This is a genomic window from Ruegeria sp. YTSA064 (assembly GCF_059610325.1).
In genome coordinates this window covers 1-226,460 of the sequence record NZ_JBXWNK010000003.1, presented here as the reverse complement: position 1 = coordinate 226,460, position 226,460 = coordinate 1, and the positions used below count along the sequence as shown (strand labels likewise).

Annotated in this window: 223 protein-coding genes, 2 tRNA genes and 3 pseudogenes (1 of these 228 running past the window's edge); 74 read left to right on the top strand and 154 right to left on the bottom strand. The window is 55.6% G+C overall.

Features of this window, described 5'->3' with window-relative positions:
- A protein-coding gene (gene cobT, locus AC2FI7_RS05940; RefSeq protein ID WP_496816021.1) for a cobaltochelatase subunit CobT crosses the window boundary here: on the top strand, positions 1–18 show its end. It extends 1,860 nt beyond the left edge of the window; 18 of the gene's 1,878 nt are visible here — the last part of the coding sequence; its start codon lies off the left edge, out of view; it ends in the stop codon at positions 16–18.
- On the opposite strand, the gene AC2FI7_RS05935 is transcribed toward cobT, so the two are convergent.
- Positions 15–176, bottom strand: coding sequence for a hypothetical protein (locus AC2FI7_RS05935; protein WP_010437527.1), 162 nt, complete (start codon positions 174–176; stop codon positions 15–17). The two genes, cobT and AC2FI7_RS05935, sit on opposite strands and share 4 nt — an antisense overlap.
- 139 nt (positions 177–315) lie before the next feature.
- Here AC2FI7_RS05935 and AC2FI7_RS05930 point away from each other — a divergent pair, with 139 nt between their 5' ends.
- From AC2FI7_RS05930 to AC2FI7_RS05890, 9 genes are all read left to right on the top strand, one after another.
- On the top strand, positions 316–1,488 hold the full coding sequence (locus AC2FI7_RS05930) for an alpha/beta hydrolase (protein ID WP_496816020.1): 1,173 nt from the start codon (positions 316–318) through the stop codon (positions 1,486–1,488).
- 71 nt (positions 1,489–1,559) lie between these two features.
- On the top strand, positions 1,560–3,350 hold the full coding sequence (locus tag AC2FI7_RS05925; protein ID WP_496816018.1) for an aminopeptidase P family protein: 1,791 nt from the start codon (positions 1,560–1,562) through the stop codon (positions 3,348–3,350).
- Between the two features lie 63 nt (positions 3,351–3,413).
- A complete protein-coding gene (locus AC2FI7_RS05920) occupies positions 3,414–3,758 on the top strand; it encodes a DUF427 domain-containing protein (protein WP_010437523.1) in 345 nt (114 codons plus the stop codon).
- Between the two features lie 292 nt (positions 3,759–4,050).
- Positions 4,051–4,926: a carbon-nitrogen hydrolase family protein gene (locus tag AC2FI7_RS05915; RefSeq protein ID WP_496816017.1), complete on the top strand. Its 876-nt coding sequence runs from the start codon at positions 4,051–4,053 to the stop codon at positions 4,924–4,926.
- 90 nt (positions 4,927–5,016) lie between these two features.
- On the top strand, positions 5,017–5,235 hold the full coding sequence (gene infA / locus AC2FI7_RS05910) for a translation initiation factor IF-1 (RefSeq protein ID WP_005978431.1): 219 nt from the start codon (positions 5,017–5,019) through the stop codon (positions 5,233–5,235).
- A 10-nt stretch (positions 5,236–5,245) separates the two neighbouring features.
- Entirely contained in the window at positions 5,246–5,824 is a 579-nt protein-coding gene (locus AC2FI7_RS05905; protein WP_496816016.1) for a Maf family protein, read from the top strand.
- Positions 5,821–6,843 carry a ribonuclease E/G gene (locus AC2FI7_RS05900; RefSeq protein WP_010437494.1) on the top strand — a complete coding sequence of 341 codons (1,023 nt, stop codon included), beginning with the start codon at positions 5,821–5,823 and terminating at the stop codon, positions 6,841–6,843. Before AC2FI7_RS05905 ends, AC2FI7_RS05900 begins: the two co-directional genes overlap by 4 nt.
- On the top strand, positions 6,840–7,022 hold the full coding sequence (locus AC2FI7_RS05895; protein WP_010437492.1) for a DNA gyrase inhibitor YacG: 183 nt from the start codon (positions 6,840–6,842) through the stop codon (positions 7,020–7,022). Before AC2FI7_RS05900 ends, AC2FI7_RS05895 begins: the two co-directional genes overlap by 4 nt.
- 79 nt (positions 7,023–7,101) lie before the next feature.
- A tRNA-Phe gene (locus AC2FI7_RS05890) sits at positions 7,102–7,176 on the top strand.
- 1,115 nt (positions 7,177–8,291) lie between these two features.
- Here the strand turns inward: AC2FI7_RS05890 and AC2FI7_RS05885 are convergent.
- The 4 genes from AC2FI7_RS05885 to AC2FI7_RS05870 all read right to left on the bottom strand — a co-directional run bounded on the left by AC2FI7_RS05885 (position 8,292) and on the right by AC2FI7_RS05870 (position 12,410).
- Positions 8,292–9,071, bottom strand: coding sequence for an IclR family transcriptional regulator (locus AC2FI7_RS05885; protein WP_010437487.1), 780 nt, complete (start codon positions 9,069–9,071; stop codon positions 8,292–8,294).
- An 11-nt stretch (positions 9,072–9,082) separates the two neighbouring features.
- Complete coding sequence (locus tag AC2FI7_RS05880) at positions 9,083–10,441, bottom strand: TRAP transporter large permease (protein ID WP_010437486.1); 1,359 nt, start codon at positions 10,439–10,441, stop codon at positions 9,083–9,085.
- On the bottom strand, positions 10,441–11,106 hold the full coding sequence (locus tag AC2FI7_RS05875; protein WP_010437484.1) for a TRAP transporter small permease: 666 nt from the start codon (positions 11,104–11,106) through the stop codon (positions 10,441–10,443). The genes AC2FI7_RS05880 and AC2FI7_RS05875 overlap by 1 nt, the downstream gene beginning before the upstream one ends.
- Before the next feature lie 65 nt (positions 11,107–11,171).
- Positions 11,172–12,410 (bottom strand): TRAP transporter substrate-binding protein, encoded by a 1,239-nt coding sequence (locus AC2FI7_RS05870; protein ID WP_010437483.1) that lies wholly within the window; start codon positions 12,408–12,410, stop codon positions 11,172–11,174.
- A 109-nt stretch (positions 12,411–12,519) separates the two neighbouring features.
- Between AC2FI7_RS05870 and AC2FI7_RS05865 the strand changes: the two genes are divergently transcribed.
- Both AC2FI7_RS05865 and AC2FI7_RS05860 read left to right on the top strand, forming a co-directional pair.
- Positions 12,520–14,115: a GMC family oxidoreductase gene (locus AC2FI7_RS05865; protein WP_010437482.1), complete on the top strand. Its 1,596-nt coding sequence runs from the start codon at positions 12,520–12,522 to the stop codon at positions 14,113–14,115.
- Positions 14,116–14,415: 300 nt separating this feature from the next.
- A complete protein-coding gene (locus AC2FI7_RS05860) occupies positions 14,416–16,227 on the top strand; it encodes a BCCT family transporter (protein WP_010437481.1) in 1,812 nt (603 codons plus the stop codon).
- Positions 16,228–16,277: 50 nt separating this feature from the next.
- On the opposite strand, the gene AC2FI7_RS05855 is transcribed toward AC2FI7_RS05860, so the two are convergent.
- Positions 16,278–16,865 carry a TetR/AcrR family transcriptional regulator gene (locus AC2FI7_RS05855; protein WP_010437480.1) on the bottom strand — a complete coding sequence of 196 codons (588 nt, stop codon included), beginning with the start codon at positions 16,863–16,865 and terminating at the stop codon, positions 16,278–16,280.
- 172 nt (positions 16,866–17,037) lie between these two features.
- Here AC2FI7_RS05855 and AC2FI7_RS05850 point away from each other — a divergent pair, with 172 nt between their 5' ends.
- The gene (locus tag AC2FI7_RS05850; RefSeq protein WP_029621596.1) at positions 17,038–18,432 is read left to right on the top strand and encodes an aminotransferase; all 1,395 of its coding nucleotides are present in this window, start codon (positions 17,038–17,040) and stop codon (positions 18,430–18,432) included.
- Positions 18,433–18,468: 36 nt separating this feature from the next.
- Here the strand turns inward: AC2FI7_RS05850 and AC2FI7_RS05845 are convergent, their stop codons facing one another.
- The 7 genes from AC2FI7_RS05845 to AC2FI7_RS05815 form a co-directional block, all read right to left on the bottom strand.
- Complete coding sequence (locus tag AC2FI7_RS05845; protein ID WP_010437477.1) at positions 18,469–20,037, bottom strand: trimethylamine methyltransferase family protein; 1,569 nt, start codon at positions 20,035–20,037, stop codon at positions 18,469–18,471.
- Between the two features lie 25 nt (positions 20,038–20,062).
- Positions 20,063–21,262, bottom strand: coding sequence for an aromatic ring-hydroxylating oxygenase subunit alpha (locus AC2FI7_RS05840; protein ID WP_010437476.1), 1,200 nt, complete (start codon positions 21,260–21,262; stop codon positions 20,063–20,065).
- An 8-nt stretch (positions 21,263–21,270) separates the two neighbouring features.
- Positions 21,271–23,337: an oxidoreductase gene (locus AC2FI7_RS05835; protein WP_496816013.1), complete on the bottom strand. Its 2,067-nt coding sequence runs from the start codon at positions 23,335–23,337 to the stop codon at positions 21,271–21,273.
- A 93-nt stretch (positions 23,338–23,430) separates the two neighbouring features.
- Entirely contained in the window at positions 23,431–24,486 is a 1,056-nt protein-coding gene (locus AC2FI7_RS05830) for an ABC transporter substrate-binding protein (protein WP_010437474.1), read from the bottom strand.
- A complete protein-coding gene (locus AC2FI7_RS05825; RefSeq protein WP_496816011.1) occupies positions 24,483–25,598 on the bottom strand; it encodes an ABC transporter ATP-binding protein in 1,116 nt (371 codons plus the stop codon). Before AC2FI7_RS05825 ends, AC2FI7_RS05830 begins: the two co-directional genes overlap by 4 nt.
- Before the next feature lie 20 nt (positions 25,599–25,618).
- Positions 25,619–26,413: an ABC transporter permease gene (locus AC2FI7_RS05820; protein WP_010437472.1), complete on the bottom strand. Its 795-nt coding sequence runs from the start codon at positions 26,411–26,413 to the stop codon at positions 25,619–25,621.
- Complete coding sequence (locus AC2FI7_RS05815; protein ID WP_170542782.1) at positions 26,410–27,273, bottom strand: ABC transporter permease; 864 nt, start codon at positions 27,271–27,273, stop codon at positions 26,410–26,412. Before AC2FI7_RS05815 ends, AC2FI7_RS05820 begins: the two co-directional genes overlap by 4 nt.
- A gap of 189 nt (positions 27,274–27,462) precedes the next feature.
- Between AC2FI7_RS05815 and AC2FI7_RS05810 the strand changes: the two genes are divergently transcribed.
- Positions 27,463–28,104 carry a TetR family transcriptional regulator C-terminal domain-containing protein gene (locus tag AC2FI7_RS05810; protein WP_010437470.1) on the top strand — a complete coding sequence of 214 codons (642 nt, stop codon included), beginning with the start codon at positions 27,463–27,465 and terminating at the stop codon, positions 28,102–28,104.
- Positions 28,105–28,403: 299 nt separating this feature from the next.
- Here AC2FI7_RS05810 and AC2FI7_RS05805 read toward each other — a convergent pair whose 3' ends face one another.
- Entirely contained in the window at positions 28,404–28,586 is a 183-nt protein-coding gene (locus AC2FI7_RS05805) for a hypothetical protein (protein WP_029621594.1), read from the bottom strand.
- Between the two features lie 16 nt (positions 28,587–28,602).
- Here AC2FI7_RS05805 and AC2FI7_RS05800 point away from each other — a divergent pair, with 16 nt between their 5' ends.
- A complete protein-coding gene (locus AC2FI7_RS05800; RefSeq protein WP_496816009.1) occupies positions 28,603–29,868 on the top strand; it encodes a TAXI family TRAP transporter solute-binding subunit in 1,266 nt (421 codons plus the stop codon).
- A gap of 227 nt (positions 29,869–30,095) precedes the next feature.
- Positions 30,096–31,970, top strand: coding sequence for a DUF3604 domain-containing protein (locus AC2FI7_RS05795; RefSeq protein ID WP_496816007.1), 1,875 nt, complete (start codon positions 30,096–30,098; stop codon positions 31,968–31,970).
- Positions 31,971–32,444: 474 nt separating this feature from the next.
- Here AC2FI7_RS05795 and urtE read toward each other — a convergent pair whose 3' ends face one another.
- From urtE to urtA, 5 genes are all read right to left on the bottom strand, one after another.
- Positions 32,445–33,140 (bottom strand): urea ABC transporter ATP-binding subunit UrtE, encoded by a 696-nt coding sequence (gene urtE, locus AC2FI7_RS05790; protein WP_010437463.1) that lies wholly within the window; start codon positions 33,138–33,140, stop codon positions 32,445–32,447.
- Between the two features lie 3 nt (positions 33,141–33,143).
- The gene (gene urtD / locus AC2FI7_RS05785; protein ID WP_010437462.1) at positions 33,144–33,884 is read right to left on the bottom strand and encodes an urea ABC transporter ATP-binding protein UrtD; all 741 of its coding nucleotides are present in this window, start codon (positions 33,882–33,884) and stop codon (positions 33,144–33,146) included.
- Complete coding sequence (urtC, locus tag AC2FI7_RS05780) at positions 33,881–35,110, bottom strand: urea ABC transporter permease subunit UrtC (RefSeq protein ID WP_010437461.1); 1,230 nt, start codon at positions 35,108–35,110, stop codon at positions 33,881–33,883. Before urtC ends, urtD begins: the two co-directional genes overlap by 4 nt.
- A 3-nt stretch (positions 35,111–35,113) precedes the next feature.
- Positions 35,114–37,066, bottom strand: a complete 1,953-nt coding sequence (urtB, locus tag AC2FI7_RS05775; protein WP_010437460.1) for an urea ABC transporter permease subunit UrtB — start codon at positions 37,064–37,066, stop codon at positions 35,114–35,116.
- A 61-nt stretch (positions 37,067–37,127) separates the two neighbouring features.
- Complete coding sequence (gene urtA, locus AC2FI7_RS05770) at positions 37,128–38,408, bottom strand: urea ABC transporter substrate-binding protein (RefSeq protein ID WP_496816004.1); 1,281 nt, start codon at positions 38,406–38,408, stop codon at positions 37,128–37,130.
- Between the two features lie 396 nt (positions 38,409–38,804).
- Between urtA and AC2FI7_RS05765 the strand changes: the two genes are divergently transcribed.
- The 9 genes from AC2FI7_RS05765 to ureG all read left to right on the top strand — a co-directional run bounded on the left by AC2FI7_RS05765 (position 38,805) and on the right by ureG (position 44,258).
- Positions 38,805–39,620: an urease accessory protein UreD gene (locus tag AC2FI7_RS05765; RefSeq protein ID WP_496816002.1), complete on the top strand. Its 816-nt coding sequence runs from the start codon at positions 38,805–38,807 to the stop codon at positions 39,618–39,620.
- A 1-nt stretch (position 39,621) separates the two neighbouring features.
- Positions 39,622–39,924, top strand: coding sequence for an urease subunit gamma (locus tag AC2FI7_RS05760; protein ID WP_010437457.1), 303 nt, complete (start codon positions 39,622–39,624; stop codon positions 39,922–39,924).
- Between the two features lie 18 nt (positions 39,925–39,942).
- Entirely contained in the window at positions 39,943–40,104 is a 162-nt protein-coding gene (locus AC2FI7_RS05755) for a hypothetical protein (protein WP_010437456.1), read from the top strand.
- Positions 40,101–40,433: an urease subunit beta gene (locus AC2FI7_RS05750; RefSeq protein WP_496816000.1), complete on the top strand. Its 333-nt coding sequence runs from the start codon at positions 40,101–40,103 to the stop codon at positions 40,431–40,433. The genes AC2FI7_RS05755 and AC2FI7_RS05750 overlap by 4 nt, the downstream gene beginning before the upstream one ends.
- Positions 40,408–42,168: an urease subunit alpha gene (gene ureC, locus AC2FI7_RS05745; RefSeq protein ID WP_496815998.1), complete on the top strand. Its 1,761-nt coding sequence runs from the start codon at positions 40,408–40,410 to the stop codon at positions 42,166–42,168. Before AC2FI7_RS05750 ends, ureC begins: the two co-directional genes overlap by 26 nt.
- 121 nt (positions 42,169–42,289) lie before the next feature.
- A complete protein-coding gene (locus tag AC2FI7_RS05740; protein ID WP_010437452.1) occupies positions 42,290–42,514 on the top strand; it encodes a hypothetical protein in 225 nt (74 codons plus the stop codon).
- Positions 42,515–42,542: 28 nt separating this feature from the next.
- A complete protein-coding gene (ureE, locus tag AC2FI7_RS05735) occupies positions 42,543–42,995 on the top strand; it encodes an urease accessory protein UreE (RefSeq protein ID WP_010437451.1) in 453 nt (150 codons plus the stop codon).
- A complete protein-coding gene (locus AC2FI7_RS05730) occupies positions 42,979–43,632 on the top strand; it encodes an urease accessory protein UreF (RefSeq protein WP_010437450.1) in 654 nt (217 codons plus the stop codon). Before ureE ends, AC2FI7_RS05730 begins: the two co-directional genes overlap by 17 nt.
- Complete coding sequence (gene ureG / locus AC2FI7_RS05725) at positions 43,629–44,258, top strand: urease accessory protein UreG (protein ID WP_010437448.1); 630 nt, start codon at positions 43,629–43,631, stop codon at positions 44,256–44,258. Before AC2FI7_RS05730 ends, ureG begins: the two co-directional genes overlap by 4 nt.
- Positions 44,259–44,280: 22 nt before the next feature.
- Here the strand turns inward: ureG and AC2FI7_RS05720 are convergent, their stop codons facing one another.
- Positions 44,281–44,526 (bottom strand): hypothetical protein, encoded by a 246-nt coding sequence (locus AC2FI7_RS05720; RefSeq protein WP_260024477.1) that lies wholly within the window; start codon positions 44,524–44,526, stop codon positions 44,281–44,283.
- A 262-nt stretch (positions 44,527–44,788) separates the two neighbouring features.
- Between AC2FI7_RS05720 and AC2FI7_RS05715 the strand changes: the two genes are divergently transcribed.
- On the top strand, positions 44,789–45,070 hold the full coding sequence (locus AC2FI7_RS05715) for an HlyU family transcriptional regulator (protein WP_010437446.1): 282 nt from the start codon (positions 44,789–44,791) through the stop codon (positions 45,068–45,070).
- Positions 45,071–45,733: 663 nt separating this feature from the next.
- Here AC2FI7_RS05715 and AC2FI7_RS05710 read toward each other — a convergent pair.
- The 8 genes from AC2FI7_RS05710 to AC2FI7_RS05675 are packed head-to-tail and all read right to left on the bottom strand — an operon-like array spanning position 45,734 to position 52,642.
- Positions 45,734–46,672 carry an acetamidase/formamidase family protein gene (locus AC2FI7_RS05710; RefSeq protein ID WP_010437445.1) on the bottom strand — a complete coding sequence of 313 codons (939 nt, stop codon included), beginning with the start codon at positions 46,670–46,672 and terminating at the stop codon, positions 45,734–45,736.
- A gap of 3 nt (positions 46,673–46,675) precedes the next feature.
- Entirely contained in the window at positions 46,676–47,704 is a 1,029-nt protein-coding gene (locus AC2FI7_RS05705) for a branched-chain amino acid ABC transporter permease (RefSeq protein WP_010437444.1), read from the bottom strand.
- Complete coding sequence (locus AC2FI7_RS05700) at positions 47,701–48,597, bottom strand: branched-chain amino acid ABC transporter permease (protein ID WP_010437443.1); 897 nt, start codon at positions 48,595–48,597, stop codon at positions 47,701–47,703. Before AC2FI7_RS05700 ends, AC2FI7_RS05705 begins: the two co-directional genes overlap by 4 nt.
- A gap of 1 nt (position 48,598) precedes the next feature.
- Complete coding sequence (locus AC2FI7_RS05695) at positions 48,599–49,303, bottom strand: ABC transporter ATP-binding protein (RefSeq protein ID WP_010437442.1); 705 nt, start codon at positions 49,301–49,303, stop codon at positions 48,599–48,601.
- Between the two features lie 40 nt (positions 49,304–49,343).
- The gene (locus AC2FI7_RS05690) at positions 49,344–50,498 is read right to left on the bottom strand and encodes an ABC transporter substrate-binding protein (protein WP_480608160.1); all 1,155 of its coding nucleotides are present in this window, start codon (positions 50,496–50,498) and stop codon (positions 49,344–49,346) included.
- Positions 50,499–50,527: 29 nt separating this feature from the next.
- Entirely contained in the window at positions 50,528–51,238 is a 711-nt protein-coding gene (locus AC2FI7_RS05685) for an ABC transporter ATP-binding protein (RefSeq protein ID WP_496815994.1), read from the bottom strand.
- Positions 51,231–51,872, bottom strand: coding sequence for a cysteine hydrolase family protein (locus AC2FI7_RS05680; RefSeq protein ID WP_496815993.1), 642 nt, complete (start codon positions 51,870–51,872; stop codon positions 51,231–51,233). The genes AC2FI7_RS05685 and AC2FI7_RS05680 overlap by 8 nt, the downstream gene beginning before the upstream one ends.
- Positions 51,869–52,642, bottom strand: coding sequence for an N-formylglutamate amidohydrolase (locus AC2FI7_RS05675; RefSeq protein ID WP_496815991.1), 774 nt, complete (start codon positions 52,640–52,642; stop codon positions 51,869–51,871). The genes AC2FI7_RS05680 and AC2FI7_RS05675 overlap by 4 nt, the downstream gene beginning before the upstream one ends.
- Before the next feature lie 68 nt (positions 52,643–52,710).
- On the opposite strand from AC2FI7_RS05675, the gene AC2FI7_RS05670 reads away from it, so the two are divergent.
- Both AC2FI7_RS05670 and AC2FI7_RS05665 read left to right on the top strand, forming a co-directional pair.
- The gene (locus tag AC2FI7_RS05670) at positions 52,711–53,589 is read left to right on the top strand and encodes a MurR/RpiR family transcriptional regulator (RefSeq protein WP_496815989.1); all 879 of its coding nucleotides are present in this window, start codon (positions 52,711–52,713) and stop codon (positions 53,587–53,589) included.
- Complete coding sequence (locus AC2FI7_RS05665; RefSeq protein ID WP_037320573.1) at positions 53,589–54,899, top strand: type I glutamate--ammonia ligase; 1,311 nt, start codon at positions 53,589–53,591, stop codon at positions 54,897–54,899. The genes AC2FI7_RS05670 and AC2FI7_RS05665 overlap by 1 nt, the downstream gene beginning before the upstream one ends.
- 239 nt (positions 54,900–55,138) lie before the next feature.
- Here the strand turns inward: AC2FI7_RS05665 and AC2FI7_RS05660 are convergent.
- From AC2FI7_RS05660 to AC2FI7_RS05630, 7 genes and pseudogenes are all read right to left on the bottom strand, one after another.
- Positions 55,139–55,309 (bottom strand): annotated as a pseudogene (locus tag AC2FI7_RS05660) (IS6 family transposase); the annotation flags it as partial.
- Between the two features lie 114 nt (positions 55,310–55,423).
- Positions 55,424–56,365 carry an ABC transporter permease gene (locus tag AC2FI7_RS05655; RefSeq protein ID WP_010437434.1) on the bottom strand — a complete coding sequence of 314 codons (942 nt, stop codon included), beginning with the start codon at positions 56,363–56,365 and terminating at the stop codon, positions 55,424–55,426.
- The gene (locus AC2FI7_RS05650) at positions 56,362–57,405 is read right to left on the bottom strand and encodes an ABC transporter permease (RefSeq protein WP_010437432.1); all 1,044 of its coding nucleotides are present in this window, start codon (positions 57,403–57,405) and stop codon (positions 56,362–56,364) included. Before AC2FI7_RS05650 ends, AC2FI7_RS05655 begins: the two co-directional genes overlap by 4 nt.
- Complete coding sequence (locus AC2FI7_RS05645) at positions 57,395–58,915, bottom strand: ABC transporter ATP-binding protein (RefSeq protein WP_010437431.1); 1,521 nt, start codon at positions 58,913–58,915, stop codon at positions 57,395–57,397. The genes AC2FI7_RS05650 and AC2FI7_RS05645 overlap by 11 nt, the downstream gene beginning before the upstream one ends.
- Positions 58,912–60,309: an amidase gene (locus AC2FI7_RS05640; RefSeq protein ID WP_010437430.1), complete on the bottom strand. Its 1,398-nt coding sequence runs from the start codon at positions 60,307–60,309 to the stop codon at positions 58,912–58,914. The genes AC2FI7_RS05645 and AC2FI7_RS05640 overlap by 4 nt, the downstream gene beginning before the upstream one ends.
- The gene (locus AC2FI7_RS05635; RefSeq protein WP_496815987.1) at positions 60,287–61,270 is read right to left on the bottom strand and encodes a BMP family protein; all 984 of its coding nucleotides are present in this window, start codon (positions 61,268–61,270) and stop codon (positions 60,287–60,289) included. The genes AC2FI7_RS05640 and AC2FI7_RS05635 overlap by 23 nt, the downstream gene beginning before the upstream one ends.
- Positions 61,271–61,306: 36 nt before the next feature.
- Positions 61,307–62,611, bottom strand: a complete 1,305-nt coding sequence (locus tag AC2FI7_RS05630) for an amidohydrolase family protein (RefSeq protein ID WP_010437427.1) — start codon at positions 62,609–62,611, stop codon at positions 61,307–61,309.
- A gap of 59 nt (positions 62,612–62,670) precedes the next feature.
- On the opposite strand from AC2FI7_RS05630, the gene AC2FI7_RS05625 reads away from it, so the two are divergent.
- Positions 62,671–62,832, top strand: a complete 162-nt coding sequence (locus AC2FI7_RS05625; RefSeq protein WP_158005265.1) for a hypothetical protein — start codon at positions 62,671–62,673, stop codon at positions 62,830–62,832.
- Between the two features lie 117 nt (positions 62,833–62,949).
- On the opposite strand, the gene AC2FI7_RS05620 is transcribed toward AC2FI7_RS05625, so the two are convergent.
- The 10 genes from AC2FI7_RS05620 to AC2FI7_RS05575 form a co-directional block, all read right to left on the bottom strand.
- Positions 62,950–64,263: a TRAP transporter large permease gene (locus AC2FI7_RS05620; RefSeq protein WP_010437425.1), complete on the bottom strand. Its 1,314-nt coding sequence runs from the start codon at positions 64,261–64,263 to the stop codon at positions 62,950–62,952.
- Positions 64,260–64,769: a TRAP transporter small permease gene (locus AC2FI7_RS05615; RefSeq protein ID WP_010437424.1), complete on the bottom strand. Its 510-nt coding sequence runs from the start codon at positions 64,767–64,769 to the stop codon at positions 64,260–64,262. The genes AC2FI7_RS05620 and AC2FI7_RS05615 overlap by 4 nt, the downstream gene beginning before the upstream one ends.
- A 58-nt stretch (positions 64,770–64,827) precedes the next feature.
- Positions 64,828–65,841, bottom strand: coding sequence for a TRAP transporter substrate-binding protein (locus AC2FI7_RS05610; protein WP_496815984.1), 1,014 nt, complete (start codon positions 65,839–65,841; stop codon positions 64,828–64,830).
- Positions 65,842–65,896: 55 nt separating this feature from the next.
- Positions 65,897–66,703 carry a DNA-binding transcriptional regulator gene (locus tag AC2FI7_RS05605; protein ID WP_010437422.1) on the bottom strand — a complete coding sequence of 269 codons (807 nt, stop codon included), beginning with the start codon at positions 66,701–66,703 and terminating at the stop codon, positions 65,897–65,899.
- 32 nt (positions 66,704–66,735) lie between these two features.
- Positions 66,736–67,716 (bottom strand): fumarylacetoacetate hydrolase family protein, encoded by a 981-nt coding sequence (locus AC2FI7_RS05600; RefSeq protein ID WP_170772469.1) that lies wholly within the window; start codon positions 67,714–67,716, stop codon positions 66,736–66,738.
- A complete protein-coding gene (mhpA, locus tag AC2FI7_RS05595; protein ID WP_120981174.1) occupies positions 67,697–69,184 on the bottom strand; it encodes a bifunctional 3-(3-hydroxy-phenyl)propionate/3-hydroxycinnamic acid hydroxylase MhpA in 1,488 nt (495 codons plus the stop codon). The genes AC2FI7_RS05600 and mhpA overlap by 20 nt, the downstream gene beginning before the upstream one ends.
- A 3-nt stretch (positions 69,185–69,187) precedes the next feature.
- Positions 69,188–70,156, bottom strand: coding sequence for a VOC family protein (locus AC2FI7_RS05590; protein WP_010437420.1), 969 nt, complete (start codon positions 70,154–70,156; stop codon positions 69,188–69,190).
- Positions 70,157–70,852: 696 nt separating this feature from the next.
- On the bottom strand, positions 70,853–71,878 hold the full coding sequence (locus AC2FI7_RS05585; protein WP_010437418.1) for an adenylate/guanylate cyclase domain-containing protein: 1,026 nt from the start codon (positions 71,876–71,878) through the stop codon (positions 70,853–70,855).
- Positions 71,871–72,212, bottom strand: coding sequence for an Hpt domain-containing protein (locus AC2FI7_RS05580; RefSeq protein WP_010437415.1), 342 nt, complete (start codon positions 72,210–72,212; stop codon positions 71,871–71,873). The genes AC2FI7_RS05585 and AC2FI7_RS05580 overlap by 8 nt, the downstream gene beginning before the upstream one ends.
- Positions 72,213–72,215: 3 nt before the next feature.
- Positions 72,216–79,205: a GAF domain-containing protein gene (locus AC2FI7_RS05575; RefSeq protein ID WP_496815980.1), complete on the bottom strand. Its 6,990-nt coding sequence runs from the start codon at positions 79,203–79,205 to the stop codon at positions 72,216–72,218.
- Positions 79,206–79,974: 769 nt separating this feature from the next.
- Between AC2FI7_RS05575 and AC2FI7_RS05570 the strand changes: the two genes are divergently transcribed.
- The 10 genes from AC2FI7_RS05570 (at position 79,975) to AC2FI7_RS05525 (ending at position 92,863) form a co-directional block, all read left to right on the top strand.
- Entirely contained in the window at positions 79,975–83,175 is a 3,201-nt protein-coding gene (locus AC2FI7_RS05570) for a DUF8508 domain-containing protein (protein ID WP_496815979.1), read from the top strand.
- Between the two features lie 952 nt (positions 83,176–84,127).
- The gene (locus AC2FI7_RS05565) at positions 84,128–85,210 is read left to right on the top strand and encodes an MHYT domain-containing protein (protein WP_010437407.1); all 1,083 of its coding nucleotides are present in this window, start codon (positions 84,128–84,130) and stop codon (positions 85,208–85,210) included.
- Between the two features lie 139 nt (positions 85,211–85,349).
- Positions 85,350–86,183: an FAD binding domain-containing protein gene (locus tag AC2FI7_RS05560; RefSeq protein WP_010437405.1), complete on the top strand. Its 834-nt coding sequence runs from the start codon at positions 85,350–85,352 to the stop codon at positions 86,181–86,183.
- A 12-nt stretch (positions 86,184–86,195) separates the two neighbouring features.
- Entirely contained in the window at positions 86,196–86,690 is a 495-nt protein-coding gene (locus AC2FI7_RS05555; protein ID WP_010437402.1) for a (2Fe-2S)-binding protein, read from the top strand.
- Positions 86,687–89,104: an aerobic carbon-monoxide dehydrogenase large subunit gene (locus AC2FI7_RS05550; RefSeq protein ID WP_496833282.1), complete on the top strand. Its 2,418-nt coding sequence runs from the start codon at positions 86,687–86,689 to the stop codon at positions 89,102–89,104. Before AC2FI7_RS05555 ends, AC2FI7_RS05550 begins: the two co-directional genes overlap by 4 nt.
- Before the next feature lie 53 nt (positions 89,105–89,157).
- Positions 89,158–90,024, top strand: a complete 867-nt coding sequence (locus AC2FI7_RS05545) for an AAA family ATPase (protein WP_010437395.1) — start codon at positions 89,158–89,160, stop codon at positions 90,022–90,024.
- A gap of 47 nt (positions 90,025–90,071) precedes the next feature.
- Complete coding sequence (locus AC2FI7_RS05540) at positions 90,072–91,211, top strand: vWA domain-containing protein (protein ID WP_238528747.1); 1,140 nt, start codon at positions 90,072–90,074, stop codon at positions 91,209–91,211.
- A 12-nt stretch (positions 91,212–91,223) separates the two neighbouring features.
- A complete protein-coding gene (locus tag AC2FI7_RS05535) occupies positions 91,224–92,036 on the top strand; it encodes an XdhC family protein (RefSeq protein ID WP_010437390.1) in 813 nt (270 codons plus the stop codon).
- Between the two features lie 106 nt (positions 92,037–92,142).
- Positions 92,143–92,595 (top strand): SRPBCC family protein, encoded by a 453-nt coding sequence (locus tag AC2FI7_RS05530; RefSeq protein WP_010437389.1) that lies wholly within the window; start codon positions 92,143–92,145, stop codon positions 92,593–92,595.
- Positions 92,596–92,710: 115 nt separating this feature from the next.
- Complete coding sequence (locus AC2FI7_RS05525) at positions 92,711–92,863, top strand: hypothetical protein (RefSeq protein WP_010437388.1); 153 nt, start codon at positions 92,711–92,713, stop codon at positions 92,861–92,863.
- 707 nt (positions 92,864–93,570) lie between these two features.
- Here the strand turns inward: AC2FI7_RS05525 and AC2FI7_RS05520 are convergent.
- Positions 93,571–94,065: a hypothetical protein gene (locus tag AC2FI7_RS05520; protein ID WP_010437387.1), complete on the bottom strand. Its 495-nt coding sequence runs from the start codon at positions 94,063–94,065 to the stop codon at positions 93,571–93,573.
- An 81-nt stretch (positions 94,066–94,146) separates the two neighbouring features.
- Between AC2FI7_RS05520 and AC2FI7_RS05515 the strand changes: the two genes are divergently transcribed.
- Positions 94,147–95,097: a helix-turn-helix transcriptional regulator gene (locus AC2FI7_RS05515; protein WP_010437386.1), complete on the top strand. Its 951-nt coding sequence runs from the start codon at positions 94,147–94,149 to the stop codon at positions 95,095–95,097.
- 219 nt (positions 95,098–95,316) lie between these two features.
- Here AC2FI7_RS05515 and AC2FI7_RS05510 read toward each other — a convergent pair whose 3' ends face one another.
- Positions 95,317–96,459, bottom strand: a complete 1,143-nt coding sequence (locus tag AC2FI7_RS05510; protein WP_496815975.1) for a mandelate racemase/muconate lactonizing enzyme family protein — start codon at positions 96,457–96,459, stop codon at positions 95,317–95,319.
- Between AC2FI7_RS05510 and AC2FI7_RS05505 the strand changes: the two genes are divergently transcribed.
- Positions 96,379–97,578 carry a LysR family transcriptional regulator gene (locus AC2FI7_RS05505; RefSeq protein ID WP_496833281.1) on the top strand — a complete coding sequence of 400 codons (1,200 nt, stop codon included), beginning with the start codon at positions 96,379–96,381 and terminating at the stop codon, positions 97,576–97,578. The two genes, AC2FI7_RS05510 and AC2FI7_RS05505, sit on opposite strands and share 81 nt — an antisense overlap.
- A gap of 657 nt (positions 97,579–98,235) precedes the next feature.
- Here the strand turns inward: AC2FI7_RS05505 and AC2FI7_RS05500 are convergent.
- The 10 genes from AC2FI7_RS05500 to AC2FI7_RS05455 are packed head-to-tail and all read right to left on the bottom strand — an operon-like array spanning position 98,236 to position 106,450.
- Positions 98,236–99,351 carry a cytochrome-c peroxidase gene (locus AC2FI7_RS05500; protein ID WP_010437385.1) on the bottom strand — a complete coding sequence of 372 codons (1,116 nt, stop codon included), beginning with the start codon at positions 99,349–99,351 and terminating at the stop codon, positions 98,236–98,238.
- An 8-nt stretch (positions 99,352–99,359) separates the two neighbouring features.
- Positions 99,360–99,737 carry a hypothetical protein gene (locus AC2FI7_RS05495; protein WP_010437383.1) on the bottom strand — a complete coding sequence of 126 codons (378 nt, stop codon included), beginning with the start codon at positions 99,735–99,737 and terminating at the stop codon, positions 99,360–99,362.
- Positions 99,734–100,540: an amidohydrolase family protein gene (locus AC2FI7_RS05490; protein ID WP_010437381.1), complete on the bottom strand. Its 807-nt coding sequence runs from the start codon at positions 100,538–100,540 to the stop codon at positions 99,734–99,736. Before AC2FI7_RS05490 ends, AC2FI7_RS05495 begins: the two co-directional genes overlap by 4 nt.
- 21 nt (positions 100,541–100,561) lie before the next feature.
- Positions 100,562–101,428, bottom strand: coding sequence for a dioxygenase family protein (locus AC2FI7_RS05485; protein ID WP_010437379.1), 867 nt, complete (start codon positions 101,426–101,428; stop codon positions 100,562–100,564).
- Between the two features lie 10 nt (positions 101,429–101,438).
- The gene (locus AC2FI7_RS05480; RefSeq protein ID WP_010437378.1) at positions 101,439–102,743 is read right to left on the bottom strand and encodes a TRAP transporter large permease; all 1,305 of its coding nucleotides are present in this window, start codon (positions 102,741–102,743) and stop codon (positions 101,439–101,441) included.
- A complete protein-coding gene (locus AC2FI7_RS05475; protein ID WP_010437376.1) occupies positions 102,740–103,291 on the bottom strand; it encodes a TRAP transporter small permease subunit in 552 nt (183 codons plus the stop codon). The genes AC2FI7_RS05480 and AC2FI7_RS05475 overlap by 4 nt, the downstream gene beginning before the upstream one ends.
- 31 nt (positions 103,292–103,322) lie before the next feature.
- Positions 103,323–104,396 carry a C4-dicarboxylate TRAP transporter substrate-binding protein gene (locus AC2FI7_RS05470; protein WP_010437374.1) on the bottom strand — a complete coding sequence of 358 codons (1,074 nt, stop codon included), beginning with the start codon at positions 104,394–104,396 and terminating at the stop codon, positions 103,323–103,325.
- Between the two features lie 33 nt (positions 104,397–104,429).
- Positions 104,430–104,885, bottom strand: a complete 456-nt coding sequence (locus AC2FI7_RS05465) for an OsmC family protein (RefSeq protein WP_010437372.1) — start codon at positions 104,883–104,885, stop codon at positions 104,430–104,432.
- Positions 104,886–104,903: 18 nt separating this feature from the next.
- A complete protein-coding gene (locus AC2FI7_RS05460) occupies positions 104,904–105,569 on the bottom strand; it encodes a malonic semialdehyde reductase (RefSeq protein ID WP_010437370.1) in 666 nt (221 codons plus the stop codon).
- A complete protein-coding gene (locus AC2FI7_RS05455; RefSeq protein ID WP_010437368.1) occupies positions 105,566–106,450 on the bottom strand; it encodes a fumarylacetoacetate hydrolase family protein in 885 nt (294 codons plus the stop codon). Before AC2FI7_RS05455 ends, AC2FI7_RS05460 begins: the two co-directional genes overlap by 4 nt.
- Before the next feature lie 84 nt (positions 106,451–106,534).
- Here AC2FI7_RS05455 and AC2FI7_RS05450 point away from each other — a divergent pair, with 84 nt between their 5' ends.
- The 5 genes from AC2FI7_RS05450 to yghX all read left to right on the top strand — a co-directional run bounded on the left by AC2FI7_RS05450 (position 106,535) and on the right by yghX (position 111,426).
- Positions 106,535–106,921 (top strand): YciI family protein, encoded by a 387-nt coding sequence (locus tag AC2FI7_RS05450; protein WP_010437367.1) that lies wholly within the window; start codon positions 106,535–106,537, stop codon positions 106,919–106,921.
- Positions 106,922–106,972: 51 nt separating this feature from the next.
- Positions 106,973–107,629: a GntR family transcriptional regulator gene (locus tag AC2FI7_RS05445; RefSeq protein WP_238528745.1), complete on the top strand. Its 657-nt coding sequence runs from the start codon at positions 106,973–106,975 to the stop codon at positions 107,627–107,629.
- Between the two features lies 1 nt (position 107,630).
- Positions 107,631–108,929, top strand: a complete 1,299-nt coding sequence (locus tag AC2FI7_RS05440; RefSeq protein WP_496815972.1) for a malonyl-CoA decarboxylase — start codon at positions 107,631–107,633, stop codon at positions 108,927–108,929.
- Positions 108,926–110,449: a malonate--CoA ligase gene (locus tag AC2FI7_RS05435; RefSeq protein WP_010437362.1), complete on the top strand. Its 1,524-nt coding sequence runs from the start codon at positions 108,926–108,928 to the stop codon at positions 110,447–110,449. The genes AC2FI7_RS05440 and AC2FI7_RS05435 overlap by 4 nt, the downstream gene beginning before the upstream one ends.
- An 89-nt stretch (positions 110,450–110,538) precedes the next feature.
- On the top strand, positions 110,539–111,426 hold the full coding sequence (yghX, locus tag AC2FI7_RS05430) for a YghX family hydrolase (RefSeq protein ID WP_010437361.1): 888 nt from the start codon (positions 110,539–110,541) through the stop codon (positions 111,424–111,426).
- A gap of 349 nt (positions 111,427–111,775) precedes the next feature.
- On the opposite strand, the gene AC2FI7_RS05425 is transcribed toward yghX, so the two are convergent.
- The gene (locus AC2FI7_RS05425) at positions 111,776–112,678 is read right to left on the bottom strand and encodes a LysR family transcriptional regulator (protein WP_496815971.1); all 903 of its coding nucleotides are present in this window, start codon (positions 112,676–112,678) and stop codon (positions 111,776–111,778) included.
- 106 nt (positions 112,679–112,784) lie between these two features.
- Here AC2FI7_RS05425 and AC2FI7_RS05420 point away from each other — a divergent pair, with 106 nt between their 5' ends.
- From AC2FI7_RS05420 to AC2FI7_RS05405, 4 genes are all read left to right on the top strand, one after another.
- Positions 112,785–113,408 carry a glutathione S-transferase family protein gene (locus AC2FI7_RS05420; protein WP_496815970.1) on the top strand — a complete coding sequence of 208 codons (624 nt, stop codon included), beginning with the start codon at positions 112,785–112,787 and terminating at the stop codon, positions 113,406–113,408.
- 12 nt (positions 113,409–113,420) lie between these two features.
- Positions 113,421–113,897: a nuclear transport factor 2 family protein gene (locus AC2FI7_RS05415; protein ID WP_010437354.1), complete on the top strand. Its 477-nt coding sequence runs from the start codon at positions 113,421–113,423 to the stop codon at positions 113,895–113,897.
- Positions 113,898–113,923: 26 nt separating this feature from the next.
- Entirely contained in the window at positions 113,924–115,897 is a 1,974-nt protein-coding gene (locus AC2FI7_RS05410; RefSeq protein ID WP_496815968.1) for a pyridoxamine 5'-phosphate oxidase family protein, read from the top strand.
- 395 nt (positions 115,898–116,292) lie between these two features.
- Positions 116,293–116,610 carry a hypothetical protein gene (locus AC2FI7_RS05405; protein WP_496815967.1) on the top strand — a complete coding sequence of 106 codons (318 nt, stop codon included), beginning with the start codon at positions 116,293–116,295 and terminating at the stop codon, positions 116,608–116,610.
- A 219-nt stretch (positions 116,611–116,829) separates the two neighbouring features.
- Here AC2FI7_RS05405 and cueR read toward each other — a convergent pair whose 3' ends face one another.
- Both cueR and AC2FI7_RS05395 read right to left on the bottom strand, forming a co-directional pair.
- Positions 116,830–117,216 carry a Cu(I)-responsive transcriptional regulator gene (gene cueR / locus AC2FI7_RS05400; protein ID WP_010437349.1) on the bottom strand — a complete coding sequence of 129 codons (387 nt, stop codon included), beginning with the start codon at positions 117,214–117,216 and terminating at the stop codon, positions 116,830–116,832.
- 15 nt (positions 117,217–117,231) lie between these two features.
- Positions 117,232–119,742 carry a heavy metal translocating P-type ATPase gene (locus AC2FI7_RS05395; protein WP_496815966.1) on the bottom strand — a complete coding sequence of 837 codons (2,511 nt, stop codon included), beginning with the start codon at positions 119,740–119,742 and terminating at the stop codon, positions 117,232–117,234.
- 173 nt (positions 119,743–119,915) lie between these two features.
- On the opposite strand from AC2FI7_RS05395, the gene AC2FI7_RS05390 reads away from it, so the two are divergent.
- Positions 119,916–120,113 carry a heavy-metal-associated domain-containing protein gene (locus AC2FI7_RS05390; RefSeq protein ID WP_010437345.1) on the top strand — a complete coding sequence of 66 codons (198 nt, stop codon included), beginning with the start codon at positions 119,916–119,918 and terminating at the stop codon, positions 120,111–120,113.
- A 37-nt stretch (positions 120,114–120,150) separates the two neighbouring features.
- On the opposite strand, the gene AC2FI7_RS05385 is transcribed toward AC2FI7_RS05390, so the two are convergent.
- The 8 genes from AC2FI7_RS05385 to AC2FI7_RS05350 all read right to left on the bottom strand — a co-directional run bounded on the left by AC2FI7_RS05385 (position 120,151) and on the right by AC2FI7_RS05350 (position 125,748).
- Positions 120,151–120,879, bottom strand: a complete 729-nt coding sequence (locus AC2FI7_RS05385) for a DsbA family protein (protein WP_037320501.1) — start codon at positions 120,877–120,879, stop codon at positions 120,151–120,153.
- 1 nt (position 120,880) lies between these two features.
- A complete protein-coding gene (locus AC2FI7_RS05380; protein ID WP_010437341.1) occupies positions 120,881–121,354 on the bottom strand; it encodes a c-type cytochrome in 474 nt (157 codons plus the stop codon).
- Positions 121,354–122,724, bottom strand: coding sequence for a multicopper oxidase family protein (locus tag AC2FI7_RS05375; RefSeq protein WP_010437339.1), 1,371 nt, complete (start codon positions 122,722–122,724; stop codon positions 121,354–121,356). Before AC2FI7_RS05375 ends, AC2FI7_RS05380 begins: the two co-directional genes overlap by 1 nt.
- A 39-nt stretch (positions 122,725–122,763) precedes the next feature.
- Positions 122,764–123,663 (bottom strand): c-type cytochrome, encoded by a 900-nt coding sequence (locus AC2FI7_RS05370; RefSeq protein ID WP_029621585.1) that lies wholly within the window; start codon positions 123,661–123,663, stop codon positions 122,764–122,766.
- A 9-nt stretch (positions 123,664–123,672) separates the two neighbouring features.
- Complete coding sequence (locus AC2FI7_RS05365; RefSeq protein ID WP_010437331.1) at positions 123,673–124,242, bottom strand: c-type cytochrome; 570 nt, start codon at positions 124,240–124,242, stop codon at positions 123,673–123,675.
- 60 nt (positions 124,243–124,302) lie between these two features.
- Positions 124,303–124,485 (bottom strand): hypothetical protein, encoded by a 183-nt coding sequence (locus AC2FI7_RS05360; protein ID WP_139056581.1) that lies wholly within the window; start codon positions 124,483–124,485, stop codon positions 124,303–124,305.
- A gap of 153 nt (positions 124,486–124,638) precedes the next feature.
- Positions 124,639–125,088 (bottom strand): c-type cytochrome, encoded by a 450-nt coding sequence (locus AC2FI7_RS05355; protein WP_010437327.1) that lies wholly within the window; start codon positions 125,086–125,088, stop codon positions 124,639–124,641.
- Positions 125,089–125,157: 69 nt separating this feature from the next.
- Positions 125,158–125,748, bottom strand: coding sequence for a L,D-transpeptidase (locus tag AC2FI7_RS05350; RefSeq protein ID WP_010437326.1), 591 nt, complete (start codon positions 125,746–125,748; stop codon positions 125,158–125,160).
- Positions 125,749–126,100: 352 nt separating this feature from the next.
- Here AC2FI7_RS05350 and AC2FI7_RS05345 point away from each other — a divergent pair, with 352 nt between their 5' ends.
- Positions 126,101–126,373: a hypothetical protein gene (locus AC2FI7_RS05345; RefSeq protein WP_010437324.1), complete on the top strand. Its 273-nt coding sequence runs from the start codon at positions 126,101–126,103 to the stop codon at positions 126,371–126,373.
- Positions 126,374–126,383: 10 nt separating this feature from the next.
- Here AC2FI7_RS05345 and AC2FI7_RS05340 read toward each other — a convergent pair whose 3' ends face one another.
- From AC2FI7_RS05340 to AC2FI7_RS05330, 3 genes and pseudogenes are all read right to left on the bottom strand, one after another.
- The gene (locus tag AC2FI7_RS05340) at positions 126,384–127,043 is read right to left on the bottom strand and encodes a L,D-transpeptidase (protein WP_029621582.1); all 660 of its coding nucleotides are present in this window, start codon (positions 127,041–127,043) and stop codon (positions 126,384–126,386) included.
- Positions 127,044–127,245: 202 nt separating this feature from the next.
- Positions 127,246–127,857, bottom strand: a pseudogene (locus AC2FI7_RS05335) (IS5 family transposase); the annotation flags it as partial.
- 281 nt (positions 127,858–128,138) lie between these two features.
- Positions 128,139–128,627, bottom strand: coding sequence for a MarR family winged helix-turn-helix transcriptional regulator (locus AC2FI7_RS05330; RefSeq protein WP_010437320.1), 489 nt, complete (start codon positions 128,625–128,627; stop codon positions 128,139–128,141).
- 103 nt (positions 128,628–128,730) lie between these two features.
- Between AC2FI7_RS05330 and AC2FI7_RS05325 the strand changes: the two genes are divergently transcribed.
- The 3 genes from AC2FI7_RS05325 (at position 128,731) to AC2FI7_RS05315 (ending at position 131,035) form a co-directional block, all read left to right on the top strand.
- On the top strand, positions 128,731–129,099 hold the full coding sequence (locus AC2FI7_RS05325; RefSeq protein ID WP_010437318.1) for an antibiotic biosynthesis monooxygenase family protein: 369 nt from the start codon (positions 128,731–128,733) through the stop codon (positions 129,097–129,099).
- Between the two features lie 37 nt (positions 129,100–129,136).
- Positions 129,137–129,580, top strand: a complete 444-nt coding sequence (locus AC2FI7_RS05320) for a hypothetical protein (RefSeq protein WP_010437316.1) — start codon at positions 129,137–129,139, stop codon at positions 129,578–129,580.
- Positions 129,581–130,288: 708 nt separating this feature from the next.
- On the top strand, positions 130,289–131,035 hold the full coding sequence (locus AC2FI7_RS05315) for a hypothetical protein (protein ID WP_496815963.1): 747 nt from the start codon (positions 130,289–130,291) through the stop codon (positions 131,033–131,035).
- Positions 131,036–131,383: 348 nt separating this feature from the next.
- On the opposite strand, the gene AC2FI7_RS05310 is transcribed toward AC2FI7_RS05315, so the two are convergent.
- The 15 genes from AC2FI7_RS05310 to AC2FI7_RS05240 form a co-directional block, all read right to left on the bottom strand.
- A complete protein-coding gene (locus AC2FI7_RS05310) occupies positions 131,384–132,355 on the bottom strand; it encodes a hypothetical protein (protein ID WP_496815961.1) in 972 nt (323 codons plus the stop codon).
- A gap of 268 nt (positions 132,356–132,623) precedes the next feature.
- Positions 132,624–134,174, bottom strand: a complete 1,551-nt coding sequence (locus AC2FI7_RS05305) for a hypothetical protein (RefSeq protein WP_496815960.1) — start codon at positions 134,172–134,174, stop codon at positions 132,624–132,626.
- 178 nt (positions 134,175–134,352) lie between these two features.
- Positions 134,353–135,810 carry a UvrD-helicase domain-containing protein gene (locus tag AC2FI7_RS05300; RefSeq protein ID WP_496815959.1) on the bottom strand — a complete coding sequence of 486 codons (1,458 nt, stop codon included), beginning with the start codon at positions 135,808–135,810 and terminating at the stop codon, positions 134,353–134,355.
- Positions 135,803–137,557: an ATP-dependent nuclease gene (locus tag AC2FI7_RS05295; RefSeq protein WP_496815958.1), complete on the bottom strand. Its 1,755-nt coding sequence runs from the start codon at positions 137,555–137,557 to the stop codon at positions 135,803–135,805. The genes AC2FI7_RS05300 and AC2FI7_RS05295 overlap by 8 nt, the downstream gene beginning before the upstream one ends.
- Positions 137,558–138,644: 1,087 nt before the next feature.
- Positions 138,645–140,150 carry an aldehyde dehydrogenase (NADP(+)) gene (locus AC2FI7_RS05290; protein ID WP_496815957.1) on the bottom strand — a complete coding sequence of 502 codons (1,506 nt, stop codon included), beginning with the start codon at positions 140,148–140,150 and terminating at the stop codon, positions 138,645–138,647.
- 1 nt (position 140,151) lies between these two features.
- Positions 140,152–141,150: a 4-hydroxythreonine-4-phosphate dehydrogenase PdxA gene (locus AC2FI7_RS05285; RefSeq protein ID WP_496815956.1), complete on the bottom strand. Its 999-nt coding sequence runs from the start codon at positions 141,148–141,150 to the stop codon at positions 140,152–140,154.
- A 2-nt stretch (positions 141,151–141,152) separates the two neighbouring features.
- On the bottom strand, positions 141,153–141,863 hold the full coding sequence (locus AC2FI7_RS05280; RefSeq protein ID WP_496815955.1) for a GntR family transcriptional regulator: 711 nt from the start codon (positions 141,861–141,863) through the stop codon (positions 141,153–141,155).
- Between the two features lies 1 nt (position 141,864).
- Positions 141,865–142,779 (bottom strand): dihydrodipicolinate synthase family protein, encoded by a 915-nt coding sequence (locus AC2FI7_RS05275; RefSeq protein WP_496815954.1) that lies wholly within the window; start codon positions 142,777–142,779, stop codon positions 141,865–141,867.
- Complete coding sequence (locus AC2FI7_RS05270) at positions 142,776–143,951, bottom strand: L-rhamnonate dehydratase (RefSeq protein ID WP_171236877.1); 1,176 nt, start codon at positions 143,949–143,951, stop codon at positions 142,776–142,778. The genes AC2FI7_RS05275 and AC2FI7_RS05270 overlap by 4 nt, the downstream gene beginning before the upstream one ends.
- Positions 143,952–143,954: 3 nt before the next feature.
- A complete protein-coding gene (locus AC2FI7_RS05265; RefSeq protein ID WP_496815953.1) occupies positions 143,955–145,457 on the bottom strand; it encodes a tripartite tricarboxylate transporter permease in 1,503 nt (500 codons plus the stop codon).
- A 7-nt stretch (positions 145,458–145,464) separates the two neighbouring features.
- Positions 145,465–145,947 carry a tripartite tricarboxylate transporter TctB family protein gene (locus AC2FI7_RS05260; protein WP_496815951.1) on the bottom strand — a complete coding sequence of 161 codons (483 nt, stop codon included), beginning with the start codon at positions 145,945–145,947 and terminating at the stop codon, positions 145,465–145,467.
- Between the two features lie 62 nt (positions 145,948–146,009).
- Positions 146,010–146,960, bottom strand: coding sequence for a Bug family tripartite tricarboxylate transporter substrate binding protein (locus AC2FI7_RS05255; protein ID WP_319544652.1), 951 nt, complete (start codon positions 146,958–146,960; stop codon positions 146,010–146,012).
- 396 nt (positions 146,961–147,356) lie between these two features.
- Positions 147,357–148,202 carry an enoyl-CoA hydratase/isomerase family protein gene (locus AC2FI7_RS05250; protein ID WP_142640334.1) on the bottom strand — a complete coding sequence of 282 codons (846 nt, stop codon included), beginning with the start codon at positions 148,200–148,202 and terminating at the stop codon, positions 147,357–147,359.
- 99 nt (positions 148,203–148,301) lie between these two features.
- Complete coding sequence (locus AC2FI7_RS05245) at positions 148,302–149,090, bottom strand: SDR family NAD(P)-dependent oxidoreductase (protein WP_496833278.1); 789 nt, start codon at positions 149,088–149,090, stop codon at positions 148,302–148,304.
- A gap of 47 nt (positions 149,091–149,137) precedes the next feature.
- Positions 149,138–149,920, bottom strand: a complete 783-nt coding sequence (locus AC2FI7_RS05240) for a CmcJ/NvfI family oxidoreductase (RefSeq protein ID WP_496714277.1) — start codon at positions 149,918–149,920, stop codon at positions 149,138–149,140.
- A gap of 96 nt (positions 149,921–150,016) precedes the next feature.
- On the opposite strand from AC2FI7_RS05240, the gene AC2FI7_RS05235 reads away from it, so the two are divergent.
- The 3 genes from AC2FI7_RS05235 to AC2FI7_RS05225 all read left to right on the top strand — a co-directional run bounded on the left by AC2FI7_RS05235 (position 150,017) and on the right by AC2FI7_RS05225 (position 153,216).
- Positions 150,017–150,925 carry a LysR family transcriptional regulator gene (locus AC2FI7_RS05235; RefSeq protein WP_271951652.1) on the top strand — a complete coding sequence of 303 codons (909 nt, stop codon included), beginning with the start codon at positions 150,017–150,019 and terminating at the stop codon, positions 150,923–150,925.
- Positions 150,926–151,211: 286 nt separating this feature from the next.
- Positions 151,212–151,958: a 2OG-Fe(II) oxygenase family protein gene (locus tag AC2FI7_RS05230; RefSeq protein WP_496815949.1), complete on the top strand. Its 747-nt coding sequence runs from the start codon at positions 151,212–151,214 to the stop codon at positions 151,956–151,958.
- Between the two features lie 361 nt (positions 151,959–152,319).
- Positions 152,320–153,216 carry a LysR family transcriptional regulator gene (locus tag AC2FI7_RS05225; RefSeq protein ID WP_480458489.1) on the top strand — a complete coding sequence of 299 codons (897 nt, stop codon included), beginning with the start codon at positions 152,320–152,322 and terminating at the stop codon, positions 153,214–153,216.
- A gap of 23 nt (positions 153,217–153,239) precedes the next feature.
- On the opposite strand, the gene AC2FI7_RS05220 is transcribed toward AC2FI7_RS05225, so the two are convergent.
- The 12 genes from AC2FI7_RS05220 to AC2FI7_RS05165 all read right to left on the bottom strand — a co-directional run bounded on the left by AC2FI7_RS05220 (position 153,240) and on the right by AC2FI7_RS05165 (position 162,824).
- Entirely contained in the window at positions 153,240–153,476 is a 237-nt protein-coding gene (locus AC2FI7_RS05220) for a DUF2798 domain-containing protein (protein WP_480747557.1), read from the bottom strand.
- Positions 153,477–153,569: 93 nt separating this feature from the next.
- Positions 153,570–154,178, bottom strand: coding sequence for a short chain dehydrogenase (locus AC2FI7_RS05215; RefSeq protein WP_496815947.1), 609 nt, complete (start codon positions 154,176–154,178; stop codon positions 153,570–153,572).
- A 275-nt stretch (positions 154,179–154,453) separates the two neighbouring features.
- Positions 154,454–154,648, bottom strand: coding sequence for a hypothetical protein (locus AC2FI7_RS05210; RefSeq protein WP_496815946.1), 195 nt, complete (start codon positions 154,646–154,648; stop codon positions 154,454–154,456).
- Between the two features lie 32 nt (positions 154,649–154,680).
- Entirely contained in the window at positions 154,681–155,316 is a 636-nt protein-coding gene (locus AC2FI7_RS05205; protein WP_496815944.1) for a hypothetical protein, read from the bottom strand.
- Positions 155,317–155,347: 31 nt separating this feature from the next.
- Entirely contained in the window at positions 155,348–155,806 is a 459-nt protein-coding gene (locus tag AC2FI7_RS05200; protein WP_496833276.1) for a helix-turn-helix domain-containing protein, read from the bottom strand.
- A 586-nt stretch (positions 155,807–156,392) separates the two neighbouring features.
- Positions 156,393–156,602 carry a MerR family transcriptional regulator gene (locus AC2FI7_RS05195; protein WP_496815942.1) on the bottom strand — a complete coding sequence of 70 codons (210 nt, stop codon included), beginning with the start codon at positions 156,600–156,602 and terminating at the stop codon, positions 156,393–156,395.
- 97 nt (positions 156,603–156,699) lie between these two features.
- Positions 156,700–157,803, bottom strand: a complete 1,104-nt coding sequence (locus tag AC2FI7_RS05190; protein WP_496815940.1) for a hypothetical protein — start codon at positions 157,801–157,803, stop codon at positions 156,700–156,702.
- Positions 157,796–159,007 (bottom strand): tyrosine-type recombinase/integrase, encoded by a 1,212-nt coding sequence (locus AC2FI7_RS05185; RefSeq protein ID WP_496833274.1) that lies wholly within the window; start codon positions 159,005–159,007, stop codon positions 157,796–157,798. Before AC2FI7_RS05185 ends, AC2FI7_RS05190 begins: the two co-directional genes overlap by 8 nt.
- A 121-nt stretch (positions 159,008–159,128) precedes the next feature.
- Positions 159,129–159,205, bottom strand: a tRNA-Arg gene (locus AC2FI7_RS05180).
- Positions 159,206–159,269: 64 nt separating this feature from the next.
- A complete protein-coding gene (locus AC2FI7_RS05175) occupies positions 159,270–160,652 on the bottom strand; it encodes a sensor histidine kinase (protein WP_010437184.1) in 1,383 nt (460 codons plus the stop codon).
- Between the two features lie 18 nt (positions 160,653–160,670).
- Positions 160,671–162,089, bottom strand: coding sequence for a dihydrolipoyl dehydrogenase family protein (locus tag AC2FI7_RS05170; RefSeq protein WP_010437181.1), 1,419 nt, complete (start codon positions 162,087–162,089; stop codon positions 160,671–160,673).
- Between the two features lie 3 nt (positions 162,090–162,092).
- Positions 162,093–162,824 (bottom strand): TVP38/TMEM64 family protein, encoded by a 732-nt coding sequence (locus tag AC2FI7_RS05165; protein WP_010437178.1) that lies wholly within the window; start codon positions 162,822–162,824, stop codon positions 162,093–162,095.
- Between the two features lie 297 nt (positions 162,825–163,121).
- Between AC2FI7_RS05165 and rpmH the strand changes: the two genes are divergently transcribed.
- The 12 genes from rpmH to AC2FI7_RS05105 all read left to right on the top strand — a co-directional run bounded on the left by rpmH (position 163,122) and on the right by AC2FI7_RS05105 (position 172,723).
- On the top strand, positions 163,122–163,256 hold the full coding sequence (gene rpmH / locus AC2FI7_RS05160; protein ID WP_005980833.1) for a 50S ribosomal protein L34: 135 nt from the start codon (positions 163,122–163,124) through the stop codon (positions 163,254–163,256).
- A 25-nt stretch (positions 163,257–163,281) separates the two neighbouring features.
- Positions 163,282–163,704 carry a ribonuclease P protein component gene (gene rnpA / locus AC2FI7_RS05155; protein WP_029621564.1) on the top strand — a complete coding sequence of 141 codons (423 nt, stop codon included), beginning with the start codon at positions 163,282–163,284 and terminating at the stop codon, positions 163,702–163,704.
- The gene (gene yidD / locus AC2FI7_RS05150) at positions 163,701–163,928 is read left to right on the top strand and encodes a membrane protein insertion efficiency factor YidD (RefSeq protein WP_010437166.1); all 228 of its coding nucleotides are present in this window, start codon (positions 163,701–163,703) and stop codon (positions 163,926–163,928) included. The genes rnpA and yidD overlap by 4 nt, the downstream gene beginning before the upstream one ends.
- A gap of 44 nt (positions 163,929–163,972) precedes the next feature.
- The gene (ttcA, locus tag AC2FI7_RS05145) at positions 163,973–164,857 is read left to right on the top strand and encodes a tRNA 2-thiocytidine(32) synthetase TtcA (protein WP_010437165.1); all 885 of its coding nucleotides are present in this window, start codon (positions 163,973–163,975) and stop codon (positions 164,855–164,857) included.
- 70 nt (positions 164,858–164,927) lie between these two features.
- Complete coding sequence (locus tag AC2FI7_RS05140) at positions 164,928–166,469, top strand: EAL domain-containing protein (RefSeq protein ID WP_496815936.1); 1,542 nt, start codon at positions 164,928–164,930, stop codon at positions 166,467–166,469.
- Positions 166,470–166,595: 126 nt separating this feature from the next.
- Positions 166,596–168,419 (top strand): membrane protein insertase YidC, encoded by a 1,824-nt coding sequence (yidC, locus tag AC2FI7_RS05135; RefSeq protein ID WP_010437161.1) that lies wholly within the window; start codon positions 166,596–166,598, stop codon positions 168,417–168,419.
- A complete protein-coding gene (locus tag AC2FI7_RS05130; protein WP_010437158.1) occupies positions 168,416–169,153 on the top strand; it encodes an MOSC domain-containing protein in 738 nt (245 codons plus the stop codon). The genes yidC and AC2FI7_RS05130 overlap by 4 nt, the downstream gene beginning before the upstream one ends.
- Positions 169,150–169,803 (top strand): ribosome biogenesis GTP-binding protein YihA/YsxC, encoded by a 654-nt coding sequence (gene yihA, locus AC2FI7_RS05125; protein WP_496815933.1) that lies wholly within the window; start codon positions 169,150–169,152, stop codon positions 169,801–169,803. The genes AC2FI7_RS05130 and yihA overlap by 4 nt, the downstream gene beginning before the upstream one ends.
- A 60-nt stretch (positions 169,804–169,863) precedes the next feature.
- The gene (argB, locus tag AC2FI7_RS05120; protein WP_029621561.1) at positions 169,864–170,727 is read left to right on the top strand and encodes an acetylglutamate kinase; all 864 of its coding nucleotides are present in this window, start codon (positions 169,864–169,866) and stop codon (positions 170,725–170,727) included.
- A gap of 57 nt (positions 170,728–170,784) precedes the next feature.
- On the top strand, positions 170,785–171,579 hold the full coding sequence (locus AC2FI7_RS05115; RefSeq protein WP_496815931.1) for a sterol desaturase family protein: 795 nt from the start codon (positions 170,785–170,787) through the stop codon (positions 171,577–171,579).
- Positions 171,576–172,229 carry a ferredoxin gene (locus AC2FI7_RS05110; protein ID WP_120981193.1) on the top strand — a complete coding sequence of 218 codons (654 nt, stop codon included), beginning with the start codon at positions 171,576–171,578 and terminating at the stop codon, positions 172,227–172,229. Before AC2FI7_RS05115 ends, AC2FI7_RS05110 begins: the two co-directional genes overlap by 4 nt.
- Positions 172,226–172,723 carry a SixA phosphatase family protein gene (locus tag AC2FI7_RS05105; protein ID WP_010437143.1) on the top strand — a complete coding sequence of 166 codons (498 nt, stop codon included), beginning with the start codon at positions 172,226–172,228 and terminating at the stop codon, positions 172,721–172,723. The genes AC2FI7_RS05110 and AC2FI7_RS05105 overlap by 4 nt, the downstream gene beginning before the upstream one ends.
- 43 nt (positions 172,724–172,766) lie before the next feature.
- On the opposite strand, the gene AC2FI7_RS05100 is transcribed toward AC2FI7_RS05105, so the two are convergent.
- The 42 genes and pseudogenes from AC2FI7_RS05100 to AC2FI7_RS04895 form a co-directional block, all read right to left on the bottom strand.
- Positions 172,767–173,558 carry an amino acid ABC transporter ATP-binding protein gene (locus AC2FI7_RS05100; protein ID WP_029621560.1) on the bottom strand — a complete coding sequence of 264 codons (792 nt, stop codon included), beginning with the start codon at positions 173,556–173,558 and terminating at the stop codon, positions 172,767–172,769.
- A 12-nt stretch (positions 173,559–173,570) separates the two neighbouring features.
- Positions 173,571–174,869, bottom strand: coding sequence for an amino acid ABC transporter permease (locus AC2FI7_RS05095; RefSeq protein WP_010437139.1), 1,299 nt, complete (start codon positions 174,867–174,869; stop codon positions 173,571–173,573).
- Positions 174,870–174,872: 3 nt separating this feature from the next.
- Positions 174,873–176,105 (bottom strand): amino acid ABC transporter permease, encoded by a 1,233-nt coding sequence (locus AC2FI7_RS05090; RefSeq protein ID WP_010437136.1) that lies wholly within the window; start codon positions 176,103–176,105, stop codon positions 174,873–174,875.
- Between the two features lie 123 nt (positions 176,106–176,228).
- Positions 176,229–177,248, bottom strand: a complete 1,020-nt coding sequence (locus tag AC2FI7_RS05085; RefSeq protein WP_010437135.1) for an amino acid ABC transporter substrate-binding protein — start codon at positions 177,246–177,248, stop codon at positions 176,229–176,231.
- A gap of 207 nt (positions 177,249–177,455) precedes the next feature.
- On the bottom strand, positions 177,456–178,163 hold the full coding sequence (locus tag AC2FI7_RS05080; RefSeq protein ID WP_010437134.1) for an ATP12 family chaperone protein: 708 nt from the start codon (positions 178,161–178,163) through the stop codon (positions 177,456–177,458).
- Positions 178,164–178,168: 5 nt separating this feature from the next.
- Positions 178,169–178,840, bottom strand: a complete 672-nt coding sequence (locus AC2FI7_RS05075; RefSeq protein ID WP_010437133.1) for an HAD-IA family hydrolase — start codon at positions 178,838–178,840, stop codon at positions 178,169–178,171.
- A complete protein-coding gene (locus tag AC2FI7_RS05070; protein WP_496815929.1) occupies positions 178,837–179,880 on the bottom strand; it encodes an RluA family pseudouridine synthase in 1,044 nt (347 codons plus the stop codon). Before AC2FI7_RS05070 ends, AC2FI7_RS05075 begins: the two co-directional genes overlap by 4 nt.
- 104 nt (positions 179,881–179,984) lie before the next feature.
- On the bottom strand, positions 179,985–181,298 hold the full coding sequence (locus tag AC2FI7_RS05065) for a replication-associated recombination protein A (RefSeq protein ID WP_010437130.1): 1,314 nt from the start codon (positions 181,296–181,298) through the stop codon (positions 179,985–179,987).
- 3 nt (positions 181,299–181,301) lie between these two features.
- Complete coding sequence (locus AC2FI7_RS05060; protein WP_496815927.1) at positions 181,302–182,687, bottom strand: trypsin-like peptidase domain-containing protein; 1,386 nt, start codon at positions 182,685–182,687, stop codon at positions 181,302–181,304.
- Positions 182,688–182,894: 207 nt separating this feature from the next.
- Positions 182,895–183,314, bottom strand: coding sequence for a 50S ribosomal protein L17 (gene rplQ, locus AC2FI7_RS05055; RefSeq protein ID WP_010437128.1), 420 nt, complete (start codon positions 183,312–183,314; stop codon positions 182,895–182,897).
- Positions 183,315–183,432: 118 nt separating this feature from the next.
- A complete protein-coding gene (locus tag AC2FI7_RS05050) occupies positions 183,433–184,449 on the bottom strand; it encodes a DNA-directed RNA polymerase subunit alpha (protein ID WP_010437127.1) in 1,017 nt (338 codons plus the stop codon).
- Positions 184,450–184,564: 115 nt separating this feature from the next.
- Complete coding sequence (gene rpsK, locus AC2FI7_RS05045) at positions 184,565–184,954, bottom strand: 30S ribosomal protein S11 (RefSeq protein ID WP_010437126.1); 390 nt, start codon at positions 184,952–184,954, stop codon at positions 184,565–184,567.
- A gap of 15 nt (positions 184,955–184,969) precedes the next feature.
- A complete protein-coding gene (gene rpsM, locus AC2FI7_RS05040) occupies positions 184,970–185,338 on the bottom strand; it encodes a 30S ribosomal protein S13 (RefSeq protein WP_010437125.1) in 369 nt (122 codons plus the stop codon).
- 413 nt (positions 185,339–185,751) lie between these two features.
- Entirely contained in the window at positions 185,752–186,396 is a 645-nt protein-coding gene (locus AC2FI7_RS05035; protein WP_010437124.1) for an adenylate kinase, read from the bottom strand.
- On the bottom strand, positions 186,393–187,757 hold the full coding sequence (gene secY, locus AC2FI7_RS05030; protein ID WP_010437121.1) for a preprotein translocase subunit SecY: 1,365 nt from the start codon (positions 187,755–187,757) through the stop codon (positions 186,393–186,395). The genes AC2FI7_RS05035 and secY overlap by 4 nt, the downstream gene beginning before the upstream one ends.
- Before the next feature lie 109 nt (positions 187,758–187,866).
- Positions 187,867–188,340 (bottom strand): 50S ribosomal protein L15, encoded by a 474-nt coding sequence (rplO, locus tag AC2FI7_RS05025; RefSeq protein WP_010437119.1) that lies wholly within the window; start codon positions 188,338–188,340, stop codon positions 187,867–187,869.
- A 200-nt stretch (positions 188,341–188,540) separates the two neighbouring features.
- Complete coding sequence (locus tag AC2FI7_RS05020) at positions 188,541–188,756, bottom strand: DUF1127 domain-containing protein (RefSeq protein ID WP_496815924.1); 216 nt, start codon at positions 188,754–188,756, stop codon at positions 188,541–188,543.
- Positions 188,757–189,136: 380 nt separating this feature from the next.
- A complete protein-coding gene (locus tag AC2FI7_RS05015) occupies positions 189,137–190,219 on the bottom strand; it encodes a hypothetical protein (protein ID WP_496833293.1) in 1,083 nt (360 codons plus the stop codon).
- Positions 190,220–190,297: 78 nt separating this feature from the next.
- Positions 190,298–190,468, bottom strand: a pseudogene (locus AC2FI7_RS05010) (Tad domain-containing protein); the annotation flags it as partial.
- A gap of 1 nt (position 190,469) precedes the next feature.
- Positions 190,470–190,958 carry a TadE/TadG family type IV pilus assembly protein gene (locus AC2FI7_RS05005; RefSeq protein ID WP_139056580.1) on the bottom strand — a complete coding sequence of 163 codons (489 nt, stop codon included), beginning with the start codon at positions 190,956–190,958 and terminating at the stop codon, positions 190,470–190,472.
- Positions 190,959–191,464: 506 nt separating this feature from the next.
- Positions 191,465–192,970, bottom strand: a complete 1,506-nt coding sequence (locus tag AC2FI7_RS05000) for an ArnT family glycosyltransferase (RefSeq protein ID WP_139056579.1) — start codon at positions 192,968–192,970, stop codon at positions 191,465–191,467.
- Positions 192,971–193,142: 172 nt separating this feature from the next.
- Positions 193,143–193,331 carry a 50S ribosomal protein L30 gene (gene rpmD, locus AC2FI7_RS04995; protein ID WP_008757946.1) on the bottom strand — a complete coding sequence of 63 codons (189 nt, stop codon included), beginning with the start codon at positions 193,329–193,331 and terminating at the stop codon, positions 193,143–193,145.
- Positions 193,332–193,343: 12 nt separating this feature from the next.
- Positions 193,344–193,913: a 30S ribosomal protein S5 gene (gene rpsE / locus AC2FI7_RS04990; protein ID WP_010437107.1), complete on the bottom strand. Its 570-nt coding sequence runs from the start codon at positions 193,911–193,913 to the stop codon at positions 193,344–193,346.
- A 116-nt stretch (positions 193,914–194,029) separates the two neighbouring features.
- On the bottom strand, positions 194,030–194,389 hold the full coding sequence (gene rplR / locus AC2FI7_RS04985; protein ID WP_010437103.1) for a 50S ribosomal protein L18: 360 nt from the start codon (positions 194,387–194,389) through the stop codon (positions 194,030–194,032).
- Positions 194,390–194,400: 11 nt separating this feature from the next.
- Positions 194,401–194,934 carry a 50S ribosomal protein L6 gene (gene rplF / locus AC2FI7_RS04980; RefSeq protein WP_010437101.1) on the bottom strand — a complete coding sequence of 178 codons (534 nt, stop codon included), beginning with the start codon at positions 194,932–194,934 and terminating at the stop codon, positions 194,401–194,403.
- 11 nt (positions 194,935–194,945) lie between these two features.
- Positions 194,946–195,338 carry a 30S ribosomal protein S8 gene (rpsH, locus tag AC2FI7_RS04975; protein ID WP_010437099.1) on the bottom strand — a complete coding sequence of 131 codons (393 nt, stop codon included), beginning with the start codon at positions 195,336–195,338 and terminating at the stop codon, positions 194,946–194,948.
- Between the two features lie 13 nt (positions 195,339–195,351).
- Complete coding sequence (gene rpsN, locus AC2FI7_RS04970) at positions 195,352–195,657, bottom strand: 30S ribosomal protein S14 (protein WP_010437098.1); 306 nt, start codon at positions 195,655–195,657, stop codon at positions 195,352–195,354.
- A gap of 19 nt (positions 195,658–195,676) precedes the next feature.
- Complete coding sequence (rplE, locus tag AC2FI7_RS04965; RefSeq protein ID WP_010437097.1) at positions 195,677–196,237, bottom strand: 50S ribosomal protein L5; 561 nt, start codon at positions 196,235–196,237, stop codon at positions 195,677–195,679.
- Positions 196,230–196,541, bottom strand: coding sequence for a 50S ribosomal protein L24 (gene rplX / locus AC2FI7_RS04960; protein WP_010437096.1), 312 nt, complete (start codon positions 196,539–196,541; stop codon positions 196,230–196,232). Before rplX ends, rplE begins: the two co-directional genes overlap by 8 nt.
- Positions 196,542–196,543: 2 nt before the next feature.
- A complete protein-coding gene (gene rplN, locus AC2FI7_RS04955) occupies positions 196,544–196,912 on the bottom strand; it encodes a 50S ribosomal protein L14 (RefSeq protein ID WP_008757934.1) in 369 nt (122 codons plus the stop codon).
- Positions 196,913–196,987: 75 nt separating this feature from the next.
- On the bottom strand, positions 196,988–197,218 hold the full coding sequence (gene rpsQ / locus AC2FI7_RS04950) for a 30S ribosomal protein S17 (protein ID WP_010437084.1): 231 nt from the start codon (positions 197,216–197,218) through the stop codon (positions 196,988–196,990).
- Between the two features lie 4 nt (positions 197,219–197,222).
- On the bottom strand, positions 197,223–197,429 hold the full coding sequence (gene rpmC / locus AC2FI7_RS04945) for a 50S ribosomal protein L29 (RefSeq protein ID WP_010437082.1): 207 nt from the start codon (positions 197,427–197,429) through the stop codon (positions 197,223–197,225).
- A gap of 195 nt (positions 197,430–197,624) precedes the next feature.
- Positions 197,625–198,050 carry an ester cyclase gene (locus tag AC2FI7_RS04940; protein WP_010437079.1) on the bottom strand — a complete coding sequence of 142 codons (426 nt, stop codon included), beginning with the start codon at positions 198,048–198,050 and terminating at the stop codon, positions 197,625–197,627.
- A gap of 194 nt (positions 198,051–198,244) precedes the next feature.
- Entirely contained in the window at positions 198,245–198,451 is a 207-nt protein-coding gene (locus tag AC2FI7_RS04935; RefSeq protein WP_010437077.1) for a cold-shock protein, read from the bottom strand.
- Positions 198,452–198,668: 217 nt separating this feature from the next.
- A complete protein-coding gene (locus tag AC2FI7_RS04930; protein ID WP_010437074.1) occupies positions 198,669–199,289 on the bottom strand; it encodes a 2OG-Fe(II) oxygenase family protein in 621 nt (206 codons plus the stop codon).
- A gap of 40 nt (positions 199,290–199,329) precedes the next feature.
- On the bottom strand, positions 199,330–199,878 hold the full coding sequence (locus AC2FI7_RS04925; RefSeq protein ID WP_480610237.1) for an amino acid synthesis family protein: 549 nt from the start codon (positions 199,876–199,878) through the stop codon (positions 199,330–199,332).
- Between the two features lie 160 nt (positions 199,879–200,038).
- On the bottom strand, positions 200,039–200,452 hold the full coding sequence (gene rplP / locus AC2FI7_RS04920; protein ID WP_010437070.1) for a 50S ribosomal protein L16: 414 nt from the start codon (positions 200,450–200,452) through the stop codon (positions 200,039–200,041).
- 12 nt (positions 200,453–200,464) lie between these two features.
- On the bottom strand, positions 200,465–201,175 hold the full coding sequence (gene rpsC, locus AC2FI7_RS04915) for a 30S ribosomal protein S3 (RefSeq protein WP_010437060.1): 711 nt from the start codon (positions 201,173–201,175) through the stop codon (positions 200,465–200,467).
- On the bottom strand, positions 201,175–201,555 hold the full coding sequence (rplV, locus tag AC2FI7_RS04910; protein WP_008756532.1) for a 50S ribosomal protein L22: 381 nt from the start codon (positions 201,553–201,555) through the stop codon (positions 201,175–201,177). Before rplV ends, rpsC begins: the two co-directional genes overlap by 1 nt.
- A gap of 3 nt (positions 201,556–201,558) precedes the next feature.
- Complete coding sequence (gene rpsS / locus AC2FI7_RS04905) at positions 201,559–201,837, bottom strand: 30S ribosomal protein S19 (protein ID WP_010437056.1); 279 nt, start codon at positions 201,835–201,837, stop codon at positions 201,559–201,561.
- Positions 201,838–201,840: 3 nt separating this feature from the next.
- Positions 201,841–202,683, bottom strand: coding sequence for a 50S ribosomal protein L2 (gene rplB / locus AC2FI7_RS04900; RefSeq protein ID WP_008757664.1), 843 nt, complete (start codon positions 202,681–202,683; stop codon positions 201,841–201,843).
- Positions 202,684–202,920: 237 nt separating this feature from the next.
- Positions 202,921–203,502, bottom strand: a complete 582-nt coding sequence (locus tag AC2FI7_RS04895; protein ID WP_480457151.1) for a YceI family protein — start codon at positions 203,500–203,502, stop codon at positions 202,921–202,923.
- A 149-nt stretch (positions 203,503–203,651) separates the two neighbouring features.
- Between AC2FI7_RS04895 and AC2FI7_RS04890 the strand changes: the two genes are divergently transcribed.
- Entirely contained in the window at positions 203,652–204,047 is a 396-nt protein-coding gene (locus tag AC2FI7_RS04890; protein ID WP_238528742.1) for a MarR family winged helix-turn-helix transcriptional regulator, read from the top strand.
- Positions 204,048–204,246: 199 nt separating this feature from the next.
- Here the strand turns inward: AC2FI7_RS04890 and AC2FI7_RS04885 are convergent, their stop codons facing one another.
- The 5 genes from AC2FI7_RS04885 to rpsJ all read right to left on the bottom strand — a co-directional run bounded on the left by AC2FI7_RS04885 (position 204,247) and on the right by rpsJ (position 207,415).
- The gene (locus AC2FI7_RS04885) at positions 204,247–205,281 is read right to left on the bottom strand and encodes a fatty acid desaturase (RefSeq protein WP_029621555.1); all 1,035 of its coding nucleotides are present in this window, start codon (positions 205,279–205,281) and stop codon (positions 204,247–204,249) included.
- A gap of 168 nt (positions 205,282–205,449) precedes the next feature.
- Complete coding sequence (locus AC2FI7_RS04880; RefSeq protein ID WP_010437040.1) at positions 205,450–205,746, bottom strand: 50S ribosomal protein L23; 297 nt, start codon at positions 205,744–205,746, stop codon at positions 205,450–205,452.
- Complete coding sequence (gene rplD / locus AC2FI7_RS04875) at positions 205,743–206,360, bottom strand: 50S ribosomal protein L4 (RefSeq protein WP_010437039.1); 618 nt, start codon at positions 206,358–206,360, stop codon at positions 205,743–205,745. The genes AC2FI7_RS04880 and rplD overlap by 4 nt, the downstream gene beginning before the upstream one ends.
- Positions 206,357–207,082 (bottom strand): 50S ribosomal protein L3, encoded by a 726-nt coding sequence (rplC, locus tag AC2FI7_RS04870; RefSeq protein WP_010437038.1) that lies wholly within the window; start codon positions 207,080–207,082, stop codon positions 206,357–206,359. The genes rplD and rplC overlap by 4 nt, the downstream gene beginning before the upstream one ends.
- An 18-nt stretch (positions 207,083–207,100) precedes the next feature.
- Entirely contained in the window at positions 207,101–207,415 is a 315-nt protein-coding gene (rpsJ, locus tag AC2FI7_RS04865) for a 30S ribosomal protein S10 (RefSeq protein WP_008756422.1), read from the bottom strand.
- Between the two features lie 610 nt (positions 207,416–208,025).
- Between rpsJ and AC2FI7_RS04860 the strand changes: the two genes are divergently transcribed.
- Entirely contained in the window at positions 208,026–208,760 is a 735-nt protein-coding gene (locus AC2FI7_RS04860; protein WP_496815915.1) for a hypothetical protein, read from the top strand.
- A gap of 162 nt (positions 208,761–208,922) precedes the next feature.
- Here AC2FI7_RS04860 and tuf read toward each other — a convergent pair whose 3' ends face one another.
- Genes tuf through rpsL form a run of 4 tightly spaced genes read right to left on the bottom strand, consistent with a single transcriptional unit; the run spans position 208,923 to position 213,152 of the window.
- Complete coding sequence (gene tuf, locus AC2FI7_RS04855; RefSeq protein WP_010441214.1) at positions 208,923–210,098, bottom strand: elongation factor Tu; 1,176 nt, start codon at positions 210,096–210,098, stop codon at positions 208,923–208,925.
- A gap of 60 nt (positions 210,099–210,158) precedes the next feature.
- Entirely contained in the window at positions 210,159–212,276 is a 2,118-nt protein-coding gene (gene fusA, locus AC2FI7_RS04850) for an elongation factor G (RefSeq protein ID WP_496817036.1), read from the bottom strand.
- 18 nt (positions 212,277–212,294) lie between these two features.
- A complete protein-coding gene (gene rpsG / locus AC2FI7_RS04845) occupies positions 212,295–212,765 on the bottom strand; it encodes a 30S ribosomal protein S7 (protein WP_010441203.1) in 471 nt (156 codons plus the stop codon).
- Between the two features lie 15 nt (positions 212,766–212,780).
- A complete protein-coding gene (rpsL, locus tag AC2FI7_RS04840) occupies positions 212,781–213,152 on the bottom strand; it encodes a 30S ribosomal protein S12 (protein WP_005621086.1) in 372 nt (123 codons plus the stop codon).
- A gap of 397 nt (positions 213,153–213,549) precedes the next feature.
- On the opposite strand from rpsL, the gene AC2FI7_RS04835 reads away from it, so the two are divergent.
- Positions 213,550–214,365, top strand: a complete 816-nt coding sequence (locus tag AC2FI7_RS04835) for a putative rhamnosyl transferase (RefSeq protein ID WP_480873308.1) — start codon at positions 213,550–213,552, stop codon at positions 214,363–214,365.
- Here AC2FI7_RS04835 and AC2FI7_RS04830 read toward each other — a convergent pair.
- Positions 214,350–215,219 (bottom strand): DMT family transporter, encoded by an 870-nt coding sequence (locus AC2FI7_RS04830; RefSeq protein WP_480873306.1) that lies wholly within the window; start codon positions 215,217–215,219, stop codon positions 214,350–214,352. The two genes, AC2FI7_RS04835 and AC2FI7_RS04830, sit on opposite strands and share 16 nt — an antisense overlap.
- Positions 215,220–215,389: 170 nt before the next feature.
- Here AC2FI7_RS04830 and fosX point away from each other — a divergent pair, with 170 nt between their 5' ends.
- Complete coding sequence (gene fosX / locus AC2FI7_RS04825) at positions 215,390–215,794, top strand: FosX/FosE/FosI family fosfomycin resistance hydrolase (RefSeq protein WP_010441187.1); 405 nt, start codon at positions 215,390–215,392, stop codon at positions 215,792–215,794.
- Positions 215,795–215,847: 53 nt separating this feature from the next.
- On the opposite strand, the gene rpoC is transcribed toward fosX, so the two are convergent.
- The 4 genes from rpoC to rplJ all read right to left on the bottom strand — a co-directional run bounded on the left by rpoC (position 215,848) and on the right by rplJ (position 225,531).
- Positions 215,848–220,089, bottom strand: a complete 4,242-nt coding sequence (gene rpoC / locus AC2FI7_RS04820; RefSeq protein WP_496817037.1) for a DNA-directed RNA polymerase subunit beta' — start codon at positions 220,087–220,089, stop codon at positions 215,848–215,850.
- An 81-nt stretch (positions 220,090–220,170) separates the two neighbouring features.
- Positions 220,171–224,307, bottom strand: a complete 4,137-nt coding sequence (gene rpoB, locus AC2FI7_RS04815; RefSeq protein ID WP_496817038.1) for a DNA-directed RNA polymerase subunit beta — start codon at positions 224,305–224,307, stop codon at positions 220,171–220,173.
- A 250-nt stretch (positions 224,308–224,557) separates the two neighbouring features.
- Positions 224,558–224,932 (bottom strand): 50S ribosomal protein L7/L12, encoded by a 375-nt coding sequence (gene rplL / locus AC2FI7_RS04810; RefSeq protein WP_010441182.1) that lies wholly within the window; start codon positions 224,930–224,932, stop codon positions 224,558–224,560.
- 80 nt (positions 224,933–225,012) lie between these two features.
- Positions 225,013–225,531: a 50S ribosomal protein L10 gene (gene rplJ, locus AC2FI7_RS04805; protein ID WP_010441181.1), complete on the bottom strand. Its 519-nt coding sequence runs from the start codon at positions 225,529–225,531 to the stop codon at positions 225,013–225,015.
- Positions 225,532–226,460 lie beyond the last annotated feature (929 nt).

Here is a 226,460-nt window from a genome sequence, read left to right as displayed (position 1 = left end):
ATGAAGCGGGCCAGCTAAGCCCGCCCGCCCTGCGCCGTCAAACGAAGCACCAGAATTACCAGCCAATTGGGCATGGTTATCGCCCTGCCCAAGGGTTCAGCGCGCGGGCGGGGTAGGCTTGGCCGGTGGCGGGCAGCCAGGTGGCGCAACAACGCGGTGTCAAAGGGAAGCATCATCTTGATCTCCTGTCTGTTGCTTCCAATGTGGTCACTATGCCGCGCGCCTGCTTGAAGGCGATCCTGAGAAACCCCCGAGAATTCCTTGGGATAATCATCGAAACTTGAGGCCTGCGCCGAAACAGAGTGTATTCAGCCCATGCGATATGAGTTTGCAGACTGTGTTCTTGATGTGGACCGCCACGTTTTGCTGCGGGGCGGCGAGACCGTACCGGTAGAACCGCAGGTCTTTGATCTGCTGGAATTGCTGGCTGAAAGCCCCGGTAAACTGGTTGTCCGAGAGGAGATCATCGATCGGGTCTGGAACGGCCGGTTTGTCTCGGATTCAACGATCAGTGCACGCATTGCAGCGGCCCGTCGGGCTGTTGGTGATGATGGCAAGTCACAACGGATCATTCGAACAATCGTCCGACGCGGATTGCAGATGACGGCCGAGGTCAAAAGCGACGCTGGTTCAAACTCGGACGAGAACAGCCGGACCCAGAAACTGCGTTATGCCCAAGGCAGCGATGGCCGGCCAATCCCCTATTCGCTATCGGGCAGTGGTAACCCCGTTCTTCGCATCGGCTCGGTCATTCATGATCTGGAAGCCGAATGGCGCTTGTCTTCTGAACGCACCCGGTTGATGGATATGGCCGAGCAATTCCGCCTGCTGCGCTACAACAAGGATCACGGAGTAAGCTCCAACTCGGACCATCAAGCCGTTTTTGACCTCAGGATCCAGGAAATTCTGGCCGTGACCAATGCCGCCGGGTTCGAGCGTTTCTCGATCATCGGCGAGTTTGGGGGAACCTTCCCAGCCCTGCATTTCGCAGCGCGGCATCCGGATCGAGTTGATAAGCTGGTGATCGCTGGCGGCTGGGCCGAAGGGCGAGACCACCGGGGTGATACGAAACAACCCGATTCGATCCGAACACTCATTGCAGAAGGTTGGCAAACACCGGGCGGCGGATACGCGATGGGCTCAACGCTCAGCTACTTTCCCGATGGTCCACTCGATGATGTCCGGTACATGGTGCAAGAGATGCAGGCGCTTTATTCGCGTGAGCAAAAGCTTTTGTATCGAGACATCGGAAACAGCACCTCCGCCCTGCATTTGCTATCCGAAATCACTTGCCCAACCCTGATCCTGCACGGACGCCACACCGAAGTTCACCCTCTGACCGAGGCACGAAAACTGGCTGCAGGCATTCCAAATGCCTCGCTTGTTATCCTTGAAACCGCCAATCAAATTCCGCTGCCCGGAAACCCCGCCTACGAGATCTACATGCAAAGCCTCATCGAATTTCTTGGAGCGCCCTCGGACAGCTGAACTGGCGCTGGACATTCTTTGGCGCAGCCCTCAGGTTTCACCGCATCCAAATCCACCCGAAGAGGCCGCCCATGTTCCAGAGTTTCGAAGTGACCGCACGCCCCGAGCAAGGCCCACCACGACTGGCCGCATTGCGGGATGAGCTGGCACGCGAAGGCCTGCAGGGTTTCCTGATCCCGCGCGCGGATGCGCATCAGGGGGAATATGTGGCCCCACGAGATGAAAGGCTGGCCTGGCTTACCGGCTTCACGGGGTCTGCGGGCTTTTGCGCGGCACTCACGGATATTGCGGGGGTCTTCATTGATGGACGCTATCGCACGCAGGTGAAGGCGCAGGTCGCTGAAGACTACACGCCGGTGCCGTGGCCCGATGTCAGCCTGAGCACGTGGTTGAAAGAACAGCTATCAAATGGTGGCAAGGTGGGATTTGATCCGTGGCTCCACGCGGCAGGGCAGATTACTGCTGCGCAGAAAGACCTTGAAGGCAGCGGGATCGAACTGGTGCGTTGTGATAACCTTGTTGATCGGATTTGGGCGGATCAACCCGACCCTCCGATGAATCCGGTCAGAGTGCATCCGATTGAATTTGCCGGCGAAAGCGCCGAGAGCAAGATCCATCACCTCGCCGATGAGCTAAAAACAGCGGATCGCACGGCTGCAGTGATCACTCTGCCGGATTCGATCATGTGGCTGCTGAACATTCGCGGCTCGGACATCGCATACAACCCCGTGGCCCATGGCTTTGCCATCCTGCACGCCGATGGTCGCGTCGATCTGTTCATGGCCGCTGCCAAGCTGACCGGGCTTGAGGACCATTTGGGCGACAAGGTTACCCAGCACGAGCCCGACACATTCCTGACTGCAGTCGAGGCGCTAGAAGGCAAGGTGCAGGTTGATCCAAATACGGTTCCGCAATTCGTGGCGGATACGTTGGGGGACCGTTTGGTAGACGGCGGCGATCCCTGCGCCTTGCCCAAAGCCCGCAAGAATCCGGCCGAAATCGCTGGCACCGCCGAGGCGCATCTGCGCGATGCTGCAGCGGTGGTGGAACTGCTATGCTGGCTGGATGGACAGACCCCGGGCAGCCTGACCGAGACTCAGGTGGTGACGCGGCTGGAAGAAAGCCGCCGCCGAGACAACGCCCTGCAGGATATCTCGTTCGACACCATCGCGGGCACCGGCCCGAACGGGGCCATCATGCATTACCGCGTGACCGAGGAAACTGACAGCACGCTGGAAAACGGTCACCTGCTGGTGCTGGATAGCGGCGGGCAATATCTGGACGGCACCACCGACATCACCCGCACGATAGCGGTCGGCGATGTTGGGGATGAGGAAAAGGCCTGCTTCACCCGCGTTCTCAAAGGCATGATCGCCATGTCGATGCTGCGCTGGCCTGTTGGTCTGGCCGGGCGTGATATCGAGTGCGTCGCACGGCTGCCTCTGTGGCTGGCCGGGCAGGATTTCAATCACGGGGTTGGACACGGGGTCGGCACCTATCTCAGCGTACACGAGGGCCCTCAACGCCTGTCACGGGTCAGCCACGTCCCACTTGAGCCGGGAATGATCCTGTCGAACGAGCCGGGATATTACCGCGAGGGCGCCTTTGGCATTCGTCTGGAAAACCTTGTCGTCGTGGAGGATGCCCCCGCCCTGCCCGGTGGCGATGACGAACGGGCCATGCTGAACTGGCGGACGCTGACATTTGTACCGATCGACCGGCGTCTGATCCTGGTCGACATGCTGACACGCGAGGAACGCGCCTGGCTGAACGCCTATCACGGCGAAGTCGTAGAAAAAGTCCGGCCAAGGCTGGGCGACGCCGCTCAACTGTGGTTGGATGCCGCAACTGCGCCGGTTTGACACCAGCATGTTACATAGATTGGGCAGAGGAGAAGCCCCGAACCGACAAGGGAAGGAACAGGAATGACAGACACCATCACAATTCGCAAAGCGCCGGGTAAATGGAGCGTGCGTTCAGGCGGCGCGATTCTAGGTGAAACCACAGCAGCGCTGGAATTGCTTGAAGGTGACAAAGACCCGGTCATCTATTTCCCGCGCGCGGATATCGCAATGGCTTTTTTGGATCGCACCGACAAAGTGACCCAATGCGAAGGCAAGGGGGAGGCCACGCATTTCTCGATCGTGAACAAATCATCAGTCACTAAAAACGCGGCGTGGAGCTATGAGAACCCACTCGATACCATCGCCGAAGTTAAGAACCATCTGGCGTTTTATCCCGAAGACTCGGTCAAAGTTGAACGAATTTAGGTTCAAAATTTGCCTCTACTTTACAATTGATGTGTTCGATGCCCACCAAAGCTGACTGCCCGCTCTATCTTGGTGCCAAGACGGGGCGTACTCGAAGAAAAGTAGAGCATCGATATTCCAGTTCGTGGGATGTTGGCGGCCGGTTCTACGATCTATTAGGGAATGCTTCGGTCCGGGTCTGGCCTCGTGGCTACTGAGGTTTGATGATCCGTAACGAGCAACATAATGCTTGTATTGGTCCGCCGTAATTTGCGGCCCAGAGATCCGACACGCTGCAAAACGGGGAAAATGAATGAAAATCGCAACTGCTGCTTACAACCTGAATTGGCTAGACAGTTGGGCGCAATATGAAGACAAAGTTGAGGCGTGGGTTTCCGAAGCCGTAAGTCATGGTTCCAACCTTCTCGTGTTCCCCGAGTATGGTGCGATGGAGTTGTCGACACTCGATGGTCCCAAGGTGGCAGGTAATCTTGAACGTTCTATCCACGCCGTTTCCGACTGGATGGAAGATGTACAAGACATACATTCCCGCCTGGCGATGACGTACAATGCATACATTTTGGGTGCGTCAGCCCCGGTGATCGACAGATCAGGCCGTCCAGTGAACCGCGCAGTCCTCTACGCGCCTGATGGTCGCCGCGACCATCAGGACAAGCAGATCATGACACGGTTTGAACGCGAGGTCTGGGACATCGCCCCAAGTGGTCCGTTGAAACTGTTCGATACCGCTTTGGGTAAAATCGGCGTTCTGATCTGCTATGACAGTGAGTTCCCGCTCTTGGGTCGCGCGCTGAGCGAGGCCGATCTGATCCTCGTTCCATCCTGTACCGAAGCCCTGTCCGGTTATTGGCGCGTACGGATCGGCGCCATGTCCCGCGCTCTTGAGAATCAATGCGTTACGGTAATGTCATCATTGGTTGGCGGCAATGAATGGTCTGAAGCGGTAGATATGAATACCGGTATGGGCGGCGTGTTTGGCCCGCCCGATATCGGGTTCCCTCCGACGGGTGTGCTTGCCGAGGGCACTCTGAATACATCCGGCTGGACCTATGCCGAGGTCGACCTGTCCGCAATCGCAAACGTCCGTGCAGACGGGCGCGTGTTGAACCGCACCCATTGGGCCGAGCAAGATGCCCGAGTCGATTCAGTCACAATATCACCTCTTTAGGTGACTTCGCCCTTGAAATAAGGCCGGAATAGGCTCATTTAAGCGCACGAACTGCAGATTCTGCAGGTGCAACGTAATGATGGAGACAACATGGCCAAGGAAGATACGCTCGAATTTCCCGGTGTCGTGAAGGAACTCCTGCCTAATGCGACGTTTCGGGTCGAGCTGGAAAACGGCCATGAGATCATCGCACATACGGCAGGCAAGATGCGTAAGAATCGCATCCGTGTTCTGGCCGGCGACAAAGTTCAGGTCGAAATGACCCCTTATGATCTGACTAAGGGTCGGATCAACTACCGCTTCAAGTAACGCCCGACACATGGCGTTTATCCTCGGATCGGGCAGCCCAAGGCGGCTGGACCTGCTGGCGCAGCTTGGCGTTCAGCCCGATGCGATCCGTGCGCCGGATATCGATGAAACGCCGCTGAAAGGCGAACTGCCAGCCCCCTATTGCAGCCGCATCACACGGCAGAAAGTGCAGTCTATTCAGGCAGATAGCGATGATATCACCCTATGCGCCGACACAACGGTCGCACTGGGCCGCCGAATTCTTGGCAAACCCGAAGGCGCTGGCCAAGCTGCCGAATTTCTGCACGCTCTGTCCGGCCGACGCCATCGGGTGATCACCTCGGTTGCGGTGCGGCGCGGCGACAAAATTCTCCAGCGCGACGTGGTTTCTCAGGTCAAGGTGAAGCGGCTGTCAGATTCCGAAATCTATGCCTATCTTGCGACGGAAGACTGGGAGGGCAAGGCCGGAGCCTATGCAATTCAAGGCCCTGCTGGTGCTTTCATCCCATGGATTTCAGGCTCGTTCACCGGTATCGTCGGCCTGCCCTTGTCCGAAACTGCCGCACTGCTGCAAGGCATCGGCTATCCCCTATATCGCGAGGCATCATGAAGGGCCGTACCATCATTCTGGATCACATTCAGGGACGCGAAGCTGCAGCCCTGATGGTGGACGGCGTCCTCGACGATTTTCTGATCGCCGCAGATGCCCCGGCACCCGGCACGATCTACCGCGCCCGTGCGGATCGCCCGGTCAAAGGTCAAGGCGGCATGTTTCTGACCACCCCTGAGGGTCCCGCGTTTCTGAGACAGGTCAAAGGTTTGGCCCCCGGCGCGCTGCTTTTGGTGCAGGTGATTGGGTATCCCGAACCCGGCAAAGCCATCCCCGTCACAAACCGCATCCTGTTCAAAAGCCGCTATGCAATCGTGACACCCGACGCTCCCGGTTTGAACATCTCGCGCCGTATTCGGGATGAAGATGTGCGCGACCAACTGCTCGAAATTGCTCATGAACAGATGGGCGACTGCCCGCATGGCCTAATATTACGTTCCTGCTGCCAAGGAGCCGAGGCCGAAGAGATCGCCGAGGATATCTCGGCCATGCTTGCGCTGGCCGAGCAGGTGCTAAATGACTCAGGCACAGAACCCGAATTGCTCAGTGAGGGCGATGGCCCTCATATCCTGGCCTGGCGCGATTGGACGGATCCGGCCGAGGTCGTGACCGCATCTGGTGGTTTCGAAGACCACGGCGTGCTGGACGCGCTTGACACCGCACAGGGTATTTCCGAAGCGCTGCCCGGTGGGGGACACCTCTATATCCAACCGACCCGCGCCCTGGTTGCGGTTGATGTAAACACCGGCGCCGACACGTCTCTGGCCGCTGGGACCAAGACCAACTTCGCCTGCGCCAAAACCCTGCCGCGCGCCCTGCGCGTGCGCGGATTGGGAGGTCAAATCACCCTGGACCTGGCACCGATGCCCAAGAAAGACCGAAGAGGTTTCGAATCTGCCTTACGGTCGGCGTTCAAATCTGATCCTGACGAGACAATCCTGGCCGGTTGGACACCGCTGGGACATTTCGAACTTCAGCGCAAACGTGGTCGTATCCCTTTGACGGAGATCCTGAAATGAGCTGCCCGATCTGCGGAGAATACACTCAGCAGGCCTTTCGCCCATTCTGCTCGAAACGCTGCGCGGATATCGATTTGGCAAAGTGGCTGAACGGTTCATATGCGGTGCCATCGCAACGTGAAGAAGACGCCGAGTCGACTTCGGAACCAACCGAAAGCCCCACGCCCCGACCGCATTGAAAAAATGTCAAAAAGCCTCTGGACACTGCCTGTGGCAAGTCATAGAAGGCCTCCACCCAATGGCAAACGCCATTCCCGTGCCCGGGTAGCTCAGGGGTAGAGCAGTGGATTGAAAATCCTCGTGTCGGTGGTTCGATTCCGCCCCCGGGCACCATAATTTCAAAGACTTAGCAGACATAATCAAGCGCCCAAGCGGGCGTTGTCTCGTTTTTGTCTTCCACTTAACCTAAGGTCATTGAGGTGTTCGGAGTGAAAACCAATATTATCTTCACCTCCATCAATGGGGGGAGATTGGAGTTTTCCTATGAAAGCTTTTTTGAACTCCCCAAACTTGAGGACGTAGTGTGCTAGAGCTGCGGAGGCTCTTCTGAAAGGGTAAACGGGATAGGACTGAAGACCCGGTCGCTAGCACGGCCTGGTTCACACAGCCGACCAGCTGTTATCTGCGGAGTGCAGGTATTAGTGAATAGGTCTGAGGTGAGGCACTGGAGAGCCTGCCGGACAGGTCAGAACTCCAAGCAGGTTACGTACCGAAAGGAGCACCTCTGATTTGAATGGCCCACCAAGAGTGTCTTGCCGTCCCACTAGTACGTGTCAGGTCGAAAAGCCTGATCGTATGCTTCCAAAGCTGCGTCCGCCCATTTCTTCATATGTGTTGTGCTAGTTGAGTTGCTTGAATTGATAAAGGCGACTAACGCACTGATGTAGAGTTCTCGTCGGAAGTCTTCGTTTGTTTTTTTCATACAGTATCTAAAGTAGCATTTTGTCTCGAATTTGTCTCACTCTCCGCCTGCTAACCTGTTGATAACTCAAGCATCTGTTTTGGGGGGTATAAATGGGGGTATCCACGAGGATGTTTTCTCCACGTGTCGGCAACATCTCAGAAATTATCGTTTAGATTCAACGCAGTGAGTCTGACTTGAAAATCCTCGTGTCGGTGGTTCGATTCCGCCCCCGGCACCATTTATACCTCTAACCCATTGTTCACTCACAGTTTACTTGTGGAAACAGTGAGGGCGTAGTTCTTGGTATAGAACAAATCGGTGTATTTTTCGTTCACCAAGAACAGCATCTATTATTTTGTCGCGGGCTTGTTTTTGCGTAGATCGTGTTGTGCAGGAATTTAACTTTTCAAGCTGAGCAAACGTCCACACTGGATTTTGATCACGCACGCATCGGCTTTCGATCAAAATTCCCCGAAACCAGCCGATAATTGAAGTTTTTGCTGCTCAGAATTGGTCGCGATTTAGGTACCATCTCAGACCCTAATCACTCATTCAATAGCGCTGAAAGTTCATCCGCCCCTTTTTGCAGAATTCCAAGAAACGACATTAGGCTGTTGACGTCATGACGTTGGGTTGGAGCGTGAACTGAGAGTGTGCCAACCAACCTGCCCTGCCCGTCCAGAACGGGCACAGCAAGTGCCGTCATTCCGGCCATAAATTCCTCATCATCCGTCGAAAAACGATTCACGGCGATGTTTTGGATCTCTGCTCGCAAGACTTTGGGATCAGTCAGAGAACGTTCAGTATTTGGTTGCAGGTTTCCTGCTGAAAGGACACCATCCAACGTTTTCTGCCGCAGTGTGGACAGGTACATCTTGCCACTTGCGGTACAGTGAAAAGGTACTTGTGTACCGACAGGCAGCTGAATTCTTAGCGGCCACTTCGTTTCCACCCGGTCTAGATAGATCATACCTTCTCGGTCAGGGATGGCGAGATTGCAGGTCTCACCAACTTCTTCTGCAACGCTGCGTAAGATTGCCAATCGGGCCGTACGCAGGTGCTCAGAAGACATGGTATTGACCGAAAGCAGTCGTAACCGGCGCCCTGGGCCATAAGAACGCCCATCAAGATCGCGTTGCAGGAAGCCTTCGGTCTCTGCGGTATGCAGGAGGCGGTGGACGGTCGGCTTGGCCAGACCAAGTGCCTCAACCAAGTCTGAGGGTTTGACCGCAACACCACGCCGCGCCACCTCCTCGAGGATCAGAAGGAGGCGCAGGTTGGTCGGGATTTGAGTTTCTTTGTCTTGTGTTTCCGTCTCAGCCATCCCGCAACAGTCTAGCTATTTGGCAGCAGGATCAAGGCCAGATCGGGCACAAGCGACACTAGTATCCAGACCGAAAGAAGCGCTACCAGATAGGGCACTGTATACCGAAGCAACCGGAAATAGGGCACTCCTGTCACTCCCGAAGCCACATAGAGGTTCAGCCCATAGGGTGGCGTGATGAACCCGATGGATGCCCCCACAAGGAATATCACTGAGAAATGGATTGGATCGATCCCAACAGAGGCCGCAATCGGCGCAAGGATCGGAGCCAGGATTATCGTGACAGGCAGGCTTTCCAGCACCATGCCCGAGAAGAATACGATCACCATCGATGTGAACAACACCGCGTAGTACCCGCCCATCGAGGTTACAAAATCCCCGATGGTTTGCTGTGCCCCTAGCAGAGACAGGATCTGCTGCATCACCACCGAAATGGCGATCAATGGCGCGAGGATGCCGGTGATCTGGGCCGAGCGGATCACGATGGAGGGTATTTCAGGTATCGTAAAACCTTCGACGACGAACATCTCGGCAAAGCTCTTTTCGGTTGGCGGTATGTCGTTCCGCGCGCCCATAATCCGGTTGATCGGATAGCTGACCAAACCTGCTATCACGCAAAAGCCGACCGTCACGCCTGCTGCCTCGGTCGGGGAGAACTTGCCGGTGTAGATGCCCCACAGAACCAAGCCGATGGCGAAAAATCCAAGCCAAGCTCCAAATGCGGTCTTCAGCACCCGGTTCAATTGCAGCGGTATCAGATGACCCCAACCGTTCAAGCGGCAGATGATCCAGCACGCAAATTGCATACCAAAGACCATCAGCGCGCCCGGAAGGATACCCGCGACGAACAGCTCGGAAATCGGCAGGTTCATCAGGAAGCCATAGACGATGAAGATAATCGACGGAGGGATGATAATCCCCACCGTTCCGCCCGCGGCAGCGGTCGCCGCGCTGAAGCGTTCGTCATAACCACCTTTGACCATCTCGGGATGAAGCATCGACCCGATGGTTGCAGTCGTTGCGGAGTTTGAACCAGAGATTGCGGCGAAAAGTCCACAAGCGCCCAGAGATGCCATGGCCAACCCCCCGCGTATCCAGCCCAAACAGGCATAGGCGAAATCGCTGAGCCTCCGGGCAATGCCGGACTTGTTGATCAGATCTCCGGTCAGGATAAAGAGCGGCATCGCCAGTAGGGCAAAGCCTTTGTTGAACACATTCAACAGTTCGGCACCCATGTTATCCAGCGTCAAACCAAGGACGAACGAGCAACCAATCACCCAATATCCGATGACCAAAAAAACAGGTACGCCCAGCATGAACAGAAAGGTGACCGCAAGAGAGATCAGTGTGACCATAGTTCCGTCTGTCATCAGTCTGCTCCGATCACGGCCTGCTTGATCAGCGGCTCGCCTGTTTTCCAGTTGTTCAGATCATCGGCAAGGTTCTGAAACACGCGCCCGACCATCAGAAAGAACGACAGCGGTGCGGCCAGAAGGAACCACCACTGCATGATATTGTCTGTACCCAGAACGATCTGAAAGTTTGATGCCGACAATGCCACCAGCCGTGTTGTGGTCACGATGACGATCACCGCAAAGATGAACCACAATATCGCGTCGAGTATCAGGCAAGCCAATTGCCCAGCCCTCGGCATTGCAGTGCGGAATTCGCTGAAGCTCAAATGCGTGCGCAGGCGGACATTGTACGACGCCCCAAACCACGCCATGACCATGAACAGCAGCGGGGGAATGGTGGTCGACCAGGGCTCCTGATCGTTGAACACAAACCGGTCGATCACGCCCCAGAAGATGATTAATGCGATCGCAAGGTAGGAATACACCATCACCGACCGTTCCAGATGGCGTTCGACAAAGGGCACTGCCCGGTAAATCAGCATGATCACGAACCCGCCAATTGCCGAGACTACTGCGCCCAACACCCAAGTGGCGTCGGATTCGAGTGCAGATTGAATCTCGAACGAATCCTGGCTGAGAAAGGCGCTGAAAATCGCGCCGATGTCTGCCCAAAACGACATGAACTCCGTCCTCCCAGTCGGTGTGTATTGGAACCGGCCCGCTTGAGGCCGGTTCGTCTTTTGTATCAGGCTTCGCCCTTCCACCAACGACGCGGTTCAACGTTTTCTGGCAGGGTGTTAGCCGGAATCTCGCGCGCGATGTCGTAGATTTCCTGATAGGTATCGATACCGCCCGCCCATTTGTTCAGACGTTCGCGCCACTGGGCCCAAGGTTCTGGGTTGTAGTTCGGGGCGCACATCTCTTCGGCCAGCTTGATCTGATCGTCAGCCAGGAAGGCCGGACGTACTCCATTTTCGGCAAAGATAGTATCAGGCAGCTGCGGCTCCGAGAAACCGACCGTGTTCAGCAATGCGGCTTCATTTGCACCCTGAATCAACGCCTGAGTGAAGTAGGAAGACTCCATCACAGCGTCCTGCAGCTCACCACCGAGGCTGTCGAAGACCTTTGCAGACATTGAGGTATGTTCTGTGCCGCAGAAGAACTTCAGGTTGACCGACTGTGAAACCACGGGCGCCATATTGGCGTATGCAACGGCCGACGCCCATGTTTCGGCACCGTCGATCAGGCCAGTTTTTAGCGCATCCAGCGTTTCCTCCCATGCCACCGGCACCGGATTCAGGTTCAGTAACTGCATCGCAATCCGGCCCAGTTGCGTGCCTGTCACGCGGTTCTTGGTGCCAAACAGCTCTTCTAGCTTGGTCACGGTCGGTTTGTCTGCAAAGGTCGAACCCATCTGCAGCCCGCGCAATTCGCAGTGCGTGAACAGGAACTTCAGACCATGACGTTTCTCCAACGGATCACGCAGGATGCGCTGGCTCGCGGGACTATAAAAGAAGTGATATTGCGCTGCCCGGCTAGGGAACATGTAAGCATAGTCCAGCACGTTCAGGTAGGGTGCGCCACCCGCCGAGTTCTGGGTCGAGGCCGCGTAAATGTCGACGATTCCCTGTTGGGTTTTTTCCACGCAGCTTAGCTGACCACATATCTGATTGTCGCCGATGAACTCGATCCGAATCTCGCCATCAGTGCGTTCTTCCAGATCCCGAGCGAATTCGATCGCGCCGGCGCGTTCGATCAGCAGATTGCGTGTATTAAAACCCGAAGCACCAAATTTAAGCGTGTGCTTTGGCTCTTTCGAGAAGCGCTTTTCATAGGTCGATTCGGCCGCCTGCGCCAGATTCGCCAGGCTCATCGCGCCACCAAACCCACCTGCAGCCAGCAGTGTCGAACTCATGCCATAACGCCCAGCCACGCGGAAAAAATCTCGCCGGGAAATGCCACTTAGTTTCTTACCGATCTCCATTGCTTACCTCCCTGATCGCAATTATTGAGACGTTTTGTATCAAAAAAGGCTAGTATATTTCTTGCATCTTGCATAGAGTTTTTTTCAGAGACGTTGGAAGGAGGCGGTCATGGAGGTGGATTATGCGGTTGTCGGCGCGGGGTCTTCGGGCTGTGTCATTGCTAATCGACTAAGTGCTGATCCCAATACATCGGTCGCGCTTCTTGAAGCCGGCGGTCGCGATACGAACCCATGGATTCACATCCCTGTCGGTTATTTCAAAACGATGCATAATCCGTCGGTCGATTGGTGCTATCGGACCGAGCCCGACCCAGGCCTGAATGGCCGGTCCATCGACTGGCCACGAGGCAAAGTGCTGGGCGGCTCCTCCTCGCTGAACGGGTTGCTTTATGTACGTGGCCAGAAAGAAGATTACGACCGCTGGCGGCAAATGGGCAACGAAGGTTGGGGGTGGGACGATGTCTTGCCCCTGTTCAAACGCTGCGAAGATCAAGAGCGCGGTGAAGATGAGTTTCACGGCGTTGGTGGGCCTTTGTCGGTGTCAAACATGCGCATTCAACGCCCAATCTGCGACGCTTGGGTAGCGGCAGCACAGGCCGCAGGCTACCCGTACAACCCCGACTATAATGGCGCTGAACAAGAAGGCGTGGGTTATTTTCAATTAACCACCCGCAACGGCCGTCGCTGCAGCGCTGCTGTGGCATATCTCAAACCTATTCGAAATCGTCAGAATTTGAACATCATCACCAAAGCATTGGTGGCACGCGTGGTATTGGACGGAAAAAAGGTGACTGGGTTGGTTTACCGGGACAGGTCGGGGGTTGAGCAAACTCTGAAGGTCCGGCGTGAGATCATCCTGTCTGGCGGCGCGATCAATTCGCCCCAGATCCTGATGTTGTCGGGGATCGGAGACGCGGACCATCTCAAAGAAAACGGAATAGAACCGCTTCATGTCCTGCCTGGCGTCGGTAAGGGTTTGCAGGATCACTTGCAGGCACGACTGGTGTTCAAATGCAATGAACCAACACTGAATGATGAAGTCCGAAGCCTGCTCAATCAAGCCCGCATCGCGTTGAAGTATGCGTTGTTCCGCGCAGGTCCAATGACCATGGCTGCAAGCCTAGCCACAGGATTCATGAAAACCCGGCCCGATGTTGAAACGCCGGACATTCAGTTCCACGTGCAACCCTGGTCCGCCGACAGCCCTGGTGAAGGTGTGCATCCGTTTTCTGCCTTCACGATGTCGGTCTGTCAGCTGCGCCCGGAAAGTCGAGGTGAGCTGCGCCTGAACGGTCCGGATCCGTCCAAACATGTTAAAATCATTCCGAACTACCTTTCTACGGAAACAGATTGCCGAACCATCGTCGACGGTGTGAACATCGCGCGCAGAATTGCTAAACAAAATCCTCTCGCCTCGAAGATTTCAGAGGAGTTTCGACCTACGGCAGAACTTAGCATCGACGATTACGAAGGCACACTGGATTGGGCCAGATCAAACTCCACCTCAATCTATCACCCCACCGGCACCTGCGCGATGGGACAATCAGAGAAGTCTGTAGTGGACGCGAAACTGAAAGTCCACGGCATAGCTAACCTACGGGTGGCAGATTGTTCGATCATGCCGGAAATCGTCAGTGGCAACACCAATGCGCCTGCGATCATGATCGGCGAAAAGGCAAGCGATCTAATAATCTCGGATGCTTGACACATTGCGCCGCGGTCTGAACGCCAATTAGATCTGCGAATTCTACTGCCAACCATATTCCGGTGCGCACGCAATACCGGGCTTGAATTGGTCGACTTTGAACGATGGCTAAGCCTTCGATATTGAGTCATTCAATTTTTCATAGCCGCACAGGTTTTGCCAGTTGCGACCCAAAGATTTTCCACTCAGCTATCGCTTCCGCAGCTTCAGTCCTATTCTGGCAGAAAGTAAACTAGTCTGGAACCCAGCGACTGGCAGCGCGGCGTGCAAAGCTGTCTATTTATGTAAGACCAGGAAAACATGGCGCTTGAAGAACCTTTCACAGACCTCAAAATAAGGACTCAGCGGACTGGCTTTTACAAAGGGTATAGCCTGCCGATTGCGCTGGTAAGCAAACTCTCGGTTTCGCTGCTCGTTCTCTGGGCGCTGGTTTGGCCACTATCAGCAAACGATACACTGCGATCTTGGAAGTCAGGAGTGCTGTCTGAGTTCAATGCATTCTACAACCTTTCTGTTGGATTATTTGTGCTTTTCCTTTTCCTTATCGCGCTCATTCCTTCAACTGGCCGAATGAAGCTGGGTTTAGAAGATGAGAAACCCGAATTTTCGAACTTCTCTTGGTTTTCGATGATGTTTGGGGCGGGTCTAGGCGTGGGCTTAATGGTCTACGCAACCGCTGAACCACTTGGCCTTTGGGAAACCAATGCATTGACTGTTTCCGGGGAAGTCACACCCAAAAGCGAGGACGCGATTGAAGGAGCCTACCGCTATACTTTTTTGCACACCGGATTTCACGCCTGGGCAATTTACGTCGTCACTGGCCTTAGCCTTGCCTATTACGCGTTTACAAGAGGCATGCCGCTAACAATCCGCACCGCACTGACCCCATTGCTCGGAGAATACTCAAACGGTATTGCAGGCCATGTGATCGATATACTCGGCGTCGTTGCGACAATACTCGGCGTGGCGGTAACGATCGGTTATGGCGTTTCTCAATTGGTGGATGGTGCGTTTCTAATTACCGGTGCGAAGTGGCTTGTGGAAAAAGAAGCAACCAAAGTGATCCCGTCGACCGCCGGCCTGATTGCGGCGTCGATCGTTGTTATGATGATGTCGACACTGTCTGCCGTCTCTGGCGTGGGGCGTGGTGTCAAATACTTGTCAAATATTAATCTTCTCTTTTCACTAGTATTGCTGGCGGTATTCATTGTTTTTGGCTCATTCGCGTTTGCAGCGAAAACCTATGCTACAGCGCTGGTTGACTATATCAAAAACTTTGTACCTCTGAGTTTCCAAGCTTTTCGACCGGTTTCCGAAGTCGATTTTGCCTCCGTATTGCCTGCAGAGGCGGCGCCCTTTGTCGGCGAGCTCTTTGCGGGTGCAACTGATCCATGGGGAACAAAAGCAACCTTTCTTGAGGGTTTGACCAGCGATACAGCCGGTCTTTCTGATGCGACCAAGACTGCAGTTTATGACGCGGGCACACGAGGTAGGTTGTTCGGATGGCAGGCCGGATGGACTACATTTTATTGGGCCTGGTGGATCGCGTTTTCACCTTTTGTGGGTCTCTTCTTAGCGCGTATCTCCAGGGGGCGAACCGTGCGAGAATTCATACTTGGGGCGGTCATTGCACCGTCCCTCGTTTGTTTCGCATGGATGGCCCTTCTGGGTGGGACCGCCATCGATTTGGAACTAAATGGGAATGCAAATGGATCTATCCTCGACGCATCAACGACGGCAACCCTGTTCGCCACTTTGGGGGAAATGGTATCGGGCAACTTTCTAACGATCGTGAGCATCATGTGTGTGCTGTTAACCATGACATTTCTTGTTACATCTGCCGACTCAGGCATCCTTGTGATGAACACGATCATGTCCGGTGGGTCTGAAGACACCGGCCTGCTTCATCGCATCCTCTGGGGCGTTCTTCTGACCCTTGTAATTGGAACTCTGCTTATCGCTGGCGGCGGCGGATTAGAGGCATTGACCAATTCGATGATCATCGGGGCATTGCCGTTTAGCGTCGTTTTGCTGCTCATGTGCATCTCTTTAGCCAAAGCAATGATCAACGACTTGCGCCGATTGAACCATGAAACACGGACGGGTTCGTGATTGCCCATGGTTAGTACCTAGTCACTTAGTCACCTCCACCCGCGGATCGACTAAGTGCTAAAGTGTCTAGGAAACACTGACTGCAGCACAAACAGGCAGATCTTCAAAGCCTCCGAGGGTTCGAAGATCTTTGAGTGCAAATGGTAGTCGGTCCAAAGTCCTTCCAACAAAGCAACCAACGCGTCTGTTGCAAGTTTGGCGTCTACATCATCGTACTCGCCTTCGACCTTTATTTGCTCCAACAGCTCCAGGATCACCGCGCGGAAACCTTTGTCTCGCGAGTCGATGAAAGGAAATATGTGTGGGTTCGAGAGCGCCTCAGCCCGAAAGGAAAACCAGATCGAGACGTCCCTTGCATTAAGGACCAAGGGGTCGAAATCTGCCTTTATGATAGAGATTAGTTTGTCTGCGGGGGCTAACTCTGGATTGAATGCAATGGCCTTCCACTGCCCCGCGTAGCGGACTGATAGATCCTCAGCCACCGCAAGCAGCAGCTTTTCCTTGGAACCAAAGTGTAGGTTTACCATCCCTTGCGACAATCCCGACAACTCCTGGATTCTTGCCGCGGTTGTGCCGCGAATTCCGTATTTATAGATGGCGTCCGCAGCCGATTGGATCAGCTGATTTCGGTTCTGCAACCTGCTGAGTTCCCGTGCGTTGGCTGGGGTATCGGGCTCGAGAGTAATTTTGCTTGTCCTTCGCTGGGGTGCTCTTTCTTGACCTTTTCGCACTTAACAGAGCAGAGGTTCAAGGATTGACATTGAATGAATGTTTGTTCATTTTGTGATATATGTTACATAACGGTGCCCTATGACCCTTTCGAACTCCGTCTTTCAATCCATACGCAATTGGGACAACGAGAACTTTCTGCACCCGTGGGAAGGCATGGCATATCTTGGCCAAAACGAACGGACCTTCGCCGAAAGTGGGCTTGGCGTTCACGTCGTGACAGAGGACGGAAAGCGCCTGATAGACGGCCCCGCTGGCATGTGGTGCATTCAATTGGGCTATGGAAACACCGAGATCGCCGATGCGATGGCTCAGCAGGCAAAAGAGATGGCGTATTTTTCGCCCTTCAACAACGCCAACTCAACTCCGGCCCGGTTGGCTCATGAAATCGCCAAGAGAACGCCGGGCGATTTGAACCATGTGTTCTTCACGACAGGTGGTTCAACGGCCGTGGACAGCGCACTGCGGTTTGTACAGTTTCGCAATAACCTGCTGGGAAAACCTGAAAAGAAAATCGTGATATCGCGACAGAAAGCTTATCACGGATCGACTTATTTGGCGGCCTCAGTTTCCGGAAAAGAGCGCGACAAGGGGTGGTTGGACCAGGCAAGCCACCTGACGCGCTTCCTACCGAATGTGAATCCGTATACGCGTCGCACCGATCAGACGGTCGACGACTTTCTGGACGAAAAAATAGCGGATCTGGAAAACATGATCCTACAGGCCGGCGCAGACAAGGTCGCTGCTTTTATCGCCGAACCGATATTGTGCTCTGGTGGCGTCATTGTGCCTCCGCTAGGATATCATCAGCGCTGTCTGGAAATTTGCCGGAAATACGATGTCCTATATATTTCAGACGAAGTCGTGACCGGTTTCGGGAGGCTTGGACATTGGTTTGCCTCCGAAGACGTCTTTGGAATTCAACCTGATATCATCACCTGCGCCAAGGGCATGACGTCTGGGTATATACCCATGGGAGCCTGCATCATCTCAGAACGGTTGATTGCAGATGTGAGCGGAGACAACGCACAGAACGCTACGTTTTCAAACGGCTTCACCTATTCCGGCCATCCGGTGAGTGCGGCAGCAGGTTTGAAAACCATCGAAATCATGGAGCGCGACGGCATTCTGGAACATGTCCGCGCGATCACACCGTTGTTCGAAGAGCGTCTCCAGGCTCTGGCAGACTTGCCGCTCGTCGGTGATGCGCGCGGTATGGGGTTGGTTGGCTGCGTTGAGTGCGTTGCGGATACCGAAGCTGACAATCTATTGGATCTAGACAAGTCCGTTGGTGCGATGATTGATCACCACTGTCAGGAAAATGGGCTGATCCTGCGGCCCATCATCAACATGTGTGTGTTCTCCCCTCCGCTGATCATCACGGAGGGCGAGTTAAACGAGATGTTTGACATCCTTGAAAAAGGAATCCGGCTGGCAACCGACGACCTGACGCGCCAAGGCGTATTCAATGCTTAGGCACAACCGCGAAGCCTGCCCTTCCTTTAGCAGCGCTTACCCAGCGCGCATTACCTCACGTGGCAATTTGATCGGGAACCTAGACCGAACCTCTTCATCCGCCTTGCTACCAAAGTAATTCGGGTAGTGATTGGACAGAATGTCATCCACAACGGATCGGCTACGTTCGAACATGTCCTGACGACCTGCTTTCTCCCAGGTATCAGTCAGCTCTCGGTCCAACAGGGACGGGTAGACATACTCGGTTTCCATGTACTGTAAGGTTTGAGCGTTGCCGAGGAAATGCCCGGGGTCGATTGCACATTCATGGATGACGTCGACCGAAAGCGTGTCGTCGCTCACCTCGATCCCGCGAAGCGTTCGTGAGATCATTCCAGCCGCCTCGTTGTCGATGACCATTGACTCAAAGCTACAGCCCATCAAGCTGCCGAGCATTCCGCCAAATTCGCAGAGCCGGTTGGCCCCGGCATGGGCCGCCAAAGCGAAGGTCAGCGCTTTTTCTAGACCGTATTGTGCATCGGGGATCTTGGAATCCGTCATACCACATCCGACGCTGGTCGGCAGGTTGTAGAAATTGCCCATCTGAATAGCAGCGGCTGAAATCAACGCCTGTTCGCCACTGCCGCCTGTAAACGATCCAGTGCGCAGATCAGTGATAAACGGCCAGGCTGCAAAGACCACCGGGGTCCCCGGATTGATCAAATTGGCGATGGCCACACATGACAAGGTCTCTGCCACCGCCTGTGCCAGCGTGCCAGCCAAAGGTGCAGGAGACGTAGCCCCAGCTTGCGGCGGGACCGCAAGATCGCAGACAAGCCCCATCTTCGCCGTATCAATCAGTATTTCCAGATTTTCCCGCCCGAATCTGAGTGGTGAAACGATAGGACACCCACCAAAAATCACCGAGGGTTTTTCAAGGAATTTGCCCTCCCCGCCAGACGCCAGATCGAACAGATGGATCGCGTCCTGAATATGCTCGCGCGTACGGAACGTCAGGCAAGATGGCTTCTCGCTACCCGCCAAGATGGCGTAGAGCATGCTCATATCGTGCTCGTAGTCTTGCGGCACATCCGTTGCCAGAACCGTATCACCAGTCATGTGGATGTTGTCGAGCCGGTCAACCAATCGGGTAAAGTCGTAAATGTCCTTGAGCGTTGACGGCCGGTAACTGCGAGTCTCCGCGTCGAAAGTTGTAACGGCAGTCCCGGAGTTTGCGTAATACACCTTGTCCTTGGTGCAGTGCATATCGTCCTTACCGGCCCGAGATCCGCGCGCATGGACATAAAACTCGCTGGCCGCCCTGGCCAGAAGGTCTTCCATCAACGCGCGAGGGAAGCACAGCCTACCATGCTCGTTCACCACCGCCCCTTTAGGCAGCACGAGATCAAGAACTTCCTGCGTTGGATCACCGACACCCGTACGCTCCAGAATGCCGAGGGCGGCTTCATGAATGCGCGACATGTCAGCGTCTGAAAGGGGCTTGTAGCGACCACCCGAAATGCCCGGCCAGATCGCTTGCGAAGCGACGTTGCTGGTTCGCACGGCGGCTCGTGCTTCACGTCCACCCGCGCGCCGTCTTGATCTGCGCTTCGTTAACTCTGTCATGGTATTTCTCCGAATTCTGAGCGTGTCAGATCATGCTGAAGTAATTGCGATAGAAGCCTGGAATGCTCCATTCCATCTCGGACAGCGGTCCCGGCACGAATTGGTGGGAGTTCACGCCTTCCTGATTGTGCCGTATGATCCGCTCATCATCGAGCGAAGTGACATGCCAGAGCCATGTCAACGCGTCCTTATCGTAGTCACGACCCTCTTGAGCGTCGCCGCGCACATACCAGACGATCTGAATATCCGTTTCCTGCAGGGCGCGCGGGACGAACCGGTAGCCAACAACGTGATCTGCATAAACAAGGAAATAGTTCAGTGTCCCGATCCCCAGATCAGTGGCACCACCATCGTGACCTTTCAGTTCACCCAAAGGCGGCGCCAGCGGCGCTCCATCTTTGCTGCCGGTCACATAGCCGGGAAACAGCGGATAGCGGCGCCAATAGACATCTGCACCCGGCGCGAGCGCGTTTTCTCCGGTCAGGTCTAGTTCCTCCAAGGGAACTCCGACTTCTCCCATTCGTTCATGAAGAGCCCCACCGAACTCCAGAACCTGAGCAGGATCCTTCAACGAATGACTGCGCGAATAGTCCTGATGAGACGGGGCGCAGTGATAGCATTCCAGATAATTCTCCAACGCCAGTTTCCAATTTGCTGGAACCGGGTATGAGGCTTCATGAGCGACCTTCAGGTTTTCAAAGTCGAACGGTTTTGACAGTGGGGCCAACCGCTCCAATGCAGCATCTAGCGGCGGGGCGTCTTCAGCTGCACAGACAAATATCAGGCCCTGAAATATCTGCACCTGAACCGGGAACAATCCGTATTGGCCCGGGTCGAAATCCGACCCCATTGATCGCCCGTTTCGTAGCTTGCCGTTCAAGTCAAAAGTCCACGCATGATAGGGGCATATGAAGTTGCGGGCTTTGCCTTTCTGTTCAATGCAAACCCTCGACCCCCGGTGGCGGCAAACGTTCAGATGCGCGCGCACCTCGCCCTCGCGATCCCGAACGATGATGATGGACTCGGGCCCATAGTCGAACAGGAAATAATCGCCCAGTTCAGCGACCTGACTAACATGACCGACCCAGATCCAGTTACGATTCCAGAACGTACTGATATCGTTCTCGTATACTGCCTGAGACGTATAGAAGTGACGAGGCAGGGCGAACCCTTTCCGCTGCGCGTCCATCAAGTCGCGCATTACTTGCAAGTCATCTTTTGGCATGGCGCACCTCACACAGGTTCAAGGGAAACGAGTTCCCGGCGGAAAAATTCGCGGTCGATATCGTCTGCGTTGCGTTCGAAATTTCGAGCAGCCATGTGACCCGAATACACAGCATCCGCGATCAAGCCAGGGTTGGCGGCATCTCCGATTAATTCCAACGTATTCAGCAAACCCGCATTCGTACCGCACAGCTCGTCGTAAAGGGTGGTTTCTCGCATTCGCTGCGTCACCAGCACGACGGAGCTGCATTCAATGGAATTCTCTCGTCCCGTGTAGACGCACTGCAATGTCACCTGACCGGACGCGACATTGGCCAAGGTCTGGGACAGGTTCAGGTGAACGCCTTTTTCCAACAGACTTCGTTGCACTTTAGTCTGCTCCAACGTCAATTCGGTAAACGGCGAAACTAGTGAGGCCGGTGTTACAAAGAAAACCTCTCGCCCGGCTTGAGCTAAATGATCGGCCAAGACTCCACCGAGATAGGCTTGATCATCATCGTAGACCACAACCGGGCCGTCCTCCGGCACGACCCCGGTCATAATGTCATCTGGAGTAAAAACCCGAGAACCTAAACCGATTGATACACCGTGAAATGCAGATTTCCCGCGCCCGTCTCGTCGCCATTTTGCGCCAGTTGAAACAAAAACGTTCGGAATACCCAGCTCGACGACTTCACTGGCTGACAAAGGGCTGTCGGTGAACAGCTGAACGTTTCCGCGTTGTTGCAGGTCGTAGATTCTGTGATCTGTCACGCGCTTCCAAGCGGACAGCCCGGTCAGGCCAGCTTCCTGCAGCACACGGCCGCCAAGCTCTTGCTTTGCCTCAGCCAGAGTTACCTCGTAGCCTCGCCGCGCCAATTGCATGGCGCATTCAAGTCCGGCTGGTCCGCTGCCGACAACAAGAGCAGCTTCTTCTTTCACCCGACGCTCAATGATCTCAGGATGCCATTTCCTCCGCCACTCTTCGCCCATAGTAGGGTTTTGAGTACAGCGTATGGGGACGCCGAGAGAGTCAGATGAAACACAGATGTTACAACCAATGCATTCGCGGATTTCTTCGATGCGACCTTCCTTGATCTTGTTGGGCAGAAACGGATCAGCGATGGACGGTCGTGCCGCGCCGATAAAATCAAGGATGCCCTTCCTGACCAGTGACGCCATCAAGTCCGGAGACGTTAGACGCCCGACGCCCACAACAGGCTTGGAGGTCACTTGTTTCACAAACTCGATATATGAAGTCTGAAAGCCGTCGCGGGGCTCGAACCGGGTCGTCGCAGAATCGTTGCTCCAATCCGCCACGTTAACATCCCAAAGGTCTGGAAGCTCGGCCAACATTTCGACTACAGCACGGCCTTCTTCCTGCGCTTGCATCCCCTCTGACCCGAGCATTTCATCAACCGCAAACCGAAGGGCAATGGCGCAATCATCTCCAACCTCTTCCTTGGTTTCTTCCAGAATCTCCCGGGTCAGACGCACCCGGTTCTCCAACGAACCTCCATATTCATCCATCCGATCATTGAACTGTGGCAGCAGAAAATGATGCGGCAGGGTCATGTGATGCCCGGCATAAACATACACAATATCGAATCCTGCTTCGCGCGAACGACGAGCCGCAGCGCGATGCCACTTGCGGAATTCGCGAATGTCCGCTTTGTCCATCGCCCTGGCCTGCTTGGGATAGGCGGTTTGCAAGGCTAGTTCTGACGGCGCCAACAAAGGTGCCCGGCTCAAATGGTTTTGCGCATGATGGCCATTGTGAGCCAATTCAATGGCCGCCAAGGAGCCCTTTCCATGCACCGCATCGGTCATAAGACGTAGCGCCGGGATATCCCGTTCATCCCAAAGTCGGTTTTCGGCAAAGGGGGACAGGTCGGAAGTCGGGTGAATTTCCGTCTCTTGATTAGAAACAACAGCCCAACCACCCTCGGCCTTCATTGCCCGCATGGCGGCTTCGGCCTGCGGTCGCAGGTGCCCCATGCCGTTGCAGTGGGGCACCTGATAGAACCGGTTTCGAGCCGTCACTGGCCCAATTTGAACCGGTTCGAAGAGTACAGAGCATCCTTCAGCGCCTGACATTGCCGCGCTTCCTCCAAGAAATTCGGAAATAGTTTGGTGGGAATGGAAGGGTTCCTACGTCCCCACCATTCCCGCTATGTTGTATAGGCGTCCTTAGAAGCCAGCTTTGATGCGCTCGAACTCCTTCAACATCTTGGCTTCCAGCTCAGGGTTTACCGCGTCAAAAAACAGGCTGCCTTCAAAGAAGCTGTCCACATCCGAGAACCCGTAGGTTTCGATCAGTTCCGGGTCAGCTTGGGCAAACGCGTCCTCGTTGGCGTGGGCGTATCCCCAGCTTTCGATAATGTATTTACCGCTTGCGGCAGAGCTAAGCGCGTTCAGCATGTCATAGACTTGCTCATCCGACTGCTTGGCAGATTTCAGATGCACATAACCGCAGACCCAAGTTGCGATGCCTTTGTCCACATCACGCATCATGACCGCTGGGGTTTCGTTCCAGATCAGGTTCAGTTCCGATTGGTTCCATCCCCAACCCAGCGTGACCTCCCCGCTGGCAATTGCCTGATCCAGTTGGCCGGCGTCAGACCAATAAAAGCGCACATTCGGATGAATCGCCCGCAGATAGTCCCCTGCTTTTTGAAACTCCTCGTCACTCATATCGGTATAGCTGGAAGCGCCAGTTGCTAATGCCGCCATTGCAAAGGCACTGGAAGCGGCGTCCGGAATGGCGACTTTGCCCTGATAGGCGGGATCGGCAAGCAATTGCAGCGAAACATCGTCAGCCGAAATCATATCGGTTCGATAGATAAGGCCAGTATTGCCCCATTCGAAAGGCACCATGTAGGTCTGCCCGTCGATGGTGATGCCGTCGACCTCTTTGATCTTGGGCATCAGTTTGTCCCAATTCTCCAGCTTACTGGTGTCGATCGGCTTGATCATGTCTGCCGCTACCCATTTTCTCAGGGCGTCTGTGCAGGGGTGTGCCAAATCGGCTTCAAACCCAGACTGAAGCTTGGTGAACGCTTCTTCCACGCTGCCAAAATAGGTGTAGCTGGGCGCGCCGCCGTACTTTTCGACATAGTCGCCGTAGAAACCCTGATCCTCATATCCGGACCAGTCAAAAACGGTCAGATCAGCGGCATTGGCGAGAGCTTGACTGGCCGTAAAGGTGGCAACCAATGCTGCCGTAAGTGAAGCTGTTTTACTCATTTCTCTCCTCCCAAAGATTCACGTTTACCCAAGTCGATCACCGAAGCGCTTTGAACGCCCAGCCAGACGGTATCGCCCCGGCTGTGATCGACTGTGTGAAAGTAATTCGGTACGGCGACGGCTATGCTGTCCTTCAAACCATCGACCCGCACATAATAGTGGACGCTCTCACCATAGAAGGCGACGTCGGACACCTCGCCCTGAACAAGAGCATCGTAACCATCCGGTTTTTCCGCGCTGATCTCCAATTGCTCGGGCCGTACGCCGACCAGAAGCTCTTTATCGTGCACCTGAACGTTGGGGTTCACCCCGATTGCCATCTGCCCAAATCCTTGAACATTAACCTCCAGCGATTCAGAGTTCTCAGCTGTCACCTCGGCATCCAGAAAGTTCATTCCACCGATGAAAGACGCCACCTCCCGGTTACAGGGTTGGGAATACAGAACCTCTGGCCTATCCACCTGTTTGAGCTGCCCGGCGAACATGACGCCGATGCGGTCGGACATGGTCATCGCCTCGTACTGGTCATGCGTGACCATGACGAAAGTAATTCCAAGCTTTTGCTGCAGACGGCGCATTTCCAATTGCATCGCTTCCCGCAGATTCTTGTCCAACGCGGATAAAGGCTCATCTAGTAATAACACCTTGGGCCGCATGACGAGTGCCCGGGCGAGCGCCACTCGTTGCCGCTGACCGCCCGACAATTCGTTGGCCTTGCGGTCCTGCAAACCGCCAAGTTCAACCATCTCAAGTGCCTCGGCAACGCGTTCCTTGATTTCGTTTCGCGAGAGCTTTGTCTTGCGCAATCCGAAGCCAACATTGTCGCCGACATTCAGGTGCGGAAAGATCGCATAGCTTTGGAACACCATATTAGTGGGACGCTTGTTGGCAGGCACCTCTCCCATCGTTCGACCATTGATCCGGATCTCGCCTTCTTCGTGATCTTGAAAACCCGCGATGATGCGCAAGGCTGTTGTCTTTCCGCAGCCCGAAGGGCCAAGCAGCGAAAAGAACTCTCCCTCTTTCAAGGTCAGGTTCAGATCGGACACAGCCACAAAGGAACCAAAGCGTTTTTCGACGCCCTTGATCTCGATGATGTTCTGTTCGCTCATCTTACTTGTTTCCTTTGGCTTCAATCGGAGGATTGGATGGAACGGCGGCGGAAGTATTCGGCAATCAACAACAGCAGAACGGAAGACAGCAAAAGCAGAGATCCCAGCGCCAACGTGTTGGGCAGCTTTGCCGGAAAGCGAATTTGGCTCCAGATATAGACCGGCAATGTCGGGCTGTTCCCGGATAGGAAAAAGGCCAGGACGAACTCGTCAAAAGACACGGTAAACGTGACCAAAAGGCTGGCGATGATGCCTGGTGCGACAATTGGCAGAGTGACGCGCCGAAACGTTCCCACGACGCTTTCACCAAGATCGAATGCAGCCTCCTCCAAGGATTGGTCGAAATCGTCAAATGCAGACTTCATGATAGATACGGAAAAGGGCAACGCCACGAACACATGCCCGAGGATCACGGTGGTCAGCGATGGTTTCAAGCCGATGCTGATGAACAGAACCAACATCGAACTGGCCACGATGATGCCGGGAATGACCAGTGGAAGCATGACCAGTCCCTCAGACAACTCACGCCCCGCGAAACGATACCGAACATAGGCGCGAGCTGCGAAGAGGCCCAGAGATGTTGCCATCAGGGCAGTCACGCTGCCGACGATCAGAGAATTCACCATAGCCTGTAGCAGCGTGTCCTGCTGACCCAACTGCGCGTACCATTTCAGCGTAAAACCCTTCAGAGGGAAAGCCACGATGGTTCCGTCATTGAACGAAAACAGCGGCAAGAGCAGAACTGGCAGATACAGAAACACCAGATAGGCGATCGCGTAAACAGCCAACCATGGGATACGAATGACCTTGGTCATCTGATCCTCCGGCCCAATGCGGTGACGGCCACCACGAACACGATTGCAACGCAGCCAACCGAAAGCATGGCAAGCAGAGACAGGGTTGCACCCAACGGCCAGTTGTTGGCGGCGCCAAACTGCACCTGGATCAAGTTCGCTACCATTTTGCCCTGCGAACCTCCGACCAAGGCTGGAGTGACGTAATCGCCCACCGTGGGAATGAAAATGATCAGGCAGGCCGCGATGATACCCGGAACTGTGAGGGGCAGAGTCACGCGGACAAACCTTTCGAGTTTGCTGCAACCTAGATCCGTTGCAGCCTCCAACAGGCTGCGATCGATCTTTTGCAGCGACACATAAATCGGCAGGATCGCAAATGGCGCCCAAGCGTGGGCGAGAGTCAGGACGACGGCGAACTCGTTGTAGAGCAGGAATGTCAGTGGCTCTTGTATCAAACCAAGTGAAATCAGCGCTGAGTTCAGCACCCCGTTGAAGCCAAGAATTAGCTTCCAGCTGAACACGCGCAGAAGGTAACTGCTCCAAAAGGGAATTGTGATCAGCAACAGCCAGAGGGTCTTCTTCTGTGTCCGAAACGCGATGAAGTAGGCAATCGGATAGGCCAGACAAACCGTCGCCAATGTCACCGCACCCGCAATTGCGACCGAACGGATCATCAGATGCCGAACCAGCGGGTCGGTAAACGCCTCTTGGTAATTCGCCCACGTCAGTGTGCGGTCAATCTCGACATAGGTCTGGGTCCAAAAGCTGTAGGCGACAAGAATGCAAAGCGGAACAGCCACAAGCAGGCCGACATAAAGCGTCGCAGGCGCGCTCAGTGCCAGGCCCTTGCCCGTTTCACTTCTTAGTACTCCGGCCATGCTTCCCTGCTGAACTTCGTTTTCGGTGGCGCGACATGTCGATAACAAAATGGACAATCGTCCATTTAAATCTGGAATTTTTGGACTAGTTGTGTCAACTGATAATTTCGCCACCGGGGCTGGCCAATTTCACACCGGCCACTAAAGAACACCGCAAGAGACTGAAAACAAACAGAGACACCTGATCAAATGACTGGAAGACGACAAGAAATACGCGAACGAAATCGCCTTTCCCTGATCGAGGCAGTACTCGACTCGGTCGCAGAGAAAGGGATTTCCGAGACCTCAGTCAGCGAAATTATTCAACGTGCCGAGCTATCCCGTGGCATGATTCACCTTCATTTTGGCGGCAAGGATAACTTGGTTGACGAAGCCGCCCGCCACTCTTCCGAACAATACTACAATGGAATTTATGACTTGTTGGAAACGACCGGGCAAACCGGGCAGGAGCATATCGAGATGATTGTTCGGGGCGACTTGAGTGAGGCCATTCTCAATAAGAAAACCGTTTCCATTTGGTACGCGTTTCGTGGCGAGGCCCGAAACAGAGCAGCAATCGCTGCGTTTTCAGATACCCGCGATGCTAAGCTTCGTAATCTGGTTTTCAACGCTTTCGCTCGAATTGCGAAAGAAGCTGGAACCGAACACCCTAATCAAGTTGCTAGGGATGCCACGCACGGCACACTCGCAATGCTGGAAGGCATGTGGACCGATTACCTACTCCACCCGGATTCATTTGATCGCGACGAAGCAATGAGAATTGTTTTTCGATTTCTGCGCGCAATGTTCCCGATGCATTTTGACCTAAACGGCGCTTTGTTGTTTGAGTAGAGCTTGCGACAGGTTTCCTATCTGACTGCTTTAGAAGTGGGCAATCCTCATCTTTCAGTCAACATGATTGAAGCACAGTACGGACGCAAAAAGTTCAATTGAATCACCTGCTATCCGCAACCCAAAGCTGAGGAATGTGCCATAGCAATCCGCGAACATCGCAGTAGCGGTTTTATGTGAAGCCATCTCCGGTTGAGTGATGGCCGTTCATTGGAACGAGTGCGAAAGGCTGCCTCGCGGACATTGCCGACAAAAAAGACAAAACTAAAACTCTGGTTTGCGATAGGATAAACCGTTGCTTAGGCGGCCAGTTTTTTGATTTCAACCTCGTTCAAGCGCTCTTGGTTTTTTGCGCTACCAACTAAGTCTTCAGGGATACTTGAACCGAAGAGCTCGAACTTTCGAGTGCTACCCACTGTGATCGGTTTCTCGTTAGCAAAAAGACTGCTATCAAATGAGAACGAATTATCGGTTCCGATCATCTGAATGTGAGAATAAATGCGCTTAGCTCTTTTCATTCTCTTTCCGATTATGTTTATCGGGTTGCTTGTTTTTCTAATCTTTGGCTTGAAACCGCCCACCAGTATTAAGCTGGCTGCTGGCATAAGCGGCGGCGGATATTGGCAAGTTGGACAACTCTACAAAGCAGAACTTGCACGTGACGGCATTCAGGTAATTTTAGTTGAAACCGAGGGGTCCGTTGAGAACATTCAGAAACTTGTTTCTGGCGAAGTGGATGCCGCATTTGTTCAGGGTGGCCTGAAAATTCCTCAGGACGAAAACTTACAGTCTTTGGGCGCCATTTTTCTTGAACCTATGGTGGTGTTCCGCGGAAAGTCTAGTCCAGTCGGGGCCAATGCAGGAGAATGGGGAGACATTCGCTTAGCTGCAGGAACCAAGGCGTCCGGTACTCGCGCCGCCGCTTTAGCGCTAATTGAGGCCGCCGAGTTGCAAAATGTCGGCATAAACCTCGTCGATGTCGGGGGCAATGATGCGATAAAGGCGTTATATGCCAACGAAGCGGATGCGGCGTTGTTTGTCGCTCCACTAGATGCACCTTACCTTATGGATGCAATTTTTGATCCAGAAATCATATTCGTCCCTATGGCTTTGGTCGATGCCCTTGCATTGAAACTTTCCGGAGCGAATTCGGTAACTGTACCGGCAGGATCAATCACACTTGACCCTCCGAGACCACCAGAGGACGTCAAGATCTTAGCATTGCGAGCTTCACTTATCGCCGCATCCGATCTGCACCCTGCAGTAACCGATAGGTTAGTGAATGCAGCAAAGAACATTCACAGCGAACCTAATATTTTGCAAAGTGCGCGCGAGTATCCGAACACGGCTTCACCGCCTGTACCACTGAACAAAATTGCCACAGAACTCATAAACTCGGGGCCAAACTTTTTGCATGGCGTCTTGCCATATTGGATCGCAGCGCAGTTTGGCAGCGTACTGTTATTGCTGTTGCCTTTGTTGTTCTTAGTACCGTTTTTACGGATCGTCCCGTCCAGTTACGTGTGGTTTCAAAAGCGCCGGGTCTGGCGTTTTTATCAGCGTATCACGGCGCTTGAGGAGGAACTCAGCAAGGCACAGACCTCAACTGAGGTTGAAGAAGTCGCCAAAAATATCGAAAACGTGGACACCGCCCTTGCAAATCTGAATCTGCCGCTCGCATACCGTCAGGGAGCATATGATGCACGTTTGCACATAGACCTAATTCGACAGGAGATTGCGCGTCGTCAAACTGCAAAAAGTTGATCAAACCTCAACGTTCGCAAGCAAACCACGCTAAAATACCTTTTCAATTTGAGACTTCGATACAGGTGTGTGCTTTAGTTGTTGCGTGTACGCCGCTTTGGGGTCGCAGCCATCGTTCGCAGAGATTTATTGAGCGGCGGCCGTGCTGGACGAATAGAGTTCAGATTATGCGTCATAGTTACTTGTATTGAGCGTTGTAAGGTTTGAACAAAATATGAGGTTACGAAATGTTCCGTTTAGCATCTATTTTGACTGTTGCGTTTACTGCTGCCGCGTATGCCGAGGACGTCCCAAGCACTCAACCCGGCGAAAGAGAGTATTCCCCATACCCACAACAAAACTTCCCTAATCAGGTCTTTTTCGGCGACACCCATTTGCATACATCATACTCTGCCGATGCCGGTATGATCGGGAATGTACTTGGCCCTGATGAAGCGTACAGGTTTGCCAAAGGCGAAGTCGTTACATCCAGCACCGGTATCGAAGCGAGGTTGCGCCGACCATTGGATTTTCTGGTTATTGCCGATCACGCCGAGAACCTTGGTCTTGCGCCGCTGCTCTCAGCCAAAGACGCCACGCTGCTCTCCACGGAGTTTGGCCAGCAACTGAACGCGGCTGTCGAGGCCGGTGATCCCGTTGGCGCATGGTCGATTTGGAGCCAAGCCAAGTCCACTGGCACAGACCCATTGGCGGATTATCAGGAGATTTACCAAACAGCGTGGAGCAACATTACCACCGCCGCTGAGGCACACAATCAACCGGGTTTGTTTACTGCGCTTATCGGGTTCGAGTGGACCTCAAACCCACAGCGGAACAACCTGCACAGGAATGTCATATTCAACGGTGGCAAAGAGGGCGCTGACAAGATCATCCCGTTCTCGAACTTTGATAGCTTCGACCCCGAAGACCTTTGGGCATGGATGGAACAAGCCGAAGAGACAACAGGCCAAAAGCTGCTCGCGATCCCGCACAATGGCAATTTGTCCAACGGGTTGATGTTTGACGAAGTGCGCTTGTCCGGCGAACCGTTCGATGTTGAGTATTTCAAACAGCGTGCCAAGTGGGAACCGATCTACGAAATCACGCAAATGAAAGGTGACGGCGAAGCACATCCCATGCTGTCGCCAGACGATGAATTTGCTGACTTCGAAACGTGGGACAAAGGACAACTTGGACCGGAGCCCAAGACACCGGAGATGCTTCCGCGCGAGTATGCACGGGCAGCATTGCGGCGGGGGCTTGGATACGAGGCGGAAACAGGGACAAACCCGTTCAAGTTTGGCGTGATCGGCTCAACTGATGCTCATACATCGCTGTCCACGGTTGGCGAGGACAATTTCTTCGGGAAAGTCGCGGCTGTTGAACCTACTGCTGACCCGATCCGATTTGAAGAGGTCGTCGGCGGTATTGGTGGTGACGAGAGTGTTGCCCAATATGCATGGCAGACTTCGGCGTCCGGTTTGGCGGCCGTTTGGGCAAGGGAAAACACCCGCGAGGCCATTTGGGATGCTTTTGCTCGGAAAGAAGTCTATGCAACCACGGGGCCGCACATGCGTATTCGCGTTTTTGCCGGATTTGAATTCGACGAAACAGACCTGCCACGTGCGGATTTTGCCGCGTATGGATATGAAAATGGCGTACCGATGGGGGCGGATTTGCCAGCGGATAGTGACGGTCGGTCTCCGCGCCTTCTCATCCGTGCGCTCCGTGACCCCGATGGGGCCAACCTCGACCGTATTCAGGTTGTCAAAGGCTGGCTGAACAGTGACGGCACAACGTCGGAACGTGTTTATGATGTTGCCTGTGGCGGGCGTGAACTTCTAAACGCGGCGTGTGACGGCCCGGTTGGCAATACGGTGGATGTAGAAAACGCGTCTTGGACAAATGACATCGGCCAGGCAATTCTCGCCGGATATTGGGAAGACCCGAACTTCGACCCGACGCAAAGCGCGTTTTACTATGTCAGAGTGCTGGCAATACCAACGCCGCGTTGGACGACATACGATGCAAAGGTGTTCGGAACGGAGACCCCAGACGAAGCACCGCGCTCGATACAGGAGCGGGCCTACACATCACCAATTTGGTACACTCCTCAGGGATGAGTGATATTAGGTTAAGACTAAATATCACTTAGTCTGCTCTGGGCTCCTTCGAGACATTCGCGGCGTCCCGGCTAAATGTCAGGTTTTGAGTTCTCAGAGGGAAGGCCTCAGATAAAAGCCATTGGACATTGCTGAACGGTTGTTACGTGAACAACTTTCTGGTTGCTTCGTCACCCATCTGGGTCCTCATCACTCCAGCGTCCAATTTCGTAAAAACTAGGCGACGCGATTGTGACTGCCGCTACTGCGAGTGACTTGATTGGTTTCATAGTCTTTCTCCTTTCTCGGATCAGCGGGGTTCATCTGATCGTGAGTACTTGCCCTTCAAGGCAGGAGACATCGAACGACGGGATTTCGGAAGAAAATATAGTTTCAATTGAACGTGTTCAAAGGATCAAACCATATCCCGAGCCTAAATTAAGCCAAGTTTTGCGTTTCATTCTTCAACCCTGAAACAAATTTCGGGTATCAGCGCTAGACTGTTACGGCTTGCAACAACCTATCGCGTGTCACGTTTTCCCTGGTGCCGTTGATTAGGACTTCTCCGCGTCGCAACGCGATAAATCTGTCGGCAAGGTCATAGGCAAAGTCAAAGTATTGCTCCACTAGAATGATTGCCATTCCGCTCTTGGTTCTGAGGTGCCGGATGACTTCGCCTATCTGTTGGATGATGTTGGGCTGAATACCTTCGGTCGGCTCGTCCAACAGCAGTAGGCGTGGTCGCGTTATCAGTGCCCGCGCGATTGCCAATTGTTGTTGCTGACCACCAGAAAGGTCACCTCCGCGCCGGTTTTGCATCTGCTTGAGAACCGGGAACATGTCAAAAATTTCATTTGGAATGAAATGCTCGCTGGCTGGCAGACAGGCGTACCCCGTTTCAAGGTTTTCGCGAACTGTGAGCAAAGGAAATATCTCGCGACCTTGTGGAACATAGGTCACACCTTTCCATGCCATTTGATGAGCAGGCAGAACGCCCAAAGTTTCCCCGTCCAGTTCCAGATTGCCAGCCGAACGCGGATGCGTACCTGATATTGCCTTCATCAGGCTGGTTTTCCCGACACCATTGGTCCCCATGACGCAAGTCACTTCACCTTGTCTGGCTTCCATGGAAACTCCGTTGAGGATTTGCGAATGCCCATAATGTAGAGTCAGATCAGTCAGCTTCAGCATTGTTTAGCGCCCTAGATATACGTCGATGACGTCCTGGTTCGATGTCACGTGATCAAGACTGCCTTCAGCCAAGACGGACCCTTCGTGTAAAACCGTGACTTTGCAATTCAGGCGCCGGACAAATTCCATATCGTGTTCCACCACGACAACGGCACGGGTTCTGGCGGCTTGTAACAACAAGTCGGTGGTGTGTTCGCGCTCCTGCGGTGTCATGCCGGCGGCAGGTTCGTCCACCAGCAAGAGTCGTGGCTCTTGGGCCAGCAACATGCCAATTTCCAGCCATTGTTTTTGACCGTGGCTCAGTTCACCAGCCTTGCGGCTTAGGTCATGATGCAGGCCGATTTCGACGGCCAGATCTTCAACTTTCTGCAAATCGTCAGTGGAGGTTCGATAGAAAAGCACACGAAGCCAGCCACGTTTGTTCTGAAGCGCCATCAGCAGATTTTCGTGCACGGTCTGGTCTTCGAAAACCGTTGGTTTCTGAAACTTCCGCCCGATCCCAGCCTGCGCAATTTTTGCTTCGGAAAGTCCCAATAAAGATAGGGATTTCTCTCCCCAGATGACACGCCCTTCATCGGGCCGGGTTTTACCTGTGATGATATCCATGAATGTGGTCTTGCCTGCCCCGTTTGGGCCGATCACGACGCGAAGCTCGGCCTCGCCGATCTGGAACGACAAGTTGTTGATAGCACGAAAACCGTCGAAAGTGACCGAAACGCCGCTAACTTCAAGCAAAGTGCTCATTCGATGGCCTCCTTCTCTCGCAGGGCTCCGTCATCCGGTCCCAGATTCGCTCCATGCCTGTCCGGGTGGCGGCGGTCGGTCCACAAGTCGAACAATCCTCCGATGCCCTGCGGGGCGAATAGCGTAACCAACACGAAAGTTACGCCCAATAGCACCTGCCACCAGTCGACCCATTTGATCGTGTAAAATCCAAGCGGAATATCCGGGGCCTGCCCGCCCGTGAACCACGTACTCAGAAGGCTGACAAAAGCTGCTCCAATCACCGCGCCGTACAAGCGGCCCCGTCCACCGATGGCGACCCAGACGGCCAGATAGATCGAGGCGATCGGGGCCATTTCCTCGGGGTTGATGATGCCTGCTTGCGGGTAATAGAGCGCACCTGCAATGGCCGCGATGCAGGCGGTAAGAGTGAAGACAGCCAGTTTGTAGACCTCGACCGAGTAGCCAAGGAACCGCACTCGCGCCTCGTTATCGCGGATGCCACGGATAACCGATCCGAACTTGCCCGACACAAGCCACACGACCAGCATATAGCCCAGCCCCAAGGCCAGCGCCGAGGCCCAGAGGAACCAGATCGACACCACGTCCTGCGAGGTGGTGACACCTGGCAGGTTCTGCAGGCCGGACAAGCCGTTATTACCGCGCAATCCGCTGTCGTTCTGGAACAGGTACAGGGCCAGTGCCAACGTCATCGCCTGTGTCAAGATCGATAGGTACACACCGGTGACGCGGCTCCGGAAGGCCAACCATCCGAAGATCAGCGCCAGAAGACCGGGGACTAGCACAATCAGGATCAGTTGCAGTGTCAGGCTATGGGAAAACGCCCAGATCAACGGAAATTCCGACGATCCGACAACGCCAAAGATTTGTATGCCGATGGCGTCCACCACCTCGGCTGAAGTCGGTGGAATTTCGGCCTGTCCCAGCGAGTCGACCACGATCAGGCGGGTGCGTTCGTACATCAACCACATGCCGATCATGTAGCCCCCCAGCCCGAAGAAGGCGAAGTGACCTAGCGACAGGATGCCGGTGAAGCCCCAGACCAGATCCATCGCCACTGCGATCAGGCAGAGGCACAGGGTCTTGCCCAGCGTTTTGACGAAACTGGTCGAAATTACGCCGATCCCGAACCCTTCGGACAGGATCGTCACGCCCAGGGTAAACAGAGACAGGATCGCCAGAAAGACCAGCACCGAGGGGTTCTTGGCGACAAAGCTACGATCCATGGCTCAATCCCCCGCGGCGCGACCTTTGAGGGCGATGATGCCCCGCGGCCGGAATTGGATGAAAATGATGATGAAGATGATTATGTAGGTTTGGGCCGCGAGAGTGTTCGACGGGTTCATCCACTCGATCCCTTTTTGCAGAAAGCCGATCATTCCGGCACCCGCCAGCGCACCCCAAATATTGCCGACGCCGCCGACAACCACGGTCATGAAGCTTTGAACGATATAGTCGCTGCCCAAGTCCGAGGTGACCTTAGCGAACAGACCAATCGCAACCCCGGCGATCCCGGCGATACCCGAGCCCAATCCGAAGGTCAGCATATTCACGCGCCCCGGATTGATCCCCATCGACCCCGCCATACGCGGGTTCTGCGTCACCGCGCGCATCTCAAGCCCCAACCGGGTGCGTTTCATGATGTACAAAAACAGCCCCAGAAAGATCATCGCCAGCACAAAGATCGCGATGCGAATGTAGCTTATCGAGACCACATCGTTCAGCACCCACGCCCCATCCAACCATCCGGGTGCGGTCAGTGGGCGGGCCTGCGTTCCAAAGATGTTCTTGGCCAGTTGTTGCAGCGCAATCGAGATACCGAACGTCGCCAGCAGCGTCTCGAGAGGACGGGCATAAAGCCAGCGGATCACCAGCCGCTCCATCGCGACGCCCATGGCGAAGGTTACGGCAAAGGCCATCGGAATGGCGACGATGACCGACAGCGTATGGTTGGGAATGAACTGCTGCACCACGTAGCCGGTATATGCGCCCATCATGATGAACTCACCATGGGCCATGTTGATGACGCCCATCACGCCGAAGGTGATCGCCAGGCCGATGGCGGCGAGGAAATAGATCGACGCCAGAGAAATCGCGTCCAGCGTCAGGTCGAGGGTCTGGTTCAGGCCGACCTTCAACTCAATCTGCTCCAATGCATGCGCGGCGGCGGCGGTCACGTCGGGCGAAGGCTCCGCGTAGGTATCAAAGAACACATGCGCGGCAAGTGCTGCATCGATGTCGGCTTCCGTGATCAAGGCCGGGACGGCCCCGGCCTCAGCCAATGCCTCATACGCCTGCGCGCGGGCAGCGGCGGAGCTCAGTTGCGCAACCGGAACACCCTCCACGCGACCTCGGTCGATATTGGCGGCCAGAGCGGCGCGAATGTCGTCTGCCGAAACACGCGGTGCGACCAGATCGCTGGCAACCAGCAGATCATAAGCCGCGTCGCGCGACAGGTCATCCGAGTCGGGTTGCAGCACGGCGGCGATATTCATGTCCGAGGGCAGCGTGGCAGCGGCCTGTCGGTTGGTCACTACCAAAGGGTTCAGGGCCGCGCGAACATCGACGCCCAGATCGTCGGACATCTCTTCAATCGCAGCCACACGCGCGCCGGTATCGGTGTCATACCCAATGGTCAACAACCGTTCCAACCGCTGCTTCTGCGCCTTCAAATCCGCATCGGGTTCGTCGTCAATTGACGCGCGAAGTGGATCCAACAATTCCCCCTCGGGATCGCGTTGGATGGATTGCAACGCAGCCTGTCGCCGAGCGCGGTCTGGATCGGTCAACTGGAACTGCACCAAAGCCGTTCCGATCATCGCGCGGATACCGCTGTTGGGTTTCAACTGCTTAAGCTCGGTTTTCTCGAACGTGCCGACGACTTCTCCGGTGTCGAAGTCGGTCAATTCATACGACCGCCCCTCACCTTTCTGGCCAGAAAAGAACAGACCGTCAGACTTGCGCATCCACATATTCTTGGCGGCCCACGTCTCAAGCATCACTTGCGCCTGAGGCAAGCCGCTCGATGCAATTGCATCGATCGCTGGTTTGATCGTCTTGCGCGAGCTTTTGGCGATGATCTCCTGATGTTCTTGCAGGATCGGTTGCAGATCGGCCTCTTGCGCGTTGGCGGTCAGGCAGGCGCACAGAATTGCGAGGCCCGCAAGGAATAGTCGTACCATGTGGTGAAACCCGAATGTCTCTTGTGGCAAGGCGGGCGAACAAACCCGCCTTGCGTGTCGGTTAGTAGTTCGACAGGGTCTGAACGCAGGTTTTGGTCTCGGTGTTGTACATACCGCAACCCAGCTCTTTCCAATCCGAGACCAGCACCGCCGACTCCGGCAGGAAGTCGGTCCAGGCGTCACCAGGCACGACGTCGGTTTCGCTGACTATATCGAACTGACCGTCTTCCTGAATTTCACCGATCAAAACAGGTTTCGCCAGGTGGTGGTTCGGCAACATGACCGCAGTGCCACCAGTCAAGTTCTGGAATTCTTGCCCGTACATCGCCGCGCGTACAGCATCAACTTCGGTCGAACCGGCCTCGGTCGCGGCGTTTACCCACATGTTGAAGCCGATGTAATGCGCTTCCATCGGATCGTTGGTCACGCGTTCATCACCCATGGTGGCTTTCCATGTCTCAACGAACTCTGCGTTGACGTCAGTGTCGGCCGACTGGAAGTAGTTCCAAGCGGCAAGGTGACCGACGAGGTTCGTGGTATCCAGACCGGACAGTTCTTCCTCACCGACCGAGAAGGCCACGACCGGAATGTCATCTGCCGACACACCAGCCGCTGCCAGCTCCTTGTAGAAGCCGATATTGGCGTCACCATTGATGGTCGAGATCACACCGACTTTCTTGCCATCCGCGCCCAGCGCGACCACGTCAGCCACGATCTTGGACCAGTCGGAATGGCCGAAAGGCGTGTAGTTGACGAAGATATCGTCATCAGCAATACCCTTCTGCTTCAGATAGCTTTCAAGGATATTGTTGGTAGTCCTGGGGTAGACATAGTCCGTGCCGAGCAGAGCGAATTTCTCGACCCCCAGTTCCTCCAGGAAATAGTCGGTCGCAGGGATCGCCTGCTGGTTCGGGGCCGCTCCGGTGTAGAAGACGTTTTTCGAGCTTTCTTCACCCTCATACTGTACCGGATAAAATAGAAGGCCGTTCAGTTCTTCGATCACCGGCAGGACTGACTTACGACTGACCGAAGTCCAGTTGCCAAAAATCACATCAACTTCATGCACAGTCAGAAGCTCACGCGCTTTTTCCGCGAACAAAGGCCAGTCCGATGCGGGATCCACTACAACGGCCTCAAGCTGCTTACCCAACAAACCGCCCTTGGCGTTTTGTTGATCGATCAGCATTAGCATCGTGTCTTTCAGCGTCGTTTCCGAGATTGCCATCGTACCCGAGAGCGAATGCAGTACTCCGACCTTAATAGTGTCTTCGGCCGACAGCGCAGCGGTGGCCATGGCAGCAAATACTACTGATCCGGCGAGCGTGGATTTGAGCGATTTCATCTAATCCTCCTGGCGAGGCCAGCAGAGAAGGCTTGCGCAATTGCGCATTCTTCATCTACCTGATCCCCGCAACTGTTGTTGCGTTCCGTGTGGCGGTTGTGATCGAGGTCCAATTCGCGCAGCCGTCACACACCCTACGAATTCTTTCCGCGGTGGCACCCATACGGTTTCTGCATTGCAGCATATTTGGCAACGTACGTTTGCCTCAATTCTGGAAATCAGTGAGATGTGCCCATTTTTTGATCTCACGCTGACACCACTGTCTAAAATTTAGCCACACGACATGGAAATATACAGATTTCGACACTGTAGATTAGAGTTCCGACGCCTCAACAGAGAAACAAGTGGCACGATCCGACGCTCTAAAGGTGCCCTATTACACAAGCTGCAGTCATATTGCCCACGCACAGCGCGGTGCCGCCACGTGCTGCAGGTGCCGTCAGCCTGAGCACCAAGAAACTGGGCAAAAAGACGGTGCTGGACACGTTTCACCAGTCCGGGTCATTTAAATGCCTGTTTCCCAGAACCACGACATCTGATCTTGATGCGGTTCTCCTAAATACTGCAGGCGGCGTAACCGGAGGGGATTCGTTCCGATTTTCTGGCAAGGCAGCGGAAGGTACGGCGCTGACCTTGACAACCCAAGCCTGCGAGCGGGCCTATAAGGCCCAACCCGCCGAATGTGGCCAGATAACCAATCTTTTGACAGCCGGCGCTGGGGCTCGTCTGAACTGGTTGCCGCAAGAGACCATTCTGTTCAATGGCAGCGCATTGGATCGACGCCTCAGGATCGATATGGTGCCGGATGCCGAGATGCTGATGGTCGAGCCGCTGATCTTCGGTCGCGCCGCCATGGGTGAAACGCTGACCAACATTCGTTTGCGCGACCGGATTGAGATTCGGCGCGCAGGGATGCCAGTGTTTTTGGATGCGATTCGATTCTCTGGTGACTGGCACAAGCATTTGTCCCGGCCGCATATTGCGAACGGCGCGGGAGCGATGGCGCTGATCGTCTTTGCGTCGAAGGCAGCCGAGGGTCATCTGGATTCTGTTCGCCAATTGCTGCCCGAGGACGCCGGGGCGACCCTGCTCGGCAGTGACCTGCTCGTCACGCGGGTTCTGGCCGAAAACAGCTTTACCCTTCGCCGGACGTTAATTCCGGTTCTTCGCAAACTGAACAAAGACACCCTCCCCCGATGCTGGATGCTCTGACATGAACCTGACACCTCGTGAAAAAGACAAACTGCTGGTCGCCATGGCCGCCGAGGTCGCCCGCAAACGGCTGGACCGCGGCGTCAAACTGAACCACCCCGAGGCTATCGCCCTGATCACCGACGCCGTGGTCGAGGGCGCGCGCGACGGCCGTTCAGTCGCCGACATGATGCAGTCCGGGGCTGAAGTGATCACCCGCGACCAATGCATGGAAGGCGTGCCCGAGATGATCCACGAGGTGCAGGTCGAAGCCACTTTCCCGGACGGCACCAAGCTTGTGACTGTTCATAACCCTATTCGTTAAACTTCAGAGGAGTTTCCCATGTACCGCATGCTTTTTCCCGCTCTTATTCTGGCTAGTCCGGCCGTGGCCCATTCGGACACCCATGTTCACGCTCATAGCAGTGACTATGCCCTGCTTGCAGCAGGGCTAGCATTGATCGCGGTCATCGCCATCACGGTGATAATGAAGCTGCCAAAATGACCCCCGGTGAGATCATACCCGCCGAGGGTTCACTGACGCTCAACGCAGGACGCAGCAGTCGTCTTGTTTTTGTCGCCAATACCGGTGATCGACCCGTGCAGGTCGGTAGCCATTACCATTTCGCCGAAGCGAACTCCGCCTTGGATTTCGATCGCTATGCAGCATTGGGGATGCGATTAGACATCCCGGCAGGTACTGCCGTGCGATTTGAGCCGGGTCAGACTCGCGAGGTTATTCTGGTGCCATATGACGGGCGCCGTCACATCTACGGTTTCAATATGCACATCATGGGGGCTTTGAAAGATGCCGGGCAAGATCAACCGGAGTGACTATGCCTCCATGTTCGGCCCCACGGTCGGCGACAAAGTACGATTGGCAGATACGGATCTGATAATCGAGGTCGAGAAAGATCTGATTGTTGAGCGCGCAACGGCTGCCCGTTTCAGCGAAACCGGCCACCGCGAAGACGTTTACGGGGAAGAGGTCAAGTTCGGCGGTGGCAAAGTCATTCGTGATGGGATGGGGCAATCTCAGTTCACGCGAGCCGAAGGGGCGGTGGATACGGTGGTCACCAACGCGCTGATCGTCGATCACTCCGGCATCTACAAAGCGGATGTGGGGTTGAAAGGAGGGCGTATCGCCAGGATCGGCAAGGCTGGGAACCCCGACACTCAACCCGGCGTGGACATCATCATCGGTCCCGGTACCGAGATCATTGCAGGCGAAGGTCGCATTCTGACCGCAGGTGGGTTCGACAGTCATATCCACTTCATTTGCCCGCAACAGATCGAAGACGCGTTGCATTCCGGCTTGACCACCATGCTGGGTGGCGGCACCGGTCCGGCGCATGGAACGTTGGCGACCACCTGCACCCCTGGCCCATGGCATATCGGGCGGATGATGCGAGCGGCTGATGCTTTTCCGATGAATCTAGCGTTTGCAGGCAAGGGCAATGCCTCGCTGCCCGCAGCTCTTGAAGAGCAGGTCAAAGCCGGTGCCTGCGCTCTGAAGCTGCACGAGGATTGGGGCACCACCCCTGCCGCCATCGACTGCTGCCTGTCGGTGGCAGACGCGATGGATGTACAGGTTATGATCCACACCGACACACTCAATGAATCAGGCTTTGTCGAAAACACCGTGGCGGCCATAAAGGGTCGCACAATCCACGCCTTCCACACCGAAGGTGCGGGCGGTGGCCACGCCCCGGATATCATCAAGATCTGCGGCGAGAACCACGTTCTGCCGTCTTCGACGAACCCGACGCGGCCCTTCACCGTGAACACGGTCGAGGAACATCTGGATATGCTGATGGTCTGTCACCACCTCGACAAATCCATCCCCGAGGACGTGGCCTTTGCCGAAAGCCGTATCCGGCGCGAGACGATTGCGGCCGAGGATATCCTGCATGACATGGGCGCATTCAGCATTATCGCGTCAGACAGTCAGGCCATGGGTCGGGTCGGAGAGGTTTTGATCCGCACGTGGCAAACCGCGGACAAGATGAAGAAACAGCGCGGGCGTCTGCCCGAAGAAACCGGTGAGAACGACAACTTTCGCGTCCGCCGCTATATTGCGAAATACACCATCAACCCGGCCATTGCACATGGCCTGAGCCACGAGATTGGTAGTATCGAAGAAGGCAAACGCGCTGACCTTGTCCTTTGGAACCCGGCCTTCTTCGGTGTGAAGCCCGAGATGGTTCTGCTGGGCGGCACCATAGCCTGCGCGCAGATGGGCGATCCCAACGCGTCGATCCCTACACCGCAGCCGGTTTATAGTCGCCCAATGTTTGGCGCTTACGGACGGTCGGTGGAAAACTCGGCGATCACATTTGTCTCGCAGGCGGCCCATGCGGATGGGATCGGTGATACACTGGGATTGGCAAAGCAGACCCTCGCCGTCCAAAACACGCGTGAGATCGGCAAGCAGGATCTTCTGCTGAACAACGCGACGCCGCATGTCGAAGTTAACCCCGAAACCTACGAGGTCCGGGCAGATGGCGAACTGCTAACCTGCCAACCCGCCGAAACGCTGCCCATGACACAGCGATACTTTTTATTCTGATCAAAAAGTGTGCTGCGTTGCGGCACATGCAAGGCAGAAATGACCAAACAAGCTCTACTAAGTGAGGCCGACATGACAAATACTAAACCCCATGGGAGGACCACCGTTTACGAGGGTTCAAATGGCACACTCAGCAACACAGACAAACTCACGCTTTTCGCTGCCCAGTCTGATCGCATCCATCGGGTCATCCATCTACTCGGCTTTGATCAGCGTGGCCCAAGCCCAATCGCGTGTCAGGCAAGTCGAATTTCTGCAGTCGCTGAGCGACGAAGAGCTGAAAAACCGTGGTCTGACGCGCGAACGGATCGTGCATCGGGTCTTTGCGGATTCGATCTGGCTCTAATCGTTCCCAATGCAGAGGAGGCGGTGGCATGACCGCCCTGCTCTGCACCGCCCGCCAATATTCGGATCACACACACGGCGATCCGACAGACTGCTTGTCTTTGACTTATGATGACCGCTTTTTACGCCGCAAGGTTCTTACCTGTGAAAGTGGCGAGCAGATCCTCATCGATCTGGCACAAACGACCTCATTGAACCACGGCGGCGCGTTAATCTTGGATGACGGTCGCGAAGTGGAAATACAGGCTGCACCCGAAGCTTTGCTGGAGGTAACTGCCCCGGACCTGACACGCATCGCATGGCATATCGGCAATCGCCATACGCCTTGCCAGATCGAAAAGGATCGCCTGTTGATCCAGGTCGATCACGTTATCCGAGACATGCTTTTCAAAATAGGGGCTACCGTGCGAGGGGTGCACGAGCCGTTTACCCCCGAAGGCGGAGCCTATGGCCACGGCAGGACCCATGGCCACACCCACTGACGCCGACATCCTGACGCTGACACAATGGTTGTCACCCGCCTATCCTGTGGGGGGATTTGCCTACTCTCACGGGCTTGAGGCAGCGATTGACCGGGGAACTGTCGCGAATTCTCAAGAAACCGAAGCCTGGATTTCAGATGTGCTGGAAAATGGCTCTGGGTGGAATGATGCTCTGTTCGTCGTGGCGGCCTTCAATGCGCTGGACAAAGATGAATTGATCAACGTCGATGTCACGGCGCGGGCTTTTTGCGCGACATCCGAAAGGCTCATTGAAACCGATTTGCTGGGACAGGCCTTCGGAAATGTCACCAAAGGTGTCTGGGAATTGGACCTTGGACAGTTCACCTACCCTGTCTCGATTGGACGGGCCGCAAGACTACAAAACCTTCCCTTGCTGTTGACGACCAAGATGTTTCTGCAAGCATTCGCAAGCAACCTTGTCGCATGTGCGACGCGCCTTGTGCCACTGGGACAGACTGATGCTCAAAGGCTGATCCGCCAGCTGACACCGCTGTGTTCCCAGATTGCTGAAAGAGCACAAAAGGCAAGTTTGGACGAGTTAAGCTCTACCACGTTTTTGGCGGACATCGCGTCCATGAAACACGAAACACAATATTCGAGGATATTCCGCACATGACGAGTATGAACGGCCCGCTTCGCGTAGGTATTGGTGGTCCGGTAGGCGCCGGAAAAACCACTTTAACCGCCGCCTTGTCTGAGGCGTTGCGCGATGTCTGCTCGGTGGGCGTTATAACCAACGACATTTATACGCAGGAAGATGCCGAAGCGCTAATGCGCATGCAGGTCCTGCCGCGGGACAGGATCATCGGCGTCGAAACGGGTGGTTGCCCGCATACAGCAATTCGCGAAGACGCCTCGATCAATTTGGCCGCAGTCGCCGAAATGCAGACACGTCATCCGGATCTCGACGTTGTCTTGATTGAAAGCGGAGGTGACAATCTTTCGGCCACATTCAGCCCAGAACTGGCGGATCTGACCATCTACGTGATCGACGTCGCCGCTGGCGAGGAAATCCCCAGGAAAGGCGGGCCGGCGATTACGAAATCGGACATCCTTGTAATCAACAAGACGGACCTTGCGCCGCATGTTGGCGCTTCGCTAGAGGTTATGGAACGTGATGCGCAAAGAATGCGTAAAGGACGGCCCTTCTTGTTCTCGTCACTTCGCCACAGAAGCGGGGTCGACGAAATTGTGGATCTGCTTGTGAAAGGGGGAGGTTTAGAGGTTTCGAAAGCGAGTTAGTCCCTGGGACGAAGAGACCAGGTTATCGATGCCCAAACCAGATTGGAGAAACCGAAAGCACGATCATCATTTTCGTATTTGTCTGGATGTTATTTTCTGTTTTTTGTTTGAAGGCAAACTGCAAACGAAATTCACCACGGCATTTTTGACAAAATTGGTAAGCAAAGTCTTTTCCTTGCCCCTCTTGTTGCGTATCCCAGTTATCAATAACCAGCGCATCAATTGGCAGGTTTTCGCAACCATTGGATGACTGGCGGCGCCACAACAAACTGTGGTCATCTTTGAATGGGTGTTATGTGAACCGCCTTCTGATTGAGTGCTGGTCGATCAGTGGGATCTTCGCAAATGGTGGCTGTCTCGCAGACAAATCCTGCTTGATTCCTGCAATGACTGGGTGCTCTAGGTGCTTCGGGTTGGCAGCGAGAGTACAATTGGATCGAGAAACCGGTGAATCAACCACGCAGCGCGCTTCAACCCCGTCCCGAGCAGCGTTAGTCTCTGATCCGAGCAACGCTGAAAGGAGGCGGTCCGTGTCACTCTTTACAAAACTCTTCGGCGGCGGCGAAAAATCGAATCCTGAGCCGGTCGGATACAAAGGATTCGATATCTTCCCCGACCTGATTGCCGAAGGTGGCAAGTATCGCCTTTCGGCCCGTATTGAAAAGACCATCGACGGAGATCGCAAAACTCATGCGGTGATCCGGGCGGATGTCTTTGAAAGCCGAGATCAGGCTGAGAGCTTCAGCATCACCAAGGCAAAGCAGGTGATTGACGAGCAGGGCGAACGCATTTTTGATACAGTAATCCGGTAGCTGTTTTGCCCGCAATGCGATCGACGATTAGCATGTGATCTGCGTTTGGCGGGCGACACACCCCCGGCTTTGTCCGCAAAGCAGCAATTAACAAAGATCCAATCGAACGTCAGCGCTGAACTGTTTCTGCACCTCTGCTGACAGCGGGACTTTGATATGCTAGCTGAAGTCAGATCAAACGAAACAGTCTGCGGGCGTATGACAAGGGGTTGTTAGGTCAGTTTATGACGCGAAAGTCAAAGCCGTCTGACGTTCAATAAAAGTGTGGAACGTCACTGATATTTGACTCAATCGACAGCCAAAACCTTAATAAATCGGTCAGTCACGTCATTCAATTCTGACCCAAACGTCAAACATTTCTGACCCAGAAGCGGCTAGCTTCTCAAATGCGTCCTTTAGAAACAAAGGCTCAAGCCATCTGGCTGGCGGCTGAATTGTGCCAAAACGAGTGACGCAGCGGAGTGACGGATTTGGGGGCTATCGCCGTAAACACAAGGTGTAGTAGGTAGAGTTTTTTACCAATATCAATCGTTTTCGATCCCTAAACTTCCGGGAAATTCGATTGGAACATGCGCGTGCAGATTTTCTTCGGAACCGGTAGTTTCATACATCGCTTAGGCTCAAGCGCGGATCCAGATCAGGGTCCAACAGTCGTTTCTTTCTTTAGTCTAGAACGGATTTCGGAAAATAGAACGACACTGTCCAGTTCGGAATATCCACGATCTCACTGATCCGGAGATCGCCGCACACCGAGCAGAGCATATAGGCGTCGAGCGCAGACATCCCCGTCGTGGCCGCGATCCAATCGACCATTCCCGAGACCGCATCGCGAGCAGCTTGCATCAGGTCCTCGCCGATGCCGGTTGTCGCCTTGTACCCGGCAGCATCGAAATGGCGAGTGACGGGGCCATTGGTTTCAAATCTTGGGAAAGGTAGGTTTTCGCCTTTGATGAGGTCGACCTTAAGTGCCACGTCCATTGGGCTTTCAATGGCAGTGCCGCAAATCTCTCCATCACCTTGCGCGGCATGGGTATCTCCCAACGACAGCATCCCACCAGCCACTTCCACCGGCAGGTATAGCGTTGTGCCCACGCAATTGTCGCGGATGTCCAGATTGCCGCCCACCCGACGCGGCGGAACGACAGAATGTAGACCCGGCTCGGCCAGCGCCAACCCGATTGTGCCGACGAAAGGTTTCAGCGGCACCTTCCCGCCCGGGCCAAACAGGGCGGGTGTCATCGCATCGGCGTCATAATTCCAGATACGCAGGGCTGCCTCGGGAAACTGATCGGTCAGCAGGCCAAAGCCGGGGATGTTGGCGGTCCAACCCCAGCCCGAGGGTTTGAAATCCAGGAAGGTCACAGCAACCGTGTCGCCGGGCTGGGCCCCTTTGATGTGGATCGGCCCTGTGACCGGGTTGACCGCGTCGAAGGACAGCGTACCCAGGTCGGCCACTGTCGAGGAAGCGTTCAACTGCCCGCCCGAGCTGTCGATGGTTTCGACCTCGACGGTCTCGCCGGGGTCGACGCTCAGAACGGGTTCGATGGAGTTGTCCCAGCCGAAATGATGGTTGTGTTTGTGAATAGTGTGGTTGCAACCCATGACTTACTCCTGTTTTTTGAGAACCAGGTCTTCGATTTCTTGATCACCCATGATCCCTCCGGGGCGCAGGGCCATAGTCAGTACGATGACCGTTCCCAACGCAATGCCTGACAAGCCCAGCACTTCGGGCAGGTCGATGCCCAAAAGGACTGGGCCGGTTTCCAGCCAGCGCACGCATTCCAACCCGAACGAGATCAGAAGCGTGCCCAGAACCGCACCTGTAACCGTTCTCATTCCCCCAAGGATCAGCATGGCGAGTGTCAGGAAGACGTGGTTGAAATAGAAGGGCCGCGCGCTAATCGTGCCAAGGAAATAGGCGTAAGCAATCCCGGCGACCGCAAGCAGGATGGCCGACAAGACCCAGGCAATCAGGCGCAACCTGCGAATGTTCACACCCATCGCGGCGGCTCCGACCTCATCATCGGCGCAGGCACGCAGCTGGATACCCCAACGGCTTTCGCGAAACAGGCGCACGATGAACACAACAAACACGGACAAGATCACGATAGACGTCAGTGAAAACACCTGTGGAATGCCGAAAAACGCCTGGTTCCCTTTGAAAATGTCGGTGCGGTACAGGAATACCGAATGCACGATGACCAGTACGGCAAGGGAAAAGATGGTCACGCCGGACCCTGTCAGGCGCACGACGAACAGCCCGACGATTAAGGCCAGAACGGCGGTGATCGCAATGGCAAGCAAGGCCGAACTGACCGGATCCAGCGAAAAGGCATTCAACCCCCATGGCGCATCCGGCAGAGAGATGGATTTGACTGTTACCGGCGTTACGCAAATTGCGGCCACATAGGCACCGATCCCCATGAAGGCACTGTGGCTGAGGTTGGTTAGGCGCGCATTGCCCATGAACACCTGCATGGCCAGAACAACCAATAGGTTCACGTAGGCGCTGTAGACCAGCCGAAGCTGATAGCGAGAGCCGAAATAGGTCACGACCAGCCCAATCGTGATCAATACTGCGGCCAGGATCGCAGCGCCCACCAGTCCGCGTTTCTGACTGGGATTCAGGATCATATCTTGTCCCCTTTCTCAGTCGGAGGCGACAGGATGCCATCGGGCCTCCAGACCAGGACAAGGGCGATGATTCCAAACACAAAAGCGTCTTTCATACCGCCATATTCCTGCGGTAGCAGGACTAGCATGGCAACCTCGATCGCGCCGAGAAGAAAGCCGCCCAGCACGGCTCCGGGCAGGCTGCCGAATCCTCCGACGACGCAGGCCACGAAGGCCTTGAGGACTGGGTTAAACCCCAGATGCGGATCAACCGACCCACGCCGCGCCATAATGAAAATACAGGCCAGCCCAGCCAGAAGGCCCGACACCATGAAGGCCACCGCAAACACCCTGTTGGATCTGACGCCGACCATGCGGACCATCTCAAAATCCAGCGAGGCAGCGCGCATTGCCAGACCCAGTGTCGTGCGCTTGAGAAACAGCATCAGCCCGACGATCACCAGCACCGTTGTCACCGCCTCGAACACCTGAAGGGAAGATACTTGAACGCCCAAAAGCTGCACGGGCCAGTCTAAGAAATACAGCGACGTCACGGCCACTGGGCGAGGTGAGACGGCAAGCAGAAACACATTCTGTAGAATGATCGAAACACCAAAGGCGGTCAGCAGGCCGGTTGTCGGATCTGCGTATCGCACGGGTCGGAACGCCACGCGTTCCAGCAACAGGGACATCAGGATCGCAGCCGCGATAGCTCCGCCTATGACGATAAAGGGGTTGTTCAACGCCAGCGCAGCAAAGGCCACCATCGTGTAACCGCCAACCGCGATCACCTCACCATGGGCAAAGTTCACCAGCCCCATGATAGAAAAGACAATCGCCAGACCGAGTGCAATCAGCGCATATTCCGCACCAAAGGCAAGCGCGTTCATCATCTGCTGGGCCACGTATTCCATGTCAGGCGATCCCCGTCAGTTCCGCCATAAGCGCGCTGCTTTGGCCCAGTGTTTCCTTCGTCCCCTCGGCCACGATCCGCCCGTTGTTCAGTAGGTAGGCGTAGTCCGACAGGCGCAACGCCTGCGTTGCGTTCTGTTCAACCAGCAGGATCGTAATTCCCTGTGCTTTCAGCCGTTCGATCATCTGGAAGATCTGGCTTACGATTTTTGGGGCCAGACCCAGGCTGGGTTCGTCCAGCAGCAGGATTTTTGGTCGTGTCATCAAGGCGCGGGAAATGGCCAGCATCTGCTGCTCTCCGCCCGACAAGGTACCGGCTGGCTGGTCCCTTCGTTCGCCAAGGATTGGAAAGGTCTCAAGCCAGTGGGCGATATCGGCGTCCTTAGCCGTGCGGTCAGAGCGCGTGGCGCCACCGAGAACCAGATTTTCCTCGACGCTCAGGTTCGAGAAGATGCGGCGTCCTTCGGGGGCCACGGACATGCCCGCCTGCACGCGTGCTTCCACAGGCAGCGAAGAAACATCGGCCCCGTCAAAGGTGATCCGGCCGGAGGACTTGACCACACCCATCAGCGCCGAGATGGTCGAGGTTTTGCCCGCGCCATTGGGACCCAGCAAGGACACACAGCGGCCCTTGTCCACGGCGAAAGAGATGCCGTGCACGGCCTCGATCGGACCGTGAGAAACTATCAGGTTTTCAACATTCAACATGGGTTTGGAAACGGGGCTGGAACCGCCCCCGTCTTTTGACTCAGTTCCAGTCTTTCGGTGTGTTTTCGGGAATTTCGTTCGAGATCAGAACCCGCTTGCCATCTTTGTAGCCAATCACAGGGATCGTGCGTTGGGCATAGGTTTTCGTGTCCTTGAACGAAATGCTGTCGACTGTCAGAACGGGGATCGACTCCGCTGTGCGGATCGTTTCCGCAATCACCGCCGGGTCACTGCTGCCCGAGGTTTCAACCGCCCAGGCAACGGCCTTGACCGTGTCGGCACCGGTGGCCGGGAACAAACCGGGGACGTCGTGGCCCAACTCCTTGCAATCGGCCATGAACTTAACCACGGCGCTTTCGTTATGGCTGGGGGCCAGCGTGGCAAAGAAAACCTTGTCGAGGATCGCAGGATCATCAGCCGCGACTGCATCCAGGGATGGATCGTCAAACCCATCCGAGCCGACCACCCAGGCGTCGATACCAGCGCTGCGCAGCTGCCTCACGAGTACACCGATATCGGGCATGATCGACGAAATATAAACGGCATCGATCTCTTCACCCAGTGCTTTCATGTCCGCGATCTGAGGCGACCAGTCCGATGTGCCAAAGCTGAAATTCATCTTGGCCAGCACCTCGCCGCCGCCCTCTTCGATCACTTGTCCGAACCACAGCGGTGTACGCGCGGACCACGATCCGCCTTCGTCCGAGGTCAGCAGAACCACGTTCTTGACCCCTTCGCTGAGCGCGTGGTTTGCAGCCGCCGTTGCCGTGAATGGATCAGGTGAGACGCCAGTAAAGAAGTTGTCGACGATGCCCGCGTGCATCTCGACCTGCGTGGATTGCGGCTGGAAGATGGAAACGCCGTAAGGTTGGGCGATCTGAGCCACCGGGATCATCGTGTCCGAGAACGGCGTGGTGCCCAGCATAACGACCCCTTCGTCGAGAAACTTCTGCGCCAATGAAATGGCGGCCTGCGTGTCGCCTGCGGAATCCTGCACTAGAACTTCGATCTTCTTGCCACCAGCGCCGCCTTCAGCGTTGATCATATCCGCCATGCAGCGCGCGCCCAAGTATTCGGAATAGATAGCCAGATCACCAGTCATCGGTACACCCAGTCCGATCTTGATCGTATCTTCGGCGACCGCGGGTAGGGCCAGGCTCATGGCGGTCAGAGTCGTAAGGGTCAACTTTTTCATACTTGTTCTCCTGTTGAAAGCCGCCTGCGTCACGCGGCACGTTCATCGGTTTCGCCAAGATAAGCGTCGATAACCTCTTGGTTCTTGGTTATTTCTTCGGGTGCGCCTTCGGCAATGATGGCGCCCATATTCAAAACGGTGATCTTGTCACAAAGCGACATGATGAATTTCAGATCGTGGTCGATTACCAATATCGCGCTGTCCGAATGTGTTCGAACCCATGTCAGCGACCGGCCCAGAGCTTCCGTTTCCTGTTCGTTCATCCCCGCAGCGGGTTCGTCCAGCATCAGGACACGTGGGTTCAGCGCCAGCGCGCGAACGATCTCCAACCGCCGGAGTTGACCGTATGCCAACGACCCGGCGTTCTGGTTGAGCTTGTCCGAAAGACCGAACTCCGGGATCGCGACCTCGACGATTTCAGCGCCCCGGCCAGAATAGCGGGCGACGTCGATGTTCTGCGCGACGCTGAGGCTTGGAAAGACCCGCAGGTTCTGAAACGTCCGCGCCACGCCGCGCGCCGCGCGTTCGTGGGCGCGCAGATGGTCCAGCGGCTCGCCATCCAGCGACAGGCTTCCTGCCGAATGGGTCAGCAGACCAGAGATCAGGTTGACCAGCGTTGTCTTGCCCGCACCATTGGGGCCGATCAGACCACGCACCTCGCCTGGTGCGACGGACATGGTCACATCCTCGACTGCGTGGACCCCCCCAAAAGTCTTGGTGATGCCGTTCAGTTCAAGCACCGGCCAATTCCTCGACCAGTTGCTTTGTGGTGATCTGTCGGCAATAGCCTTTGATCGCACGCAGAGAATTATCGTGCCGATCCTGCGTATGGGTCAGGCAGGCGTCTTCGACTTGAGTGACAAGGTAGCCCAGATCACACGCGTCCCGGATGGCGCTTTCCACGCATTGGTCCGTCAAAAGACCGGACAAAACGATCTGACGGACTCCAAGGTTGCGCAGGATATAGTCAACATGCGTGGACACAAACACCGAAGAAGACGTCTTCGGCAGCACGATCTCATCCCTTTGGGGCGCGATCTGGTCAATGACCTTTCCGTCCCAGCTGCCCTTGGGAACATGAAAGCCCGTGATCTTATAGTCCAGCGACCGGTCCCGCCCGTCGAGTGTCAGGCTTTCGATATTGGTATACATGACCTCGACGCCGGCAGTGCGGCAGGCGGCCTGTATGGCCTGCATGTTCGGGATCACGCGGGTGTCCAGTTGATCGAAAAACCAGCCGTATTTCTCATTGAACTCAGCTGCGGGCAGGTCTTTGAATTCGGCACCGTCGCGATGTGCCGAATAGTTCTGCACGTCAATGAACAACAGGGCAGATTGCGATGGGATCAGTGGAACATTGCGGGTCAAGGTCACGTCTTGGTCTCCAATATCCGGGTAAAGGCCTCGGCGAGAAGCTGCGCCCAATCCTCGACGCCTTTTGCATCGCGGATCAGGTCATTGCGGATTTCGACCAGCGAATGCGCCAGTCCGCGCGGTTCGGCGAAACGCGGTATGAACCAGTCGCTTTCACTGTCGATCTGATAGGGCTGGTTTAACGCCATGTGCAGATCGGGACGTAGGGCCGAGATATGGTCGATAGCGGCTTGTCCCGTGGTCGGGTCAACGCGGGTCAGAAATCCAGCGTGCCAAGGTCGCGTCTCACCATCGACCTGTGCGGCGAAGGAATGGATCGACACCGCAAGCACGCGCGGTGCCCGGTCCAGCATATGTTCAATGGCACCGTTCAGAGGAGCCATGATCTCGCGCTGACGCGCCGTGCGATCCGCAGTGGTCAAGTTCAGATTGGCAGGGATCTGCTCTCCAAAGCTCTTTGGCGGAATTGAATCCGGGGCCTCGATCGGGCGGTTGCAATCAATCACAAGCCGGGAATAGCGCTGCAAGATCAATGGGGCCCGTAGCCGGTCAGCCAATTGCCGGGCCACGGCCTCGGCCCCGATATCCCAACCGCGATGACTGGCTTGCACCTCTTCCGAGACACCCAGATCGCCTAGCTTTTGTGGGATCGCGCGCCCGGCGTGTTCGCAGAGCAGCGCGATCTTCGCATCACTGTCACGATTCACCCATTCTACCGGGGCGGGATCCCCGGTGACCAGCAGTTCTTGGGTTGCGACTGATGTCTTCATGCGGCCTACGTTAGAGAACAAGTTTTTTCAGAGTCAATGAAAAATAGATTGACTGAAATTTTTATTCCATGCGATCCATTCAGATCAGGAGGTGCCGCTTGCTTGTTAGGCAGAGAATTGAAGCGAAGGCTGAACGCATGACCGCGAGCGAGCGCAAGCTGGCCGCTGCTTTGCTGAGCGACTACCCCTATGCGGGTCTGGTCACGATCCAGGAACTCGCCCGGCGCGCCGAGGTCTCGGCCCCGTCGATCTCTCGGTTTGTTACCAAGATCGGATTGGGGGGCTATCAGGAATTCCAGCGTGCCCTGTTGTCCGAGCTGAAAGAGGGCCAACGCTCGCCTACTGATCTGCACGGCGAAGGGCGCAGAGTCAATGGCGGGTTCTTACGCGACTTCATCGCGCGGGCCTCGTCGCAGATGGCGCTGTCGGCAGAAGGTATCACCGAGGCACAGTTTCAGCGCATATGCTCGGTACTGAGCCAACCTAAGAACGATGTCTATATATTGGGCGGTCGGATCAGTGACACCATCGCGCAGCATTTGTCTTTTCATCTGCGCCAAACCCGCAGCGGCGTGTATCATCTTCCGGCCAACAATGAGGTCTGGCCGGAATACCTGCTACGGATGAAGCCTGCGGATATCCTATTTCTGGTCGATTTTCGCCGTTACCAACCTGCGCTGGCGCGATTGGCCGCGACAGCCGCGCAGGATCGAGGGGTTCGCGTTGTCCTCATGACAGACAAATGGTTGTCGCCCATATCCCGGCATGCGGCAGAAATCTTGCCAGTTCCAATCGAAAGCGGCACGCTCTGGGATACGTACACAGCGGCCCTTGCCGTCACCGAGGCGCTGGTGACCCGCATCGCCGAAGACAACTGGGACCAGACGAAATCCCGCATCGAAGCCTGGGATGCCATGCGATCCCACAATCAGGACCCTAACCCATGATGCCCAAAACCCCCTTGATGTTTGTCGCCACCTCAGACCTTGCCGGGAAATTGCGGGGCAAGGCCTTTCCGGCGGATCAACTGAACAAGCGGTTGCAGCGCGGGATCGGGTGGACACCCACCAACGTTCAGATCAACTGTTTTGACGGAATTGCTGAAAGCCCGTTTGGCGCGCTGGGCGATCTTCTTCTGATCCCGGACGCCACGGCCGAGGCAAAGGTCGAGTTCGGCGAAGACTCTGGTCTGCACTTTCTTATGGGCGATATCGTCACGCTGGACGGAGACCCGTGGGACTTCTGCACGCGCAGTCTCTTGAGGGCGGCGCTGGAGCGGCTGCACGAGGTCTCAGGAGCAAATTTGCTGGCCGCCTTCGAGCATGAGTTCCAGTTGAAAGATCCGCCAACTCAGGCCAACGAAGCCTATGGCCACCGGGGCTTTGGCCTGCAGCGTGATCTGTGTGAGACTTTGATCAACGCAATTTCTCAGGTCGGTCTGAAACCGGATTCGATCATGAAGGAATATGGCCCAAACCAATATGAGGTCGTCATCGGCCCCGAACTGGGGGTGCGCGCGGCGGACGCGGCCGTCATGGTGCGCGAACTGACCTATGCGACTGCGCAGGTCTATGGCGAGCGGGCCACCTATACCCCTATTCGCGATGTCGCGAGTGTTGGTAACGGAGTCCATATCCACATGAGCTTTGTGGATGATCAGGGCGCGCCGCTGACCTACGCCAAAGATGGGCCGTGCGGCATGTCGGACCTGACGAGTGCTTTCGCTGCCGGAGTTCTGAAGTATCTGGATGCGATTTTGGCCCTGACTGCGCCTTCGGTGATCTCGTATGAACGCCTGACACCGCATCGTTGGTCTGCTGCTTTCAACAATCTGGGATTCCGCGACCGCGAGGCGTCGTTGCGGATTTGTCCTGTGACGGCCAAGGATCCGATCTCAATCGCTCGGCAATTCAACATCGAATACCGTGCTGCCGACGCGGCAGCCTCACCCCACCTGGCATTGGCAGCTATTGTTTTCGCCGGAGCACAAGGCATCGAAGAAGGCTTGGCTGCGCCGACCCCGACAGAAGATGATTTATCGCTGCTGAACGCCTCTGAATTGGCCGAAAATGGCATCGTGCGGCTGCCGCAAACCTTAGAAGAGGCGCTGGACCGGTACGTGAGCAACCCAGTGGCAACAGGTTGGTTCCCGGACGGTTTTGCGCAGGTCTATCGCACACATAAACAGTCTGAGATTACAAGAACTGCAGAATTGGAAACGGATGCTCGCTGCCGTTTGTATGAGGAGACGTATTGAGGAAAAAAGGAGAACCTTAGTTTAGTATTATCCGTGTTTTAAGGCGTACTGGGTTTAGGGTCGACAGTCCTTCACTATCACCGCATATACATCTTCATCGATCAAACCTTTGGGATCAAACATTGGCATGGCAACGCATACGTATTCGAAAATAGAGGTCGCGTAGAAAACACTCTTGATCTATACGGTGCTGTCAGACGAATTCGAACCAGTCTCAGTTTGCCTGGGAAACCGCGAACCTATCCGGAACAAAGTTGACGCCACTCGGCGAGAGCAGCGGCGCGGGTCAGCTTGAAGGTGTCTCAGCTGGCTAGCGATCAATCCTGATTGAAGTGGTTGTAGACGGAGGAATGGACGGAGGCGAATTTCTGCAAACTACGCATACGCCTGAAACATTGCATCGCGCGCTCGGAGGTCTCCGGAATTCGGTCAAATATCGAATAACCAGTTTTTCATGTTCACCTTGAACAAATACTTTCCCTGAAATTTCGTTGGTGCCGGCTAATATGAGCGAACGAATGCCACTAACGTTCACCGCGTCGGTAGGGTGCCATCAACGCTGCGGGTACTTCGGCTCTGCGGGCGACAAGGACGAGCGCAACGATCGAAAGTACATACGGCGCCATTAGGAACAACTGATATGGCACACCCTCAACCGTTGTCTGCAATCGCAGTTGGAATGCATCGAAGAAAGCGAACAACATCGCGCCAATCAGAGCCTTACCGGGCCGCCAGCCAGCGAAGACTACCAATGCAATGCAGATCCAACCGCGTCCCTGCACCATACCCGGGAAAAAGCTGTTGAACGCCGTTGTGGTCAGGAAGGCCCCGCCCACCGCCATCAAAGCCGACCCGACAACAACTGCGCCGATACGGATACGGATCGGGTTCAGCCCCTGCGCCTCAACCGCATGAGGGTTCTCACCGGTCATACGAATGGCCAACCCCAATGGCGTGCGGGCAAGAACATAGGCCATCACAGCCACCGCAGTGAGCGCCAGATAGGTCGGCAAAGCTTGGGAAAACAGGATCGGTCCCAAAACGGGAAATTCTGACAGGACCGGAAAATCGAGCGGCTTAAAAGCCTCGATCGTAGGGGGAAGATCTCCTACCTCAACAAGCAACCTGTACAGGTAATAGGCTAAAGCGGATGCAAACAACGTTATGCCCAGCCCTGAGACGTGTTGCGAAAGTCCAAGTGGAACTGTCAGTATGGCATGAAGCAATCCCATCATCGCGCCGCAAAGCGCTGCAAAAATGAGGCCTACAAGCAAGGGTGCGCCCATGTAAACGACAAGCCAACCGCTCATCGCCCCCATGGTCATGATCCCCTCGATTCCCAGGTTGAGCACGCCCGAACGTTCGCAAAGCAACGCGCCAAGAACACCAAATATGAGCGGTGTCGCAATACGCAGCACCGAAGCCCAAAGACTGGTATTCAGCAGCAGATCAATTGCATCACTCATCGGCGCACCCGGTAGGTTGTGAAAAGAAGGGCCACGATCATGGTGAGTAGGCACAGCGCCACAATCACATCGGCAATGAAACTGGGAACACCCGTCGCACGGCTCATGGCGTCGGCCCCGACAAAGACGGTAGCGACGAAAACAGCGGCAGCGACCACTCCGGCCGGATGTAAAGCCGCGAGCATAGCAACGACAATGCCCGCATAACCAAATCCGGGGCTCATAGTGGTGGTGACACCCGCAGTGACACCCATGACTTCGACAGACCCGGCAAGCCCTGCCAGCGCGCCCGAAAGCAGGGCCACACCCATGATCGTTTGGGGCAGAGAAATTCCGGCAAATGCGGCGGCACTGGCGTTTAAGCCTGCGGCGCGTGTTTCAGCCCCAAAAACAGTACGCGCAAGGATCAGCCAAACAGCACCTGCTGCAGCAATAGCAACAAGCAGCCCGATATGAAGACGTGTACGGGGGATCAGATCCGGAAGGCGGTAATCCCCGTCTACGGGCACCGAAGAGGGCCACCCAAAGGCCAGCGGATCGCGCATAGGACCCTCAATCATGAGGCCAACGAAAAGGATCACGATGAAGTTGAGCAGCAGGGTTGTCACCACCTCATCTACGCCGAAACGCAAGCGTAAAAAGGCAGGTCCTGCCAACAGGGCCGCTCCCGCCGCCATGCCTGCGAACATCAAGATCGGAACACCGATCCACCCTGGAACTTCGAGTGAATGACCGATCCAAGCGGTGATCAGCGCCCCAACAAAGAACTGTCCCTCGCCCCCAATGTTCCAAAGCCGCGCTCGGAAGGCGACAGCAGCGGCAAGCCCCGTAAAGACAAGCGGAGTAGCGCGGGTCAGCATCTCGGCGATGGAAAGGCGCGAGCCGAATGCGCCATTCACCATTTCGCCATAAGCCGTTAGCGGATTTACATCAGCAGCAGCGATGAGACCTGCGGCCAAAAGCAATGCCGTTAAGATCGCGGCCAGTGGCGCAATGATCGCAAGGTGCAGCGGCACATGCGAGCGTCGTTCAAGCCGCATCATCATTTTCCTTCCAGACACCTGCCATCATTAGGCCAAGGCGTTGTGGGTCGGCTTCATCAGCCGATATCGGTTCTGACAAGCGACCTTTTACGATGGCCTGTATTCGGTCTGACAGGGCCACAGCTTCTTCCAGTTCTTCCGAAATGAGCAGGATCGCGGCACCTTCGGCCCGTGCTGCCAAAAGCTCGGCATGAACCGAAGCAATTGCCCCTTCATCAAGACCTCGCGTCGGCTGGTTTGCGAGCACAAAGCGCGGCCCGTTGGTCAGGACCCGACCAAGGATCAGCTTTTGCATATTACCCCCGGACAATAGCCGCGTTCGCGTATCAGGAGCGGCGCCTCGGATATCGAAACGTTCGATCAAGCCCGAAGTGTATTCGCGGGCCGCGCGTTGCCGAACGAAGCCCCTACGCGAAAATTCTGGTGTGCGCAGACGTTCAAGCACCGCGTTTTCCCACAGGCTCAACTCACCCACGACACCTTCTGCGTGCCGGTCTTCCGGCACCCGGCCTGCGCCAGCGCGGATCATGCCGCGCGGCCCCAGATGGCCGATATCTTCGTCCAGCAGTATCAATCTTCCGGCGATTGGGTGAACCAACCCAGACAGCAATCCACCAAGCGAGGCCTGCCCATTGCCTGAAACACCGACGATACCAAGGATCTCACCAGCATGGACGGTGAATGACACTTCATCCAGCCGTACCTCACCACCCTCTTCCACGCGCACATTGTTAGCAACCAGAACCGGCGCGCCGATCTCGTGGTCATGACGTACAGGCCGTTCCACCTTGCGACCAACCATGAGTTCCGCCAATTCTTCAGGTGTGGTTTCAGGTGTATTGCGTTCTGCGACCATCTTACCGCCACGAAGCACCGCCACACGGTCAGAGGCTGCCATGACCTCATGCAGCTTGTGGCTAATGAAGATAAGCGAGAGGCCCTCTTTCGTCATATCGCGCAGCGTCTCGAACAGGCGCATCGCCTCGGGCCGGGCCAGAACGGCTGTAGGTTCATCCAAGATCAGTATGCGCGCGTCGCGATAGAGCGCTTTCAGAATTTCGACGCGCTGGCGCTCACCCACGGACAGTGACCTGACCTTGGCTTCGGGGTTCACGGGCAGGCCGAACCGCTCTGCGATTTGCAACAATTTCTTGCGCGCCTCACTCCGGGCAGAACGTGCGCGCGTCAGGGGTTCGGAACCAAGCATAACGTTTTCCAGAACCGAGAGGTTGCCCGCAAGCGTAAAGTGCTGGTGTACCATCCCCACACCCACCTCGATCGCTGCGCGCGGCAGGCCCGGGGGCAGCTCTTTTCCAAATACCCTGACCGAGCCTTCGTCGGCTGCGTAATGGCCGAACAGGATATTCATCAGAGTCGTCTTACCCGCACCATTTTCACCCAACAGCGCAAGGATTTCCCCTTCCTCCAGTGTGAGGGTCACATCGTCATTTGCAGTAAGCGCACCAAAACGCTTGGTAATGTCGTGTAGTTCCAGAACTTTAGTCATGCGGGCAACCCTGCGATTGGGTGCGGAAAAGGAATTGCGGGCGCGCGGGCCTCGATCAATGCACCAAGTTTCAGCAACGCGAAATCAGCACCGGGTGGACCTACCAGCTGAACACCAAGCGGCAAGCCGTTGGCCATGCCAAAAGGCAACGCCAAAGCAGGCAGGCCCGCGACATTGGCAATTGCCGCGTTCGGTGCAAAAGCCTCCAGCTGCGCCATGTGTTTATCGGGAGCAGTGCCAGACAGGTCCAAAGCACCAACTACGGGCGGCGCAGACGAAAGGACCGGCATCAGGATGGCATCAGCAGACCTGAAAAGTTTGTTAGCGCGATTTGTCAGACGTGCGAGCTGTCGTGAGGCCGCAAAAAGCGCTGTGGCAGGTGTTGCCCAGCCCTCGGCAGCCATGGCCGCGGCAAGCGGTGGAATCTTATCATCAGGGATCCTGAGCGCTGTCAGCCACTCGGCCAACGAAACAGCCAGTATGGTTCGGGCAATTGCATGAGCTTCGGCCCCCAGCCGGTCGGGGGCGCGAACTTCATACACCTCACAACCTGAATCGCGCAGCGCGTCTGCAGCAGCTTTCGCGGCCTGGCACTGGACTGCTCCGCAACGCTCTGGCAATGCCACTGCGACACGGGGGCGTTCCGGCAGATGGACCGGGGCCATGGGCTGGGCTACCGCGTCAAAGGCGGTCTTCACATCGCGTACTGACCGCGCCAGGACCAATTCAGACGCGATCCCCATCAGGTGATTGGCAAAATCAGGGCCACCGGGCACCGCACCACGAGAAGGCTTGAGTCCGGTCAATCCACAGCAAGCAGCGGGTACCCTGATAGACCCGGCTGCATCCGTGGCATGCGCAATGGCAACGATTCCCGCAGCAACTGCCGCCGCGGCACCACCGGATGAACCACCGGGCGTCAGCGAGGAATTCCATGGGTTGCAAGTCGCAGCCATACCATCTGGCTCGCATGTCAGGGATAGGCCAAACGGAGGTGTTGCGGTCAGGCCGAACGGGATCAGCCCGGTCTGGCGGAGACCTTGCAGCAGATGGCTGTCATTCTCGGGTTTGCGCCCCTGTGCACGGATTGCCGAGGACCCCGCCGTCGCAGGAAGATCTTTGGCAAAACCACCAAGATCTTTTACCAAGAACGGAACCCCGTGAAGTGGTCCGCGTTGGTCTGGCGGCAATGCGTCTGCCGCCTTTGCCCCGGCGCGCGCCATATCTTCGTCCAGATAAACCACGGCCCCCAAATCCGCCCGTTCGTAGCAGGCGGCAAGACCGGCTTCCATCACGTCGTAGGCAGCGATCTGCCCCGCCGAAATGGCCGCTGCAAGAGCCGTGGCATCGGTCACGTCAAAACCCTCGGGATCAGGAGGGTTCGCTTTCGTCAATCGGCACGTCCCATTCGCCGGATTGGATCGCGGCTTGTTTGGCCTCCATCCTAGGAATGGCGTCGGCAGGTACTTCGTCGGCGACATAAATCAGCTCATTGCCGCCATGGGCCATAAAGGAATATTCCGTGTAATTGCGCCCGGTTGGATTGCCGGCCTGAACATCAGCCACGATTGCCTCAATGGTAGGACCGTAGTTCCAGATCGCATTGGCAAAGACCGTACCCGGGTAGCGCGGCGTATAATCGATAAGCGAACCGATGGCCTTCACACCTCGCGCTTGGGCCGCATCCGCAGTACCAATGCGTTCGCCAAACAGGATATCCGCACCCGCATCGATTTGGGCAATCGCAGCTTCCTGCGCACGGGCCGGATCAAACCACGCACCTATGAAGCCATTGACGAATGTGGCGTCCGGGTTCACTTCACTCACGCCCATGCGGAAAGCGTTAATCAGCAGGTTCACCTCGGGGATCGGATAGCCACCGACCGAGCCATAAACGTTGCTTTCTGACATTTGGCCCGCGAGCATCCCGGCAAGATAGGCTGCCTCGTGATTGCGGGTCCCAAAGACACCAAAGTTGTCACCTTCCGGCCCGCCGGAAGACCCCATCAGAAACGCAGTGTCGGGGTAATCACCCGCCACTTCGCGTGCTTCGCGTTCCACGGCGTAGGACTCGCCCCAAATGATTTGCGCACCACCTTCGGCATACTCACGCATCGCACGGGGATAGTCAGTCGGAGCCACCCCCTCTGAGAACTCATACTCGATCAGACCAGCATCGGCAGCCTCCTGCATCGCCACATGGATACGGCTGTTCCATGCGTTTTCAACCGGAGACATATGCACGCCTGCGACTCGGGTCGCTGATTGTGCATTCACGCGGCGGACATAAGCCGGCAGGGCCAGCGTGGCCGCAGCGCCGACCATCAGTTGACGGCGGGTTGTAGTGAGTTTCATTGGTGGATCCTCTTCTGTTGGTGGCAATTGTTCTTGTTATTTAGCTTCCTGAGTATTGGGCCTGGGCGCATAATCGGCGGGGTCCAGGGTCGTGGGGCGACCGGGCAACGAAAGCGCGGCCATTCGGGGTTCTGTGCGGGCCAGCACCTTTCCGTTTTTGATGACGGCAAGGCGGGTGGCTTTCATGCGAACAGCTTCAATCGGGTCACGCGCTTGCAGTACAACCAAATTGGCAGGGCCGCCCTTGCGGATTGTGGGATCAGGCAGGCCCATAGCCTTGGCGCCGTTCTGGGTGACGGATGTAAAAGCCCCCTCCATCGCCTCTCGGGATGTCATGGGCACTGCATGTACGCCCATATGGGCCACTTCCAACATGTCGGCAGACCCAAGCGAATACCATGGATCCATTGTGCAATCTTGCCCGAAGGCGACGTTTACACCTGCCGCGCGCAGCTCTGGCACTCGGGTCAGCCCCCGACGGCGCGGATAGGTGTCTGAGCGACCTTGCAGCGTTATGTTGATGAGCGGGTTGGGCACCACGTTCATGCCGCTTTCCGCAATCAGAGGAATAAGCTTCGAGGCATAATAGTTGTCATAGGAATGCATTGCCGTGACATGGCTTGCTGTAACTCGCCCGCCAAGCCCAAGGCGCGTGGTCTCATAGGCCAAGGTTTCCACGTGTCGCGACATTGGATCGTCGCTTTCATCGCAATGCAAATCCAGCATCAGGCCACGGTCCGCCGCTATCTCGGCCAGCCTCCTGACCGACCGGGCACCTTCCGACATCGTACGCTCAAAATGCGGGATGCCACCTACCACGTCGACACCCATATCAAGGGCTTGGATCAAGTTTTCTTCCGCATTTTGTGCTCGGTAAAGACCATCTTGCGGGAATGCTACCAGTTGCAGATCAATATAGGGGGCGACCTGCTTGCGGACCTCCAACAGTGCTTCAACGCCAACCAAAGGTGCGGATGAAACATCCACATGCGAACGGATAGCCAATAACCCTTGCGATACGGCAAGGTCGCAATATCGCATGGCGCGGTCAATCACTGCTTCAGGTGTCAGCAGGGGCTTCAGCTCACCCCAAAGCGCAATGCCTTCCAATAGAGTCCCCGAGACGTTCATGCGAGGCGATCCAAGGCTCAGGGTCGCATCCATATGGAAGTGTGGGTCGGTAAAGGGGGGTGAAACCAAGCGCCCAGCCGCGTCGATTTCTTCGCCCGCCTCAGCCTCGATCTTGGTGGCAATTTCTGCGACGCGGTCACCCTTGATCGCAATATCCAGCGGCCCTCGGCCATCTGGCAGGTGGGCTTGTCTGATGATAATGTCGAGCATTCATCCTCCCCCAAATTTGACCACATGGTAAAAGCATTCTGATAAAATGCTATATATTTTTGAGTTTTTCAGAAGCCAGCGCATCGGATAGTCTGACGCAATTCGGATTCCTGTGGACGCGAGACCGTGAGGCGTCGATCGAATACAAACAACTGCAAGGCGGAATACGGACGCAGCAATTCATCGTATCGATGGATGACGGCTATGGGCCGTTTGGATAAGTCGTGGAGAACTGGGCAGGCACTTGTGCTGCTTCAGCACCGAGGTCTGCAGTGAGCCCAAAACAGACAACTTGAATAGGCAATTTCAGGTTTGAAAACCAACCACCCAGAGCTAGCCTACATTGAATTAGGTAAGAAGAGTACAAGCCAAGGAAAAATGACGATTATCAGCAGTCGAAGGATATCCACTAGCCAGAAAGGGGTGACGCCTCGAAAAATTATTGATGTAGGGACATCCTTAACGACACCTTTTAGTACAAAGACATTCAAACCGACGGGCGGGGTGATCAGGCTGATCTCGGTGACTACGACGACGACAATACCAAACCAAACCGGATCAAACCCGAGACTGGTCACTACCGGAAAGAAGATGGGCACCGTAAGCAGCAGCATCGACAAGCTTTCAAAAACGCAACCAAGAAGAACGTAGACCAGCAGGATCAACACAATGACCAGTGTCGGCGATAGCCCCTGGGAAAGAACGAAGTTGCTAAGTGCCTCGGGCAGCCCCGCAAGATTGACAAAGTTCGAGAATATCCACGCCCCGATCAAGACCGCAAATAGCGTGGCGGCTGTCTGCACAGTTTCGATCAATACCTCCATGGTCGATGAAAAACTCAAGGCTCTTCTGGACAATGCAATCAGGAAAGCGCCAGCGGCCCCCATTCCTGCAGCCTCGGTCGGGGAAAATGTTATGAAGAAGGGCCAGACATCCAACACACCGTAGAGCCCGCCAATCACAAGGAAGAACAGTAGCAGCACTGCCCAGATATCCCTGAGCGACAAAAGCCGCTCTCGCCAGGAAACCCATTCGCCCGCTGGTCCGGCGTCAGGGTCCCGGGTCACCGAGAACCTGACGGCCACAAGATAAAGCAAAACGCCTAGCAACCCTGGAATAACACCGGCGATAAAGAGCTTTCCGATGCTTGTTTCCGTCAGCAGGCCATAGATGACCAGGATTACCGAGGGTGGTATCAGGATGCCCAAGGTGCCGCCCGCCGCGATTGAGGCTGTCGCCAAACTGTCTGAATACCTGTATTTTCGCATCTCGGGCATGGCAACCTTCGACATTGTCGCCGCGGTGGCGAGGGAAGAACCGCAGATAGCCGAGAAGCCAGCGCAGGCCACGATCGTCGCCATAGCCAATCCACCGCGCATATGGCCGAGAAATGCGTAGGACGCACGATATAGCTCTTTGGAAAGGCCGCCCTTGTTCACGAAGAGACCCATCAGGATAAAGAGAGGCACCACCGACAACCCGTAATCCTGAGCCGTGTCAATTATCAGTCGGCCCACCATCGAGATAGCAGCGCGAAACCCGCGTAACTCCACAAAACCCAGGAAGCCAACAAGCCCCATGGCTATGGCAATGGGCATACGCAAGAAAACGAGTATTAAGACCGCTCCGAGCCCCAATAGCGACAAAGTCATTCGGAGGCCTTGTTTTTTAGGAACAGGCGCACAACACTACGCGCCAGAAAGGCAATTGAGGTGAGACCAACAAAGATCGCGATAAACCACCCAACATAAAACTGTGGTAGCTTCAGGTACTCTGTGACATCGCCATATTGACGTGACCGTTCCGCAAGTTCCCAAACCCGAATTGCCGGCCATATCAGAACGATCCCGCAGATTGCATCGATCAGACTATCGCGCAACCGGGCCATTCGTGCGCTGAAGAAAGGGTCAAGCAGGTCCACAACAATGTTCTCACCCTTCCATGACACCAGAGGTAATGCAGAAAATACGATGACCGCCATAAAAAGCCGGGTCAGTTCGGTCGCACTTTCGATAGGATTGTTGAAAGCGCTCCGAAAAACCACGTCCAGAAATGTCATGCACATCAGGACGAATAAGGTGCCCGCTGCGATCCATGTAGGCAGATTGAGAACAACGTACCAGGGGTCGCGCAGCTTCAGTTTCTGAATGTCAGCCATGCCTGCCTCGCAAAATTGCGGTCCCTAAGCCAGGGCCCGCAGAGTTTCTTATTGTGGTTCAGTTGCCTGTCATCTGCTCGGCAATAAAGGCTTGCACCGTCGCCGCGTCAATTCCCTTGTCAGACACCTCGGCCAGAACGCTTTCGATGATTGGACCCGTCATTTCGTTCCAGGCTGCGACGTCAGCTTCGCTGGCTTCCGTCCAGGAATTGCCCTCGTTGCCGTCAATGGTTTCGATGCCGATCTGGTCAATCTCGTCCCACATGCGCCCGGCCACCTGAGAAAGCGCTTCGCCTGCTATTGTATCCAAAGCAGCACGATCTTCATCTGACAAGCTGTCGTATTTGTCCTGGTTCATCACGATTGCAAACGAGCCGCGATAGAACCCGCCAGGTACAGAATAACTGTGCGGGGCAACTTCAAACAGCTTGAAGCCCGCGCGGGCTTCCATGGGCATCATGACACCGTCGGCCGCCTTGGACGCCAATGTTTCATAAACTTTCGGTGCTGGCACACGGATACCGGTGGCACCGAGCGCTGCGCCCACGTCCCCAGAAACCCCGCCACCAAGTCGCAACTTCATGCCAGAGATATCATCCAGCGATGTCACCTTGGTTTCGGAATGCAGGATGCCGGGACCGTGGGTCATCATGGCGAGAACCTTTACCCCGTCATGCTCGTTTGCCGTGGCAAGATACTCTTCGTATGCCCGCCAATAAGCCACCGATGCGGCCTCGGCGTTGCCTTCGTAGCCAGGCAGCTCGATAATTTTGGATGCCACAAAGCGCCCGGGATTGTAGCCGTGAAAAATCCACGTGACATCGGCCACCCCGTCGAGAATAAGGTCGAACTGCGCTGGCGGCGCACCCAATCCGTATTTCACCTCTGCGCTCACACGACCATCTGAGGCTTCTTCGAGCATTTTCGTGAATTCAGGCCATAGCTTGGCGTTCATGCCATGCGTTGGCGGCGCCCATGATGAGATTGTAAGAACAGTATCCGCAGCCCAAGCTGCGCCGACGGTCAACGAAATTCCAAAGCTCAGCACCGTTGATCTGATGAGATGTTTCATGATTCCTCCCGGTTTTTCCTAAACCTACCGCTTCCGAGGAATTGCTTACTGTGCTTTAGATCTTTTTGTCCGCTTGGCGGACAGGTGCACCTTTTACCATCTGCGCCGCGATCTGATTGGCCAATTCCTTCATCGGGCTCGCATAACGGTTGATTGCTTCTGTCATGGAAAACGCACTGGCGATCCAAATGATCGACAGGCATCCCAGAACGCGATCCTCACAGATGATTGGAACCGCCAAACTGGATGTGTCGGGTCGAAAAGTGCGTGCACTGCGCGTAGCGTATCCTTGTTTGCGATATTGAACCAGACGCGAGGCGATCCAGCTTTCCAGCAAAAACCGCTCGTCCTCGGGGTCGTTATTGTTGCGCAGCAGGTCCAGAATGATGCTTCTTTCCTTGTCTTCCAGAAAGGCCAAAAAGGCACGCCCGGCCGAAGACCTTAGTATCGGCAGGGACAGTCCGGCCATGTTCCGATCAATCGAGAACGGGCTGCGCCAGTGCGTTGTTTCTTCGATGACCATGTGCAGATCTCGATAAACCGAAAAATCAAGCGGCCATGAATGCACATCGGTGAATTCCGCAATGCCCGGGGCCGCGACGCGGCAAATGTGCGAGTGCGCAGCATAGTTGTCGCCCAAGCCGGAGGCGCGCGGCGAAACTCTGACCCGAGTGTCGGACGCCGACATCAGAATGTACCCTGCTTCCTCAAGAGTGTGGAGCAACCGATAGACAGTTGGTCTCGGCACGCCAATCGCGGTAGCGATTTCGGCAGGCTTTGCCGAACCCTGACTGTTCACGAACCGCAACAAGTCCAGACCGCGTAGCAAGGCACGAATGTTGGGTTGGTTGTCTGCCACCATCCTCATCCTTCAGACCGTCCTATTGCACATTCTCAGGCGGCGACGACCTTTTGGTCAATAGCCCCAAAAACTGACTGCCCTGATGGGTCGTGCATCTCGAATCTGACGGTGTCTCCAGGCTCCATGAATCGCGTCTCCGCCCTGCCATCAGCAATGATTTCGATCATCCGCTTTTCGGCCAGACATGACGACCCGACACGTTCGTGATCAGTGTTCGACACCGTGCCCGATCCGATGATAGTGCCTGCGCGCAATTCTCTGGTCTTTGCGGCATGCGCAATCAACTGGGCGAAATCAAAATTCAGGTCATTGCCAGCTGGCACCCTGCCAAAGGTTCTGCCGTTGTAAACGGTTTCGAGCGGCAGAGTAACTTTTGCTCCGGTCCAGTATTCACCCAGTTCATCCGGAGTTACGCAAACAGGCGAAAACGCACTTGCAGGTTTCGACTGGTAAAAGCCAAACCCCTTGACCAGTTCAGGTTTCATAACATTGCGCAACGAGACATCATTGCACAGCATGATCAGTTTGATATGGCCAACCGCCGCCTCGGTAGAACATCCGATAGGCACGTCATCGGTAACCACGGCAATCTCGCCCTCAAAATCCAGTCCCCAGTCCACGTCAATGCAGGGAATGTCATCGGTCGGTGCCAAAAAATAGTCACCGCCCCCCTGATACATCAGTGGATCCGTCTCAGCTCCGGGGGGCATGTCAGCCCCGCGGGCTTTGCGTACCAGGCGCATATGGCTGAGATATGCACTTCCGTCGGCCCATTGATACGATCTCGGCAACGGACTGGCCAATTGGTCCACGTCATAGGCCATAGTCTCGATCTCATTTTGTTCGACCAACTCCGAGATCTTTTTCAGCGCGCTGGCTGAACTTTCCCAGGTTTCGATCGCTTGCTGCAACGTTTGCGCAACTGATGCCGCAGATGCCATTCTGGTCAGGTCTTTTGACACGACGACAAGTGATCCATCACGACCACCGGATTTAAGTGATGCCAGTTTCATATCTATCTTTCTTTTTTTTCGGCTTAAATAGGGACAGGGCTTGTTCTGGAAGTTCCAGAAGGGTTTCCGCGACAGCCGCGACGTACCGGTCGGGTCGCACCCAGACGGCATTTGTTCCAATATCGGTCAGCACGGCGTCCAGCTGGGGATGATCGCGCGCATTCAGTGCGACAGCATCATCGCTGCATTCCGGCAATGAGGCGCGGCTGACAAGAAGGTGCTTGTGTCCAACAGCATCGTCCAGCCTCTGTCCGTCGGTATCAAGATGCACTTGGGGAAAGGGACGCCCGACATAAGGGTTGTTTGTCTGCACCTGCATCAGTGCGCTCTGACCAAGCTTGGGCGCAATAGATCGCATGGCACCTGAACGCGAACCGTCCGCAAGTTTCAAGGCACTTTCCCGATCAAGCGAGTTGATCAGGCCGCCCAGACGAACCGCAGTTTCAATATAGCTGTGTGCGTGGGGCTGTCGTTCATCCTGATAGCTGTCAAAGAGCATCTCTTCATCGCCGCCATTGAGTGCTTTGACGAGCTTCCATGCCAAATTCGCGGCGTCTCGAATGCCGGTGCACATTCCTTGGCCCATGAAGGGTGGCGTCAGGTGGGCGGCATCTCCGGCAATCACAACCGGTCCCTTTCGCCAGATTTTCGCGACCTGTGAACGGAACGTATAGACAGCACTGCGCTCAATCTCGGCATCGTCAGGCGTAATCCACCGTGATAGCAGATCCCAGAGACGCGAATGTTCCATTATTTCGGCGTCGGTTTCACCGTCCAAAACCATGATTTCCCAGCGGCGGCGAATACCGGGGGCCCGGCAATAAGTCATCGGTCGGTCCGGGTTGCAGAATTGAATGGAATGATCGCCAAGCTCTGGCATTGGACGTTTGAGACGCAAATCGACGACCAGCCAGCGTTCTTCAAACCCCAGATCTTCCATTTCGCCGCCGATCCAGCGGCGCACGGACGAATTGGCCCCGTCGCAGCCAACAACGTATCGAGCTTCAAAGGTGGACTTGCAGTCGTTTGTCTTATCCAGTGCGGTTAACTCTACGCCATTCCCTGTGGGTTCAAGATTTATTACGTTGTGAAGTTCCAGCGTGGTGGCCCTCGGGGAACGCGCCAGTTCGGCTCTCAACAGCGTTTCGAGATCAGGCTGATGCAACCTGTAGCTTGCGTGCCACCCATGTTTGGTAACGCTCTGTGGTCTTGGCCAGTCCAGCAGCAACTCATTGTTTTCATCGACGAACTTCATGCCCGGGTTGATGTGCACCAGCTTATAAAGCGCGTCAGCTATCCCGACGGTTTGGAAAACGCGCATCACTTCGTCATCGAAGTGCACGGCGCGGGGCAGATGGTACATCTGGGCCTCGCGGTCCAGAACCACAACCGAAACACCGCTTTTGGTCAGGAGGTTGGCAAGTGTCGCTCCGGTAGGACCGAACCCGATAATCGCAACGTCATACATCGTTCAGACCTCGGGGACTTGTCCGTAGAGCCACGGGCAATTCACAACGCTAGGTGCCCGGTGCCCCGCGGCTGCGGTTGCCAATCGCTTATCCCGAAAGGCGGCGCGCTCCTGTTCGTTCAGGTACAGCCGTTCGTGGCCCCAAAAGCTGGGCCCGACATTTGTTTCACATGCTTCCCAGGTGGATGGGTCGATGATCCTCCCGCCCCAACCGCTTTCCACGAAAAAGCCCGACGGCGTATGGGCATAAAAGCTTGTCATGTAATCATTTGTGTGCCGCCCCAATGTATAGGCGATTTCGGCAAGACCATTCTGAGCCAGATCATACCCCTGACCCACGTCGTCTAGATTGTCGTATTCCACCATGAAGTGATGAAACCCCGCCTGCCCCGACCCGACGATTGCAAAACTATGATGCCGGCCGTTGACATGAAAGAAATAGAGAGGAATGGGCCGCAACCCATAATCGCTTAAATGAAAGCCAAGTACGTCGCGGTAAAAAGGTACAAGCGCTTCGGCGTTGGACACGTGCAAAACAGCGTGCCCCATGCCATATGGGCCGGTCTTGAATCCCTCGATAGGTCGACCCGGGATAAAGGGATCGGTTGTTTTCTCCGGCTTCCAGACGAACTCAAGCCGATTCCCGGCAGGATCGACACATGTAATGATTTCAGCCACATAGCGGCGATCGGCCAGTCCGCGATCCCCCGGGGTCACATTGTGTCCCGCCGCCTCCAGTTTAGTGGCAAGCCTTTCCAGGTCAGACTTCTCGCCAACCTCCCATCCGATGTAGGCCAGGGTATCGCCGGGCTCGTCTGATATGATCAACCGCTGGTGCTGATCATCCATCCGAAACGCCGTATTGCGACCCCCGCGATCCAAAACCTGCATGCCCAGCATATTGCCAGCGAACTGCCGCCAATCGTCTGACTTGTTGGAACGAATACCGATGTAGCTTAGCGCGGTGATCATACTAATCTTCTCCCGAAGATATTGCTTCCCCAATTCATGGTAATAAGCATGCCACAAAATACTTTTGTCCATCAGGCGGACAAGAGGGACAGCAACGTTCTACCTAGCTGGCTCCATTAGTTTGGATGCTCGTTTTAGACTACCAATAAATTACAGCTCAGGAGAGGCAAACCGTGCTCTGACGTAGTGGAGTATGGCTCTTCTAACTTGGAGCGAATATCGCTGACGGCCACTGCAATTAGAGATGGATAATTAATTTTCCCGCCGCCCAAAAAAGTTCGAACGCCTTCGGCGATGAAGTTCCCTTCATTTCACCCGAAGCATACGGCAGCTTTGTCCCGTGCCTCTCCCATTCACGGACCTCGAGATTTCGCTATCGCGGCGAATGGCCGCAAAGCGGCCTGCGACCCCAGAAATTTAGGCGAGTGGCGAATGTCTCTTTTGGGCCGCTCCTCATCGGTTCAAGACGGCCCGAACGGCAGGATGCCGCGGTCGCTCCGATGGCGGCATAGAGCCCACTTTGGCCGATGCTGCGCGATGCCCCAATTGCAGCAATACGCAGAAAGCGGACTTTGCAAAGTTTGACAATATCTAGTCTCCAATCAATGAGCCACATATGAAAATCATCGGGCGAAAAGCAAAGCCACAAGCGCAACTACACCCGGTGTAGATGCGCTTGCCAGGTTGCATGAATGGTCATAGCGCATGGATATCGAACGGATCGGAGAAACCCTTGATCATTGTTCTACCAAATGTCTCCAACACATTTGCCCCTTCCAACAGATCGAAGGTTTCTTGATCAATCAATATACGGCTTCCGGTTTTCTGAGTTTCTGCCTCGAGGCGAGCAGCAAGGTTTACGGTCGATCCTATGCAAGTATACGTCGCTCGATTGTCCGTACCGGCATAGCCGGCGACGACTTCGCCAGTCGCTATTCCGACGCCGATTTTCAGGTCACTTTTCGCTTCTGAGCGCCTTTCAAGATTTAACATCTCGATCATGTTGTGCATTTCATGCCCTGCCGCCACTGCACTTTGCGCAGTATTGGGCAGTGGTTGCGGAACTCCAAAAAGAGCCATCAAACCGTCACCCAGCATCAGGCTGACAATTCCGCCATTGCTGGAAACAGCCTCGAACATCAACGTGTAGAACGTGTTGAGCAGGTCAATTGTTTCCTCTGGTGCGAGATTTTCAGACAAGGTCGTGAAACCGCGAATGTCACAGAAGAGGACCGAAGCATTGGCACGCTTGCCACCTATCGCAAAGCCAGACTCTTGCAGGTCTTGTGCAACCTCCGTTGTTGCAAAGCGCTCTAGCAGACGTTTCTGCTCGTCCCTGAGTCTTTTCTTTTCAAGGCCGCTGGAGACGCGCGCACCAAGAAGTGTCTTATTGACCGGTTTTGGCAGGTAGTCTTCCGCACCCAATTCGATACAGCGCACGACATTGTCGAGCCCCTCAACAGATGACGTCACGATCACCGGCAAATCACGCAGGTCGGTGTCTGATTTGATGGCTTCGAGAACCTGAAAGCCGTCCATTTCAGGCATTTCGATATCCAGCAGAAGCAAATCAAACGGCTGGTTAGACAACATCTCCATTGCGACCCGGCCGTTTTCCGCGACCGATGCCTGGTGACCCAAAAGCTCTACGCTGCGCGACAAAAGCAAGCGGTTCACCTTGTTGTCATCAACGATGAGCAAATGACCCGGGGCGTCAGACATCAATCAGGCTCCGTAAAGCAGCTGCAGCAATGGTAAGGTCGGTTTCCAGCGCCGTCGCGTCTGTAAGGTCCCCGGCTTCAGGCAGCTCTCCGAGCTCGATTTTCCTGGCCCGTTCGGCGAGAGCAATCGCCCCAAAGGTATTGGCATTCGACTTAATGGAGTGCGCAGCACGGCGGTATCGGTCGGCATCAGCCGCGACCGCAGCCGCTTTCAACTCGTCAATCATGCCAGGCGCTTCGTCGAGAAAGGTGTTCACAAGCTCGGCTGCAAAATCTTCGCCTGTAGCGTCTTTAAGCTCCATGAAGATTTCATGATCAATCGGGCTGTCTGTCATGGATCACCTTCTTATTCTGGGGGAATTTAACAGGGCTTCAATTAGGACCGATACGCGGATCGGTTTAGTGATGTAGTCGTCCATCCCTGCTTTCAGGCACATCTCACGGTCGCCCTGCATGGCGTTCGCGGTCATCGCGACTATACGAGGACGACTGCCATCCGGATGCGCTTTATTGATACGACGAGATGCTTCAAGCCCGTCCATCTCGGGCATTTGCACATCCATGAAAACGACATCATATGTTTGCCGGTTGACGCTTTCGACCGCTTCAACACCATTGCTGGCCAAATCAGCGCGATAGCCCATCTGTTCCAGCAGTCGCAGCGCAAGTTTCTGGTTCACCAAATTATCCTCAGCCAGCAAAATCCGCAGTGGATGTCGTGTGGCCATATCCGGATCTGTTTGTGGTTTGCCCTGAGGTTTGGACGGCTCTACGCGCACCTTTTCAGTCGCGAACAATGTGACCAGGGTATCGAACAGGTGGGATTGGCGCAGAGGTTTGGCAAGGTTGGCGGTGAAGAGCCCATCCTCAAGGTCTATATCGCGCGGGCCAAGTGAACTGAAAAGGATGAGTGGCAAGCCCGGTTTCTTGGCGCGAACCCTTTTTGCGAGCTCTTCTCCATTCATGTCAGGCATATGCATGTCGAGAATGGCCAAATCGAACTCGACGCCTTCTTCAAGTATGCTCAGCGCCTCTGACGGAGATCCATACGTCGTTGTCTGCGTGCCCCATTTCTCGGTTTGCAGAGAAAGGATTTTACGATTGGTGGCATTGTCATCCACCATCAAAATTCGCTTGCCTTCGAGTTCAGGCTGAACACCAACAAGACTGCGAGAAGACGATTTAACTGGCTTTGCAGGTTTGGCCTGGATCTTGAAAACAAAGGTGGAACCGCTCCCCTCGCCATCGCTTTCAGCCCACATGGTCCCGCCCATGAGTTCTGCTAGGCGTTTCGAGATCGCAAGACCCAGACCAGTGCCGCCATATTTTCTGGTCGTTGAACTATCTGCCTGACTGAAAGACTGAAATAATCGGCTCATGCCCTTTTGGGATAGGCCGATTCCAGTGTCTCGGACTTTGAACGTTAGTTCGAGCGATCCCTTTACCTTGGCGGATTGTTCAACAGACAGAACCACTTCGCCGCTTTCGGTGAACTTCACTGCGTTAGAAAGCAGGTTCAGCAGAATTTGCCGCAATCTGGTCAGATCCGCACTAATCGCCAGTGGTAGCGCGTCATCGAATTCATAGGCTAAATCGAGTTGTTTCTCAGCGGCTTTGCCGCTGACTAAGTCGAGAGCGCTTTCTATGCATTCGCGCAGGTCGAACGGATGATTTTCGATATCCATCTGCCCGGCTTCAATTTTCGAGAAGTCAAGGATCTCGTTGATGATACCCAACAGCGCGTCACCACTATCGCGGATGGTGTTTGCATAGTCGCTTTGCTCTGCATCCAACTCTGTGTCCATCAACAGGCCGCTCATCCCGATCACCGCGTTCATGGGCGTGCGAATCTCATGTGACATGGTGGCCAGGAATGCGCTTTTTGCTTCGTTGGCAGTTTCAGCAGCCTCGCGCGCTTCTTCAGCTTCGCGGAAAAGGCGTACGTTCTCGATCGCAATAACAGATTGATCGGCAAAGGACTCGGCCATTGCAATATCGTCATCCGAGAAGGGTGTTTTTGATTTTCTGATGAAATAGAGGCCGCCCAGACATTTGCCTCCGCGCATCAATGGCACGCCAAGGAAAGCTTCAAACCCGTTTTCTTCGTGAAGCTTCTTTGCCAACCGCGGCAAGTCACCCGACGACAAATCATGCACATGCATGGTTTTTCCAGACAGCAATACCGACGACAGAAAATTGTCTTGCGTATCCAGCGGGTGCCGAGTTCTTCCGAAATCACGTATCAGCCCGTTGGGCGAGGCCAAAGCCACTTGCCACCAGAAACTCTCATCCGACAACGCCGCACCGGCCATGTCGCACGAAACGAGCCGTGTCGCGGAATCTACGATCACCTCAAAAACAGGCGTTGTATCCGTGGGCGATTGGCTGATCACCCGCAATACATCAGCACTCGCAGTCTGCCGGGCCAAGGAAGACTGAGTTTCATTGAACAGGCGTACATTTTCCAGCGCGATTATGGCCTGAGCGGCAAATGACTCGGCAATGGACACTTCGTCTTTGGTAAAAACCTTGGACGTCTTTCGAATAAAGACCAAGTTGCCGAAACAGTCTTTTCCACGCATCAAGGGCACCATCAAAAACGATTTAAAGCCCTTCTCGCGAAATATCTTCTTGTCGCGCCGCGGTAGTTCATCGTAGCGCCAATTTGGCATGTGTAGCGTCTTGCCGCTTTTGATTGCCCAGGACGGCAGGTTGTCTTCGGGGTCAATCGGAAGCCGATCCGTCCACTCGACTTTTTCCACACCTTCTGGCGTTGCGACAGCAACCTGCCAAATTTCGGTTTTGTTGGCTTGAATAGCAATTGCCAGGTCGCAATCTATCAGCGTCGTCGCCAGTCCAACAATCTTCTCGAACACGGGTTTGGTATCGGTTGGGGATTCAGAAATTACCCGCAGCACATCTGCACTGGCGGTTTGGCGGGCAAGCGCGGTTTGCGTGTCATCAAAAAGCTGCGAGTTCTGAATAGCGATGATTGCCTGTGACGCAAATGTCTCCATCTGCTTGATTTGCTTCTCGTCGAAAGCCGCAGTTATTCGGCTGCCCATGCTGATGACACCGATTGTGACACCATCGCGGATCAGTGGCACGGAAAGGACGGATCGATAGCCCTCGAGATTGGATTTGAGCAGCGGATCGTAATTAGGGTCAGCTTGCGTATCTTCAACATAGTCGGCCCGTTCATGCAGAAGCGCACGTGCCGTGGCCGATGTTTCCCCGGGCTCAAAAGGATGCGCCTTTAAAAAATCCGCGAATTTGCCCGACAAATTGTGCCCGGCAAAATAATGGTACTTCCCATCTTCGGGTGCCTTAAGCGCCACGAAGGCATCCTGCAGGCGACAAATGCGAGACGAAACGGCCAGCAACGCCTCCAGTACAGGCTCCAATGCATCAGGAGATCGGGAAATAACTTCGAGCACCTCGCTTGTGGCTTTCTGGTACTCTAAGGATTCCTCAACTTCCTCAGTTCGGGCTGTCACCTCGTCGAAAAGGTGCGCATTTCCAAGCGCAATCACCGCTTGCGAGGCGAACGTTTCAACTAAAGCTATCTGCTTGTCCGAGAACGCCCCAATTTTCGAATGAGCAAGTGAAATCACGCCGAGCGTGACCCCATCCTTTACCAGTGGGACCCCTAAAGCCGAACGAAATCCGGCACCCAGTGCTTCTTCTTTCCAAGCATAGTCCGGGTCGTGCTCAAAATCTTCAATATACACCGTTTTGCCTGTCAGCGCGGCGCGACCCGTGGTCGTACCCTTGTCTGGAACAAGCACCTGACGGGTTATGACGTCGTAATGAGCTGCGGCGGAATTATGGGTCGCAGCAATGTCGTATACTCCGGTTTCTTCATTCAGTAGTGCGACGTAAGACGCCTCGGGTTTGCAGATGCGAACCGCCACTTGCAAAATAGCTTTGAGTACGGGATCGAGTTCATTTGGTGAGCGCGAGATCACTCCCAGCACTTCAGACGTGGCTGTTTGATAGTCGAGCGCTTCTTCAACTTCTGCTGTACGGGCCTGCACTTCTTTGAACAACCGGGTGTTGTTGATGGCGATCACAGCCTGGGAGGCGAATGTCTCTAACAGGTTGACCTGTTTTTCGCTAAACGCCCCGGGCTTCCGGTGCGCCATGACGATAACACCAACGGTCACGCCTTCGCTGACTAAGGGGACGCCGAGGGTGGTAAGGTAATCACCGATCTCCGCCGCCACCTTCCATGTGTAAGATGGATCCTTACTTGTATCTTTTATGTAAACAGTCTTGCCGTGAAGGGCCGTGCGGCCGATGCACGAGCCTTCCTCTGGGGCAATTGGGTTGTCTGACAAATAGTCAAGAAACGCATCACTCACGTTGTGGGACATGGCCACACGGTACAACCCATCGTCAGCATCCCGCATTGCAAAGAATGCATATTCTGGGTCGCAGATGCGTGAGGAAACTTCCAGGATTGCATCTAGCACCCGTGGAAGATCGTTAGGCGAACGAGAGATGACATCTAAAACCTCTGACGTGGCAGTCTGGTATTCTAGTGACTGCACGACCTCGGCAGTGCGTTCTTCCACTTCCCGGAACAGGTTGGCATTTGTAATGGCGATAATCGCTTGGTCGGCGAAGGTTTCTAACAACTGAATCTGCTTGGTGGAAAATCCCAAAACCTCGGTTGACCCGACCGAAATTACACCCACAACCTCGCCATTTTTGACCAACGGGACCCCGAGCACGGACCGATATTCCCCGACGCCGCTATCCTCCATCCAAGTATAAGACGTCTCGGTTTCGACATCTTCGATATAGATGGTGCGTTTCGACAGTATGGCACGCCCGCTTACACCGCTTTCATCAGGCGAAATAGGATGCGCTTTGACATATTCCGCAAAGGTCGTGTCCTGCGTAAGTATTGCAAGAACATGAAAAAGCTGATCGTCGGGGTTCAACATTGCAACATAGGCATCCTGCAATTCGCAGATGCGCGACGCTTCTTTGAGGATGGCATCGAGAACAGGCGCCAACTCATTTGGTGACGCCGAAATAACCCGCAGCACTTCGGATGTAGAGGTCTGGTATTCCAAAGCCTGCGTAACTTCCGCTGTGCGATCCTGAACTTCGCGAAACTGTCGGACGTTTTCCATTGCGATAACGGCTTGAGCCGCGAAGGTTTGGACCAGTGCCACGTCGTCGTCTGAGAATGGCGCAACTTCACGGCGATAGAGCACGATCACCCCTAGACCGGTGCCATCCTTCATCAACGGAACCGCCAGAACCGAGCGGGCTCCTTCAATCTCAACCATCTGAACCCGTTTCGGGTCACGATCCCTGAGGTAAAGGGGATCGTCCGCGATATCGTCCTGGCGAATGACCTCGCCATCAATCATTGGTTTGATCGCAATCAATTCAGTGCGTGTAAGTGGCTCCATAAAATTTTTGAGCGCTTCGTCAAAATCGATTCTCGCACCAATATTGGCTGGGATCGTTGCGATCTCGCGTTCGTGATCAGCGATACACAAGAAGGCGAGTGGCGCTTTGCACAGACGGCTGGAGTTTTCGAGAATGCTTTGGAAAACCGGCCTTTCGTCGTCGCGGCTACGGCTTATGACTTCGAGGATTTCTCGCGATGCTTTTTCGCGCTCAAGTCGTTCCTGAACCTCTCGAAATTGGCGCGTATTTTCTATCGCTATGACTGCGTGTTTGGCGAACTCTTCAATGAATTGCACGTCGGGATCAGAAAACGGACGGACTTCGCGGCGGCTGACTGCGATCGCACCAATCGCCTGTTCCCCCTGCATCAATGGCACAACAACCCGTGACCTGATGCCTTCGACCTCAACCATTGTAACAGCAGTAGGATCACCCGAGCGGTAGAACTCAGTGTCGGCGATGTCCTCGACGCGTACAACCTTGCAATTTCGTATCGCCGCCGCCGCCGTGACTGAACCATCAAGAGGCCACTCTTCTCCCAATTCGACGTCGGTTCTATCGTGCCCCCATGCACCGGCCAATTGAATATGGGTTCCTGCAGCGTTGACCAAAACCAGTGCCGCCTGATCCGCGTCACAGATTTCCGTGGCCTGCTGCAGCACCGCTTCAAAGACGCGCGCATCGTTGTCCCGGCTTTTGCTGATAACACTCAGAACCTCCTGCGTCGCCGTTTGGCGTTCTAACTGAGTGTGCAGTTCCTTCATTTGACGGGTGTTATCTATTGCGATCACAGCCTGCGCCGCAAAGCCCTCGACCAAAGAGATTTCATCTTCAGTAAATGGCCGCACTTCACGCCGGTAAATCCCAATGACACCGACGGGATCACCATTTGCCGACATCAAAGGAACCGTTAGAAACGAACGGACACCTTCCTCATCAACCAGTTGCCGGCGCCAAGGATCCCCATTGATGTAGTGGTCTGTCTCGCGCAAATCGACGTTGTGAATAACGCGCGATTGCCGCACGGACTCGGCAATTTGTAAATTTGACTCCAAAGACCAGCGATCCACGCCGACCTTGTACGTAGCCAATTGATCACCAAAATGGGCCGCGTATTCCAAATGAGTTCCTGCCTCATTTAGCAGGCTCAACGTGGCTACATCTGTTTCGCAAAGCCGGGCCGTGTTTTCCAGGATCGTCTGAAAGACTGGCGCTTCATCTTCCCGAGATCGACTGATCGTCTCCAGCACATCGCGCGTTGCCCCTTCACGAGCCAGACGGACCTGCAACTTGCTAAACTGGCGAACATTTTCAATTGCAATGACCGCCTGCGCGGCGAAAGTTTCAACCAGCTGGACCTGATCGTCGGAGTACGGTCGCACCTCATCCCGTGCCAGCATCAGGCATCCGATTGCACTGCCACCCACTTTCAAAGGAACAAACAGATTGCTTCTGCACCCATGCGTTTCGACAATGAGTTTAAAGCGCTCATCGCCCGATTTGTGGAAATCGGTGTCGCCCATGTCGACAACACGCCTGGTCTTACCGCTGAGAATAGTGTCCGTCACGATGGAGTTGCCTGGCTCCATCGTGTATTTGCCGTCGAGCCACAGCTGCTGAATATCCGGGTGCAGATTGACGCTGGCAATCAGTTGCTGACGCGCATCCCCTTCTTGCCCGAGAACCAGACCAGCAAAAATGGCATCGCAGAGATCTTTTGCCAGCGTTAAAATCAAGTCGCATACTGGTTGGATGTCATCCTTGGTCTCAGAAATCGCCTGCATAACCCGCGCAGTAGCTTCGAACCGCGCCTGCTGATCATCCGCGCTGAGCCCCGAACTTTGTGCAGACGACGACGCTGAACTTCCCGTCTCTTCCGATGTCCTCTTTCCACCCACCTGCGTTCGCAGCTCCCGCACCAACTAATGAAACACACACAACACCGGAGTTTACTGGGCATAAGATAGAAGTCACAGAGTTTCTTTGCAGACAGTATTCAATGCGCTTCGGGCGATGCTGGTATGGTGTGGCCTTGGGAAGATCCGCAGAGTCATAAAGAAAGCCGCTCTATTTGCGAAAAAAGTGTCCTAAATAGGAGATGTGTTAAACTTCCCAGAATACTCAAACATCGCTGTTGTATATCATCTTTGGGTTGCGAGCGGCCCACCGGGCCAAAAATGCGGATGGCCGCAAGGTCCGCATGTCGAATGTTCAGGCAGCCTTTGATTTTGCGCTCGCAGCGAACGGCAGGTTCGACGGGCCGCGCCGCAGCATGGAGTCAACGGGCTGCGGGTCCGGTTGGGGCCGTTTGGCACATTTGAGTGTCTGGTTTGGGCTACTATTTTCATTTCTATAGCAATCAATGCGCGAAACTTGGTTAAAAGCCGGCACTTAGGTCGCAGCCATGTTGATGGTCTATTCTTGGCAGATAAAAAATGAACTCCAACAAAGTACTGACTGCACTTAGAACTGCTCAAACATTGCGATTTTCACCAGTTGCTTATGTGAGCAACGGCCTGACGAACATCTAGCGGCAAAGCTCCGCCGTATTGTTCGATTGTACACAACTTTTTAACTAATTCCTCTAGCGTACGCTACCTTGGGTTGTGTTACGGCGAGTCTCTCGTAGGCCGCTGCCTTTTTTCTTATCTATAAAGAGGTACTGACATGACGACCGTTTTAGCTGCTGGCGATATTGCGTTTACCGGTTTCAATTCTGACAACCCTGATGAGTTCACTTTCGTTGCCCTGACTGACATCGAAGCCGGGACTGAGATCAGATTTACTGACAATGGCTGGCTCGCAGCGGGCGGTTTTCGCAGTACAGAGGGTGTTTTTATCTGGACGGCACCTGCAAATATCGCGGCGGGAACCGTAATAAATCCAGCTTTCTCGGGGCCATCCTTCTCTGCAAGCGGGGATCAGATACATGCCTATCAGGGGACCGAGACCGCGCCGTCTTTTGTTGCGTCTGTTCATTTCAACGGCACTGGTTATGAAGATGACGCAACTTCTTCAAACACTTCGGCCCTGCCCGCGGGTCTGACTGTGTGCACCAGCGCTGTGGCTATTCCCGAAACCGACAACGGAGCCTATAATGGTCCGCTTACAGGCAACAAGGCAGAGCTACAGGCAGCTATCAACAACGCGGCAAACTGGGTGACCGATAATTCACGGATCAACGATATCGAACCGGCGAGTTTCACTGTCACTGATGCCACATCGTCGCCCTCAGTTATAATCAACGATTTGGACCTTGCCACCGATGAAGGTGGCATGGCGGATACATACGAAGTCACATTGTCTGTCGCACCTACGCAACCGGTCACAATCACCATCGCGGTGGGCGCTGATCTGGATGTCGTACCGGCCGAGCTTGTATTTGATGCGACAAATTTTGATCAGCCGCAGCAAGTTGCAGTGACCGCGGTTGATGACGATTTGCCAGAGGCGGCCGAGATCGCGGAAATACAGCATTCTGTCACATCCGATGACCCGGCATATGAAGGCATCCTCGCCCCTATCGTGGAAGTGTCTGTCTCGGCCAGCGACATCGAAATCGTTGCAATCTACGAGATCCAGGGTGCGGGTCATGTGTCTGATTTTGTTCTGGCCGAAGGGCAGACCGTTGCCGAGTTTTATGAGACCCTCCCCGCCGGCACATCGAACGTTTTTGGCGACTTGGTTTCGACCAGCGGTATTGTTACAGCGGTGGATTCCAACGGGTTTTACTTGCAGGACCCGGATGGTGACGGTGATGATGCCACCTCAGACGCGATATTCGTGTTCACTGGTTCCAGCCCGACTGTCTCTGTCGGAGACGCAGTTTCAGTGGGTGGAACAGTTGCTGAGTTTTTCCCTGGCGGTACAGGCAGCGGAAACCTGTCGAGTACGCAGCTGACGAATGTGTTCGATCTTGAAGTCCAGTCTTCAGGCAATACCCTGCCAGATGCAGTTATGATCGGCAATGATCCGGGTGAACGGGCAGTTCCGAACCAGAGCATCGACGATGATGCTTTTGCCTCATTCGAACCCATTCAGGACGGCATCGACTTCTTCGAAAGCCTCGAAGGCATGCGCGTGACGGCGACCGATCTGCAAGCCGTCAGCGGAACCAGCCGGTTTGGCGAGATTTTTGCCGTTACCGATCAGGGCAGCGGTGCCACGGGTCTTTCCGAGCGCGGCACGCTGAATATCTCGCCGGATGACTTTAACCCCGAAAAAATCCAGATCGACGAAGACAGCGGGATTTTCGACTTTGACTTCCCAACGGTAAACGTTGGTGATCTTCTCGGCGACGTCACAGGCGTGGTTGGGTACAGTTTCGGAAACTTCGAAATCCTGCCGACCGAGGATTTTACCCCGAACATTCAATCCGCCGGATTGGAACCGGAATCGACCGACATTGCCGGTTCGGCCAATGAACTGACAATTGCGACGTACAATGTGCTTAACCTCGATCCAAATGATGACGACGGTGATCAGGATGTGGCCGATGGGCGGTTCGACGCCATTGCCGCGCAGATCACCAACAACCTGGGCAGCCCCGACATCATTGGCCTGCAAGAGGTGCAGGACAATTCCGGCTCGGTCGATGACGGAACCGTTTCGGCAGCGGAGACCCTTGCGGAGCTGGCCGCGGCCATCGTTGCCGCAGGTGGTCCGGCCTATGAGGTGATCGACAATACCTTCATCGGCGACGGAACATCGGGCGGTCAGCCCGGCGGCAATATCCGCACGGCTTTCCTGTACAATCCCGAGCGTGTCACGCTGGTTGAAGGATCGGTGCAAACCATCGGTGGGCAAGGTCCCGGCGAAGCGTTCGAAGGCGCACGCCTGCCGCTGGTCGCTGATTTCGTCTTCAACGGCGAGACGGTGACGGTGGTCAACAACCACTTCTCCTCCAAAGGCGGATCCGCGCCCATTCTGGGGGCCGAACAGGATTTTGCCGCACGTCAAGAGGACGTTACAGTGAATGGCAGTCTGGATGAACGTCAGGCTCAGAGTCAGGCGGTGCAGGACTTCGTCAATGGTCTTGGTGCTGAGGCCAATGCGGTTGTATTGGGTGACTTCAACGAATTCGAATTTGTCTCACCTGTGGCCGATCTTGAAAACAACACCAGCCTTGTAAACCTGACAAACGATATCCCGGAAGACGAGCGCTATACCTTCGAGTTTCAGGGAAACAGCCAATCGTTAGACCATATTCTGGTCTCCGAGGGATTGTATGCCGGCGCATTGGTGGACATTATCCATGTCAATTCGGAATTTGCTGCAACCAGCGCGCGAGCGTCGGATCATGACCCGATGCTGACTAGCCTGTTTCTGCCCGACACACAGACACTGGCGGTCGAGTTCGAGGCAGATGGGTGGTTCAGAACCTTAGCATTCGAGAGCATCGATGGCGAAGTTGTGGATGTCGACCGGCTTGGTCCCGTGCGCAAAAGTCTCAAATTTTCGGATGTTGGTATTAAGGTGGATGCGATTGACCCGACCAATTTCGAGTTTGTCGCCACCAAGCATGGCGCGATAGGTGTCTATTCCTTCGACGATCCGATCTTCGGACGCGAAGCCAGGTCAGTCGACGGTGATGAAAGCTTGATGATCGCGTTGGAGGACGCGGATCTTGAGGCGGTGGAGTTCATGTTTAGCTTCGACGAAAGTCATGGAAACGGCGAAGTGGAGGTTGCGTTCTACGATGACGGAGAGCTTGTGGGTACGCTGATCGCGGACGCCGCCGACGGTGATTTCCAAGGTTCGTTGGGCCGCACGAGTTTTGACGCGGTGGAGTTGGCCGCAAGCGGTGATACTATGTTTACGGTTGATGAATTTTCCTTTGATGTGATTGATCACAACCAGATCGCGTAGTGTAAAGTCGCACAAGCTTCTTGTGACTATGAAAACAGCAGCTTCGACGGCCGCATTGCTGTATCGCGATGCGGCCTAAACGGTGTGTTAATGGCTCCTGTAAAGCAAGAGAATTATGTCACTGCGATGGGCTGTGGGCGAAATCATTTGTTCGACCTGTTAGCGTCCGAGTTTCGAAGCGCAGGAAGGTACGCATTTTGTGAGTTTGCCTGTCTTGCGATTTCTCTCCCGCGGTGAATGGCAGGTTTGACGGGCCGCGCCGCAGCATTACCGATAGCGGTTGAATGTCTCCTTTGGGCCGCGAGCTACCTCTTCCAGCCCAAAGCGGACTTCGCGAACTATCTTCTGCTTGAAAAGGAAAATTGGAAGCCGACGCGCAGCCGATTTGTCAGCACTGTGCTTCAACAAGGAAAATCCCCTATCTGTTGGCAGGCTGAGGCACGGCCTGAGATCTGGACAACAAGTCACGTGGCCGGTCGCAAGGCGATATAGTGATCCGAAGATGGACAGTGTATTCGCGAAGTGTTCAAACGCGTTAGCGCCTATTTGGTCACGTAGCCTTCAGGCCTATTGGATCTTTACTCCGGTCTGGCCCGTACTCTACATCGAGAGCATCTGGATAGGTCGGCGGGTAAAATGTCTGTAGCGGTGAAGCTTGCTTGGACGCAACTTGAATTGAATGTCCAGTAATCGCCACCTTTCATGCCTAGATCCGCGATCACTTTAACTAAGAGCGATCCCTCTCTAGCCAGGACATTTTCGTGCAGACACGTTCCAGCGCTGCTGCCGAATGGCGCGAACTCGGTGACGGACACAAGACAGCTTTGCAAGCCTCACTGAGACCGGTTCGAATTCCTCTGCGCGTGCTGCTGCAGTCCGGCCAGAGTAGATTGTGCCGGGAATTTCAGTTTGCTAACGTCAGACACGCGCTGGGGAGGGCGGGTACACCTATATGCTGGACTATTCGCACAACGCCTGGCTTGTGGCGGCCTCTTTGGCCGTGTCGCTGATGGCGGGATTTACCGGGCTGTATCTGACCCATGGTGCATCCCAGCTTGACAGTCAGCGGCGTAAGCTTGTGGTTGCTCTGGCGGCAGTCATTCTGGGTGGCGGCATCTGGTCGATGCATTTTGTCGCCATGCTGGGTCTGCAACTGCCGATCCTGTTTTACTATGACGCTCTGATCACACTGATTTCTGCTCTGGTCGCGATCCTGATGGTTGGACTGGCGCTTTTACTGCTGCATTTTCGCCCGCGCACGCCCCAGATCATGATCGGGTCTGGGGTGATCGTGGGCCTGGGGATCGTGGTGATGCACTATATCGGAATGGCTGGAATGCAGCTGTGCCGTCCCGTCTATAATGCATTGGATGTGGTGTTGGCGACTTTGGCTTCGGTGATACTGTCGGTTGCGGCCATCTGGGTCGCCTATGGTAATCGCACGCAGCGCAATATTCTTTTGGGCACGGTCTGCTTTGGGCTGGCCGTGTTTACCATGCATTTTGTGGCCACCGGGCTGACCGATTTTGTCGCCAGCGATAGCGCCGGTGGCGCAGGACCTGCGCTAGACAATCAGGTTCTGGCGATGGGTGTCACGGTTTCGGTGTTTCTGATTTGCGGAGCGTTCCTGTTGACGGGAATCTCGTTCATCGAACCTAAGGAGACGCCTGCACCCGAACGTCCTGCAGAACCCGCAGCCCTGCGTGCCGGGGTTCCGTTCGAGCGCGAGGGCCAGACTTTTTTCGCCGAATCCAACCGCATCGCCGCCATCCGGGCCGAGGGGCACTATACCGTTCTTTATTTAGATGCCGAGAAACTGTTTTGCCCTTGGTCGATCACCGAGGCTGAATCGCGCCTGGAACCTGACGGATTTCTGAGGGCCCATCGCAGCTATCTGGTGAACCCAAAGCACGTCTCAAGCTTTGAGCGTCACAAGGATAATGGGACCTGTTATTTCGACGGCGTCGACGCGTTGACAAAGGTACCGGTCAGCCGATCCCGTTTAACAGACATTCGCGAGGCGCTTGGCCTTTGATCGCATCTCGTGCAGCCAATTCGCATTTCGTGAAACAAGCTGCGCGCCCTGTTTCCGTTGGCTGGAACGCCTGAGCCCGCCACTCTTTTCTTACTCAAGGTCCCCCAAGACATAACGCTCGGACCCAGGGAGGAAGAAAATGATACCAGCCGGTTTTGAGTATCACCGGCCAGGCGATATCGCCTCGGCCATCGGCATTCTGCAAGAACATGGAGACGAGGCGCGCGTCATCGCAGGCGGGCACAGTCTGATTCCTATGATGAAGTTGCGCATGGCCGAGATGGGTCATCTGGTCGATCTTCAAGCTATCGACGAATTGAAGGGTGTTGAGGTTGGTGCTGATACCGTCAAATTGGGCTCGATGGTGACACAGCATGAGCTGATCACCCACGATGGGTTGGCCACCGCCATTCCGTTGATCCGCGAAGCCGCATTGCAGATCGCTGATCCGCAAGTGCGTTATATGGGCACAGTTGGTGGCAACGTCGCCAATGGGGATCCTGGGAATGACATGCCGGGATTGATGCAGTGCCTGAACGCCACGTTTGAGTTGTCCGGTCCCGATGGTAACCGCAGCGTTGCGGCGCGTGACTTCTACGAGGCTGCTTATTTCACCGCCCGTGGAGATGAGGAAATCCTGACACGCATCTCGATTCCGGTTCCCGGATCCGGCGTGAGGCAAGCCTACGAAAAGCAAAAACGAAAGATAGGCGACTACGCTACCGCTGCCGCCGCAGTGATGGTTGGAAATGGTACGGCGTCAGTTGCGATGACCAATCTGGCCGACACTCCCGTCTGGTCCGTAAGCGCGAGCAGTGCTTTGGCGGGTGGTGATGTCGAGGGCTGTGTGTCGGAAATGCTTGATGCGATCGACCCGGTCGCTGACAACCGCGGCCCCGTCGAATTCAAGAAACACGTGGCCGCCGTGATGCTGCGCCGCGCCATCGACCGTGCGCAAAGCCGCGCGGGTTGAGGGGAGGAACCAATGTCAAAAATGCACGTCAAACTCACCGTGAACGGAAAAGAAGTCGAGGGTCTGGCCGAGCCGCGCACGCTGTTGATCCACTTCCTGCGGGAAGATCTGAAAATCACCGGCCCTCATATCGGGTGCGAGACCAGCCATTGCGGTGCCTGCACCGTGGATATCGACGGTAAGTCGGTCAAATCCTGCACCACCTTCGTGGCGCAGGTGAACGGAGCCGATATTACCACTGTCGAAGGACTGACCAATGACGATGGCAGCCTTGGCGTTCTGCAGGAAATGTTCCGCGAACATCACGGGCTGCAATGCGGCTTCTGCACGCCGGGCATGATCACCCGCGCGCATCGCCTGTTGCAGGAAAACCCGAATCCGACCGAGGAAGAAATCCGCTTTGGTATGGCGGGGAACCTCTGTCGCTGTACCGGGTATCAGAACATCGTCAAAGCGATCTCCGCCTCGGCTGAGATGCTGAACGCTCAGAAGGAGGCCGCGGAATGAACGAACAAACCATGACCCCCGGAGAACGCGCCGCCAATCTCAAAGGGATGGGAAGCTCGCGCAAACGCGTCGAGGATGTGCGCTTTACCCAAGGCAAGGGCAACTATGTCGACGACATCAAGCTGGATGGGATGCTGTTTGGCGCTTTCGTCCGCTCGCCTTATGCCCATGCCCGCGTTGTCAATGTGAACAAAGAGGCCGCATTGGCCGTGCCCGGCGTTGTTGCTGTGTTGACAGCCGAGGATCTGGCTCCGCTGGGTTTGCACTGGATGCCGACGCTGGCAGGTGACAAGCAGATGGTTCTGGCCGATGGTAAGGTTCTGTTCCAAGGTCAGGAAGTTGCCTATGTCGTCGCCGAAAATCGGTACATCGCTGCCGATGCGGCAGAGCTGGTTGAGGTCGACTACGAAGAACTGCCGGTCCTGACCGACCCGTTCGAGGCGTTGAAATCGGACGTAGTTTTGCGTGAAGACCTTGCGGGTCAGACCGAGGGCGCGCATGGCCCGCGCAAACACCACAACCACATTTTCACGTGGGAGCAAGGCGACAAGGACGCGACCGAAGCCGTTCTGGGCGAGGCCGATGTTGTGGCCGAAGAGATGGTTTATTACCATCGGACCCATCCCTGCCCGCTGGAGACCTGCGGCTGTGTTGCCTCGATGGATAAGGTGACCGGCAAGTTGACGCTGTATGGCACCTTCCAGGCCCCCCACGCGATCCGGACTGTTGTGTCGCTAATCTCGGGTCTGGCCGAGCACAATATCCGGGTGATAAGCCCTGATATCGGTGGTGGCTTTGGCAACAAGGTTGGCGCCTATGCGGGCTATGTCTGCTCGGTCGTCGCCTCGATTGTCACCGGCCAGCCGGTGAAATGGGTCGAGAACCGGATGGAAAACCTTATGTCCACCGCCTTTGCCCGCGATTACTGGATGCAGGGCAAGATAGCTGCGACCAAGGATGGCAAGATCACTGGTCTCTGGTGCCATACAACAGCGGATCATGGTGGATTTGACGCCTGTGCCGACCCGACCAAATTTCCGGCTGGTTTCATGAACATCTGCACCGGGTCATATGACATCCCAACTGCTTATCTGGCTGTGGATGGGGTTTACACCAACAAGGCACCGGGCGGTGTTGCATATCGTTGTTCGTTCCGGGTGACAGAGGCCGCATATTTCATCGAACGGATGATCGAGGTACTGGCCATCAAGCTGAACATGGACGCGGCCGAGTTGCGCCGGATCAACTTTATCCGCAAAGATCAGTTCCCGTATCAGTCAGCGCTGGGATGGGAGTATGACTCTGGCGATTACCACACCGCTTGGGACAAGGCGCTGAAAGCTATCGACTATGAAGGTCTGCGGGCGGAACAGGCGCAACGGATCGAGGACTTCAAAGCCGGAAGGACCCGCAAACTGCTGGGCGTCGGCCTGACGCATTTCACCGAAATCGTCGGGGCTGGACCGGTCAAGAACTGCGATATCCTTGGGTTGGGAATGTTCGACTCATGCGAAATCCGGATTCACCCGACGGGTTCCGCCATCGCACGGTTGGGGACGATCAGTCAGGGGCAGGGTCATGCAACGACCTTCGCCCAGATTATCGCCAGCGAGATCGGCCTGCCTGCCGATGACATCACGCTGGAAGAAGGCGACACTGATACCGCGCCCTATGGGCTTGGCACCTATGGGTCTCGTTCGACACCTGTGGCCGGTGCGGCAACGGCGATGGCCGCCCGCAAAATCCGTGCCAAGGCGCAGATGATCGCGGCTTACTTGCTTGAAGTCCACGACGACGATGTCGAATGGGACGTGGATCGGTTCTCGGTCAAAGGTGCGCCTGAGCGGTTCAAGACGATGAAAGAAATCGCCTTTGCCGCATATAATCAGGCGATTCCGGGGCTGGAACCCGGTCTGGAGGCCGTAAGCTACTATGACCCGCCGAACATGACCTACCCATTCGGGGCCTATATCTGCGTCATGGAAATCGACGTCGATACCGGCGAATGGGAGGTCCGGCAGTTCTATGCGCTGGACGATTGCGGGACCCGGATCAACCCCATGATCATCGAGGGTCAGGTCCATGGCGGCGTGACCGAGGCTCTGGCAATCGCTATGGGTCAGGAAATCGCGTATGATGAGATGGGTAACGTCAAGACCGGTACGTTGATGGACTTCTTCTTGCCCACCGCCTGGGAGACGCCCAACTACACCACCGATCACACGGTGACGCCGTCTCCGCACCACCCGATCGGTGCAAAAGGCGTTGGCGAAAGCCCGAATGTCGGTGGCGTTCCTGCGTTCTCGAACGCGGTGCATGATGCCTTCCGTCCGTTTGGCCTTGTTCAGAGCCACATGCCGCATGACCACTGGCGTATCTGGAAGATCGCCAACGGTCTGGGAATGCACGGCTAACAGGAAAAGCTGCCGCGCTGGAATACGGCGCGGCGGCAATCCGGGAGAATTGCATGAGCTTGCAGCACATTCAGCAAGGCTTGGCCGAGGTGGGCTACGTTGCCGATGACCGATTGGCGATGGCGCTTCATCTGGCGCAGTTGCTTGGGCGTCCGCTACTGTTGGAAGGGCCAGCAGGGGTCGGAAAAACAGAGGTTGCAAAGGCGTTGGCGGCACAACGCGCGGCGCGGTTGATCCGGTTGCAATGCTACGAAGGGTTGGATGCCAGCCACGCGATATATGAATGGAATTACCAGCGCCAGTTGCTGGCTATTCGTGCAAGCGAGGCACAGGGTGGCACCAGGGAGGCCCAGCTATTCACTGATGACTATTTGCTGAAGCGACCTTTACTAGAAGCGATCAGCGAAGAAGAACCACCTGTTCTTCTGATCGATGAAATCGACCGGGCGGATGAGGAGTTTGAGGCCTATCTGCTTGAGATTTTGTCGGACTTTCAGATCACCATCCCCGAGCTTGGCACCATCAAGGCGCGTTCGCGGCCCATCGTGATCCTGACGGCGAATGGGACGCGGGATCTTTCGGACGCACTGCGGCGTCGTTGCCTGTATAGTTTCCTTGACTACCCATCGCGTGAAACGGAAATGGCGATCCTGAAAGCCCGCATGCCCGAAGTTGAAGGGCTGTTGGCGCGCCAGATTGTTGGCGTTGTGCAGGCGCTGCGCAAAGAAGACTTGGAGAAGACCCCTGGCATTGCCGAAATGTTGGACTGGGCGGCGGCCCTTTCGGGGCTGGGTGTAAACGACATGGCGCAGTCCCGCGAAGAGGTTCAGGCGACCCTTGTTTGCCTTCTGAAAACCGCTGCCGACTACGACGCTGCTCCGCCCGAGGTGACGGATCGCCTGATCGGAAAGGTGGCGTGATGCAGGTCACCCGGTTCCCCGCACGCGCATCTGGTTTGTCGGAAAGAATGTCCGCTTTCATCGCGCATTTGCGTATGAACGGACTGCGCGTCGGGCCGGCTGAAACGGGGGATGCATTGGCCGCGCTGGCGGCGGTTGAGGCGACGGATGTCAGACAGGCCCAGCAGGCACTTTGCGTGTTGCTGGCCGGCGACGCCGACGATTGGCGGCGGTTCGATGACCTGTTCGAAGCCTATTGGTTCAACACCGGCAAGCAACGCACGGGAACTGCCCAAACCGCGCATGTGCGGGTTCAATCCGCCAAGCCGATGATCTGGCAGCAAGAGAGCCAGGATGCTCAGAAAACCGAGACCGGCACGGATCAGGCCGCCGCACCTGATACCGGCGATGGGGAGGCTTTGGGGAGAGACGGGAAGCTGATTGCGACCCGTACGGCCAACCTGTCGCGCCGGGATTTGCGCGAGTTGATGGATGAAGATGCGCTGCGCCAGGCCGAACAAGCCGCAACGGCCATCGCGCGCGCTATCCGCGACCGGCGCTCGCGTCGGCGCAAACAGGCGCTGCGAGGACCTGCTTTGGACATGCGTCGCATACAGCGGGCCAGCCTTGCGCGGGGCGGAGAACCAATGGACCTGTACCGTCGCGCCCGTCCGCCGCGCCCATTGCGGATTGTGGCGTTGTGCGATGTTAGTGGATCGATGACGGTCTATTCGCGGGTTTTTCTAGCCTTCCTCAAAGGTCTGATCGGCAGTGGAACAGAGGCGGACGCCTATCTCTTTCACACCCGTTTGATGCGGGTGACTGATGCGCTGCGCGATCATGACACGCTGCGCGCAGCCGGTCGGTTATCACTCATGGCCGAAGGGTTCGGCGGTGGGACAGACATCTCGGGAAGCCTTGAGAGGTTTCTGAACGGATACGGTGCCCGTGCATTGAACGGGCGGACGATCGTATTGATCCTCTCAGACGGTTATTGCAGCGAGTCGCCTGAGGCCCTGGCAGATGCTCTGGCTCGGATTCGGCGCAAGGCGCGGCGGATTGTTTGGCTGAATCCTCTTAAAGGATGGAAAAACTATCAGCCCATTGCCGCCGCTATGCAGGCAGCAGAACCTTATCTGGATGCGCACCTACCGGCCAACACGCTCGACGCGCTGGCGGCGTTGGAACCCAAATTCCGAAAACTGTGAAAGGACACGTCGATGGCAGGTTTCGACATTTTCGACAAGATTGAGGAGTTGCGCAAAAAGGGCGATGCCTTTTGCGTGGCAACGGTCCTTCGCACTGCCGACGCAACTTCGGCCAAGGCAGGTGGCAAGGCCGTGATCATGCGGGACGGCTGTATTTTGGGGCATCTGGGCGGAGCGTGCGTGCAGCGCGTTGTACGCACATCGGCGCAGGAGGCACTTGCGGGTGGAACTCCGAAAATGATCCGCGTGAAACCTTCAGACAAGGTAGTGGCGATGACAGACCCGGATGGTGTTGAGACCTTCAAAAGCGGTTGTCCTTCGGGCGGAACGGTCGATTTGCTGATCGAACCCTATCAGCACGCCCCGCGCTTGATCATTTTCGGAGAATCTCCGATTGCAAACGCGCTTGCCGCGCACGCGGCGCTGATCGGGTTGCGTGTTTGTTTGCCTGAAGGTTCCGAAAGCTCGGTGGAATTCATCGGTTTTGATCCAAATGACCTAAACGCATTGGGGGTTGAACCACGCGATTTCGCGGTGGTCGCCTCACAAGGGAAGGGCGATGGCGCAGCGCTGAAATCTGCGCTTGAATCACCAGCACGACGCGTTTCGATGGTCGCGAGCCACCGCAAGGCCAAGGTGTTGTGCGAGAGGTTGGAAGCGCAGGGATTGACCGCTGAGCAAACCAGTCGGCTCAAGTCACCGGCCGGTCTGGATATCCATGGAATCGACCCGCACGAAATCGCCCTGTCGATCCTCGCAGAGATCATCCTCTGGCGGAATTCAGACAATTCCGAGGAGACGTCGCATGATGAAAAAATGGCGTAGATGGTTGCAATCCCTTCGGACTGTGAAGCAGGAACAGACCCCGGAAGAGGCGACCGAGACCGCACTTCGCGTTTTCCCAAGATGCTGTTGAGTAAAGGACTCTCAAATGGAACTAAATGACGAAATCCGTATCTCTGCTCCGCGTGACGTCGTGTATCGAGCGCTAAATGATCCGGATGTGTTGCGTGAGTGCATTCCCGGTTGTGAGGAATTGATCCAGCATTCTCCCGAGCACTTGGAGGCCAAAGTTGTGCTCAAAATCGGCCCGGTCAAGGCTCGGTTCAGCGGCGAAGTGACGTTGGACAACTCCAAAGCTCCGGATGAGTTTTCACTGACTGGTGAAGGAAAAGGTGGCGCTGCAGGCTTTGCCAAAGGGGGAGCGGATGTCCGTCTTAGCACTGAGGGCGAGGAAACGGTTTTATCCTATAGTGCCAAGGTCACAATCGGCGGGAAAATAGCGCAATTGGGCAGCCGGTTGATTGCAGGGACTGCAAAAAAACTTTCAGCCAAGTTTTTCGACAGATTTGGGGAAATCGTCGCCGAGCAACACGTCGGCTAGGGTTAGGATTTCGGTAACGGGGCCTTCCCAGTCAAGCGGTTTTGCGCAAAATTGTTGATCCGCCGAAACGGTGTTGTCAGGTCTGTACTTGTGAGCCCTGCTATGGGAGTCGAACATGGATACTTTGAACCAAAGCGAAGCCGTTCCTCACAACCTGCATATGATCGACAGCACCGTGATCCGCGCCCATCATCCACTGCCCGGCAGGGGGTTGCGGCAGCAATTTCCCAAGTGGGAGGCAGCGGGCGCCAAACCATGGCCGCGATGAGAAGTTACACCTTGGCACACACTTTTTGCTGATCAAGCGCTGACTGAATTGTTTGAAGTACGTGAACGTGCACAATTACGAAAAATGCAGTTGCAGCGAATGTCGGCAATACGGGTTACAGACGCAGCATCGCCACTATCGATTCAAGGGTCGCTTTGAGCCGCAAGTGACGGCAACGAAACCTTTCAAGCGACACTCAGTTTGCGTCATTCGCAAGAAAGCTTACGCCCTATAAGACGGCATCGATTCCGGGTTTTCCCCTCTGCATCTATTGCGTCCATCGACCAGCTACCATCTGTTTTCAGGGTCAACATCAAGAAGCCGAAATCGCTGTTGCTGACTACTATACTTGCCAGGCTGCCAGCAACTTCAACGTTGGTAGCAGTATCGGAGGGCAAAGCATCAAGCTGCGTTCCTCCGTTGCCGCTTAGCCGACATTGATCAAATGAAGTTCAAATGCAGCTTCGTCCGCGGTCCAGACCTCGTTTGGCCTTCCGGCTTTGCGCTTGCAGCGAATGTCTCCTCCGACGGGCCGCACTGCAGCATCGATAATCCTCGGACAATGGCAGCAATGGGCCGTCCTCGAAAGCTTCGGCACGACCCAATATCGCCAATGCTGCAATTGTCCCCGCGGAAATAGAGAGCCCAGATTGACCGATGCTGCGCTCGGTTTCAAAGTCCGTTATCCCACAGAACTCGGTCTTTCGTCAGGCAATCGGTGTGAAGTCCATCGTCCAGTTGGTTTCCCAAGTGGCTCCATCATCAGTCGAGAAAGCTTGTTCCCATCGCGGAACCGCCCCTTTTTTCCAAAGAAACCTGACGATGAGGGGCTGCCCATTCAACACGTCATGCGCGCGAAATTCTCCGATATCTCCTGTGAATGCACCCTTTACCGGTGTATCAAGCCTGTGGGGCGATCTACCGTCGAGCCACCAGATCGCCCATTCCCCTGAACCTGGATCGAAGCTGCGCAAGGCAATGGCGCGATAAGGCTGTCCGGGAAGCTCGACAAGGTTGTCTTCAACATTTCCATTGCCTGCGAGGATTGGCTGCGTTTGCGAAAGGCCTGCGAAAACCTCCCAGTCATCGCAGCCAGTTAACCGCTCCTTCAAGCGTCTGTGCTGTACGGTCCAAGACCCGAACATGAAGTCAAAATCATTCTGGATAGCGGTTGTCGCCTCGGGGTCGCGATCGGTGTGCATGGCTTCTCCTTTTTTCCGTGACATGACAGCTTATGAGAGAAATAACCCGACATAACGTGTCATGTTTTTTTCGGAGAGCCGATGAAATCCTCTCGCTTACTGTCAATTTTGTTACGCCTTCAATCCCGCGGCCTGATGACTGCGCAGCAATTGGCCGATGAATTTGAGGTCAGCTTGCGCACGATTCACAGGGACATCGATCAGCTAAGCTACGCAGGTGTCCCCGTTTATGCCGAGCGGGGGCGCAACGGTGGCTATCGGTTGATGGATGGATACCAAACCCGATTGACAGGCCTTGATGCGGATGAAGCGCGCAGCCTGCTGCTGGCGGGGCTTGGCTCCGCATTGGATGATCTTGGTTTGCTGGAAGCCGCGAGCCAGACAGAGCTGAAAATCATGGCGTCGCTCTCGGGCTCGACGCGCGATCAGGCCATTCTTGTTTCCGAGAGGTTTTTGTTGGATCCGCTGGGTTGGTATCAAAAGAAGACCACGGCTCCATTTGTGCCTGAGGTTGCCTCAGCCGTGTGGAATGAAAGGCGACTGTCGATAGAATACGAGAGCTGGAACGGTGTCGTGGACCGTGTCGTGTCACCCTTGGCGATTGTCCTGAAAGCCGGAAACTGGTATCTTGTCGCGCTCTTCGAAACCCCACGTGTCTACAAGATTGCAAATGTCCGGAGCATCAAGGTTCTTGATGAAACATTTTTACGCCCGAAGACTTTTGATGTCAGCGCTTTTTGGCACAGCTGGATCGCAGATTTCGAGCGTCGGCTGAAGTCTCAACAAGTCGCGCTTCGGGTCAGTTCAACAGGCTTGCGCATGTTAAACGAATTGGGCTTTGTATTGCAGTCGCCTGTTCAGATTCCGAAACGAAAAGGATGGTTCTCTGTGAACGTACACATGGAGGTTGGAGTGAAGGCCGTTCGTGATGTTTTATCGCTGGGTTCTGAGGCCGAGGTCCATGAGCCAGCCGCATTTCGAGAAGACGTGATCGCTGAGGCCCGCAGAGTTATCGATCTATACGTATCTTGATTTCGCCGAGGTCTGATTAGTGAAGATAAGCGGGCATCCTTTGCGATGGCAACGAACTGGCGCTTTGCCCGCGAAATGTGAGTTTGAGTAATCCCAAAAATGACGAATGCAGCGAATGTCCGCAAAGCAGGCTGCTGGCGCAGCATTGAGAATGCAGGACGAAGGTCGGCTAGGCGCAGGCCAGGGTTTCCAGCTCTGTGGTGCTGATCTGAGGCATGTTCAGGCTCCGCCCTGTGCCTTGGCATATGCACGGTGTGCATCGGCCGCCCTGGCCACGGCATCAAAGTCGAGTTCAAAACCAAGGCCGGGACGCCCCTCAAGCGACAGAATACCTTTTTGCGGCTCAAGGCAGGGGGAGGCGATGATATTATCCTTCAGCAGCTGCCACATGATCTGATTGCCATCATCCAGATTGGCCGCGGCCCGTCCGATGTGATGTTCAGCGCAGGTGGTGATGCCGGTGGTCATGCTGGAGTGGATGCACAGGGTGATCCCGGCCGCTTCACAGATGGCCGAGGCCTTCATCATCCCCTTCAGCCCGCCAATCTCACGCGGGCCGACGGCTACCATGTCCGCCACCCCATTGGCGCAGGCGTGAAAGACCTCCTGCAGGGTAAAGACGCTTTGGTCCGCGCCCAATGCAATGGGAGAGCGTTCCTTCAGATGTTTGAGCGGCGCCAGCGACAGGCTGGTGGTGGGCTGCTCGATATATTCGATGTTGCAGTCGGCGATGGCATTGATCATGCGCAGCGCATGGGCGGGCGGCCAGCCTTCATTGGCGTCCAGCCGCAGGCGGTGGTCCGGCCCAATGGCTTGCCGGATGGCGCGGATATTGGCCAGGTCATACTCAGCCGAAATCCCGACTTTCAGGTAGAGGATCGGATGGCCTGCTTCGGCTCCGGCGCGTGCGTCGGCCACCAGCTCTTCGGTGGTTTGCCCCTGAAGGAAGTAGAAATACCCGACATCTTTGCGCTTTTCTCCGCCCAGCAGCTCCCAGACCGGGCGGCCCGTCAGCTTGCCCTGCAGATCCAGCGCCGCCATCTCCAGCCCGCAGAACAGCTGATTGGCATAGCGCTGCATATTGCCGCCAAAGACCAGGAAATGACGGCGGTAGGCATCCTCCTGCGCTGCCGTGATGCCGAAAACGGAACGGCCGGTGTAGGATCCGGCCAGCTTGTCCAGGATGATCTTCTGCGCATCCGCATCCGGCGCGGCGGTTGTCTCACCATAGCCGATGGTGCCGTCTTCGGCCTCCATTTCGATCAGGTTCACGGTGAAGGCATGCTCGACACCCTGCGACCAGACGTATGGAACCCGCGTTTCCAGCCGCAGCGGCGTGATGTGGATGTCTTTGATGTTCATGGCAATGCTCTCCAATCCAATTCACACGGTCAGCCGCCTGGGCAGCGTTTTCTGACGGGATCTGCGAGCGACCTGCGCGGCCCTTGCTTTGCCCCGACTGTCGAGAATAGTGTTGATGCGTTATGGAAGATGAATCCAATAAAAATTCATGATAGTAGAGAAGCCCCCGTTATGCGCCGCCCCGACCTGCCGCCGAAACTCGTCCAGAGCTTCCTCACCGTCCTACGGATGCAAAGCTACACCCAGGCCGCGCATACGCTGAACCTGACCCAGCCCGCGGTGACCCAGCACATCTCACGCCTGGAAGAGACTGTCGGTGTCCGCCTGATCGAGCGCAGCCGCGGCGTTGTGCTGCCAACCGCCGAAGCGCAGGCCCTGATGCCGGAACTGGAGCGGCTCGAGCAATCTGCCAAACTGTTGTTCGACAAGGCGCGCGCGGTGGCAGAGGGTGGCCGGAACACCCTGCAGATCGCCACCCCGACCTCGCTGGTCGCGCATCTTCTGGCACCGGCAGCAGCAGAGCTTCGCCGGTCTGGAACCGGGGTATTCCCAGTGTTCCGCGAAGTGGACGATCACAGGGTTTACGACATGGTGCGCGCGGGCGAAGTGGATTTTGCGCTGACCTCCATGACCGGCAGGGACGCGGCCCTGTCCTGCACATTCCTGCTCTGCGACCGCCCCTGCCTTGTCTGCCCTCAGGATCACCCGCTAGCCAAAACCAGATCTGTCAGCATTGAGGATATCCTGCCCTTCGAGCTCATCCGGCCGCCGGCGGATACCTCCGCCAACCGGACAATCGGGATTTTTGAGCAAACCGTGGGGGCGGAGTTCACCTACGCTGCCGAAGCATCCCGGCTGATGACCATGGAAGCCATGGCGCGGGCGGGTCTGGGGGTGCTGATTCTACCCGCCCTGTCCGCGCAACTCAGCGCTCATTCCGGGCTTGTGTTCCGGCCGATCGACACCGGAGAAGGCTGGCGAAGCTGCCAGCTGATCCGGCAAAAGCACCTGCGCCCGCCGTCTGTTGCCAAACAGGTGATGGAAGTCATCCAGAGCAAAGTAAGAGCCTTGGAAATGGCCATGCCTGAGCTTCTTTCCCGTCGCGCTCTGCCTGGTTGACAGGAAAGAACTTGGATGAACGTATGCTTCCAATCTCCTGAACTAACCCAATCGCACCTGCGGAGAAGGTCCGCAACCCGCCCGAACTTCATGAGCTCCCATGGCAGCGCGGCTCCAAGATGAATGTCTGCTTAGGGCTGCCTGCAATCTTTGGTCCCGAAAAGGCAAACGGCAGCAAAGTCTGCAAACTTCCGGTTCGCAGAGTGCTCAACTTCGCGCTTGCGGCGAATGTCTCCTCTGACGGGCCGCACCGCAGCGACAGCTACCGTAGTCGGAAGACCGCTTCGGGCCGAGTTGTCACGACTGAGTTCTAGCTAAAAAAGCGGCACCAAATTCCTCTTTCAGCAACTGATTTGCAGCTCTGGGTCTACTTCGTGCTCAACGAGTTATTGATTTGGGGGTGCCATCCGATGTCGATCGTTCACCTCGTTTCTGGTCCAACTGCGACGGTTGGGTCAGGTTCTTGTGACGTTCAACAAGTACTGTGGAACGTCACTGATACTTGACTCAATCGACATCCAAAACCTCAACAAATCGGCCGATCACGTCATCCATTTCTGACCCAGAGCGAGCAGAACCCCCTCATCGGCACTGCTAACGATAGCCGCCGAATCAGCATGCCAAATAGCCCATTCCCGGACACTAAATACAAACGCTTTAGTAAGGTGCCTTGGACAGCGTCATCAAAAACGCAACTAAGTCTTCAATCTCTTGCTCAGACAAATTCAATTGCGAGAGAATGGCTTCACCGTCGGCGTGCAGCCTTTCCGTATTGATTTTGCTGTAATGCCGGATCACAGCGTTCAGATCCCCTAGGCTGCCGTCATGCATGTACGGTGCGGTTTCAGCCACCCCACGCAGGCTGGGCGTGCGGAAGGTTCCAAAATCAGCGTGGCTCCGGCGTACATTTCGAACGGCCCAAGCACCTTGCTTGTCCGGATCGTCATTCCAGACGCCGTCCAGTGTATAGGGGCTTGAGAGCAAAAAGTTCAATCCACCAAACCGACCTTCGTCAACCTCGGTTTCATTCAGAAAATATGGTACACCGGCATCGTGGAACTCATTGTTGGAAAACCTCGGGCCGTTGTGGCAAAACACGCAATTCCCGCGCCCTAAAAACAGCTGAAGACCTCGCTGGGCTGCTTCGGGGTAGTACGCGGCCGCTGCAAAATCTTGATCCTCCAAGGCATCGCGAAAATCGTCGAACTGAGTCCGGTCGGTAGCTAAAGTTTCCAAGTAAGCCGAAAGGACTTTTGCAGTGTTTACCAGAGCATGTTCTGGACCTTGATCCTGGATATCGCCAAATATTGCTTCAAAGTCATCAATGTAAGCACTTTCTGAGATTGCTGTTTTCAGACTTTCGGGACTATGCGCCATCTCATGCTCTTCGATGATCGGATGCAGGCTTGCCGCCCAAAAATTGTCGCTCTTTCCACCCCACCCATACCAACGGAGTCCGGCAAGGTTCCGTAGTGATGGTGTGTTTCGATCTAACAGAACACGGCCGAGCGCTCGGGCTTCCGGCGTTGTAAAGGCCTGTTCAGGATCATGACAACTGGCGCACGAAAATGCACCGTCGACCGACAACACCGGATCGTTGAAAAAAGCCTGTCCGAGCTGGATCGATCGGGTGTCTTTGGAAACCCTATTGCTTGGGTCCGACTGGAAGGATGGTGGCCACGGTCCAAAAGTCAGCGTTTGTTCAATTTCGTCAGCAGACAGCAAGACTTCGGCACGCACTGCGCCGGTCAGGACCATTAGCGCCGCAGTCATCCACAGCTTCATTTCAACGCAATTTTTGACGTGTAGAAAATTGATTGATCATTGATGTCGACATCAACCTGCAGCTCCCACAAACCCGGCATGTGAAACAGCATATCATCAACGCGGAACGTTCTACCGTCCAACGCGGTAACCTTGGGGGTATAGTTCATACCGTGTTGATGAGCGGGCATGATTGCATCCACGCGCATTTGGCCCACGGCAGTTTCACTACAAACTGAAACCAGCAAGGAAAACGGTTGAGCCAACGGAATTTCATCAACAGACAGATAAACCTCGGGTGCGTTTTGAACTTCCGAATTCACACGTTGCCCAGTTACGTCACAAGCAAAAGCCGCGCTGGACCAAATCAGAAACCAGACAGCGCAGCGGATCATTCTGATGCCAGCAAACGTTCGGCATTGGCATAGGCGATGTTGTCCGCAATCTGGTCCGGCAGCAAATCCAACCATTCACGCGAAAAATCGGCATGAGGTCCTACGTAATACCAACGTTCCGGCGCAAATGTATCCGTACCGACCATGAAACGATCCGGATGGGCTTCGAAAGCCGCCTTCCAATCCGGGTCGATACGGCCTCGTGAGGTCATGTCGGAACGAAACGCCAAATCGGCCCAAAGCCTGGGATAGGTGTCCAGCGCGTCAACAACACTCGCCGGATCATCAAAGCCAGAGTGCGCCCACAAGACCCGAGCCTCCGGCCAGGTTTCGAAGATCAGGTCAACTGCCTCTCGATCACCATGGTGATGCAGGATGAGGTTCCGCTCTTTGGCTAGTGCAATCATACGTTGGATGACCGGCGTTTTGATATCGTCGCCGTAAGCGTGAAACTCACCGATGGCTTCGTACTTGTTCATTGCCAGATTTGCTTCCAGATACTCGATTACGGTTTCATCGTGCATCCAGGTGTTGATTTCACCGCGACGCCGGTAAGGGCGCAGTGCCGGAACAACAATGTCCGGTGCCGCGGCCAACAACAGCTGAGTACCATTGTCATCAGAGCTGGAGACCAGGGCTTTACGAACGCCCGCATCTCGAAGGATTTTGGCCACCTGTTCGGGAGGAACCAGTTTGACGGCATCGTGGCTGTAATGAATATGCGCGTCAAAGATCGGGCGCTCTTCTGCGATAGCACTACTGCAAATCAGCGCGGCACCAAATATGAAGATATGTTTCAGCACCTCAAGCCTCCTCAATATCGTTCAGACTTTGGCAAGCTTCACATCGAACTTCACGTGCAAGAAAGGTTCAGTGATCTTACCAGAAAGCTCCATGCCATCAGGAAATTCTGAAACTGGCCTTTCAATATAGGTCATCACCAGATCATCCCGAACACCAAACACTGTATCCTGATCCAAATAAGGATCGTCGTCGGGGAAAATCTCAGTGACCAAAGAACGGAAGCCAGGAGCTTTGACGATATAGTGCAGGTGCGAAGGTCGCCAGGGATGGCGGCCGCAGGCGCGCAGGATATCCCCGACCGGCCCATCTGACGGTACCGTGTATTCAACTGGCTTGACGGTCGTGAATGCATACTTACCGTCGTCACCGGTAGTCATCAGGCCGTGAAAAGAATAGGTGTCCTGTTCTTCGTCCTGGCTTGCATACATTCCATTCGGTGCGGTTTGCCAGATATCCAGCTCAGCACCGGAAATCGGATTACCATCGATGTCCCGGATCACGCCTTCAGCAAGCAGCACAGGCCCACCGTAGTGGCGCTTCATATCCCCGCCGAATGGCAGAGGCGGCGCGCCAGAGACATGGAAAGGGCCAAGTACGGACGAACTTGTTGCATCAGAACTTGAATGCAACATGTCCACCAATGACGACAGGCCCAGCACATCCGAGGCGAGCACGAACTCATGCCTGTCCTCTGATTCCACGGCAGCGCATCCCTCCAGAAACGCAATCCCGGCGCGCCATTCGTCATGTGTCAAGTTGGTTTCTCGCGCGAAGTCGTGGAGGTGTTTGACCAGAGACCCCATGATTTCTCTCATCCGCGGATCGGTGTCCTTGGACAGGTATCCCATGAACACGTCGGTGATATTGTCTTTGGTGACAGAGCGCATCTGGGCCTCCTTAAATCAGGGCAAGGCTGAGGATCGGGAACTCGATCAGAATAAACAGAACGATCAGCATCACGAACGCAAAGGGAAGTGCGCCCATAAACACATCCTTGAGCGATATTCGGTCATCGTTGATCGTCGATTTGATGACGAAGCAAGATATGCCCAAAGGCGGGGTCAAAAGCCCGATTTCGGCGCCGACCACAGTGATTATGCCAAACCAGATCAACGACATGTCCAGGGCTTCGGCCATGGGCAGGAACAGCGGGACGACGATCAGAATGATGGACGCCGTATCGAGCAAAGTTCCCAGAAAAAGCATCAAGAGAACGTAGAGCAGCATGATCGACCAAAAGGACGCGGAATTTCCCGCGAGCAAATCCTGCAACTGATTGGGCAGCCCGGCCAGCCCCAGCATGCGACTATAGATCGAAGCCGCCGTAATCAGGAACAAGATCGCCGCTGTAATGTGACCGGTTTCCAGCAAAGCGTCCCAGAACGCTCTTGGTGTCATGGACTTGCGTACGACTGCGATCACGAGCGCAACCAGTGCCCCGGCGGCACCCGCCTCGACAGCGGTTAGCCATCCTGTGTAAATGCCACCGAGCACTACCGTGATAATGAACAATGTGGGCAGGGTCTTGGATGCGATCTCGCGCCCGGACATCCATTCGGTGTCTTCGACGACCCGGCCGCCCACAAATGCAGGTGTAAAACGGCCCATCAACCAGATCGCGCCCACATAGGCTATCGCCAGCATGATACCGGGTATTACTCCCGCCAGAAACATGTCCCCTACGGACTGTTCGGCGACAAAGGAATAGATGATCAGCATCGCCGAGGGCGGAATAATCATCCCCAAAACCGACGACCCGGCCACAACCCCAACCGCAAAACGTGGATTATATGCCTGCGCCATCATCTGCGGGACCGAGACCTTGGTGAACACTGATGCGGACGCAATGGACGACCCGGTAACGGCCGCAAACACGGCATTTGCCCCGACGGTCGCCATTCCGATACCACCTTTGACCTTGCGAAACCGCATGGTCATAACTTCGTAGATATCCCTGCCTAACCCGGCCTTTGAGACGATAAGTCCCATAAAGGTAAACAACGGTATGGTCGCGAAACTGTATTCCATCGCGCTGTCGCCAACCGCCACTTTCAGCAGGTTGAGCGCCAGTGTGAAATTGTCCCGCATCAGCCAGATCGACACGAAGGAGACCACACCCAGAGCAATCGGAATGTAGACGCCTGCGTAGATCAAAAAGACGATGGCAACGACCGAGATCAGGCCAATCTCAATCGGCGTCATTCTGCGGCCTCGTCATGTTCAGGGGTGCGGACAAGCTGCGGGCGGTCCTGCCCCGTGACGACCTTAAGCAGGAAGATCACGCAGGCAAGCGCAGTACCGCACGCGATGACCAGTTTGACCGGCCACCATGGCAATGTGAAAAGACCGGGTACTCCGAAGTAGTCCTGTGTCTCCCACATATGAAGAAATTCTGGGAAGGTTACATACGCAATCAAAGCCATAAAGATTGCGGATATGGCGTTGATGATGCGCCTCAGGCTGGCTGTCAGACCCGGGCGGCGATGGTGCAGCAGGTTCAGGAACCCGTCTGAGCGCGTCAGCCGATCCACTCTGACGACGTCGGCCAACTGCAAGAAAACGATCATCACGACCGAAAACTGGACCATCTCGTAGGTCCCGCGCAGAGGGGCTGAAAACAGGCCACGCGCGATGACGTCAATATTCAGAATGACCACCAACGCAAGGACAACGATAGTACCCAAAGCGTTGGCAGCGATTGCAAGCGAATTGGCGACCCGAGACAAGCCAGCAACTGCGGTCTTCAGCATGAAAGGCCCCTTTTCGTGGATCGCCAACCGGTTATTTAGCCGTCCAGTCACGCACACCGGTGAATCCGGCATCCTGAAGCTTGCCGAGATAAGCGGCCAGCATCTCTGTGCCCTGCTCGCCTTTATCGTTCAGCGTCGCGGCCCATTCCTGCGCGACATTCGGCATGGCGTTTGCCCAAGCGGCACGGTCTTCGTCCGAAACCTCAACGATTGTTCCACCCGCTTCAACATACGCATCCCGCGAAGCAGCGGCGCGGTCCATCGCGATGCCGGCGACATGGTCACGGTAGTCGATGGCGACGGCCTTTAACACGTCTTTGACTTCGTCCGGGAGGCTAGCCCAGTAGTCGGCATTGACGGTGATGGTCTTGGAATTCACTGCTCCCAGATCAGCCTTGAGCATGTACGGCGCTACTTCCGCGATCTTAAACGTCTTTGCGGCTTCGGGCCAAAGCATGCCGCAATCGACGAGGCCGGTTTGAAGCATGTTGTAGAAATCGGTTAGTCCCCCGCGTACACCGGCGGCATCCTTGATCCCTTCAAGATAACGCAGGTTCAGGCCTGCTCCCGCGATTTTGCGGCCTTCAAGATCGGCAACCGAAGAAACAGGTTCCGTGCAAAAGATTTGATAGGTGTCGAGTACAACGCCGGTAGCAAGATAAACTTGGTTCTGCGCGGCAAACTCGTTCTGCATCGCAGGGTATTCGCGCGCGATTTCATCCACTGCCTTAGCCACGGCACGGGAGTCCGACGCCACGAAGGGTGTCGATCCCGAAATACCCTGGCTGGGCAGCTTAGAAGAATGAAAGATGGTTGTGACGATACCTATGTCGCCAAGGCCAAGCTGAATCCCTTCCAGAACGCCTTTCGGCTTAACGATTGAACCGCCGTAGTTCTCTTGCCAGTTCATTTTATAGTTGCCGGAATCGCCCAGCCGTTTATCCACCTCTGGAATGAAGAAGTTGGTGAATTCTTTCACCCACAACGCGCGGTCGGGATAGCCATCAATTACGACGGCAGAGATGGTCTCTTCTGCAGCGACGGGCATTGCCATGACGCCTGCCAGAGCAGCGCCCATTAGGCTGCGTTTGGTCCAGTTTTTCATTTCTCTCCTCCCAGAAAGTTGGGTCTTTTGTCTTTATTCTTTTGTTTTGACCCAGTTGACGGTCAGGTCCGTGCCTGCCGCTTCAAACAGTTTTGCAATAGCGCAATACTTGGCTGTCTCCTCGCCCACGAGTGTCAGCTCCTCCTGACTGGCGGGTGTCTCACAATTCACGGTGAGTTCGATTTCCGGAAACGGAACATCGATCTCCTCTTCCATCAGGACACCGCGCCGATCCAGCCTGCATTTCGCGTCGATTGTCACGCTGCCGAGGTCAACTCCCAACCGATGTGCGTTCTTGTGTCCGATGACATTCGTACAGGCGATTAGGGCTGCCATCGCGGTTTCGGTCGGAGACGGACCAAGATTTGTCCCGCCGCGTTCGACGGGTTCATCGACAACAACATCAAGATCGCGAATTGGTATCTCAGTCCGCGCATGAGTCGGGCATTGAGCTGTCGTGCGGTAAGTCACAACGGGTTTCACTTTCATAGCCACAGCGTCACCTCCTCATGCATAAGAGCAAACCTTTTCGAATGGAAAACGTGGAAGCTTCTGGAACAATCCGGTCTCATCCGCGTAGCCCAGATTGCAAAGAAAATTGGACTTGAGCGTCGTACCCGCGAAGAACTCCTCATTGACGATCTTGTTCGAAAAACCTGACATGGCGCCGACGTCCAACCCGACCGCCCGGGCCGCAATCATGAAGTAAGCGCCCTGAAGCGTGCCATTTCGAAAGGCCGTGTCTGCCACGTATTCGGGCTTGTTTTCGAACAATGGCCGACGGTCTTCGTGCGGGAAAAGAAAGGGCAGTTCCTTCCAGAAGTCCATGTCATAGGCAATGATCGCCGTGACCGGAGCATCCATCATCTTTGGCACATTCTTCGGCTTTAAAGACTTTGCAAGCCGCTCTTTCCCTTCGGGACTTTTCACGAAAACGAAGCGCGCGGGCAACGTATTCATGCTGGTCGCGCCGTTGATCGTGATGTCGTAGATCTCTTCAAGTATGTCGTCAGAAACAGGCTTGTTGGTCCACGCGTAGTGCGATCTGGATTCGCGCAGGATCAAGGCGATCGCATCATCCGACAAGCGTGGAATGCGCGCGCGCAGATCGCGGTGATCTTGCTGCGCCTTGGCGCGAAGTGCCTCCAGCTCTGCTCCGGTTGGTGCGCTCATGCTGCAGCCACCTTGGACTTGGCGTCCTTTTCATCAATGATTGGGCTGGCGCAGATTCCGATGCCTTCAATCTCGACCTCAACGGTTTCGCCGGGCTTCAACCAACGGGGATTGGGCTTTTTGGCGTGTCCGACACCAGGCGGCGTACCCAGCGCAATCAGATCCCCCGGCTCCAGAGTAGTATATTCCGAAATCGTCGCGATGACCTGACGGACACCCCAGATCATATTGGCCGTGTTCGAGCTTTGCAGGATTTCGTCACCCACACGGCTTTCGATCTTCAGACCTGATGCCCCTTCGGGCAACTCATCCGGCGTTACGGTAAATGGACCAATCGCGCCCGTATCATCAAAGTTTTTGCCGGGCGTCCACTGAACGGTTTTGCGCTGATAGTCCCGCAGCGAACCATCGTTGAATACAGTGTAGCCAAAGACATAGCCCAGTGCGTCCTGCTCCGAGATATGGCGGCCGCGTTTTCCAACGATCAGCATAAGTTCTGCTTCGTAGTCGAGCTTCTGGGAACAGGCAGGCCGTACCATAGGTTGCCCTGCCGCCATGATCGAATTCTTCCCGCGCATGAACAGCGTCGGATATTCCGGGATGTCATACCCGCCTTCCTTGATGTGGTCCGTGTAGTTCAACCCCATGCAAATGATCGTTCCGGGAGCAGCAACGGGCAATGCCGGAGTGATGGAAGACACGGGCACACTGTCTGCCGCGTCAATTTTGCTGGCAAGTGAGTCGGCCAGTTCAGGCTTGGCTATCAAACCCATCAAATCCGAACCGACGGCAGGGTCCAAAGCCGTTAGATTCACTGCGTTTTCACCGTCTACAGCAAAAACCGCTGTGCCTTCCGAAGTCTCTCCCACCAGGTATTTCATTTTCACCATCCATGTCAGTTCGCTTGATTTTTGCCGACTATTTTGCCATATGTCAAATAATATCGATATTTTTGGAGACAGCAAATGGTTGCTTGGGCAGGCTACAAATCAGAAGCAAAAAGCCGCGGTGCGCTTGCTTTGGAGCTTTACGTCGCGCTGAGCACGCCAGCCAAAGCGCCGGATGATGTAAAGGCGTCACTGCCTGATCACTTGGCGTATCAGACGCAGCTGGAACGTTTGGGGCAGCTGGCTTTTGCAGGCCCCATGTCGGATGAAACTGGCGAGCACATGCAGGGGATGGGACTGATCATCTATCGCGCCGACAGCCTTGAATCCGCCCGGAAGCTGGCCGAAGACGATCCTATGCACAAAAGTGGGGCACGTAGTTTTGTACTTCGGCGCTGGTTGATCAACGAAGGCTCGCTGAACCTTTCAGTTGGTCTATCGACTGGAACGAGTGCCTTCAGTTAAGTGCACTCAAGAGTATTTGCCGCGAAATAGGAACAGTCGGATATGGACGCCATGCTTGATACTGAGGGCAAAGAGACATCAGCCACTCATGGAGCGTATCGAAAGCTGCGCGAATTAATCCTGACCGGCGAATTACCTCCGGGTCAAAAACTCAAGATCGAACAGCTTCGCGGGCTTTTGGACACTGGCGCTAGTCCAGTTCGGGAAGCGCTTAGCCTTTTGACTTCGGACATGTTGGTCGAGCGGATTGATCAGCGCGGATTTCGGGCAGCGCCAGTCAGCAAGTGTAACTTTGAGGAAATCCTTCTGCTTCGATGCAACCTTGAAGAAACCGCATTGCGCGCTTCCATCACCAATGCGGATGCGGCCTGGGAAGACCGGCTTGTCTTGCGTCACCATCATATGAAAAAGGCCAGCCAGAACGGGGCACAAGACTTTGAGGACGCTCACAAGGCGTTTCATATGGCCTTGTTGGACAATTCGAAACTGCCGTTGCTGCTGCGGTATTGCTCGCAGCTTTACGACCTGAACATTCGCTACCGCTATCTGGCGGCCGGCGGGTCGAGTTACAAAAAACGAGACATCGCCGCCGAACATCAGCAAATCTTGGACGCCGCATTAAATCACGACGCAGACGGCGCAACTCGGCACCTTATCGATCACTACCGCCGAACAGGTGAGTACCTTAGCAGCCAGATGGAGCCCTGAAATGCAGCAGAATTGGTTTCTGGGTGATCTACTAAACCAATTGCTGGACCGTTCCGACAAAAGGCGTGGCAAGGATGACAAACGGTCCATTTCCGAACTATGTGAGGCGCTTTTATCTGCGGAAGGTGAAGTTTCAGGATTCACGCTCGCGTCTACGATCCTTGAGCGCTACCACACTCTGAATGATGCGGAGAAACTAGACTTTTTTGTCTATTTGAATGACCAACTTGAGTTGGACGCAAATCAGCTTTCTGAAGCAGCCCGCCTCTACGCCAGAGACCAAAGTGTCAAATTTTATCAAAGGCTTAGTGAAGTTTCAGAGCCACGGCGGCAAGAGTTATTGCGACGGCTGAACCAGCCGTCTGGTGCGACACAGGAACTTGTAGCCATGCGCGTTGATCTGCTGCGCTTTCTCAAATCCAAACCGGAACTCAAGCGAACGGATATCGATTTCGTCCATTTATTGCGCAGCTGGTTCAACCGAGGCTTTCTTGTCCTCAAGCAAATTAGCTGGGACACCCCTGCCCGTGTTCTGGACAAGATCGTCGCCTACGAGGCGGTACACCAGATCAACGATCTGGACGATTTGCGGCGAAGGCTCTACCCGTCAGATCGTCGTTGTTTTGCGTTCTTCCACCCTTCTATGCCAGATGAGCCGCTGATATTTGTCGAGGTCGCTCTGACCGTTGAAATCCCGGGTGCAATTGACACGCTTCTGTCCGAGGCGCGAGAACCGATCGAAGCTGAGCAGGCCAAAGTCGCAGCGTTCTATTCAATTTCAAACTGCCAAAAGGGATTAGCGGGCATCAGCTTTGGGAATCTGTTGATAAAACAGGTTGTGACCGAGCTTTCGCGAGAGCTTCAACAACTTGGTACCTTTGTGACCCTGTCACCGATACCAGGACTGAATCGTTGGCTGGCCGGGGAAACTGAACATCCAGAACACGGCCATGCCGCGCAGGCCGTGATGGCAGAAACAGCCACGCCGCAGGACACGCGCGCGATGGCTGCCCGATACTTGATGTTCGCCAAGCGCAAAGATGGGATGCCACTGGACCCCGTGGCCCGCTTTCATCTGGGCAATGGTGCCGAGCTTCATGAAGTGCATGCCGACGCCGACCCGTCGCCAAACGGACTAGCCCAGTCCGGAGGTGCGATGGTCAACTACCTATACGATTTGAACCAAACAGAACGTTACCACGAAGAATTCGCGACAAGTGCCACGATCCAAGCCTCGCGTTCAATTCGCGCGGCTTCAACTGCGACGCTTGCGGTAACGCCTAGGGAAAATACAGCGTGACTAATACACTTTACGACAGTTTGTTTGCCCACCACGAGGGCAACACGGCTCCATTTCTACAGCTAGATAATGGCCAAGTGGTATCTTATGACGCGTTTCTGCAGCGTACCGCGCAGATCGCGCATGTCTTGCAGAACTGCGGAGTTTCCCCTGGTGATCGCATCGTTGTGCAGGCCCCCAAGTTGGCCGACACGATTGCGCTTTATGCCGCTTCGGTTCAGGCAGGTGCTGTCTACCTGCCCCTAAACACTGCCTATACCATGGCAGAGTTGGACTATTTCATCTCTGACGCACAACCTGCGTTAATCGTTTGCGACAGCAACGACAAAGTTGAATTCGAGCAATTGGCAACCCGGTCCGGCGCAAAGCTGCTGACCTTGGGTGGCGAAAATTCAAGCCTGAGCCGCGAAGCGGATGCACAGCCTTGTGCATTCGAAACCGTGGATCGCGCGCCAGAAGACCTCGCGGCGCTTCTTTACACATCAGGTACCACGGGCCGGTCCAAGGGCGCGATGCTCAGCCACCGAAACCTGCTGTCCAATGCCCAAGCCCTTGTGGATATGTGGGGTATCACCGACGGTGATCGCTTGATTCACGCGTTGCCCATCTTTCACACGCACGGGCTTTTCGTGGCGATGAACACATCACTACTCGCCGGTTCCAAAGTGCGGCTGATGAAAAAATTTGACACTGAGATGATCTTGGAAGAACTGCCGAATTCAACTCTTCTGATGGGTGTCCCCACTTTCTATACCCGATTGCTGGCGCATGACGGTTTCACCGATGAGATCACAGAGAACATGCGTCTGTTCATTTCCGGCTCAGCCCCGTTGCTGGCGGAGACCCATGTGGCGTTCGAAACGCGCACCGGCCACCGTATCCTTGAGCGCTACGGTATGACCGAAACGAACATGAACACCTCTAACCCTTATAGCGGTGAGCGTCGCGCGGGAACTGTTGGTATGGCTCTACCCGGCACCGAGGTGATCGTAACCAACCCTGAAACTGGAGAACCGCTGCCCCAGGGCGAGATCGGAATGATTGAAGTGCGTGGCCCCAATGTTTTTCAGGGCTATTGGCAAATGCCCGAAAAAACCGCTGAAGAGCTTCGCGAGAATGGGTTCTTCATTACCGGAGATCTGGGCCAATACAGCGCGGATGGCTACCTGTCGATAGTAGGTCGATCAAAAGACTTGATCATTACCGGTGGTTACAACGTCTACCCCAAAGAAATTGAAGACGTTTTGAACGATGTCGATGGTGTTCAGGAATCGGCGGTCTTCGGGGTTCCCGACGACGAATTTGGAGAAGCAATTATTGCTGCTTTGGTTGCCGAGCCCAGAGCACAGCTTCAGGTGGAACAGATCGAGTCGATCATAAGAAACAAGCTCTCGCGATTCAAACATCCTCGTCGCTACGAACTTGTCCAGGAGTTGCCGCGAAACACTATGGGAAAAGTTCAAAAGAACGTGCTGCGCGAACGGTACGCGAACAAGGAACTGTCACCGGCGGCATCTTAGAAAGCCTATCCAGACGCTCAATCAAATCAAGACCTTCAGATCGGATACTACCCACCCTTCAGACTACCAAACTCATCAGGAGATCCACAATGACTCGCATGACCGCAAAAGACTTCGACCAGGAACTTCTGGACCTGTATGACTTTTACGCACACGGCAAGATCACCAAGCGCCAATTCCTGGACCGCGCAGGCAAGTTCGCGGTCGGCGGCGTGACAGCGGTCGCGCTGCTGAACATGCTCAGCCCGAACTACGCGATGGCTCAGCAAGTGTCGTTCAACGATCCTGATATCCACGCGGACTACATCACCTACCCTTCACCGAATGGAACCGGTGATGTTCGCGGCTACCTTGTCCGACCCGCCGGCGTTGAAGAGCCCCTGCCCGCAGTATTGGTAATCCACGAAAACCGCGGCCTTAACCCCTACATCGAAGATGTGGCGCGCCGATTGGCGAAGGCCGGGTTTATGGCACTGGCCCCCGATGGTCTGACGTCAGTGGGAGGATACCCAGGCAACGACGCGGATGGGCGCGAGCTGCAAAAGACAGTGGACCGGGTCGAATTGATGAACGATTTCTTCAATGGATTTGAATACCTATTGAACCGAGATGATTGCACTGGAAAGGTCGGCGCTGTTGGATTCTGCTACGGCGGCGGTGTGGTCAGCGCAATTGCTGTGGCCTATCCCGAACTGGCCGCTGGTGTCCCGTTCTACGGACGCCAGCCAGCGGCCGAGGATGTGGCCAAAATTCAAGCGCCGTTGCTTGTTCAGATGGGTGAGCTCGACGAACGCATCAACGCGGGCTGGCCAGACTTTGAGGCCGCCCTGCAGGCCAACGACAAGGTATACGAGGCCTATATTTACGAAAACGCCAACCACGGTTTTCATAATGACAGCACGCCACGCTATGACGAGGAGATGGCAAACCTGGCCTGGGACCGCACAATTGAATGGTTCAAAACCTATCTGGAGTAATAGGGGCGTGCCGCGAAGCCATTCTTGCTTTGATATCGCTTTGCCGACGCACACAATGCTCCGAGAGTATTTCCCGGGAAGCCCAAGCATTCTAACTTACTTAGTAAGATAGAACGCTATGAGCCCTTGGCCCTTACAGTCCGATGGATGCCTTTGAGACAGGGGCTATCAACCGCCAAATGACTGTCGACGATGACGACCATCCGCCGCTCATTGGATACTATCGTGGCCACTAGTGCTTCTCTTCGCGGCATTGACGAGGGCACCGCCGCGAAGGTGGCCAGAAGGTTCCGAAAGGTAATGTAAGCGGACATACGGCGTCGTATGAACGAATGTCGGAAATGGGCCGTCAGCGCTTGCCATCAGGGCATAAAGCCGGGTCGCCTGCTAGGTGATCCAGAAGCGCGCGCACCCGAGTTGTAATGCGCCTGTTCTGCGGAAACAGCGCAGCGACGACATATGGCGACACTCGGTTTTCGGGAAAAAGCTCGACCAGATCGCCGGAGTGCAATGCGTCGGCGACGGTGTAGGCGGGGCACCGTGCGATGGCTGCACCTTGTGCAGCAAGGCGCGCTGATGCCGCGGGGGCGTTCATTCGGAAGCGCCCATTGACATGGACGGCCTCTTCATGACCGCTGATACTGAACCTCCACACCGTGGGCTCAGTCATGTTGCCATCGAGGATGCATTCATGCGATGCAAGAGCTCGCGGATGGCTCGGGCGCCCTGCGCGCTCCAGATAGGCCGGTGAGGCACAGACAACCAGGGGCATGCGGCCCAATTGCCGAACCTTGAGCGAGCTGTCCCGCATGGGGCCAATCCTGACAGCGAGGTCGAGGCCCTCCTCAACAATTGACGCTCTGCGATCAGAGAACTTTAGATCAAGCTCCACATTGGGATGTTTCTCGGCAAACTTGGCGAGTGAAGGGATCAAACGCAATGCGCCAAACCCCGTTGGCGCCGAAATATGGATTACGCCGCGCAGCGAGGTCTGCTCATTTCGGACCCGGTCTTCGAGCTCGTCAAACCCGTCTAGAAGTGGCTCGCACAGCGTCAGGTATGTTGCCCCGACATCTGTCAAAGAGACGCTACGCGTCGTGCGATTGAGCAGCTGCACACCAAGCGCGTTTTCCAGATCAGCGACGTATTTGCTGACCAAACGCGCAGACCGCCCCATGCGCTGCGCTGCAACGGTAAAAGACGCATTCTTTGCGACCAGCGCAAAGGCCCGCATGCGATCGATTTTGTCCACTTATTGCGCCCTTTCAGGGCTTAAACTTGGGCAACAATAGGCGATTATCATCATTGGGTGCAACCTATATTGGTCATTCAGCAGCTCAAATTTACTGGAGATACACATGTCCAACGCCGTTCGCATTCATCATTTCGCAAAATCAGGCCACGCACATCGCGCCTTGGTCTTTGCAAAACTCGCTGGGATTGCACATGATGCCGTTCCTGTTGATCTGGCCGCTGGTGCGCATAAATCACCTGAATTTCTTGCCATGAACCCGAATGGGCAAGTCCCGGTTCTAGAGGATGGCGAGGTTGTTGTGTCCGACTCGAACGCGATCCTTGTCTATCTTGCGCGGACCTATGCACCTGATTGGATGCCAACTGATCCGGTCGGAGAAGCCAATGTGCAGCGCTGGCTCACGTTGGCGGCTGGAGAGATTGCATTTGGGACCTGTGCTGCACGGTTGATTACCGTTTTTGGCGCGCCGCTGGATCCAGAGTTCGCCGCCGCGACTGCCGAAAAAGCAATGCAAAAACTGGAACACGGGCTCACTGGCAGCGATTGGCTTGTGGGCGCACGGCCCACGATCGCTGATGTGGCGAGCTATTCTTATACGGCACACGCACCGGAAGGGAATGTCTCTCTCGAGCCCTACCCGAACATCCGCGCTTGGCTCGCTCGGTTCGAGGCGTTGCCTAGTTTTGAACCCATGCCGGCAACCGCTGTTGGTCTTGTTGCAGAGTGAAAGGGCAAACCCATGACGACCGAAGCCCAACGGCATCCTTTGCCACCGTTCTCATTAGAAACCGCCATTCAAAAGGTGCGCCTCGCTGAGGACGGCTGGAACGGCCGGGATCCGGCCAAGGTCGCGCTGGCCTACACGCCGGACAGCAAGTGGCGCAACCGGATCGAGTTTCCCCAAGGGCGCGATCAGATTGAGGAGTTCTTGACCCGGAAGTGGGCCAAGGAACTGGACTACCGTCTGATCAAAGAGCTTTGGGCACATGACGGCAATCGCATCGCGGTCCGCTACGCCTATGAGTACCACGATGACAGCGGAAACTGGTTCCGGGCCTATGGCAATGAAAATTGGGAGTTCGACAAGGATGGCTACATGGAACGCCGGTTTGCCAGCATCAATGAGCACCCCATCCAAGAGGCGGATCGAAAGTTCCGCTGGCCGCTGGGGCGCCGTCCGGATGACCACCCCGGTCTGAGCGATTTAGGGCTCTGACGCGGCGAACGTGAATGGATCAAGCGATGGCACAGATACATAAATCGCACAGAGGTGAGTTGATGCTGCAAGAGCGGCGTCACACTCCCAAAGAGCTGAGCGATGCGATTCCGCACTACATCGAAAGCGACATGCCGAAACAGCATGCGGATTTCTTTTCTGGTCTGTCCAATTTGCCGCTCGCAACGCTTGATCGTCAGGGGCGCCCATGGGTCAGCCTTCTAGTCACACAGTCAGACAACGACCCATCCGTTGGCATTCAGATTGATGGCCGGAACACCACACATGTGGTGGCGGAAACCAATCCGCATGACCCGTTCTTGCGCGCTGTGGACCAAGATCCAGCATCGGGCCTTGAGGCGCGGCTTTTTGCCGGGGTTGGGATCGACTTCGCCAATCGCCGACGAAACAAAATCGCGGGTTCCATACGTGCCGCAAGTGTCGAGGGCGAAGGGAAGATCAAGTTACAGCTCTTGTCTGATCAGCACCTGGGGAACTGCCCCAAGTACATCACTGTCCGTAACCTGGTGCACGACAAGCGCAGTCCTGAAATTGTCCATGACAGCTTTGACGCGCCCATATCTGCGTTGCCTGATGAGGCCAAATCCGTTGTGACGCGCGCAAGTACTGTGTTTCTGGCGACAAAACACACAAGTGATGACACCGCTGCAGGTGTTCAGACCGATATGGGCGTCAACCATCGCGGTGGCGCGCCCGGCTTTACCCGCCTCTATGAAGAGGACGATGGGGCACAGGTCACGACCTATTTGGTGCTGCCCGATCATTCTGGCAATCGCTTCTACCAGTCGCTGGGCAATATCGAAACGGACCCGCAGGTTGGGCTGGTCTTTCCAGACTTTGCAACGGGTGGGATCCTCTACATCACGGGGGACGCCGAAAATCTGCTTGGGGATGACGCAGACGCTTTGATGCCGCGCTTGAGCCTGCTGACACGTATCAAGGTGACGGGCGCGGTTTTCGTGCGCGGAGGCCTGAACCTCAAGTTGGCATCACCAGAGCAGCTCTCCCCCTACAATCCGCCGGTCAAATACTTGCGCGCAGAGTTGGAGCAGATGGGGCACGCAATCGAGGCGCACGCCGCCGCAATCCCATTGACCGCCAAGCTTGTCGCAACAAAACCGCTGTCCAGCACAATCAGTACCTTCGAATTCGCGCTGTCTAAACCAATCAAAGCCCCGTTGCCGGGCGGATTTGGCGTCTTTGGCTTCTCAGACCTCGTGGACGCCGGATATAGCCACATGAATGAGGCAAACCCTCAGCTTGTGAACGAGGACTACGTCCGCACATGGACGCTTTCCAGCGCGCCTAAGTTTGACAAAGAGAGCAACGCCTTTCGCACGACCAATCGGGTAAGTGTTACGGTCAAACGCAAACCAGGCGGTCTGATGTCCAATGTTCTGCACTCCAACGCGGAAAAGCTGATCGCGCACAAACTTCCAGTTCAGTTCAAGGGCACCGGCGCGGGCTTTTCCTGTTTTTCCGAAGCGGCTGAGGGCAGCCGACCAAACCTCCCAGCAAAGATGCTTTGGATCGCGGGCGGTGTTGGCATCACTCCATTTATGGCGATGTGGGACGGGATCAAACGAGTGGCAACGGCTTACCCGCAGCACCGGTCAATCGATATCGTGCTTCTGTTTTCCGGCCGGGACGATGACATCGCAGTTCTGCAGCACTTTGCGGAGCAAAACGGCTCTGTTTCGGATCAGGTGACACTACGTATTGTCGCGTTTCAAAGCGCGGGCGAAAACCCATTGGCTGCGAAATCTGCACGCGATGGTTTGGACGCAACATTCACCGATCAGCCGCTCAAGCTTGAGGAGCGACGCATGCATAGCGCAGACATTCAATCGGTCACGCATCTCGGAATGCGAGATGTGTATATGTGTGGTCCTGAAGCTATGATGACCAGCACGGACGCGGCACTCAACGAGTTGGGCATTGAGGAAGCAAAACGTCATCGCGAGACATTTGTGTTTTGATAGGGGGACAAAAAACCTGATGATGACTTTTCAGGACAGGATCATCAACTCTGTGGTTGGGTTTAGGAAAGGCGTTCACCGACTCGAAACCGGACTCCTTAGTGCTGTCCCGGACCAATGACCGCTAAGTAGGTTGCACTCGCAGAAACTGAACGCTTCGCTCAAGGTCCGGTTTGGGCCGCGAGAAACAGCAAACCGACACCCAAAAAAGTTGGAACTAAGTTCTATCTCCAGCAACTGATCTGCAGCTCAGGATCTATTCTCATTTTCTAATAGGAGAATTTTTTGGGATACCTTCCAGTGTCGAACGTCCACCTTGTTTCTGGTCCAACTGTGACGGTTGGGTCGCCCCTAAGCCTTAGCTAAAAGCCATTGGACATTGCAGAACGGGTGTTATGCGCGGTGGTCTCTCGTTGAATGCTTCATCTGCCCTCATGGTTGCTAGCTCATATACCTTCGACAGTGGCATTTCAGGCCGTGGCATTTTCCTTAACGATGTACCGCAGCAAATTATTACCCTCGGCCATGAGGTCGAGGCGATCTTTGTTCTTTTTCACCACGGCTGCCCACGCCATTTGATCGTGTATGAAATCGTCAATGATCGCTATGCGTTGTCCATGGCCCATTTTCTTGGTTTTGCTTTTCAGCGCCAACAACTCGTCAATATGCCCAATGAGGTTATTCGATCGGACCAATTGCAATCGCGTTGCTGACATTTGCCGCCGGTGCCGTCTGCATAACAGCTTTGGCGAGCGCCTTCATGCGTTTGAGCAGCTAGCCATACAACTAAAGGCTTGTAGAACAAATATGACCATCCAGCAGGTGGCACAACCAGCGGCTACGATTGTCCAATTTGTATTGAACTTTGAGGTTATATCTTTTCCTCAGTAGAGGCGTGCTATGAGAACGAAGTGGGTATGCGACTTGTGTTACTAAATTTCGCCAAGGTTCTTTAGTATGGGACAGTCGGGACGATGATCACCGGCACATTCCTCAATCAAATGAGTAAGTGTTGTATGCATGGCCCTCAAGTCGGCGATTTTGGCGTCAATTTCTTTAAGGTTCTGTTTGGCTATTTCTTTAACGTCTGCGCTTGCGCGTTCTTTGTCCTCGTACAACGCCAGTAATGAACGGCAATCCTCAATAGTGAAGCCCAAGGAACGGGCCCGCCCGATGAAGGCCAGTTTATGCAGTTCCTTTTCGTCGAAATGGCGATACCCATTCAGGCCGCGCCTGGGTTTGATGAATCCGATATCCTCGTAATAGCGGATGGTTTTGGCAGGCAGACCCGAACGTTCTGCTACATCTCCGATATTCACAGCGGCTCTCCTATACTATTCAGCAGGCGCTGATTGCAGCGCCCGCTCTTCATTCTGCGAAATCTGCTCTCGACCAACTTTGATCGCCTTCACCCAGCGCAACCGCAACGCGTTGGTCAGAACAAAGACACTGGACAGAGTCATGGCACCTGCAGCCAGAACCGGCGACAGCAACGGGCCGCCAAACGGATAGAGCGCCCCCGCTGCAATCGGTATGAGCAGCGTGTTGTAGCTGAATGCCCAGAACAAGTTTTGGCGGATGTTACGCATAGTTCGCTGACTGATATCGAAGGCGTTGACCACGCCTGTCAGGTCACCTGACATCAGAACGACGTCAGCCGCTTCGATGGCTATGTCAGTTCCTGTCCCGATCGCGATTCCTACGTCAGCCGCCGCAAGCGCGGGTGCATCGTTGATGCCATCACCCACAAAGGCCAGTTTTCCGCCATTTGAACGCAAATCCTGCAACGCGGATACTTTACCCTCGGGCAGAACCTCGGCCACGACATGATCGATGCCAAGCTGCGCCGCAATGGATTTGGCAGTAGCGGCATTGTCGCCTGTGATCATCGCTACTTTCAGGCCCAGCCCGTGCAAAGCTTCAATTGCGTCTGGCGTGGTGGTTTTGATTGGGTCTGTCACAGCGATTACGGCCGCGATAACCCCGTCTACGGCAGCATAAAGCGGAGTCTTTCCGTTGATTGCCAGTTCAGCGCCCCGATCAGACAGCGCGCCCATTTCAACCCCTTCGCGACTCATCAGGCGGTCGGCCCCGATCAGGATTGTATGGCCTTCGACTGAGGCTCTGACCCCGTAGCCGGTGATCGACGCGAAGTCTTCTGGCTCGGGAAGCTCCAGACCACGGGTTTCAGCCGCGCGCACGATGGCCGTGGCGATTGGATGTTCGGATGTAACCTCGACGGCGGCAACAAGGCGGAGAACCTCATCCTCGGTCATTCCTTCTGCTACAATCAGGTCGGTCAGCTCTGGACGCCCTTCGGTCAAGGTCCCCGTCTTGTCTACCGCAACAACAGTGGTTTCCTGCAGCATTTGCAAGGCGTCGCCCTTTCGGAACAGGACACCCATCTCGGCCGCGCGTCCGGTGCCGACCATGATTGAGGTGGGTGTGGCCAATCCCATGGCGCACGGGCAAGCAATGATCAGTACTGCAACCCCGGCCACCAATGCCAGACTGAGCGCGGGATCGGGTCCGAACAACATCCAAACCAGCACAGTCACGATGGCCACAGCGATCACTACAGGCACGAACCACAGTGTGATGCGGTCGACCAAGCCCTGAATCGGAAGTTTGGCACCCTGCGCTTGTTCGACCATCTGAATGATCTGGGCCAACATGGTGTCTGCGCCGATCTTTTCGGCCCGGTACGTCAATGCGCCCGCGCCATTGACTGTTCCGCCGACAACAGTTGCGCCCTCGGTCTTTTCGACAGGAACCGGTTCGCCGGTGATCATGCTTTCATCGACATATGACGCACCGGTCATTACGGCACCATCCACCGCGATCTTTTCGCCCGGTCGAACATGAACAAGATCCCCTACAACGATCTGCTCAATCGGAAGCTCAACAACCGTTCCTTCACGCTCAACTCGCGCTGTTTTTGCCTGCAGACCGACCAATTTGCGGATCGCTTCACCAGTTCGACCCTTGGCGCGTGCCTCGAGGAACCGTCCCAGCAAAATCAGAACCACGATAACTGCAGCAGCCTCGTAGTAGACGTTTGCGGTTCCCGCCGGAAGAATACCAGGCGCAAAAGTCGAGATCAGTGAGAACCCATAGGCCGCTGAAGTGCCAAGAGCCACCAGAGAATTCATGTCCGGCGCACCTTTGAACAAGGAAGGGAGTCCCTTGGTGTAGAACTGCAAACCTGGCCCAATAAGAACGATCGTGGTCAGGAGAAACTGCAGGTAATAGCTGTTCTGGATACCGATCGTGCTCGCTATCAGGTGGTGCATGCCCGGAATAACATGCGAGCCCATTTCAAGGACGAATACCGGCAAAGCGAGCAAAGCGGCAAAGCTTGTTCGCCGCGCCAAATGGTGGATCTCTGCCGCTTTGCGGTCGTGTGGTTCGGTCTGCGTCGCGGATCGCAAGCTCGCCGGATAGCCAGCAGATGCTGCAAGCGCCGCGATAGCTTCAGGCGTGGTGACACCCTCAGCATAGCGCACTGTTGCACTTTCAGTGGCCAGATTGACCGACGCGGACAATACGCCGTCATCTGCTTGCAAGGCCCGTTCAACGCGCCCCACACATGATGCGCAGGACATATTCTGAATATCCAGCGTGACCTCTGCGGTCCGTACCGGGTATCCCGCGCTGTTTAGCGCATCAGCAATGGCTGCTTTGTTGGCTGGATCGCGGAAATCGACCTGAACGCTTTCGCTGGCGAGATTAACCGAAGCGGCGTCTACCCCTGGCACAGATTTCAGCGCGCGCTCGACGCGCCCTACGCAGGAAGCACAGCTCATACCCTGAACTTGAAATCGTGCATGTGAATTTTCAGTCATATTGTCACCACAAATGTTCTGCTGACGTGCAACATAAGGGTTCCAGCAAGTGGAAGGTCAAGGGATGGGGCTGACTTTCTTTCCCACTAATTTTGGCGATCCAATTATCACGACTTGACCTTCCTGTGCTGGAATACTTTAGCCGGGACAACAGAACACAGGAGCAAACATCCATGACGACCCTAAATATCCCGGAAATGAGCTGTGGGCACTGCAAGTCAGCTATCGAAAAAGCCGTTGCCACGGTGGATTCCTCCGCACATTTGGACTTTGACATGGAAAACCGCAGGGTACGTGTCTTAAGCACCAATCCACTTGATCATATCCTTGCAGCTCTGAAGTCCGAGGGATACGAAGCCACGGTCGCATAAGAAACTTAGGGGCGCACATGCTGTCACCGCTTTGGTTCTATCTTGCGTCTCTGACAGCCTCGATTAGCCGGGTCATATCATCTTCGGCGATCAGCCCAGGGGCAAGCGCATCTCCAATCACAAACGAAGGGGTGCCACTGAAGCCAAGCTGTCGGGCCAATTCCATGGACACCTGAATATGTGCGTCGACTTCCGGCGCCTCCATATCTGCGCGCAATTGATCCTCGTCCAGGCCAAGTTCCCGAACAACTTTCATAACACTGGCCTCAGTGGCGCGACCGTTCAGAGCCATAAGCGCCCAATGAAATTCTTCATATTTTCCCTGATTTCGTGAGGCAAGCGCGGCGCGTGCCGCGAAGTCGGAACCTTCTCCGAGTATGGGCCATTCTCGATAAACAACTCGTACATCGGAATCGCCTGCGATCACGTTTTTCACGACCGGGGCAGCGCGTTTACAATATGGGCAGTTATAGTCAAAAAACTCGACCACGGTTACATCGCCTTCCGGGTTTCCTATGACAGGCGCATTCGGATCCTGTTCGAGCAATTCACGCTGATTTTCCAAGACGCTTCCAATTGCGTCGGCTTTTGCCTGATCCTCGCGCTGTTGAAGCAGTTGAATCGCCTGCATGATGATCTCAGGGTTTTCCAAAATGGCTTCGAGAGCCAGCCGTTTTACATCGGAGTCAGACAGCTCGTCGGCGCGTGCCATAGGAATGCCAATCGACATGGCGATAGCGACTAAGCCTGCAAGTATTCGTTTCACATCAGTTTCCTTCCGTTTGTTCTGCTTCGGTGCGTTGCTCTTGCAGCTTGCGTTCCCAATCCGGCCAACTCTCCTTGATGAAGGCGAGGATGTCCCCGATATCCTGATCCGACAGAGTGTCCCCGAAGCCTGGCATGCCGCTTTTGACGTCAGCGACACCCATCTGTTTCAAAGTTTGGTCCCCGCCAAACTTTGTATAGTCGAACAACAGCTTGTCGCCGTGATGCCAGGTGTGCCCGGTTCGGTCATGCGGGGGTGCCCGCAAGACGCCCTCCGGATCAGGTGTTTGCCAATCCGGCTGACCCTCCAAATTGGCTCCGTGGCATGACGCGCAGTTTTCGGCGTACAAAACTGCACCACGTGCCGAATCCGCCGATGCACTGTTCTGCGCACGCCCACTCAGGCCCCAGCCAATGACCGCGACAATTATCACGACGGCAGCCAGTGACAGCCATTTCGCTGCGCTCCTGTTCATCACGCTACGCTCAGCCAGGTCTTCATACCAGCGGCCTGATGCGACAGCATGTGGCAATGAAACAGCCAGTCCCCCGGGTTATCCGCAACGAACGCAATCTCCCGGGTTTCTATCCGGTCAACCAGGATTGTGTCCCGCAGCGGCCCCAGGCTGCCGTTCGGCAGAACTTCCTGGAAGTGCGTCCCGTGCAAGTGCATAGCGTGCGGGAAGACGGTGTCGTTCTGCATCTGAATCCGGACTATGTCGCCACGCGAAACGGCAGCAAGCGGGTTTTCGGGCAACCCGGCGACACCGTTGAATGTCCAGATCTGCCCTTCCTGAACCAGTTCATTGGTGCTCATGACTTGGCCGTTGTAAGTGCCTTGACGCAGTCCGCCCATCGCCCCGCCTTCCATCACCAATGGAACTGTCAAAGCGTCAGAAACATCTTCGAGAAAGGGAACAGGGTTGGGTGGCAGGGCTTCGATCACACCGCGGTTAGCAGATGTACCGCTTCCCGAAACCGGGATCTCAGCGATGACAAACGATTCATCGCGTTCGTGAAGAGTTATTTGAACGGCTTCGTTCGATTCCGCTGTGACATCAACAATTAAGTCTGCTCGCTGTGCAGGCCCGAAAACAAGGGTTTCAAAATCCTCTGGCTGCCTTACGGGCATGCCATCATAAGCGACCAGCTTCCCGTTTGCGCCACCTACTGAGACATACATGATCCGATCAGTTGCCACGTTGACCATTCGAATACGCAAACGTTGGTTCGTCAAAACTTCTGTCATGGGCGATATGTGCGCGTGAACGTAATTTCCCATTCGGCCTGCATGCGTCCAGTCATGCATCGCGCCAAAATCATTGACGATTTGGGCGTCCTGACCCAACCTCCAGTCATCCAGCAGGATCGTAATGTCATGATCCGTGTCCGGCGGGTCCGTTTCTTCGACGATGAACGCGCCGTAAAGGCCTCTGGCCACTTGTTCCGTCGACTGGTTATGAGAATGGTACCAGAAGGTTCCCGCATCCTTCAGAGGCAAGTCATACTGAAACTCGCCGCCTGTTTGTACGGCCTCCTGTGTAAGACCCGGCACCCCATCCATGTTGTTCGGAACCCGCAGTCCATGCCAATGGATTGCCGTAGGCTGAGGCAGTGAGTTCAGAAGCGTCCGGCGAACCGTTTCACCCTGCCGGGCACGAATTTCGGGGCCCGGAACACCGCCATCATATCCCCATATCTCGGTTTCAGGATAGCTGTCGGGCGCAACACGCGCCAATCCTGAACGCGCCTCGATTATTCGGGGGGCGGTAGCCGCCCTCCCGATAGTCGGCACTGCGATTAGTGCCGATGTGCCTGCAACGAATTGCCTGCGATTGAGCTTCATGAGGACTTCCCTCCAAAGAAAATTTGATCTCTCACTCGATTACCCCCCGTCGTGCACATCCAGCAGATAGGTCGCCATCGCCTTCCGGTCATCGTCTGTCAGAAAGCTGGTGCCATAGTTTACGACCTCTCCCATGGCGCCGCCGAATACATCGCCATCAGGCATGACACCGGTGCGCAACGCGTAGGCCAAATCATCTACCGTCCAACCACGCTTTTGCAGGGTCTCAAAGTCGATGGCCGGTGCCTTGTCACCGCCCGGCAGGGAGTCACTTCCTTTGAAGTGTTCCGTGTCCGAATTTCTTGCGCCAGCCAGGTTCCTCCCGGTGTGGCAGGCCGCACAATGCGTGGCACCTTCGACCAGTAGCCGGCCCCGATTCCACACTTCGTCATTGCCCGGCACGGGATCAGTGCGGGGTGGTTCCAGAAAAGCCGCGCGCCACAGCTTCAGGCCCCATCTCTGATTGAAGGGGAACGCCATTTCCTGCTCTTTTGACGGTTCCGCTACCGGTGCAACCGTTTGCCAGGCGGCCCAGAGATCGGCGATATCCTGATCTGTGAAGTTGGCATAGAACGGATAAGGAAAGGCTGGGTAATAGGGTTCTCCTCCAGGCGACACACCCTGACGCACCGCGCGGGCAAATTCCCCGATCGTCCAATCACCGATCCCGTGGTCAGAATCTGTGGTCAGGTTCGGCGAAAAGAGCGTGCCGAACGGGGTATCCAACTCCACCCCACCGGCCAAGGGCGCACCCCCTTTGGCAAAATCTGTGTGGCAAGCGATACAGCCACTTGCCCTTGCCAGATACGCCCCGCGGTTAACGTCGCCTTGTATGTCGAGAGCTTGTAAGGGCTGGCCAATCGGCCAAGCCATCACGGCAACAAGTCCCGCTGACGCCGTTACGGCGGCAGCAAGACCCAATCGGAATATCGGTCTCATGACGCATTCCTATTCCGACCGAAATTGCGCGTGACACGCCGAGCATGTCTGGCTCAGCATCATGAACACACCATCTGCCGGCATTTCGGAAAGTTGTGCCTGGTTGGGACTTCCGCCCATCATTCCGGCACCCATCATAGAACCGCCACCCATCATGGATGCGCCGCCCATCATGCCCGAACCATGGCCCGATCCGGACGCCATCAACCCGTTGTCCGCCGCAAGCGCAAGGCCTTCAGAGTAGGTTGCCAATTGTCTGGCCAATTCTGCAAAGGATCCCCAATCCTGCCAGATCTCCGATTTAGCCTCCGAGGGTTTGCCATCAGATCCCTCTGGAAACAGTTTTGTCATGCTCTCACCCGCGTGACGCCCGATCTTCTCGGCTTCGCTTCGCACGGTTTCCGCATTGTAAGGAGTTTTCCCCTGCATCATCGGCGTAAGGATCTTCATGCTACCCTTCATCGCGGACATACCATCCATGCGTTCTTTGACGATGCCGGTTGCGCCACCATGCGCCAGGGCGGCTGCCGCAATCAGAGAAACCAGGACAACGCCTGTGGTCATTTTTAGAATGTTCATTGTTTTGTCCTTGTCGTCTGCTTCGACGCGCCCATGTTGAGCGCAATTCGACTGGTCAGATCAGGACACGCGGCGGTGGTGGGTCAAACGCCGCGATACCGAGAACACGGTATTGGGCTCGAGGGATCGAGTATCTTTGTTCAGTATCTTGAGGGCCAGGCGGTGTTGGACCCATCGAAAATAGACCAACAGCGTTGCAAATCGTTCCGCCATGACAATGTCCAGGATGACCCTGCTTGACATGCTCAACGTCCGCAGAGTCCGTTTGTTCAATCACGTGCTGTGAACCACTGCCATGTGCATGAGCAGAATCGGCCGTCCCAAGCAGCCCGCCAAAGGCCAGCACCATTGACAGGATGATGTAACGAATTGCACTACCCATTCGGCTCGTCACCTTCAGAAAATCCCGTTTTCCTGCTGCAACTCTCTTATATATGCCACGATGCCTTTCACATCCGCACGGGTCAAGCCATCGACCGGCGGCATATTGCCGAACTTCCAATGGTGTGCCCGAACTCCTTTCTGGACTGCCACATAAAATGACTCGTCCGAATGGTGGCTTGGTTCATAGATTTTATGCACCAATGGTGGCGCGAGCCCTTCCAGGCCAGTTGCATTCGCGCCATGGCACGCCGCACATTTGGCGTCGAATGCCACTTTGCCGACGGCAGCAGATTCGCTCAGCTGCTCTGGCAAATTGACGTTTTGGATTGGGTCTCCTGGCTCCAGCACCGACGTATCAGGTGGCGTCATCGAATGGCCAGTTGGTTGCTGATCGAGATTGTAGACGATAGCGGCGGCACCTGCGATCGCTACTCCGCCTATCAAGAGTGTAAGTTTATCCATCTCAGTTTTTCACGTCGTTGTCAGTTACCGAACTTAAGCACCTGTCCTGAAAAGTCATCTTGACCAAGGTCAGATCAATTTTACCTGCGTGCCCACGGTGGCCAATTCGAATAAATCCGCGATCTGCTCATTGTACAAACCTATACAGCCGTTGGAGGATCTTCTCCCGATCTTGCGCGTATCGTTGGTGCCGTGGATGCGGTAGTATTGCCAGCTCAAATAGAGCGCATGTGTCCCCAGAGGGTTCTCAGGACCCGGGCCTACATGGTCGGGCCATGCTGGATTGCGCTCTTTCATTGCCGGCGTTGGTCGCCAAGATGGCCCTTCGACCTTGCGAATAACTTTGGTGTAACCTAGCCTTGTAAGGTCTTCCGTCAGCGGTACGCTGGTCGGATACATCCGATAGACGCTTTCATCTTCTGACCAAAATTGCAGGACCTTGGACTGTGTATCGGACAGGATAGCCCCGTTCTTCAAGGTATCAAAGTGGTCGTGCCAACTGGCAACGCGGAATGATGAAACATTGCGGCGCGTCCCCTCAGTTGCCGTTGATTGAGCCAAAACGGCCGGTGCTGGAAAAAGCGTCGTCGCAGCAAACGCGGCGACCATTTCGCGCCGCGTAACAGCCTTTCTATCCTTGCTCCGTTTCATGCCTGCCATCCCAAAGTTTAATCTTTTTTTTCCGACTCAAATAACTCGTGTGCCCGGTTCCTGCGCTGGAAGGTCAACACGCAAATGACATTTCATATGGGATGTCTCGTCGGAATTGTCGTAGCCGTTGGCGCAGGGATACTTCCTTAAAAGGCGGACCTAAATCATCAAGTCATTGTGGAAAAGCAGTTTTTCTTGGGCATAATTCCAGGCTGCTTTAAGCGATACCTGGCTTTCTTGAATCGACCGAGCACAAAAAAGCAACGCTAACAATTGCTTAGTTCTTGGTGAATTGATGTGATCACCCGTCGATGCGAGGGTATCAGGTACTACAAATGACAAACACAGTGGACTAAACACCATGTGCTTCAAGAAAGCTTTCCTAGCACTGGCCGCACTTATGCTCGTCGGCGCCTGCACCGAAACAACGTCGATATCTGCAGAAAGCGAGCCCGGAATACTTTCCCGAGTTCCTGACGCCGTTGCCCAGATCGCTGCTCCGGGCCAGGACCTGAACGCCGTTAAAATCATGCCTGAGGACGGTTGCTATTGGTATCGCTACGTGGGGCCGGTTGAAACAACCTACCTGCCACTCAGGACTATTGAAGGGCGCCCAATCTGTACGCGCGCCTGACAAGCGCCTATCAGCTGGTCGCGGTCAGAAGGCGCTCGGGAGGGTAGAGATGAGCCGTGAACCCTGGCCTGACACGATCATAAAGCCCGATGATATGTGGCATCGCCATCCTTACGCAGCCAGAACTTGCGCGACCTCCGATAGATCTTGGAAAAGGCGTTCCGTGAATTCGCAGGTATGTGTCGCGGCCACCTTCGAACAGATAAAACGCCCTTGATCCCAATGGGTTTGTCGGCCCACCGGGCACACCATCTGCGAATTGCGCATATTCATCAGGGTCGCGCTCAATCATTTCGGCAGTAGGAGTCCAACGCGGCCACTTGGCCTTTCGCTTGATTGTGTAGACACCGGGCTCGTAAAGATTGCCTCGGGCAATGGCTACGCCGTAGCGCATTGCCGTGCCACCGTCTTCGATGAAATATAGATATCGGGCTACTGCATCGACATGAATGTCACCCGGAACAAGCGCTCGGTTGGTTTGCACACGCTGAGGCAGGAAACGTGGGTGCAACCCCCAGGGATTGGATGTCGCGGGATCAAAATTTGGCGGCGTTACCCTGGCGTCCCATGCCGCCCATTGAGAAGAAGTAGATGCTGTTGTGCGTGTCGAAAACAACGGCTGAGACAGCATCGCCAAAGAAGTTGCCAGAAAGTGTCTTCTGTTCATCATAAATCCCATCAAACCTGGTTGCTTATGACCCATTGCCAAATATCGCAGGCCGCAAGATGTTAAGGTATCAAAAAAATTGTCTAATCATATATCTCTCGTGAACATTTCACCGACCGACTGGTGCTATATTTCAATGGTAAGTTTGAACGACTTTGTTGCACAAATTGGGGTTTGGTCGGACTTCCCCTTTCCCCGGACAGAATTATTCTACGGCCTCTGTGATGGTTATGCCGAGCGTGGTGTAGCGATTGAGAACGGCAACTCGGACTTGGATCTCTGCAACCTGACGGTCGAAGTCCCTCACCATGAGGCTCTGGCCCAATAGCTTCACACAATGCATCTTGGTCTCGACACGACTTCGGCGGTGGTATCCACTCCACCTTCGCCAAATGGCGCGGCCGAAGTATCTGGAGGCTTTGACGGCCTCATTCCGGGCGATAGCGCCTGAGCTTGTAGGCTTCCACGGTTTGGCGCTCTTGCGCGGAGGAATGACAGCATGAGCGCCGCGCGCTATCGCATCATGGCATTTTCGTGTGTCGTAGGCCCCATCTGCGGTCACTGACCCGATGTCCTAGTCGAGTGGGATTTGGTCGAGAAGCCCAGGCAGCATAGGCGCATCACCAACATTGCTGGTGGTGAACTCAACCGCCCGGACTTCCAGCGTCTCCTCGTCGATCCCTATGTGTATCTTGCTCCAGATGCGGTGTTTGGGGCCACCGTGCTTACGAGCGTTCCACTCACCTTCACCCTCAGCCTTGATGCCCGTACTGTCAATGAGGAGGTTCAATGGTCCTCCGCCGCCACGATATCCCAAGTCCAACGTGCTGTCCCCCAAAGTGCGGGCGTTCATGGACTTTCTGGTTGCAGAGATTGGCGCAAAGCCTGCTTGGGAAACATGAGCGCAATAGGATAATGCGCGCGCTCAGAAATCGTGACGCCAAGGTCGGGGAAATGGGCCGGGTCATGCAAATCTGACCCAAACGTCAAGCACTTCTGACCCAAAAGAAGCGAACCGACGAAAACTGTCGTTTATGCAAAGCGCGGCGAATGCTGACAGGGAGCCCAGAATGTCCGATGCTGCACTCTGTACGAGTGTCAGCTTTGGGTCGAACTCTGATCTTGCCGCGTTGAGGCTTCTTCAAGGCGTGTTTTGAGATGGTCAACAACATTTTGCGCTGACGCAATATCATCTGGCGACAGGCCTTCCGAGAGTTCGTTCACCCATGGGATTTGCTTCGTAATCGCTGCTTCGTATAGTTCCTGCCCCTTTCGTGTCATGACAACCAAGTGCGCCCGCTTGTGGTGTGGGTTCGGCTGAAACTCCACTATTCCTTCTTTGTTCAATTCATTGATGATCCGTTGTACGCCCTGCCGGTGAACGCCCATCGTCCGTGCATGCCAGGCAACGGATTCCGGCCGATCAGAATAGGCGATGGCACCAAGAATCTGCCATCGGGCACTTGTTAGACCGAGTTCTGATACGAGGCGATCACCGGCAAGCTGCAATCGACCGTTCAGCCGAAACACATCCAGTATCAAGGCTGTCACGGCTTCTCCTGCTTCGGTCCTTTGCTCGTTAGGCATATCGACTCCTCATTTCATTTGACAACGTGTTGTCATTGTGTTTGATGCTTCCTAAATATGACAACATGACACCAAAATGAAGCTACTTTCAAGGAGCACCGAAATGGTCAATTTTAAACCCCTCGACCCCGAGTTTCCCATTGAACGGCAATTGGGCATGGACGCTGGACCCGTCGTTCTCGTCAATCTCTTCACTGTCGATCCCGTTGACCAAGACGCCTTGATTGAAGCCTGGAAGAGCGATGCCCAATGGATGAAAAAGCAGCCGGGTTACATCAGCACTCAGCTGCATAAGGCAATTGGTGACGGCAGCATGTATCTGAACTACGCGGTCTGGGAGTCTGTTGCGGACTTCCGCGCCGCGTTTTCAAACCCCGAGTTTCAGCAGCAGCTCAGCCACTATCCCTCAAGCGCTGTGACAGCACCCCACCTGTTCGAAAAGATTGCGGTGCCGAATTGCTGCACGGCCTGACGTAATCCTTTCCAAAAGCCAATTTGAGTGAACCGCTATGAAAACAAAGATTCACGCCATCGCGGGCGGCATCGGCTTTGTGATGATCCTCCTCTTCTGGACATCAACGATCACCAGCGAACTCTTTGCGAGCCATGAAACAGTCGCAACCGTCAAGGCATTGATCCTGAAAGGCATGTTCATCCTCATCCCGGCAATGGCGATTGCTGGTGGATCGGGCATGGCAATGGGCCGGAAACGCAAAGATGCGCTTACGAAAGCCAAGAAAACCCGAATGCCTATCATTGCGTTGAATGGTTTGCTGATCCTGGTTCCCGCAGCCTGGTTTCTGGCTGGCAAAGCTGCTGCTGGCGATTTCGACGGCACCTTTTACAAGGTTCAGGTAATTGAGCTGATCGCTGGGGCGGCCAACCTCACGATGATGGGGCTGAACATTCGTGATGGCTTGCGAATGACCGGCAAAATTCGAAGGCCTCGCTGAAAGCTCGATTCTAGTCCAACCACTGACGAAATTGCCGACATTCGAGCAAACGCAGCGAACTAGTGCTATGTCCGCTGTGCGGACCTACAGCGCCCCCGGGGGCAACGACGGCTGTGCGGGACATAGCACCATTTCGCTGCACAAACGGTACTGGAGGTGTGCTCGCCCATCCGCGTTCGCCACTTGGCAGATCAGCAGGAACAGGCGCCTTCGGCGTCTGATCTGCAAATCAGCCCTGATTTTCCCAAAAGGAAGTCAGGATCATTGAAATCGGTCTGGGTGCTGGATGAAGGAAGTAAGGCGAAAGTGGCAAGGTTCTGTCGCTGATGGCAGAACTATGTGTCGCCTGACACAATTATGTCGGGCGACACATAGTTTTACCATTGCCACGCCGCTAAGCCATTGATTTTGAACCGGGTGGAGGCGGGCCGTTACACTGACTTTGCCATTCACGACTCAAAGGTTTTCCATTGCTGAACGCGGCCGTTCGTTCTCGGCGCAGCAAATACCAGAAGAGCCCTTACCGGTCATTGCTACAACGGTTCAGAGCTGCGGACGCATTAGGCAGGTCCAGCCCGAAGCGGACATTGCGGCCGAACCAGATGCTAAGCCAGTGAAGAACCAGGAGAGCAACCGAAGGTGGTTGCGGGAAGGGGCAAAGGGTTTAGATTACAGCGTTGATTCCAATAAAGATTGAGGGTTGTAGGTTTGTTGCTTTCCGACCGCGAAGTAATTGGGCAACATCTGAGTGAAGACACTGTCCGCGAATTGAAGGAAATGTTCGAGAGGGTATCAGCCCAACGTCTCGACAACATGCGTTTTGGTGAGCCCCCTACAGGCTTCAATGTATCTGACAAAATAAGAGCTTATGGGCAGGCCAATCTATGGCGATGCGTTCAATTGTGCAAAGATGCAGAAGTACTCAGACAAAGTGGTTGTGGTCTTTCTGCAATTATCCTTTGCCGATCTGTCTTTGAAACCGTTGCGGCATACTCTCATTTCGCGAGACAATTGCCGGATAAGATGAAGCCTATAACGAGCAAAAGCGATCTGCAGAGAATTGATGATTTTGTTCTTTCTAGGTCGTTCGCAACAAGGGAAGGTTCAGCAATAGAATTGGTAGCCACTGACGGTGTTGACGTGGAGTCTGTGAGCGTAATTACACAACTCAAAAAGCTCGAGAAACGCCATCCTGGCCTTTGGAAGAAGTACGAAGTCCTGTCTGAATACGCGCACCCAAACGGCTTTGGAACACTAAGCTGGTACGGAAGAACCAACAGTAGAGAAAAAACAGTTAAGTTTTCTGACGATTGGGATGATTGTGTGAGAGACGCTCTTGGCTGGAGCGTTGCGGCGATTGCGCTATTGGAAACCCTTGAGGCTGACATAGCCGGGGTGGAGGATCAACTTACTGAGCTGTCTTCTTTGGCCCACGTAATTTTGTCTCAACAATAAGGAGCGACCTTGCCCAAACGCTTCGAGCCCTTTCCGGCCATTGCTCCGGATTCACGTATTTGCAGGTGCGGCATGATGCTGCGGCCCCAACCGGACCTAGGACGCAGCATTGGATTCTGCGGTGCAGCTACCGCAAAGCGGTCGTTGATGAAGAAAGTGGCTCTAGTGGCACGCGGAATTAGCTCAGATTGTAATCTGGTCTTCAGCGGTTTAAACTGATGATAGGTGGTAGGGTGAAAAGCAGTGCAATTTTGCCCAGTGCGAAAACAATCTCGCACCTGTCGTGCAGGTGCTGTAGTGGCTATGGCCGACAAAGTGGCAGCACGAGCACTGACACCCTCCACCGTTTCATCCAGCTTTAAAATAGGCCGACTTTAGAACGACGCGGCGCTTAACCAGCTGTGATATCATCGCTATATCCGCCCAGTTCTTTGGGTAACGGATTTCCTCAACAACCTTAATGTATGAAGTAACTGGTTCGGTTTGATGGGTGTCGCGGCGGAATGCAGACGTTTTCTCATACTTCAGCAAATACTCGCATGTGCGATATTCGAACATGCTGTCGATGTGGTAGGTCGTTGAGGTTACCATGTTGCTTGATGGCCGTTGTTTCAACAGTACGTTCAAGAAGGGCACTATATCCACACTGGAGGCCTTGTACTTTGTTGAACGGCTACGTCGAAACATGTGCCGCCAGCCAAATCTAGTGAACTGAACCTCTCCAAGCAGGGGGCTTTCCACCGAATTGATTGCTTTGTAAATCTTGTGCGCTCTTCTCCTGCCATTTTGAAAACCTTTGTCGGAAGATGAAAGAGTTACTCCATTGCCACCGAAGCCACCCACGACATGCCTCGAAGTGCATCTTGCCAAATCAAACATCATAGCCGGAGTGACGCGGTGATGTGATCCGTAAACTTGGGTGGATGAGTTCGAAGTAGGGTGAACGTACGCCCAAAATACCTGACTTGTTTCTCGGTTAACCCAGATCAGACAAATTGCGTGGCTCGTCCTTTTTGCGCTCTTCTTGGCGCTTGCTTTGAGTTTGAATCCACCAGATGTCAGTTGTGCTCCGTAGCTTTCTCCAGATTTAACTTGTGACAAGACCATTATTCTCTCACCGGCATTCCAAGGGTGAGTGAGCGAGAAAAGTAGATCAATTTTGGCGTTGTCGTCTTCTCGCGACCCCCACTGACCTTCTCCTCTGCACGCCGCAAGGACACGAACTAGTGCAAACGACTCGGCGTCACTACCGTTTATTGCATTGTGCGGGCGGTCTTCTAATGATTCATTTTTTGGAACTGAAGTTAAAAGTTGCGACACCTACATCGTCCTTAAACTATGGATTCGAGCGCTCAATTATACTTCTTATCAGACGCATGACCCGAATACGTTCGCAACTAGATTCGCTTCCAATCTAGCCGCGCTGCAAAACGACCTTCTAAAAACTGCCAGCCAGAACTATAAAACACGCGGCCCAAACTGGCCATTCACCTGATACTCCAAACGCTGCAGGGCGGCCTTTCATTCCGGACATTCGCTACAAGCGTGAAAACTGGTGCAAGATGACCTCACACAATCCGAAAGAGTGTCACATTCCTTCTTCGAAGACCGAACCGAAATCCTCCAAGGCTTCAAACTTACGTTCTGCTTTGGTGATCGGGTGTTTGGCGTAGTGCTCGTCAAAAACTTTCCCCAGACCTTTGGCATTCACCTTTGTGATAAGCGAGCGGACATCTGGTCCCGTCACCAGTTTGACACTGTAGCGCTTGGTTTCATTGGAAACAGTTTCAGCAAGTTGTAGTGCCTCCTTAGTAATTCCGCCGGAGGTCCAAAACTCAAAGCTGAACACGCGGTTTTGCAACGTCTCTTGCGCACGAAAATGCTTGTTTAGGCGACGCGCCTTGGTTCGAATCCAAGCCTCTAGCTCTTCCTCATCCACCTTATGCGTTGGCGCGTAGCCTTTGCACTCAATGAGCCGGACGGTTTCTGCCGAAACACAGAACACATCGACTTCGTATCGCTCATCAGTGTTGATGAAGACCTTTTTCCCAATATCGATTGAACCGCCGCCTTGCAGTGTTGCGATATGTCCAACGATCAATTCGAACAGCGCACCGCGCAGATTGCCCGCAGCTCCTTCGATATGCCCCAACTGACTGAATAGGGTTTCGATGACTTCTGGGTTCTTGGCAGCAATTGCACTGGCGTGACGAAGGGTTTCCAACAAGCCCGCCAAACCTCTCGCGACATCTCGGCCAAAGAGAGCCGATGGTTTTGTTGCGATGATACCGTTGGAGCGCAGTTCGTGAAATGCATCGGGGTGGAAGCCGTCAGCGATAATTACTGGGAGGAACGGCGGCAATCGTCGCATAGCACGGGAGCTTTCGCACTTGCGCAAAAAGGCCTGGGCGGTCGCTTTGTTCAGTTCGCCTAAATAGACATCCGCCACGAGGAAGCCCGGTTTCGGTTTACCGTCGGCGTAGCGCACCATGGGTGTCAGGTAGCTGGGCGCAACTAGGTCAAAAGCGTGGGTCCCAAACTGTGGGAGCGCTTGGCCGCGCTCTCGTATGGCAACTTTGTTGTAGCTCACCATTCCGAGCTTGCGTGCCCAGTCGGCAACCGTGTCCAAGAGGACACGTTGAACAGTAAGCTGCGCGGCATAACTGTCCAAGTCCACTGGAAAACCCGAATGGTGGTGAAAGGCTACAACAGCTGTATCGCCGACATTGAACTCCGTTAGAAACCCTATGCCTTTGAGGCGGGCTAGGACTGCATCGCTGCCTGTCTTCTTTTTCTGCTTCAGCGGCGCACCAGAGATGATTGGGAAGAAATCTCTTGGAACGATCCCGCCCTTCGCAATCATACCGGCTATTGCTGGCCCGTAGGTTGGGCTGCCTCCAGTCAGGGCATCATAAAGCCCGTCCCAATACCGATAGGTGCCGAAGTGCGCCTCGTGAAAGTAGAAACGAGCGTTCTTTGGAAAGCTCAGTCCCGACAGTGTCTTAACCGAAGTGGGTCTGCGCCTTAGCCTTTGACGAGCGGTATCGGGTGAGAGCCCCGTTTTCTCAAGGTGGCGAAGGATATCCGAAGTGAGCTTCGGGCCATTCTTTAGAAGGTACGTTGATATGTCATTGGCCATTACATAAACATAGTGTCACACTGCGCAATTTATAAGAGAACTACCTTCATGGGCTACATTCTTTTTTGCAGCTTCGCTCCCCAATGATTTCAAAGACTTATTAGACCTTCTCGTTGGCACCTGTCACGCACCCTGTCACGCGCAATCTCGGAAGACACGAGAATGATTGGCCTAAACATCATTTATCTCCCCATGAAACTTGGGATTGAGATGACAACACAGTCACTGACTTCGTCGCACGCGTGAGAGCTACATACCAATCCTCCTGGGTCATCCCATCGTACTCAACGATTACGACATGCTCGAATTCCAAGCCTTTCAACAAAAGTGTACTGCCGACACTCCTTCGGGCGACATGACGGCCTAAGTGCCGGGATTTGGCTTCAATGTCCCCCGCCGCTTCAGAAAGCAGTGCGCCTGTCGCTCTTGATGTTCGAAGCGCTGCAATCATCATGCGAAGAAGCTCTCGGCGATAAGGGAAAACGTCATCTCGATTCAATATCTCCTCAACAAGCACCAGCACGTGCAGCAACCCGTCTGGCTTTGTAACTCGATCTCCGATGTCGATGAGATCGCCGAATTTCTTTCGCCCGGCCTTTCCACCCATTTGGTGAGACTCAACAGCTTTTGCGAAGTCAGCCCTAAGCCCAACGACGCATAGCTTCACGAAATCTAGTACTGCGGTCAGCCTTTGTTCGCTGGTTGCCTTCTCAATCGAAACTGCGTGTTTCCTGAGCGGCTTACACGAAACAGGCTCGACTACAGCAAAACCCTGCTTAGCCATTCTTTCAGCGATTTTGGCTCGCGACGCCTCGGATGCGGATTGTGCCACGACCACCAAGGTGCCTTCGAGATCTATTGTATCGAGGCAAACATTTGTAACCTTTTGCGACTTTGGACCAGGCAAATCAGGCAACCAATGCCGTTGAATCCCTTTGCCGTCGACACTGAAGTCCATCGGCTCCCCAGCTTCAAGCTGTGTCCTCAAATCAACCAGTCTGTCGCCAAGCTCGGCATTCGCATTGCCATTCCTCCACCGCCACGGTTTCGTTAGCTTCGCAACGTTTGGAAAGTCCTTTTCAACCACTTCGTACCAATCAACTACACCGTCGAATTCAAAGATTGATTGTAGGGGGTCCCCAAAGACACACACGGGGACAAGCCGGTTTAGCCCCGTGACTAGCACATGCTGGCTTTTGCTGCAGTCCTGATACTCGTCAACAAAAACGCAATGATAAGTGGCAATGATCACGTCATCGATACTTTGAGAATTGACGAGTTTTTCTGCAGCAGGATACACCGCTGACCAATCCCCGTTATTTTGTGGATTGGTGTTTTTGATCCCAGAGGTCTTTGGGTAGCCTTTCGCAAATCGCAGGGTCCAGCTCGCTATGGTATCGAGCCGGTAAGCGGAAGCGGGCACATCTAGCCTGCGTAACCGCTTCTGCAATACGTCTACGCCAGCGAATGTGTGTGTCAGGATGAGGCAGCGTTTCGAAACCGCTGGATCATCGCTAACAGCTTTCACTGTCCGAACGATTTGCTCAGTCTTTCCGCAGCCAGCGGCTGCGATGACACTGCCGGATTTAGTCGCGCGAATGATGGCCGTGATTTCCTCCTGGGAAAGTTCAGGCATCGACCCACTGCCTCACTTCATTTATCGTTTTGGCAATTGGAGTCCCCGGAATGTCTTGGAGACAACCGAAGACAATCTTCCCCAATTGCTCTCCGCGCGTCATGTCTTTGAACCATGATCGGTCTTCTTTGATCCCTGGCTTTTTTTCGACTTTAAGAGTCGCGGCTGAGGCCAACCACTTACGATTAGCCTCAGAGTCGGCGAGTGTATCTAAGGTAGCACGATCAATGTCCGCTGATCCCGCGTCAGCCAAGCAAAGATTGTTCAGCACTCTGCCTTCGCCAACAACCTCGAGAGCATAATCGACTATTTCCCGCACTGTAACCCATGGAACATCTAGAAAAATTCTGCGTTCGATATCGCAGTCGTCATCCCATTCAGCTATTTGCCCTCCAGCTTCCTTAAATTCTTGTTTTTTCACTGCGGAAACATCAACATCCGTATCAAGCAACGCAAAGCAGCCGTAGCCTAGTTTCTGCATATGCGAACCAAACTTCACGGCATTGTCGTTTCCCGCTCCATCAATCGCAACGACACCTTGATAGGCGAAGGACTCGTTGCCGTTGGCGCACCATAGGTCATCAAGACCGCGCCAAAAGCCAACTTCAGTTCGCCCTTCACCGATTAACAAGCGTGGAGCCAAAAACGCATGAGGACTGGATCGAACATGTCGTTGTGCTGTTCCCGTTTGTCCCTCAGTTGGCTGGGCGCATTTTACGGCGACAATTCCTGCGCTGTTGCGAACGCAAAACAGTTCTGCGACATCCAATTCACAAACAACGACCGGTGAATGGGTCGTCAGGAAGGTTTGGTGTACGACAGGCGGAGCATCGCCTTCCTGAGGAAATCCAGATCGAAGAAAACGTAACAGCCGGATGATACGATGAGGTTCCAACCCTAGTTCGAGCTCATCCACCAGCGTGATATTTTGCTTCGGGCCTGAATTTTGAACTCCCGCCACCATTAAGCGTGATGAACCGCTACCGAGGGTTCTCAACGGCAGATTGCCATCATGCAAAGAAACTGCGCCGGAAGCCAGCATACCTGAATGGATATCCAGTTGAGCTTCATAATCTTGGGCCTTGGGCACCAGGAAGTTCGCGCCAACCTTCTCTGTCAGTTTAACAACATCATCAAACGACGCACGATCTCCGGCGGCAAATGATGCCTTGGCCTGTCTAACTGAACTGGCAAGCAATTGAGACGCATTCGGCCCTTTCTCAAGCCTGCCGAGTACGGAATTTCGACCCCATGTAAGGTGACGGTCCGCGTATTCTCCAAGTCGGTTAGGTGCGATAGACTTCGCGTCCTTAAAGCCAAATCGAGGCGGCTCACCTTCAAGGCGCTCGTTGAAGATCTCCCATCTCCATTCAAGGGTTTCCGGATCAAGCAACGCTTTTAACGTCAATGCTGTTTGGTCGCCGTCTGCCTTTTCATCGTTTACTTTTTTGTCTGCCTCGTTCCAGCCGCGCAAGTAGAGCCCATATTTTTGCTCCGTAATCAACTCATCCGGAAGATCGACAAGCGTCAAACAAATCTCGGGTTTACTGGTCGGGTCACAACCAAACAGATCTGGATCGCTTCCAGCGAAACCAAATCGTGGGCTTAGTCCGAGCTCGATAGCGTCTAAGATCGTCGTTTTGCAGGAGTCACCCGGACCGATCAAACAGTTCACAGATGCTGAGGGCGACCACTCAAGCGACTTGATTCCTCGAAATTCTGAAATCGAAATGTGCGCAATGTGCATTTGTAAGAAACCTGTTTACCACAAAATCAGAGAATAGCTCGTAAAGTGGAGGTTAGATTGGAAACGCGGCTATGAGCAACCTTAAGGTGAAATAGGTTTCGAAAGACCAGCGTCCGCTCCCAGACATATGGTGGGATTTCTATGCATGTGCAGCGAAGGTCCGGTTTCCGACCTCTCAGCAGATACTTTCGCACTCATAGCATGAATTTGGCGACCGCAGCGAACGACCGCTTAGTGGCCATCTTTTATCTTACCTAACAGTTTGCTGGCGCGGCTTATGTAGGGAAGGTCCCGCTTGGTGTGATTTCGTCTAACTGAGATTGAACGTCTGCAAGTGGTGGCGGGGCGTATCGCCCCGCCGCTTCTGTTCGTGGGCCAGCGGGATTTGGACGAGCCAAACGCCCCTGGCCGTCAGGGGGAAAGCGCTGCCTTCCCCCTCGGGCAACCCTATTAGACAGGGCCGTGTCCTCAGCTGCGCCTGCGGGCCGCACCACCCCTGTCGAATAGCATTGCCTCGCCCCCTTCCGCGTTCGCCACGTGGCAGATCAGCAGGAACAGGCGCCTTCGGCGTCTGATCTGCAAATCAGCCCTGATTTTTCCGAAAGGAAGTCAGGATCAACGAAATCGGTTTGGGTGATGGATGGAAGATGTGAGGCCAAGAAAAGGAAAGGTTCTGTCGCTGGTGGCAGAACTATGTGTCGCCTCACAAATTACCAAGTGGCGGACCGAGGAGCAACTATATATTTTTCGTAACTATCTGTTAAATTTTAGTTAAAATAATAAGTATAGGTCTCATACCACTAAATATACCACACTGAGCATAGGATCTGGCTTTTCAAAGCCTCAGGCTCGAGTATGACAGAACGAACGGTAAGACGTAATGTAACAGACGCTCGCCCTAAGTGCAGCAAACGACTGCTTCGAGCCCAAAATTGACTGCTGCTGCGCGAAGCTCCAATGACAGCAATGCGCAGAAAACGGTCTTTGCAAAGTCCCACGAGTCGCCCAAAGCCGCCATCTAATCCCGCAGGATACAGTGGCAGATTTGGGAGATCGGTGTCAAACTGAGCGCCCGGACCACGCCGGATCAGGCGGTAGGCAGCAAGGCGTCGGCCATATTCTGGTAGCAGACGGGGCGCAGGAAGCGTCTGATCGACAGAGTCCCGACCGAGGTGGCGCCGAAATTGGTGGAGGCTGGGTAGGGGCCGCCGTGAACCATGGTATCGGAGACCTCGACCCCGGTAGGGAAGCCGTTGGCGAGGATGCGTCCCGCCTTGCGTTCGAGGATCGGCACTAGCGATTGTGCCGCCTTAAGGTCGGCGTCGTCCATGTGCAGCGTGCAGGTGAGTTGGCCCTCAAGGGCAGTCGCAACGGCACGCATCTGGTCGAGGTCGTCGGCCTCGACGATCAGGCCGAGGGGGCCGAACACTTCCTCGCTCAGCGCCTCATCCGCCAGCCAGTCGGCAGCGGAGACCCGGTAGAGAAAAGGCTTGGCGTCGCGCTGGTCGCACATAGTGGTCAGCACCTCGCGCACGCCGGTGCCTTTGGACACACGGGCCTGCCCGTCGCGATAGGCCGCCGCGATACCGTCGGTCAGCATGGTCTGGGCGCCAGTCTCTTTCAGCGCGGCGCTGGCGCTGTCGGCGAGCGTCTCGGCCTGCTCTTTCAGCACCACGGCAATGCCGGGATTGGTGCAGAACTGCCCCGCGCCCATGGTCAGAGATCCGGCCCAGCCGGTGCCGATCTCACCCCCCCGCGCCTCCATGGCGGCGGGCAGCAGGAACATCGGGTTGACCGAGCCCAGCTCGCCAAAAAACGGGATCGGTTCGGGGCGCTGCGCGCAGAGGTCGAACAGCGCCCGGCCTCCGGTGAGGCTACCGGTGAATCCGACCGCCTTGATCAGTGGATGCTGCACTAGGCGGGTGCCCACATCGCGCTTGCCGCCCTGCACAAGGGAGAACACGCCGGGATGCGCGCCACATTTGGCGATAGCGGCATGGATTGCCTCGGCGATGATCTCGCCGGTGCCGGGATGGGCGGAGTGGCCCTTGACCACCACCGGGCAGCCTGCGGCCAGCGCGGCGGCGGTGTCGCCGCCGGCTGTGGAGAAGGCCAGCGGGAAGTTGGAGGCACCGAACACCGCGACCGGGCCGATGGGGCGCTGGATCATCTTCAGGTCCGGGCGTGGCAGGGGCGCGCGATCCGGCAAGGCTTCGTCATGGCGCTGATCGAGATAGTCGCCAGCGAGGATATGCGAGGCGAAGAGGCGCAGTTGCCCGGTGGTGCGGCCGCGCTCGCCCTGCAGGCGCGCCTCGGGCAGGCCGGTTTCCTGGGTGCCAATCTCGGTGATCGCCTCAGCGCGGGCTTCGATCTCGTCGGCAATGGTGTGGAGAAAGGCAGCGCGGTCCTCGCGGGTGGAATAACCAAAGGACCAGAACGCCTCTTCGGCGGCCTCGACGGCGGCATCCACATGGCCCGGCGTGCCGACCGAGAAGTCATGCGCGGGTCCGTGGGCGGGATCAGAGGTGAAGGTGACATCTCCGGCGACCCAGTTCCCGGCAATCAGGTGTTTTCCGTGTGGTGTGAATGTCATCTTACTTGTCCCAGTGTGTAACCATGTTGCACGCAATGTCGAAAGCGGCACGTGTGGCGCCAACATCAGCGCGGCCCTGTCCGGCGATGTCAAAGGCGGTGCCGTGTGCGGGGGTGGAGACCGGGATCGGCAAGCCGCCCTGCACGGTGACGCCGCGATCAAAGCCCAGCAGTTTGAGGGCGATCTGGCCCTGGTCGTGATACATGGTGACCACCGCGTCGATTTCCTTGGCCACCGCCTTGAGGAACACGGTGTCAGAGGGCCACGGGCCATCGACGGCCATCTGGCTCTGGGCAAGTTTGCGCACAGTCGGTTCGAGAATGTCGATCTCTTCGGTGCCGAAATTGCCGCCATCGCCTGCATGCGGGTTGATCGCGGCCACCGAAATCCGGGGGTGTTCAAGGCCCGAGCGGCGCAGGGTGTTGTGGATCAGGTGTACCGCTTCGGCCACGCGCTCTTCGGAGATCGTGTCGGCCACGTCGCGTAGCGGGATATGGCTGGTGACGCGGCTGGTCCACATGCCGTCCAGCGTGTTGAGCTCCGATATGTAGTTGGTCACGCCCAGCTTTTCGGCCATGTAATGCAACTCGTCATCATACCCCAGACCGGCCAGATGCATGGACGCCTTGTTGAACGGGCCAAAGACGATCGCATCGATCACACCGGTTTGCGCGAACTCGAGCGCCTGATCCAGCGTGCGAAGAACCGATGCGCCCCCGGCCTCGGTCACTTCGGCGACCTGCACCTTGTCCGCCGAAATCGTGTCCATGGCGTGAAAGGCAAACGCTTCGACCTCGGTCCAGTCCGATGTTTCGGCATCAACTGCAGTCATGTCGAAGTCCTGCCCGGCCACGGCCTGTCCGGCTTGGAACACATGCGCATCGCCGATCAGAAGGATATCTGCGGCTTCGGCCACGCCTTCGTCAGCCAGCAGACGCGCAATCAGTTCCGGCCCGATGCCGCTGGGATCACCGGGGATAATGCCTATTTTGGGTTTCATGTTCAGTCCTCTGGGGCTTCTTCGTTGTCCTGTGAGCGGATACGGGCGATATTCTCGATCGTGCTTTTCAGATGGTCTCGCAATGCACGGCGCGTGGCCTTGGCGTCGCGTTTTTGCAGGGCGTCGGTGATTTCTGCATGTTGAGACAGGGTGTTGTCGCGCCGGTCCACCTGTTGTGACGACAGGAACCGGGCACGCCAGAGGCGGGCGTTGTATTGCCGGTGGGTTTCGATCAGCGGCTCGTTCCGGCTGGCCTCGACAATGGCGGCGTGGAACTGCATGTCGAGGCGAAAAAAGTCCAGGGGTTTGAGCGTGTCTGACCCTTCAGCCATCCGTGCGGCCAGCCGTACGATATCAACAATTTCGGCCATGGTGGCCTCGCGGCAGGCGGTTTCGCCTGCCAGCGCCTCAAGCGCGCCAAGAACCGAGATATACTGTGTCAGTTCGTGCAGCGACGGATCGGCCACACGCGGGCGGCGGGTGGCGGAATATTCCACCAGCCCTTCGATTTCGAGCAGGCGCAGCGCCTCGCGCAAGGGCGTGCGTGACACACCCAACGCCTCGGCTAGATCACGCTCGGGAATCGCGGTACCCGGCGCCAGTTTTCCAAGCAGAATGAACTCACGCAGATTGTCCGCAGCTTCCTCGGCAAGGGTCCGGCGTGGGCGCACCCCGCCTTCCTGTTTCAATGTATCCAGCCAGGCGTCGCTCAATTTACTTTCCCCAATTCAAAACCAGCGGATCCAGCGGCTTCAGCAGGTCTATCAGGCGCGCGCGGATTGCCGGGTGCAAGGGCGGGATCGGGTGGCGGCAGAAATCAGATTTGATCACGCCGCCCTCGACCATGGCCGCCTTGCATGACTGCCAGCCACATTGCCGGTTTTCGTGGTTGATTGCCATGGCCACGCGACCATATGCGGCGGTCGCCTCTTCGATGCGACCCGCATGGTGGTGGTTGAGGACGGGCTTGATCTGATCGACGATCATGCCCGAGGTCATGGATCCGGTTGCGCCCGCGTCCAGGTCGGCCAGCAGCGTGATGGCTTCTTCCCCGTCAAAGGGGGCTTCGATGGCGTCGCCCCCCTGTTCGATCAGTGCGCGGATCTTGTTTGCGGCGCGGGGGCATTCAATCTTGAACAGCTTGACCGCCTCGATTTCTCTGGCCATGCGCACCAGAAGCGAAACCGGCAGGTCCACGCCTGAGAGCGGCGCATCCTGCACCATGATCGGGATGCCGACCTCGCCCACCGCCGCGAACTGCTCGAAACTCTGCTCGGGCGTGCCTTTGAGCAACGCGCCGTGATAGGGCGGCATCATCATGACGACATCGGCACCCAGATCCTTGGCGAATTGTGCGCGTTCCACTGCGATCTGCGTCGCGTAGTGGCTGATGGTGACAATCACCGGGACGCGGCCCGCTACATGTTCCACCGAAAGGCGCGCCAGAACCTCGCGTTCAGCATCCGAAATCAGGAACTGTTCTGAGAAATTGGCCAGCACACAGATGCCATCTGCGCCCTGATCGATCAGGCAATCCAATGCCCGTTTCATCCCTTCGAGGTCAAGTGAGCCGTCTTCGTTGAACGGGGTTGGCGCAACGGGCCAGATGCCAGTGTAGGGGCCGCTCATTCCGTCACCTCGAAATCGCTCAGGTACTTGTCGGTGATCTCGATCCCCAGACCAGGCTTGTTGTCATCCAGATCAAGGAACCCGTCCACTGCATCCGGGTCGCCATCGAAGATGTAATAGAACAGCTCGTTACCTACTTCGACATCGAAGACCGGGAAATACTCCGAAATCATGCAATTCGCATTGGCCATGGTCAGATGGTAATTGTGCATCTGCCCGGCATGCGGAATGACCGGCACCTGAAAGGCTTCGGCAATGGCGTTGATTTTCTGCGCCGCGGTGATGCCGCCCACGCGGTTGGTGTCATATTGCAGGACGCTGACGGCCTTTTTCTCGATTAGGTCTTTGCAGCCGATCACGGAAAACTCATGCTCGCCGCCCGAAATGGGCACGATGTTCATGGCGTTCAGTTCACGATAGCCTTCGACGTCGTCAGCAATCACCGGCTCTTCCAGCCAGCGGGGTTCATATCTGGCCAGCCTGGGCAGCATGCGCTTGGTGTAATCGACATTCCAGCCCTGATAGCATTCCAGCATCAGATCCACGTCATAGCCAATGACTTCGCGCACCGCTTCGACCCGCTTGAGATTTTCGCGCATTCCTGCCGGCCCATCCTTGGGGCCCCAGCCAAAGCGCATCTTGTATCCCTGATAGTTGTTCTTGCTGGCTTCTTCGGCCTCGGCCTGCATGGACTCGATGGGCCCGGAATAGAGCTTGGAGTAATAGACCGGGATCTTTTCCTTGGTGCGGCCGCCGAGCAGTTTGAAAACGGGCTTGCCGGTCAGCTTGCCCATCAAGTCCCAGATCGCGAGGTCCACCGCCGAGATCGCGGTCATGCCGATGCCCTTGCGGCCCCAGGCGTGTGACCGGCGGTACATCTTTTCCCAGAGATAGGCGTAATCAAACGGATCTTCGCCGATCACCATAGGTGCAAACCACTCGTCAATCGCCTGTTTCACCACGTTCGGCGCAAGGGCTGCATTGCCGATCCCGATGGTTCCGTCTTCGGTCTCAATCTCGCAGGTCAGCCACTGGTGGAAGCGGAAGGACGACATCGCATCGCCTTTCTCCCACAGCAGATCACTGGCATTGGTGCAGAAATTGCCTTGCGGAGGAACAGTCTTGCCTTTCCAGTTCCAGACGCGCGTGCGGACGGATTTTACTCTTGTCATTGCTTATTCTCCGGTCGACTCGACGGGCGAGCGTTGTTTGAAGAGCAGTCCCCAGACCATCGGGCCGAACAGGGCCAGTCCGGTCAGGACAAAAAAGAAGAGGGCCAGCGGACGGGTGAACATCAGCCACCACTGTTCGTCCAACATCACCATGGACTGGCCCAGGCGGGTTTCCAGCATGCCGCCCAGGATCAGGCCGATGGCCATGGGCACCACCGAGAAGCCGTGGCGGCGCATGAAGAAGCCGACGATGCCCGAGCCGATGGCAATCCACACATCCATTATCGACTGTTCCAGCGCATAGGCGCCAACGATCGAGAAGATGAATACGATGGGCCACAGGATCTGGATCGGGATCAGGGTGACGCGGGCAAAGATCTTGGCGCCCCAGAGACCGATGAAGAAGAAGATCACGTTGACCAGCATCATCGACCAGAAGATGGCGAATGCGAAATCGGCCTGTTCGGTGAACATAGTGGGGCCGGGGCGCAAACCATGGACCATCAGGCCGGCCAGGATCACTGCCGCCGTTGGGCTGCCGGGGATCCCCAGTGCCAGGGTTGGCACCATGGCACCGCCGGTGGCCGAGTTGTTGGCGGCTTCGGAGCCTGCGATGCCTTCCAGTGATCCCTTGCCGAATTCCTCGGGCTTCTTGGACCAGCGTTTGGCCTCGTTATAGCCGATCATCGAGGCCACGGTGGCGCCCTCTGCCGGCAGGATGCCGATGAAAGTGCCGATGCCGGACGAGCGCAGGATGGTCTTCCAGACACGGGCGTAATCTTCACGGCTCGGTAGCTTGATCGCCTTCATGATCACCTGCTTGCGTTCCACATGCAGGTTGTCGGCCTGGATCAGCAGTTCCGAGATGCCGAACACGCCGATCATCACCGGCACAAACGGAATGCCTTCGCTGAGTTCATTCATGCCGAAGGTGAAGCGTTCGATCGAGGTCAGCAGGTCGATGCCGACCGTAGCCAGCAGCACGCCGAAGGCACCCGAGACGATATTCTTGACCGGAGATCCGTCCCCGATGGTGGCCAGCATCGACAGGCCGAACACGGTGAGCGCGAAGTATTCCGGCGGGGCAAAGTTATAGGCGGCCCGCGCCATCAGCGGGGCGGCCGCCATTAGGGCTACGACCGAGATGATGCCGCCGATGGTCGAGGAGACCGCCGCCATCCCCAGCGCGCGGCCTGCCTCTCCCCTTTGGGCCAGGGGATAGCCGTCTAGGCAAGTGGTGGCACTGGCCGATGTCCCCGGCGTATTGATGAGAATGGCGGTGATTGCCCCGGCAAAGGTCGCGGCGCAATAGATCGTGGTCAGGATCGCGATGGCCGGGATCGGGTCCATCGTGATGGTAAAGGGCAAGAGCAGGGCGACGCCTGTGGTGGCGTTCAGGCCCGGCAGGGCGCCCACCAGAACACCTCCCAGGGTCGCGGCAAAGATCAGCACCAGGAGCTGCGGATCGGCGAGGGCCATCAGGCCGTTGAGGATAGCTGCGTCCATGGGTCAGTTACTCATACCAGAAGTTGGTTAGCAGACCGCGCGGAAAGCGGACTTCGAAAATGCCGTCGAACAGGAAGAACACGGCGGTGGGGGCGATGAGACCGACCAGCACGATCGCCCAGATCCGGCGTTCGCCCCAGAGGGCGGCCAGCGAGGTGGCGAAAAGGCTAAGGGCCAGGAACAGGTCGATCTCGCCCACCAGCACGAAACCGATCAGCAGGCCCATCGTCAACTGCACCATCTTGGTGAGGCGTTCAGGCGCTTCGGAACGGTCGCGGAACAGCAGCCAGATCGACAGAAAGATGATCAGGCCGAGTACCAATTGCGGGAAATCAGATGGCTGCATCCCGCGTTTCAGGATCGGGGGAACCCGCTCGAACTGGGTGCTCAGCCACCAGGCCCAGGCGCAGAACGCGATGATGCCCAACGGAATCGCCATGCGCGAGATCGCGCGGCGCTGCGAAACGGGGTTTTCGGTGGGGGTCTGCATGTCAGATCTCGAAAGGGAAAGAGGGCGCGGCGACTGGAACCGCCGCGCCGCAAATGGTCAGGTTACTCGATGAAGCCGAGCTCTTTCAGAGCCGCTTCCATGTCGGTGACCATAGTGGTGATCTGGTTGCCCCAGGCCTCCGATCCGACGACCGAAGTGCTGTCGAGCCCAACGCTGTCCAGGAAGCCCTGGTAGACACCGTGGTTCATCGAATTCATCAGTGCGTCCTCGATCTTGGCGGCAACATCATCGGGCGTGTCCTTGTGAACCACAAAGCCGCGCACGGTCGAGAAGCTGACATCGATGCCCAGTTCCTTGGCGGTGGCGACATCCGGCAGTCCGGACATGCGCTCATCGGCCAGAACCACGATCGGGCAGACATCGCCTGCGTCGATCTGAGACCCGGCCTCGGCCAGGTTCAGCACGGCTGCATCAACCGCACCGGCCACCAACTGGGTTGCCAGTTCACCGCCGCCGTCAAACGGAACGATCTTCGGGGTCTGCATGCCGCCCTTCTTGGTGAACATGAAGGCCGAGACGTCGTCGATATTGCCCAGGTGGGTGGTACCGTAGGAAATCGGCGCTTCTTTCTGAGCCGCGACAAAGGCTTCGGCGTTGTCATAGGCGCCACAGCGGACCATCAGGATCTGCGGGTCGTCGGTGCCGCGGGCGATCGGACGGATATCGTCCAGCGTCATCTTGGTCTTGCCCTTGGCCACGGTGGCCGCGTGGCCGATGGTGAAGGTCAGGATGGTGTAACCGTCGGCAGGAACTTCGAGATAGTGGTCCATGGCAACGGCGCCACCGCCACCTTTCTTGTTGACCACGACCATGTCGGTTTTCAGCTCACGGCGGGCGCGGAGCATCATCATCCGGGTGGTGACGTCCGTGCCGCCGCCATTGCCGGCGTGGGTCACGACTTCAATGGTCTTGGACGGGTATTCGTCAGCATTGGCCACAGCGCCTGTCAGGGCCATTGCCGTCACGGATACGGTGGCGAGAAACTTCTTCATTCTGATCCTCCTCAGGGTACCGAACCGACCTCTCCCAACGGGCCGATTCGCAATCTCACGAGGATGATGTATCAGGTATTTGGTGTTTGGTATACCAAAAATTGCCGCCAACAAAAAAGACCTGCAAATTCGGGAATGGTTTCGTGAGCGCAGGACAAAAGGAAATCCAGCTCAAGACCGGTAACAATTGAAAGTGAAAGTGATTGTCAGCTTTTCAAACAACGCTACCAATGAGCGTGTCCGCTTCGGGCTGAGACCGGTCCTCAACAACCATTGAGCCTATGGCAACTTTTGTCCGCAGAGCGGTCATTCGTCGCAACTCTCTCTAATGTCTGCTTCGCGGACAAAACGGACATCCGACGCACAAGGCCGAATGTCCGCTTAATCCAATCAATCTCAGTTGATATCCTGAACATCCATGACCAGGTTTTCCCAGTTCCGCTGGTTTTCCATGTCGTGCTCTAGGCCCTGCTCGTCTGCGATCGTGAAGCGTTTAACGGCTGATGTTTTGCTCGTTGCCTGGTAGAGCCAATAGGCCTCGGCCTTCAGGGCCTCATCGATAGGCTTGTCGATCGACTCGTAGACCATCTGCTTGCAGGCATTGATGGACTCTGCCGGGAACTTGGAAATCCGCTGCGCCAAGGTGTTTACGTAGTCGTCGATCTCATCGGCATCCAACGCTTTATTGATCGTGCCCATTGCCTCGGCTTCATCGGCGTCAAAGTCTCGGGCACTCAGGATGATTTCCAGCGCGCGGCCCAGACCGGTCTGACGGGCCATGCGGGACGCACCGCCGCCGCAGGGCAGGATACCCATGCCGACTTCCATCTGCATGAACTTGAATTTGCCACGCGCCGCAAAGCGCATGTCCAGCGCCAGGGCCAACTCGTGGCCACCACCGCGTGCGAAGCCTTCCAGCTTCGCGATCGTGGCCTGAGGCACCTTGCTGATGCGTTCGCAGACCGCTTGCAAATCGAGCAGCTGGGCTTCATCGCGGGAGACAGCTTCGGTCGACATGTCCTTGAGCAGCTCGGTGTCGTAGTGGCAGACCCAAACCTCGGGGTTCGCGGATTGGAAGATGACCACCTTGGTATCGCGGTCCCGCTCCAGCCGCATGGCAAGGCTGTTGAGGTCGGCCAGCATTTCCTGGCCTTGCACATTCACTGTTCCAAAATCGAATGCCACCGTTGCGATGGCGTCTTGGACCTTCACGTCAAAGGTTTGAAAATTCTCGTATTTCATCAGTCAGTCCTTTCTTGGGTCCGGACAACGCATGTCGCCGGAGGGTTGCAGTTTCAGGTGGTGTAAAAGACGCCCGACGTCAGACGGGCGTCAGTGGGATCAGCTGAGAGATTTCAAAGCATCTTCGATGCCTTGCATCACCTGCGCCGAATGAGTTGCGTCCAGTGCAGCCGCATGTGGCTGCGCGAACTGGCCGCTGTCATTGTCAAAATACTTGCCCGAAACATCCGCGAACGACGACCCGAGCGCCGCTTCACGCAGGATGTTCGCGCCGATGGACAGATCGTTGCCCGCGATGCCGTAGCCTTCCTTGACCATCTTCGAAGCCAACAACGATCCGGGATTGACGGCGACGACGACGGGTCCGTCGGTCAACTCCTTCGCCAATTCGCGGGTCCAGATCGTGATGCCGAGCTTGCTTTGCGCGTAGGCGTCATTGTGGCCAAGCTGTTTTTCCCCGCGCATAGCAGCCAAATCAATCGGCGCTTGCGCGGCAGAGGATAGATTCACGATCCGCCCGTCTTTCGGAATGATCGGCAGAAGCGCGCGGGACAGCGCATAGGGCGCCAAGGTGTTGACCATGAACCGCACATCATGGCCGGCCTCGGTCTGGGTCTCCGCGACTTTCAGCACGCCCGCGTTATTGATCAGCACATCAAGGCGGTCGTGTTTCTCGCGCACCTCTGCCGCGAAGGTTTGGATATCGGCCATACGCGACAGGTCAGCGGCATAGGTTTCGACGTCGCCGCCGACCTCGTTGACGGCGGCTTCCAGTTTGGCTGCACCGCGTCCATGAAGCAGAATTTTGTGCCCCTCTTTTGCGAGGGTCTGCGCCGTCAAAAGACCGATGCCGTCTGTTGATCCGGTGATAAGAATTGTCTTGGTCATGATTGTCTCTCTCCGTTTGCTCGTGTTTCGTGGGTCCGATGATGGGATCAGGCAAAACGCACTAGGGTGCGGCTCTCAATGCTTTTGCGGATGGTCATGACGTTTGGGTCTTCGACCATGTCCAACGCGGAGTGCCCGATGGAGGGCCGTCCCTGATTGTCGAAGATGTTGAAGTAGGCGACCTCATCCGGGGTCATCTTCGACATGTAGATCCACTGATGATTCGGGTTTGCCGCCAACCCCATGATCTGTCCTTTGCGGTCGGGATAGATCAGATCAAGCAGGATCCAGTCTTCCGGGGCGACGCTCGACGGCAGGATAAACCCGAGCGGGGCTGAGTTGATCGCCGCCTCGATCGGTCGCCAGATGTTAATGAAGGCGTAGTGCCCCGCGCTCCATTTTGCCGCTGTATCAGCACCAAGAATGTCGATCAGTCGCTGTTCTGCGCCGTCAGGGCTGTAGTCGCTGTGGACGTTTCGTGCGGGCTTGCGCGCGGCGTCAGGGTCATCCACCCGGATCGTGTGATCAAAGATGATCACCTCCTGCGCGTCCAGCTTGGTCGTCAGAAGCGACGTCAGCTCTGCGTCGTACTCCGCCTGCCAGGCATCATCGTCTTGCGCGAACGAGACCGCTGTGGGGGCGAAAGAAAACGCGACAGCGTCATCCTCGAATGATGGGTCTGTGGCTGACCTGCGCGCGTCGCGCACTTTCACTTCGGTTGGGGCGAGTTCTGGCGCGATCAGATTGCCAACGATGCCACCGGCATCAAGCTCGAACGCCTGACGCTCCGGTTTGTGGACGTGATAATTCACTGTCGCTGTCTGAGTCATTCCGCTCTCCGCTCTGTCTTGAGCTTTGACCTATACCGCTGCGCAGATATATAAACGGTAGATAATCGAATTCAGTTTTCTGGAAAAATATACAATATGGATACGCAAAGCCTCCGCCTCTTCGTCCTTGCTACTGAAACGCTGAACATCAGCGCGGCGGGCCGAACGCTAGGGATGGCACCGGCGGTGGCCAGCGCGCGGCTCGCAAAGCTTGAAAAACTGCTGGGCGCCGAATTGTTGCATCGATCCACTCGGAAAGTCTCAGTGTCCCTAGAGGGGCAGGACTTCTTGCCGTACGCCCGAGAGATGATCGAACAGGAAGAAGCGGCCCTCGCCGCATTCGGCAAAGGCAAGGCCGAGGTGAGCGGGACATTGCGCTTTGCCGCTCCAAGCACCTTTGCCCAGCTCTATATCGCGCCCCTGTTGCCCGCTTTTATGGATGCCTATCCAGACCTGACGCTCGATTTGCATTTATCAGATACCCAGTTCAACCTGATTGAGGGCAGCTATGATCTGGCCCTCCGCAATTCTATTCTGGAGGACAGCAGTCTGACGGCGCGCAAACTGGCAAACGACACACGTATTCTTTGTGCAGCACCAGACTATCTGGAAACACATGGGGTGCCCGGCACACCGGATGACCTCGCGGCGCATCGTCTGGTCGCCTTCAAGGATCTGGAGCCGCGCGCCTTGGTGTCAGATGACGGAGCCAAAGCAACATTCGACCTCCACAAAGCCTCCCACAGGCTGATCGTGAACGACGGGCTGACACAAGTGCGTGTCACGCTCAAGGGTGCCGGCATTTCGATTAACTCCCTCTGGGCGGTCCACAGCGAGCTGAATGATGGGTCCCTTGTGCAGGTGCTGCCCGGGTACACACTGGCGGACAATCCGGCGCTTTGGCTGATATACCCCAAAAGCAACGTAGTCTCCGCAAAGGTCCGCGTCTTCATGGACTATCTGATCCAACAGATCGGACGGTCAGCGGCTTGGGCCGGGTCCTAGGCGCCACACCTCTATTATGTAGAGAAAACGAATTCTGTTATCAAAAATATGTCCATTTATACGCAATCTAAGGGTAATATCTAATGTCTCGGAAGCAACAGGCTTGACCATCAGAAAGTTGAGACAGGACATGACACAATCTGCATTAGAGCGCGCACGCGCCGTGGAACGCCCCACACGCGAAGCAATGCTGCAACGCGCCCCGCAAGTCGCGCAATTCTGAAATGACAACCAGGAGCTGTTCAAACACGCATGGAAGGAATGGGAGCAGGCCAATCAAACCGCCTTGGATGCATCTGTTCATGACGACCGTCTCCGCGCAGCGGTCGACGGGGCCTGGAAAGACCCGGCAACCGAAGGCGAAGTGAAAAAACTATGGGAAGAGGTCTTCCCCGGTGTCTACAAAACCCAGTTCTTTGACCCCGAACGGCTGTTCGTTTTGCGCAGCTATCTGGACAGTGTCGCCGATGCAGGCATTCCGCTGCGCCCGCCCTATGGCATTTCCCTAAACCGGGGCGGTGCAATGCTTGACCCGCGCTCGGAAGGGCATCTTGGGGCCTCAGCCTTCCAGACGTTCTACCGCGACCTGATGAACACCTATATGCGGCCCATCTCACGGCTCTTGTTCCCGGATGTGATGGGATACGACACGCAGACCTTCGGGTTTTCCATCCAGTGGCAAGCAGATAACGACACGTCGCTCCGGCCTCACTCAGACGCATCATCGGTCACGCTGAATATCAATCTAAATCTACCGGACGAGGCCTATTCTGGCTCCGCTGTCAGCTTCATTGATCCCGCGTCGCGACGGGTCGAAAAACTGCACTTTGAGCCCGGCACGGCCTTGATCCACCACGGCAGCGTCCCCCATGCGTCTGAACCGATCACCGAAGGTCAACGCTCCAATTTCGTGCTGTGGCTCTACGGTCAAAACGGCCAGATCCCGCATCCTAGTGCGTTCGCGCCCACAATCGATCCGCGCGCGCGCTGGACGGTCCCGACCGATCCATCGGACGGGTTTGCGCCCTTCTGATCCGCGGACCTCGACAGGTTGGTTGGGTGATAGACGTCGCCCAGCCAACATAGCGGAGGCTCGTTGGCCGCTTTTTCAGATAATCTCGAAGCAGCCATTGGTGCAGGTTGCAGCATTCGTTGTTTTGGGCTCTCTGCCGTCATTCGCCGCACATTGCACCAATGACCGCAAAGCGGAAAACCAGCCGCTCGTCATGCACGCCTCGAGTGTCTCAGTTGCGGACTAAGCGGTCGTTATCAGAGTCCATGGCAATGTCGGCTTTCGTTCTGCCTGTTAACGAGGACGAGTTGATTTGTGGTATGCCGTGTGATGGCCTTTCCTAGCACATGCAAATAGTATCATCGGAGTTAGGGAGTTCGCCTTGCGTAGCCAAGACCTCAGTCTTCTCGTAATTTTTGATGCCATAATGACTGAGGGCTCCATTACGCGCGCGGCGGATAGGCTGAACATTACCCAACCGGCAGTCTCAAATGCCGTAGGGCGGATGCGCACGATCTGGAAGGACGATCTCTTCATCAAGGATGGCCGAAACATCAGGCCCACTCTCTTTGCCCAGAACCTCTGGGCAAAGGTGCAACGGCCATTGGAAGAGATCGACGACGCCATCAATCCAAAGGGATTTGATCCTGCCACATCACATCGGGTGTTCCGCATCGCTGCGACAGACCTGATGGTAGATATGGCTTGGGCTGACCTGCGCCAGCGTCTCGAACAAGATGCGCCGGGGGTCGCTGTGCAAACAGTGCCGTACACTATTGCCAATGGCGAAAGCGTACTTGCCAGTGCGACGGTGGACGTCCTGATTGGCGCGAACGATCTTATGCCGCCGATGGACACAAGTGAGTTCCTGCTTGAGCTCGACTATGTTTGCGTCATGCACCCCGACCATGTTCTTGCGAAAGGCGCGCTCACGCTTGAGCGTTTTGTAGGGGCAGATCACTTGCTGGTATCGCTTTCAGGAGACGCACTTGGCTATACCGATATGGTCCTTGCCGAGCATGGTTTGCAACGCAAGGTCGCCATGACAATCAACAATTTCGCGAGTGCCACGAAAGTACTGTCGCAAAGCAATCTCGTAGGTGTTCTGCCTTCGGTAAACGTGAAGTCTTTGGTTGAGTCAGGCGCGCTCGTGGCGCGCCCGACTCCGATTCCTGTCCCGGGTCCGATACTCAGCATGTTCTGGCACAAACGGGTTGACCGGGATCAAGGAAACATTTGGCTGCGGAGCGTTCTCAAGAGCCTGATGGCACCGTCGTGAACGGCTGAACTTGGTGAGGTTGTTTAATCGCTCTCCACAACCAGCTGGCCCACGATTTTCCTTACGGCTGGCGTAACGATCATGATCGCGGGAAGGGCCGCCACAAAGCCAACAATCCAGGCATTCAGCCAGGCCTGGAGCAGCCCGGGAACCAAGCCAAGGTTGATGGTTGTGACAACCAGCGACATCAAACCTGACATGAGCAGCGCCATGAAGAAGTAGAAGGTGTATTGGGTGTATTTGACGGGTATGAAATGCATGGGGAATACTCCATCATTTGGTTTGGATCCGAGCCCGATAGAGGCCCGGATTTGGCAGTCTGTTTTCGATTGGGATATGCGCATGACCAGACCTCAGGTCCGTCCTTGCACATAAAGGGTTTCACCGTTCTTTGCGCCTTCCACGCTTTTGCGGAATGCTTTGGCCGCAACGGCTGCGGGAACAGGTTCGAAACCGGCGAAGGCGGCACCTAATAGATGGACCGATTCTTCAAGGATTGTTGGGCTTACGACGTTGACGCGAATGCCGCGCGGCAACTCCAACGCCGCCGAAGCTGCAAATCCTTCCAGCGCACTGCACACAGTCGTGGCCGCTGCGCCATAACGGATCGGATCCTTGCTGATGATACCTGCGGTGAGCGTGAATGACCCACCGTCACTGATGTGTTTAGTGCCCTCCATCACCAGGTTGATTTGGCCCATGAGCTTGTTGTTGAGCCCAAGCTGCCATTCATCCTGCGTGATATCTCCTAGCGGGCCGAAATGAACTGCGCCGGTGGCTGAAACCAAAGCGTCGAACGGGCCAATCTGTTCGAACATCGCCCTGATCGATGCGATATCGGCGATGTCCACCTGAACGTCGCCTTCCGAGAAGCCCACTTTCACGACCTCATGATCTTTCTCGAGATCAGCGGTGACGGCGGTGCCAAGTGTTCCGGTTGAACCTACGACGATGATTTTCATGATCTGTCTCCGATGTGTTGTTTCGTGCGAACCGATTTGGTCCAGCTGAGACAGATATGACGGCCCACAATCAATAAAAAAAATAATGAATATATATAAATAACATTTCAAAAAATGATGTATTTGCGTAAGCAGTAGTTCGGATGATCTACGGGACAGCCCGCTTTGGGCTCGGTGCGGTCATCCGGCTAGATTGGTCGAATGACTGTTTTGTGTCGGTAACCAGTCCGTGCCCAATCAATGGATCAGCTTCAGCAGTTCCTTGTCGGCTCGGATCAATTCGCTGATGGTTTTGCGAAACTGTTCAGCATTTCGCGATCTTTCACCGTGCTTCCATGACGGATGGCTTGGCCCAGCCGCGTGTCCACCGCGCGCGCCATGAACGCGGCACACGGTCCAACCTCTGACTGATGGAGCACGACAACGCTGGCCTGTGGACTTTGCCGTTGCTGTGCATCTGGGCGCATCATTGAGTCTTTTCGTAGGGTCCATGGGGTTGTCGTCACTTTTTGTCATCGCCCCGCCCCCCACTGTGGATGTTCCCAACTATGGCCTGGCCACCTTCCTTCACCTCGACGCGTTCAACGCGCACGGTCTGATTTGCCTTTGACCTATACTTTTTGAGGGTTTCAACTTGGCCGGTGAAAGTGCGCGCGAGTTTGTTAAGCGCCCGTTCCGCTGAATCTTGCTGCGGGAGAGTTTTCACATGGTTCAGTCGACGCGCCATCATCATCGTGGCCTGATGGATCGCGCCCATCTGGATCGCAAGCATGGCTTCGATCTCGTCCTGAGGCTTAACCCCAGCAACAACCGACATTACGAAGTTCGATGCGGCCTCGGAAACAGAGCTATCCTGTTTCCCGAGGGTTGCGACTTGATCCATGACGCCTTCGAAGAACCGGTAGTCTGCTGTGCCTAGCTCATGCATTGCCAAAGCACAGGCTGCGTTTGGGTCTTTCTCTTTGTGGCCGACTGTGAGCCTTCGCGTTTCCTCCTCGAGGTCCAGCTTGATATCCGGCGCTCGGACACGTGATCTCTTTCGTGCCCTTAGGTCAGCAATCGCATTGACTTCTGCCTCAGTAAGTTCGGAGTTCTTTGTCTGCAGATCGTTGCCACTGTCATTCTGTGTCTTGCTCATGCCCGCCTCGCGTAACAGGGAGTGGTTAGTATTAGTGTTCCGTCTCAGAACCGAAGGACCGACGCGAAATCGGTCTGACGGGTTCTGATTTGGAACCATGAGAGGTCTTTGGGTTTTCAAACGGAACCAAAGAGGATGCTGACGGGTCCGTCTCAGAACCGCGTTTTGTTTTTTCGGGTTGCCAGAAACGCCAATCATTGGTGGCGGCTTTCTTGCCGGACCGGGATTGCGTCGCCTTGGTCGTCAACCGCCATTCGTGGGCCCGGCGGTGATACCAGTTGCCTTCCTGCTCCAGCACAAGAAAGCCTTTGTCCTGCAGATCCTCGAAAGCGCGTTGAACGGTGGCCTTGCCCAACCCCAAAATTTCTGCCGCCTCGTTCATCGACAGAAACAGCTTGCCGTTGTTGCCACCGTTGAAGCGGGAGTGAAGCTCTAGCCAGAGCTTCACAGCAGGTCCGGACAACGCACGCCATGCCGGGGATTTGATCATTGCGTAGGGCATAGGGACATATTGGCCCTCATCCGACCGTTTACCGTTGGGAGACCGGCGCCTACTCATCGCGACACCCTCGCTGGAAGTGCTCGGACAACTTGTCCAGTTCTGGCATGTCACAGCTGATATGCGCCCGGACGAGCCGGGTTAGGCCGGATTTGGACACACAGTACCCGAGCGTGTCCCAGGCCGCTCCCCCGGCCGGAAATTGAGGCCTCTGACGCTGAAACAGCCATTGGACGCCATCCCGGCATACGGCCACCCGGTAGATGCCGAGGCGAAAGAGCTCACCGCTGTAGTTATCAGCGGTTTCCCGATGACCAGTTTGGGAAAGAGGGCCATAGTCTGCCCCCCTGTCGTGGTTGTTATTAATCGACTTGGAAAAGGAAATATCAGCCATGCTCGATCCGTCCTTTCCGAATGATCACCCGTTCGATCGAGTGGCTCTGGGGCGACCAGTAGTACCGGCGCTCGTTTTGTCTTGTCGGCGCGGGGCATCCTGTGGCATCAACTGGACTTGCTAGGGTGGCAGTTGATGTCACTGGAAAAGCCCCATCTCCGCGCTTGGAGTTGGGGTTTTTCATTATGCAGCCTCGTTGTTGGGATCGGTGCGCTGCGCAGAAAGCCAGGCGTTCAGATCAGCGCCATGATACGCGATCCGCCGCCCGATGCGAATGAAGGCCGGACCGCACATGCGGTGGCGCCATTGAGCCAGCTTTTCGCGGTTTCCCAGCAATTGCATTTCAGGGTCTTCTGGGAAATAGACCCGGTCGTCATTGAAGACATTTGCCATCGTTGAAATCCCCTTGGATCAGTTGCGATGGCTTCGAATTTATTGGCATTGCTTTATTGAAATAGCCGTCACGAATACTTGGCGTTTCGATACGGTGTTATGATTTCCGAGTCCGTCTACCCGGAGCCGAAACTTCAGGGAAGTCTTTCCGCACCTCGTCAATCACACGTCTCCAAGCCCGCGAACCCAAGCTTGAACCAAGCGTCTCTCTTAGTTCAGAGTTTGTACCGGTCCATTCGTTATTTGAAAGGAAGAATTTTACTTCCGTCACAATCCTTTTTTCTTCAGCAACCGTGTTTGTTGGTCCAGACGTGGCTTTCTTTCCCTCGTCGTACCACCGCCCTTTGAGCTCGGCATACGTTTTGGATTTCACGCTTTCGATAGCATCTGTCCACTTAGCCTCTTTCACACAAAGCCCCGCTCCCGAACTCTTTGTGACGGCGGAAAGCTGCATGTTCTTTAGCAAAGGCAACTTGTATTCCAAAAAATACCTAATTTGAGTGACCGAGGCCTGGGTTAGGGTGTGATCTTCGTAATCGTCAATTTCTCCGATTTCGACCATATGCTGGATCTTCTCAAAAGCAGTCCAGTAATAGCGATCCTCTTTATTGTCGGTATCACCCTCAATTTCAGATTTATCCAACCATGCTTGGAGCATCAGTGGATCTATAACTTGTGAGACGCGCTCTCTAATCGCTTCAATTCCTCGCGTATCAACAGTCCAAGTATAAGGATCTATGAAACAGAACAGCTTGCCATCAAACACCGGCAAGGAAAGGTATTTTCTAACAGTAGACGAATGAACCGTATGAATGTCGATTTCATTCAGTTCGGGACACCAAAACTCTTCGGAAAAGCTTCCTTCGTCAATCCAATCAAGTATTTCCGGTGAGGCGATCATTGTTTTGTCGCCGTCAAAAAGGTAGAGAGTTTGCTGCTCAAGCTGATCCAAAAACAGTTTCTCACTGAAACTCCTTGCGTCCGCCTCTCCTTGAAACTCAACGAATTCAAGAACGTCCTTAAAAAAGAGCTTTGGCCCATCAATCGCCTTATGCTTTTCGAACTCGCTCCTTGCCAAAGGTCCCAAGTGATCGTCAGCGAGCAACTCTGAAGCAGCTTCGGTTTCGAATTTTGGGTCGATTACCTTTCTCCAATCGGAAAGCGCTCGACCCACAGGCAAAAAACCAAGCTCACTAATCACAGTTTTTCTCCCTTCTCACGAACGTGACCCACTGTTCTACCAAATCTCGTCTTCTTTCCAATAAATCTGACCGCGCATAGGCCCGCTCCACATCTGATCCAACCTGATGTGCCAATGCCGCCTCCGCCAGTTCGCGCGGCGCGTTTGCAGCCTCCGCCGCCCAATCTCGAAACGAACTGCGGAAGCCATGCACGGTGACGCCATCCTGCCGCATCCGTCGCAGCAGCATCAGCATCGACATGTTCGACAAGGGTTGATGCCGCTTTTGCCCCTCGAACACATAGTCAGAGGCCAGCGCGCGCAACGGCTCCAGAATGGCCAGCATTTCTTCGGTGAGAGGGACGCGGTGGACCTGCCCGCCCTTCATGCGCTCCGCTGGTATGGTCCACAGACGTGCATCGACATCGACCTCAGGCCATTTCATCTCCAACACCTCAGATGTCCGGCAGGCAGTCAGAATGGTGAACTGCAGCGCATTGGCGGCCATGGCGGAGCGGGTCTGCAACTCGGCATAGAACGCGGGCACCTCCTGCCACGGCATCGCGTCATGGTGCTGGACCTTGGCTTTGACGGCGGGGAGAACCTTTCCTTCGCGGATCGCAGTCACTGGATTCTCGCCCGAGCGGAAGCCCTTGGACTTCGCCACATCGAGCACCGTCTTGATCCGCTGCGACAGTCGCTTTGCGGTTTCGTGTTTCTCGGTCCAGATGGGGGCCAGGCACATCAGCACTTCTGGCTGTTCAATGCTGTCCACAGGCATGCGTCCGATCTTGGGGAATGCATAATCGCGCAAGGTGTTGAGCCATTGCTGTCCGTGCTTGGCATTCTTCCAAGTCGGCAGGCGGTCAATGTGAACCTGTCGGCTGAGCTCTTCGAAAGTCGGGATTTCACGCTGGGCGTTAAATCGAGGGTTCAAACCAGCTTTCGCCATTCGCCGGTATTCGAGCGCTCTTTCTCGAGCCTGGTTTAGTGTGACGACATCAACGCCACCCAACCCGAAATCCGTGCGCAGCGGTGCACCTTTGCGGTTCTTCTGACCTTTGACCGTTACGCGCACAATCCAACGCCGTGCACCTGATGGATCAACAACAAGGTACAGGCCAGAACCGTCGCCATGCCGACCCGGACCGAGATTCTCTACCAGCTTCTTTGTCAGCTTCCCGCTGAGCGCAGCCATGAAAATACCACAAAATATACCACTCAACGAAAGTATAGTGGTGCAATCGGATAAAATCCAATGAAACACGCTAGTGCGACTACAGCCATAAAACACAAAGGTTTAAGCAACCTAATATGACTCATCATAATTTGAGGAAATTACCAAGTGGCGGACCGAGGAGGATTCGAACCCCCGACCCCTTGATTCGTAGTCAAGTACTCTATCCAGCTGAGCTATCGGTCCGCGTTGGTGAGGCGGTATTTAGACCTGAGGCCACGGGCGTGCAAGCCGATTCTTTAAAAAAACTTCAAAAAGTCATATCACCACGTGGGAGCCTTATTTCAAAGGTTGTTCCCTCGGGTCCGGTGGTTTTCAGAAACAACTCCCCGCCATGTCCACGCACCAACTCTTGTGAGATGGCCAATCCTAAACCCGAGCCGCCTTTACGCACCCCCCCCTGAAAGGGTGTAAACAGATTCTCTTGGGCCTTTGGCGGAAGACCAGGGCCCGTATCGCTGATTTCGATACACCAATCCTTTTCCTGCTCGGAGGCGTTTACAGAAATGCGGCCCGGTTTTCCAGAAGTAGACAGCGCCTGTCGTGCATTGCGTACGAGGTTCAAAATGACCCTGAAAATCTGCTCGGGGTCAGCACGGACAACAAGATCTTCGGGCACTTCATTCACGATCTCGACACAGGCATTCGCCAGCGCCAGCCTCTCGCTGGTGGCAACATCCTCGGCAATCTCACGCAGGCGTAACATGGTCAGTGTCGGAGCGGGCTCCTCCGCGCGACCAAAGGCCAGTGTGCTTTCGCATAATGAGACGGCGCGGGTGATCGAATTGACAAGTTTTGGCGCCATACGAGCCACCAGCGGGTCATTACTCGCCTCAATCCGGTCGGTAAACAGCTGGGCCGAAGTCAGAATGTTGCGCAAATCATGACTAACCTTAGCCACCGCACCTCCCAATTGCGCCAGGCGTTCGCGTTGCTTCAAGGCTTGTGTCAGATCAGTTTGAAGCATCTGCAATGCCTCTTCGGCTTCGCGCAGTTCCGTCACCTTGGAATTGGGTGAGATAATTCCGCGCGCGTCCTCGGGTGCGCTCGCGTAGCGTTGCATATAGCCGACCACACTTTTGATCGGGCGTACCAGAACCACGCGCACGGCAAGAAACAGGAATGAGGCGGTAATGATAGAAATCACAAAGGACAGGCCCAAAATGCGAAGCCCGTAATCCGTCATCGCCATTCGTAACGGGTCGCTATCCATTGTTACTTCTATCAGCAGGCCAGCATCCTTAACTGGCGCGCCTAGAACGCGAATGACCTCGTTTTCGGGCGTAAACAGCCGCAGAGTCGCGTCGCGGATCAGCACCCAGGCGCTGGCATCGCGCAGATCGAAGGTTTTGGAGATCCGATCCGGGATGGGTGAAGACAGCATGAGCTGGCGCACTTCGTCGCGGCGCAGCACGACGTTGTAAACGCCCGCATTGACCAGCAGTTCTGCCTCAAGCTCGTCGGCCAGCATATCATCAGCCAGCAACGCCAGCGAAGCGATCTGGGCACGCTCGAGCCGGTTCAGCAGGAAATCTTCACGAAAGCGCGCGATCGATGGCACAAAGATCAGAACTTCGGCCAACATCACGAAGACCGTCGTCAGGATCAGAAATCGGCCCGACAGCGAGTTCACTTTGCGCTCCTCCTTAGGTCAGGGAATCCAGCGCTGGACGAATCTGACCACTTTCTTAACCGTTTGATTCTCAAACAGCCTTGGCGTGAAATAGGCACCCGCCACCCGTTTGTTAAGCTCTCCAATCGTCGGATAGGGCGAGACCATGGCAGCGATCTGCCCCATCTTTAGGTTATTTGCGAGTGCCAGGGACCACAAGTTGATCAGTTCACCGGCTTGGTGCCCTACGATTGTTGCACCGACGGGGCGACTTTTAACTACCATCACCTTGATAAAGCCTTTCGTTTTCCGTTCGGAAATCGCCCGGTCATTATGGTGATAATCGAAACGGGCAATTTCCACAGCGTCTCCGTGTTGGGCACGCGCTTGCGCTTCGCTGAGCCCCACCTGTGCCAGTTCCGGGTCGGTATATGTCGCCCAGGGGATATGTGCTGTCTTCGCCTTTGACGGTAACCCGAACAGGGCTGAGCGAATGATAACCCCCGCCTGATAGCCTGCCACATGGGTAAATTGCAGACCACCTGCGACATCTCCGATAGCATAGACCTTGCGGTTGGTCGTTCGCAGTGTGTCGTCGACCTTGATACCGGTGCGAGTACGCTCAATCCCGGCAGCTTCAAGATTTAGGCGATCAACGTTGGCCTTGCGCCCAACGGCAAGCAGTAAATGTGAACCAGCGTGAATCTCTCCATTCTCGGTCACGACCTCTATGGCACCCGCATTGTCTCTGATCTGAGCTACCATGGCGTTTTCATGAATCGCGACGCCTTCCGCCTTCAGGCTGTCCAACACGATGGTTGCGGCTTCGGGGTCGTCTTTGCCCAGCGCCTTTAGGCCTTCTATCACCGTGACCTTACAGCCCAGACGGATATGCGCCTGCGCCATCTCCATGCCGATCGGGCCGCCACCGATGATCAGCAGATGCGCGGGCTTGTCGCGCAGGTCGAAGATAGTCTCATTGGTAAAATAGGTGACCTGATCCAGACCCGGCAATGGTGGCACCAGCGGCGAAGACCCGGTGGCCACAACAACGCGGCGGGCTGTGATCAGGTGATCGCCAGCCTGAACCTGTGTTGGCGATATAAAGCTACCGTATTCCCGGATTACCTTGACACCAAAACCCTCGAAACGCACCTGACTGTCCATCGGTTCGATCTGAGCGATCACGTCATGCACATGATCCTTTGCAGCGGCATAGTCGACCTGTGGCACCACGTCCGCGACCCCATAGACCGAAGCGTGTGCTTGCCCATGTGCCGCCTTACCGCTGGCAATCAGGGCCTTGGAGGGAACGCAGCCAAAGTTCAGGCAGTCGCCGCCCATCTTGTGCCCCTCCAGCAGGACGACATCCGCCCCCATCTGGCTGGCCCCGGCCGCCACAGACAATCCGCCCGACCCGGCACCGATCACCAGGATATCGGTCTTTAACTCTTGCATGAATCAAGTGTCCTTTCGGCCACGGAGGGATTTGATAAAAATCGGCAGCGCCGCCAGAACACACAAGCCGATGATGGGCCCCATGACAAACGGCTCCCACAGCAACGAAACATCCGGCGTCTCACCCCGGTCAAATACACCCCCGAGCCCGACGCCAATCCAAGTATAGACGATGCCGCCTGGGATAATGCCCAGCGCAGTCGTGATCAGGAAGTTCCGAAATTTCACGCCAACCAATGCAGGCACCAGATTGGCCACGAAGAACGGCACCACAGGCACCAGGCGCAACAGGAAGAGAACCGAGATCTCATTCTCACGCAGGCCGTCTTTCAGTTTCTTGACCGTCCCTTCCGAGGATTCCAGCCGCGCCGTGAGTGACTCGCCCAACCCCCAGCGCGCTGCAAGGAAGATGGCTGAGGCCCCGATCGTAGCTGCAACAACATTGAACACGGTCCCGGCGAAGAGACCAAACAGGAAGCCCCCGGTCATCGATGCCACCGCAGCTCCGGGCAATGAGAAGGCCACGATCACGATGTAAATGCCAATAAAGGCAGCAACCATCGCCAAATAGTTGGCATCCCGCCACGCCAAAAGCGCCTCGCGGTTGTCGCGCAAGGTCTCAAATGTCAGGTAATCGCCCAAGGTAAAGAAACCCACCGCAGCGACTACGAGAATCACCAGCAAAGGGATATGACGCGCAGGTCCGCTGCGCGGGGTCTGAGTTGTATCACTCATTACAGTGTCCGGTTTGGTGCGTTTCATTCTGGCACCAACATGCGATGCCTTGGGCCCGCACAACAGGGACCTCACGCGGCGTTGATGTTTATGGCCCGGAATGTGACGAATTCGGGCAATAATACCTGCGACTTGAAACCTTTTGCTGGTGCCGGTTACAGAATTGTTGCAAAAGGCGGCGAAACCCCCACCTAGGGGTTTGACTTAACTCCCGTGACCCAGTAGAGGACGGGCTTCGAACACTAGGGCCAGGCGAATCCGCGCCGCACCCGACCGCTATAGATTGGAGACGGAGCGATGAAACGCACCTATCAGCCTTCGAACCTGGTTCGCAAACGCCGCCACGGTTTCCGCGCGCGCATGGCTACCAAAGCCGGCCGCAAAATCCTGAACGCGCGCCGCGCACGTGGCCGCAAATCGCTGAGCGCGTAAACCGCTCACTGATCAGGTTATGAACGTGACGCCGCCGGAGGCCCCTGAGGATGGTACAAACCAGCCGAGGGTCAAGCCCCCGGCGGCGTCCGTTTGCGCGCATGAAATTTTGACTGTTCTGCAGAATCGCTCTGATTTTCTTAAAGCAGCGCGGGCGAAACGGCATGGCACCGCCTCGATGATGGTGCAAGCGCGAAAACGCGGCACGGATGAAGCGACGGGTATTCGCGTCGGATTTACCTGTTCCAAGAAAGTCGGCAACGCCGTGGCCCGCAACCGCGCCAAGCGCCGATTGCGCGAGGCCGCGCGGGCAGTTCTTCCCATTCAGGGACGCGAAGGGTGGGATTACGTCCTAATCGGCCGTGCCGAGGTCACTGCCGCCCGGCCCTTTGAGGCACTGAAAGATGATCTGCGCTTTGCCCTGCGCAAAGTGCATGGCGCCAAATGACCCTGTTTGCCCATATCCTCGCCCTGCCGATCCGGGCCTATCGGCTGATCTTCAGCCCATGGGTTGGTTTCAATTGCCGGTACCAACCAACCTGTTCGGCCTACGCGCTGGAGGCGCTGGAAAAACATGGCCCCATCAAGGGCACATGGCTGGCTGCGCGGCGCATTGGACGCTGCCATCCATGGGGCAGCGATGGATATGATCCGGTTCCCGACGACGAATAACGCTCACCCTTGCCCGGTTCACTCAACTGCGATAGGCCCGCCCCATGTTCGACGAAGCTGACGATATCCATCCGCTCTTTGCCGGGGCGCCCTCGACCACCGAGTTTAAGAAACTGCGCAAACGCATTGTGCGTCAGACGCGTGAGGCCATTGATCAATACGGGATGGTGGACCGCACCAATGATGGAAAAACGCCCCGGTGGTTGGTTTGTCTGTCGGGCGGCAAGGACAGCTATACCCTTCTGGCAGTGCTCCACGAACTAAAATGGCGCGGGCTGCTGCCTGTCGATTTGCTGGCCTGCAATTTGGATCAGGGTCAGCCGGGTTTCCCGGCCACTGTTCTTCCCGAGTTCCTCGAACGCATGGGAGTGCCGCATCGGATCGAATATCAGGATACTTATTCGATTGTGGTGGATAAGGTCCCCCAGGGCCGCACCTATTGCGCTCTGTGCTCGCGTTTACGGAGGGGCAACCTCTATCGCATCGCGCGCGAAGAAGGGTGTTCAGCAGTCGTGCTGGGCCATCACCGCGACGATATTCTTGAGACCTTTTTCATGAACCTGTTCCACGGGGGCCGTCTTGCGACCATGCCGCCCAAACTGGTCAATGAAGAGGGGGATCTGTTTGTCTATCGCCCCCTCGCTCATGTGGCCGAGGCGGATTGCGAGAAATTTGCAAAGGCGATGAACTATCCCATCATCCCATGTGATTTGTGCGGCAGCCAGGACGGGCTGCAACGTCAACAGGTCAAACAGATTTTGGACCAGTGGGAAAAAAATGCGCCAGGGCGACGTCAGGTGATGTTCCGGGCGCTGACAAATGCCAGACCGTCGCACCTGCTTGACCCGAAACTTTTTGATTTTATGAACCTTTCGACCGGACAGATTCAAAACGACGAAAATTCGGCGGAAATTCCCAAGTTGCGTTAACGAGTGACTCAGATAGATTTCCTACGGTTGGCCTGCGCGATCCTTGCCCAAGCCAAAGGCCGTAAAACCGATGCGGAAATTTCTCTTTGTTGATAAATATCTCGATCTGTTGCGAGTTATCCTGACCGGACCACAGGTCCTGGCCTTTTTGCCAGCCATCTGTCTGGCAGCGTTCTGGTTGGGTGGTGAACGTGCCCTTTTCATGGCGGCGCTTGGCCTGCCGCTTATGTTTGCCGCAACCGGAATATGGGGCAGCCGATCCTACACCGCCCATAGCGCGGGAATGCGCCCCAGCGGCCTGGTGACTCATAATGTTTTTCAATCCGAACTGCAGATTTTGAATGAGTCAGCGCGTAGCCGAGGCGAGAATGCCGCCTGCATCGCTATAGCTCTGGACGATTTTGCCGACCTTCTGGATCTGCACGGGCAGGCCGCAGCCGATCATGCGAAACAACAATTCCGCGATCGCGTTCTTTCGATCATTCGCAATCAGGACATCTTTTGCCAGATTGACCAGAATCGGTTTTTGATTGGTCTTAATCCCTCACCGCATCTGGATCTCGAAGCCTGCATTCAAATGTCAGGCCGCCTGCAAAGCGCCGTCGAAGAACCGCTCTTGTTAAACGGAGTTGGCGTGTATCAGTCCTGCTCGATCGGGTTTTGTCTGCTGTCGGATCTGCACCAGGCTGAAGCTGATGAATGGATAGGGGCCGCCACGGCTGCCCTTGCCGAGGCCCAGAGAAACGGGCCTTCAACAATCCGCGCCTATTCAAAGGGAACCCGCCGGCGATCTCTGGTTCGAGCCAACTTGCGCAAAGAGTTCGAGGCTGCATTGGACAATGGGGAAATCCGGCCCTGGTTCCAGCCTCAAGTGTCAACTGAAACTGGCAACATAACCGGGTTCGAAGCGCTGGCACGGTGGGAGCATCCTGGCAAAGGTGTGCTTGGCCCTCAGGTATTCTTGCCCTTCGCAGAACAAGCCGAACTGATGGAGCGGTTGGGTCAGGTCATGCGCCACCACGCCTTCGAGGCCTTGCGCACTTGGGATAGCGCCGATGCTATCATTCCTCGGATAGGTATCAATTTCTCGTCTGATGAACTTCGCAATCCCAACCTGATTGATCGATTGAAGTGGGAACTGGACCAGTTTGAACTGACACCAGACAGATTGGCGGTCGAGATTCTGGAAACCGTGTTCTCGCGCCGACCCGATGACGTGATAACGAGAAACGTGACAGGCATGGCGGCTCTTGGGTGTTGTATCGATCTGGATGATTTTGGAACCGGTCATGCCTCGATCGCGTCAATCAAACGATTTGACGTTTCGCGCATCAAGATCGACCGGACCTTTGTGGCAAAATCCGACCAGGATCCCAGTCAGCAGCAGCTTGTCAGCGCGATTCTGACGATGGCTGAAAGGTTGAATCTTGAGACTCTTGCGGAAGGTGTCGAAACCCCGGGTGAACACGCATTGATGGCACAGTTGGGCAGCAATCACGTGCAGGGGTTCGGGATTGCCAAACCGATGCCGTTCGAACAGACGATGCAATGGATCACTGCCCATCGTAATCAGCTTAAAGGCGCGCCCAGGATCGGCGGCAAAATGGGATGAAATCGGTCATTTCATTGCGCCAAATCCGTTACTGCGGCGATTTATGAGGCGATTCCGCTTGACCTTTGGGGCTGCACTCTGTTGAACCCACCGGGTGTGTTTCACTGCTCAAGGTGGCTGTCCCCGATGGACGATCAGAATAAGAACCTCATCCTTGCAACCGCGCTCAGCTTTTTGGTGATCCTTGTCTGGTTCGTCTTGTTTCCACCGCCCGAACCATCGGTGACACAGGAAGAGGCTGAAATTACCGCCCTTGAAGGGGACGAGGTGCAGACACCCAGTGCCACCAGCACTGTTGGTGAAGCAACCGCAACCACCGAAGAGACTCTGCCAGAGGAACAAGCCCCTCGGGTGCAAATCGACACGCCCCGCCTGGAGGGCAGCCTGTCCCTGTCGGGCGGGCGGATCGATGAGCTGTTCTTGAAAGACTACAAGGTTTCGATCGAAGAAGGAGCGCCCATTGTCGAATTGCTGTCTCCGGTCGGGTCGGAATCAGCATATTACGCCATTTATGGCTGGGCCCCAGGCGCGGGCCTGGCAGGTGCGGACGTTCCCGGCCCCAATACACTATGGACATTGGAGCAGGGAGAGAAACTGGGTGTCGACAGCCCCATCACGCTTGCCTGGGACAACGGCAATGGCCTGACCTTCCGCCGGATCATCTCGGTCGATCAGGACTACATGTTCACCGTGACCCAATCGGTCGAAAACTCGACCCAGTCCGAGGTGGGCATGGCCCCTTATGGCATTCTCGCCCGGCACGGTATTGGCGAAGATGGCGATCTTCCGGGCCTGAAGAATTTCTTCATCTTGCATGAAGGCGTGATTGGCATGTCGGATGGCACACTGTCCGAGGTCGATTATGGCGATGTCCGCGATTTCGATATCAACCCGAATGAAAGGGCCCAGGCCGAGGTCTATCAGGTCAAGGAAGATGGTTGGATCGGATTTACCGACCATTACTGGATGACTACACTGATCCCCGAACCCGGGTCAGCTTTCAAAGCAGCCGCCAAATACGACTCGCGCCGCAAAATTTATCAGACCGAGACGGTCCTGTCGACACTGACTGTCGCCCCAGGTGAAACCGCCGAGGTCACGACCCGCCTGTTCGCCGGTGCCAAGGAATGGGAAGCCATTCGTGAATATCAGGCTGAAGGCGTGCAGAAATTCATCGACAGCATCGACTGGGGCTGGTTCTTCTTTCTGACCAAGCCGATCTTCTGGCTGCTGCACAATATCAATGCTCTGATCGGCAATATGGGCTGGTCCATCATCGGCCTGACCTTGATCATTAAGGCAATCCTCTTCCCGCTGGCCTTCAAATCCTACGTCTCGATGGCGAAAATGAAGGAACTGCAGCCGCAGATGGAGGCGTTGAAAGAAGCCGCAGGAGACGACCGCCAGAAGATGCAGCAAGGCATGATGGAGCTTTACAAGAAGGAAAAGGTAAACCCGGCCGCTGGCTGTTTACCAATCCTGATGCAGATTCCGATCTTCTTCTCGCTATACAAGGTGATCTTCGTCACCATCGAACTGCGCCAAGCCCCCTGGTTTGGCCCGTTCCAGGACCTCAGCGCGCCGGATCCGACCTCCATCATGAACCTGTTCGGCCTGTTGCCCTGGGCTGGCCCACAACCGGAAACGTTCATGGCGCTGATCTTCATCGGCATCCTGCCGCTGTTGCTGGGTATCTCGATGTGGCTGCAGCAAAAGCTGAACCCGGCACCAACCGATGCGACGCAGGCGATGATCTTTGCCTGGATGCCTTGGGTGTTCATGTTCATGCTGGGCAGCTTTGCCAGCGGGCTGGTGGTGTACTGGATCGCGAACAACACGATCACATTCACCCAGCAGTATCTGATCATGCGCAGTCAAGGCTACAAACCTGACGTATTCGGAAACATCAAGTCTGGCTTCAAGCGCACCCCAAAGACGGATGACAAATGAGCGGAACAGTAACCGCTTTGTGGCGGCACCCGATAAAAAGTCACGGGCGCGAAAGCCTTGATCACATCACCATGACCCCCGGGCAGACCATGCCCGGGGATCGTATTTGGGCGGTTGCGCATGAGGCGTCCAAAGCGGATGGGTCGGAATGGGTACCCTGCAACAATTTCAGCCGCGGCGCGAAGGCTCCTCAGTTGATGGCAATCTCAGCGCATCTACAGGGTGACACGGTCACGCTGCGCCATCCCAACCGCCCCGATCTGAGTTTTGAGCCCGACACGCAACAAGACAAATTTCTGCACTGGGTGAGGCCACTGATGCCGACAGACCGGGCCGCCTCGGCCCGCATCATCCGCGTTCCCGGTCGCGGGATGACCGATAGCGATTTCCCATCGATCAGCCTGTGCAATATGGCCTCGCACCGTGCGGTCGAGCAGAAATTGGGCCGTGATCTTTCGATTGCACGTTGGCGTGGCAACATCTGGTTCGATGGCCTGCCACTGTGGGAGGAATTCGACTGGCTGGGCCGCAATATACGAATTGGCGAGGTGATCTTTCACATCCGTGAACGCATAACGCGTTGTTTGGCCACGACGGCCAACCCCGAGACGGGTGAACGCGATGCCGATACGCTGGGTGCGCTCGGCAATTGGAATCATCAGGATTTCGGGGTCTACGCTGAGGTTCTGCAAGGCGGCAGCATCCGCCCCGGCGACGAGGTACAGGTACTGTGACCGCTCTTCGTTTTCCATTGGTCGAATCCCCTGACGCATTCGCAACAGAAACCGGGCGCAAACTGTTTGCCGGACCATCCGAGTTCGTCAAAGGCGTGGTCGCCATGGACGGCCTGCCCGCACCTGACCGGCTGGAAGTCTGCTTCGCAGGGCGTTCAAACGTGGGCAAGTCCAGCTTAATCAACGCGCTGACTGGGACCAAAGGGCTGGCACGTGCATCAAACACGCCGGGCCGCACACAAGAGATCAACTTTTTCACTCAAGGACCTGAGCTCTATTTGGTTGACCTGCCGGGATATGGTTACGCCAATGCGCCGGTCAAGGTCGTCGAAAAGTGGCAGCGGTTGCTGAAAAAATATCTCAGCGGCCGTCAAACCCTGCGCCGCGCCTTTGTGCTGATCGACTCGCGCCACGGGGTAAAGCCGGTCGACGCAGAGATTATGAAGCTGCTGGACACCAGCGCTGTCACGTTTCAATGCGTTCTGACCAAAGCCGACAAGGTAAAAGCCAACGACCGCGAGAAGGTGCTGCAGCAAGTACGCAGCGCGCTTGCCAAACACCCCGCAGCCTTCCCCGAGATCGTGTTAACATCATCCGAAAAAGGCGACGGAATTCCCACCCTGCGCTCGATCATCGCGCATCTGGAATAGCTTGGCTCTTGGCAGCACCGCGCAAAGACCCTAACACGGGTGCCCAGAGGGACCTCAGCCATGAAGACAAGAGATATGAATCGGGATTGGATCGCCACCGCAGCCACCTTGAACAGCGCCCTGCCCTACCTGCAGCGCTATGACGGGGCCATCGTTGTTATCAAGCTGGGTGGGCACGCCATGGGCAGCGACGAGGCGATGGAAAGCTTTGCGCGCGACGTTGTTCTGATGCGGCAAGTCGGTGTAAACCCCGTCGTAGTGCATGGCGGCGGTCCTATGATCAACGCCATGCTGGGCAAGCTAGACATTCAGTCCGAATTTGTCGGCGGCAAGCGTGTGACTGACAAAGCCACTGTTGAGGTGGTCGAGATGGTTCTGTCCGGCCTTGTAAACAAGCGTATCGTACAGGCGATCAACGGTCAGGGCGGCTCGGCTGTGGGTTTGTCGGGCAAGGATGCAAACCTGATGGTTTGCGATCAGACCGATCCATCGCTGGGATTTGTGGGCTCACCGTCCAAGATGAACCCAAAGGTTCTGCATGACCTGTTCTCACATGACGTGATCCCCGTGATTGCCCCGCTTGGTGCGGGCCAGAATGGTGAAACGTTCAACGTCAACGGCGACACCGCGGCTGGCGCGATTGCCTCGGCACTTAAGGCAGATCGCCTTCTGCTGCTTACCGATGTTTCGGGCGTCAAGAATGCCGCCGGAGAGGTCGTGACCGAACTGAAAGCCGGTCAGATCCGTGAGATGACGCTGGAAGGCACTATCGCGGGTGGAATGATCCCCAAAACAGAAACCGCGTTGGACGCGCTGCATAGCGGTGTTCGGGCAGTGGTAATACTGGACGGGCGCGCGCCAAATGCGGTGTTGCTCGAACTGTTTACGGAACACGGTGCCGGATCCCTGATCCGACCGGATTAACGCCATAGTGATCTTCGACATCTTGCACCGGGCATTAACATGCTCGATTGTGAATGTATGGAGAACGAGCCCCTATTTCGCCTAAGCGTGTTTTTGATCCTGTTTGTTGTGTTTGCGGCGGCAGAGACAATTGCGCCAAAACGCTTACGAACTTGTCCGCGAAAAAATCGGTGGCTAACCAATCTATCAATCACTGTTTTGAACACACTGATGCTCAGGACTATGGCGATTGGGTTGCCCTTATTGGCAGTTGGCGCTGCCATTGATGCTGGGAAAAATGGATTGGGCGTTTTTAATTGGCTCGCTTGGCCAGGGTGGGTTGAGCTTATTCTGTGTTTGCTGATTCTGGACTTTGCAATCTGGCTACAGCATCTGATTACCCACAAGGTGCCAATCCTTTGGCGGCTACATCGTGTGCATCACGCCGACCGAGACATGGACGTCACTACTGCAGTCCGCTTTCACCCTGTTGAAATCGCGTTGTCCATGATCCTGAAAATCGGGCTAATCTATCTGCTCGGCTCCAGCGCCCTGGCTGTGATCCTGTTTGAGATCCTTCTTAATGGCACAGCGTTGTTCAATCATTCAAACTTGAAGCTCCCCCTTGCTGTTGACGCTGTGGTACGTAGGGTTCTTGTGACACCCGATATGCATCGCGTACATCATTCGGTGTTCCGAACAGAACATGACAGCAATTATGGCTTTGCACTGTCTATTTGGGACCGAATGCTGGGGACTTACATTGCACAACCTCGGGACGGGCACGAACAAATGAGCGTGGGATTGGAATGGCAGGACGATCGACCAACAAAACTGGGATGGAGCCTGGTTCTGCCCTTTCGCCGTCGATGACCTACGCCAATGTCGAACGAGCAGCCACTCAGGTTGGGCTGATAGTTATGGGTGCACAACATCCGCGCGTGTCGGGAGCCAAACAACTGGACGGTGGGACATTGATCCTGCTGGGGACGGCAGGAGCGTTCTGGCCCACTCTGGCTGCATCGCCTGAGTGGAGGGATGGTCAACCCGATCCTGTAGACCGGTGGTCAAAGCGAGTTATTGGTGAACTGGCACAGGACCTGTCAGCCGCAGCACACTATCCGTTTGGCGGCCCACCTTACGCGCCATTCATTGATTGGGCACTAAACTCCGGGCGCACGTTCAGCAGCCCGGTAGGGGCACTGGTGCACGATACTGTGGGAATGATGATTTCATTCCGTGGTGCTTTGCATTTCACTGGGGAATTTACGATCCCGCACAACTTACAGGAATCTCCATGTGTTGAATGCCCCGCCCCTTGCGCGACCACCTGTCCGGTAGAAGCGCTGAATACGCACAGCTTCTACGATGTGGCCGCCTGCAAAGGATATCTGGGTACTGAAGCTGGACAAGACTGCCTGAACGATGGGTGTATCGCGCGGCGCGCCTGCCCTGTCAGCGCAGGTGCCGAGCGTCAACCCGAACAGTCGGCGCATCACATGAACGCCTTTTTTCGATCATGACCCGAACTCTGATTCTGACCCGCCATGCGAAATCCAGTTGGCAAGATCCGTTTGCCCAAGATCACTACCGGCCACTAAACAAACGCGGACGAAGGTCGGCTCCTGCGATCGGCCGCTGGTTACAAAGCAATGGTTGGTTACCAGATGAAGTCCTCAGCTCAACAGCACAACGCACGCGGGAGACATGGAACCGGTTGGGGCTAAGCGCATCAAAGCTGTCCTTTACCCCCGGCCTCTACCTTGCCGGGCCCGATCAAATGTTTGAGGCGCTTTTGTCGGCTTCGGCAAAGACCGTGCTCATGCTAGGCCATAATCCCGGTATTGCAGAGTTTGCAGATCGATTAGTACGCCAAGCCCCGAACCATCCGCGATTCTACGATTATCCGACTGGCGCAACGACTGTTATCCACTTTGAAGCACCAGATTGGACTTCGGTTCGTTGGGGAAGTGGTGAAGTTCTTGGATTTACAATCCCACGCGAATTGCTGGAATAAAAAAGGCGGGGTAACCCCGCCTTTCTGATCTTCTGGTCTCGGTTCAATGACCCAGAATTTGGCTTAGGAACAGTTTGGTCCGCTCGCTCTGAGGGTTGTTGAAGAACTCTTCCGGTTCGTTCTGTTCCACGATCTGGCCTGCGTCCATAAAGATCACACGGTTGGCAACCTGACGTGCAAAACCCATCTCGTGGGTCACACACAGCATGGTCATGCCTTCCTCGGCCAGTTCGATCATGGTGTCGAGCACCTCTTTGATCATCTCGGGGTCCAGCGCCGATGTCGGTTCATCGAACAACATGATCCGCGGCATCATACACAGCGAGCGGGCAATCGCCACACGCTGCTGCTGACCACCGGATAGCTGACCGGGATATTTCAGCGCCTGATCCGGGATCTTCACCTTTTCCAGGAAATGCATCGCGCGTTCTTCGGCTTCTTTCTTGGGCGTTTTACGTACCCAGATCGGTGCCAGCGTGCAGTTTTCCAGAATGGTCAGATGCGGGAACAGGTTGAAGTGCTGGAACACCATGCCAACCTCGGACCGGATCTTGTCGATGTTCTTGAGGTCATTCGACAGTTCCGTCCCATCCACGACAATCGTGCCTTGCTGGTGCTCTTCCAGCGCGTTCAAGCAGCGGATCAGGGTGGACTTACCCGACCCGGACGGCCCCGCGATCACGATCCGCTCGCCCTGATTGACGGTCAGATTGATGTCGCGCAGTACGTGGAAGGACCCGTACCACTTGTTCATGTTGTTGATTTCGATGGCGACCTCGTCGCTCACCTGCATCTTGGTGCGGTCGATTTCGCGGTCAATTGCAAGTTCAGACATATGTTGAACTCCTTAATGATGATCCGTGGCAAGGCGACGCTCGAGCCACTGGGAATATTGAGAGATGCCGTAGCAGACGACGAAGAACAGAAGCGCTGCAAAGCCCAGAAGCTCCCAATAGACGCCGTTCCATTCGGTCGACGCCAGGATGGGACCCCGGATCATGCCCACGAGATCGAACATTGAGATGACCGAAACCAGTGTGGTGTCCTTGAACAAGCCCACGGCCACGTTCACGATACCGGGGATCGATATCTTCAATGCCTGCGGCAGGATGATAAGCCGCATCGCCTGCGGGTAATCCAAACCAAGACTGTCTGCTGCCTCGTACTGTCCACGTGGAAGCGCTGCAAGACCACCGCGGATCACCTCGGCGATATACGCGGCAGAGAACATGGTGATCATGATCACAACGCGCAGGAACAGGTCGACCGTGCTGTCAGGCGGGAAGAAATACGACAGCATCACCGAAGCCACAAACAGCAGTGTGATCAAAGGCACACCACGGATGAATTCGATGAAGATGACGCAGACCCACTTGATCAGCGGCATGTTCGACTGACGGCCCAGCGCAAGTGCGATCCCTAACGGGACAGACAACGAAACGCAGGCCAAGCCCAGCATCATGTTGAGCATGAAGCCACCTAGATCGCGGCTGGGAACAGCTGAAAGCCATGCCCCTTCGGACGCGTCCTCTGGGATCAAAGCACCGCCAAGCTTCCAGACAACCAAAGCAACGATAATGGCCCCGAAAAATCCAGCGGCAAAACTGTTCTTCCCGAGCTTCTGAAAGACAGCACCCGCAGCAACGCAGCCAAGTAGGGCAACAAAAGGTACCAAGATCGTGCCACCCCATATCAGCCAGAAGGCAATAAAGGGATAGAGGGCTGTAAAGATCAGTAGTTTGCGCGGTAGGTCGAAGAACAGGACCGGTGCAACCGCCGCAAGCATCAGTACGAATGCCAGATTAGGCCGCCAATACGCATCGGTGGGGTATTTGAACCCGTAGATAAGCTGAGGCCAGCGTTCGGTCAGAACCGCGAAACACGCACCTGTTTTACCGGCGAGAATCTCTCGGCATTCCGCAAGCGAATTCGCGTTCCACACTCCATTCATGATCCATGGCAACGTGTTTTTTAGAAGCACATAGATCAACAACAGCGACAGGACAGTCAGGATTGTATTGGTCGCGCCTGAGAAAAGATTCTCTCGCAGCCACTTCACAATACCCGTCTGGTTCGCAGGTGGTGGTGACGGAGGAATGGTGCCATCGGCCACAAAGGCGATCGGGTTTGTTGTTTGATCAGCCATGGCTCAGCGCTCCTTCAACTTGACGGATGCGTTGTAGACGTTCATCACCATTGAGATCAGCAGCGAAGCGGTCAGATAGAACAGCATCAGCAACAGAACACACTCGATCGCACGACCGGTCTGGTTCAGCGTGATGCCACCCAACGTCGCGGTAATATCCGCATAGCCCACGGCAATCGCCAGCGACGAGTTCTTGGTGATGTTCAGATACTGCGAAATCAGCGGCGGGATGATCACCCGCAGCGCTTGCGGCAGGATCACCAGATTCATGATCCGCCCGGGGCGCAAACCCAGTGCAGCTGCAGCTTCGGTTTGACCTTTCGAGATCGCCTGAATACCCGCGCGAACGTTTTCCGCGATGAAGGCACCGGTATAAATCGACAAGGCAAACCACAAAGCGATCAGCGGGCCACCGATTTTGATACCACCGCTGAAGTTAAAGCCCTTCAGCTCGGGAATGTTCCAAGTCAGACCCATCACCGCCATCAGCAGAGCAAAAGGCACCAGCCAAACGGCCAGTTTCACAAGGCCGGTTTTCGGACGCTCACCAGTTTGTTCCTGCTTCAGCGTGGCGCGTTTTTCAATTTCGCGAGACGCAAACCAAGAACCGACCAAAAACACGATCACCACAACCCAATTCAAAATTGTGGCGCTGAACAAGCCATTGGCGAATTCCGGACGCGGGATATAGACACCACGGTTGGTGAAAGCGAACAAGTCAAACAACATGCTGGATGTTGGGTTATCGCCGCGGAAGGCTCTGGGCCCTGGCAATACTGCCGTCATGATGGTGAAGATGATGATGATCCAGATCAGGACCGGGATGTTCCGGAAGATCTCGACATAGACGGCCATCAACTTTGACACGAGCCAGTTGTTCGACAGACGCAATACGCCCGCTATCACACCAAACACCGTGGCTGTAACACAGGCCAGAACAGCGACAAGCAGCGTATTGAGAATTCCAACAATAGCGGCGCGCCCATGCGAAGACTGGCTGTCATATTCAATCAAACGCTGGTTAATGTCATACCCCGAAGCGTCGCCCAGAAATGTGTAGGAAATGTTGAGGCCAGCGGCCCTGAGGTTCTGGATCAGGTTGTTGCCAAGATACCAGATGGAAAGCGCAATAACGACGGCCGCAATCACCTGAAATGTCAGTGAGCGATAGCGGGTGTCGTTTATGAGCATAGACAACCGAAAGTCAGCTTTCGGTGGGTCAGTCATAGTTGACATATTTAGGAATCCCCGTGCTTTTCGAGCGCTTCATTGTCGGCGGGGTTCTCCCCACTCTTGAGCAACTCGTAGCATTCTGATGAGAAAAGGGCGCAGGTTGCCCTGCGCCCTTTCCAATGGATTTTAGCGGAACGGCGGCGAATACAGCAAGCCACCTTCGGTCCACTGTGCGTTCAGGCCGCGAGCCAGACCAATCGGAGTTTCTTCACCGATGTTCTTGGCGAAGACTTCGCCATAGTTACCACCAGCTTTAATCGCCTTGGCGGCCCAGTCAGCGTCCAGACCCAGCATTTCGCCCAGAGTACCTTCGGTACCCAGCAGACGGTTCACTTCAGGGTTGTCACCTGCGCCGGCGCTCAGCTCATCGATATTGGCCGAGGTCACGCCCAGCTCTTCAGCCGAAACCAGAGCGTTCAGAGTCCAGCGGACAACGTCGCCCCACTCGTGATCGCCGTGACGGACCAGCGGGCCCAGAGGCTCTTTCGAGATGATTTCGGGCAGCAGGACGTGGTCACCAGGGTTTTCGAACGTGGCACGTGTTGCGGCCAGACCCGATGCGTCGGTGGTGTAAACGTCACATGCGCCAGCTAGATACTGCTGTTGTGCTTCGGCGTTGGTTTCGATCGGAACCGGCTCATAGCTGATGTTGTTCGAGCGGAAGAAGTCCGCCAGGTTCAGCTCGGTTGTGGTGCCGGTCTGGATGCACACGGTTGCGCCGTCCAGTTCCTTGGCCGAGCTTACGCCCAGTGCTTTGGGAACCATAAAGCCCTGACCGTCGTAGTAGTTCACGCCGACGAATTCGAACTTCAGGTCTACGTCGCGGCTGAATGTCCAAGTGGTGTTACGAGCCAGCATGTCGATCTCACCCGAAGCCAGCGCGGTAAAGCGAGTCTTGCCGGTGGTCGGAACAAATTCAACAGCGCTTGCATCGCCCAGTACAGCGGCTGCAACAGCACGGCACAGTGAGACGTCAAAGCCCTGCCATTCGCCATTTGCGTCGGGTGCAGCAAAGCCGACCAGACCGGTGGTCACACCGCAGTTCAGCTTGCCGCGTGCTTTGACATCGTCAACAGTCCCCGCCGCAGCTGCGCCAGCAGCCAGGCCGGCAATGGTTGCCATGCCCAAGATTACGGATTTTTTCATTTTTACCTCTTCCTGATTTTCCATCCCTTTATGGGACGGTTCGATCCGGCACTATACGCGCCAGAAAGGTTACCCAAAAGGTGTCTCCCCTTTAGTGGCCCGAGTTTGGGCGTATTCATCAACAAACGTCAAGGGCTGGATCAGGGAAAACGATTGATCAATTTGGGCAAAAAGGGGCTCAAAATCACGATTTGAGCTCAAAAAGTCTCAGATCGAGATGTCGAAGAAACGCTTGGCATGCAAAAACGCTGCTTTTTTTACTTCGGCTGCAGCGTGTGCTTCGTCATCATGACCCCACTGTTCGATCTGCCACAGCTCATCCAATCGGGAAATATGCCAGATCTCATCTGGCGCTCGCCAATCCAAAGCCGCAGCAAATCCAAGAATCAATGATCCGGACAGACTGACAAGATCGTGAAACGCCGCCAATTGAAAGGCATTGAGCGCGTGTACCCGGTTGCGCAACGTTTGCAGTGTTTCGGTGTCTTGCGGATGATGCACCACGCCCACGCGCGAAATTAAACGTGCGCCCAGCGCGTCGGCAGCCCAATCCAAAGCAGGGTCCCAATCGTTTGCCTGCCGGTTTTGCAAAGCCTCGGGGTGAGTCGCCCGATAGCATAACAAATCCGAATCGCCATAATCTGCTAGCATATCAGCAACCTCACCATGCTGATGCTGCACATTGTCGATCGCCGCGTTGGCCGAACGGGTGAAAGGCATCGTGGTCGGATCGACCTCTTTTTCCTGCGCATCCCATTCATCGGCAATGGCCTGCGCCATGGCATGCGTGGGAAGGACCAGCGCAGCTTTTGCCGGTGTCTTGACACGACGACCATCCAGCGCAACCGTGTAACCGTTGTCGATCTCAACGACTGCGCCTGACGTCCAGAAGCGTTTTGGTTTCCAGTCGCTCATATTTTTCAGTCCCAGATGTTGGCCAGTGTCACTGGCAATTCTTCGAAGCTCTCGATCACGTATTGGGCAGTGCTCAGGGCTGATCGATCATGGTATCCCCAGCTTACTCCGATCCCTGCGACCTGCGCGGCAGCAGCCATTTCCATGTCAAAACTGGTATCGCCTACCATGACCGAATGAGCGGCCCCCACGCCGGTTTCAGCCAGCGCGGTTTCGATCATCGATGGATGCGGTTTTGACGGGTGATGATCGGCCACCTGCCGAGTGATGAAATGCTGCTCCAACCCATGCGCCTCTAGCAGCGCATCCAGTCCACGCTTGGATTTCCCGGTCGCAACGCCCAGCAGCACCTCGGGCATATCATGGAGTGCCTGAATTACTTCCCGAGCGCCTGGATAAAGCGGAGAGCTGGCTGCGCCCTGCTCTAACCGTTGCGCGTGATAGGCCTGTTTGTAGCCATCAACCAGCGCGTTCTGCACCAGATCTGACTGATCTGACGCAAGACGTGCCATCGCATGGGGCAGAGACAAGCCAACGATGGACAGGATTGCGTTTCGGCTCGGCACTGGCAAAGACTGCGCCTGAAAGCTGGCAGTCATCGCCGACACGATGGCGCCCTGACTGTCGACAAGCGTGCCATCCACGTCGAACAAAACCAGCCGTAAGGGCGCACTCATCGCAGCTGCTCGAATGGATCGTCGGATGCCAGATTCTCGGTCCAGCCGAGCGTATCCCAACTGTGCTTCATGTGGTCTGGCAATGGGGCTGTAATCGTGATGGGTTTTCGTGTTTCCGGATGCTCAAATAACAGACTGCGGGCGTGCAGGTGAAGTTTCTTGCTGATGATGCCGCCCAGCTGAGCCCCCCAACCATCGCCGAGGTTTTCCTGTCCCGAGCCACCGTATTTTCCATCTCCGATGATAGGGTGGCCGATAGCTGCCATATGCGCACGCAGTTGATGTGTTCGGCCGGTCACCGGCTCCATCGCAACCCATGCGGCCCGGCCCGCAACACGGTAGAGCGTGGCATAGAGCGTATGCGCGCGTTTTGCGCCAGGCGTATCGTTCACTTCACTCGGATGAACAGCGATCATCTTCTCGCCTTCGCCCTGTTTGCCATGCCCCGGAGCCTTGACCAGACCGGTCTTGATCTCTCCCAGATAAGGCGTTGGCACCCCTGCAACGAGCGCCCAATAAATCTTTTGGGTGTTGCGATGCCGGAACGCTGCGGTCAGCCCCTTGGCGGCTTCGCGCGTGCGGGCCATCAACAGCACCCCAGATGTGTCCTTATCCAACCGATGCACTAAGCGCGGGTTCTCATCGTACCCAAAGCGCAGCGCTTCTGACAGGCTGTCCACATGGCGGGTCTGACCACTTCCGCCCTGCACTGGCAGCCCATGTGGTTTGTTCAGCGCCAGCACGTGGTCATCCTTATAGATCACGCAAGACTGGATCATCTTTGCGTCGGCGTCCGAGACACGGTGCTTTACGACTGCCGGCTTATGGTCCGCATCCGGTAGCGGAGGCACACGCACGGACTGCCCGACCTCCAATCGAGTCGCGGCTTTGACCCGCCCGCCATCAACGCGCAGCTCACCCTTGCGACACATCTTCTCGATCCGGCCTTGGCTGACATGGGGAAACAGCCGGCGCAGCCAACGATCCAACCGCTGGTCGCCATCGCCCTCTGCTACGGTGATCACCTGTACGCCGCTCATGCCATTGCCCCTTTTTCCGCACGGCTGATCCGCCCGGATTGTGCTGGTTTCAGTGCCTTAGAAATCATGCGCGTCTGTCGCGCGCATCGGGTGCAGAGTCAAGCCTAGCCCGGATTGCGCTGAGTTCTCAGTTTGGCAAAGTATTCCAACCGCTTTTTTAGTTCTCGTTCAAAACCGCGCTCGACCGGCTGATAGAGAACCGGGCGCTTCATATCATCCGGGAAATAGTTCTGACCCGAGAACCCATCTTCGGCATCGTGGTCATAGGCGTAACCTGCGCCATACCCCTGATCCTTCATCAGCGATGTCGGTGCGTTAAGAATATGTTTGGGCGGCGGTTCACTGCCCGATTGTTTGGCCAACCGCATCGCTGCCTTGTACCCCACATAAGCCCCGTTTGATTTAGGAGCGAGCGCCAGATAGACCAACGCTTGTGCGAGTGCCAATTCGCCCTCGGGCGAGCCCAGCCGTTCGTAGGTTTCCCAGCTATGAAGACAGATTGATTGCGCCTGCGGATCGGCCAGACCGATATCCTCGACCGCCATTCGCGTGATCCGGCGTGCCAGATAGCGCGGGTCTTCACCCCCTGTCAGCATCCGCGCGAACCAATAGAGCGCCGCGTCCGGATCCGATCCACGCACAGATTTGTGCAGGGCCGAAATAAGGTTGTAGTGCTCGTCCCCCGATTTATCGTATTTCGCTGCCCGTCGCATCAAACGCGTCGACAGCGCATCAGAATCCAGTGCGGTTTCCACGGTCCAAGCGGTAACCTGTTCGATCAGGTTCAATAGTGCGCGCCCGTCGCCATCCGCCATTTCCTGCAGCGCTTCGCGCGCCGCAGGGGTTAGGGGCAAGGCACGGTCCAGCTCTTTCTCGGCCCGTTGGGTCAAGCGTTCAAGATCAGCGAGGCTGAGACGTTCCAGCACCAGCACCTGAGATCGGCTGAGCACCGCTGCGTTCAATTCGAAGGACGGGTTTTCGGTGGTCGCGCCGACCAGAAGGATCGTGCCGTCTTCCATATGCGGCAGAAACCCGTCCTGTTGGGCTTTGTTGAAGCGATGGATTTCGTCAACGAACAGCAAAGTGCCCTGCCCGTTCCGGCGGCGGATCTTGGCGGCTTCGAACACCTTCTTCAGATCCGGAACACCGGTAAAGATAGCACTGATCTGTACGAAACGTAGATCAGTTTCCTGCGCGAGCAACCGGGCAATTGTCGTCTTACCTACGCCCGGAGGCCCCCAAAAGATCAGGCTCGACAGGCTTCCAGAAGCCAGCATCACCCCCAACGGAGCATCCTGGCCCAACACTTGTTCCTGCCCGATCACCTCGGATAAGGATTGCGGACGCAACCGATCTGCTAGCGGTCTGTGCGGCGAAGCCGTGGGTTCGCTCGACCCAGTATCAAACAGATCATTCACGGATCACATCCGGAACCGCAATGAGATTGTCCGCCCACCGCGTTCAATTTGAACCTGAACCCGGCGACCCGGGTCGGTCAGAACCTGAACAACATCTTCTGGCACGTCAATCTTGCCGCCGTTAATAACCTCAAGCACATCCCCTGCACGCAAGCCCGCCCGCGCGCCGTATTGTCCGGGATCGACGACAACAACACCTGTTTGAGACAGCTTCAATCCGAGGCGCACAATGACCGCCGGATTGACCCCGGAGACTATAAGCCCCGGCAGCGCGGTATCTTCGCCCAAAGTCGTCTCGTTCGCGGCAGGCGTTTCGGGCGCTCGGATCAATGCGACTTCGATATCAGCACGCTCCTCACCCCGTAGCCGTGTCAGCACGGATTTGCCGCCCACCCCGGCAACCACCATGCGAAACTTCATCTCGGCTGGAGAATTCACCTCATCCCCATCCACATGAGTGACTACATCGCCTACCCGCAAGCCCGCTTCGGCCAGCGGACTAAGCGAATGAAGGTCCGACACCACAACGCCCATCGGGATGACCAATCCTAAAGACTCAGCAATATCCGCGCTCATGTTCTGACCGGCCATACCGGCCCAAGGGCTGACGAAGCTTTCATTCCCTGCCCGCGCCTGACGTAGAAATTCCGCCACCAAATTCGCCGGAATTGCAAATCCGATACCGTTTGACCCTCCCGACCGGGTCAGAATCGAAGTATTGATGCCGATCAAATCCCCATTCACATCGATCAGAGCACCACCGGAATTACCGGGATTGATCGCCGCATCGGTTTGGATGAAATATCCACGTGCATTACCGGTGGCTGTACCGGTCCGCGCCAATCCCGAGATTATCCCTGAAGACACAGTTTGCCCGACCCCAAACGGGTTCCCGATCGCAAGCGCCAGTTCACCTACTTCTACGTGATCGGAGTCGCGCAGATGCAGAAAAGGTAGCTCGCCCGCCTCCTCCAGCCGCAGGATGGCAATATCGCTTTCCTTATCGCCGAGCACAACCTTGGCCGAATACTCACGACGGTCCGTGGTCACCACCCGTATCTCGGTGGCTGTCCCAACCACGTGATAATTGGACACGACATAGCCGTCTTCCGACAAAACGACGCCCGATCCCAGCGAGTTCTGAATACGTTGACGGGGCTCCCCAAACCCCCGACCAAAGAAGTCCTGAAAGAACGGGTCTGAGAACAGCGAATTGGTTCGACCTTCCCGTATGATCTTGGCATAGATATTTACCACTGCCGGGGCAGCTTTCCGAACCACCGGGGCAAAACCCAGTCCAATCTCGGCCTGTGATTGGGGCACGCGCGTTTCGGCTGAGGCAGTCGCAGCTACCACCATCAGGCTTATCACTAGAATACTGCGGATCATGTGACCTCCAATCAGGAATGATCGAAGATATGCGAAGCCCGCGCCATGAATGCAAGAGCCGATGAACTGTGCGACCGCGACTAGCTTAGTCAACACACTGCAGGCATAGGCGTGGCCGATAATACCCGTATCTAAACCTCAGAACAGAAAAACCTCCGCACGGTTGCCCGGGCGGAGGTTTATTTCCGACCATATGGTCAGAATTTATTATTCGTCTGCAGCCTCTTCAGCAGCAACACGCGCTTTGTCAGCAGCGCCTTTGGCATCGACGTCACGATCAACGAATTCGATGATCGCCATCGGAGCCATGTCACCATAGCGGAAGCCAGCTTTCAGGATGCGGACATAGCCGCCCTGACGCTCGGCGTAGCGGGGGCCCAGAACTTCGAACAGCTTTGCGACGTCTTTGTCTTCTTTCAGCTGCGAAGCGGCCTGACGGCGGGCGTGCAGGTCGCCGCGCTTGCCCAGAGTGACCAGCTTTTCGATGATCGGGCGCAGTTCTTTTGCCTTGGGCAGAGTTGTCTTGATTTGCTCATGCTCGATGAGCGAGCCAGCCATGTTCGCAAACAGAGCCTTGCGGTGCTCATGAGTACGGTTCAGGCGGCGGTAACCACGTGCGTGACGCATTTTCTAGTTCCTTCTTTCGCGTTTTGCTTTGTCTGGCCGGCGATGCGTGTCACCGGCTCTCCTTGGGGCGGAAGTGCCCATATGGTCCCCGGCAGCCCGGGCATTTGGGAAGACGCGCTTAGAACGCGTCTTCGAATTTCTTCGCCAGATCTTCGATGTTGTCGGGCGGCCAATCCTCGACATCCATGCCGAGGTGCAGACCCATGCCGGACAGCACTTCCTTGATCTCGTTCAGCGACTTGCGACCGAAGTTTGGAGTGCGCAGCATCTCGGCTTCGGTCTTCTGGATCAGATCGCCGATGTAAACAATGTTGTCGTTTTTCAGGCAGTTTGCCGAACGGACCGACAGCTCCAGCTCGTCGACCTTCTTCAGCAGCAGCGGGTTGAACTCCAGACCATCGTCTTCGTCCTGGCGGCCAGCCGATTCCGGCTCGTCAAAGTTGACGAAGATCGACAGCTGGTCCTGCAGGATGCGTGCGGCAAAGGCCAGCGCGTCTTCCGGTGTGATCGAACCGTCGGTGTCGATCTTCAGGGTCAGCTTGTCATAGTCCAGAACCTGACCTTCACGGGTCGGCTGCACGTCATAGGCGACCTTTTTGACCGGCGAATAGATCGCGTCGATCGGAATCAGGCCGATGGGCGCATCTTCTGGCTTGTTCTTCTCAGCCGAGACGTAACCCTTGCCGGTGTTGACGGTCAGTTCCATGAACAGGTCAGCGCCATCGTCGAGGTGGCAGATAACGTGATCGCGGTTCAGAACCTCGATACCGGCGCTTTCGCTGATGTCGCCTGCGGTGACAACTGCGGGGCCTTTGGCATTGATCGACAGGCGCTTGGGGCCTTCGACTTCCATACGCAGCGATACACCCTTGAGGTTCAGGATGATGTCGGTGACGTCTTCACGAACGCCCGCGACCGAGCTGAACTCGTGCAGGACGTTGTCGATCTGAACGCTGGTGATGGCCGCGCCTTGCAGAGAGCTCATCAGAACGCGGCGCAGCGCGTTGCCCAGAGTCAGGCCAAAGCCACGCTCCAGTGGTTCGGCGACCAAAGTGGCCTGACGTGCGGGGTCGTTGCCCGGCTTGCCGTCAAGCTGGGTCGGCTTGATCAATTCTGCCCAATTCTTGTGGATCATGTAATCCCTCCATTCCTGTCCGCGCCCCATGACCAACAAGGTGCAGACGCCCGAGGTTCAAAATGACGTGCTGGGGCCGCGCAAATACACTGGCCCCAGCTCAATTCAAAATCGCTTAGACGCGGCGGCGCTTCGGCGGGCGGCAACCATTGTGAGCAATCGGGGTCACGTCGCGGATCGACGTGATGTTGAAGCCCACTGCAGCCAGTGCGCGCAGAGCCGATTCACGACCCGAACCGGGGCCCTGAACTTCGACTTCCAGCGTCTTGACGCCATGGTCCTGCGCCTTTTTGCCTGCGTCTTCTGCAGCCATCTGAGCGGCGTAGGGTGTCGATTTCCGCGATCCTTTGAAACCCATGGTACCGGCAGACGACCACGAAATGGCGTTACCCTGTACGTCCGAGATCAGGATCTTGGTGTTGTTGAAGGTCGAGTTCACATGGGCAACGCCCGATGCGATGTTCTTGCGCTCTTTGCGCTTGATGCGAGTCTTATCGCGTGCCATCGGTCAGACCCTCCCTTATTTCTTCTTACCGGCAATGGCCTTTGCGGGGCCTTTGCGAGTACGAGCATTGGTGTGGGTACGCTGACCGCGAACCGGCAGGTTGCGGCGGTGACGCAGACCGCGATAGCAGCCCAGGTCCATCAGGCGCTTGACGTTCATCTGAACTTCACGACGCAGGTCACCTTCAACGGTGAAGTTTGCATCGATGTGCTCGCGGATGGCCAGAACTTCGGCGTCGGACAGTTCGTTGACGCGACGGTGCGTTTCGATACCTACGGCTTCGCAGATCGCTTTGGCCGAGGTGTTTCCGATACCGGTGATATATGTGAGGGCGATTGGTACCCGCTTTGCAGTCGGGATGTTTACGCCGGCAATACGTGCCACGTGTCACTTTCCTTTTTGTTGCGGTTCCGTAGCTCCGGAACCTTTTTTCACAACACTTGACCGTGGCAGTGACGCCAGAGGGTCCAGTATTATTCGAGGTGGTCGGGGCATTTGGGACGAATCCCCCATGCGATCTTGATTCCCTTTAGGGATGGGGGTCGATATGGGCTTTTGGCAGCGCCGTCAAGCCCATATTCAATCTGGCCAACAAACCTTCTCTCTGACGTATTGATCGAAGATGAAGTGCTTACTGGTTTGGTCGTTGCAAAAATCCATGTGAGTGTTCAACCCACCTAAACCAACTGTGCTGATCGCCCCTAGCAATACGCCTAAAATAAGACCCACTGGCAATCCAATTATAAACCACAGTGAGTTCTTATTGTACGTATTCCAGAACACAGAATGCCTGACGCTCAGCCCAATACGGCCTCAATCGACGCCGTGACTTCCTTGATATCCGCCAGTCCGTTCACCGGGCGCAGATCGCCTTTGGCGTAGTAATAGCCAATCAGCGGAGAGGTCTTCTTGTAGTATTCCATCAACCGCGTGCGCAGGCTGTCTTCGTTGTCGTCGGCGCGACGGACGAATTCATTTTCCTTGCCGCAATTGGTGCATTTGCCATCTGCCGGGATTGGCTTGGTGTTGTCGTTATAGACCTCACCACATCCGCCGCAGGTTGACCGCGCCGTGATCCGGCCCACCAGCGCGTCATCGTCCACACGCATCTCGATCACCGTATGCAGCGACTGGCCCAGCTTGGTCAGCAGAGCCGACAGCGCGTCGGCTTGCGCCAGCGTGCGGGGGAAGCCGTCAAAGATGAAACCGGCACCTTTTTCGGTGGTCAGTTTCTCTTCGATCAGGCCAATCACGATCTCATCGGTGACCAGCTTGCCCGCGTCCATGATCGCAGCAACCTTCTGGCCCATTTCCGTGCCCGAGGTTTTGGCCTCACGCAACATGTCTCCGGTGCTCAGCTGCACCATACCGCGGGTTTCAACCAGGTGACGCGCCTGCGTTCCTTTGCCTGCCCCCGGGGGGCCGAGAAGAATGATGTTCATCGACGAGCAGCTCCCTTTCTGCCGCGTTTCTTGCCTTTGCCGCGCAGTTGGGACTTTTCAATCAGCCCTTCGTATTGATGCGCCAGCAGGTGGCTCTGGACCTGTTGGATGGTGTCCATGGTCACAGAGACGATAATCAGAACCGAGGTGCCGCCGAAATAGAACGGAATGGCAAACTGGCCCCGTAGAATTTCAGGCAACAGACAGACGGCGGCCAGATAGGCCGAACCCAGCACCAGAACGCGGTTGACCACGTATTCCAGATACTCGGAGGTTTTCTTGCCTGGACGGATACCCGGTACAAAACCGTTCTGCTTTTTCAGGTTGTCCGCCACATCGTCCGGCTTGAACGACACGTTGAACGTGTAGAAATAGGCGAAGAACACGATCATCGACGCGAAAAACAGCAGGTACAGCGGCTGACCGGGACCGAAGTTCGCCAGCAGCCACGACATGACCGGGCCATTTGTGGCACCCGACGAGAAAGTCGAGATCGTTACCGGCAGCAGCAGCAGCGAGCTTGCAAAGATCGCCGGGATCACGCCCGCCGGGTTCACTTTGACCGGCAGATGGCTGGAGCCGCCTTCATAGACTTTCATACCGGCCTGACGGCGCGGGTATTGGATGTGGATCTTGCGCAGAGCCCGCTCCATAAACACCACAAAGGTGATCACGGCGATGACCATGATGATTACACCAACGATCACGGCAGGGCTGATCGCGCCACTGCGGCCACTGGCAAAGAACTGCGCCAGAGCAGCCGGAACCTCGGCGATAATGCCGACGAAGATGATCAGAGAGATACCGTTGCCGATGCCGCGTGCAGTGATCTGCTCACCCAGCCACATCAGGAACATGGTACCGCCGACCAGAGTGATCATGGTCGACATACGGAAGAACAGACCCGGATCAGTGGCCAGATCACCCGATTCCAGCGAAACGGCCAGACCATAAGCCTGAACGGTGGCCAGAGCCACGGTGCCGAAACGGGTGTATTGGTTGATCTTTTTGCGGCCCTGCTCGCCCTCTTTCTTGAGTTGCTCAAGTGCGGGAACCATCGATGTCAGCAGCTGTACGATGATCGAGGCCGAAATGTAGGGCATGATGCCGAGGGCAAAGATACCCATCCGTCCCAGCGCCCCGCCGGTGAACATCGAAATCATGCCGCCGATGCCCTGCCCCGCCTGCTCCATGAACTCGCGCAGGGCTGCACCGTCAATGCCAGGCACCGGAATGAAGGTGCCCAGACGATAGACGATCAGCAATGCAAGCGTGAACAGGATGCGGTTGCGCAGATCGGTGGCTTTACCAAGGGCAGCCCAGCTTGTGTTGGCTGCCATTTGTTCTGCTGCTGATACCATAAATCGGTCTCTCTTATGAAAACACCGCCCGGAACCGTTTTCCGGCTCGGGCGGCGTCTTGGAAAACTCTGTGGTCTATGTAAGCGGGTCTTGGCCCGCTCACAAGCGCTTACTCTGCCGCAGCCGCTTTTGTGACCGTAAGTGAGCCGCCCGCTTTCTCAACCGCCTCAACAGCAGCTTTCGACGCACCGGTTACTTCCAAGTTCACTTTGGCGCTGATCTCGCCTTTGGCCAGAACGCGGACACCGTCCAGCTTGCGACGAACCAGACCGGAGGCAACCAGCGCATCCTCGGTGATCGCAGCTTTGGCGTCCAGCTTGCCGGCGTCGACGAATTTCTGGATCAGGCCCAGATTGATAACGGCGAATTCCTTGCGGTTCGGCTTGTTGAAGCCACGCTTGGGCAGGCGCTGGTACAACGGCATCTGGCCGCCTTCGTAGCCATTGATGGCCACACCCGAACGGGATTTCTGGCCTTTGATACCACGGCCACCCATTTTACCTTTGCCGGAACCGGGACCACGGCCAACGCGGGTGCGTTTCGGTGCGGCGCCTGGGTTGTCGCGCAATTCGTGCAGTTTCATATCGCTTCTCCTTAGCCGGATGTGACCCCCGAAGCGTGATGGGCCAACCACGGCATTTTTTGGTTTTGATTCTCGTGGATGGAAATCCACCGGAGCGCTCTACAGCGTTGCACGCTCAGTTGCAAGTATTGTTCAATCACATCCCCAATACCAAAAGAGGCGCCATATTGGCGCCTCTTCAACGGTGAGTGGTTGGGGTGTTACCCGCAGTAGGCATGCTCGCGCGCGATATCCGCGATATCGCAGCGACGAATACCGATATCATCCAGTTCGCGGTTGGTCAGACGCTGAAGCTCGGTATAGGTGCGGTTGTATTCGGTCGCTCGGGCGCGGTTTTCTTTTACGCGCTCGATAAAGTTCACAATACGGGTGCTCAGGTTGAAGCCGCCATGTGTCAGTGTAGCTGTATGTGCCATATCTTTATTCCTTTCGAATGTCGGGGCGTATTCCCCGATGTCACTTGATTTGTTCCTTCATTGGACAAGTGGGAGATAGGCGCGCTCGATACCGCTAACAACGCGCGTTTTGGTCTAGCCGGTATGCAAAAACTGAATGGCGGGGTGACTTCGATACTTATTGCGCAATTTGGCTGCCATTTGTTGCGCTCACAGCACCGGTTCGCATTAGCCCTCGTCTACAGACAATGCGAGCTGCCATCTTTGTCCTGCGACCTTAATGCCAAGGCTTAAATGTCAGGGCTTGGTTACGAAAATACTGTACACAATTCGCACCCGTCGAAATGTGATTGAGCACAGACTGAATATTCCAATTTCGATCCAATCCTGGGCTTGTAACTTTACCTTACGAGACGCGGCCCATACTCGGCATATTCTTCCCAAATGGGAGCGGTGTCACACACTCTCATCTCTGCTTCCGAGGTGCCGGTAATAGAACCCAAAGACTTCATGGTAATGCCTTCGATCTTCTTGGCTCTGGCATGAAAATAGATGTCACCCTCAGTCCAGACTGTTCCACCATAGGAAGAAAAGTTTGCGTTGGCATAAAACCCGCCCATACTGATAATGCTGGCTTCGCCGCCCGGCGCGCAGTCGTCATCCTTGCCCATCTGTAATGCTGAATGCGAATAGACAGATTGTGCGGACGTGTTGGTTGTGGCAATCGTTGCATCCCCCAACACAACGTTCGAGGAAAACTCGATTTTGCAATCGGTTACCATCGAGAAGTTCTCATAAGTACCCGACTTGAACGTAATAGTGCCACCTGAGCATGAATGCTTGTAGGCCTTTCCGGAAGTGATATCTTCAGGGCGTATCTCCATTACAGAAATCGTATCTTCCGCCACTTCGGTAACGGTCGAAGGCGTAAACGCACTGGTGCCTGTCGTCAATTCGTCGATGATCGTAGGAATTTGGCTAAGTGAGGAAAAATCGTACCAACCTTCGGTCCGTGCATGTTCAAGGTTTGCGTTTGTCGCAAAGCCTGAATCAGGAAGCCGAAGATCTTCAGCATGAGGCATCGAGACCTTGGCACCCATGATATTTGCATCATAGTTGTCCGGCGTGAAATAGTTATTCGACCTCAGACTGACATATTGGTTGGAATGCATACAAAAGCCAGGCCCATAGAAGTTCTGGGAATCAACTGTAAGGGGCCCTTGAGCCAAGAGACCTTGATACGAACATGGCTTGAGCTTCATGGCATAGATTGCTTCGCTAGCCACATCAAAGCTGTCAAAACCAATTATAGACAAAATGAAGTTCAGAGTTGGATTGCCTCGGTCCTGCGTCATTCCCGCATAGACGTGCACGGCTTCGGTCGCGACGGGCGATGATACAAAAGTGCGCTTATCAAAATCCCAAGTTCCAAATGTGAAATCGGCTGATCTTACCGCAGTATCCATATTTGTTCTGGGCAACATCTTGGTCAGTACAGCAAGGCCCTCTGCCCTTGCGTCCGTGGCACTCTTGGTCTGACGCGCCAACAACGCCGCATGAGCGGAAGAATCCGCCGCGTTCTGCAGCCTTTGATTATCGGCTTGGCGCTTTTGGAAATCGATCGCTAACCCCCCCAAGACCACCAATATAATGCAAAAGTACAGAGACAGAATTGTTGCCGATCCGTCTTCGTCACTCAGGAAAAAACTGGCGAGATGTTCAGAGAGTTTCATCTCAAAACTCCACGAGATGGTTGCTTGTTACGTCGATCTCAACTCCGCTGAATGTATTGCGTAAGAACTGCATTGGCATCAGATCAACTGCTGGAACTTGCACTGATGCAGTCGCCATCTTGAAAGATTTTGACACATCAACGGTGACATTGGCACCTAGGTGCGAGAGCTGGTTCGATAAATCGAGTTCTGCTTCTGCATCGTCGCGGTAAAGACCCAGTGAGTGCTCTCTCGATACCGTTTGGACAACGCGCAAAATTAATGATTCCTGCACAAAAACCATCGAGACATTTAAGGCGAAAATCATCAAGAAAAAGAACATCGGAATCCAGATCATAGCCTCAACAGTGAAAGAGCCAGACTCGCAGTTCCGGAATTTCGACATGCGCCGCTTTGAGTTAGAAATTATTTTTTCGTACAGTTTTGACATTGAACAACTTTTTACACTAGCTACTTCACAAACTGCACCTTGGTTTGCAGTTTCAGCCATTTCTCGGTCCCTTCTCAACAAAGACTCTTTGGTCGAATCGTCTTCAACCCTGACTTGCAGAGAGAGTTTGCCCGAAAGCTATTAAACACCATTTGAACACATCGTTCATATTCAATTAACATTGAGTGTTTTTCGTGCACAATTAACCGTGTTCATCAAAGTTTTCTGCTTAAAACGCTTGATTTCCTAAGGTTATCGAAGTTCCGAGAAATCTCCTTTTTTATCGGTTCGCCCAGTGAATTATTAGTCTGGCGACCTTGGAGCGCACTCAATCCACTTGGCAGGAATTGACCGAGGCGTGCACAGAATAGGTGTCAATCAAACTATCGTTCTGATGAAATGTAACCGTCATCATCATGGATATTAGTCGTGTGCGGTGCTTCGGTGTGTGGGTTGATTAGGTGTACTCACGCCACGGGCAGACGATCCGAGGGCAGCTCGGCCTGCAAAGAGATGGTGCACAGGCAAACGGCGCAGGTGCCGAATGTATTGGCGGTTATGCCTTATCATTCGGAGATTGCCTGGCGATAACGGGAAGCCGTCCAAATATGAAAGCCGCCACCCACAGGTTCGGTTGTTACACCCTCGAAATGCGGACTGAGCAGGTCGATCTCAGATTTCAGACACAGGCCACGTATCCGCCCGCCCTTGTATTTGCGCATGTCGCGTGTAAGCGAGTCCACGCTGCGCAGATAGATATGCTGCCCCGGTCCGGCCTTGGGCGCATGAACGTGCACCGCGCCACGGGGGAAGTTCCGATTTTCGATCCTGCAGAAGATTGCCGTCTCACCAGATTCAAAGCTGTCGTTTAATTGCCCAAGGATCTCGGCGATAGGCATGCCGTAGTCCCGCGACTTCGATTGCGCCAGAACCTCGACCGGTCGCAGCGGACCGCCCAGTGCAACAACAACCAGAACCGCTGCAACGCATCCGATTACAGGGCGTCGGCAGATGTAGAAGATCAACCATGCCGCGCCGACGCACAACAAAGGCAAGATCGTGAGTGTATAGCGGTCATACACGCTGTCTTGGGCAAGGATCATGATCAAAACAAACAGGACCGCGATCGAGGACATGGCGAAATAGGCCGATGTCCTGTAGATGAACGGAATCATCAGTAGACCTGCCAGACCGGCCAGCCGTATCACGGGCTCGTCATACAGTATCAGCGTGTCGAAACCGGAGATGGTTCTAGACACGAACTCCAGGTTTTCGGGGATGAAGCGGTTGATCATCTCACCCTCGATCGACCCGCTGAGCCTATCCTGCCCCCAATATTTTGCATGCTGGAAAATCTGCCAGATGAACCCAAGGAAAAATGCAGCGAGAACCGAGTACTGAAAACGTCGATTCCGGGCGATGTCTCGCAGTTTGTCCCCATGGAACCGCGAGGTCAGCGCCACACCAATCAGAGCGATCAGCAGAAACCCCAACGGTGTCGGACCCTTCTGCAAACCGGCCAGAAAAACAGTAATCGGGAAAGTCGGCCAATAGCGTGGGTTCTTGAGCGACAAGAACAACGACAATACACCAAGCGTTACAAAAAAAACCGCACCCGCATCCAGCATCGCCGAGGTTGAATATTGCCAGAATTGATCGGATGTGGACAACAGCAACACCGAGATCGGCATCAGCCAAACCTGACGCGGAAACATAACATAGGCGAGCGCTGCGGTGGCTATCATCGCTCCGGCTGCAAAGATCAGAGAGGGTATGCGCAGCGCGATCAGATCGGTCAGACCTGCCTGGATCAGGCCCGCGGACATCCAATATTGCAGGGGCGGCTTTTCGAGTGAGGGTTTGCCAAGGCTGTAAACTGTAAACCAGTCCTGAAACGCCGCAAAACCCAGGGTTCGGTCATGGGTATAAAACTCGTCATAGCGCCACAGATCCCCGCCGCCGAGGTTCTGCGCGTGCCAGTACGCCGCGGTGATGACGATGCAGATACAGGCCAGCACCGCAAAGCCAAACCCGTTTTGAAATTTACTGCTCTTGAGCTCAATCTGCGTCATTTTTTCAAAATCAATGTTACTTTTGGGATTCACGGGTCTCTGCGCCAGTTCAGCGCAAACCGTGGGATTGATGATACGAAAACCCAGAACCAGTTCGATGGTTAGGTGGCCGGAATATAAAAAACGCCCCCGATCCGGTCGGGGGCGTTCTTATTCCACAAAGAAATCGCGCTCAGCCGCGCTCTTCGATGATCTCAACCAGATGCGGGATCTTGTTGACCATGCCGCGGACCGAAGGTGTGTCTTCCAGCTCGCGGGTTTTGTGCATCTTGTTCAGGCCCAGGCCGATCAGGGTTGCGCGCTGTTCAGCGGGGCGACGGATCGGCGAACCGATCTGTTTGACGACGATGGTTTTTGCCATGGGTCGCTCTCCTTATGCTTCTGCTTCAGCAGCAGCTGGTGCTTCTTCCCGCTTGGGCAGGATGTCGGCAACCTTCTTGCCACGACGTGCGGCAACCGAACGCGGGCTCTGCTCTTTCTGCAGGCCGTTGATGGTAGCGCGGATCATGTTGTACGGGTTCTGCGAGCCCAGCGACTTGGAAACAACGTCCTTGACGCCTAGCATTTCGAACACAGCACGCATCGGACCACCGGCGATGATACCGGTGCCTTCAGGCGCGGTGCGCATAACCACTTTACCAGCGCCGTGACGGCCTTCGATATCGTGGTGCAGGGTCCGACCTTCGCGCAGTTGCACGCGGATCATCTGACGCTTGGCTTGTTCAGTCGCCTTGCGGATGGCCTCAGGTACTTCTTTCGCTTTACCCTTACCAAAGCCGACGCGGCCTTTCTGATCGCCGACAACCACCAGAGCGGCGAAGCCAAAGCGCTTACCACCTTTTACGGTTTTCGACACGCGGTTAATTGCGACCAGACGATCTGCAAATTCCGGTGCTTCTTCACGGTCGCGGCCACGGCCCCGACGGTTTTCACGTTCTGCCATTTGGCATCCCTTTTCTCATGTGGCGCTTACGGCGCCGTTTTCTTCAATCCAAGTGAGCCCCGACTGTCGCCGAGGCCCCCGGATCATCGGGGCGGATCGAAACCCGCCCGCAGGTCTTAGATCTTCAGACCACCTTCACGCGCGGCGTCGGCAACTGCCTTCACCTTGCCGTGGAACAGGAAGCCACCACGATCGAAATAGGCCTCTTCGACGCCTGCCTTCTTGGCACGCTCGGCGATGGCCGCGCCCACTTTGGTGGCCGCTTCGACGTTGTTCTTGCCAACAACACCCAGATCTTTTTCCAGAGTCGAGGCCGACGCCAGGGTCACGCCACGTACGTCGTCGATCAGCTGAACAGAGATGTTCTTGTTCGAACGGTGTACGGACAAACGCGGGCGACCCGCGTTGACCTTGCGAAGTTTGTTCCGAACGCGCAGGCGGCGCTTCAGAAACAGGGTTCTTTTGCTGTTTGCCATTGTTTGCGTCCTTACTTCTTCTTGCCTTCCTTGCGGAAGATGAACTCGCCCTTGTAGCGGATGCCCTTGCCTTTGTACGGCTCGGGACGGCGCCATTCGCGGATTTTCGCCGCGACTTCGCCCACCTGCTGCTGGTCGATACCTTCCACAACGATCTCGGTCTGCTTCGGCGCGGTGATGGTGACACCTTCCGGAGCAGTGAAATCAACATCGTGGCTGTAACCTAGGTTCAGCTTCAGGGTGTTGCCCTGCATCTGAGCCCGGTAACCAACACCCTGGATCTCCAGCTCTTTTTTGAAGCCGTTTGTCACGCCTTCAACAAGATTGGCAACCATAGTGCGGCTCATGCCCCACTGCTGGCGCGCGCGCTTGGACATCCCACGAGGGTTGATCTGCACAACGTTGTCTTCGACCGACAGCGTTACGTCATCGGTTGCGGTGAAGCTACGGGTGCCTTTCGGACCTTTCACTTCGATGGTCTGACCCGACACAGAGGCGGAAACGCCGCTGGGCAGCTCGACCGGTTTTTTACCAATACGAGACATTGCAGACCTCCTTAGAAGACGGTGCAGAGCACTTCGCCGCCAACATTGTTGGAGCGAGCGTTTGCGTCCGACATCACACCTTTCGGAGTGCTGACAATCGACACGCCCAGACCCTGACGGACCTGCGGGATGTCATTGACGCCCATGTATACGCGGCGGCCGGGTTTTGAGACCCGCTTCAGTTCGCGAATAACAGGGGTGCCTTCGTAGTATTTCAGGCTGATTTCGATGGCCGGATGACCGTTTTCACCGGTCGTCGCTTCGTAGCCACGAATGTAACCTTCGTCCGCCAGCACGTCCAAAACCCAACCGCGCAGCTTGGAAGCCGGGGTGGAAACGGTGGACTTGCCGCGCATTTGCGCGTTGCGGATACGGGTGAGCATATCGCCGATAGGATCATTCATATCTATGTCTCCCTTACCAGCTCGATTTCACCATGCCGGGGATCTGACCAGCAGAACCCAGCTCGCGCAGCGCGATACGGCTGACCTTCAGCTTACGGTAGTAAGCGTGAGGACGACCGGTCAGCTGACAACGGTTGTGCAGACGGGTTGCCGAGCTGTTGCGCGGCAGTTTCGCCAGTTTCAGACGCGCCTTGAAGCGCTCTTCCATCGGCTTGCTCTCGTCATTCGCGATTTCTTTCAGCTCGGCACGCTTTGCGGCATATTTGGCCACCAGGCGTTCGCGCTTCTTTTCGCGTTCGATCATTGCTTTCTTAGCCATGTCTCAATCCTCCCGGCGCTTACGCGTTGAACGGCATGTTGAATGCTTTCAACAATGCCTTTGCTTCAGCGTCGGTTTTCGCTGTGGTGGCAATTACGATATCCAGGCCCCAGACCTCGTCGACCTTGTCGAAGTCGATTTCCGGGAACACGATGTGCTCTTTCATGCCCATGGCAAAGTTGCCACGACCATCGAAAGACGGCTTCACACCGCGGAAGTCACGAACGCGAGGCATCGCGATAGTGATCAAACGATCCAGGAATTCGTACATCCGGTCACCGCGCAGGGTCACTTTCGCACCCAGCGGCATGTCTTCACGGACGCGGAAACCCGCGATCGACTTCTTCGCCTTGGTTGCAACGGCCTTCTGGCCAGCAATCGCAGTCAGATCCTCGACAGCAGCTTTCGCTTTCTTCGAGTCTTTGACGGCCTCAGCACCACAACCAATGTTCAGAACGATTTTTTCCAGCTTAGGCAGCTGCATGTCGTTCTTGTAGCCGAACTCTTCTTTCAGAGCGGCACGGATTGTTTCAGCGTACTGAGCTTTCAGACGCGGGGTATAGTTTGCGGTATCAAGCATCGATCACGTCCCCCGTGGTCTTGGCGAAGCGCACCTTCTTGTCGCCTTCCATGCGGAAGCCAACGCGAGTTGCTTTGCCGTTTTTGTCCAGCAGTGCCAGGTTCGACAGCTCGATCGGGTTTGCCTGAGGCAGGCGACCACCTTGCGAGGTTTGCGACTGACGGGTGTGGCGGATGGCGATGTTGATGCCGTCGACAACAGCTTTACCGGCTTTCGGGTCAACCGAGGTGATAGTTCCCTCTTTGCCCTTGTCCTTGCCGGCCAGCACGACGACCTTGTCGCCTTTGCGGAGTTTAGCAGCCATGATTACAGCACCTCCGGAGCCAGCGAGATGATTTTCATGAAGTTCTTGCCGCGCAGTTCGCGAACAACGGGGCCAAAGATACGGGTACCTACGGGCTCATTGTTGTTGTTCAGGATGACGGCGGCGTTGCGATCGAAACGGATCGCGGTGCCGTCTTCGCGACGGACTTCCTTGGCGGTGCGTACGACGACGGCCTTACGGACGTCACCTTTCTTTACGCGACCGCGCGGGATGGCTTCCTTCACCGAGACGACAATGATGTCGCCAACGGAGGCGTATTTACGCTTGGAACCACCCAGGACCTTGATGCACTGAACTCGGCGTGCGCCGGAGTTGTCAGCGACATCCAGATTGGTCTGCATCTGGATCATGTGGTTTCTCCCGACCTGTGGGGGCTGGTCTCGTTAAATCCCCCAGGGTTTCGACAAATGAAAAGTCCTGGGGGCTTACGCCTCCAGAACCTCCCAACGTTTCGTCTTCGATTTCGGTGCGCATTCGATGATGCGAACTGAGTCACCGACCTTGAAGGCGTTCTTTTCATCGTGAGCCCGGTATTTCTTGGACTTACGGATGGTTTTCTTCAGAACCGGATGCGTAAAGCGGCGCTCGACGGATACGGTTACGGTCTGTTCGTTGGCGTCGCTGGTCACGGTGCCTTGCAGGATACGCTTGGGCATCTGATTACTCCTCGGATGCCGCAGCAGCGGCCTTTTCGTTCAGAATGGTTTTGACACGGGCAGCATTGCGGCGGGCCGCTTTGATGCCGGCTGTGTTTTCCAGCTGACCGGTTGCCTGTTGAAAGCGCAGGTTAAAGCTCTCTTTCTTCAGGTTGGCCAGTTCCTCGCGGAGCTGGTCCGGGGTCTTGTCACGCAGTTCTTGGGCGTTCATCGCCTTTTTCCTTTGCTCAAAACACCAGAAGGCCCCGTACACGGGTCACCTTTGACCTGGTGGATGAATGATAGACATACGAATCGCCCGACTAGGTCGGGAGATCGCAAGATGCCGCTCTATAGTGGGATAGGGGGTGGGTGGCAAGGGAAAGTTTAGAAAAAACTTCGCCCACCCTCACGCAAAAGTCGTTGCCTATTTCACCAAGCCTAAATGCCGTGCAATAGTGGCGCTGTCGTAATAGTCTCGTCCCTCGACAACCATACCGCCCACTACCCGCATTACTGAGCAATAGCGCACTTCGTAACGCTTTCCGGTTGGTTCGAAGTCACCGAGGCTTGAATGCAGAACACCAGTGTGGGTTCCGTTATTGTGGAACTCTACGATTGCCCATTCACCGCAATCGCTGACGATTACATTGTCCACAATGCATTCTCCATCTGGGAATGCCGTTCGCCAACGCTCGTAGTCCTCTTTATACGCCAACTTTCCAAGCTGCTTTTCGTCCCGAGCAACATCTTCGAACTGGCAATCTTCAGCAATCACTTCAGCGCCACGATCAGGATCGCGCATGCCCCAGCTTTCATGGAATTGGCGAACCACCCGCTCTGCTTCTTTCATACTTGATACCTCCGTTATCCACGCAGGATACAGGATAGAAAATGAGCTGGCTTCTGGTTTCTCACATTGAGATTTGACGGATTCTGCCAACGAAGTTTCGTACCCCGTCCAGAATTGTTTCATGGAGCTTGGAAACGCAAAACGCGGCCCCGTTTGCACGAGACCGCGTCTTCAACCGTCTAAGTCTGAGTGACTTACGCCAGAGCGATGTTCACAGCCGACTCGCGACCGTCACGGCCGGGCTCGATGTCGAATGTTACTTTCTGGTCGTCGGCCAGGCCGGTCAGACCCGAGCGCTCGACAGCAGAGATGTGTACAAACACGTCTTTGCCACCAGTCTCAGGTGCGATGAAGCCAAAACCTTTAGTTGTGTTGAACCATTTTACGGTGCCATTGGCCATATCCGTAGTCTCCTAATAAATTGCTGTCCGCAGGATTGCGACAGCGCGGCGTGGTCGGTCTGGATCGAGAGACTGAACGCCGAATATCGGGAGACAGTGGTCGAAAAAGAAAAACGTAAGCGTGCCTCACATGGGTCATGTTCGGTCGCATTGCAAGGCTAATCGACAGATCAATGTGAATCGTGGTTGATCAGGGTTCTGACAGATTGCTGCGCCATCACTCCCACTTATAATTAAAACTCACCGAAATCCGCTCATCCTCGGCCATGTTCATCGGCACCTCGTGGCGCAGCCAGCTTTCCCATAGCAGAACGTCGCCCACCTGAGGCTTCATGTAAATGAACGGCTGCAAATCCCGCCGCCCGCCTTTCAACCGTGTCGGTGCGGCCATCATACGGCCAGAACGCGGATCTTCGAGCTTCAACGCACTCGCCCCTTCAGGCATCGCCACATAAGTCGTGCCCGAGATCACGCTGTGCGGATGCAAGTGGCTGGAATGCATGCCGCCTTCGGGCAGGATGTTGATCCAGAGGTCTTCCAACTTAAGCTCTCCCTCGCCCAGATCGAACTCCAGATCCTTGGCAAAGGCGGCGACGTGCTGATCCAGCGCCGTAACCAGATCAGCGAAGATCGGAAAGCGCCAAGGCAGATCGGTCAGCGAGGCATAACTGGTGTAACCGGGATAGCCGTTTTCCTCGCACCATTCCTGCCCGGCCTCATCATCCTCGGCAATGACAAGGCAAGAGCTTTCCAGTTCCTCAGCGTCGATCTTGGGATCGAACTCGGACAGGGACGCGCGGTAGAGACGGGTAACGAAGAGTGATTCAATCTGTGTCATGGGCCGGGAATACCCCAGCCCTTTCGGCAAGACCAGACGCTTAGCTTTTGATGGGCCCTTTGCCACAGCGCGGGATCGGACGACCGCCATCGGCATAGGCGAGGCACAGCACGATCTCATCCGGTTTCGGCGCGTCTGGAACGTTTAGCGTCATCGTGTCGAAATGATCGAACGACCACGGATTGTCCTTGTGCCCCAGCGGCAGATCAATCGCGCAACCCGGTGCGCCCAGCTTGGCGTTCGAGGGGATCACCGCCTCACCACCGCCGACTGCCGCGCGCATGGGAGCGCCGAGCTTGGGGTGGATCACCGCCCCGCCCTGCTCGAGGTCGCCGTTCATGCCGATGATCGCTGCCTTGCCATATGACACCGGCGCACCGTCCAGTTGCGAGAGCGCATCAGCCGCAAGGTTAGGGCCCAGAAGGACTCCGATCTCAAACAGCTCGGAAAGATCATCCGAGAAGCGTCCAGCCAGAGGGTTCTGTATCACCGCTAACGCGGCAACCCGACTGATCGGCTCACATGGCTGGCCCAGCTGGTCGGTGGTTATGACTTCTTTGATGAACATCTTTTTGCGTAGCTGCACCATATGCCCCCCTCATTCCTATTGGGCAGCCTAAGGGCCTCGCGGGTTGAGGTCGACTTTTTTCGCGACCTGCATCATCAAAAGCGGTCGAGCCAAAAGAAATCCCCCGCCGGTGTCCCGACGGGGGTCGATTTTGTCACGAGCGGAGTTGCCCCCGGATCGCTTACCAGTCTTCGCGGATCACAACGCGGGTCTTGATCGGCAGCTTCATCGCAGCCAGGCGCAGGGCCTCGCGGGCGATGTCGTCATTGACGCCGTCGATCTCGAACATCACGCGGCCAGGCTTGACCTTGCATGCCCAGCGGTCGACCGAACCTTTACCTTTACCCATACGAACTTCGATCGGCTTTGCAGTAACCGGAGTATCGGGGAAGATGCGGATCCAGACACGACCCTGACGCTTCATGTGACGCGTCATGGCACGACGTGCAGCTTCGATCTGGCGTGCGGTTACACGCTCAGGCTCAAGAGCTTTCAGGCCGTAGGTGCCAAAGTTCAGATCAGAGCCGCCCTTGGCGAGACCCTTGATCCGGCCTTTGTGCATCTTGCGGAATTTAGTACGCTTTGGTTGAAGCATATCTTTCCCTCCTTAGCGACGACCGCCACCAGCACCACGAGGTGCAGGGCCGTCCTGGAGTTCCTGTGCTTTACGGTCACGTGCCTGCGGATCGTGTTCCATGATCTCACCTTTGAAGATCCAGACCTTGATCCCGATGATCCCGTAGGGAGTCATCGCTTCGGCATGTGCGTAATCGATGTCGGCGCGCAGGGTGTGCAGAGGCACGCGGCCTTCGCGATACCACTCGGTCCGTGCGATTTCAGCGCCGCCCAGACGACCAGCGACGTTCACCCGGATACCCAGGGCGCCCATACGCATGGCGTTCTGAACCGACCGCTTCATCGCGCGGCGGAACGAGACGCGGCGCTCTAGCTGCTGAGCGATGGACTCGGCAACCAACTGCGCGTCAAGCTCGGGCTTGCGCACTTCGACGATGTTCAGGTGCAGTTCGCTGTCGGTCATCAGCGCAATTTTCTTGCGCAGAACCTCAATGTCCGCGCCTTTCTTGCCGATGATGACACCCGGACGTGCGGTGTGGATCGTTACGCGGCACTTTTTGTGCGGACGTTCGATGATCACACGGGCAACACCGGCCTGCTTGCACTCTTTGTTGATGAACTCACGGATTTTCAGATCTTCCAGAAGAAGATCACCGTAGTCCTTGGTATCTGCGTACCAACGGCTGTCCCAGGTGCGGTTGACCTGCAGGCGCATGCCGATCGGATTGACTTTATGACCCATTAGGCTTGCTCCTCAACTTGACGCACCTTGATGGTGATCTCCGAGAACGGCTTCAGGATTTTCCCGAAACGGCCACGGGCCCGCGGGCGACCGCGCTTCATGACCAGGTTCTTGCCAACCCAGGCTTCGGCGACGATCAACTCGTCGACATCCAGGTTGTGGTTGTTCTCGGCGTTGGCGATTGCAGACTGCAGGCACTTCTTGACGTCCTGCGCGACACGCTTGTTCGAGAAAGTCAGATCGGTCAGAGCCTTCTCAACTTTCTTGCCGCGGATCATCTGCGCAACCAGGTTCAGTTTCTGCGGGCTGGTACGGAGCATGCGCGTTTTCGCCATTGCTTCGTTTTCGGCCACGCGGCGGGGGTTCTTTTCCTTGCCCATGACTTACTTCCGCTTCGCTTTTTTGTCTGCGGCGTGACCGTAATAGGTCCGGGTCGGCGAGTATTCACCGAACTTCTGACCGATCATGTCTTCCGAGACGTTGACGGGGATATGCTTATGGCCGTTGTACACACCAAAGGTCAGACCCACGAACTGGGGCAGAATGGTGGAACGACGCGACCAAATCTTGATGACTTCGTTGCGGCCCGACTCGCGCGCTGCTTCGGCTTTTTTCAGCACGTAAGCATCGACGAAAGGACCCTTCCAAACAGAGCGAGACATGAATTAACGTCCCTTCTTCTTGGCGTGCCGCGAGCGGATGATCAGCTTCTGGGACGCTTTGTTCTTGTTGCGGGTACGCTTACCCTTGGTGTCCTTACCCCACGGTGTAACCGGCGTACGGCCACCCGAGGTACGACCTTCACCACCACCGTGCGGGTGATCGATCGGGTTCATTGCAACACCACGAACCGACGGACGAACGCCTTTGTGGCGCATACGACCGGCTTTACCGAGGTTCTGGTTCGAGTTGTCGGGGTTGGACACGGCACCAACGGTGGCCATGCATTCCTGACGGACCATGCGAAGCTCGCCCGAGCTCAGACGGATCTGAGCGTAGCCGCCATCGCGACCAACGAACTGAGCGTAAGTACCGGCCGCACGTGCGATCTGACCGCCTTTGCCGGGCTTCATCTCGATGTTGTGGACGATGGTACCAATGGGCATGCCCGAGAACGGCATTGCGTTGCCCGGCTTGATGTCGGCCTTGGCGGATGCCACGACTTTGTCACCAACAGCCAGACGCTGCGGAGCCAGGATATATGCCTGCTCACCGTCTTCGTATTTTACCAGTGCGATGAATGCGGTCCGGTTCGGGTCATATTCGATCCGTTCGACGGTTGCCGCGACATCAAATTTATTCCGTTTGAAGTCAACGATCCGGTAGAGACGCTTTGCGCCACCGCCGCGGCGGCGTGAAGTGATCCGTCCGGTGTTGTTCCGGCCGCCCGATTTGGTCAAACCCTCAGTGAGAGACTTGACCGGACGTCCTTTCCAAAGCTCCGAACGGTCGATCAGCACCAGCCCGCGCTGGCCCGGCGTCGTCGGCTTGTACGACTTGAGTGCCATGCTTTCTGTCTTCCGTTTAGCAAGTGCAGGGGGTTTCCCCGCTATGTGATAGGCCCCCGTAGGTGCCAAGGGTATAGGGCCCCGAAGGTCCCCAGTTACAAATATCAGAGGCCCCGGAACGAATCCGAGGCCGCAAGATTGGGAGCGTTTAGCAGTGTTGGGGGTGGGTGTCTACACCTTCATCCAAGATTGCATAATCTTTCTTTTTTGATCCTTGCAATACGGCTGGCGTTGGTTTTAGCCATCTGCCTTCATCTCGGTATCGATCATGATTGTGATCGGCCCTGTTGAGAATGGTCCAACACCGAATTCCGTATGATCGATCTCACCCGTTGCCGAAAAGGCCACCCAATCACCCGCGTAATATTCGATGGCGCTGCCCAGCGGGTGCTCGCCCTGATGGGTCAGCGTTGCCTTCAGGGTCACGGGCTTGGTCACGCCGTGGATGGTCAGGTCTCCCGTTACATCTGCCGTGCTATCTCCGGTGCGCTTGATTTCGGTGCTGACGAATGTGATCTCGGGATAGGTTTCGACCTCGAAGAAATCAGCCGACTTAAGGTGATCATCCAAAGGCCCAAACCCTGAAGCCAGGCTGTTGGTGTCAATCGTCACGTTCAGCGTCGAGGCCTCCACATCGTCGGCATTCAGGTCCAGCACACCGTCTACTTTGGTGAACTCGCCATGCTGGTTCGAGACACCTGCGTGGCTCCAACCAAACCTGACTTCGGTATGCCCCTGATCGGTTTTATAAGTCTGCGCAAAGGTCGGTGTTACAACAACGGTCAAGGCAGCGGCGGCAATCATAGACTTAAAGGTCATATTCGTATTCCTTTCATCCGATGGGCACTGGAATGTAGATGAATTTTCATCTAATTAAGTCAGACCAAGACTGCAATCAGAAACAAGGCAAACACGAAGTTGTGAAGAACGATCTGCCAACAGAATTTGAGACAGAAATCTGGGTCGCAATGAATCGGGCTACCCGGCGCATCCAGTCTGACATCGGCGCGGCGCTAAAGGATGCCGGGTTTCCACCTTTAAAATGGTACGATGTGCTTTGGTCGCTTGAACGGCACGGGGGTCAGTTGCGTCCGTATGAGCTTGCTCAGGATACCATATTCGAACAGTCGAACCTGTCCCATCTGAGCAAACGGCTCATGGCGGAGGGATTGTTGGAGTTCATTGAATCTGATAGTGATAGACGTGGAAAAGTTCTGAAAGTTACCGGAAAGGGACGGGATTTACGAAAACGCATGTGGTCCATCTATGGCCCTATGCTGCACGAAAGATTACGCGCCTTTGGCAAGGTCGACGGATGGCGGACATTCATCGAAGCGGAACAGGATCAAGCCGGTCCAGACTGAAAGGTCTCAGTTTGCCTGCATAGGCTAGCACCGCACATTGGCGCACAAAAAAACCCTGCTATCGCGGGGCTTTTACCTCTCGCCAATGACGGGTTCGATCAGAGACCGGTTGACACGATGATGTGTGTTCCCCACTTCCAGGGTCACAAGTGCTTTTTTGCTCTTTACCGACGGCCCAGCTGGCCGCAGAGCCTACCCATTACTCGTGAAGCGCGCGAGCCTCGGCGAAGGACAACAGGCGACGGCTCTTCTCATCCCACAGGTGCAGCCGCGCGTTGGCGAGGCTTTCTCGGATGGTCATCTGGTTGCTGTTTGCCAATTCATCATGATCGCGCAGCACTTCGGTCAGGCGGTAGAACGGGATGCGGCTGTACAGATGGTGCACGTGGTGGATGCCGATATTGGCGCTGAACCACTGCAACACCGAGGGCAGGATGTAGTGGGAACTTCCGTGCAGGGCGGCCTCGTGCAGTTGCCAGTCTTTATCGGAATCCCAGTGCGTGTCCTCGAATTGGTGCTGGACGTAGAACAGCCATACGCCTGCGGTTGCGGCAATCAGGGTCGAAGGCAGGAAAATCAACAAGACCGGCATCAGGCCGCCAAAATAATAAACAGCCAGCAAAGCAGCCAGAATGGCCACGTTTGTGCCCATCGCGCTGACCCAGAACCGCAATTTGCCGGTCAGTCCAAGTGGAAGGCGGTTCTGAAACAGGAACAGATAGCCGGGGCCAAACCCGAACAGAGTGATGGGGTGGCGGTACACGCGATACCAGAACCGGTTCATTGGCGTCTTCGCCTGATACTCGGCCACGGTAAGGGTATGGACATCGCCCATGCCGCGTTTGTCCAGATTGCCCGAGCTGTTGTGATGCGTCGAGTGCGTTCGGCGCCAGACATCATAAGGTGTAAGCGTCAGCACTCCGATCGCGCGTCCTACCCAGTCGCTGACCGTTCTGTTTTTGAAGAACGCCCCGTGCCCGCAATCATGCTGGATCGCAAACAGCCGCAGCAGGAAGGCTGCATTGAGGGCCGAAATCCCAAACGCCAGCCAATAGCTGAGCGAAAGTGACATCCAGGACAGCGTCCAAAGCGCAAAGAAGGGGATGATGCTGACACCCAGCTCAAAGGAACTGCGCCACTGGTTCGGTTCGCGGTATTTGGCAAGTGTAGACACCCAATCCCGCGCCGCGGTCACATCCGGATTCTCCCGGGTCGAGTGAGAAAAGTTTGCCATACGCCTGCCATATCTTTTGTTTGTTGGGTACCGGATAGACTACCGGCCCGACTTAGCAAGCGATTTGTTCAAAACACGATCGTTCCGCGCTCAATTTTCTGTGTCGCTGCTAAAGAAAAAACCCCCGCTTTCGCGGGGGCCTTCATATCTCTCCAAAGACGGGTTCGATCAGAGACCGGTGGACACGTCGATGGTGTTACCCTCTTCCAGGGTCACATATGCTTTTTTGACGTCTTTGCGACGGCCCAACTGGCCGCGGAACCGCTTGACCTTGCCTTTGGTCACGGTGGTGTTCACCGCTTTGACCTTCACACCAAACAGAGCCTCAACGGCCTCTTTGATTTGCGGCTTGTTGCTGTCGATCGCCACTTCAAAGACAACCGCGCCGTTTTCGGACGCCATGGTCGACTTTTCGGTGATGACCGGCTTGCGGATCACGTCGTAGTGTTCTGCCTTCGCGCTCATTTCAGACGAGCCTCCAGTGCTTCGACAGCCGCTTTGGTGAGCACCAGGGTGTCACGCTTGAGGATGTCATAGACGTTTGCGCCCATCGACGGCAGGATATCCAGACCTTCGATGTTCTTGGACGCTTTCAGGAACCCTTCGTTCACGGTCGCGCCGTCGATGACCAGAGCGCGTTTCCAGCCCAGGTTTGCAACCTGTTTGGCCAGAGCAGCGGTCTTGCCTTCGGCTTCGGCGTTCTCGATTACGACCAGTTCACCTGCCTTGGCTTTTGCCGACAGAGCGTGGCGCAGGCCAAGCTTGCGGAACTTCTTGGGCAGGTCGTGACCATGCGAACGAACCACGGGGCCTTTGTAGATACCACCACCACGGAAGATCGGCGCGTTACGGTCACCATGGCGTGCGCCACCGGTGCCTTTCTGGCGATAGATCTTCTTGGTCGAGTAGCTGGTTTCCGAACGAGTCTTCACCTTGTGGGTGCCGGCCTGCGCGTTGTTGCGCTGCCAACGGACCACACGGTGCAGGATGTCCGCGCGCGGCTCCAGGCCGAACAGGTCTGCATCCAGCTCGATGTTGCCGGCTTTGCCGCCGTCCAGTTTGATTACATCAAGTTTCATGCTTCACCACCTTCCGCGGGAGCTTCTTCCGCAGGTGCTTCAGTTGCAGCACCTTTTACGGCTGCCGGGAACGGCAGACCTTCAGGTGCTTTCTTCTTGACGGCGTCCTTGACGGTGACCCAGCCCGATTTCGGTCCGGGAACGGCGCCTTTGATGAAGACCAGGTTCCGGTCGGAGTCGGTTTTGACAACTTCCAGATTCTGGGTGGTAACACGGGCAGCACCCATGTGACCGGCCATCTTCTTGCCTTTGAACACCTTGCCCGGGTCCTGACACTGACCGGTCGAACCGTGCGAACGGTGGCTGATCGAAACACCGTGCGAGGCGCGCAGACCACCAAAGTTCCAACGCTTCATCGCACCGGCAAAGCCTTTACCGATCGAGGTACCCGAAACGTCAACTTTCTGACCTTCCAGGAAGTGTTCTGCCGAAATCTCGGCACCTACATCGATCAGGCCATCTTCGGAGACACGGAACTCGGCCAGCTTACGCTTGGGCTCAACCTTTGCAGCGGCGTAGTGACCGCGCATGGCTTTCGAGGTGCGTTTTGCCTTGGCAGCACCGGCGCCCAGCTGAACGGCGGTGTAGCCGTCTTTGTCAGCGGTGCGCTGCGCAACAACCTGCAGGTTGTCCAGATGAAGAACGGTCACAGGAATCTGCTTGCCGTCTTCCATGAACAGGCGGGTCATGCCAACTTTTTTTGCGATAATACCAGAGCGCATAAATAATACCCTCCGATCTTACGACTGCAGCTTGATCTCGACGTCCACACCAGCAGCGAGGTCGAGCTTCATCAGCGCGTCAACGGTCTGGGGGGTCGGATCAACGATGTCCAAGAGACGCTTGTGCGTACGGATCTCGAACTGGTCGCGGGATTTCTTGTCAACGTGAGGGCCACGGAGAACCGTGAACTTCTCAATCTTGTTCGGCAGCGGGATCGGGCCGCGCACGTTCGCGCCGGTCCGCTTGGCAGTGTTGACGATCTCTTGCGTGCTGGCATCCAGAACGCGATAGTCAAATGCCTTCAGCCGAATACGGATATTTTGGCTTTGCATAGATACAGCCTTTTATCAGGCGTTGAGGTTGAGAGGAGGACAGACGCGCATCGCCAACCCTCATCGAACCCAAAAGGCGGGAATCACCCCGCCTTGATGTTCTTAGTGAGAACTCGCGCGACTTACAGGGGTGAGTGGAGTTTGGCAAGGGGGTAAGTTGGTTCTCTCCAAGACAGCAGCAGGAAAACTCAAATCAAACCGAGAACACCATGGGCGCGAAGCACTGAATTCTTCACTTCATGGTTGGGAATACCGGACTTGAAAACAACGCTAAATGGTGTCGTCATTTACACTAAGCATCTGGCAACTTTGCGCCCATTCGCTTTTCTGAAACAGTGAGAAACTCTACATTTTGTCACCACCCCTGTTCTTCAGTTCTCTTTCGCTAACCGCTCTGTTGCATGTGGGTGCGTTTGATATTGCACACCTGTTTAACGACGATCCCAACGTCCACTATACCTACGCAATCGGGATACAGCTTTTTTGGCTGAGGCTGTTGTTTGGATTAGCTTCACTAGCACTCCTTTTGAGTTCAGCTCTCACTTTCTACATAGGGCCCAGAATAATTTATCCAGACGGATCAGTAACTACTTGGTCCGTGCTACTTACAATGGCACTGCTTCTGGGTGCTTCGATGGGCCTGTCCTACATTTTGCTAGGTGCATTCCTAGTTCTTGCCTCGCTGGGATTGATGACACTTCGGTGGATGAAGAGTCCGAAGATCAAGCAAGAGTATCTCTGGCCACCTCACAGTTTTTGGAATGCCAAACTCCACAAAAAGGCGATTGCACTCTGCGTACTGGGCGTATTCCTCTATTTCCTGAAATCGCTCGTCGCCGCACTGTACTTTTCAGCGATGCCACTGAACACTGGTCAACCGGAGTTCCGGCTGCAATTTGCACACAGGATGAACAGCGATGTTGTGCGCGCATCATACAGGTTTCCAGATACACAATCCTGCCTTGAGACCGGTGCCGATGCTGGAAACCACGAAGAATTACTGCGAATGGATTGGGATATGATTTCGACGACTGGAGACGCAAAGGTTTGCATGTTCAGATTGTTACACGAATGGGGTGGAGTGGCCGATGCCGCATCTTGGTTAGAAGCTCAAGGCTTTCGGGTGAGTGAGACATTCAGTTCCAACAAACCATACGAAAACCGTGACGGCACATTACGGGTGGATGGCGGATGGTCGATCAAGAGAAATGGCCCGCGCCTTCCAACGTCCGGCGTGCTGGCCCGCATCCGAAAGGCAGTACCATATGGCATGGGTGTGAGAGCCACCTTTAGCGAAGACGGTCGCGAGTTACTTTATCTCAACATCGATTATTCCACATTGTGAAAACCTGCGATTACGCCGCTTTCTGAGGCATTCTTCTTCTGGGCTACTGTTGCAACAAATCAAAAAGGCCGCCCCAATGTAGGACGGCCTTCTTTAATTCAACCGAGTGGGCTCGCATTGCTCTTTCAGAGCAACTGCCGCCCACCAGTCGGTAAAGCCGACTTACTCGATGATTTTCGACACAACCCCGGCGCCGACGGTGCGGCCGCCTTCGCGGATGGCGAAGCGCAGGCCGTCTTCCATCGCGATCGGGGCGATCAGCTCGACGGTGAAGCCGACGTTGTCGCCAGGCATAACCATCTCGGTGCCAGCCGCCAGAGTCACGGTGCCGGTCACGTCAGTGGTCCGGAAGTAGAACTGCGGACGGTAGTTCGCGAAGAACGGAGTGTGACGACCGCCTTCTTCCTTGGTCAGGATGTAGGCTTCGGCTTCGAACTTGGTGTGCGGTGTAACCGAACCCGGCTTACACAGAACCTGGCCACGCTCAACGCCGTCACGGTCGATACCGCGCAGCAGGGCGCCAATGTTGTCGCCCGCTTCACCGCGATCCAGCAGCTTGCGGAACATCTCAACACCGGTACAGGTGGTTTTCTGAGTGTCACGGATGCCGACGATTTCGATCTCGTCGCCAACATTGATCACGCCACGCTCAACACGACCGGTCACAACAGTACCACGACCCGAGATCGAGAACACGTCTTCGACCGGCATCAGGAACGGCTTGTCGACTTCACGCTCAGGGGTGTCGATGTAGTCATCAACAGCCGCCATCAGTTCTTTGATCTTCTCTTCGCCAATTTCCGGGTTGTTGCCTTCCATTGCGGCCAGAGCCGACCCTGCGATGATCGGAATATCGTCGCCGGGGTATTCATAGCTGGACAGCAGTTCGCGAACTTCCATCTCAACCAGTTCCAGCAGCTCTTCGTCGTCAACCTGGTCAACTTTGTTCATGAACACGACCATCTTCGGGATGCCAACCTGGCGGCCCAACAGGATGTGCTCGCGGGTCTGCGGCATCGGGCCGTCAGCAGCGTTCACAACCAGGATCGCGCCGTCCATCTGGGCAGCACCGGTGATCATGTTCTTGACGTAGTCGGCGTGGCCGGGGCAGTCGACGTGCGCGTAGTGGCGGTTGTCGGTCTCGTATTCCACGTGGGCGGTCGAGATGGTGATGCCACGTGCTTTTTCTTCCGGCGCGCCGTCAATCTGGTCATACGCTTTGAAGTCACCGAAATACTTGGTGATTGCTGCGGTCAGCGTGGTCTTGCCGTGGTCAACGTGGCCAATCGTACCAATGTTGACGTGCGGCTTATTACGCTCAAACTTTTCCTTTGCCATGATGGCCTCCTTTTTCGGTAATGAAGGGAGCCCCTGACCGGAGCTCCCTCAAATCTTCGCTTATGCGTATTTCGCCTGGATCTCGTCCGAGATGTTCTGCGGAACCGGATCGTAGTGGTCGAACTGCATGGTGAACTGGGCACGGCCCGACGACATCGAACGCAGTGTGTTGATGTAGCCGAACATGTTGGCCAGCGGAACGAACGCATCGATCGCGATTGCATTGCCGCGCGGTTCCTGACCAGACACCTGGCCACGACGCGAGGTCAGGTCGCCGATGATACCGCCGGTATATTCTTCCGGGGTGATCACTTCGACCTTCATGATCGGTTCCAGCAGTTTCGCGCCAGCTTTGCGCATACCTTCACGCATACACATACGGGCCGCGATTTCGAACGCCAGAACGCTCGAGTCAACATCGTGGAACTTACCGTCGATTAGGGCAACCTTGAAGTCGATCACGGGGAAGCCAGCCAGCGGGCCGCTGTCCATGACCGAGTTGATGCCTTTTTCAACACCGGGGATGTATTCCTTCGGAACTGCACCACCAACGATGCGGCTTTCGAACGAGTAACCCTCGGCAGGCTCGGTCGGCGAGATGATCATCTTCACTTCAGCGAACTGGCCCGAACCACCCGACTGTTTCTTGTGGGTGTAGGTATGTTCGACTTCGTGACCGATGGTCTCACGATAGGCCACCTGCGGTGCACCGATGTTGGCCTCAACCTTGAACTCACGCTTCAGGCGGTCAACCAGGATGTCCAGGTGAAGTTCGCCCATGCCTTTCATGATGGTCTGACCCGATTCCAGATCAGTTTCCACACGGAAGGACGGGTCTTCGGCGGCCAGACGGGCCAGACCCTGGGACATCTTCTCTTGGTCACCCTTGGTTTTGGGCTCAACCGCGATCTCGATCACCGGATCGGGGAAGGTCATGGTTTCCAGAACCACCGGATCCTTCGCGTCACACAGGGTGTCACCGGTGGTGGTGTCTTTCAGACCCGCCAGCGCGATGATGTCGCCTGCAAACGCTTCTTCGATCTCTTCCCGGTTGTTCGAGTGCATCATCATCATACGACCGATGCGCTCTTTCTTACCTTTGGTCGAGTTCAGGATCGAGTCACCCTTGTTCATGGTGCCCGAGTAGATCCGGGTGAAGGTCAGCGAGCCAACAAAGGGGTCGTTCATGATTTTGAACGCCAGACCCGAGAACGCCATCGCGTCATCGGCACGACGTGCGATGTCACGAACTTCTTCCTCGTCGCCGGGTTTGAAGCCCATGTAATCAACAACGTCCAGCGGGCTGGGTAGATAGTCGATCACAGCGTTGAGCAGAGGCTGAACACCTTTGTTCTTAAACGCAGACCCACCCAGAACCGGAACGAACGCGATGTCCAGAGTACCTTTGCGCAGAAGGGCGCGCAGGGTCGGAACGTCGGGCTCATTGCCTTCCAGGTATTCCATCATCGCGTCGTCGTCCATTTCGACGGCCGCTTCGATCATCTTGCCGCGCCATTCGTCAGCCATGTCTTTTAGGCTGTCGCGGATCGGAGCTTTGATCCAGCTTGCGCCCAGATCTTCACCCTGCCACAGCCACTCTTCCATGGTGACCAGGTCGATCAGACCTTCCAGCTCAGACTCGGCACCGATCGGGATACCAACCGGAACAGCGCGTGCGCCGGTACGGTCTTCGATCATGCGAACGCAGTTGAAGAAGTCTGCGCCGATCTTGTCCATTTTGTTGACGAAAACCATACGCGGAACCTTGTAGCGGTCAGCCTGACGCCACACGGTTTCGGTCTGGGGCTCAACACCAGCGTTTGCGTCTAGAACGCAGACGGCACCGTCGAGAACCGCCAGCGAACGTTCGACTTCGATGGTGAAGTCAACGTGGCCGGGGGTGTCGATGATGTTCAGGCGGTGCTTGGGGGTATCGGCGGTCTGACCGTCCTCGGTGCGCTCCCAGAAAGTGGTGGTCGCAGCCGAAGTGATGGTGATGCCGCGTTCCTGCTCCTGCTCCATCCAGTCCATGGTGGCTGCACCATCGTGCACCTCACCGATGTTGTGGGATTTGCCAGTGTAATACAGGATACGCTCCGAGCAGGTGGTCTTACCTGCGTCGATGTGCGCCATGATACCGAAGTTACGGTACAGTTCGAGAGGATATTCGCGTGACATTTGTCTAAGCCTCTGGGATTACCAACGGTAATGGCTAAAGGCTTTGTTCGCCTCGGCCATCTTGTGGGTGTCTTCGCGTTTCTTGACGGCAGTACCGCGGGACTGAACAGCGTCCAACAGCTCGCCTGCAAGGCGCTCTTCCATGGTGTTTTCGTTGCGGCCACGGGCAGCGGTGATCAGCCAGCGGATGGCCAGTGCTTCGCGGCGCTCGGGGCGGACTTCGACCGGAACCTGATAGGTTGCACCACCAACCCGGCGCGAGCGAACCTCGACCGATGGTTTGATGTTGTCGAGCGCTTCGTGGAACACTTCGACAGGAGCGCGCTTTACCTTGTTCTCAACGCGGTCAAACGCGTTGTAAACGATGCGCTCTGCGACCGACTTCTTGCCGTCGATCATCAGGTTGTTCATGAATTTGGTCAGAACCTTGTCGCCAAATTTGGCGTCAGGCAGGACTTCGCGTTTTTCGGCGGCGTGACGACGTGACATATCAGCCTCTCCTTCTTACTTGGGACGCTTCGCGCCGTATTTCGAACGGCGTTGCTTACGGTCTTTGACGCCCTGAGTATCCAGAACACCGCGCAGGATGTGGTAACGCACACCTGGAAGGTCTTTCACACGGCCGCCACGGATCAGAACAACCGAGTGTTCCTGCAGGTTGTGGCTTTCACCGGGGATGTACGAGATGACCTCAAACCCGTTGGTCAGGCGCACCTTGGCAACCTTACGCATAGCCGAGTTCGGCTTTTTCGGTGTGGTGGTGTAAACACGTGTGCAGACGCCGCGTTTCTGCGGGCACTGCTCCAGGTGCATGGACTTCGAGCGTTTTACTTTGGGCTGCCGCGGCTTGCGGATCAGCTGTTGAATAGTTGGCATTCCGGTTTCTTCCCCGTTTTGCAACACACATGACATGCACGCGGCTGCGTGCGGTTAAATTCGCTGCACTTATGCGTCCACAAGCGCAAAACCCGCGAGCGTTCCCATTCCGAGGTGAACGTCGCGGTTTGTTATCAGAGGGCGCGAACGATAAAAGAGTCCGGGCCTTGACCAGTTCATTACTGAAATCGGTTACGGGGCGGCCCCCGGTACCGAGATGTCGCGCGTAATAGGGGGAGTCGGCCCGAGTGTCAACAGCCATGCAACAAAGGCGTGTGGCACATCAAGATATCAGCCATTTATCAGGATTGGGCTGGGAATTCCACTGTTCGCCTGCATTGCGGCTTATACCTACCGCGTGCATAGTGGGCGCGCCCCGCTATCCATTGGATGATCCATGCAAGTCGTTGGCCTGTGCCGATTTTCATTCCCTGCCCTCGGCGATTTCCAAATCGAACACGACACGGTTGAAGAGCGGCGCCGCCATTTATACCACCCTACCCGTCTGGAAGAGCGGTTTCGCCTGTTTGAATCCCTAACCCTGCCCAGCTTTCGCGCACAGACCGATGAGGATTTCCAGCTTCTGATCGCCGTCGGAGACTGTCTACCTAAAACGGCGCTCGACCGCCTCAAAGATCTAACCACTGACATCAAGCAGGTTCAGATCATCCAAAGAGCAGTCGATCCGGATCAGAAACACCGGCAGGTCATGAAACAAATCCTTCAAAACGCGCGCTCGCATCCAGACCGGCCTTGTCTTCAGTTCCGTCATGACGACGACGACAGCGTCTCCATAGATTTCGTGGAAAAACTCCGAGAAGCAGCAGATGACGGCGCAGGTTTGATCAAGAAAAATCAAGCGATCGGAATAGATTTCAATAACGGGTATCAGGCCAGTTTTAAACCCGCAGGCACACAGGCAGCGCAGGTCTACAAGTCTTTGCTCGGGGTTGGACTGGGCATGCTGGTCTCGGGCGGATGCACCCATACAATCATGAGCTTCACCCACAACCGGATCGGGCGCTTCATGCCGGTGATCAGCTATCCTGATCAACCGATGTGGATCAGGTCGCTGAACAATTCCAACGACTCGCCGCGCGCAGGGAAACAGAAGGCGCAACTTGCTCCGATAACACCGGAGATCGAATCCGAATTTGCCACACGTTTCGCGATAAATCCGCGGTTCGTGCGGTTACATCAGTCCTCCGCCTGACGCGATCGTTCGCGAAACAGTGTGAACATCCCTGCCCCGACGACCAATGCCGCACCCAAAAGGGTAATCGAGTCGGGCCAGTCGCCAAAAACCGCCCATCCAAGCCCGAGTGCCCAAAGCAGACTGGAATAGCGGAATGGCGCAATAAAACCGACCTCACCCACACGCATCACCATGACGCTGAAAAGGTACCCCATCAAAACAAAGACTGCAGCACTGGCCACCATCGCACCTGATGCAGTCGAAACCGGTACCCACCCCTCGAAAATTGACACGATTGCAGCGACAGTGGTGATAGAAAGCGATGTTGCCAACGTCACAACCATGGATGGCACTTCTGCGGACATGCGTCGCGTGATCAGATCACGGGCCGTAACCGATGCAACCGCGATCAGTGCATAAATGGCGTAAATGCTGAAGCCATCGGGGCCGGGCCGAACGATCAACAACATGCCAACAAATCCCATTGCAATCGCGACAATCCTCCGCCACCCGATTTTTTCCTGAAAAAACAACGCAGCCCCCAGGGTCACGGTCAAGGGTAACGCTTGCAACACCGCCGTTACATTGGCCAACGGCATGTGCATTAACGCAGTCAGGAAGAAGAATGTCGCCGACAATTCGGCAAGGCATCGAAACACTACCAACCACTTATCGTGGCGGGAAAAATCCAAATGAAGCGCCCCAAGATGGCGTGCAAGAAAGAACACGAGAATCGTTGCCAACGCCCCTCGTGTGGCGACCAACTGGAACAGCGGCATATCCTGCCCCACCACCTTCACGAGCGTATCGTTGACAGTAAAGGCAGCCATGCTGCCCATCATCAGCAAGGCGCCCCTTAGATTTGGTGTCATTCTGGTTTCGCCCGATCCCACTACAATGTGCCCATTGGCCAATCAGGCAAACCCAATGTCAACTCTGCAATGGATAATCAGCAATCGCAGGTGAGTCAGGAGGGACCTAGAGGCTGACTTTGACCGGTACATTGTTATTTTGAAGTCCGGTCAAACTGAAGAGGTGCACTGTGATTGAGGGCCTGAGCCATATTACATTCATCACCCGAGATCTGGACAAGATGGAAGAGGTACTGACAACAATTCTGGATGCCAAAAAAATCTACGACAGCGGCGATCGGACTTTCTCGCTTTCAAAAGAACGTTTTTTCGATATCGGGGGTGTTTGGGTCGCGATTATGGAGGGCGATCCACTGTCCGAAAAAACCTACAATCACGTCGCGTTCAAGATGGGTGTAGATGAGTATGACGACAGATTGCAACGCATCCGGTCGCTGGGCCTTGAAATCCGGGAGGGTCGATCCCGCGTACCCGGGGAAGGGCAATCAATCTATTTTTATGACTACGACAACCATATGTTTGAACTGCACAGCGGTACGCTGGAGGAACGATTAAAACGGTACGCCGCGGGCTAAATAAAAAAGGCCCCGCAATTTTGCAGGGCCTAATTTGTTTTATGCTGCGGTGCTTATTCACGGCTTTCCGGTGTTTCCACCAGAACGTCCAGCTCATCACCGACCATATCGTCGTCGAATGTCGGAGCGGCCAAAGCAGCGGCCGCTTCGGCCTCTTCCCGGCGGGCTTCGATAACCACGTTGTCACGCGACTGCGCGATGTGGCGCACGGCCTGAGTGGCCCCACCGGTACCGGCGGGGATCAGGCGACCAACGATGACGTTCTCTTTCAGGCCAACCAGCTTGTCTTTCTTGCCTTGAACCGAAGCTTCGGTCAGCACGCGGGTGGTTTCCTGGAACGACGCCGCCGAGATGAACGAACGCGTCTGCAGCGAGGCTTTGGTGATCCCCAAGAGGATCGGCTCGCCCTGCGCCGGACGACCGCCGCGCGAGATGGTTTTCTCGTTGGCTGCGTCGAACTCCTGCTTGTCGACATGCTCGCCTTTTAGCAGGGTGGTGTCGCCTGAATCCAGGATCTCCCACTTCTGCAGCATCTGGCGCACGATGACTTCGATGTGCTTGTCGTTGATCTTCACGCCCTGCAGACGATAAACGTCCTGCACTTCGTCGATCATGTAATCCGCCAGCGCTTCGACGCCCATAATGGACAGGATGTCATGCGGAGCCGGGTTACCGTCCATCAGGTATTCACCCTTCTGGATGAAGTCCCCTTCGGCGACCGGGATGTGCTTGCCCTTGGGCACCATGTACTCGATGGTCTCCATGGACTCGTCAGCCGGTTCGATGCTGATGCGGCGCTTGTTCTTATAGTCGCGGCCAAAGCGCACGTAACCATCGGCTTCTGCGATGATCGCGTGATCTTTCGGACGGCGGGCTTCGAACAGTTCGGCCACACGCGGCAGACCACCGGTGATGTCCTTGGTCTTAGCACCTTCACGCGGGATACGCGCGACAACGTCACCGGCTTCGATCTGCTGACCATCTTCGACCGACAGGATCGCATCCACCGACATCGGATAGTGAACCGGGTTGCCCGCATCGTTGCGGACCGGCTCGCCATCTTCGCCGACCAGAATGATCTCGGGCTTGAGGTCGCTACCTTTGGGGGCAGCGCGCCAATCGATCACGATCTTCTGGGTCATACCAGTTGCATCGTCGGTCTCATCGCGGACAGCGATGCCCGAAACAAGGTCAACGTACTTCGCAGTACCGGCTTTCTCGGCGATGATCGGCAGGGTGTAGGGATCCCATTCGAACAGCTTGTCGCCACGGGCCACCTTGGTGCCGTCCTTGACAAACAGCTTGGAACCGTAGCCCAGCTTGTGGCTGGCACGCTCTTCGCCGTGTTCGTCGCTGATCACCAGCTTCATGTTCCGGCCCATAACGAGGCTTTCGCCTGCGGCATTGACCAGAATCTGCGGGTTCTCGAAGGAAACGACACCTTCCTGGCTGGCTTCCTGGAACGACTGCTGACCACCTTGCGCAACACCACCGATGTGGAAGGTCCGCATGGTAAGCTGTGTACCGGGTTCACCGATGGACTGCGCGGCGATGATGCCGACAGCCTCACCTGTGTTCACCATGGTACCGCGTGCAAGGTCACGACCGTAGCAGGTGGCGCAGACGCCTTCCTCGGACTCACAGGTCAGAGGCGAGCGGATACGCATCGAAGCAACACCGGCTTCGTCAATGGTGTCCGCCATGCGTTCGTCGATCAACTGACCTGCAGCGACCAGAACCTCGTCCGTACCCGGACGCAGAACGTCATCGGCAGAGACACGGCCCAGCACGCGTTCGGCCAGCGAGGCAACAACCTCGCCGTCGTTCACGGCGGCTTCGGCAGTGATCGCACGCTCGGTACCACAGTCGATCTCACGAACGATGCAGTCCTGAGCGACATCCACCAGACGACGGGTCAGGTAACCCGAGTTCGCTGTCTTCAGAGCGGTATCCGACAGACCCTTACGGGCACCGTGGGTCGAGTTGAAGTACTCGAGAACGGTCAGACCTTCCTTAAAGTTCGAGATGATCGGTGTCTCGATGATGTCACCGTTCGGCTTGGCCATCAGGCCGCGCATACCGCCCAGCTGTTTCATCTGAGTAACCGAGCCACGCGCACCGGAGTGGGCCATCATGTAGACCGAGTTCGGTTCCTGATCCGACCCGTCTTCGGCTTTGGCAACGTCCGAGATGGTGCTCATCATCGCCTCGGTGACGCGGTCGTTACACTTCGACCAGGCATCGACAACTTTGTTGTACTTTTCGCCCTGAGTGATCAGGCCGTCCATGTACTGCTGTTCAAAGTCCTTCACCTGACCGCGAGTGTCATCAACGATGCCCCACTTGTCATCGGGGATGACCATGTCGTCCTTACCGAACGAGATGCCCGCCTTGAACGCTTCTTTGAAGCCCATCGACATGATCTGGTCACAGAAGATAACCGACTCTTTCTGACCGCAATACCGGTAGACGGTGTCGATCACCTGCTGCACTTCTTTCTTCCGCAGCAGACGGTTGACCAGTTCGAACGGTGCCTTGTTGTTCATCGGCAGCAACGCACCCAGACGCAGACGGCCCGGAGTGGTTTCGAAACGCTTCTGAACTTCGTTGCCTTCGTCGTCGATCTGCGTGATCCGCGCGGTGATCTTGGTGTGCAGATGCACTTCACCCGCGTCCAGCGCGTGCTGAACTTCTTCGATCGAGCCAAAGACCTTGCCTTCGCCCGGCATGCCTTCGCGTTCCAGGGTCACGTAGTAGAGACCCAAGATCATATCCTGCGACGGAACGATGATCGGCGCGCCGTTTGCAGGCGACAGAACGTTGTTCGTCGACATCATCAGAACACGCGCTTCTAGCTGCGCCTCAAGGCTCAGCGGCACGTGAACGGCCATCTGGTCACCGTCAAAGTCGGCGTTAAAGGCCGAACAGACCAGCGGGTGCAGCTGGATCGCTTTCCCTTCGATGAGAACCGGCTCGAACGCCTGAATGCCAAGACGGTGCAGCGTCGGTGCACGGTTCAGCATGACAGGGTGTTCGCGGATCACCTCGTCGAGGATATCCCACACTTCGGGACGCTCTTTCTCGACCAGTTTCTTCGCCTGTTTCACGGTCGAAGACAGACCCTTGGCTTCAAGGCGCGAGTAGATGAACGGCTTGAACAGCTCCAGCGCCATCTTCTTGGGCAGACCACACTGGTGCAGCTTCAGCTCGGGGCCGGTCACAATGACCGAACGGCCCGAGAAGTCGACGCGCTTACCCAGAAGGTTCTGACGGAAGCGACCCTGCTTACCTTTCAGCATGTCCGACAGCGATTTCAGCGGACGCTTGTTGGCGCCGGTGATCACGCGGCCACGGCGGCCGTTGTCGAACAGAGCGTCAACGGATTCCTGCAGCATCCGCTTTTCGTTGCGGACGATGATGTCAGGTGCGCGCAGTTCGATCAGACGCTTCAGACGGTTGTTCCGGTTGATGACGCGGCGATACAGATCGTTCAGATCCGAAGTCGCGAAACGGCCACCATCCAGCGGAACCAGCGGGCGCAGTTCCGGCGGAATGACCGGAATCACGGTCATAACCATCCACTCAGGCCGGTTGCCCGACTCGAGGAAGGATTCAACGACCTTCAGACGCTTGATGATCTTCTTGGGCTTCAGCTCGCCGGTGGCTTCGGCCAGATCAGCGCGCAGCTGCTCGGCTTCGGCTTCCAGATCGATCTGGGCCAGCATCTCACGGATGGCTTCGGCACCGATATTCGCGGTGAACGCGTCCATGCCATAGGCATCCTGCGCGTCCATGTACTCTTCTTCGGTCAGCATCTGGCCATAGGTCAGGTCAGTCAGACCGGGCTCGATGACGACATAGTTTTCAAAGTACAGAACGCGTTCCAGATCGCGCAGCGTCATGTCCAGCATCAGACCGATGCGGGACGGCAGCGATTTCAGGAACCAGATATGCGCAACGGGCGCGGCCAGTTCGATGTGGCCCATACGCTCGCGGCGGACTTTCTGCAGGGTGACTTCCACACCGCATTTCTCGCAGACAACACCGCGATACTTCATCCGCTTATATTTGCCGCACAGACATTCGTAATCTTTGATCGGGCCAAAGATACGCGCGCAGAACAGACCGTCACGTTCGGGCTTGAACGTCCGGTAGTTGATGGTTTCGGGTTTCTTGATCTCGCCATAGGACCAAGACAGGATCCGCTCGGGGCTGGCCAGCGAGACCTTGATCTCGTCGAAAACCTTCGGGGGCGTCAGCGGGTTGAACGGGTTGTTGGTGATTTCCTGGTTCATTTGTTACCTCAAATCTTGCGGAAGGGGGGAGAGGGTAGCGGAAACTTCAAAAGTTTCCGCCCAAGAATTTTTTCAAAATTCTTATTCCTCAACCTCCGCATCCAGGAGTTCCATATTCAGGCCGAGGCCACGGACTTCTTTAACCAGAACGTTGAACGATTCCGGTACGCCCGCTTCAAAGTTATCCTCGCCCTTGACGATCGACTCATAGACCTTGGTCCGGCCGGCGACGTCATCCGATTTCACGGTGAGCATCTCCTGCAGGGTGTAGGCGGCGCCGTAAGCTTCCAGTGCCCAGACCTCCATCTCACCAAAGCGCTGACCACCGAACTGTGCCTTACCACCCAGCGGCTGCTGGGTAACCAGGCTGTACGGCCCGGTCGAACGCGCGTGGATCTTATCATCCACCAGGTGGTGCAGTTTCAGCAGGTACTTGATGCCCACGGTTACCGGACGCGCGAATTGCTCACCGGTACGACCGTCAAACAGGACCGACTGACCGCTTTCCGAGAAGCCCGCACGCACCAGCGCGTCGTTGACGTCTGCTTCTTTGGCACCGTCAAAGACCGGGGTCGCGATCGGAACACCGCGGGTCACGTTGCCCGCCGCCTCGATCAGGTGACCCTCGTCCATGTCGGCAATGCCTTCTTCATAGACATTCTCCCCATAGGCCAGCTTCATCGCTTCGCGCACCGGGGTCAGATCGCCGGAGCGGCGGTATTCACCCAGTGCCTCGTCGATGTTCAGCCCCAGACCGCGCGCGGCCCAACCCATGTGGGTTTCAAGGATCTGACCAACGTTCATACGCGAAGGCACGCCCAGCGGGTTCAGACAGAAGTCAACCGGCGTACCATCGGCCAGGAACGGCATGTCTTCCATCGGAACAACCTTGGAGATCACACCTTTGTTCCCGTGACGACCGGCCATCTTGTCGCCCGGCTGCAGCTTACGCTTAACGGCGATGAAGACTTTGACCATCTTCATCACACCCGGCGGCAGGTCGTCGCCACGGCGAACCTTCTCGACCTTGTCTTCGAAACGGGCGTCCAGAGCACGCTTGAGCACTTCGTACTGCTCGTTCAGCGCTTCGACGATCTGTGCGTCCTTCTCGTCTTCCAGCGCCAGTTGCCACCACTGACCACGGGTCAGGGTTTCCAGCAACTCTTCGGTGATCACCGACCCTGCCTTGACGCCTTTCGGGCCTTTGACAGCAGTTTTACCCAGGATCAGGCCTTGCAGACGCGCATAGATGTTACGGTCCAGGATCGCCAGCTCGTCGTCCCGGTCACGGGCCAGACGTTCGACTTCTTCACGCTCGATCTGCAGCGCACGCTCGTCTTTCTCGACGCCGTGACGGTTGAAGACACGGACTTCGACGACCGTACCGTAATCACCCGGCTTCACGCGCAGCGAGGTGTCGCGCACGTCAGATGCTTTTTCACCAAAGATGGCGCGCAGCAGCTTTTCTTCCGGGGTCATCGGGCTTTCGCCCTTCGGAGTGATCTTGCCGACCAGAATATCGCCCGGCTCAACATCCGCTCCGATGTAAACGATGCCCGCCTCGTCGAGGTTACGCAGCGCTTCTTCACCGACGTTCGGAATATCGCGGGTGATCTCTTCCGGACCCAGCTTGGTGTCACGGGCGGCGACTTCAAATTCCTCGATATGGACCGAGGTAAAGACGTCATCACGCGCGATACGCTCCGAGATCAGGATCGAGTCTTCGTAGTTGTAACCGTTCCAAGGCATGAACGCGACGACCACGTTCTTACCCAGGGCTAGTTCACCGATATCGGTGGACGGACCATCGGCAATCACTTCACCTTTGCCGACCGTGTCGCCTACTTTCACCAGCGGACGCTGGTTGATGCAGGTGTTCTGGTTCGAACGCTGGAACTTGCGCAAACGATAGATGTCAACGCCAGCGTCGCCCAGCTCCAGATCTTCGGTGGCACGGATAACGATACGCTGGGCATCGACCTGGTCGATGATACCGGCACGTTTCGCCTGGATCGCAGCGCCCGAGTCGATCGCAACCTTTTCCTCGATCCCGGTACCGACCAACGGCGCCTCGGCCCGCAGCAGCGGAACCGCCTGACGTTGCATGTTCGAGCCCATCAGAGCGCGGTTGGCGTCGTCATTTTCAAGGAACGGGATCAGCGATGCGGCAACCGAAACCAACTGTTTCGGCGACACGTCGATCAAGTCCACATTCTCGCGCGGGGCAAGCGTGTAGTCACCGGCCTGACGGGTCGACACCAGATCGTTGATAAACTTGCCATCGGCATCCAGCGTCGCGTTCGCCTGCGCCACGGTGTGACGCATTTCCTCGGTGGCGGACATGTAGTGAACCTCATCGGTCACCTCGGCGTCTTTGACGACGCGGTACGGTGTTTCGATGAAGCCATACTTGTTCACGCGGGCAAAGGTGGCCAGCGAGTTGATCAGACCGATGTTCGGACCTTCCGGCGTTTCAATCGGGCACATCCGGCCATAGTGGGTCGGGTGTACGTCGCGCACCTCAAAGCCCGCACGCTCACGCGTCAGACCACCGGGGCCAAGCGCCGAGAGACGGCGTTTGTGGGTGACTTCCGACAGCGGGTTGGTCTGGTCCATGAACTGCGACAGCTGCGACGAGCCAAAGAATTCGCGAACAGCGGCGGCGGCCGGCTTCGCGTTGATCAGATCCTGAGGCATGACGGTGTCGATCTCGACAGACGACATACGCTCTTTGATCGCGCGCTCCATGCGCAGCAGACCGACGCGGTACTGGTTTTCCATCAGTTCACCGACCGAACGCACACGACGGTTGCCGAGGTGGTCGATATCGTCCACGTCGCCTTTGCCATCGCGCAGCTCAACCAGCGCCTTAATGCAAGCCACGATGTCTTCGCGGCGCAGGGTGCGCAGGGTGTCAGGCGCGTCCAGTGCCAGACGCATGTTCATCTTCACGCGACCAACGGCGGACAGGTCATAACGCTCGCTGTCGAAGAACAGGGTGTCGAACAGGGCCGAGGCCGCTTCGACGGTGGGCGGCTCGCCCGGGCGCATGACGCGGTAGATGTCCATCAGCGCGCTTTCACGGTTCAGGTTCTTGTCCTGAGCCATGGTGTTGCGCATGTAGGGGCCTACGTTGACGTTGTCGATGTCCAGAACCGGGATGTCGGTGATACCCGCATCCATCAGGTCCTTGACGGTGCCGCCGATCAGGTCGCCGTCCTTGTCGTACTCCAGCGTCAGCTCATCACCGGCTTCGACATAGATCGCGCCGTTTTCTTCGTTGATGATGTCCTTGGCGACGTACTTTCCGACGATGTTATCGAAGGGAACCAACAGGTCGGTGACGGCACCTTCGTCGATCAGTTTCTTCACCGCGCGCGGTGTAACCTTCTTGCCCGCCTCGGCAATCACTTCACCGGATTTCGCGTCGACCAGATCATATGTCGGACGAGTACCGCGCACACGTTCAGGGAAGAACGGCGTGACCCAACCCTTCTTCTTATCCAGCTTGTAGGACACGGTGTTGTAATACGCGTCCATGATCGCTTCCTGATCCAGACCCAGCGCATAGAGCAGGGTCGTCACAGGCAGTTTGCGGCGACGGTCGATACGGGCGAACACGATGTCCTTGGCGTCGAACTCAAAGTCCAGCCAGCTGCCGCGATACGGGATGATGCGGCAGGCAAACAGCAGCTTGCCCGAGGAATGAGTCTTGCCCTTGTCGTGGTCGAAGAACACACCAGGGGAGCGGTGCATCTGGGACACGATCACACGCTCGGTGCCGTTCACAATGAACGTCCCGTTCGGTGTCATCAGGGGCATATCGCCCATGAATACGTCCTGTTCTTTGATGTCTTTGACCGATTTGGCGCCGGTGTCCTCATCGACATCAAACACGATCAGACGCAGGGTGACCTTCAGCGGCGCGCTGTAGGTCATATCGCGCTGCATGCACTCTTCGACGTCGTATTTGGGTTTTTCCAGATCGTATTTCACGAACTCCAGAACGGAGGTTTCGTTGAAATCCTTGATCGGGAAAACCGACTGGAACACACCTTTGATGCCTTCGCCGTCTGTGGGCTGTTCTGCATCGCCGGAGCGCAGGAAAAGGTCATAAGAAGATTTCTGGACCTCAATGAGGTTCGGCATCTCCAGCACTTCGCGGATTTTGCCGTAATATTTACGAAGACGTTTCTGGCCAAGGAACGTTTGAGCCATGTCAGATGTCACCTTTCGATGTTCTCAGCGGGCAAAGACACCGTCGGGCCCCGGCATCTTGCACATTCGAGACGACACGTCCGGATCAATTCGTGGCCACCGTCCCGAAGGTGGCCTCCCGATCCGAAAACCGTGTCTTAGAAAACGCCCCAGATAATGAGGCCCTTTCTAAGACAGGTTCGGCTGGACCCGGATTTCTCCGGGCCCAGCCAAAATTTGCGGCGCATCAGCGATGCACCTGTTGGTTGGCTTAGGCCAGCTCGACTTCGGCGCCAGCTGCTTCCAGCTTGCCTTTGACTTCTTCGGCTTCGTCTTTCGACACGCCTTCTTTGATCTTGCCGCCAGCTTCGACCAGTTCTTTGGCTTCTTTCAGGCCCAGACCGGTGATGCCGCGAACTTCTTTGATCACGTTGATTTTCGAAGCGCCGGCGTTCTTCAGAACGACGTCGAATTCGGTTTTTTCTTCCTCAGCTGCGCCACCGGCGTCGCCACCAGCTGCGACCATTACGGCACCACCAGCTGCGGGCTCGATGCCGTATTCGTCTTTGAGGATGGTTTTCAGTTCTTGTGCTTCCAGCAGGGTCAGACCCACGATGCTTTCTGCGAGTGCTTTCAGATCAGCCATTGTATTAGCTCTTTCCGTTTTACAGTGTGTGTTCCAACGTCAGGGGTATTCCCCTACGCAGATCATTCAGTGCCAACCGCTTACGCAGCTTCCGCCTTCTCTTCGATGGTGGAAAGGATGCTTGCGATGTTGCTTGCAGGTGCGCCAATCGCGCCGGCGATGTTCGAAGCAGGTGCGCCAATGCAGCCAACGATCGAAGCAATAAGCTCTTCACGAGACGGCATTTTCGAAACTGTTTCGACGCCTTTGCGGTCCAGAGCGTTCTCGCCCATAGCACCGCCGAGGATCTCAAAATTCTTGTTATCCTTGGCGAAGTCCTCGGCCACCTTGGCTGCTGCCACAGGGTCCTCGGAATAGGTCAGAACGGTCATCCCTGTCAGCAGGTCGGCCATGCTTTCACACGGCTTACCCTCAAGGGCGATTTTGGCGAGCCTGTTCTTGGCAACACGCACGGCACCACCCGCGTCACGAGCACGTGCGCGAAGGTCCTGCATCTCGGCAACTGTCAGACCGGCGTAGTGCGAAACCACTACGACGCCAGAGCTTTCGAAGATTTGGCCGAGTTCCTCGACCACTTTCTCTTTCTGGGCTCTATCCACAGTTCTCTCCAAGTTAGGGGCGATATCTCACCCCGGCTCATATTTGCCGCAGCTTACGCTCCGGCGTTCAGGTCCGTTGTTACGGGATGGGCCAAAACTCGCCCGAGGATCGTGACCCTCAGAATTCTTTGGTCTTACCCGTCTCAGGCAGGGAATTAAGGGGCCGCATGGCACCACCCACCGTCTTGGACGAAACAAAATAAAGCGCACGACGAATCGCACGCTTTATTCCGCAAGTCTACTTAGGACAGATAGGCCGGGTTTCCAAGAGGTAAATTGCACCTATGGGTGCGTTTCGAACGTTCAGAAATAAGCATACTTTCGGTGCAACTCTCATACACGGTAGATAACGAGGACAGCCAAAGCGACTACGAGAGAAAGACCTTTGAACCTTTGTAGTAACGGGTTGCTATGCTCCACCTTTTTTCTGCCCACCAAACACAAGCTCAAAGCGATTGCGACGTTTGTAGCGCCTATTATCACTTCGAATTGGTGTATTGCACGCTTTCCAGTGCTGAATGCAGCCGAGATCCCTTTTGTCTTTTTGGTCTCCACCAAATCTGTTCGTAACTGCTGGACAAGTGAACGTTATCATTGACGCCTGTGCACTGATCAGAAACCTGCCGATACCAAACTACTACTTTGAAACTGTGGCTAGATAGCCTCTGACGAAAACTTGTAACACGGGGTCCGGTCTGGGTGTGTTGGAGGCGGCGTAGTTGTCAGATCGAACTGCCAGGAGGCAGCACATACACAAAGCTGCGCGCAGCTTGTCATTGTCGGGAACGCACTCCAATTCAGTCCGCACCATAGGGGCAGATGCAACGCTTACATTTGCCCCACTGAGCATCTGGTTATGAGCCTGACGAGGTGAAGACGTTAATCAATTGATCCAGTGGATCAATTGTAGTCTGAACGGGCTGTACTTA

What these genes read in the sequence shown, in the direction of transcription:
- AC2FI7_RS05935 (WP_010437527.1), bottom strand. Translation starts at nt 176, where the DNA reads ATGATGCTTCCCTTTGACACCGCGTTGTTGCGCCACCTGGCTGCCCGC.
- AC2FI7_RS05930 (WP_496816020.1), top strand. Translation starts at nt 316, where the DNA reads ATGCGATATGAGTTTGCAGACTGTGTTCTTGATGTGGACCGCCACGTT.
- AC2FI7_RS05925 (WP_496816018.1), top strand. Translation starts at nt 1,560, where the DNA reads ATGTTCCAGAGTTTCGAAGTGACCGCACGCCCCGAGCAAGGCCCACCA.
- AC2FI7_RS05920 (WP_010437523.1), top strand. Translation starts at nt 3,414, where the DNA reads ATGACAGACACCATCACAATTCGCAAAGCGCCGGGTAAATGGAGCGTG.
- AC2FI7_RS05915 (WP_496816017.1), top strand. Translation starts at nt 4,051, where the DNA reads ATGAAAATCGCAACTGCTGCTTACAACCTGAATTGGCTAGACAGTTGG.
- infA (WP_005978431.1), top strand. Translation starts at nt 5,017, where the DNA reads ATGGCCAAGGAAGATACGCTCGAATTTCCCGGTGTCGTGAAGGAACTC.
- AC2FI7_RS05905 (WP_496816016.1), top strand. Translation starts at nt 5,246, where the DNA reads ATGGCGTTTATCCTCGGATCGGGCAGCCCAAGGCGGCTGGACCTGCTG.
- AC2FI7_RS05900 (WP_010437494.1), top strand. Translation starts at nt 5,821, where the DNA reads ATGAAGGGCCGTACCATCATTCTGGATCACATTCAGGGACGCGAAGCT.
- AC2FI7_RS05895 (WP_010437492.1), top strand. Translation starts at nt 6,840, where the DNA reads ATGAGCTGCCCGATCTGCGGAGAATACACTCAGCAGGCCTTTCGCCCA.
- AC2FI7_RS05885 (WP_010437487.1), bottom strand. Translation starts at nt 9,071, where the DNA reads ATGGCTGAGACGGAAACACAAGACAAAGAAACTCAAATCCCGACCAAC.
- AC2FI7_RS05880 (WP_010437486.1), bottom strand. Translation starts at nt 10,441, where the DNA reads ATGACAGACGGAACTATGGTCACACTGATCTCTCTTGCGGTCACCTTT.
- AC2FI7_RS05875 (WP_010437484.1), bottom strand. Translation starts at nt 11,106, where the DNA reads ATGTCGTTTTGGGCAGACATCGGCGCGATTTTCAGCGCCTTTCTCAGC.
- AC2FI7_RS05870 (WP_010437483.1), bottom strand. Translation starts at nt 12,410, where the DNA reads ATGGAGATCGGTAAGAAACTAAGTGGCATTTCCCGGCGAGATTTTTTC.
- AC2FI7_RS05865 (WP_010437482.1), top strand. Translation starts at nt 12,520, where the DNA reads ATGGAGGTGGATTATGCGGTTGTCGGCGCGGGGTCTTCGGGCTGTGTC.
- AC2FI7_RS05860 (WP_010437481.1), top strand. Translation starts at nt 14,416, where the DNA reads ATGGCGCTTGAAGAACCTTTCACAGACCTCAAAATAAGGACTCAGCGG.
- AC2FI7_RS05850 (WP_029621596.1), top strand. Translation starts at nt 17,038, where the DNA reads ATGACCCTTTCGAACTCCGTCTTTCAATCCATACGCAATTGGGACAAC.
- AC2FI7_RS05845 (WP_010437477.1), bottom strand. Translation starts at nt 20,037, where the DNA reads ATGACAGAGTTAACGAAGCGCAGATCAAGACGGCGCGCGGGTGGACGT.
- AC2FI7_RS05840 (WP_010437476.1), bottom strand. Translation starts at nt 21,262, where the DNA reads ATGCCAAAAGATGACTTGCAAGTAATGCGCGACTTGATGGACGCGCAG.
- AC2FI7_RS05835 (WP_496816013.1), bottom strand. Translation starts at nt 23,337, where the DNA reads ATGTCAGGCGCTGAAGGATGCTCTGTACTCTTCGAACCGGTTCAAATT.
- AC2FI7_RS05830 (WP_010437474.1), bottom strand. Translation starts at nt 24,486, where the DNA reads ATGAGTAAAACAGCTTCACTTACGGCAGCATTGGTTGCCACCTTTACG.
- AC2FI7_RS05825 (WP_496816011.1), bottom strand. Translation starts at nt 25,598, where the DNA reads ATGAGCGAACAGAACATCATCGAGATCAAGGGCGTCGAAAAACGCTTT.
- AC2FI7_RS05820 (WP_010437472.1), bottom strand. Translation starts at nt 26,413, where the DNA reads ATGACCAAGGTCATTCGTATCCCATGGTTGGCTGTTTACGCGATCGCC.
- AC2FI7_RS05815 (WP_170542782.1), bottom strand. Translation starts at nt 27,273, where the DNA reads ATGGCCGGAGTACTAAGAAGTGAAACGGGCAAGGGCCTGGCACTGAGC.
- AC2FI7_RS05810 (WP_010437470.1), top strand. Translation starts at nt 27,463, where the DNA reads ATGACTGGAAGACGACAAGAAATACGCGAACGAAATCGCCTTTCCCTG.
- AC2FI7_RS05805 (WP_029621594.1), bottom strand. Translation starts at nt 28,586, where the DNA reads ATGATCGGAACCGATAATTCGTTCTCATTTGATAGCAGTCTTTTTGCT.
- AC2FI7_RS05800 (WP_496816009.1), top strand. Translation starts at nt 28,603, where the DNA reads ATGCGCTTAGCTCTTTTCATTCTCTTTCCGATTATGTTTATCGGGTTG.
- AC2FI7_RS05795 (WP_496816007.1), top strand. Translation starts at nt 30,096, where the DNA reads ATGTTCCGTTTAGCATCTATTTTGACTGTTGCGTTTACTGCTGCCGCG.
- urtE (WP_010437463.1), bottom strand. Translation starts at nt 33,140, where the DNA reads ATGCTGAAGCTGACTGATCTGACTCTACATTATGGGCATTCGCAAATC.
- urtD (WP_010437462.1), bottom strand. Translation starts at nt 33,884, where the DNA reads ATGAGCACTTTGCTTGAAGTTAGCGGCGTTTCGGTCACTTTCGACGGT.
- urtC (WP_010437461.1), bottom strand. Translation starts at nt 35,110, where the DNA reads ATGGATCGTAGCTTTGTCGCCAAGAACCCCTCGGTGCTGGTCTTTCTG.
- urtB (WP_010437460.1), bottom strand. Translation starts at nt 37,066, where the DNA reads ATGGTACGACTATTCCTTGCGGGCCTCGCAATTCTGTGCGCCTGCCTG.
- urtA (WP_496816004.1), bottom strand. Translation starts at nt 38,408, where the DNA reads ATGAAATCGCTCAAATCCACGCTCGCCGGATCAGTAGTATTTGCTGCC.
- AC2FI7_RS05760 (WP_010437457.1), top strand. Translation starts at nt 39,622, where the DNA reads ATGAACCTGACACCTCGTGAAAAAGACAAACTGCTGGTCGCCATGGCC.
- AC2FI7_RS05755 (WP_010437456.1), top strand. Translation starts at nt 39,943, where the DNA reads ATGTACCGCATGCTTTTTCCCGCTCTTATTCTGGCTAGTCCGGCCGTG.
- AC2FI7_RS05750 (WP_496816000.1), top strand. Translation starts at nt 40,101, where the DNA reads ATGACCCCCGGTGAGATCATACCCGCCGAGGGTTCACTGACGCTCAAC.
- ureC (WP_496815998.1), top strand. Translation starts at nt 40,408, where the DNA reads ATGCCGGGCAAGATCAACCGGAGTGACTATGCCTCCATGTTCGGCCCC.
- AC2FI7_RS05740 (WP_010437452.1), top strand. Translation starts at nt 42,290, where the DNA reads ATGGCACACTCAGCAACACAGACAAACTCACGCTTTTCGCTGCCCAGT.
- ureE (WP_010437451.1), top strand. Translation starts at nt 42,543, where the DNA reads ATGACCGCCCTGCTCTGCACCGCCCGCCAATATTCGGATCACACACAC.
- AC2FI7_RS05730 (WP_010437450.1), top strand. Translation starts at nt 42,979, where the DNA reads ATGGCCACACCCACTGACGCCGACATCCTGACGCTGACACAATGGTTG.
- ureG (WP_010437448.1), top strand. Translation starts at nt 43,629, where the DNA reads ATGACGAGTATGAACGGCCCGCTTCGCGTAGGTATTGGTGGTCCGGTA.
- AC2FI7_RS05710 (WP_010437445.1), bottom strand. Translation starts at nt 46,672, where the DNA reads ATGGGTTGCAACCACACTATTCACAAACACAACCATCATTTCGGCTGG.
- AC2FI7_RS05705 (WP_010437444.1), bottom strand. Translation starts at nt 47,704, where the DNA reads ATGATCCTGAATCCCAGTCAGAAACGCGGACTGGTGGGCGCTGCGATC.
- AC2FI7_RS05700 (WP_010437443.1), bottom strand. Translation starts at nt 48,597, where the DNA reads ATGGAATACGTGGCCCAGCAGATGATGAACGCGCTTGCCTTTGGTGCG.
- AC2FI7_RS05695 (WP_010437442.1), bottom strand. Translation starts at nt 49,303, where the DNA reads ATGTTGAATGTTGAAAACCTGATAGTTTCTCACGGTCCGATCGAGGCC.
- AC2FI7_RS05690 (WP_480608160.1), bottom strand. Translation starts at nt 50,498, where the DNA reads ATGAAAAAGTTGACCCTTACGACTCTGACCGCCATGAGCCTGGCCCTA.
- AC2FI7_RS05675 (WP_496815991.1), bottom strand. Translation starts at nt 52,642, where the DNA reads ATGAAGACATCAGTCGCAACCCAAGAACTGCTGGTCACCGGGGATCCC.
- AC2FI7_RS05670 (WP_496815989.1), top strand. Translation starts at nt 52,711, where the DNA reads ATGCGATCCATTCAGATCAGGAGGTGCCGCTTGCTTGTTAGGCAGAGA.
- AC2FI7_RS05665 (WP_037320573.1), top strand. Translation starts at nt 53,589, where the DNA reads ATGCCCAAAACCCCCTTGATGTTTGTCGCCACCTCAGACCTTGCCGGG.
- AC2FI7_RS05655 (WP_010437434.1), bottom strand. Translation starts at nt 56,365, where the DNA reads ATGAGTGATGCAATTGATCTGCTGCTGAATACCAGTCTTTGGGCTTCG.
- AC2FI7_RS05650 (WP_010437432.1), bottom strand. Translation starts at nt 57,405, where the DNA reads ATGCGGCTTGAACGACGCTCGCATGTGCCGCTGCACCTTGCGATCATT.
- AC2FI7_RS05645 (WP_010437431.1), bottom strand. Translation starts at nt 58,915, where the DNA reads ATGACTAAAGTTCTGGAACTACACGACATTACCAAGCGTTTTGGTGCG.
- AC2FI7_RS05635 (WP_496815987.1), bottom strand. Translation starts at nt 61,270, where the DNA reads ATGAAACTCACTACAACCCGCCGTCAACTGATGGTCGGCGCTGCGGCC.
- AC2FI7_RS05630 (WP_010437427.1), bottom strand. Translation starts at nt 62,611, where the DNA reads ATGCTCGACATTATCATCAGACAAGCCCACCTGCCAGATGGCCGAGGG.
- AC2FI7_RS05620 (WP_010437425.1), bottom strand. Translation starts at nt 64,263, where the DNA reads ATGACTTTGTCGCTATTGGGGCTCGGAGCGGTCTTAATACTCGTTTTC.
- AC2FI7_RS05615 (WP_010437424.1), bottom strand. Translation starts at nt 64,769, where the DNA reads ATGGCTGACATTCAGAAACTGAAGCTGCGCGACCCCTGGTACGTTGTT.
- AC2FI7_RS05610 (WP_496815984.1), bottom strand. Translation starts at nt 65,841, where the DNA reads ATGAAACATCTCATCAGATCAACGGTGCTGAGCTTTGGAATTTCGTTG.
- AC2FI7_RS05605 (WP_010437422.1), bottom strand. Translation starts at nt 66,703, where the DNA reads ATGGTGGCAGACAACCAACCCAACATTCGTGCCTTGCTACGCGGTCTG.
- AC2FI7_RS05600 (WP_170772469.1), bottom strand. Translation starts at nt 67,716, where the DNA reads ATGAAACTGGCATCACTTAAATCCGGTGGTCGTGATGGATCACTTGTC.
- mhpA (WP_120981174.1), bottom strand. Translation starts at nt 69,184, where the DNA reads ATGTATGACGTTGCGATTATCGGGTTCGGTCCTACCGGAGCGACACTT.
- AC2FI7_RS05590 (WP_010437420.1), bottom strand. Translation starts at nt 70,156, where the DNA reads ATGATCACCGCGCTAAGCTACATCGGTATTCGTTCCAACAAGTCAGAC.
- AC2FI7_RS05585 (WP_010437418.1), bottom strand. Translation starts at nt 71,878, where the DNA reads ATGTCTGACGCCCCGGGTCATTTGCTCATCGTTGATGACAACAAGGTG.
- AC2FI7_RS05580 (WP_010437415.1), bottom strand. Translation starts at nt 72,212, where the DNA reads ATGACAGACAGCCCGATTGATCATGAAATCTTCATGGAGCTTAAAGAC.
- AC2FI7_RS05570 (WP_496815979.1), top strand. Translation starts at nt 79,975, where the DNA reads ATGACGACCGTTTTAGCTGCTGGCGATATTGCGTTTACCGGTTTCAAT.
- AC2FI7_RS05565 (WP_010437407.1), top strand. Translation starts at nt 84,128, where the DNA reads ATGCTGGACTATTCGCACAACGCCTGGCTTGTGGCGGCCTCTTTGGCC.
- AC2FI7_RS05560 (WP_010437405.1), top strand. Translation starts at nt 85,350, where the DNA reads ATGATACCAGCCGGTTTTGAGTATCACCGGCCAGGCGATATCGCCTCG.
- AC2FI7_RS05555 (WP_010437402.1), top strand. Translation starts at nt 86,196, where the DNA reads ATGTCAAAAATGCACGTCAAACTCACCGTGAACGGAAAAGAAGTCGAG.
- AC2FI7_RS05550 (WP_496833282.1), top strand. Translation starts at nt 86,687, where the DNA reads ATGAACGAACAAACCATGACCCCCGGAGAACGCGCCGCCAATCTCAAA.
- AC2FI7_RS05545 (WP_010437395.1), top strand. Translation starts at nt 89,158, where the DNA reads ATGAGCTTGCAGCACATTCAGCAAGGCTTGGCCGAGGTGGGCTACGTT.
- AC2FI7_RS05540 (WP_238528747.1), top strand. Translation starts at nt 90,072, where the DNA reads ATGTCCGCTTTCATCGCGCATTTGCGTATGAACGGACTGCGCGTCGGG.
- AC2FI7_RS05535 (WP_010437390.1), top strand. Translation starts at nt 91,224, where the DNA reads ATGGCAGGTTTCGACATTTTCGACAAGATTGAGGAGTTGCGCAAAAAG.
- AC2FI7_RS05530 (WP_010437389.1), top strand. Translation starts at nt 92,143, where the DNA reads ATGGAACTAAATGACGAAATCCGTATCTCTGCTCCGCGTGACGTCGTG.
- AC2FI7_RS05525 (WP_010437388.1), top strand. Translation starts at nt 92,711, where the DNA reads ATGGATACTTTGAACCAAAGCGAAGCCGTTCCTCACAACCTGCATATG.
- AC2FI7_RS05520 (WP_010437387.1), bottom strand. Translation starts at nt 94,065, where the DNA reads ATGCACACCGATCGCGACCCCGAGGCGACAACCGCTATCCAGAATGAT.
- AC2FI7_RS05515 (WP_010437386.1), top strand. Translation starts at nt 94,147, where the DNA reads ATGAAATCCTCTCGCTTACTGTCAATTTTGTTACGCCTTCAATCCCGC.
- AC2FI7_RS05505 (WP_496833281.1), top strand. Translation starts at nt 96,379, where the DNA reads ATGCTCGACACCCTGCGACCAGACGTATGGAACCCGCGTTTCCAGCCG.
- AC2FI7_RS05510 (WP_496815975.1), bottom strand. Translation starts at nt 96,459, where the DNA reads ATGAACATCAAAGACATCCACATCACGCCGCTGCGGCTGGAAACGCGG.
- AC2FI7_RS05500 (WP_010437385.1), bottom strand. Translation starts at nt 99,351, where the DNA reads ATGACTGCGGCGCTAATGGTCCTGACCGGCGCAGTGCGTGCCGAAGTC.
- AC2FI7_RS05495 (WP_010437383.1), bottom strand. Translation starts at nt 99,737, where the DNA reads ATGATCCGCTGCGCTGTCTGGTTTCTGATTTGGTCCAGCGCGGCTTTT.
- AC2FI7_RS05485 (WP_010437379.1), bottom strand. Translation starts at nt 101,428, where the DNA reads ATGCGCTCTGTCACCAAAGACAATATCACCGACGTGTTCATGGGATAC.
- AC2FI7_RS05480 (WP_010437378.1), bottom strand. Translation starts at nt 102,743, where the DNA reads ATGACGCCGATTGAGATTGGCCTGATCTCGGTCGTTGCCATCGTCTTT.
- AC2FI7_RS05475 (WP_010437376.1), bottom strand. Translation starts at nt 103,291, where the DNA reads ATGCTGAAGACCGCAGTTGCTGGCTTGTCTCGGGTCGCCAATTCGCTT.
- AC2FI7_RS05470 (WP_010437374.1), bottom strand. Translation starts at nt 104,396, where the DNA reads ATGAAAAACTGGACCAAACGCAGCCTAATGGGCGCTGCTCTGGCAGGC.
- AC2FI7_RS05465 (WP_010437372.1), bottom strand. Translation starts at nt 104,885, where the DNA reads ATGAAAGTGAAACCCGTTGTGACTTACCGCACGACAGCTCAATGCCCG.
- AC2FI7_RS05460 (WP_010437370.1), bottom strand. Translation starts at nt 105,569, where the DNA reads ATGAGCGCACCAACCGGAGCAGAGCTGGAGGCACTTCGCGCCAAGGCG.
- AC2FI7_RS05455 (WP_010437368.1), bottom strand. Translation starts at nt 106,450, where the DNA reads ATGAAATACCTGGTGGGAGAGACTTCGGAAGGCACAGCGGTTTTTGCT.
- AC2FI7_RS05450 (WP_010437367.1), top strand. Translation starts at nt 106,535, where the DNA reads ATGGTTGCTTGGGCAGGCTACAAATCAGAAGCAAAAAGCCGCGGTGCG.
- AC2FI7_RS05445 (WP_238528745.1), top strand. Translation starts at nt 106,973, where the DNA reads ATGCTTGATACTGAGGGCAAAGAGACATCAGCCACTCATGGAGCGTAT.
- AC2FI7_RS05440 (WP_496815972.1), top strand. Translation starts at nt 107,631, where the DNA reads ATGCAGCAGAATTGGTTTCTGGGTGATCTACTAAACCAATTGCTGGAC.
- yghX (WP_010437361.1), top strand. Translation starts at nt 110,539, where the DNA reads ATGACTCGCATGACCGCAAAAGACTTCGACCAGGAACTTCTGGACCTG.
- AC2FI7_RS05420 (WP_496815970.1), top strand. Translation starts at nt 112,785, where the DNA reads ATGTCCAACGCCGTTCGCATTCATCATTTCGCAAAATCAGGCCACGCA.
- AC2FI7_RS05415 (WP_010437354.1), top strand. Translation starts at nt 113,421, where the DNA reads ATGACGACCGAAGCCCAACGGCATCCTTTGCCACCGTTCTCATTAGAA.
- AC2FI7_RS05410 (WP_496815968.1), top strand. Translation starts at nt 113,924, where the DNA reads ATGGCACAGATACATAAATCGCACAGAGGTGAGTTGATGCTGCAAGAG.
- AC2FI7_RS05405 (WP_496815967.1), top strand. Translation starts at nt 116,293, where the DNA reads ATGCGCGGTGGTCTCTCGTTGAATGCTTCATCTGCCCTCATGGTTGCT.
- AC2FI7_RS05395 (WP_496815966.1), bottom strand. Translation starts at nt 119,742, where the DNA reads ATGACTGAAAATTCACATGCACGATTTCAAGTTCAGGGTATGAGCTGT.
- AC2FI7_RS05390 (WP_010437345.1), top strand. Translation starts at nt 119,916, where the DNA reads ATGACGACCCTAAATATCCCGGAAATGAGCTGTGGGCACTGCAAGTCA.
- AC2FI7_RS05380 (WP_010437341.1), bottom strand. Translation starts at nt 121,354, where the DNA reads ATGAACAGGAGCGCAGCGAAATGGCTGTCACTGGCTGCCGTCGTGATA.
- AC2FI7_RS05375 (WP_010437339.1), bottom strand. Translation starts at nt 122,724, where the DNA reads ATGAAGCTCAATCGCAGGCAATTCGTTGCAGGCACATCGGCACTAATC.
- AC2FI7_RS05370 (WP_029621585.1), bottom strand. Translation starts at nt 123,663, where the DNA reads ATGAGACCGATATTCCGATTGGGTCTTGCTGCCGCCGTAACGGCGTCA.
- AC2FI7_RS05365 (WP_010437331.1), bottom strand. Translation starts at nt 124,242, where the DNA reads ATGAACATTCTAAAAATGACCACAGGCGTTGTCCTGGTTTCTCTGATT.
- AC2FI7_RS05360 (WP_139056581.1), bottom strand. Translation starts at nt 124,485, where the DNA reads ATGTCAAGCAGGGTCATCCTGGACATTGTCATGGCGGAACGATTTGCA.
- AC2FI7_RS05355 (WP_010437327.1), bottom strand. Translation starts at nt 125,088, where the DNA reads ATGGATAAACTTACACTCTTGATAGGCGGAGTAGCGATCGCAGGTGCC.
- AC2FI7_RS05350 (WP_010437326.1), bottom strand. Translation starts at nt 125,748, where the DNA reads ATGGCAGGCATGAAACGGAGCAAGGATAGAAAGGCTGTTACGCGGCGC.
- AC2FI7_RS05345 (WP_010437324.1), top strand. Translation starts at nt 126,101, where the DNA reads ATGTGCTTCAAGAAAGCTTTCCTAGCACTGGCCGCACTTATGCTCGTC.
- AC2FI7_RS05340 (WP_029621582.1), bottom strand. Translation starts at nt 127,043, where the DNA reads ATGATGAACAGAAGACACTTTCTGGCAACTTCTTTGGCGATGCTGTCT.
- AC2FI7_RS05330 (WP_010437320.1), bottom strand. Translation starts at nt 128,627, where the DNA reads ATGCCTAACGAGCAAAGGACCGAAGCAGGAGAAGCCGTGACAGCCTTG.
- AC2FI7_RS05325 (WP_010437318.1), top strand. Translation starts at nt 128,731, where the DNA reads ATGGTCAATTTTAAACCCCTCGACCCCGAGTTTCCCATTGAACGGCAA.
- AC2FI7_RS05320 (WP_010437316.1), top strand. Translation starts at nt 129,137, where the DNA reads ATGAAAACAAAGATTCACGCCATCGCGGGCGGCATCGGCTTTGTGATG.
- AC2FI7_RS05305 (WP_496815960.1), bottom strand. Translation starts at nt 134,174, where the DNA reads ATGGCCAATGACATATCAACGTACCTTCTAAAGAATGGCCCGAAGCTC.
- AC2FI7_RS05300 (WP_496815959.1), bottom strand. Translation starts at nt 135,810, where the DNA reads ATGCCTGAACTTTCCCAGGAGGAAATCACGGCCATCATTCGCGCGACT.
- AC2FI7_RS05295 (WP_496815958.1), bottom strand. Translation starts at nt 137,557, where the DNA reads ATGCACATTGCGCACATTTCGATTTCAGAATTTCGAGGAATCAAGTCG.
- AC2FI7_RS05290 (WP_496815957.1), bottom strand. Translation starts at nt 140,150, where the DNA reads ATGACATTCACACCACACGGAAAACACCTGATTGCCGGGAACTGGGTC.
- AC2FI7_RS05285 (WP_496815956.1), bottom strand. Translation starts at nt 141,150, where the DNA reads ATGAAACCCAAAATAGGCATTATCCCCGGTGATCCCAGCGGCATCGGG.
- AC2FI7_RS05275 (WP_496815954.1), bottom strand. Translation starts at nt 142,779, where the DNA reads ATGAGCGGCCCCTACACTGGCATCTGGCCCGTTGCGCCAACCCCGTTC.
- AC2FI7_RS05270 (WP_171236877.1), bottom strand. Translation starts at nt 143,951, where the DNA reads ATGACAAGAGTAAAATCCGTCCGCACGCGCGTCTGGAACTGGAAAGGC.
- AC2FI7_RS05265 (WP_496815953.1), bottom strand. Translation starts at nt 145,457, where the DNA reads ATGGACGCAGCTATCCTCAACGGCCTGATGGCCCTCGCCGATCCGCAG.
- AC2FI7_RS05260 (WP_496815951.1), bottom strand. Translation starts at nt 145,947, where the DNA reads ATGCAGACCCCCACCGAAAACCCCGTTTCGCAGCGCCGCGCGATCTCG.
- AC2FI7_RS05255 (WP_319544652.1), bottom strand. Translation starts at nt 146,960, where the DNA reads ATGAAGAAGTTTCTCGCCACCGTATCCGTGACGGCAATGGCCCTGACA.
- AC2FI7_RS05250 (WP_142640334.1), bottom strand. Translation starts at nt 148,202, where the DNA reads ATGAAATACGAGAATTTTCAAACCTTTGACGTGAAGGTCCAAGACGCC.
- AC2FI7_RS05245 (WP_496833278.1), bottom strand. Translation starts at nt 149,090, where the DNA reads ATGACCAAGACAATTCTTATCACCGGATCAACAGACGGCATCGGTCTT.
- AC2FI7_RS05240 (WP_496714277.1), bottom strand. Translation starts at nt 149,920, where the DNA reads ATGACTCAGACAGCGACAGTGAATTATCACGTCCACAAACCGGAGCGT.
- AC2FI7_RS05235 (WP_271951652.1), top strand. Translation starts at nt 150,017, where the DNA reads ATGGATACGCAAAGCCTCCGCCTCTTCGTCCTTGCTACTGAAACGCTG.
- AC2FI7_RS05220 (WP_480747557.1), bottom strand. Translation starts at nt 153,476, where the DNA reads ATGCATTTCATACCCGTCAAATACACCCAATACACCTTCTACTTCTTC.
- AC2FI7_RS05215 (WP_496815947.1), bottom strand. Translation starts at nt 154,178, where the DNA reads ATGAAAATCATCGTCGTAGGTTCAACCGGAACACTTGGCACCGCCGTC.
- AC2FI7_RS05210 (WP_496815946.1), bottom strand. Translation starts at nt 154,648, where the DNA reads ATGATGCGCCCAGATGCACAGCAACGGCAAAGTCCACAGGCCAGCGTT.
- AC2FI7_RS05205 (WP_496815944.1), bottom strand. Translation starts at nt 155,316, where the DNA reads ATGAGCAAGACACAGAATGACAGTGGCAACGATCTGCAGACAAAGAAC.
- AC2FI7_RS05200 (WP_496833276.1), bottom strand. Translation starts at nt 155,806, where the DNA reads ATGATCAAATCCCCGGCATGGCGTGCGTTGTCCGGACCTGCTGTGAAG.
- AC2FI7_RS05195 (WP_496815942.1), bottom strand. Translation starts at nt 156,602, where the DNA reads ATGGCAAATGTCTTCAATGACGACCGGGTCTATTTCCCAGAAGACCCT.
- AC2FI7_RS05170 (WP_010437181.1), bottom strand. Translation starts at nt 162,089, where the DNA reads ATGCAAGAGTTAAAGACCGATATCCTGGTGATCGGTGCCGGGTCGGGC.
- AC2FI7_RS05165 (WP_010437178.1), bottom strand. Translation starts at nt 162,824, where the DNA reads ATGAGTGATACAACTCAGACCCCGCGCAGCGGACCTGCGCGTCATATC.
- rpmH (WP_005980833.1), top strand. Translation starts at nt 163,122, where the DNA reads ATGAAACGCACCTATCAGCCTTCGAACCTGGTTCGCAAACGCCGCCAC.
- yidD (WP_010437166.1), top strand. Translation starts at nt 163,701, where the DNA reads ATGACCCTGTTTGCCCATATCCTCGCCCTGCCGATCCGGGCCTATCGG.
- ttcA (WP_010437165.1), top strand. Translation starts at nt 163,973, where the DNA reads ATGTTCGACGAAGCTGACGATATCCATCCGCTCTTTGCCGGGGCGCCC.
- AC2FI7_RS05140 (WP_496815936.1), top strand. Translation starts at nt 164,928, where the DNA reads ATGCGGAAATTTCTCTTTGTTGATAAATATCTCGATCTGTTGCGAGTT.
- yidC (WP_010437161.1), top strand. Translation starts at nt 166,596, where the DNA reads ATGGACGATCAGAATAAGAACCTCATCCTTGCAACCGCGCTCAGCTTT.
- AC2FI7_RS05130 (WP_010437158.1), top strand. Translation starts at nt 168,416, where the DNA reads ATGAGCGGAACAGTAACCGCTTTGTGGCGGCACCCGATAAAAAGTCAC.
- argB (WP_029621561.1), top strand. Translation starts at nt 169,864, where the DNA reads ATGAAGACAAGAGATATGAATCGGGATTGGATCGCCACCGCAGCCACC.
- AC2FI7_RS05115 (WP_496815931.1), top strand. Translation starts at nt 170,785, where the DNA reads ATGGAGAACGAGCCCCTATTTCGCCTAAGCGTGTTTTTGATCCTGTTT.
- AC2FI7_RS05110 (WP_120981193.1), top strand. Translation starts at nt 171,576, where the DNA reads ATGACCTACGCCAATGTCGAACGAGCAGCCACTCAGGTTGGGCTGATA.
- AC2FI7_RS05105 (WP_010437143.1), top strand. Translation starts at nt 172,226, where the DNA reads ATGACCCGAACTCTGATTCTGACCCGCCATGCGAAATCCAGTTGGCAA.
- AC2FI7_RS05100 (WP_029621560.1), bottom strand. Translation starts at nt 173,558, where the DNA reads ATGTCTGAACTTGCAATTGACCGCGAAATCGACCGCACCAAGATGCAG.
- AC2FI7_RS05095 (WP_010437139.1), bottom strand. Translation starts at nt 174,869, where the DNA reads ATGGCTGATCAAACAACAAACCCGATCGCCTTTGTGGCCGATGGCACC.
- AC2FI7_RS05090 (WP_010437136.1), bottom strand. Translation starts at nt 176,105, where the DNA reads ATGTCAACTATGACTGACCCACCGAAAGCTGACTTTCGGTTGTCTATG.
- AC2FI7_RS05085 (WP_010437135.1), bottom strand. Translation starts at nt 177,248, where the DNA reads ATGAAAAAATCCGTAATCTTGGGCATGGCAACCATTGCCGGCCTGGCT.
- AC2FI7_RS05080 (WP_010437134.1), bottom strand. Translation starts at nt 178,163, where the DNA reads ATGAGCGACTGGAAACCAAAACGCTTCTGGACGTCAGGCGCAGTCGTT.
- AC2FI7_RS05075 (WP_010437133.1), bottom strand. Translation starts at nt 178,840, where the DNA reads ATGAGTGCGCCCTTACGGCTGGTTTTGTTCGACGTGGATGGCACGCTT.
- AC2FI7_RS05070 (WP_496815929.1), bottom strand. Translation starts at nt 179,880, where the DNA reads ATGAGCGGCGTACAGGTGATCACCGTAGCAGAGGGCGATGGCGACCAG.
- AC2FI7_RS05060 (WP_496815927.1), bottom strand. Translation starts at nt 182,687, where the DNA reads ATGATCCGCAGTATTCTAGTGATAAGCCTGATGGTGGTAGCTGCGACT.
- rplQ (WP_010437128.1), bottom strand. Translation starts at nt 183,314, where the DNA reads ATGCGTCACGCACGTGGTTACCGCCGCCTGAACCGTACTCATGAGCAC.
- AC2FI7_RS05050 (WP_010437127.1), bottom strand. Translation starts at nt 184,449, where the DNA reads ATGATCCACAAGAATTGGGCAGAATTGATCAAGCCGACCCAGCTTGAC.
- rpsK (WP_010437126.1), bottom strand. Translation starts at nt 184,954, where the DNA reads ATGGCACGCGATAAGACTCGCATCAAGCGCAAAGAGCGCAAGAACATC.
- AC2FI7_RS05035 (WP_010437124.1), bottom strand. Translation starts at nt 186,396, where the DNA reads ATGAACATCATTCTTCTCGGCCCCCCGGGGGCAGGCAAAGGAACGCAG.
- secY (WP_010437121.1), bottom strand. Translation starts at nt 187,757, where the DNA reads ATGGTATCAGCAGCAGAACAAATGGCAGCCAACACAAGCTGGGCTGCC.
- rplO (WP_010437119.1), bottom strand. Translation starts at nt 188,340, where the DNA reads ATGAAACTGCACGAATTGCGCGACAACCCAGGCGCCGCACCGAAACGC.
- AC2FI7_RS05020 (WP_496815924.1), bottom strand. Translation starts at nt 188,756, where the DNA reads ATGGCACATACAGCTACACTGACACATGGCGGCTTCAACCTGAGCACC.
- AC2FI7_RS05015 (WP_496833293.1), bottom strand. Translation starts at nt 190,219, where the DNA reads ATGTTGCCCAGAACAAATATGGATACTGCGGTAAGATCAGCCGATTTC.
- AC2FI7_RS05005 (WP_139056580.1), bottom strand. Translation starts at nt 190,958, where the DNA reads ATGGCTGAAACTGCAAACCAAGGTGCAGTTTGTGAAGTAGCTAGTGTA.
- AC2FI7_RS05000 (WP_139056579.1), bottom strand. Translation starts at nt 192,970, where the DNA reads ATGACGCAGATTGAGCTCAAGAGCAGTAAATTTCAAAACGGGTTTGGC.
- rpmD (WP_008757946.1), bottom strand. Translation starts at nt 193,331, where the DNA reads ATGGCAAAAACCATCGTCGTCAAACAGATCGGTTCGCCGATCCGTCGC.
- rpsE (WP_010437107.1), bottom strand. Translation starts at nt 193,913, where the DNA reads ATGGCAGAACGTGAAAACCGTCGGGGCCGTGGCCGCGACCGTGAAGAA.
- rplR (WP_010437103.1), bottom strand. Translation starts at nt 194,389, where the DNA reads ATGGCAAACAGCAAAAGAACCCTGTTTCTGAAGCGCCGCCTGCGCGTT.
- rplF (WP_010437101.1), bottom strand. Translation starts at nt 194,934, where the DNA reads ATGTCTCGTATTGGTAAAAAACCGGTCGAGCTGCCCAGCGGCGTTTCC.
- rpsH (WP_010437099.1), bottom strand. Translation starts at nt 195,338, where the DNA reads ATGAATGATCCTATCGGCGATATGCTCACCCGTATCCGCAACGCGCAA.
- rpsN (WP_010437098.1), bottom strand. Translation starts at nt 195,657, where the DNA reads ATGGCTAAGAAAGCAATGATCGAACGCGAAAAGAAGCGCGAACGCCTG.
- rplE (WP_010437097.1), bottom strand. Translation starts at nt 196,237, where the DNA reads ATGCTTGATACCGCAAACTATACCCCGCGTCTGAAAGCTCAGTACGCT.
- rplX (WP_010437096.1), bottom strand. Translation starts at nt 196,541, where the DNA reads ATGGCTGCTAAACTCCGCAAAGGCGACAAGGTCGTCGTGCTGGCCGGC.
- rplN (WP_008757934.1), bottom strand. Translation starts at nt 196,912, where the DNA reads ATGATCCAGATGCAGACCAATCTGGATGTCGCTGACAACTCCGGCGCA.
- rpsQ (WP_010437084.1), bottom strand. Translation starts at nt 197,218, where the DNA reads ATGCCCAAGCGTATCCTGCAAGGCACCGTGACCAGCGACGCCAACGAA.
- rpmC (WP_010437082.1), bottom strand. Translation starts at nt 197,429, where the DNA reads ATGAACGCCCAAGAACTGCGTGACAAGACCCCGGACCAGCTCCGCGAG.
- AC2FI7_RS04940 (WP_010437079.1), bottom strand. Translation starts at nt 198,050, where the DNA reads ATGAAAGAAGCAGAGCGGGTGGTTCGCCAATTCCATGAAAGCTGGGGC.
- AC2FI7_RS04935 (WP_010437077.1), bottom strand. Translation starts at nt 198,451, where the DNA reads ATGGCCAATGGCACCGTAAAATGGTTCAACACAACTAAAGGTTTTGGC.
- AC2FI7_RS04930 (WP_010437074.1), bottom strand. Translation starts at nt 199,289, where the DNA reads ATGACACAGATTGAATCACTCTTCGTTACCCGTCTCTACCGCGCGTCC.
- AC2FI7_RS04925 (WP_480610237.1), bottom strand. Translation starts at nt 199,878, where the DNA reads ATGGTGCAGCTACGCAAAAAGATGTTCATCAAAGAAGTCATAACCACC.
- rplP (WP_010437070.1), bottom strand. Translation starts at nt 200,452, where the DNA reads ATGCTTCAACCAAAGCGTACTAAATTCCGCAAGATGCACAAAGGCCGG.
- rpsC (WP_010437060.1), bottom strand. Translation starts at nt 201,175, where the DNA reads ATGGGTCATAAAGTCAATCCGATCGGCATGCGCCTGCAGGTCAACCGC.
- rplV (WP_008756532.1), bottom strand. Translation starts at nt 201,555, where the DNA reads ATGGGCAAGGAAAAGAACCCCCGCCGCGTGGCCGAAAACGAAGCAATG.
- rpsS (WP_010437056.1), bottom strand. Translation starts at nt 201,837, where the DNA reads ATGTCTCGCTCTGTTTGGAAGGGTCCTTTCGTCGATGCTTACGTGCTG.
- rplB (WP_008757664.1), bottom strand. Translation starts at nt 202,683, where the DNA reads ATGGCACTCAAGTCGTACAAGCCGACGACGCCGGGCCAGCGCGGGCTG.
- AC2FI7_RS04895 (WP_480457151.1), bottom strand. Translation starts at nt 203,502, where the DNA reads ATGACCTTTAAGTCTATGATTGCCGCCGCTGCCTTGACCGTTGTTGTA.
- AC2FI7_RS04890 (WP_238528742.1), top strand. Translation starts at nt 203,652, where the DNA reads ATGAATCGGGCTACCCGGCGCATCCAGTCTGACATCGGCGCGGCGCTA.
- AC2FI7_RS04885 (WP_029621555.1), bottom strand. Translation starts at nt 205,281, where the DNA reads ATGGCAAACTTTTCTCACTCGACCCGGGAGAATCCGGATGTGACCGCG.
- AC2FI7_RS04880 (WP_010437040.1), bottom strand. Translation starts at nt 205,746, where the DNA reads ATGAGCGCGAAGGCAGAACACTACGACGTGATCCGCAAGCCGGTCATC.
- rplD (WP_010437039.1), bottom strand. Translation starts at nt 206,360, where the DNA reads ATGAAACTTGATGTAATCAAACTGGACGGCGGCAAAGCCGGCAACATC.
- rplC (WP_010437038.1), bottom strand. Translation starts at nt 207,082, where the DNA reads ATGCGCTCTGGTATTATCGCAAAAAAAGTTGGCATGACCCGCCTGTTC.
- rpsJ (WP_008756422.1), bottom strand. Translation starts at nt 207,415, where the DNA reads ATGCAAAGCCAAAATATCCGTATTCGGCTGAAGGCATTTGACTATCGC.
- AC2FI7_RS04860 (WP_496815915.1), top strand. Translation starts at nt 208,026, where the DNA reads ATGGCACTGCTTCTGGGTGCTTCGATGGGCCTGTCCTACATTTTGCTA.
- tuf (WP_010441214.1), bottom strand. Translation starts at nt 210,098, where the DNA reads ATGGCAAAGGAAAAGTTTGAGCGTAATAAGCCGCACGTCAACATTGGT.
- fusA (WP_496817036.1), bottom strand. Translation starts at nt 212,276, where the DNA reads ATGTCACGCGAATATCCTCTCGAACTGTACCGTAACTTCGGTATCATG.
- rpsG (WP_010441203.1), bottom strand. Translation starts at nt 212,765, where the DNA reads ATGTCACGTCGTCACGCCGCCGAAAAACGCGAAGTCCTGCCTGACGCC.
- rpsL (WP_005621086.1), bottom strand. Translation starts at nt 213,152, where the DNA reads ATGCCAACTATTCAACAGCTGATCCGCAAGCCGCGGCAGCCCAAAGTA.
- AC2FI7_RS04835 (WP_480873308.1), top strand. Translation starts at nt 213,550, where the DNA reads ATGCAAGTCGTTGGCCTGTGCCGATTTTCATTCCCTGCCCTCGGCGAT.
- AC2FI7_RS04830 (WP_480873306.1), bottom strand. Translation starts at nt 215,219, where the DNA reads ATGACACCAAATCTAAGGGGCGCCTTGCTGATGATGGGCAGCATGGCT.
- rpoC (WP_496817037.1), bottom strand. Translation starts at nt 220,089, where the DNA reads ATGAACCAGGAAATCACCAACAACCCGTTCAACCCGCTGACGCCCCCG.
- rpoB (WP_496817038.1), bottom strand. Translation starts at nt 224,307, where the DNA reads ATGGCTCAAACGTTCCTTGGCCAGAAACGTCTTCGTAAATATTACGGC.
- rplL (WP_010441182.1), bottom strand. Translation starts at nt 224,932, where the DNA reads ATGGCTGATCTGAAAGCACTCGCAGAAAGCATCGTGGGTCTGACCCTG.